The organism is Acinetobacter sp. UBA1297, assembly GCF_002307755.1.
GTDB lineage: Bacteria > Pseudomonadota > Gammaproteobacteria > Pseudomonadales > Moraxellaceae > Acinetobacter > Acinetobacter radioresistens.
On sequence record NZ_DBUF01000028.1, the window covers coordinates 1 to 230,686 of the forward strand.

Annotated in this window: 197 protein-coding genes, 4 tRNA genes, 1 pseudogene and 1 riboswitch (1 of these 203 cut by a window edge); of the genes and pseudogenes, 101 read left to right on the forward strand and 101 right to left on the reverse strand. The window is 42.5% G+C overall.

Annotation, left to right across the window (positions count from 1 at the left end):
• Positions 1–84: 84 nt before the first annotated feature.
• The 3 genes from B3R63_RS12050 to B3R63_RS12060 form a co-directional block, all read right to left on the reverse strand.
• Positions 85–630, reverse strand: a complete 546-nt coding sequence (locus B3R63_RS12050; RefSeq protein ID WP_248122011.1) for a type 1 glutamine amidotransferase domain-containing protein — start codon at positions 628–630, stop codon at positions 85–87.
• Between the two features lie 236 nt (positions 631–866).
• Positions 867–1,952, reverse strand: coding sequence for a zinc-binding metallopeptidase family protein (locus B3R63_RS12055; protein WP_286731398.1), 1,086 nt, complete (start codon positions 1,950–1,952; stop codon positions 867–869).
• A 72-nt stretch (positions 1,953–2,024) separates the two neighbouring features.
• Positions 2,025–2,717, reverse strand: coding sequence for a TIGR04219 family outer membrane beta-barrel protein (locus B3R63_RS12060; protein WP_005023885.1), 693 nt, complete (start codon positions 2,715–2,717; stop codon positions 2,025–2,027).
• 537 nt (positions 2,718–3,254) lie between these two features.
• Between B3R63_RS12060 and B3R63_RS12065 the strand changes: the two genes are divergently transcribed.
• The 3 genes from B3R63_RS12065 (at position 3,255) to zupT (ending at position 5,769) form a co-directional block, all read left to right on the forward strand.
• The gene (locus tag B3R63_RS12065; RefSeq protein ID WP_286731402.1) at positions 3,255–4,733 is read left to right on the forward strand and encodes a sodium-dependent transporter; all 1,479 of its coding nucleotides are present in this window, start codon (positions 3,255–3,257) and stop codon (positions 4,731–4,733) included.
• A gap of 8 nt (positions 4,734–4,741) precedes the next feature.
• Entirely contained in the window at positions 4,742–4,870 is a 129-nt protein-coding gene (locus tag B3R63_RS12070) for a methionine/alanine import family NSS transporter small subunit (RefSeq protein WP_005017618.1), read from the forward strand.
• 89 nt (positions 4,871–4,959) lie between these two features.
• A complete protein-coding gene (gene zupT / locus B3R63_RS12075) occupies positions 4,960–5,769 on the forward strand; it encodes a zinc transporter ZupT (RefSeq protein WP_005023887.1) in 810 nt (269 codons plus the stop codon).
• Between the two features lie 23 nt (positions 5,770–5,792).
• Here the strand turns inward: zupT and rsmB are convergent, their stop codons facing one another.
• Both rsmB and fmt read right to left on the reverse strand, forming a co-directional pair.
• The gene (gene rsmB / locus B3R63_RS12080) at positions 5,793–7,100 is read right to left on the reverse strand and encodes a 16S rRNA (cytosine(967)-C(5))-methyltransferase RsmB (RefSeq protein ID WP_286731406.1); all 1,308 of its coding nucleotides are present in this window, start codon (positions 7,098–7,100) and stop codon (positions 5,793–5,795) included.
• Positions 7,097–8,059, reverse strand: a complete 963-nt coding sequence (gene fmt / locus B3R63_RS12085; protein WP_286731409.1) for a methionyl-tRNA formyltransferase — start codon at positions 8,057–8,059, stop codon at positions 7,097–7,099. Before fmt ends, rsmB begins: the two co-directional genes overlap by 4 nt.
• A gap of 315 nt (positions 8,060–8,374) precedes the next feature.
• Between fmt and ilvD the strand changes: the two genes are divergently transcribed.
• Together ilvD and B3R63_RS12095 are read left to right on the forward strand one after the other, a co-directional pair.
• Positions 8,375–10,060 (forward strand): dihydroxy-acid dehydratase, encoded by a 1,686-nt coding sequence (gene ilvD, locus B3R63_RS12090; protein WP_111282693.1) that lies wholly within the window; start codon positions 8,375–8,377, stop codon positions 10,058–10,060.
• 74 nt (positions 10,061–10,134) lie between these two features.
• Positions 10,135–11,439 (forward strand): hypothetical protein, encoded by a 1,305-nt coding sequence (locus B3R63_RS12095; RefSeq protein WP_286731412.1) that lies wholly within the window; start codon positions 10,135–10,137, stop codon positions 11,437–11,439.
• Positions 11,440–11,502: 63 nt separating this feature from the next.
• Here B3R63_RS12095 and B3R63_RS12100 read toward each other — a convergent pair whose 3' ends face one another.
• Positions 11,503–12,249: an HAD family hydrolase gene (locus tag B3R63_RS12100; protein WP_286731414.1), complete on the reverse strand. Its 747-nt coding sequence runs from the start codon at positions 12,247–12,249 to the stop codon at positions 11,503–11,505.
• A 184-nt stretch (positions 12,250–12,433) separates the two neighbouring features.
• Between B3R63_RS12100 and B3R63_RS12105 the strand changes: the two genes are divergently transcribed.
• A complete protein-coding gene (locus tag B3R63_RS12105) occupies positions 12,434–13,177 on the forward strand; it encodes a sulfite exporter TauE/SafE family protein (protein ID WP_138000956.1) in 744 nt (247 codons plus the stop codon).
• Here the strand turns inward: B3R63_RS12105 and B3R63_RS12110 are convergent.
• The 4 genes from B3R63_RS12110 to B3R63_RS12125 all read right to left on the reverse strand — a co-directional run bounded on the left by B3R63_RS12110 (position 13,174) and on the right by B3R63_RS12125 (position 19,295).
• A complete protein-coding gene (locus tag B3R63_RS12110) occupies positions 13,174–14,079 on the reverse strand; it encodes a LysR substrate-binding domain-containing protein (RefSeq protein WP_248131846.1) in 906 nt (301 codons plus the stop codon). The two genes, B3R63_RS12105 and B3R63_RS12110, sit on opposite strands and share 4 nt — an antisense overlap.
• A gap of 88 nt (positions 14,080–14,167) precedes the next feature.
• Entirely contained in the window at positions 14,168–15,463 is a 1,296-nt protein-coding gene (locus B3R63_RS12115) for a solute carrier family 23 protein (RefSeq protein WP_119879740.1), read from the reverse strand.
• Between the two features lie 363 nt (positions 15,464–15,826).
• Positions 15,827–18,511 (reverse strand): phosphoenolpyruvate carboxylase, encoded by a 2,685-nt coding sequence (ppc, locus tag B3R63_RS12120; protein ID WP_286731419.1) that lies wholly within the window; start codon positions 18,509–18,511, stop codon positions 15,827–15,829.
• A gap of 151 nt (positions 18,512–18,662) precedes the next feature.
• Positions 18,663–19,295, reverse strand: a complete 633-nt coding sequence (locus B3R63_RS12125; RefSeq protein ID WP_286731422.1) for a TetR/AcrR family transcriptional regulator — start codon at positions 19,293–19,295, stop codon at positions 18,663–18,665.
• A gap of 145 nt (positions 19,296–19,440) precedes the next feature.
• Here B3R63_RS12125 and B3R63_RS12130 point away from each other — a divergent pair, with 145 nt between their 5' ends.
• The 4 genes from B3R63_RS12130 (at position 19,441) to dnaJ (ending at position 25,410) form a co-directional block, all read left to right on the forward strand.
• Positions 19,441–20,547: an efflux RND transporter periplasmic adaptor subunit gene (locus B3R63_RS12130; protein WP_286731425.1), complete on the forward strand. Its 1,107-nt coding sequence runs from the start codon at positions 19,441–19,443 to the stop codon at positions 20,545–20,547.
• Positions 20,544–23,672: an efflux RND transporter permease subunit gene (locus B3R63_RS12135; protein WP_286731427.1), complete on the forward strand. Its 3,129-nt coding sequence runs from the start codon at positions 20,544–20,546 to the stop codon at positions 23,670–23,672. Before B3R63_RS12130 ends, B3R63_RS12135 begins: the two co-directional genes overlap by 4 nt.
• A gap of 144 nt (positions 23,673–23,816) precedes the next feature.
• Positions 23,817–24,194 carry a hypothetical protein gene (locus B3R63_RS12140; RefSeq protein WP_286731948.1) on the forward strand — a complete coding sequence of 126 codons (378 nt, stop codon included), beginning with the start codon at positions 23,817–23,819 and terminating at the stop codon, positions 24,192–24,194.
• Between the two features lie 103 nt (positions 24,195–24,297).
• Entirely contained in the window at positions 24,298–25,410 is a 1,113-nt protein-coding gene (dnaJ, locus tag B3R63_RS12145; RefSeq protein ID WP_005017657.1) for a molecular chaperone DnaJ, read from the forward strand.
• Positions 25,411–25,521: 111 nt separating this feature from the next.
• Here the strand turns inward: dnaJ and B3R63_RS12150 are convergent, their stop codons facing one another.
• Positions 25,522–25,881 (reverse strand): hypothetical protein, encoded by a 360-nt coding sequence (locus B3R63_RS12150; RefSeq protein WP_286731430.1) that lies wholly within the window; start codon positions 25,879–25,881, stop codon positions 25,522–25,524.
• Positions 25,882–26,177: 296 nt separating this feature from the next.
• Here B3R63_RS12150 and dapB point away from each other — a divergent pair, with 296 nt between their 5' ends.
• Together dapB and B3R63_RS12160 are read left to right on the forward strand one after the other, a co-directional pair.
• The gene (gene dapB, locus B3R63_RS12155) at positions 26,178–26,999 is read left to right on the forward strand and encodes a 4-hydroxy-tetrahydrodipicolinate reductase (RefSeq protein WP_286731433.1); all 822 of its coding nucleotides are present in this window, start codon (positions 26,178–26,180) and stop codon (positions 26,997–26,999) included.
• A gap of 67 nt (positions 27,000–27,066) precedes the next feature.
• A complete protein-coding gene (locus tag B3R63_RS12160; protein ID WP_286731436.1) occupies positions 27,067–27,720 on the forward strand; it encodes an START domain-containing protein in 654 nt (217 codons plus the stop codon).
• Between the two features lie 40 nt (positions 27,721–27,760).
• Here the strand turns inward: B3R63_RS12160 and B3R63_RS12165 are convergent, their stop codons facing one another.
• Positions 27,761–28,927 (reverse strand): MFS transporter, encoded by a 1,167-nt coding sequence (locus tag B3R63_RS12165; protein WP_286731439.1) that lies wholly within the window; start codon positions 28,925–28,927, stop codon positions 27,761–27,763.
• Positions 28,928–28,933: 6 nt separating this feature from the next.
• Positions 28,934–29,737, reverse strand: coding sequence for a 2,5-didehydrogluconate reductase DkgB (gene dkgB / locus B3R63_RS12170; protein WP_286731442.1), 804 nt, complete (start codon positions 29,735–29,737; stop codon positions 28,934–28,936).
• Between the two features lie 113 nt (positions 29,738–29,850).
• Between dkgB and B3R63_RS12175 the strand changes: the two genes are divergently transcribed.
• Positions 29,851–30,759 (forward strand): LysR family transcriptional regulator, encoded by a 909-nt coding sequence (locus B3R63_RS12175; RefSeq protein ID WP_106438834.1) that lies wholly within the window; start codon positions 29,851–29,853, stop codon positions 30,757–30,759.
• Here the strand turns inward: B3R63_RS12175 and B3R63_RS12180 are convergent.
• A complete protein-coding gene (locus B3R63_RS12180; protein ID WP_106438835.1) occupies positions 30,738–31,112 on the reverse strand; it encodes a hypothetical protein in 375 nt (124 codons plus the stop codon). The two genes, B3R63_RS12175 and B3R63_RS12180, sit on opposite strands and share 22 nt — an antisense overlap.
• 89 nt (positions 31,113–31,201) lie before the next feature.
• Between B3R63_RS12180 and B3R63_RS12185 the strand changes: the two are divergent.
• Positions 31,202–32,571, forward strand: a pseudogene (locus B3R63_RS12185) (PLP-dependent aminotransferase family protein).
• Here the strand turns inward: B3R63_RS12185 and ahr are convergent.
• The 8 genes from ahr to B3R63_RS12225 all read right to left on the reverse strand — a co-directional run bounded on the left by ahr (position 32,568) and on the right by B3R63_RS12225 (position 37,829).
• Positions 32,568–33,596: an NADPH-dependent aldehyde reductase Ahr gene (gene ahr / locus B3R63_RS12190; protein WP_005023926.1), complete on the reverse strand. Its 1,029-nt coding sequence runs from the start codon at positions 33,594–33,596 to the stop codon at positions 32,568–32,570. The pseudogene B3R63_RS12185 and the gene ahr sit on opposite strands and share 4 nt — an antisense overlap.
• Positions 33,593–34,186 carry a DNA-3-methyladenine glycosylase I gene (locus B3R63_RS12195; protein ID WP_286731950.1) on the reverse strand — a complete coding sequence of 198 codons (594 nt, stop codon included), beginning with the start codon at positions 34,184–34,186 and terminating at the stop codon, positions 33,593–33,595. The genes ahr and B3R63_RS12195 overlap by 4 nt, the downstream gene beginning before the upstream one ends.
• Positions 34,187–34,220: 34 nt before the next feature.
• Positions 34,221–34,466, reverse strand: coding sequence for a hypothetical protein (locus B3R63_RS12200; RefSeq protein ID WP_005017680.1), 246 nt, complete (start codon positions 34,464–34,466; stop codon positions 34,221–34,223).
• Positions 34,467–34,475: 9 nt separating this feature from the next.
• Positions 34,476–35,012, reverse strand: coding sequence for a M23 family metallopeptidase (locus tag B3R63_RS12205; RefSeq protein ID WP_286731452.1), 537 nt, complete (start codon positions 35,010–35,012; stop codon positions 34,476–34,478).
• A 51-nt stretch (positions 35,013–35,063) separates the two neighbouring features.
• A complete protein-coding gene (gene mutY, locus B3R63_RS12210; RefSeq protein ID WP_286731454.1) occupies positions 35,064–36,095 on the reverse strand; it encodes an A/G-specific adenine glycosylase in 1,032 nt (343 codons plus the stop codon).
• Positions 36,096–36,305: 210 nt separating this feature from the next.
• Positions 36,306–36,671: an HIT family protein gene (locus B3R63_RS12215; protein ID WP_005023934.1), complete on the reverse strand. Its 366-nt coding sequence runs from the start codon at positions 36,669–36,671 to the stop codon at positions 36,306–36,308.
• Between the two features lie 85 nt (positions 36,672–36,756).
• Positions 36,757–37,491, reverse strand: a complete 735-nt coding sequence (locus tag B3R63_RS12220) for a dienelactone hydrolase family protein (RefSeq protein WP_286731457.1) — start codon at positions 37,489–37,491, stop codon at positions 36,757–36,759.
• A gap of 179 nt (positions 37,492–37,670) precedes the next feature.
• Positions 37,671–37,829 carry a DUF1328 domain-containing protein gene (locus B3R63_RS12225; RefSeq protein WP_005017692.1) on the reverse strand — a complete coding sequence of 53 codons (159 nt, stop codon included), beginning with the start codon at positions 37,827–37,829 and terminating at the stop codon, positions 37,671–37,673.
• 189 nt (positions 37,830–38,018) lie between these two features.
• Between B3R63_RS12225 and B3R63_RS12230 the strand changes: the two genes are divergently transcribed.
• Positions 38,019–38,471, forward strand: coding sequence for a YcgN family cysteine cluster protein (locus B3R63_RS12230; protein WP_286731460.1), 453 nt, complete (start codon positions 38,019–38,021; stop codon positions 38,469–38,471).
• Positions 38,472–38,517: 46 nt separating this feature from the next.
• Here B3R63_RS12230 and B3R63_RS12235 read toward each other — a convergent pair whose 3' ends face one another.
• Complete coding sequence (locus B3R63_RS12235) at positions 38,518–39,135, reverse strand: cation transporter (protein ID WP_286731463.1); 618 nt, start codon at positions 39,133–39,135, stop codon at positions 38,518–38,520.
• 72 nt (positions 39,136–39,207) lie between these two features.
• Between B3R63_RS12235 and B3R63_RS12240 the strand changes: the two genes are divergently transcribed.
• The 5 genes from B3R63_RS12240 to B3R63_RS12260 all read left to right on the forward strand — a co-directional run bounded on the left by B3R63_RS12240 (position 39,208) and on the right by B3R63_RS12260 (position 45,024).
• On the forward strand, positions 39,208–39,612 hold the full coding sequence (locus B3R63_RS12240) for a MerR family transcriptional regulator (protein WP_005017695.1): 405 nt from the start codon (positions 39,208–39,210) through the stop codon (positions 39,610–39,612).
• 130 nt (positions 39,613–39,742) lie between these two features.
• Entirely contained in the window at positions 39,743–40,915 is a 1,173-nt protein-coding gene (locus B3R63_RS12245) for a PQQ-dependent sugar dehydrogenase (RefSeq protein WP_286731468.1), read from the forward strand.
• Between the two features lie 143 nt (positions 40,916–41,058).
• Positions 41,059–42,330: a replication-associated recombination protein A gene (locus B3R63_RS12250; RefSeq protein ID WP_005404672.1), complete on the forward strand. Its 1,272-nt coding sequence runs from the start codon at positions 41,059–41,061 to the stop codon at positions 42,328–42,330.
• 527 nt (positions 42,331–42,857) lie between these two features.
• A complete protein-coding gene (locus B3R63_RS12255) occupies positions 42,858–43,094 on the forward strand; it encodes a DUF378 domain-containing protein (protein ID WP_005023947.1) in 237 nt (78 codons plus the stop codon).
• Positions 43,095–43,452: 358 nt separating this feature from the next.
• Positions 43,453–45,024 (forward strand): histidine-type phosphatase, encoded by a 1,572-nt coding sequence (locus B3R63_RS12260; protein WP_286731473.1) that lies wholly within the window; start codon positions 43,453–43,455, stop codon positions 45,022–45,024.
• A 119-nt stretch (positions 45,025–45,143) separates the two neighbouring features.
• Here the strand turns inward: B3R63_RS12260 and purC are convergent, their stop codons facing one another.
• The 3 genes from purC to dapA are packed head-to-tail and all read right to left on the reverse strand — an operon-like array spanning position 45,144 to position 47,418.
• Positions 45,144–45,863: a phosphoribosylaminoimidazolesuccinocarboxamide synthase gene (gene purC, locus B3R63_RS12265; protein ID WP_005023952.1), complete on the reverse strand. Its 720-nt coding sequence runs from the start codon at positions 45,861–45,863 to the stop codon at positions 45,144–45,146.
• Between the two features lie 36 nt (positions 45,864–45,899).
• A complete protein-coding gene (locus tag B3R63_RS12270) occupies positions 45,900–46,508 on the reverse strand; it encodes a hypothetical protein (RefSeq protein WP_005023954.1) in 609 nt (202 codons plus the stop codon).
• Between the two features lie 13 nt (positions 46,509–46,521).
• Positions 46,522–47,418, reverse strand: a complete 897-nt coding sequence (dapA, locus tag B3R63_RS12275) for a 4-hydroxy-tetrahydrodipicolinate synthase (protein WP_286731477.1) — start codon at positions 47,416–47,418, stop codon at positions 46,522–46,524.
• A gap of 709 nt (positions 47,419–48,127) precedes the next feature.
• Here dapA and mhpT point away from each other — a divergent pair.
• The 3 genes from mhpT to B3R63_RS12290 all read left to right on the forward strand — a co-directional run bounded on the left by mhpT (position 48,128) and on the right by B3R63_RS12290 (position 51,201).
• Positions 48,128–49,330, forward strand: coding sequence for a 3-(3-hydroxy-phenyl)propionate transporter MhpT (mhpT, locus tag B3R63_RS12280; RefSeq protein WP_286731480.1), 1,203 nt, complete (start codon positions 48,128–48,130; stop codon positions 49,328–49,330).
• Positions 49,331–49,475: 145 nt separating this feature from the next.
• Positions 49,476–50,120 carry a bifunctional nicotinamidase/pyrazinamidase gene (gene pncA / locus B3R63_RS12285; protein ID WP_286731482.1) on the forward strand — a complete coding sequence of 215 codons (645 nt, stop codon included), beginning with the start codon at positions 49,476–49,478 and terminating at the stop codon, positions 50,118–50,120.
• Between the two features lie 118 nt (positions 50,121–50,238).
• Positions 50,239–51,201, forward strand: a complete 963-nt coding sequence (locus B3R63_RS12290; protein ID WP_286731485.1) for a bile acid:sodium symporter family protein — start codon at positions 50,239–50,241, stop codon at positions 51,199–51,201.
• Between the two features lie 399 nt (positions 51,202–51,600).
• On the opposite strand, the gene B3R63_RS12295 is transcribed toward B3R63_RS12290, so the two are convergent.
• Complete coding sequence (locus B3R63_RS12295; protein WP_286731487.1) at positions 51,601–53,013, reverse strand: PLP-dependent aminotransferase family protein; 1,413 nt, start codon at positions 53,011–53,013, stop codon at positions 51,601–51,603.
• A gap of 112 nt (positions 53,014–53,125) precedes the next feature.
• Here B3R63_RS12295 and B3R63_RS12300 point away from each other — a divergent pair, with 112 nt between their 5' ends.
• Entirely contained in the window at positions 53,126–54,034 is a 909-nt protein-coding gene (locus B3R63_RS12300; protein ID WP_286731489.1) for a DMT family transporter, read from the forward strand.
• 230 nt (positions 54,035–54,264) lie between these two features.
• On the opposite strand, the gene B3R63_RS12305 is transcribed toward B3R63_RS12300, so the two are convergent.
• The 17 genes from B3R63_RS12305 to B3R63_RS12385 all read right to left on the reverse strand — a co-directional run bounded on the left by B3R63_RS12305 (position 54,265) and on the right by B3R63_RS12385 (position 77,657).
• Entirely contained in the window at positions 54,265–55,893 is a 1,629-nt protein-coding gene (locus tag B3R63_RS12305) for a type I restriction-modification system subunit M (protein ID WP_286731491.1), read from the reverse strand.
• Positions 55,890–57,086, reverse strand: coding sequence for an AAA family ATPase (locus B3R63_RS12310; protein WP_286731494.1), 1,197 nt, complete (start codon positions 57,084–57,086; stop codon positions 55,890–55,892). The genes B3R63_RS12305 and B3R63_RS12310 overlap by 4 nt, the downstream gene beginning before the upstream one ends.
• Positions 57,087–57,088: 2 nt before the next feature.
• Complete coding sequence (locus B3R63_RS12315; protein ID WP_286731497.1) at positions 57,089–58,348, reverse strand: restriction endonuclease subunit S; 1,260 nt, start codon at positions 58,346–58,348, stop codon at positions 57,089–57,091.
• Complete coding sequence (locus B3R63_RS12320; RefSeq protein WP_286731499.1) at positions 58,338–61,364, reverse strand: type I restriction endonuclease subunit R; 3,027 nt, start codon at positions 61,362–61,364, stop codon at positions 58,338–58,340. Before B3R63_RS12320 ends, B3R63_RS12315 begins: the two co-directional genes overlap by 11 nt.
• 135 nt (positions 61,365–61,499) lie before the next feature.
• Positions 61,500–63,071 carry a Tn7-like element transposition protein TnsE gene (locus tag B3R63_RS12325; protein ID WP_286731502.1) on the reverse strand — a complete coding sequence of 524 codons (1,572 nt, stop codon included), beginning with the start codon at positions 63,069–63,071 and terminating at the stop codon, positions 61,500–61,502.
• A complete protein-coding gene (locus B3R63_RS12330) occupies positions 63,071–64,588 on the reverse strand; it encodes a TnsD family Tn7-like transposition protein (RefSeq protein WP_286731506.1) in 1,518 nt (505 codons plus the stop codon). Before B3R63_RS12330 ends, B3R63_RS12325 begins: the two co-directional genes overlap by 1 nt.
• Entirely contained in the window at positions 64,589–66,256 is a 1,668-nt protein-coding gene (locus tag B3R63_RS12335) for an AAA family ATPase (protein ID WP_286731509.1), read from the reverse strand.
• A 27-nt stretch (positions 66,257–66,283) separates the two neighbouring features.
• Positions 66,284–68,425, reverse strand: coding sequence for a transposase (locus B3R63_RS12340; RefSeq protein WP_286731512.1), 2,142 nt, complete (start codon positions 68,423–68,425; stop codon positions 66,284–66,286).
• Positions 68,409–69,215, reverse strand: a complete 807-nt coding sequence (locus B3R63_RS12345) for a heteromeric transposase endonuclease subunit TnsA (protein WP_004965069.1) — start codon at positions 69,213–69,215, stop codon at positions 68,409–68,411. Before B3R63_RS12345 ends, B3R63_RS12340 begins: the two co-directional genes overlap by 17 nt.
• A 154-nt stretch (positions 69,216–69,369) precedes the next feature.
• Entirely contained in the window at positions 69,370–71,208 is a 1,839-nt protein-coding gene (gene glmS / locus B3R63_RS12350; RefSeq protein WP_005017717.1) for a glutamine--fructose-6-phosphate transaminase (isomerizing), read from the reverse strand.
• Positions 71,209–71,219: 11 nt separating this feature from the next.
• On the reverse strand, positions 71,220–72,584 hold the full coding sequence (gene glmU / locus B3R63_RS12355) for a bifunctional UDP-N-acetylglucosamine diphosphorylase/glucosamine-1-phosphate N-acetyltransferase GlmU (protein WP_286731515.1): 1,365 nt from the start codon (positions 72,582–72,584) through the stop codon (positions 71,220–71,222).
• A 21-nt stretch (positions 72,585–72,605) separates the two neighbouring features.
• A complete protein-coding gene (locus B3R63_RS12360; RefSeq protein ID WP_005404828.1) occupies positions 72,606–73,082 on the reverse strand; it encodes a phosphatidylglycerophosphatase A family protein in 477 nt (158 codons plus the stop codon).
• 22 nt (positions 73,083–73,104) lie between these two features.
• Positions 73,105–74,022 (reverse strand): thiamine-phosphate kinase, encoded by a 918-nt coding sequence (gene thiL, locus B3R63_RS12365; RefSeq protein WP_005017724.1) that lies wholly within the window; start codon positions 74,020–74,022, stop codon positions 73,105–73,107.
• A gap of 12 nt (positions 74,023–74,034) precedes the next feature.
• Positions 74,035–74,484 carry a transcription antitermination factor NusB gene (gene nusB, locus B3R63_RS12370; protein ID WP_286731520.1) on the reverse strand — a complete coding sequence of 150 codons (450 nt, stop codon included), beginning with the start codon at positions 74,482–74,484 and terminating at the stop codon, positions 74,035–74,037.
• A gap of 3 nt (positions 74,485–74,487) precedes the next feature.
• Positions 74,488–74,958 (reverse strand): 6,7-dimethyl-8-ribityllumazine synthase, encoded by a 471-nt coding sequence (ribE, locus tag B3R63_RS12375; RefSeq protein WP_005017729.1) that lies wholly within the window; start codon positions 74,956–74,958, stop codon positions 74,488–74,490.
• An 11-nt stretch (positions 74,959–74,969) separates the two neighbouring features.
• On the reverse strand, positions 74,970–76,091 hold the full coding sequence (ribBA, locus tag B3R63_RS12380) for a bifunctional 3,4-dihydroxy-2-butanone-4-phosphate synthase/GTP cyclohydrolase II (RefSeq protein WP_075040560.1): 1,122 nt from the start codon (positions 76,089–76,091) through the stop codon (positions 74,970–74,972).
• 282 nt (positions 76,092–76,373) lie between these two features.
• On the reverse strand, positions 76,374–77,657 hold the full coding sequence (locus tag B3R63_RS12385) for a hypothetical protein (RefSeq protein ID WP_105919129.1): 1,284 nt from the start codon (positions 77,655–77,657) through the stop codon (positions 76,374–76,376).
• Positions 77,658–77,716: 59 nt separating this feature from the next.
• On the opposite strand from B3R63_RS12385, the gene serB reads away from it, so the two are divergent.
• From serB to B3R63_RS12400, 3 genes are all read left to right on the forward strand, one after another.
• The gene (gene serB, locus B3R63_RS12390; protein WP_005017734.1) at positions 77,717–78,937 is read left to right on the forward strand and encodes a phosphoserine phosphatase SerB; all 1,221 of its coding nucleotides are present in this window, start codon (positions 77,717–77,719) and stop codon (positions 78,935–78,937) included.
• Between the two features lie 413 nt (positions 78,938–79,350).
• A complete protein-coding gene (aciT, locus tag B3R63_RS12395; protein ID WP_005017736.1) occupies positions 79,351–79,686 on the forward strand; it encodes a ciprofloxacin tolerance protein AciT in 336 nt (111 codons plus the stop codon).
• Positions 79,687–79,838: 152 nt separating this feature from the next.
• The gene (locus tag B3R63_RS12400; RefSeq protein ID WP_106438839.1) at positions 79,839–80,318 is read left to right on the forward strand and encodes an SCP2 sterol-binding domain-containing protein; all 480 of its coding nucleotides are present in this window, start codon (positions 79,839–79,841) and stop codon (positions 80,316–80,318) included.
• Between the two features lie 51 nt (positions 80,319–80,369).
• Here B3R63_RS12400 and dtd read toward each other — a convergent pair whose 3' ends face one another.
• Positions 80,370–80,810 (reverse strand): D-aminoacyl-tRNA deacylase, encoded by a 441-nt coding sequence (gene dtd, locus B3R63_RS12405; protein WP_005017742.1) that lies wholly within the window; start codon positions 80,808–80,810, stop codon positions 80,370–80,372.
• 206 nt (positions 80,811–81,016) lie between these two features.
• Between dtd and B3R63_RS12410 the strand changes: the two genes are divergently transcribed.
• The 5 genes from B3R63_RS12410 to asd all read left to right on the forward strand — a co-directional run bounded on the left by B3R63_RS12410 (position 81,017) and on the right by asd (position 86,350).
• The gene (locus B3R63_RS12410) at positions 81,017–82,537 is read left to right on the forward strand and encodes a catalase (RefSeq protein WP_286731526.1); all 1,521 of its coding nucleotides are present in this window, start codon (positions 81,017–81,019) and stop codon (positions 82,535–82,537) included.
• A gap of 138 nt (positions 82,538–82,675) precedes the next feature.
• Positions 82,676–83,161: an ankyrin repeat domain-containing protein gene (locus B3R63_RS12415; RefSeq protein ID WP_286731528.1), complete on the forward strand. Its 486-nt coding sequence runs from the start codon at positions 82,676–82,678 to the stop codon at positions 83,159–83,161.
• A 172-nt stretch (positions 83,162–83,333) separates the two neighbouring features.
• The gene (gene pncB / locus B3R63_RS12420) at positions 83,334–84,542 is read left to right on the forward strand and encodes a nicotinate phosphoribosyltransferase (protein WP_286731529.1); all 1,209 of its coding nucleotides are present in this window, start codon (positions 83,334–83,336) and stop codon (positions 84,540–84,542) included.
• Between the two features lie 111 nt (positions 84,543–84,653).
• Positions 84,654–85,502, forward strand: a complete 849-nt coding sequence (locus B3R63_RS12425; protein ID WP_034429141.1) for a sulfurtransferase — start codon at positions 84,654–84,656, stop codon at positions 85,500–85,502.
• Positions 85,499–86,350: an archaetidylserine decarboxylase gene (gene asd / locus B3R63_RS12430; RefSeq protein WP_286731531.1), complete on the forward strand. Its 852-nt coding sequence runs from the start codon at positions 85,499–85,501 to the stop codon at positions 86,348–86,350. Before B3R63_RS12425 ends, asd begins: the two co-directional genes overlap by 4 nt.
• A gap of 46 nt (positions 86,351–86,396) precedes the next feature.
• Here the strand turns inward: asd and phoR are convergent, their stop codons facing one another.
• The 3 genes from phoR to B3R63_RS12445 form a co-directional block, all read right to left on the reverse strand.
• Complete coding sequence (phoR, locus tag B3R63_RS12435; protein WP_005017755.1) at positions 86,397–87,755, reverse strand: phosphate regulon sensor histidine kinase PhoR; 1,359 nt, start codon at positions 87,753–87,755, stop codon at positions 86,397–86,399.
• 9 nt (positions 87,756–87,764) lie between these two features.
• On the reverse strand, positions 87,765–88,475 hold the full coding sequence (phoB, locus tag B3R63_RS12440; protein WP_005017756.1) for a phosphate regulon transcriptional regulator PhoB: 711 nt from the start codon (positions 88,473–88,475) through the stop codon (positions 87,765–87,767).
• Positions 88,476–88,713: 238 nt separating this feature from the next.
• Positions 88,714–89,391: a TetR/AcrR family transcriptional regulator gene (locus B3R63_RS12445; RefSeq protein WP_075040552.1), complete on the reverse strand. Its 678-nt coding sequence runs from the start codon at positions 89,389–89,391 to the stop codon at positions 88,714–88,716.
• A gap of 198 nt (positions 89,392–89,589) precedes the next feature.
• Between B3R63_RS12445 and B3R63_RS12450 the strand changes: the two genes are divergently transcribed.
• Entirely contained in the window at positions 89,590–90,441 is an 852-nt protein-coding gene (locus tag B3R63_RS12450; RefSeq protein ID WP_005017759.1) for an SDR family NAD(P)-dependent oxidoreductase, read from the forward strand.
• Positions 90,442–90,527: 86 nt separating this feature from the next.
• Here B3R63_RS12450 and B3R63_RS12455 read toward each other — a convergent pair whose 3' ends face one another.
• From B3R63_RS12455 to B3R63_RS12475, 5 genes are all read right to left on the reverse strand, one after another.
• A complete protein-coding gene (locus B3R63_RS12455; protein WP_286731955.1) occupies positions 90,528–91,895 on the reverse strand; it encodes an MATE family efflux transporter in 1,368 nt (455 codons plus the stop codon).
• A 117-nt stretch (positions 91,896–92,012) separates the two neighbouring features.
• Positions 92,013–93,167, reverse strand: a complete 1,155-nt coding sequence (locus tag B3R63_RS12460) for a methionine aminotransferase (RefSeq protein WP_286731535.1) — start codon at positions 93,165–93,167, stop codon at positions 92,013–92,015.
• A gap of 33 nt (positions 93,168–93,200) precedes the next feature.
• The gene (locus B3R63_RS12465; protein ID WP_265768482.1) at positions 93,201–94,502 is read right to left on the reverse strand and encodes a DUF445 domain-containing protein; all 1,302 of its coding nucleotides are present in this window, start codon (positions 94,500–94,502) and stop codon (positions 93,201–93,203) included.
• 32 nt (positions 94,503–94,534) lie between these two features.
• Positions 94,535–95,101: a CC0125/CC1285 family lipoprotein gene (locus tag B3R63_RS12470; RefSeq protein ID WP_286731957.1), complete on the reverse strand. Its 567-nt coding sequence runs from the start codon at positions 95,099–95,101 to the stop codon at positions 94,535–94,537.
• Between the two features lie 52 nt (positions 95,102–95,153).
• Positions 95,154–95,693, reverse strand: coding sequence for a DUF924 family protein (locus B3R63_RS12475; protein ID WP_286731539.1), 540 nt, complete (start codon positions 95,691–95,693; stop codon positions 95,154–95,156).
• Positions 95,694–95,899: 206 nt separating this feature from the next.
• Between B3R63_RS12475 and gshA the strand changes: the two genes are divergently transcribed.
• Both gshA and B3R63_RS12485 read left to right on the forward strand, forming a co-directional pair.
• Entirely contained in the window at positions 95,900–97,477 is a 1,578-nt protein-coding gene (gene gshA, locus B3R63_RS12480; protein WP_286731546.1) for a glutamate--cysteine ligase, read from the forward strand.
• 23 nt (positions 97,478–97,500) lie between these two features.
• Positions 97,501–98,025, forward strand: a complete 525-nt coding sequence (locus B3R63_RS12485) for a disulfide bond formation protein B (protein ID WP_286731547.1) — start codon at positions 97,501–97,503, stop codon at positions 98,023–98,025.
• 136 nt (positions 98,026–98,161) lie between these two features.
• Here the strand turns inward: B3R63_RS12485 and B3R63_RS12490 are convergent, their stop codons facing one another.
• Complete coding sequence (locus B3R63_RS12490; RefSeq protein ID WP_119879709.1) at positions 98,162–99,493, reverse strand: alpha/beta fold hydrolase; 1,332 nt, start codon at positions 99,491–99,493, stop codon at positions 98,162–98,164.
• 224 nt (positions 99,494–99,717) lie between these two features.
• Between B3R63_RS12490 and B3R63_RS12495 the strand changes: the two genes are divergently transcribed.
• Positions 99,718–100,305 carry a YqiA/YcfP family alpha/beta fold hydrolase gene (locus B3R63_RS12495; protein WP_075040545.1) on the forward strand — a complete coding sequence of 196 codons (588 nt, stop codon included), beginning with the start codon at positions 99,718–99,720 and terminating at the stop codon, positions 100,303–100,305.
• A 15-nt stretch (positions 100,306–100,320) separates the two neighbouring features.
• Positions 100,321–102,201 (forward strand): DNA topoisomerase IV subunit B, encoded by a 1,881-nt coding sequence (gene parE / locus B3R63_RS12500; protein ID WP_286731552.1) that lies wholly within the window; start codon positions 100,321–100,323, stop codon positions 102,199–102,201.
• A 100-nt stretch (positions 102,202–102,301) separates the two neighbouring features.
• Here the strand turns inward: parE and B3R63_RS12505 are convergent, their stop codons facing one another.
• Complete coding sequence (locus B3R63_RS12505) at positions 102,302–103,039, reverse strand: outer membrane protein OmpK (RefSeq protein ID WP_005017779.1); 738 nt, start codon at positions 103,037–103,039, stop codon at positions 102,302–102,304.
• A gap of 694 nt (positions 103,040–103,733) precedes the next feature.
• On the opposite strand from B3R63_RS12505, the gene B3R63_RS12510 reads away from it, so the two are divergent.
• From B3R63_RS12510 to B3R63_RS12520, 3 genes are all read left to right on the forward strand, one after another.
• Positions 103,734–104,087 (forward strand): HPF/RaiA family ribosome-associated protein, encoded by a 354-nt coding sequence (locus B3R63_RS12510; protein ID WP_005017781.1) that lies wholly within the window; start codon positions 103,734–103,736, stop codon positions 104,085–104,087.
• Between the two features lie 118 nt (positions 104,088–104,205).
• Entirely contained in the window at positions 104,206–104,748 is a 543-nt protein-coding gene (locus B3R63_RS12515; protein WP_005017789.1) for an ankyrin repeat domain-containing protein, read from the forward strand.
• Positions 104,749–104,762: 14 nt separating this feature from the next.
• Positions 104,763–105,530 (forward strand): transporter, encoded by a 768-nt coding sequence (locus B3R63_RS12520; RefSeq protein WP_005017790.1) that lies wholly within the window; start codon positions 104,763–104,765, stop codon positions 105,528–105,530.
• A gap of 159 nt (positions 105,531–105,689) precedes the next feature.
• On the opposite strand, the gene B3R63_RS12525 is transcribed toward B3R63_RS12520, so the two are convergent.
• Positions 105,690–106,601 carry an alpha/beta hydrolase gene (locus B3R63_RS12525; protein WP_286731556.1) on the reverse strand — a complete coding sequence of 304 codons (912 nt, stop codon included), beginning with the start codon at positions 106,599–106,601 and terminating at the stop codon, positions 105,690–105,692.
• Between the two features lie 159 nt (positions 106,602–106,760).
• Between B3R63_RS12525 and B3R63_RS12530 the strand changes: the two genes are divergently transcribed.
• On the forward strand, positions 106,761–107,198 hold the full coding sequence (locus B3R63_RS12530) for a DUF2147 domain-containing protein (RefSeq protein ID WP_005017798.1): 438 nt from the start codon (positions 106,761–106,763) through the stop codon (positions 107,196–107,198).
• A 65-nt stretch (positions 107,199–107,263) separates the two neighbouring features.
• Here the strand turns inward: B3R63_RS12530 and B3R63_RS12535 are convergent, their stop codons facing one another.
• Positions 107,264–107,620 (reverse strand): Spx/MgsR family RNA polymerase-binding regulatory protein, encoded by a 357-nt coding sequence (locus B3R63_RS12535; protein ID WP_005407257.1) that lies wholly within the window; start codon positions 107,618–107,620, stop codon positions 107,264–107,266.
• 447 nt (positions 107,621–108,067) lie between these two features.
• Positions 108,068–108,889 (reverse strand): exodeoxyribonuclease III, encoded by an 822-nt coding sequence (locus tag B3R63_RS12540; RefSeq protein WP_005024026.1) that lies wholly within the window; start codon positions 108,887–108,889, stop codon positions 108,068–108,070.
• A gap of 39 nt (positions 108,890–108,928) precedes the next feature.
• On the opposite strand from B3R63_RS12540, the gene pyrE reads away from it, so the two are divergent.
• Positions 108,929–109,579, forward strand: a complete 651-nt coding sequence (pyrE, locus tag B3R63_RS12545) for an orotate phosphoribosyltransferase (RefSeq protein WP_005024028.1) — start codon at positions 108,929–108,931, stop codon at positions 109,577–109,579.
• Positions 109,580–109,888: 309 nt separating this feature from the next.
• Entirely contained in the window at positions 109,889–110,833 is a 945-nt protein-coding gene (gene gshB / locus B3R63_RS12550; RefSeq protein ID WP_034669764.1) for a glutathione synthase, read from the forward strand.
• Between the two features lie 37 nt (positions 110,834–110,870).
• Here gshB and B3R63_RS12555 read toward each other — a convergent pair whose 3' ends face one another.
• Positions 110,871–112,067: a CynX/NimT family MFS transporter gene (locus tag B3R63_RS12555; RefSeq protein WP_286731563.1), complete on the reverse strand. Its 1,197-nt coding sequence runs from the start codon at positions 112,065–112,067 to the stop codon at positions 110,871–110,873.
• Between the two features lie 409 nt (positions 112,068–112,476).
• On the opposite strand from B3R63_RS12555, the gene murG reads away from it, so the two are divergent.
• From murG to lpxC, 7 genes are all read left to right on the forward strand, one after another.
• Positions 112,477–113,574, forward strand: a complete 1,098-nt coding sequence (murG, locus tag B3R63_RS12560) for an undecaprenyldiphospho-muramoylpentapeptide beta-N-acetylglucosaminyltransferase (RefSeq protein WP_286731567.1) — start codon at positions 112,477–112,479, stop codon at positions 113,572–113,574.
• 13 nt (positions 113,575–113,587) lie between these two features.
• Complete coding sequence (gene murC / locus B3R63_RS12565; RefSeq protein WP_286731570.1) at positions 113,588–115,036, forward strand: UDP-N-acetylmuramate--L-alanine ligase; 1,449 nt, start codon at positions 113,588–113,590, stop codon at positions 115,034–115,036.
• 52 nt (positions 115,037–115,088) lie between these two features.
• Positions 115,089–116,024: a D-alanine--D-alanine ligase gene (locus tag B3R63_RS12570; RefSeq protein WP_005407280.1), complete on the forward strand. Its 936-nt coding sequence runs from the start codon at positions 115,089–115,091 to the stop codon at positions 116,022–116,024.
• Positions 116,025–116,027: 3 nt separating this feature from the next.
• The gene (locus B3R63_RS12575; protein WP_005024040.1) at positions 116,028–116,885 is read left to right on the forward strand and encodes a cell division protein FtsQ/DivIB; all 858 of its coding nucleotides are present in this window, start codon (positions 116,028–116,030) and stop codon (positions 116,883–116,885) included.
• Positions 116,886–116,952: 67 nt separating this feature from the next.
• On the forward strand, positions 116,953–118,215 hold the full coding sequence (gene ftsA / locus B3R63_RS12580; protein WP_005017834.1) for a cell division protein FtsA: 1,263 nt from the start codon (positions 116,953–116,955) through the stop codon (positions 118,213–118,215).
• A 165-nt stretch (positions 118,216–118,380) separates the two neighbouring features.
• Positions 118,381–119,565: a cell division protein FtsZ gene (ftsZ, locus tag B3R63_RS12585; protein ID WP_005404658.1), complete on the forward strand. Its 1,185-nt coding sequence runs from the start codon at positions 118,381–118,383 to the stop codon at positions 119,563–119,565.
• Positions 119,566–119,695: 130 nt separating this feature from the next.
• Positions 119,696–120,598, forward strand: a complete 903-nt coding sequence (lpxC, locus tag B3R63_RS12590; protein WP_005405195.1) for a UDP-3-O-acyl-N-acetylglucosamine deacetylase — start codon at positions 119,696–119,698, stop codon at positions 120,596–120,598.
• A gap of 98 nt (positions 120,599–120,696) precedes the next feature.
• Here lpxC and B3R63_RS12595 read toward each other — a convergent pair whose 3' ends face one another.
• Positions 120,697–121,137: a DciA family protein gene (locus tag B3R63_RS12595; protein WP_005017837.1), complete on the reverse strand. Its 441-nt coding sequence runs from the start codon at positions 121,135–121,137 to the stop codon at positions 120,697–120,699.
• Positions 121,138–121,243: 106 nt separating this feature from the next.
• Here B3R63_RS12595 and B3R63_RS12600 point away from each other — a divergent pair, with 106 nt between their 5' ends.
• The 10 genes from B3R63_RS12600 (at position 121,244) to recJ (ending at position 134,781) form a co-directional block, all read left to right on the forward strand.
• Complete coding sequence (locus B3R63_RS12600) at positions 121,244–121,930, forward strand: M23 family metallopeptidase (RefSeq protein ID WP_034674869.1); 687 nt, start codon at positions 121,244–121,246, stop codon at positions 121,928–121,930.
• Between the two features lie 207 nt (positions 121,931–122,137).
• A complete protein-coding gene (gene aceE / locus B3R63_RS12605) occupies positions 122,138–124,855 on the forward strand; it encodes a pyruvate dehydrogenase (acetyl-transferring), homodimeric type (RefSeq protein WP_005017845.1) in 2,718 nt (905 codons plus the stop codon).
• Positions 124,856–124,860: 5 nt separating this feature from the next.
• Positions 124,861–126,900, forward strand: coding sequence for a 2-oxo acid dehydrogenase subunit E2 (locus tag B3R63_RS12610; RefSeq protein WP_286731578.1), 2,040 nt, complete (start codon positions 124,861–124,863; stop codon positions 126,898–126,900).
• 128 nt (positions 126,901–127,028) lie between these two features.
• Positions 127,029–127,186, forward strand: a riboswitch (yybP-ykoY riboswitch).
• A 90-nt stretch (positions 127,187–127,276) separates the two neighbouring features.
• Positions 127,277–127,852: a TMEM165/GDT1 family protein gene (locus B3R63_RS12615; RefSeq protein ID WP_005405191.1), complete on the forward strand. Its 576-nt coding sequence runs from the start codon at positions 127,277–127,279 to the stop codon at positions 127,850–127,852.
• Positions 127,853–128,031: 179 nt separating this feature from the next.
• Positions 128,032–128,829, forward strand: a complete 798-nt coding sequence (locus tag B3R63_RS12620) for an MBL fold metallo-hydrolase (protein ID WP_005017851.1) — start codon at positions 128,032–128,034, stop codon at positions 128,827–128,829.
• 92 nt (positions 128,830–128,921) lie between these two features.
• Positions 128,922–129,284, forward strand: coding sequence for a YkgJ family cysteine cluster protein (locus B3R63_RS12625; protein ID WP_111282584.1), 363 nt, complete (start codon positions 128,922–128,924; stop codon positions 129,282–129,284).
• Positions 129,285–129,457: 173 nt separating this feature from the next.
• Positions 129,458–130,924 (forward strand): IMP dehydrogenase, encoded by a 1,467-nt coding sequence (gene guaB, locus B3R63_RS12630; protein WP_286731583.1) that lies wholly within the window; start codon positions 129,458–129,460, stop codon positions 130,922–130,924.
• A 140-nt stretch (positions 130,925–131,064) separates the two neighbouring features.
• Positions 131,065–132,411, forward strand: a complete 1,347-nt coding sequence (gene glmM / locus B3R63_RS12635; RefSeq protein WP_005024058.1) for a phosphoglucosamine mutase — start codon at positions 131,065–131,067, stop codon at positions 132,409–132,411.
• Positions 132,412–132,414: 3 nt separating this feature from the next.
• Positions 132,415–133,068 carry a pyridoxamine 5'-phosphate oxidase gene (gene pdxH / locus B3R63_RS12640; RefSeq protein ID WP_286731587.1) on the forward strand — a complete coding sequence of 218 codons (654 nt, stop codon included), beginning with the start codon at positions 132,415–132,417 and terminating at the stop codon, positions 133,066–133,068.
• Positions 133,069–134,781, forward strand: coding sequence for a single-stranded-DNA-specific exonuclease RecJ (gene recJ, locus B3R63_RS12645; protein ID WP_286731629.1), 1,713 nt, complete (start codon positions 133,069–133,071; stop codon positions 134,779–134,781). It begins immediately after the preceding gene.
• A gap of 141 nt (positions 134,782–134,922) precedes the next feature.
• Here the strand turns inward: recJ and B3R63_RS12650 are convergent, their stop codons facing one another.
• Positions 134,923–135,708: a putative porin gene (locus B3R63_RS12650; protein WP_119879696.1), complete on the reverse strand. Its 786-nt coding sequence runs from the start codon at positions 135,706–135,708 to the stop codon at positions 134,923–134,925.
• Between the two features lie 561 nt (positions 135,709–136,269).
• Here B3R63_RS12650 and prfB point away from each other — a divergent pair.
• Positions 136,270–137,365, forward strand: a protein-coding gene (gene prfB, locus B3R63_RS12655) for a peptide chain release factor 2 (RefSeq protein WP_284908609.1) whose coding sequence is annotated in 2 segments (ribosomal slippage) — positions 136,270–136,341 and positions 136,343–137,365 — 1,095 coding nt in all. Because the reading frame shifts where the segments join, the coding sequence is not laid out codon by codon here.
• 71 nt (positions 137,366–137,436) lie between these two features.
• On the opposite strand, the gene B3R63_RS12660 is transcribed toward prfB, so the two are convergent.
• Entirely contained in the window at positions 137,437–137,982 is a 546-nt protein-coding gene (locus B3R63_RS12660; protein ID WP_005404655.1) for a VTT domain-containing protein, read from the reverse strand.
• 305 nt (positions 137,983–138,287) lie between these two features.
• Positions 138,288–138,743, reverse strand: a complete 456-nt coding sequence (locus tag B3R63_RS12665) for a GNAT family N-acetyltransferase (protein WP_414630841.1) — start codon at positions 138,741–138,743, stop codon at positions 138,288–138,290.
• A gap of 289 nt (positions 138,744–139,032) precedes the next feature.
• Between B3R63_RS12665 and B3R63_RS12670 the strand changes: the two genes are divergently transcribed.
• The 4 genes from B3R63_RS12670 (at position 139,033) to B3R63_RS12685 (ending at position 142,527) form a co-directional block, all read left to right on the forward strand.
• Positions 139,033–139,338 (forward strand): ArsR/SmtB family transcription factor, encoded by a 306-nt coding sequence (locus tag B3R63_RS12670; protein WP_005017861.1) that lies wholly within the window; start codon positions 139,033–139,035, stop codon positions 139,336–139,338.
• 42 nt (positions 139,339–139,380) lie between these two features.
• Positions 139,381–140,436 carry an alkene reductase gene (locus tag B3R63_RS12675; RefSeq protein WP_286731638.1) on the forward strand — a complete coding sequence of 352 codons (1,056 nt, stop codon included), beginning with the start codon at positions 139,381–139,383 and terminating at the stop codon, positions 140,434–140,436.
• Positions 140,437–140,523: 87 nt separating this feature from the next.
• A complete protein-coding gene (locus tag B3R63_RS12680) occupies positions 140,524–141,801 on the forward strand; it encodes a 3-deoxy-D-manno-octulosonic acid transferase (RefSeq protein WP_286731641.1) in 1,278 nt (425 codons plus the stop codon).
• A 12-nt stretch (positions 141,802–141,813) separates the two neighbouring features.
• On the forward strand, positions 141,814–142,527 hold the full coding sequence (locus B3R63_RS12685) for a 16S rRNA (uracil(1498)-N(3))-methyltransferase (protein ID WP_286731642.1): 714 nt from the start codon (positions 141,814–141,816) through the stop codon (positions 142,525–142,527).
• Here B3R63_RS12685 and B3R63_RS12690 read toward each other — a convergent pair.
• Entirely contained in the window at positions 142,501–143,493 is a 993-nt protein-coding gene (locus B3R63_RS12690; protein ID WP_005017875.1) for a mechanosensitive ion channel family protein, read from the reverse strand. The genes B3R63_RS12685 and B3R63_RS12690 overlap by 27 nt on opposite strands.
• Before the next feature lie 98 nt (positions 143,494–143,591).
• Positions 143,592–144,155 carry a DUF805 domain-containing protein gene (locus B3R63_RS12695; protein WP_286731645.1) on the reverse strand — a complete coding sequence of 188 codons (564 nt, stop codon included), beginning with the start codon at positions 144,153–144,155 and terminating at the stop codon, positions 143,592–143,594.
• 299 nt (positions 144,156–144,454) lie between these two features.
• Here B3R63_RS12695 and acs point away from each other — a divergent pair, with 299 nt between their 5' ends.
• Together acs and B3R63_RS12705 are read left to right on the forward strand one after the other, a co-directional pair.
• On the forward strand, positions 144,455–146,401 hold the full coding sequence (gene acs / locus B3R63_RS12700) for an acetate--CoA ligase (protein WP_286731648.1): 1,947 nt from the start codon (positions 144,455–144,457) through the stop codon (positions 146,399–146,401).
• A gap of 118 nt (positions 146,402–146,519) precedes the next feature.
• Complete coding sequence (locus B3R63_RS12705) at positions 146,520–147,704, forward strand: acyl-CoA dehydrogenase family protein (protein WP_034429155.1); 1,185 nt, start codon at positions 146,520–146,522, stop codon at positions 147,702–147,704.
• 188 nt (positions 147,705–147,892) lie between these two features.
• Here the strand turns inward: B3R63_RS12705 and sfnG are convergent, their stop codons facing one another.
• Entirely contained in the window at positions 147,893–149,002 is a 1,110-nt protein-coding gene (sfnG, locus tag B3R63_RS12710; protein ID WP_286731658.1) for a dimethylsulfone monooxygenase SfnG, read from the reverse strand.
• A gap of 20 nt (positions 149,003–149,022) precedes the next feature.
• Entirely contained in the window at positions 149,023–149,760 is a 738-nt protein-coding gene (gene msuE, locus B3R63_RS12715; RefSeq protein ID WP_034669779.1) for an FMN reductase, read from the reverse strand.
• A 367-nt stretch (positions 149,761–150,127) separates the two neighbouring features.
• On the opposite strand from msuE, the gene B3R63_RS12720 reads away from it, so the two are divergent.
• Positions 150,128–150,778 carry a response regulator gene (locus tag B3R63_RS12720; protein ID WP_005017881.1) on the forward strand — a complete coding sequence of 217 codons (651 nt, stop codon included), beginning with the start codon at positions 150,128–150,130 and terminating at the stop codon, positions 150,776–150,778.
• Between the two features lie 60 nt (positions 150,779–150,838).
• Here the strand turns inward: B3R63_RS12720 and B3R63_RS12725 are convergent, their stop codons facing one another.
• Both B3R63_RS12725 and B3R63_RS12730 read right to left on the reverse strand, forming a co-directional pair.
• Positions 150,839–151,606, reverse strand: a complete 768-nt coding sequence (locus B3R63_RS12725; RefSeq protein ID WP_005017882.1) for a hypothetical protein — start codon at positions 151,604–151,606, stop codon at positions 150,839–150,841.
• A gap of 396 nt (positions 151,607–152,002) precedes the next feature.
• The gene (locus B3R63_RS12730; protein ID WP_248087133.1) at positions 152,003–155,500 is read right to left on the reverse strand and encodes a hybrid sensor histidine kinase/response regulator; all 3,498 of its coding nucleotides are present in this window, start codon (positions 155,498–155,500) and stop codon (positions 152,003–152,005) included.
• A gap of 192 nt (positions 155,501–155,692) precedes the next feature.
• Here B3R63_RS12730 and B3R63_RS12735 point away from each other — a divergent pair, with 192 nt between their 5' ends.
• Complete coding sequence (locus B3R63_RS12735) at positions 155,693–156,037, forward strand: DUF485 domain-containing protein (RefSeq protein ID WP_005017884.1); 345 nt, start codon at positions 155,693–155,695, stop codon at positions 156,035–156,037.
• 1 nt (position 156,038) lies between these two features.
• Positions 156,039–157,754 carry a cation acetate symporter gene (locus tag B3R63_RS12740; protein WP_005017886.1) on the forward strand — a complete coding sequence of 572 codons (1,716 nt, stop codon included), beginning with the start codon at positions 156,039–156,041 and terminating at the stop codon, positions 157,752–157,754.
• A 48-nt stretch (positions 157,755–157,802) separates the two neighbouring features.
• Here the strand turns inward: B3R63_RS12740 and B3R63_RS12745 are convergent, their stop codons facing one another.
• Positions 157,803–158,843, reverse strand: coding sequence for a hypothetical protein (locus B3R63_RS12745; protein ID WP_286731662.1), 1,041 nt, complete (start codon positions 158,841–158,843; stop codon positions 157,803–157,805).
• A gap of 346 nt (positions 158,844–159,189) precedes the next feature.
• Between B3R63_RS12745 and B3R63_RS12750 the strand changes: the two genes are divergently transcribed.
• Positions 159,190–159,885, forward strand: coding sequence for an ion channel (locus B3R63_RS12750; RefSeq protein ID WP_286731961.1), 696 nt, complete (start codon positions 159,190–159,192; stop codon positions 159,883–159,885).
• 165 nt (positions 159,886–160,050) lie between these two features.
• Complete coding sequence (locus tag B3R63_RS12755) at positions 160,051–162,018, forward strand: BCCT family transporter (protein WP_026444010.1); 1,968 nt, start codon at positions 160,051–160,053, stop codon at positions 162,016–162,018.
• 60 nt (positions 162,019–162,078) lie between these two features.
• On the opposite strand, the gene omp33-36 is transcribed toward B3R63_RS12755, so the two are convergent.
• Positions 162,079–163,008, reverse strand: coding sequence for a porin Omp33-36 (omp33-36, locus tag B3R63_RS12760; protein ID WP_286731963.1), 930 nt, complete (start codon positions 163,006–163,008; stop codon positions 162,079–162,081).
• A gap of 1,385 nt (positions 163,009–164,393) precedes the next feature.
• Here omp33-36 and B3R63_RS12765 point away from each other — a divergent pair.
• Positions 164,394–166,091 (forward strand): GGDEF domain-containing protein, encoded by a 1,698-nt coding sequence (locus tag B3R63_RS12765; RefSeq protein ID WP_286731664.1) that lies wholly within the window; start codon positions 164,394–164,396, stop codon positions 166,089–166,091.
• Positions 166,092–166,361: 270 nt separating this feature from the next.
• Here the strand turns inward: B3R63_RS12765 and uvrA are convergent, their stop codons facing one another.
• On the reverse strand, positions 166,362–169,193 hold the full coding sequence (gene uvrA / locus B3R63_RS12770) for an excinuclease ABC subunit UvrA (protein ID WP_286731667.1): 2,832 nt from the start codon (positions 169,191–169,193) through the stop codon (positions 166,362–166,364).
• Positions 169,194–169,300: 107 nt separating this feature from the next.
• Positions 169,301–169,975: a thiaminase II gene (gene tenA / locus B3R63_RS12775; protein WP_286731669.1), complete on the reverse strand. Its 675-nt coding sequence runs from the start codon at positions 169,973–169,975 to the stop codon at positions 169,301–169,303.
• A gap of 240 nt (positions 169,976–170,215) precedes the next feature.
• Here tenA and B3R63_RS12780 point away from each other — a divergent pair, with 240 nt between their 5' ends.
• The 3 genes from B3R63_RS12780 to ssb all read left to right on the forward strand — a co-directional run bounded on the left by B3R63_RS12780 (position 170,216) and on the right by ssb (position 173,447).
• Positions 170,216–171,298 carry a DUF475 domain-containing protein gene (locus B3R63_RS12780; protein WP_286731672.1) on the forward strand — a complete coding sequence of 361 codons (1,083 nt, stop codon included), beginning with the start codon at positions 170,216–170,218 and terminating at the stop codon, positions 171,296–171,298.
• 148 nt (positions 171,299–171,446) lie between these two features.
• Positions 171,447–172,811 carry an MFS transporter gene (locus B3R63_RS12785; protein ID WP_005017908.1) on the forward strand — a complete coding sequence of 455 codons (1,365 nt, stop codon included), beginning with the start codon at positions 171,447–171,449 and terminating at the stop codon, positions 172,809–172,811.
• Between the two features lie 51 nt (positions 172,812–172,862).
• Positions 172,863–173,447, forward strand: a complete 585-nt coding sequence (gene ssb / locus B3R63_RS12790; protein WP_005017910.1) for a single-stranded DNA-binding protein — start codon at positions 172,863–172,865, stop codon at positions 173,445–173,447.
• 145 nt (positions 173,448–173,592) lie between these two features.
• Here ssb and B3R63_RS12795 read toward each other — a convergent pair whose 3' ends face one another.
• From B3R63_RS12795 to B3R63_RS12815, 5 genes are all read right to left on the reverse strand, one after another.
• Complete coding sequence (locus tag B3R63_RS12795; RefSeq protein WP_284908593.1) at positions 173,593–174,459, reverse strand: SDR family oxidoreductase; 867 nt, start codon at positions 174,457–174,459, stop codon at positions 173,593–173,595.
• Positions 174,460–174,534: 75 nt separating this feature from the next.
• Complete coding sequence (locus tag B3R63_RS12800; RefSeq protein ID WP_265768517.1) at positions 174,535–174,861, reverse strand: hypothetical protein; 327 nt, start codon at positions 174,859–174,861, stop codon at positions 174,535–174,537.
• Positions 174,862–175,137: 276 nt separating this feature from the next.
• Positions 175,138–175,785 carry a hypothetical protein gene (locus tag B3R63_RS12805; protein ID WP_286731678.1) on the reverse strand — a complete coding sequence of 216 codons (648 nt, stop codon included), beginning with the start codon at positions 175,783–175,785 and terminating at the stop codon, positions 175,138–175,140.
• 304 nt (positions 175,786–176,089) lie between these two features.
• The gene (gene katE, locus B3R63_RS12810; protein WP_005024128.1) at positions 176,090–178,213 is read right to left on the reverse strand and encodes a catalase HPII; all 2,124 of its coding nucleotides are present in this window, start codon (positions 178,211–178,213) and stop codon (positions 176,090–176,092) included.
• Between the two features lie 52 nt (positions 178,214–178,265).
• Positions 178,266–178,736, reverse strand: coding sequence for a CinA family protein (locus B3R63_RS12815; RefSeq protein WP_005017921.1), 471 nt, complete (start codon positions 178,734–178,736; stop codon positions 178,266–178,268).
• A gap of 669 nt (positions 178,737–179,405) precedes the next feature.
• Between B3R63_RS12815 and B3R63_RS12820 the strand changes: the two genes are divergently transcribed.
• From B3R63_RS12820 to B3R63_RS12830, 3 genes are all read left to right on the forward strand, one after another.
• Positions 179,406–180,824, forward strand: a complete 1,419-nt coding sequence (locus tag B3R63_RS12820) for an iron-containing redox enzyme family protein (RefSeq protein WP_286731684.1) — start codon at positions 179,406–179,408, stop codon at positions 180,822–180,824.
• Positions 180,825–181,253: 429 nt separating this feature from the next.
• Positions 181,254–182,552: an FAD-dependent oxidoreductase gene (locus B3R63_RS12825; protein ID WP_286731686.1), complete on the forward strand. Its 1,299-nt coding sequence runs from the start codon at positions 181,254–181,256 to the stop codon at positions 182,550–182,552.
• A gap of 7 nt (positions 182,553–182,559) precedes the next feature.
• Entirely contained in the window at positions 182,560–183,396 is an 837-nt protein-coding gene (locus tag B3R63_RS12830) for an SAM-dependent methyltransferase (RefSeq protein ID WP_286731689.1), read from the forward strand.
• Positions 183,397–183,423: 27 nt separating this feature from the next.
• Here B3R63_RS12830 and B3R63_RS12835 read toward each other — a convergent pair.
• The 3 genes from B3R63_RS12835 to B3R63_RS12845 all read right to left on the reverse strand — a co-directional run bounded on the left by B3R63_RS12835 (position 183,424) and on the right by B3R63_RS12845 (position 185,260).
• Positions 183,424–183,499 (reverse strand) — tRNA-Thr (locus tag B3R63_RS12835).
• Between the two features lie 137 nt (positions 183,500–183,636).
• Positions 183,637–184,695 (reverse strand): type II asparaginase, encoded by a 1,059-nt coding sequence (locus B3R63_RS12840; RefSeq protein WP_414630842.1) that lies wholly within the window; start codon positions 184,693–184,695, stop codon positions 183,637–183,639.
• 475 nt (positions 184,696–185,170) lie between these two features.
• Positions 185,171–185,260: transfer RNA gene (locus tag B3R63_RS12845), tRNA-Ser, on the reverse strand.
• A 120-nt stretch (positions 185,261–185,380) separates the two neighbouring features.
• On the opposite strand from B3R63_RS12845, the gene B3R63_RS12850 reads away from it, so the two are divergent.
• Positions 185,381–187,258 carry a potassium transporter Kup gene (locus tag B3R63_RS12850; RefSeq protein ID WP_265760670.1) on the forward strand — a complete coding sequence of 626 codons (1,878 nt, stop codon included), beginning with the start codon at positions 185,381–185,383 and terminating at the stop codon, positions 187,256–187,258.
• A gap of 119 nt (positions 187,259–187,377) precedes the next feature.
• Here the strand turns inward: B3R63_RS12850 and B3R63_RS13885 are convergent, their stop codons facing one another.
• Positions 187,378–188,028, reverse strand: coding sequence for a hypothetical protein (locus B3R63_RS13885; protein WP_005407175.1), 651 nt, complete (start codon positions 188,026–188,028; stop codon positions 187,378–187,380).
• 262 nt (positions 188,029–188,290) lie between these two features.
• Between B3R63_RS13885 and B3R63_RS12860 the strand changes: the two genes are divergently transcribed.
• Positions 188,291–189,358, forward strand: coding sequence for a DNA/RNA non-specific endonuclease (locus B3R63_RS12860; RefSeq protein ID WP_286731697.1), 1,068 nt, complete (start codon positions 188,291–188,293; stop codon positions 189,356–189,358).
• Between the two features lie 81 nt (positions 189,359–189,439).
• The gene (locus B3R63_RS12865) at positions 189,440–189,685 is read left to right on the forward strand and encodes a hypothetical protein (RefSeq protein WP_005024144.1); all 246 of its coding nucleotides are present in this window, start codon (positions 189,440–189,442) and stop codon (positions 189,683–189,685) included.
• Between the two features lie 2 nt (positions 189,686–189,687).
• Here the strand turns inward: B3R63_RS12865 and B3R63_RS12870 are convergent, their stop codons facing one another.
• Positions 189,688–190,686, reverse strand: coding sequence for an AraC family transcriptional regulator (locus B3R63_RS12870; RefSeq protein WP_286731701.1), 999 nt, complete (start codon positions 190,684–190,686; stop codon positions 189,688–189,690).
• Between the two features lie 101 nt (positions 190,687–190,787).
• Between B3R63_RS12870 and B3R63_RS12875 the strand changes: the two genes are divergently transcribed.
• Positions 190,788–191,432, forward strand: a complete 645-nt coding sequence (locus B3R63_RS12875) for a sterol desaturase family protein (RefSeq protein ID WP_286731703.1) — start codon at positions 190,788–190,790, stop codon at positions 191,430–191,432.
• Positions 191,433–191,518: 86 nt separating this feature from the next.
• On the opposite strand, the gene hisF is transcribed toward B3R63_RS12875, so the two are convergent.
• Positions 191,519–192,277, reverse strand: a complete 759-nt coding sequence (hisF, locus tag B3R63_RS12880) for an imidazole glycerol phosphate synthase subunit HisF (RefSeq protein WP_005017939.1) — start codon at positions 192,275–192,277, stop codon at positions 191,519–191,521.
• Between the two features lie 112 nt (positions 192,278–192,389).
• On the opposite strand from hisF, the gene B3R63_RS12885 reads away from it, so the two are divergent.
• Genes B3R63_RS12885 through B3R63_RS12895 form a run of 3 tightly spaced genes read left to right on the forward strand, consistent with a single transcriptional unit; the run spans position 192,390 to position 194,393 of the window.
• Positions 192,390–193,340: a homoserine kinase gene (locus B3R63_RS12885; RefSeq protein WP_286731706.1), complete on the forward strand. Its 951-nt coding sequence runs from the start codon at positions 192,390–192,392 to the stop codon at positions 193,338–193,340.
• A gap of 8 nt (positions 193,341–193,348) precedes the next feature.
• A complete protein-coding gene (locus B3R63_RS12890; protein ID WP_286731964.1) occupies positions 193,349–193,966 on the forward strand; it encodes a DUF1294 domain-containing protein in 618 nt (205 codons plus the stop codon).
• A gap of 31 nt (positions 193,967–193,997) precedes the next feature.
• Positions 193,998–194,393, forward strand: coding sequence for a DUF4870 family protein (locus B3R63_RS12895; RefSeq protein WP_005407278.1), 396 nt, complete (start codon positions 193,998–194,000; stop codon positions 194,391–194,393).
• Positions 194,394–194,422: 29 nt separating this feature from the next.
• Here B3R63_RS12895 and B3R63_RS12900 read toward each other — a convergent pair whose 3' ends face one another.
• The 6 genes from B3R63_RS12900 to hisB all read right to left on the reverse strand — a co-directional run bounded on the left by B3R63_RS12900 (position 194,423) and on the right by hisB (position 199,394).
• Positions 194,423–195,370, reverse strand: a complete 948-nt coding sequence (locus B3R63_RS12900; RefSeq protein ID WP_286731708.1) for a DMT family transporter — start codon at positions 195,368–195,370, stop codon at positions 194,423–194,425.
• A gap of 218 nt (positions 195,371–195,588) precedes the next feature.
• Complete coding sequence (gene hisA, locus B3R63_RS12905; RefSeq protein ID WP_005017957.1) at positions 195,589–196,329, reverse strand: 1-(5-phosphoribosyl)-5-[(5-phosphoribosylamino)methylideneamino]imidazole-4-carboxamide isomerase; 741 nt, start codon at positions 196,327–196,329, stop codon at positions 195,589–195,591.
• A 422-nt stretch (positions 196,330–196,751) separates the two neighbouring features.
• Complete coding sequence (locus B3R63_RS12910; RefSeq protein WP_286731711.1) at positions 196,752–197,408, reverse strand: 3'-5' exonuclease; 657 nt, start codon at positions 197,406–197,408, stop codon at positions 196,752–196,754.
• Positions 197,409–197,481: 73 nt separating this feature from the next.
• Complete coding sequence (locus B3R63_RS12915; protein WP_005017961.1) at positions 197,482–198,015, reverse strand: DUF805 domain-containing protein; 534 nt, start codon at positions 198,013–198,015, stop codon at positions 197,482–197,484.
• 168 nt (positions 198,016–198,183) lie between these two features.
• Positions 198,184–198,801, reverse strand: a complete 618-nt coding sequence (hisH, locus tag B3R63_RS12920) for an imidazole glycerol phosphate synthase subunit HisH (protein ID WP_286731713.1) — start codon at positions 198,799–198,801, stop codon at positions 198,184–198,186.
• The gene (hisB, locus tag B3R63_RS12925; protein ID WP_005024164.1) at positions 198,801–199,394 is read right to left on the reverse strand and encodes an imidazoleglycerol-phosphate dehydratase HisB; all 594 of its coding nucleotides are present in this window, start codon (positions 199,392–199,394) and stop codon (positions 198,801–198,803) included. Before hisB ends, hisH begins: the two co-directional genes overlap by 1 nt.
• A 104-nt stretch (positions 199,395–199,498) precedes the next feature.
• Between hisB and B3R63_RS12930 the strand changes: the two genes are divergently transcribed.
• Positions 199,499–199,876, forward strand: coding sequence for a GNAT family N-acetyltransferase (locus tag B3R63_RS12930; protein ID WP_005017967.1), 378 nt, complete (start codon positions 199,499–199,501; stop codon positions 199,874–199,876).
• Positions 199,877–200,481: 605 nt separating this feature from the next.
• The gene (locus B3R63_RS12935) at positions 200,482–200,949 is read left to right on the forward strand and encodes a hypothetical protein (RefSeq protein ID WP_286731716.1); all 468 of its coding nucleotides are present in this window, start codon (positions 200,482–200,484) and stop codon (positions 200,947–200,949) included.
• A 71-nt stretch (positions 200,950–201,020) separates the two neighbouring features.
• Here the strand turns inward: B3R63_RS12935 and B3R63_RS12940 are convergent, their stop codons facing one another.
• The 3 genes from B3R63_RS12940 to ompR all read right to left on the reverse strand — a co-directional run bounded on the left by B3R63_RS12940 (position 201,021) and on the right by ompR (position 205,170).
• Positions 201,021–202,535 carry an acetyl-CoA hydrolase/transferase family protein gene (locus B3R63_RS12940; RefSeq protein ID WP_005017988.1) on the reverse strand — a complete coding sequence of 505 codons (1,515 nt, stop codon included), beginning with the start codon at positions 202,533–202,535 and terminating at the stop codon, positions 201,021–201,023.
• 202 nt (positions 202,536–202,737) lie between these two features.
• A complete protein-coding gene (locus tag B3R63_RS12945) occupies positions 202,738–204,195 on the reverse strand; it encodes an ATP-binding protein (protein ID WP_248087028.1) in 1,458 nt (485 codons plus the stop codon).
• Between the two features lie 210 nt (positions 204,196–204,405).
• Positions 204,406–205,170 (reverse strand): two-component system response regulator OmpR, encoded by a 765-nt coding sequence (gene ompR, locus B3R63_RS12950; protein WP_005017991.1) that lies wholly within the window; start codon positions 205,168–205,170, stop codon positions 204,406–204,408.
• A gap of 336 nt (positions 205,171–205,506) precedes the next feature.
• On the opposite strand from ompR, the gene B3R63_RS12955 reads away from it, so the two are divergent.
• From B3R63_RS12955 to B3R63_RS12965, 3 genes are all read left to right on the forward strand, one after another.
• Positions 205,507–207,864 (forward strand): Tex family protein, encoded by a 2,358-nt coding sequence (locus tag B3R63_RS12955; protein ID WP_105919104.1) that lies wholly within the window; start codon positions 205,507–205,509, stop codon positions 207,862–207,864.
• Positions 207,865–207,948: 84 nt separating this feature from the next.
• Positions 207,949–209,925 (forward strand): DUF2075 domain-containing protein, encoded by a 1,977-nt coding sequence (locus B3R63_RS12960; RefSeq protein ID WP_286731723.1) that lies wholly within the window; start codon positions 207,949–207,951, stop codon positions 209,923–209,925.
• A 219-nt stretch (positions 209,926–210,144) separates the two neighbouring features.
• Positions 210,145–212,331, forward strand: a complete 2,187-nt coding sequence (locus tag B3R63_RS12965; protein ID WP_286731727.1) for a SulP family inorganic anion transporter — start codon at positions 210,145–210,147, stop codon at positions 212,329–212,331.
• Positions 212,332–212,390: 59 nt separating this feature from the next.
• On the opposite strand, the gene B3R63_RS12970 is transcribed toward B3R63_RS12965, so the two are convergent.
• Complete coding sequence (locus B3R63_RS12970) at positions 212,391–213,278, reverse strand: SDR family NAD(P)-dependent oxidoreductase (RefSeq protein WP_005407184.1); 888 nt, start codon at positions 213,276–213,278, stop codon at positions 212,391–212,393.
• A 410-nt stretch (positions 213,279–213,688) separates the two neighbouring features.
• Positions 213,689–214,966, reverse strand: coding sequence for an O-acetylhomoserine aminocarboxypropyltransferase/cysteine synthase family protein (locus B3R63_RS12975; RefSeq protein ID WP_286731729.1), 1,278 nt, complete (start codon positions 214,964–214,966; stop codon positions 213,689–213,691).
• Positions 214,967–215,250: 284 nt separating this feature from the next.
• Between B3R63_RS12975 and ettA the strand changes: the two genes are divergently transcribed.
• Positions 215,251–216,912: an energy-dependent translational throttle protein EttA gene (gene ettA, locus B3R63_RS12980; RefSeq protein ID WP_005018007.1), complete on the forward strand. Its 1,662-nt coding sequence runs from the start codon at positions 215,251–215,253 to the stop codon at positions 216,910–216,912.
• Positions 216,913–217,144: 232 nt separating this feature from the next.
• Positions 217,145–218,071, forward strand: a complete 927-nt coding sequence (locus B3R63_RS12985; protein WP_286731733.1) for a cation diffusion facilitator family transporter — start codon at positions 217,145–217,147, stop codon at positions 218,069–218,071.
• 13 nt (positions 218,072–218,084) lie between these two features.
• Here B3R63_RS12985 and B3R63_RS12990 read toward each other — a convergent pair whose 3' ends face one another.
• The 5 genes from B3R63_RS12990 to B3R63_RS13010 all read right to left on the reverse strand — a co-directional run bounded on the left by B3R63_RS12990 (position 218,085) and on the right by B3R63_RS13010 (position 220,737).
• Positions 218,085–218,423, reverse strand: coding sequence for a hypothetical protein (locus B3R63_RS12990; RefSeq protein ID WP_286731736.1), 339 nt, complete (start codon positions 218,421–218,423; stop codon positions 218,085–218,087).
• Positions 218,424–218,529: 106 nt separating this feature from the next.
• Positions 218,530–218,605 (reverse strand) — tRNA-Glu (locus B3R63_RS12995).
• A 33-nt stretch (positions 218,606–218,638) separates the two neighbouring features.
• Positions 218,639–218,714: transfer RNA gene (locus B3R63_RS13000), tRNA-Ala, on the reverse strand.
• Positions 218,715–218,770: 56 nt separating this feature from the next.
• Positions 218,771–220,282: a glutamate--tRNA ligase gene (gene gltX, locus B3R63_RS13005; RefSeq protein ID WP_005018016.1), complete on the reverse strand. Its 1,512-nt coding sequence runs from the start codon at positions 220,280–220,282 to the stop codon at positions 218,771–218,773.
• A gap of 113 nt (positions 220,283–220,395) precedes the next feature.
• Positions 220,396–220,737 (reverse strand): hypothetical protein, encoded by a 342-nt coding sequence (locus B3R63_RS13010; protein ID WP_005018018.1) that lies wholly within the window; start codon positions 220,735–220,737, stop codon positions 220,396–220,398.
• Positions 220,738–221,192: 455 nt separating this feature from the next.
• Between B3R63_RS13010 and B3R63_RS13015 the strand changes: the two genes are divergently transcribed.
• The 8 genes from B3R63_RS13015 to B3R63_RS13050 all read left to right on the forward strand — a co-directional run bounded on the left by B3R63_RS13015 (position 221,193) and on the right by B3R63_RS13050 (position 230,433).
• A complete protein-coding gene (locus B3R63_RS13015) occupies positions 221,193–222,209 on the forward strand; it encodes a sulfate ABC transporter substrate-binding protein (RefSeq protein WP_414630843.1) in 1,017 nt (338 codons plus the stop codon).
• A gap of 201 nt (positions 222,210–222,410) precedes the next feature.
• Positions 222,411–223,322, forward strand: a complete 912-nt coding sequence (rsmH, locus tag B3R63_RS13020) for a 16S rRNA (cytosine(1402)-N(4))-methyltransferase RsmH (RefSeq protein ID WP_286731740.1) — start codon at positions 222,411–222,413, stop codon at positions 223,320–223,322.
• A gap of 11 nt (positions 223,323–223,333) precedes the next feature.
• A complete protein-coding gene (gene ftsL, locus B3R63_RS13025) occupies positions 223,334–223,681 on the forward strand; it encodes a cell division protein FtsL (protein WP_005018026.1) in 348 nt (115 codons plus the stop codon).
• A gap of 10 nt (positions 223,682–223,691) precedes the next feature.
• Positions 223,692–225,515, forward strand: a complete 1,824-nt coding sequence (gene ftsI / locus B3R63_RS13030) for a penicillin-binding protein PBP3 (protein ID WP_005407254.1) — start codon at positions 223,692–223,694, stop codon at positions 225,513–225,515.
• A gap of 12 nt (positions 225,516–225,527) precedes the next feature.
• On the forward strand, positions 225,528–227,027 hold the full coding sequence (locus tag B3R63_RS13035) for a UDP-N-acetylmuramoyl-L-alanyl-D-glutamate--2,6-diaminopimelate ligase (protein ID WP_286731746.1): 1,500 nt from the start codon (positions 225,528–225,530) through the stop codon (positions 227,025–227,027).
• An 8-nt stretch (positions 227,028–227,035) separates the two neighbouring features.
• Positions 227,036–228,442: a UDP-N-acetylmuramoyl-tripeptide--D-alanyl-D-alanine ligase gene (locus B3R63_RS13040; RefSeq protein WP_286731749.1), complete on the forward strand. Its 1,407-nt coding sequence runs from the start codon at positions 227,036–227,038 to the stop codon at positions 228,440–228,442.
• The gene (mraY, locus tag B3R63_RS13045; protein WP_005018035.1) at positions 228,442–229,560 is read left to right on the forward strand and encodes a phospho-N-acetylmuramoyl-pentapeptide-transferase; all 1,119 of its coding nucleotides are present in this window, start codon (positions 228,442–228,444) and stop codon (positions 229,558–229,560) included. Before B3R63_RS13040 ends, mraY begins: the two co-directional genes overlap by 1 nt.
• A gap of 66 nt (positions 229,561–229,626) precedes the next feature.
• Positions 229,627–230,433 carry a putative RNA methyltransferase gene (locus B3R63_RS13050; protein WP_286731751.1) on the forward strand — a complete coding sequence of 269 codons (807 nt, stop codon included), beginning with the start codon at positions 229,627–229,629 and terminating at the stop codon, positions 230,431–230,433.
• Positions 230,434–230,479: 46 nt separating this feature from the next.
• Here the strand turns inward: B3R63_RS13050 and ponA are convergent, their stop codons facing one another.
• On the reverse strand, positions 230,480–230,686 hold the end of the coding sequence (ponA, locus tag B3R63_RS13055) for a penicillin-binding protein PBP1a (protein WP_286731753.1). It continues 2,340 nt past the right edge of the window; the window shows 207 of its 2,547 coding nt (coding positions 2,341–2,547); its start codon lies off the right edge, out of view; it ends in the stop codon at positions 230,480–230,482.

Sequence of the window (230,686 nt, forward strand, 5' to 3'; positions counted from 1 at the left end):
ATGAGGGGGCTTTTTTTTATGCTTTGATTCTGGAATAGAAGGGGAGTTAGCCATCGCGATGCTGGCAATGGCTGATAGTCCGGTTTAAGCGGCTTCTAGTTCTTTTAAGATTGCTTCATTAAATTCAGGCAGGTCTCCTGGATTACGTGAAGTAATTAAAATCCACCCATGGGCCTTGCAATAGGCCACCGCTTCATCTTTCCATAATCCACCTGCATTTTTCAGGTCCAGTTCCAGGCTTTGATAGCCAGTAACGGTTTTACCTTCAATTCGTCCGGCATTAATTAATGTCCAAGGTGCATGACAGATCATGGCAATGGGTTTACCGTTATCTGTAAAATGCTGAATGAGTTGTTGCACCTGTTCATTAATGCGCAGGGTATCAGCATTTACCGTACCGCCTGGTACAATCAGAATGTCATAATCGGCCGGATCGACCTTTTCAAAAGTACTGTCAGGTGTGTAGGCTGGTCCAGGTTCTTTATCACCTTTCATGGTCTGTACTTCTTCATTTTTTTCGGCCGCATGAATTGCTTCAATGCCCTTACTCTTCAAAAATTCAAGTGGTTTAATCAGCTCGTCATGTTCTACACCGGCATTTGAAGTAATAATTAATGCTTTTTTTGCCATGTTCCTGAACTCCTTACTGGTTTTATATTTCTTTAGATTAGTCGAGTTTTATAGAACCCCCTATAGCAGTTCTTAAGCAGCTTTGTATAAAACAGATACAGTTTCAAATTTATTTACATTCATTTTTACGACTTATTTAAAAAGCTCTACTAAAAGCAGGGCTTTTTAAATACTGTTTTTTTATTCAGCATTAAATTGTCTAATTCAAGTAATAATCATTGTCCAATTTCAGTGATTCAGGCTTCCCGTACTTCTGGCTGTAATGCTACTTTGAGTAATCCATTATGTATGAAACGGAGTTTATCCAGTACTGTATCGGATAAGGTAAACGGATAAGCGTCTTCAAGGCCCATACTGCGATTAAGTGCATTTAAGCTATAGCTCAAAGCAAACCAGTTAATTAGGGTCTGTTCAAAGTCCTGTGAGCCAATAGGAGATTCTTTAAACTTCATGGCAGGGTCAGATGGACGGTTAGGCTCTAACCTTAGACCAGCATGATATGCGGTATCGAGCGTATCCATCATATGTAGGTAATGCGCCCAGGTTTCCGCCCAATCTTCCCAAGGATGTGCAGAGGCATATTGGCTAATATAGCTCTCACTCCAGTTCTCTGGTGCACCCTGTTCATAATGATGCTCTAAGGCCTTAGCGTAGTCCTGTCTTTCATCACCAAACAGCTGGCGAAATTCTTCCAGCCATTCCGGATAAGTATGGGTCAGTAGATCAAAATAATAATGGCCGCTTTCGTGACGGAAGTGGCCGAGCAGGGTGCGATAATTTTCACCCATGTTAAGCCGTGTCCGTTCACGATGCACTACATCCGCTTCTGAAGCATTTAAGGTAATCACACCATCAGCATGGCCAGTCATCACAGACTCATGCGGAAGGGGCATCAGGAAATTGAAACGCAGGCCATAACGGTCATGATCATCTGTTTTCGGACGCGGCAAGATATTCATCTGCTGGGTTAGATATAAAAATCTGCGTTTGGCCTGTTCTAATGCTCCCCAATACTGTTTATTTTCGGGAATGGATAGATCCGGAATCTTATGGGTTAATTGACACGAAGGACAATACATATTCGGGTCATCTACCGGAATCATCCAGTTGCAGACCTGGTAGTGAACGTAGTTATAACAGGGTTTATAGTCTGGCTTGGAGTCCTTGGGATCCACATGTTGCCAAAGCTGGTCATTAACTGGCTTGAAAGTACCCATTATTTTCTTTTCGACAATATAGCCTAGAGCGGCTTGGCACTTTTCGCAGTAGATATTATTAAAGAAAACTTGGTTCTGGCATTGTTGGCAATAGAAGATTTTCATTGCTTACTCAGTATGCATAGGTGATGACGACCAGTAATGAAGTTTTATTGGCTGGCCGTCTGGATGTTCTTGTTAAAAATGTGCTTCTAATCCTAGATATGGACCTTTGAACTCGAATTTCAGATCATTATCTTCATAGTCATCCAGGTCGATACTCAAACTACGGTAGCCAACTTTTGCACCTAAATCAACGAGCAGACTGTCAATTACGTTATATTTTATTTCAGCTTGTAGATCAGTTATTTTGGCATCATTAACGTTAGTATAAATACCTTCTGCCTGAGCACTTAGACCAGTAAAGGGAAGTTTGGCCTGCACCAGACCATAAAGTACCGGGTAGGTCTCATCAATGTCGAGGGTATTTAGCCCTACAGAAGAAATTTTACCATCAAGAAAACGTGCTCCCACACCGACATCAGCACTGATAATATTGTCGAGTATCTCGTAATATAAAATAGCATCAGTCTGATCTAGATCTACTTCATGTAATGGTACACCGGCAAGCTCATTTTCTGTCTGACTGTTTAAATTAACATATTTAAGTTTGGCATTCGGTATCAACGGTACAGGATGTTCAATAGAAAGCGACAGCTGAGGGCTACCTTTTTGGTCAAGGTCCTGATCATTAAGGTTCTGCTGGTTGCGGTTGAGCTGGCCATCATAGAACCAGTAATCTATACCGGCTTTTGCACCAATGATATCTGCATGGCTAAGCTGGGCTAGGCTGACCATTAATGCAATACCTGAATATTGAAAAAACTTCATAAGGTCACTTTTATAATGATGAAAAAGCAAATTAAAAAACCGGAGCAGTAAAAAGGTGTTTTTTTACTATTTCTACGGACAATAGAGCGCATCATATAGCAAACTTTATTTGATGACTTATATTTAAATATAGAGTCAGCAAGAGAAAAATATTGGGTTATATTGGATAAAACAGAAAATTTTTAATAAGATTTTTATAATTTTTAGGACTATATAAGACTGTACTTTATAAATTATTTTTCTAAATAATTGAAATTAAAACAAGTGAAGGATGAATAGACGAAAGATTTAAAAAGGTGACTGTAGAAATTACAGCAAAGTAAAACAAAAACAGGTATTGTTTCTTCATAAAAAAGCAAAACTCCAGATTCGGCTTTAAGCAGGCCTTTCTGACTTTGCAGGTTTGTGAATTAGACATACAGCTCAAAAGGCTGACCTAAGTTCAAACAAGGAAGATTTATTCAGGATACTTTTTTTGCTTGCGTTATTATCCCAAAAAAAAGCAGCATTAAAAGAAACCTAAGATTTAGGTGTTTTATGACAGATACTCGTGAAAATTGGTCCGCGCGATCAGGTTTTATTATTGCGGCCATCGGTTCAGCCGTGGGGTTGGGAAATATTTGGCGCTTTCCCTATGTTGCCTATGAAAATGGCGGTGGTGCATTTTTAATTCCCTATCTTATTGCTTTATTAACAGCAGGATTACCCCTGCTATTTCTGGACTATGCCGTCGGGCACCGAAGCAATGGTGCACCGCCTAAGGCTTATAAAAAACTGTTTAAACCTGCTGAATCACTGGGCTGGTGGCAGGTGTGTGTATGTATCATTATTGCTTTGTACTATGCAGGAGTGCTCACCTGGGCGGGTAGTTATATATTTTTCTCTATGGGACAAATATGGGGGAATGACCCGGAGACTTTCTTCTTCAAAACCTTCCTGAGAACTTCAGAAGCCAGCAATTTTGATATGTCTTTTGTTAGCCATCTTTTTTGGCCTCTGGTGGGTGTCTGGGCGCTGGTTTTGGCTATTCTCTATGGAGGCGTAAAAAAAGGAGTTGAGCTTTCTAACCGTATCTTTATGCCTTTACTGGTAGTACTATTCACTATTCTAGTGATTCAGGCGTTACGCTTACCAGGTGCAGCTGATGGTTTGAATGCCTTCTTTACCCCGAACTGGAAAGCCATGATGGATTATAAGGTCTGGCTGGCAGCTTATGGTCATATCTTTTTTTCTTTGTCTGTTGGCTTCGGTATTATGGTGACCTACGCCTCCTATCTAAAGCCAAAAACCAATTTAACGGGTTCGGGTCTTATTGTCGGTTTTGCCAATTCGTCATTTGAGCTTCTAGCTGGTATTGGGGTATTTGCTGCATTGGGCTTTATGGCTCACTCGGCCGGTACTAGCGTACAGGAAGTAGTAAGTGGCGGGATCGGACTGGCCTTTATTGCATTTCCTAAACTGATTTCAAGTCTGGGAGCCGGGGCTGATCTGTTTGGTATTCTGTTCTTTGGTTCACTGTTTGTAGCTGGTGTAACTTCAATGGTCAGTATTCTGGAAGTGCCAATTGCTGCCATGCAGGACAAGTTAAACTGGAGCCGCAAGAAAGCTGTAAGTGTGATTGGTTTCAGTACAGGTGCGGTATCTATTTTCCTGTTCTCAAGTGTCAATGCCATCAAGCTGGTCGATATTATTGACCACTTTATTAATAACCTTGGAATTGTGTCGGGTGCTTTAGTTTCAATTATTATCGTTTCCTGGTTCAAACGTGTACTGATGACTGAACTAGAAATTCACATCAACTCGATTTCTACAGTTAAACTGGGCCGTACTTGGGAACTTACACTAACTGTAGTTACTCCAGTGGTACTGCTGTCAACTTTGGCACTGACTTTAAATGCCTTACTGCAAAAAGGCTATGGTGATTACTCCTTAAGCCTTCAGGTCTGGTTTGGCTGGGGCAGTATTATTTTCTGTGCGCTAGGCGCATTGCTGTTTACTAAGCTCAGTCAGCGTTAGGAGGTGATATGAATACATCTGCAATTATTATGCTGGTCATTTCCATTGTCTTTCTATGGGGTGGTCTAATTTTATCTATTCTTCACTTGATGCGACATCCTGAAGAGATCGATATTAATGACCAACATAGACTCTAAATAAAAATACATTGCTTCAATACTGAAAGCCTATAAAAAAAGTCATTATCTCTTGTAGATAATGACTTTTTACTTTTAAGGGACAAACCATGGATAACTTCATGCAGCAAGAAGTCCTGACAGCTTTTCTGGTCACTTTATTGGCCGGACTGGCCACAGTGATTGGCGGAGCGCTGGTCCTGTTTTTTAGGCAGCCCAGCTTCCGGTTTTTATCATTCGGTCTGGCCTTTTCAGCCGGTGCGATGGTTTACGTTTCGCTTACTGAAATTCTTAATAAATCTATTGCTTCTTTCTCTGGTGCTTTTGACCCTAAAACCGGTTATGCCTTGGGAACTTTTTCATTGCTGCTGGGCATTATTCTGGTATTACTACTTGATCACTTCATTCCTAACCCGCATGAAAGTGTAGAAAAAGGTACAGAGCATGGACTGGATCAGCAGCAGCTGATGCGGACGGGACTGCTGACCCTGTTTGCTATTACTGCCCATAATCTGCCCGAAGGTCTGGCAACTTTTTTTGCCACATTGGAAAGTCCGACCTTGGGAGCACCACTTGCAGTTGCAATTGCTATTCATAATATTCCTGAAGGGGTAGCCATTGCTTTACCCGTCTATATAGCCACTCAGAATAAAAAACTTGCTTTAGGTGCAAGCTTTGTTTCCGGTCTTGCTGAACCTATAGGTGCAGCACTTGGCTATTTTATTTTGCAGCCTTTCATGAGTGATGCAATTTATGGCATTGTCTTTGGAATTATTGGTGGAGTGATGGTTTATCTGGCCTTAGACGAGCTGCTGCCCACAGCCAAACGTTATAGCCAAGGCCATGAAACCGTATATGGACTGGTATCCGGCATGGCGATTTTGGCTTCAAGTCTGGTACTGTTCAGATTTATCAGTTAAGAGTGGCTGAATAAAAAAGTGGCTTAAATTGCCACTTTCTTAATTCTACAGTAATAAAAGCCATCGCCATGTCCAGGTTCTGGCAGCAGCTGACGGCCATAGAGCTGCTCAATCCCCCAATCTGCCTGGATCTTGTCTTCTACAGCATCTTTGTGTTCAATAAAGAACTGGGTCATTTGCTGCTCATTTTCAACTTTTAAAATCGAGCAGGTGATATAAAGCAAAGTTCCCCCAACATTAAGCTGTTGCCACATATGATGCAAAATCCGTTTTTGCAGATCGACAGTCTGGGCAATGTCTGAGGGCTGACGCAACAGCCGGATGTCGGGATGCCGGCGCAGGACCCCAATAGCCGAACAGGGCGCATCTAAAATAATACAATCTACTGGCTGTTCAGGCTGCCAGCGTGTTGCATCGCCTGTTTCAATCTGAACATGACCAGCTTCAAGGTCAAGCCGTTGCAGATTCTCTGTAATTCGTTTTAAACGCTGTGGGTCCTGATCTAATGCAACCAGTAGCGCAGGTTGGTACTTTTCTAAAAGATGCGCCGTTTTCCCGCCAGGCGCTGCACAGGCATCAATAACCGTTTTGGTATTCAGATTGGGCAAAAGGCTGGTACTTAGCTGGGCATGTTCATCCTGTACTGAAAACCAGCCCTCGTCATAACCTGATAGTTCACGGATAGGCATACTCTGGTCCAGTACAATTCCTACCTCTGATACAACGCAGGCATGGGCCTGAATCTGTATATTATGCAGTTGTTCCAGATAGGCTTCACGACTGATTTTACGCTGGTTTACTCTTAGGGTCAGTGGGGCTGATTGCTTGAGGTTCTGGCTGAGTGACTGGATCTGCTCGGGCCAGTCTTTATTCAGTCGTTTAAACAGCCAGCTTGGCAGACCATGCGCCTGGTTCAGGGTGTGCTGAAATTGCTCGGTTTCCCGTGTGGCCCGTCTTAAAATGGCATTAACCACGCCACTGAGCGGATGAAAGCCCAGCTGTTTGGTTGCAGTGACCGTTTCCGAAATTGCAGCATGTGGCGCAATACGGGTGCAAAGTACCTGATACAACCCTAAATACAGGCAGGTTTCGACTACAGGATTATTCAGGGGCTTGGTCAGCAATGGCAGGGCCAGTGACTTGAGGGCGAACCATTGGCGTAAAGTACCTAGTAACAACTCATGGAACAAGGCTCGGTCACGGTCGGCCACCTGGTTTAGCTGCTGGTTCAGGATCAGTGACAGAGACTGGCCCTGTTGTACTGCCAGCAGACTATGCACCACTTGTGCACGTAAATTCAGGTCTGGACCGGGAGAGGGAATATAACTCATTGTAGGATTTGCCCAACCTTCAGTTTCTGGGTTTGATTAATTTGTACAGCATTCAGCGGTTTACCGCCTGGCCATTGCAGGCTGGTCAAGCAAAGTACAGTGTGCTGACCGCACTTTATATGAACCCCTTTTTTATCGACCGCAACAATCTCACCTGGCTGGGCGGCAGTATCTTGCTGGTCTGAAAGCCGTGATTCCCAGACACGCAGCGCAGTATGGTCATCTAGTTGACAAAATGCTACCGGCCACGGATTAAACGCCCGGATATTGCGGTCCAGAGCTACTGCATCCTGAGTCCAGTCAATTTCTGCTTCAGCCTTGCTCAGCTTATGGGCATACACAGCCAAGCTGTCATTCTGGACTTCACTGTCAGCAAGTGCCTGTTGCAGGGTCTGCTCAGATTCGAGCACTGTACAGATGGCTTCAGCGCCTTGTGCTGCGAGTTTATCATGCAGAGTTGCCGAGGTATCACTGGCCAGAATCGGACATAGCGTTTTAAGCATCATATCGCCTGTATCCAGCCCGGCAGCCATTTTCATAATAGTGACACCAGTAACCTGATCGCCTGTAGCGATAGCGCGCTGAATAGGGGCAGCACCACGCCAGCGTGGCAGCAGCGAACCGTGAATATTCAGGCAGCCATATTTAGGAGTATCTAAAACAGCTTGTGGCAAAATTAGACCATAAGCCGCCACCACCATTACATCTGCATTAAGTGCGGCCAGCTGCTGCTGTGCGGCTAGTCCTTCTGCAGTACTGCTTTTAAAATGCAGAGGCTGAAAAACGGGCAGATCATGTGCAAGTGCCAGCTGTTTTACCGCTGAGGCAGTCAATTTCTGGCCGCGACCTGCCTTGCGGTCTGGCTGGGTATAAACCGCCACAATGTCATGAGGTGTTTTTAATAATGCATTTAAAGCTACTGCGGCAAATTCAGGGGTGCCGGCAAAAATGATTCTCACAAGTGCAATCCGCTATAAACTTGTTTCAAGTATAAGGCATAATCGGCTGGAGGCCTAAAAGCGATGCGTATCCGGCTGTAACCTGAACAAAGTGGATGCTATATATGAACAAAAATTTATTTAAAACTATTTATTGATAATTTTATTTTATAGAAAAATAAAAAATTATTCATGCAAGTTTTCGGGATTATTCGAGAGATAAAGCCCTTTGCAGCTTTAAGAAATACAGAGGCTTCTATAGAATGATCACAATTAAAAAATACAGATGATGCGATCATAGCTACGGCCATCGCCTAAGCCACGGAGTGAGTTTTCATGAGCAAAGAAAATATACGCGAGCATTCAGCACCAGTTTATGAGGGCATCGAAAATGCGCCGGCACGTTCCATGATGCGTGCGGTGGGCTTTAATGATGATGATTTTACCCGTCCATTTATTGGTATTGCCTCGACTTGGGCAAATGTTACACCATGCAATATGCATATTGATGGTCTGGCGCGTGAAGTAGAAAGTGGTGTGAATACAGCCGGTGGTAAAGGAATCATTTTTAATACCATTACTATTTCTGACGGTATCTCAAATGGTACTGAAGGTATGAAATATTCACTGGTATCCCGCGAAATTATTGCTGACTCAATTGAAGCTGTTGTTGGCTGCCAGGCTTATGATGGCGTAATTGCAATTGGTGGCTGTGACAAGAATATGCCGGGATGCATCATGGGACTTGCCCGTCTGAACCGCCCGGGCCTGTTTATTTATGGCGGTACGATTCAACCGGGTGAAGGTCACACCGATATGATTTCGGTCTTTGAAGCAGTAGGCCAGCATGCCAAAGGTGAAATCAGTGCAATTCAGGTCAAGCAGATTGAAGAAGTGGCATTGCCTGGTCCAGGATCATGCGGTGGAATGTATACCGCAAATTCAATGGCCTCTGCCATTGAGGCGCTCGGCATGAGCTTGCCGGGTTCATCTTCGCAAGAAGCTATATCAAGTGACAAACAGCTTGACTGTGCACGTGCTGGCGAAGCAGTAATGAACCTGTTACGTCTGGATATCAAGCCTCGCGATATCATGACCAAGGCGGCATTTGAAAACTCAATTAAAGTTCTGATTGCTCTGGGCGGTTCAACCAACGGTGTATTGCATTTGATTGCGATGGCACATACTGCCGGTGTCGAACTGACACTGGATGACTTCGTACGTATTGGCAAGGATATTCCGGTTGTTGCTGATGTACGCCCTTCAGGTAAATATCTGATGTCGGAACTGATTAAAATCGGAGGCATTCAGCCCCTGATGAAGCGGATGCTGGACCGTGGCATGCTGGATGGTTCTTGTATGACAGTAACTGGCAAGACTCTGGCTGAAAACTTGGCTGATGTAGAAGATTATCCTGAGGGTCAGCAGATTATCATGCCGTTTGATGCACCAATCAAAAAGGATTCACATCTGGTAGTGTTGAAGGGCAACTTGTCTCCTATGGGGGCCGTGGCAAAAATTACCGGTAAAGAAGGGCTTTACTTTGAAGGTCCGGCGCGGGTATTTGAAGGTGAAATTGGAGCTATGCGCGGTATTCTGGATGGCGAAGTTCAAGAAGGGGAAGTCGTGGTCATCCGTGGTGAAGGACCAAAAGGTGGACCCGGTATGCCAGAAATGCTCAAGCCAACCTCTGCAATTATCGGTAAGGGCCTGGGCCAGTCAGTTGCCCTGATTACAGATGGCCGCTTCTCGGGTGGTAGTCATGGTTTTGTAATTGGTCATGTAACTCCGGAAGCCTATGAAGGCGGACCGATTGGTCTGGTCAAAAATGGTGACCGGATTTCGATTAATGCCGAGACCCGTGAGATGACCCTGCATATTTCAGATGAAGAAATGGCAGCTCGTAAAGCCGCCTGGGTTAAACCGAAACCAAATTATACTTCGGGTGCGCTGGCCAAGTTTGCTAAACTGGCAGCAGGCGCAGACAAGGGTGCCGTTACTGATCTAAATCTGGATGTGTAATTGAACATTTTGTCCTGACTTGTTATAAACCCTTGTATTAAGACAAGGGTTTTTTATTTTTAGAGGCTACTCACATGTCACTGTTACGCCGTTGGTTTGATCCAGTCCGATCGAGCTGGTTTTATCAAAAACCTTCCCGGCAGGCGGTATTGCCTACAGATCAGGGGCTGAGTATTTATCTGCGGCTGGATGATGTCTATAGTTATCTGGCTGCACAGCAGCTGACCCAGCTCGACAATATTCTCAGTGATGACATCAAGCCGCTCAAAATTATTATTTCAAGCCGGGCAGCTGAACCACCTAATAACATGACTGCCAGTGAATGGCAGGCCTATTGTGTTAATGATGCGCAGATTCTGGCAAAGCAGCACCGTTTTAGTTTTCATGAAACTCCGGAACTGCCTACTGCAGAGGCCTTGCAACAGGCCGAACTGATACTTCGGAATACACCGTTACAGGGGCGTAATTTCCTGTATTTGCTTGAGGATGTGTTTCATATGCTCTGGCAGCAGCAATATGGCAAGTTGCGCACACTGTATGCAATGGCCAAGCGCCATCAACAGCCGCATGACTATCCGGAGCGAATCTTTACAGATAATGCAATCTTGTCCAGCTACTTTGAGTTCGGTGGACGAAAATACCATGCAGTTGATGATCTGCTGCGTTTAACCCGCCGTCTCAAACAGCAAAAACTGCTGACGGGTAATCCGATTTTCCTGATCAATCATATCGAATGGCGTGAGCATCTGCTCAGTGATGCTGAAGAGCTGTCAGATATTCAGAGTATGCATCCGGAGCTTGATCTGTATATTGCACTTGAAGACCCTATTAGCTGGCTACTGCTGGCTTATATTAAAGAAGAGTTGGCAGATTATTATAATATCCAGTTGCAGGTTTATCCGCTCAGTTACCATGGCCGTGACTGGTTTGACTGGAGTCTGGCCACCCGCCTATCAAAACGCACCGAAGTTGCTTTTACGCCATTTTGCCGCCCCACTCAGGAAGCAACTTTAAATATGGCACGACTATTTTATAGTGTGCCGGAAGAACAGCGTATTGAAACCATGTACACTCTACTCAAAGCAGTGTGGACGCAAGGCAAAGATCTGTCATTTAAACCGCATTTTATGCAACTACAGCATAGTCTGGGAATTGAGCAGCTTGGTGAACAGGATGTTGTGACATTACTGGAACAGAATGATATGCGCTGTGAAAACATGCACCAACCTAGTTTACCAGTATTGCAATTACGGATTGATGGGCAGAGCTATACCTTTAACAGCCTGTACCGGGTCTGGATGATTGAAAGTATTTTTAACAATGTATTGGAAGAAAAGTATAAAACTGAAAATGATGCAGAGCATCAGCAGAGGGATTAATCAAAGAACCTGAACCCGACTGGAATAAAAAACAGCTGTAAGTTTCAAGCAGTAATATATCAGTTATATTTTCTTTGACCAGACTGGGCTGACAGCCTGCTGGTTCAGAACCTCCAACAATTCTTTATAGTCCTGCACTATATAGTCCGCTTTAAGACGGATTTGATCCTGTTCATGTTGGGAATGTTCATCATATATGGCCACGACCTGTATGCCAGCCGCATGCGCTGCCTCTACACCGATCAGCGAGTCTTCAATAATCAGGCATTCACTGGCTGTAATCTGAAAATGTGCCAAGGTCTTAAGATAAACTTCAGGGTCCGGTTTAATGCGCGTAACATTTTCGCGGGTAAGAATGAGGGAAAACTGGGTATTAAAATCTATCTTCTGGTAAATGTTGGGATTATTCTGCTGATAACGCTGGATATTATGAATACTGGTTGTGGTGGAGAGGGCCAGCAGAAAATTCTGCTGTTGTAATTCCTTTATGAAATGCTCGGCATACGGTTTTAAACGTATTACCTGATCAAGAAAATGCTGGGAGATGGTATAACGTAATGTTTTAATTTCCTGTTTTGATAAAGCAGAACCATAACTGTCTTTTAAAAAACCACAATATTCTAGGTATGGATCAGCATGAGTCCTGAACAGATTCAGTTGCTGGTCGCGCTGCTGTTGAATCTGTGACAGTGAGATGTTCTGGCCACTCAAGCTTTCAATCAGGTGGGCATCAATATCATTCCAGATTCCAACTGAATCGATCAATGTTCCATCCAGATCAAAACAGATTACTTTTTTGTTACTAAACATGGTACGTATTCTTTACTCAGCCCAAGCGCATGGAAGTATAACATGGGCAGCTAAAACAGTTTTCTGCTCTGTGCCTTATATCATTTGGCCTCAATCTTCTGTTGAGGCCTGCTCCATAAAACCCTGATATTGGAAGTTAATGACTTTACCTAAAATAATCGCTCTACCCAAAGGGATGAGTTGAATGCTTGGTTATGTCATAGGTGTATTTGCAGTAGCGGGAATGATCAAGGGAACTATTGGTCTGGGGCTGCCCGCAGTTTCAATGGGATTGCTAAGTCTGGTAATCAGTCCATTTCAGGCGGCGACCTTATTGATTATACCTTCCATGGTCACCAACTTTTGGCAGCTTTTTGCCGAAGGCCATGTGGTACGGCTGATCCGACGTTTCTGGCCAATGTTAGTGGGAATCGTCACCGGGACAATATGGAGTATTTTTCCAACCCTGGGTGAAACAGATACGGCGTTTCATAGTGAAATTTTACTGGGGGCCATGTTGGCGCTTTACGGATTATATGGCCTGTGCGCTAAAAATATGCCGAATCTGGCACCGTATGAGAAATGGCTTTCTCCAGCAATAGGATATCTGGGCGGAGCACTGACGGTGGCAACTGGGGTGGTGGTAATCCCGGTTGTCCCTTATTTGCAGTCTTTACAGCTTAAAAAAGATGATCTGGTACAGTCCTTGGGGTTAGCTTTTACCGTTTCTACACTGTGTCTGGCTATTTTTCTGCATCAAAACCCGGTTGATAATACACCGATTGATTATACTCTATCGATGATTGCCCTGATTCCGGCACTTATTGGCATGTGGTTGGGTACTAAAATCCGTTATCAGATAAGCGAGCAGAAATTCCGGAAAGTGTTTTTTATTGGTCTGGTTTTATTCGGCAGTTATATGATGCTACACCAGTTAGGCTGGCTCTAGCCCAGACTGAGCTGACTTTTCTTTGCCAGCAAAAACTGGCTGAAATGCTGATATGGCACAGGCAGCTCGTCAAAACTACGTGCGGCCAATAAGAGTTTACGATTGGCCCAAGCACCATTCAGCTTGATCTGATGGAAGGTGTAATGAACACTTAGTCGCATGGCTGCACGTTTAGGCATAACTGCCACCCCTACGCCATTGGCAACTACCTGGGCAATGGCTGCAAAATTTGGCAGGCGTAAACGGTACTGGATAGCGCAGCCAAGAAGCTGGGCTTGGGTTTCAATTGACTGCTGTAGAGAATGATGCTGCATTAATCCGACAAAAGGCTGAGTGAGCGTATCGGCCAGAACCAATTCTTTAAAATGACTCAGTTCATGCTTTAGGGGGCAGATCAGTACCAATGGATCATCAGAGAACTCCAGTGTCTGTAACTGATGGGCCTGAAAGAAACTGGAAATCAGGCCCAGGAGCGCCGTCCCCTTATCCAATGCATAAATAATATCGTTACTTTCTGCCTCTTTCAGATCGATTCTGACCTGAGGATTTTCAACCAGATACTGGGGTAGCAACTGTGGCAGATACTCACTTTGTGCAGATGAGTTACACCAGAGTGCGACTTCACAGCTTAAATTTCTGGAGAAAGGTAGCATACTGTGCTGTAAATGCCGCCCTTGCTGGATCATCAATGTGGCCTGCTCGGCAAAGGCTTGTCCGGCTAAGGTCAGACTGACACCAGAAGAGTGCCGGATAAACAGCTGTACGGTAAACTGCTGTTCCAGTTTTTTGATACGTTCACTGGCTGCCTGCAAGGAAATGGCTGAGTGCTCGGCACCCCGGGTCAGACTGCCACTGTCTACAATATTCAAAAAAAGCTGCAGATCAAATAAGTCAAGGCGCATGGCTGAGCTGTTCTGGGAAAGTACCTCTATCTTACTAAAACCCCCATAAAAAAAGCAGCCCGAAGGCTGCCGAAATCAACAGATCAAATCAGGTTTTATCTTTAAGGCTAAAAAACCAGTTCAATAAAATTGCTGCGAAGGTTGCAGTACCAATACCGCCCAGATTAAAGTTGCCAAAGACCAGCTCAAAATTACCGGCTCCCAGAATAATAGTCACGGCAGCAACTACCAGATTTTTGTTATTAGCAAAATCGACCTTGTTTTCAATCCAGATTTTGGCGCCGGCAATGGTAATCAGGCCAAATACTACAATTGATGCACCTGTCAGGATAGCGGTAGGAATAGTAGAGATGACTGCACCAAATTTTGGTGAAAGGCCCAGAAAAATTGCAAAGATACCGGCAATCACAAAAATAATGGTGGAGTAAACCCGGGTAATTGCCATTACCCCAATATTTTCACCATAGGTGGTCATACCGGGAGCACCAACACTGCCTGACAGTGAAGTCGCAATCCCGTCTGCAACAAATGCCTTGCCTAGATGCGGGGTCAGGTTTTCACCTGTCATCGCCCCAACTGCCTTGATATGTCCCAGGTTTTCAGCTACCAGGATCAGTGCAACAGGTGCAATAATCAGCATGGCATTCATTTCAAACCGGGGCGTGGTCATACTTGGAAGTCCGAACCAGGCTGCATTCGAGATGACTGAAAAATCAATCGGTTTACCATAGCCCAGCACATTACTAATGATAAAATAAAGCAGGTAAGACAGTAGTAGCCCAACCAGCAATAATAAACGCTGCAAAAGTCCACGGGTAAAGACTGCGATAATACCCATAGAAAGTACCGTTAGTAGCGCCATCCACATATCAAACTGATTGCCTGCTACACTCTTGACAGTCACTGGCGCAAGGTTCAGGCCAATAATCATTACCACTGCGCCTGTTACCACAGGAGGCATCAGTTTCTCGATCCAGCGGGTACCAGTCAGCATGACAATGAAACCGATGACGGCATAAAATACCCCGCAGGCCACTATACCGCCCAAAGCAACAGCCAGGTTCGGATTGACACCGCTACCAATGGCATGGCCACTTGCTGCTGCGACTACACCAATGAAAGCAAAGCTTGAACCCAGATAACTTGGTACCCGGCCGCCTGTAATTAAAAAGAATAAAATGGTGCAGATCCCGGACATCAAAATAGCCAGGTTAGGATCAAAGCCCATCAGTAAAGGTGCAAGTACCGTTGCGCCAAACATGGCGAATGCATGCTGGATACCTAAAACTACACTTTGTGCCGGAGGGAGATATTCATTGGTAGAGACGGGTCGCTGGTCAATATGACCGGCATAAGGACGCCATTTGGGAAACCAATTGGACATAAAATGAGCTCTTGAAATTCAAACTGGCGACATCATACTCTTTCTTTTCTGGAGAATTAATCTTTCCAGTAAAATTAAATGATGATAATTACAATAGTTTTTTGGTTTTTTTACCAACCGGTAAAAAGGTTGAATAAGCTAAATTTTACGAAATCAATCAATTAATTTATGATTTTTTAGAGTATTGACTTTAAAAATAATTTTTGCATGAGATAAAAATAATATGTTTTAAGCAGTATTTTTTTAATAGAGTCTGATCGGAATGGCAAAACGGATGAGAGCTACATATTGATCTGCCAGTAAATTAAATCTTATTTACTGGCAGAGATTTTTTTGTTTAAAACCTATTTGCTAAAGTATGGATTAGCCTGTGTTACGTAAACCTGCGGCAATACCCGCAATACTGACCATCAGGGCGTGGTCAACCGGTGTATGTTCAAGTTGCTGTTCAGCCAGATAGATCCGGCGGCGTTTCATCAATTTGGCCTGTAACAGGTGCAGGGGCAACAGATACGGTTTACGCACCCGCATTGACTGGTCCAGTACTTCATTATGGCTGAGCAGCTTGGATTCGCCCTTGAGTGCCAGTAAAGTCTGAACAGCATCTTGCAGACGCTGACGCAACTCTTGTCCAAGTGCTTTGAGTTCAGGGTCATCGGTCAGATGAGCCTCATAATATAGCGCTACATGGGCATCGGCCTTAGACAGCACCATTTCCAGCATGTCTATCAATGTCTGAAAATAAGGCCATTGCTGTAACATTTCATCCAGCAGTCCTTTTTGGCCCTGATCCAGTACCTGATTCAGCGCAGCACCTGTACCCAGCCAGGCAGGGAGCATCAAGCGGATCTGGGTCCAGGCAAATACCCATGGAATAGCACGCAGGGATTCGATACCGCCACTGACTTTACGTTTGGCCGGGCGTGAGCCTAGCGGCAGCATCTGTAGTTCCAGCTCAGGAGTTACGGTACGCAGATATTGCACAAAGTGTGGGTTCTCCCGTACAGTCTGGCGATAGACCTGTACTGAAAGATCAGTCATGCGATGCATCAGTTCACGCCATTCGGCTTTAGGTTCTGGCGGTGGCAATAAAGTTGCCTCTAGCGTTGCTGCGGTATAAATTTCCAGATTTTGCAGGGCAATACCTTCCACACCAAATTTGAAGCGGATCATTTCACCCTGTTCTGTTACCCGAATAGCCCCTGATATTGAACCGGGCGGCTGGGAGAATAAAGCCTGCTGGGTCGGTGCTCCACCACGGCTAATAGAACCACCACGACCATGAAACAGAGTCAGCTGAACAGCATGTTGCCGGGCCACCGCAGTTAGCTCTTCCTGAGCACGGTATTGTGCCCAGTTGGCAGACATAAAGCCGGCATCTTTTGCGGAGTCGGAATATCCGATCATTACCTCATGCTTACCTTGAATGTGCTGTTTGTACCAGTGCATATTGAACAGTGTCGCCATCGTAGCGGCTGCACTATCCAGATCCTTTAAGGTTTCGAACAGGGGCACAACACGCAATGGTCGTTGTATACCTGCTTCTTTTTGCAGTAGTAGTACGGCCAGTACATCGCTCGGGTACTCCGCCATGGATATAATATAGGCACCCAGGCTTTCAGATGGCTGTTCGGCCAAGGTCTGCATGGTCGCAAACACTTCCTGAACATCGGGATGCAGGATCAGACTTTGTGCCGGTTCATTGAAGTGTTTAGGCAGTAAAGGCCGTTTACTTTGTAATTCCTGCAACAAGAAATTCTGGCGTGCCTGTTCTGTCCAGGTGTCAAAATTGCCCAGACCCAGGTATTCAGTAATGGCCGAGATGGCTTGGCGATGACGGCCCGACTCCTGACGGACATCCAGTTTTAAGAGTTCGATACCAAAACAGTTAACCCGACGGATAAAATCCAGCAGTCGGCCATTGGCAATTTCTGGCAGGTTACAGGCCATCAGTGAGCGGTAACAGAGAAGTAAAGGCTGGAGTAATTCGTCCTTACTATGAATAACAAGGCTGGCGTCAGCATCTTGCCCCTGTAATTTCTGTGCAAGCCAGTGACGGGTAGCGCGTAAACGTTCGCGTGTTTGACGCAGATATTCCCGGTAGGGTTCAGGGTGAGTATATCCCAACGCTTCGCTCATTTCCTCGGAGCAGTTCTGAATGGAAAGTTCCCAGCGCAAGGCTTCGATATCACGTACATACAGATCAGCAGCCTGCCAGCGTGATAGCCATAAAACTTCCTGTGTAACCTGATGGGTTACATTCGGATTCCCATCCCGGTCGCCGCCCATCCATGAAGCAAAGCGAATAGGTGCAACTTCGAGCGGCAGAGGTCGGCCACAATGCTCGAGTACCAGCTGATCCAGTTCATGAATAAATTTAGGTACAGCATTCCACAGGGTTTGTTCGATAGTGGTAAAACCCCATTTTGCCTCATCAATCGGGGTTGGACGATGCTGGCGGATTTCATCGGTTTGCCAGGCTGAACAGATCAGCTGCTTCATTTCATCCAGTACACTCTGACGTTCATGAGGGGTCAGTTTTTGCTGGTCCAGACGCGACAGGCACTGGTTGATTCCATCATATTTCTGAATTAGGGTACGGCGGCTGACTTCTGTAGGATGTGCGGTCAGTACCAGCTCGATCTTGAGTTCACAAACTTGCTGGTAGAGGGCATCAGCACTGATATCTTTTTGTTTAAATTTCTGAAACAGGTGATCAAGCGGGTTTGGAGAAGGAGCATTTTCATCGAATTCATGCTGTCTCCGGCTGCGGACCAGATGATATTGCTCGGCAATATTGGCAAAGTTCAGAAAATGGGAAAAAGCCCGGGTCAGGGGCAGAATTTCTTCATCTTTTAATATTGAAAATAGTTCTTCGAGCTGTTTTTCTGCTTCTTTTTGTCCATCACGCGCACCTTTAGCTAAAGCACGAATCTGTTCAATCTGATTAAACAAATCCTGTCCCGCATGCAGTTTGAGGGTTTCACCCAGAAGATTACCGAGCAAACGGACATCTTCACGTAACGGGGCATCAATTTGTTGAATCATCACCTTTCTCCTGAGGCTGTTTTCCTTATATCTTTTTGACTATACCGCGATTATGTGACTTGCCAAGACAGAGAATTTGAATTCCTGATCTTTTGTGCAAAAAATAACAGGCAATACAGTTAAAATTTTTAAAATAGAGTAGAAGTCTGGTTCAAGGTGGAGATGAGCGAACCTGATAGCGTAATAAAAACAGCTCAATGGACTGCTGAATCATACAGTCACATTCTTGCTGATCTGGGACCGGCTGCATACCAAGTAATACATGCTGATGTCGGATACCTAATAACAGGGAAAGTAATAGCTCGGTATACATGACCGGGGCAGCTGGCTGAATAAAGCTCAACTCAATAGCCTGGCGGAAGAAATCTGTCAGGCTATTGGTCAGGCGCTGATGCGAAGCCTTAAAAAACTGTTCTACCAGAGGACTCTGCTCGGCTGCCAGCTGCAGCAGTATATATTCAAGCTTGAGCGCTTCTGGCAGGTAAATTAGATGTAATACTCGGCTACAGACCTGATACAGCTCTTTAGCAAAATGGCTTTGTGCATGCAGACTGAATTGGCGGGCCGGTATCGCTTCCTCGCAACTTTCTTCAATGGCACAGGTAAATAAAGTGGCCTTGTCCTGAAAATGATTATAGACCGTCAGCTTGGTTACACCGGCTTCAGATGCAATCTGGTTCATACTGGAGCCGTGATAGCCCTGTTTTAAAAACATACACTTGGCTGCGGCCAGGATCCGGGCTCGTTTTTCCAAATCTTTAGGACGACCTGCTGTTATTTGCACACCATTATCCAGAAACTTTAAATAAAATAAGAATTAAAAATATTTTAATTTATGTACCGCACGGTATATTAATTAAAAAATAAACAATTTAGTATAGCGATCATTATTCTGCCTTAAAAATAAATCTGAAATAAGAGCAATTTGCATGAGTTTAACCAAATCCGCCCTGGTGAGCCTGATTTTTATGTGTTACCTGAATTTAGGGGGGTGTAGCCGGGAAGCTCCCCAAACTGAAGAAATTCCTTATGTAATGGTCGCACAGCCCTTGACTACGCATCATGAACAGAAAAGTTATGCCGGCGAGGTTCAGGCCCGCCAGCAGACAGCACTGGCTTTTCGGGTTGGCGGGCAGGTTACTGCCCGGCTGGCGGAGGTAGGGGATCGAGTCCGGGCAGGGCAGGTCTTGGCCCGGCTGGATGTGAGTGATGCACAACTACAAAGTAATGCTGCCAGGGCTCAGCTGGAAAGTGCTCAAGCTGCTTTAAAAATAGCGGCCGATGAATTACAGCGCTTTAGACAGCTGTTGCCGATGAATGCAGTCAGCCGTTCCCAGTATGACGCGGTTGAAAACCAGTATAAATCGGCTGAGTCCGCCTATCGTCAGGCCCAGTCCAATTATCAGGTCAGTACCAACCAGACCCGCTATAATCAGCTGCAGGCTAATCGAGCGGGCGTAATTACCGAACGTAATATTGAGGTTGGGCAAGTGGTAGCAGCCGGGCAGGTAGCATATCAGCTGGCAATTGATGGCGACCGGGACGTAGTTATCGGCATACCCGAACAGACTACCAGCGCTATAAAAGTTGGTCAGACTGCCTGGGTTACCCTTTGGTCACAGCCACAAGCCAGATTAGCTGCTTATGTTCGGGAAATCTCACCTGCAGCAGATGAGTCACGTACCTTCAAGGTTAAAGTTGCGTTACGTGAAGGGCCATCTGCCATTCAGCTCGGGCAAAGCGCACGGGTATTTTTTGACTATAGTCAGCCGAATGTCCTGAGTGTGCCTTTATCCAGCGTATCTGCCCATGAAAAACAGCCTTATATCTGGGTTCTTCAGCCTGATCAGCGTATACATAAAGTACCAGTTCAGCTCGGAGCCTATGGCCGGGACTCTGTGCCCGTACTTTCTGGTCTCAAAGCTGGGGACTGGGTAGTAATTGGAGGAGTACACCTGTTGCATGACAAGCAGAGAATTCATCCGGTAGACCGTAATAATCGTCCGGTGAAGCTTGCAGCAGGAGCACAACCATGAAGTTTAACCTGTCGGAATGGGCACTGCGTCATAAAGGATTAGTACTTTATTTGATGATATTGCTGGGTATTGTCGGCATTTATTCTTATTCCAAACTGGCACAAAGTGAAGACCCGCCATTTACCTTTAAGGTTATGGTGGTACAAACTTACTGGCCGGGAGCAACAGCCAGAGAAGTTTCCTTGCAGGTTACTGACCGTATTGAAAAAGAGCTGATGACCACGGGACAATATGAACGCATCATGGCTTATTCCCGGCCGGGCGAGTCAATGGTTACCTTTATTGCCAAGGACTCGCTCAAATCAGACCAGATTCCCGATGTCTGGTACAACGTGCGTAAAAAAGTCAGTGATATTCGCCATCAATTACCTCAAGGTGTACAGGGGCCATTTTTTAATGACGAGTTTGGAGATACCTTTGGCAATATCTATGTACTGACCGGAAAAGATTTTGACTACGCCATTTTAAAAGAATATGCCGACCGTTTACAGTTACAGTTACAGCGGGTCAAGGACGTCGGTAAAGTTGAGCTGATCGGACTGCAGGACCAGAAAATCTGGGTTGAAATTTCTAATACCAAGGCGGCACAGCTGGGCATCCCGGTGACTGCCATCCAGCAGGCCCTTCAACAGCAAAATAGTGTTACTAATGCCGGATTCTTTGAAACCAGAACTGATCGTATCCAGCTACGGGTGAGCGGACAGATTCAAAGTGTAGAAGAATTAAAACAGATGCCGTTACTGGTCGGCGGGCAGACCATCCAGTTATCTGATGTGGCAGAGGTTTACCGCGGCTTTAGTGAGCCGGCCCAGCCGCGGATGCGCTTTATGGGTGAAAATGGAATTGGAATAGCCGTTTCCATGCGTAAGGGTGGAGATATTCTGGCGCTGGGTAAAAATCTGGAAAATACCTTTGCTAGGTTGCAGAAAACCTTGCCGCTGGGTATGCAACTGCAAAAAGTATCTGACCAGCCAGTTGCAGTGAAACGTAGTGTTAACGAGTTTATGAAAGTACTGGCCGAAGCAGTTATTATTGTTCTGCTGGTCAGCTTTTTCTCTCTGGGCTTTCGCACCGGTCTGGTGGTGGCTTTTTCTATACCGCTTGTGCTGGCGATGACATTTGCCGGAATGAACCTGTTTGATGTCGGACTACACAAGATTTCACTCGGTGCCCTGATTTTGGCTTTAGGTCTGCTGGTAGATGATGCCATTATTGCTGTCGAAATGATGGCTATTAAAATGGAGCAGGGCTACAGCCGTATAAAAGCTGCTGGTTTTGCATGGAACAGTACAGCTTTTCCAATGCTGACTGGAACACTGATTACTGCTGCCGGTTTTCTACCAATTGCCACAGCTGCTTCAAGTACTGGTGAATATACCCGTTCTATTTTTCAGGTAGTCACAATTGCCCTGATTGTTTCCTGGTTCGCAGCAGTGTTGTTTGTTCCTTACTTAGGTGAGAAGTTTTTACCTGATTTTAATCAGTTACCGGTTCGGGCACCGTGGTACCAGCGTCTCTGGGCGCGGCTGCGCAAACGCCCTGAACCAGAGCCGGTCAGACCGGTACATATATTGGATGAAGTTCATGATCCCTATCAGAGCGGTTTTTATCAACGGTTCAGAAAACTCGTCAATACCTGTGTAACTTATCGTAAGACCGTCATCATCAGTACAGTGGGATTATTTATACTGTCAATCCTCATGTTTAAACTGGTGCCACAGCAGTTCTTTCCACCATCTAACCGTGCTGAAATTCTGGTTGATTTAAAACTTGAAGAAGGTGCCTCGCTTACTGCTACTGAAAATGCTGTCAAAAAGGTCGAGAGATTCCTCTCCACACAAGAGGGTATTGATAATTTTGTAGCCTATGTCGGAACCGGTTCACCACGATTTTATCTGCCTTTGGACCAGCAGTTACCTCAAGCCAGCTTTGCCCAGTTTGTGGTACTGGCTTCTTCTCTGGATGACCGGGATGAAATCCGTCGCTCACTGGACCAGCAGATCCGTAAACTTTTACCGGAAGTTCGTACTCGGGTGTCATTACTGGAAAATGGGCCTCCGGTCGGATATCCGATTCAGTACCGGGTTTCAGGTGAGGATTTAAGCTTAGTCCGTCAGTGGGCACAGCGTGTAGCGCAGGTCATTGGTAAAAATCCAAATACTACCAATGTACATCTGGATTGGGGTGAGCCCAGCAAGACTATTATTTTAAATATTGATCAGGACCGCGCTCGCCAGATGGGAATTAGCAGTGCTGATCTGGCCAGATTCCTGAACAGTTCCATCAGCGGGGCGGCTATTGACCAGTACCGGGAAAAACGTGAACTGATTGAGATCCGTCTAAGAGGAGACCAGGCAGAACGGGTGGATGTCGGTTCATTGGCCAGCCTGGCCGTACCGACCAGTCAAGGGGGTACTATTCCTTTGGCCCAGATTGCCCAGATTGATTACAGCTTTGAAGAGGGATTGATCTGGCATCGTAACCGTTTACCGACCATTACAGTCCGGGCAGACATACGCAGTCAGCAGCAACCTGCAACAGTCGTGAATGAAATGGCTGGACAGATCGAGCAGTTACGTACCGAGTTACCGCCTGGTTACCTGATTGAAGTTGGCGGGACAGTGGAAGAGTCGGCACGTGGCCAAAGTTCAGTAAATGCAGGAATGCCGCTATTTCTGGCTGTGGTCATGACTTTACTGATGTTACAGCTCAAGAGTATCTTGCGGGCATTGATAGTATTTCTGACCGCACCTCTTGGCCTGATTGGTGTAGTCATCTTTTTGTTGCTGTTTAACAAACCTTTCGGTTTTGTGGCCATGCTGGGCACGATTGCCCTGTCTGGCATGATTATGCGTAACTCTCTGATCCTGATTGACCAGATCGAGCAGGATATACAGGCCGGTCATGATCGCTGGAATGCCATTATTGATGCGACGGTTCGGCGTTTCCGTCCTATTATTCTGACGGCCTTGGCGGCGGTTCTGGCCATGATCCCCCTATCACGCAGTATTTTTTTCGGTCCGATGGCTGTAGCGATTATGGGTGGACTGATTATTGCGACGCTGTTAACACTATTTTTCTTGCCAGCTTTATATGCAGCATGGTTTAAGGTGAAAAAACCGTAAATATGCAGTAATTTTTGCTGAATATGAGGTGCGAAATATTGAAAACTTCAATATAGTAACACCTTATCTTTTACACAAAATAACACAGCAAATTTCATTGCATAAAAATAACTGATGCATGCAATGAATGAGGTCAGAGAATCCATGAGGCAAGATACACTCGCACAGCATCGCCGTTATATTGCGATCTCGTATGTTTTCATGTTTCTGGCATTATTTAGTGTCATTACCGCAGTCATTGCCTATATTCTGGCGCGCAAAGTTGCTGGTGTCGATCATGCAGAAGTCTGGCTTAATTCCCATGCCTTATGGATTATGCGAAATATAGTGCTGTTTTTGGGAATGACAGTTTTTGCAGCGCTATGGTTTATTCCGCTGATTTTCTTTTACTGGGACAGCGAACTTTGGGTTACAGCCTGTACAGTTCTAGGCATCGTCTTTACTGCGATTGCCTGGCTGTTCCTGTTAAATGCCTGGATTAAAGGTATTTCCAAGTTCTTCAATTACAAGGCAGTTTTTTAAAGTCTTTTAAAAAAACCGGCTTTGCCCTTGTAAAACAGTACCTAATCCCCAATTTTACACGGCAGTTGTATAAATTAAAATTCCGTGAGGAGCATCGCCAGTCATGGCTAAACGTGATTATTATGAGGTTTTAGGGGTTTCCAAAACCGCAAGTGATGATGAGATTAAAAAAGCCTACCGAAAGTTGGCGATGAAATATCATCCGGACCGAAATCCTGATAACCCGGAAGCTGAAGAAAAATTTAAAGAAGCCTCAGAGGCTTATGAAGTCCTGTCTGACAGCGAAAAGCGTAGTATGTATGACCGTATGGGTCATAGCGCGTTTGAAGGCGGCTTTGGCGGCGCAGGCGGCGGCTTTGGCGGTTTTAGTGCTGAAGATATTTTTAGCCAGTTTGGTGATATCTTTGGTGGGGCTTTTGGTGGTGGTGGACGTCAGCAGCGTCAACGCCGTGGTTCCGACCTGCGTTATGTGATGGAATTGACACTTGAAGAGGCAGTACGTGGTGTCAAGAAAACTATTACTTTCAATGCGCCTGCGCCTTGTGAAGTCTGTCATGGAAAGGGTTCCAAGAATCCAAATGATGTAGAAACCTGTAAAACCTGTCACGGTGCAGGACAGGTACGGATGCAGCAGGGCTTTTTCTCTGTACAGCAGACCTGTAGCACTTGTCGTGGCCAAGGTAAAATTATTAAAAACCCATGTCATGCCTGTCATGGTTCCGGTGTTGCAGACCGTCAGCAGACTCTGGAAGTCACGATTCCTGCAGGTGTGGATAATGGTGACCGGGTACGTTTAAGTGGCAAGGGCGAAGCTATTCGTGATGGCCAGTCAGGTGACCTGTATGTTGAAGTCGTAGTGCGTGAGCATGAAATCTTCCAGCGTGATGGGGCTGATCTGTATATGGATGTGCCTGTCAGCATTGCTGATGCAGCGCTTGGCAAGGAAATCCAGATTCCTACACTTGAAGGCCGTGTGAGTCTGAAAATTCCTGAAGGTACCCAGACCGGAAAGCTGTTCCGTTTACGTGGTAAAGGCGTACGTCCGGTACGAAGCAGCATGGTAGGCGATCTGCTTTGCCGTATCGTGATTGAGACCCCGGTCAATCTGACCAGCCATCAACGTGAACTGCTAAAAGAATTGCAGGCCTCTTTTGATGGCGAAGACAGTACGTCTTCACCGAAGAAAAAGTCATTCTTTGATCGCCTGTTTGACTAAGCAGGTGCTCTGAAATAAAGGGCAGCTATTGAGGAGCTTTTCTTCATAGCTGCTTTTTCTTATTTAAAATAATCTGAAATACTTAACAAACCTGTCTGTTTAGTCACAAGTTTATTCTGGCTGTATAGCATCAATATCATTCCAGCTTACCAGTTCCTCCTGCCCAGTGGCTGAGGTAGAGGCCTGGACTATACTCTGCTGGGTAACCTGTGCCTCAGAAGACTGTGTCTGTACTCTACTTGCCTGCTCATCGGGCATAATAGTGTCAATTTCCTCGACTGCAATACTTGTAGCTGTTTCATTCGGAACCTGTACTATCCCAGACGGTAAAGAGGTCTGGCGCAGAGTCGTCGTGATGCGTGCTGTAGATAAACTTGCCAGTGTATCGCCCGCTTGAACTGCCGGCTCAGCCCAGACTGCACCCGTACACAGTATTAAAACGATTCCCAAACCCGTAAAGTGAAAGCGCATATTTTTTCCTTATTTGATGACACCCAATGGTGCTGGCTAGTCTGCGCCTGCTTGTTTAAAGAATTGTGAAAAATACGAAATTGTCTGAATATTTTTTAATATTTTTCAGCAGTTAACTGGATAAATAAAGTCATGAATGAGCTAAAAATATTGCTTCTTCTTTGAACTGCTTGTTTTTTTAATGGTTCATTTTTATAAAGGAACTTTAAGCCATAATTTTTCCAGACAAGTTTCAGAGAGCGGGAAGAGTTTTGTTATAGTAGAGCAATTTTAAAGATGACTGCAGGGAAAATGTTATGTCAGCAACTCCACGTATTGGTGTTTTAGGTGCAGGTGGCCGTATGGGCCGGATTCTGGTTCAGGCTATCCAGCAGGCAGGTTACCAGCTGGCAGCAGCAGTAGAGCGTCCAGAGAGTTCACTGGTAGGAGCCGATGCGGGTGAGCTGGCAGGTATTGGTACGCTGGGGGTCAAAGTATCTGGACAGCTGGCTGACGTGCTCAATGACTGTGATGTAATCATTGATTTTACGGCACCTGCTGCCACTGAACAGCACTTGAAACTTTGCCGTGAAGCAGGGGTAGCAATGGTTATTGGAACCACTGGCATGAATGATGAACAAAAAGCCGTACTGGAAGAAAGTGCTAGCCAGACACCTGTAGTTTATGCAGCCAATTATTCAGTTGGAGTCAATGTGTCGATCAAACTGCTCGAGCTTGCAGCAAAAGTCTTTGGTGATACGGTTGATATTGAAGTGATTGAAGCACATCACCGTCATAAAGTTGATGCTCCATCGGGCACTGCGCTCATGATGGGTGAAGCGATTGCGGATACTTTAGGCCGTAATTTAAAAGAAGTGGCAGTTTATGGGCGTGAAGGCCATACCGGCCCACGTGAGCGTCAGACTATTGGCTTTGAAACCATTCGTGGTGGCGATATTGTTGGTGAGCATACTGTCATGTTTATCGGGGAAGGTGAGCGCGTCGAAGTGACCCATAAGGCAACCAACCGGATGAATTTTGCCGCAGGTGCAGTACGTGCAGCCGCATGGGTTGTTGGACGTGAAGCAGGTAAATATGATATGAAAGATGTGCTTGGATTCAATAATATCCAGATGTAGCGCTAATGGCCCTTTTCAGGAAGAAAGGGGCCTGATTACACTTATATAAAAAGTATGAAAAATAAAAATGAGAAAGAAAACTATATTCAATATTTGCTTGATGTTACTGAGTCTGTTAATTACTCAATCTACCTCGGCAGAGCAGGCCAGACTAAAAATTAATAAACAGAATATCAAGGTCTGGACTTACCAGACGTCTCGTAACCCGGCTGCATCCTATAAGGCAGAGACAGTATTTAATGTACCCCTGGAACGGGCTGTTGCGCTAATTATGGATGTTGAGCGTGCCCAACAATGGGTCCCCTATATGGGGAAAATCAGTATATTAAACCGAGATGATCAAGCTGGAGGATTTTTGCTGCATGTGGTAATGGACTTACCTTTTCCGCTTAAAGATCGTGACCTTATTATTCAAAGTAAAATTACTAGAGAGCGTAATGGTACAGTGAATATCCGTAACCGGGGTATGGCAGATTCCCGTTTTAGTCAGCCTGACTATATACGTCTTCAAGACTATCAGGGGGACTGGACTTTTCAGCGTTTAGGTGCAAATAAAGTTAAAGTCACCACAATGGGATATGTAAACCCGGAAGGCAGTTTGCCCATCAGTTTTATGAACATGTTTGTGGAACAGCAGCCTTACCAAATGCTTAAAATCATGCGATCCGAGCTTGAACGGCCCATGTATATCAATGCCAAACTTCCTGTGGCCATTCAATAAAGTCATTTCAGCCTGCATTACAGGCTGAAATTGATAGCACTTATGATTCACAGGCTATGGAAGGCTGTTGTTCTTTCCTCTGGATGAATACTAGAAGCAGGCCTACTATGCTCAGTACTGCGCCACTGACCGTCACTGCCATATAACTCCAGCCCATGCTAAGTACGGCACCACCCGCTACAGCGCCAAGCGCATTACCCAGATTAAATGCCCCGATATTAACTGAGGACGCAAGTCCTGGTGCATCATGAGCGGCTGACATTACCCGCATCTGTAAAGGGGGTACCAGAGCAAAGGTGGCTATGCCCCAGATCACCAGTCCGACTGCTGTCCCCAGTGGACTTTTTGCCAGTAATGGAAAGAGCAGCATACTGACAATCAGCAATACAAAGAAACCAATTAGGGTTTTGTCCAGAGACAGGTCAGCAAATTTTCCGCCTAAATGGTTACCGATTGAGAAACCTATACCAATCAGTACCAGCATCAAAGTGATGAATCCCGGAGATGCTTGGGTAAATTCAACCAGGCTCGGGGCAATATAGGTATACAGGGTAAACATTGCACCAGAGGCCAATACTGTGGTCAGCATTGCCAGTACGACCGGTCTGCGTGTCAATACTTTCAGCTCAGCTCTTACATCAGGTTTGCTACCTCTATGGTCTTTAGGTAAAGCTTTCCATAAAGATAGCATCGTCAGCAGACCAAGACCGGTAATTGCCAGAAAGGACATTCGCCAGCCAATATTTTGTCCAACCCAGGTTGCCAGAGGGACACCACCAATATTGGCAACAGTCAAACCCATGAACATAGCTGCTACTGCGCTGGCCTGTTTATGGACCGGAACGACACTGGCGGCTACTACAGACCCGATTCCAAAAAATGCACCGTGGTTTAAACTGGTGACAAGACGTGCACACATCAGACTCATATAACTGGTAGAAACTGCTGCCAGCAAATTACCTATAGTGAAAATAGCCATAAGTAGAATAAGTGCCTTACGGCGGCTAAAGCTGCTAAACCATAAAGTCATCACTGGAGCGCCAAGCATTACGCCCAGCGCATAACCAGTAATCAGCATACCAGCTCTCGGAATAGAAACATCAAGATCCCCGGCAATATCAGGTAACAGTCCCATTGGCGAGAATTCGGTTGTACCAATCGCAAACGCACCGACTGCAAGGGCAAGCAGCGGAAAATTAATTTTCATCCGTACTTAATCCCATACTGGTGCCAGCTGCTCCGGACTGATTTCCCGTCCATTACGTTCAAGTTCGGCGATTTTCTGCATTTCTTCATGGCTCAGCAGAATTTTCTGGGCTTCTAGATTACTGAGCAGATGCTCACGCTTGGTAGAAGATGGAATTACTGAAAAGCCCGGCTGCATAGCCCATGCCAGGGCAATCTGGGCGGTACTCGCTTCATGTAAGGCTGCAATACGCATAAGAACAGGGTCTTGCAGCACCTTGCCATAAGCCAGTGTCATATAAGAGGTAACCTGTATATTCTGGCTCTGCAGATATTGCACTAATGTACGGTTTTGCAAATAAGGGCTTAGCTCGATCTGGTTGGTTACAATCTGGTCTGGTCCAACTGCTGCAATCGCCTCTTCTGTCTGGGCAATATTGAAATTGGACACACCAATATGTTCGGTGAGTCCCAACTTTTTGGCTTGATACAGGCTCTGCACCAGTTCAGCAGCAGAGTAGCCCAGACCGGGTGCTGGCCAATGAATGAGTGTCAAGTTCACAGCATCTGTCTGTAACTTGTGCAGGCTGTCCTTCAGGCTGGAAATCATCCGTTCTGGTGCATAATTTTCAGTCCAGATCTTGGTGGTTAAGAAAAGCTCCTGTCGGGAGACCTTACTTTGCTGTATGGCTGTACCGACTTCTGCTTCATTACCATAAATCTGGGCTGTATCAATCGCCCGGTATCCAACGTCGAGTGCCTGGCTGACTGAATCAATGACGGCTTGGCCAGACAGGCGAAAGGTACCTACACCGATTTTAGGAATAATCATCGTAACCTCGATCATATTTTTAAATAGTTAAGATTATTTTGTCGGAAGCTTTGTTGCTAAAAAAGTAGATAATCTGCAAAATATTATTGTTAATTTGTCATTAATTGGATGTGATGAAATCTACTTTTGAAGAGCTGCAGGTTTTTGTCAGTATTGTGGATAGTGGTTCGATTGTTAAGGCGTCTGAACAGCTCGGCCAGTCAACTTCTGGATTAAGCCGTATTTTGCAGCGTCTGGAGAGTAAGTTAAACGTTACGTTACTGGAACGTACTACCCGCAAGCTCTCGCTGACACAGGAAGGCCAGCTGTTTCTAGAGCGTGCACGCAAGATTATCAATGAGCTGAACGATGCTGAAGAGCTGCTGCTTAAATCTGACCACGAGGTTTCCGGTAAAATCCGGATCGACTCGGCCACCCCCTTTGTGCTGCATGTAATTGCCCCACTCATGCAGAAATTCATGCAGCGCTATCCGTGTATTGAAATTGAACTGAACAGCCATGACCAGATTATTGACCTTTTAGAACATCGGACCGATGTGGCTATCCGTTTTGGTCAGATGCATGATTCAAGTCTGCATGCCCGTTTACTCACTCAAAGCCGCTTATATATAGTTGCTAGTCCCGCTTATCTGGAACAGTATGGCACTCCACAAACTGCTGGGGAGCTATTGCAGCATCAGTTAATCGGGTTTAGTTCTCCCAAGCATTTGAACACTTGGCCTCTCAAACTGGGTAATGAATACTTTACCGCAACTGCACCAATTCGGGCATCTAATGGTGAGACTGTACGGCAGCTGGCCCTGTTGCATCATGGAATTACCTGCCTGTCTGAATTTCTGGTGGGTCAGGATCTGGCCCAGAACAGACTGGTTGCCTTGTTTGAAGACCAGATTGAATTACATTATCAGCCTATTCATGCGGTTTATTATCAGCAGGAACATTTACCAAAACGGGTCAGGCTGCTGATCGAATATCTGGTACAGGAATTAAGCTCGGGTTTTCATTTTGAACCATTTGCCTGAGAGGCTGGCACAGGCAAACGGAGCTCAAATAATGGGAGCCTGAGCTGTCTGGATGTCTGCAATAATTCGAGTCGCAAATGCTGCTGCTGTTGTGAACAGACAAACTCGATTTTAGGTTGGAGTAGACCTGTCATAATCAGCCCGTTTTCAGTAGGTTTCTTATAAAGATAATGCCACTCTGTGCTGGAAGGGAGTGCTGTAATTTTCCAGAGCTGATAGCCAGGCAGTGACTGCATTTTTAAATAACCCCCAATTAATGTCTGACACAGTGCATTTTGAGAAGTATTCTGCTGATATTGTGGCTGGCAAGCTGCTAGCCATAGACAAATAAATAATAAAGTGCAAGTTTTCATCAAGTTTTGCTCAATTTTAATTTTTTTCAGCTTAAACCTGTGCTATAGAGCATTACAGACACAAAAAAATTTAAAAAAGCAGTACAGATATGGCATTTCACTACCAACTTCTTGCCAGTCAGCTGGCTGGAAAAATTCACAGCCAAGCTTTAAAAGCCGATCAGCGGCTCAGTTCTCTTCGGGATTTTGCCCGGCAGCATGAAGTGAGCCTGAGCACTGCACAAAGCTGTTATGAATTATTGGAAGCTCAAGGCTTAATTTATGTACGGCCCAGATCTGGCTATTTTGTAAAAGGGCAGTCATTACAAAACCCGTTACCCCGTCATTTAGATTTCCAGTCCAGACCGCGTGATGTCAGTAATNNGCTATCCAGCTATCACCACAACTGGTACCTGTAGAGGCTTTGCGCCGTTCGATCCAGCGTGCGCTCAAGCATAGCCAGCCGGAAGACTTTCTATACAGTGACCGGCAGGGCCATAAAAAGTTACGTCAGGCTTTAAGCGAACACTGGGCAGAAGATGGCCTGTATATTCAGCCAGAGGATATTTTAATTACCAGTGGCTGTATGCCTGCGTTATCACTCATTATTCAGCAGCTTACTGAAGTGGGTGATAGCATTCTGGTACCAACTCCAAGTTTTAATGGCCAATTACAGCTACTGGCCAGTCTGAAGCGTAAAATTATCGAAATACCGGCCAGCCATGCAGGCGTTGATCTGGACCGGCTGGAACAGATGATGCAAAGCGGGCAGGTAAAGGCCTGCCTGATGACTGCAAATTACCAGAATCCGCTCGGCTACTGTCTAAGCAATACAGAAAAGGCACAGATTGCACAGCTGGCAGAACGTTACCGCTGTTATGTGATTGAAGATGATATTTATGCTGAATGCGGCTTTAATCTGGAACGACCATTACCTATTAAGTACTGGGATCAGGCCGGTTATGTCATCTACTGCGGTTCAGTTTCCAAGTCTTTATCATCTGCTTACCGCATTGGGTGGGTATGTATCAGCCAGCAGCTACAGTCTTTTAGAATTGGGTTATTAAATGGAAATGCCATCGTCAATACACCATTGCAGCTTGCACTGGCCGATCTGATATATAGCCGCAGTTACCGTGAACATTTAAATAGTTTACGCCCCCGTCTTATGCAGCAGGTAAGACAATATCAGGAATATATTTTAAAGGCTTTTCAAGGCGTTAAAATCGGACTAAGTCAGCCTGAGGGTGGTTATGCCCTATGGCTGGAATTTCCGGTACAGATTGACGGACTGGAAATGTATCATTTTGCACAGCAGCATGGCATTAATATTGTACCGGGAGAAGTATTTGGAGAAGACCGACGCTACCGGCATTTTATCCGTCTAAATGCCGGACATGGCTTAAGTTATGAGATCTGCCAGTCGATTGATAAACTGGCAGAATGGGTAAAACAAAAACTTGATAACACAGACAGTTAGTCAAAATCTGCTTTTAAAACCACCCGGTAACGTACTTGACCTGAGTGCAGGCGTTCAATAGCTTCATTAATCTGTGACATTGGAAACAGTTCAATCTGTGGAGCAATATTTTTACGTGCTGCAAACTTGAGTAACTGACGCAAAGCCGCCGGTGAACCGGTGGGTGAGCCCGTCACTGATTTGTTCCCTCCAATAAGGGTTCCTACCGGTACCTGCATCGGTTCAAGGGTGAGTCCCAACATATGTACGGTACCATGTGGTGCCAGTGTGTGCAGATAGGATTTCCAGTCCAGACTGACATTAACGGTACTGAGCAATAAGTCAAACTTGCCGTATTGGTCTTTAAGTGCCGCAGAATCACGGCTGTTTACTACGTGGTCTGCACCCATTTCAATCAGCTCGGGTGTTTTATCCAGACTGGAAGTGAAGGCAGTAATTTCGCAGCCCCATGCTTTAAGCAGCTTGATGGCCATGTGGCCCAAGCCCCCAATCCCGATAACACCGACATGATGTACAGATTGAATTTGATGTTTTAATAAGGGGTCAAATACAGTAATACCGCCACAGAGCAGGGGGCCGGCACTTTGTGGATCCAGATCATCGGGAAGAGGAATCGCCCATTGCCAGTCGGCACGAACTTTTTCAGCAAAACCGCCAGCATGGTCAACAATAGTCGCTTTAGAACCACCATTACACATTACCTGATCGCCGGCAATACAGTAATCACAATGCTGACAGCTTTCTGCTGTCCAGCCGATACCTACACGTTGACCCAGTTGCAAGCCTCTGGCTTCTGAGCCTAAGCCAATAATTGTACCGATAATTTCATGACCAGCCACAACCGGATAAACCGAACTGCCCCAGTCATTATTTAGTACTGAAATATCAGAGTGACACAAGCCACAGTACTCAACCTTGACTTCAACCTGATGTGGCTGTAAATCACCGGCATCGAACTCATAGGGAACCAGTGCTGCACCTGGCTGCATGGCAGCATAGGCACGAATAGTATTCTTCTGACTCATAACAACTCCTTGGCAGAAAAGCGGATGTTTGGCTTAGACTTAAATTTACAGCTATTTTCATGATCATCAACCATACCGACTGCCTGCATAAAAGCATAACAGGTCGTCGGTCCAACAAATTTGAAACCATATTTTTTTAAAGTTTTTGAAAGTGCAAGACTGGTCTCTGTCTGGGCAGGAGCCTGACGAAAATCTGTTACATTTCGATATAAAGGTTGACCATCGACAACTTGCCATAACCAGTGGCCTACATCACCGACTTCAGCTTTAAGTTTTTGCCAGGCAACTGCGTTGTCACGAATAGCCTTCAACTTGCCCAAGTGACGGATAAGACCTGAATCCTGCATTTTTTGCTGTAACGACTCATCACTCAAGCCGGCAATCTCAGCAATCGGATATTGAACAAAATGCTGCCGATAAGCCTCGCGCTTCTTTAAAACGGTAATCCAGGAGAGGCCGGCTTGCTGACCTTCCAGACACAGCATTTCAAATAGGCGTTGCTCATCATATTCAGGTTTTCCCCACTCTTGGTCATGATAGGCAATATAAAGCGGGTCATCCGAGCACCATCCGCAGCGCTGAGGGGTCATCATGGTGCTTCCTGAGTGGTTTAACTTAAGGTTCTTAAATAGTAAATCTTATCCACTCACTGGTAAGATTATTCCAAAAATATAGTTCGGCAATAGCAAGATCGTCAAACTTTAGCCAGCAATCTTTACCATTCTTATCATTAAAACCTGTGCTGATCATCAGCGCATCTTCAGTAATTTCCATTATCCAGCCCTGGTAACTCTGTCCGGCCAGCACAATTTTCTGCTGGTTTCCAGATTCTGCAAATTCGACCAGCCGTTGAATTAAAGCTTCTGACATATTTTTTTCCTAACGCAGATACAGATATGGATTCACTGCACCACGACCTTTGCCTTGCAGATAAATTCCATAATGAAGATGAGGGGCTGTATGACGGGCATTACCAGTATTGCCTACGTAACCGATGAGCTGTCCCTTTTTAATATAATCACCGACTTCCAGACCTCGCTTGTGCCCATCAAGATGGGCATAATAGTGCCAGCTGCCACCTGGTCCCAAAATCCAGATGACTTTACCTCCAAGATTGTTATTGCGCAGATCTGCGATTAGCCCCTCTGTGGCACTATAAACTTTTGTACCGCGTGGAGACATAATATCAATACCTTCATGAGTGCGTCCTTTACTACGTGACACTCCCCAGGTATCACTGAGTTGTTGACGCTCAACACTCTTCACTGGAACCGGCAAACGCGAAGCAAGCTGCATACGATGAAGTTTACTTACTTGGGCAGCGGGTAGGGTAGAAGGTTTTTTCGGCGCAGAGGTACAGGCCGCTATCAAGATAAAACACAAACTTAAAAAAATATAACCGGCAAAACGTGACACACGACTTCCTTGATTAAATAAGTTTATAAAATGACAGTAATCAGTATGTCATCACTCGATAAGCTGAATCAATTTTTTCATAGCCGTTGGCAGACCACGCATTAGAGCCTGTTCAGGACTCAGCCATTCACCACCCAGTTCAGTCTGTAGAAACTCACGTTGTTCTGGTTCCACGTGGAACAGATAGGTATCCAGCAGCCAGGTAAAATGAGTGAAGCCATGTGTAATCTGAATGGGCGTTTGTTTCTGCTTTAAATCATATTGTGCCAGCAGCTGAGAAAACTGCTGCTTATCTTCAATTATAGGCAGACAATACAAGCCGCCCCAGAGACCGCTAGCTGGCCGCTGCTGCCATAACCATTGATCTTGGCTTTGCAATAATAAAATATGGCCCTGTTTTAGCGGCACAGGCTTTTTTGGTTTTTTATAAGGCAATTCAGTTTCTAACCCCTGCTGATGGGCAAGACAGTGCTGCTGCATCGGGCAGTAAAGGCATAACGGTTTTTTGGGGGTACAAATGGTAGCACCCAGATCCATGATAGCTTGCGTATAATCATGGTTGCGTTCAGTCGGACATAGCTCTTCTGCCATTTTCCAGAGTCTGCGTTCTTGCGCTGGCTGGCTCAAATCTTCTTCAATTGCAAAAAAGCGTGCCAGTACCCGTTTAACATTGCCATCCATAATGACACCATACTGGCGCAATCCGAGTGACATTAGTGCGCCTGCTGTCGAGCGGCCTATACCGGGCAAAGCAATCCAGCCGTCAAGACTGTCTGGAAATTTGCCTTCATGGCTAACTATTCCAGCTGCTTTATGCAGATTTCGGGCACGTGCATAATAGCCCAGTCCAGCCCAGTATGGAGCTACTTCATCCCAACTAGCCAGTCCCAAGTCATTTACGGTAGGAAACCGCTGGATAAAGCGTTCGAAATATTGCAGCACAGTCTTAACCTGGGTTTGTTGAAGCATAATTTCTGAAACCCAGACTTTATAGGGATCATCACTGACTTGCCAAGGCAGATCATGCCGGCCATGAACATCAAACCATTCAAGTAAAGCATGTGAAAAGGAAAATTCGGACATATAAATTTCAGGCAGGAATTACTTGGAGATTATAGCTGAACTACAGCGAGAATAGATTTTTTAGTTGGAAAAAGGCTGTTTCATGGCAGGTGTTTTAAACAGCTTAAAGATTAAGTATTAAAGATAAATAGCACCGTTATAGTAAACGGCAGAAATCATTAAACCCAGTAACCAGGATAAAAGATGATGCCCTAGGCATCATCTACTCATTTATTCTTCGTCCAGTATTCCCCAGCGCTCGTCCAGTCTTAAAGCCTGACCCGCATAGCGTGGAATAATATGGATATGGAGATGCTGGGAAGCTTCTCCAAAGACAGAACCATCATTAAAGCCGATATGGAAACCTTCAGGCTGATGACGAATTTTAAGTTCATTACGCGCCAGTTCCAGAAGCGACATCAGACTTTTACGTTCTTTATCAGTGACATCGAAAAATGAACTGATATGGCGCAGGGGAATAATAACAGAATGTCCCTTAGATAACGGTTTTGGCTCAGGCAAAATGGCACCAAAGTCATTTTTATCAATCACATCATATTCATCAAAGTCACAATATGGACAATTATTTTCAATCATGATTATACCCTCATCGTTTTATTTATAGGTTGAATCTATGCAGTAAGGTAATCAGCACCTTACTGCGGTTTTAATCTTTTATAGGTTAAAGGTGACGTTGTAGCAAATCATACATGGCCTTCAGGCTTTGTCGCTCTGCTTCTGCGTTATAGCCCAGATCTACTCCATTGACCCGGGCACGTTCATCGGCTAATGGATTACTAAAACCATGTTTTGCTGCTTCAAATACAATAACATCATGCTCTACACCGGCTGCCTGCATTTCCTGCTTGAAACTGGCTACATCATCTAGAGTGACCATGCTGTCGAGTTCACCGTGCAATACCAGAACTTCAGCCTGAATTTTTCCACGCTGTGCCGGCTCTTTTGCAGAGAGATTACCGTGAAAAGTAGCAACGGCTTTAAGTGGTGCACCTGAGCGTGCCAGATCAAGGACGACCTTGCCCCCATAGCAAAAGCCTATTGCTGCCAGTTTATCCGGATTTACTTCATTTTGTTCAGCCAGAGCCTTTAGGCCAGCTGACGCACGAGTCACTATTGTGTCCGGATCCTGAAAAGTTTGAGTCATCCATTCATTGGCTTGGCCCGCATCGGTAGTTACCTTTTTGTCACCATACATATCAATTGCAAGTGCAGCATAACCATGCTCAGCCAGCTCACGGGCACGTTGTTCAGTATATTCAGTTCTGCCCCACCATTCTGGCGCTACAATCACACCCGCTACTGGTGCATCAGATTCTGGCGCAGCAAAATAGCCAACTAAATTGGTACCATCTGCTGCGTTATAATGAATTTCGCGGGTTTTGATTGTTGAAGTCATTCTGATCAATCCTTGTATAAACTTAAGAGAATGACCTGATTAAATCATAAAAAATATTTAAAATGACTGAAAAGAAAAAGAATATGAAAGAAGAAATGTGAAAATTTATGTTTTTAATAAGATGAAAAAATAAAAAAGAAGGATAAATCCTTCTTTTTTATAACACGATGAATATATATTTATACTCGGCCGCGTGAGATAAAACCAACGATTGCCAGAATAACTGCAATCACAAGCAGAATCACTGCAAAGTCTTTAGATAAGCCTGCTACGCCACCAAAACCTAACAGACTTGCAATTAGTGCAATCACCGCAAAAATAATCGCCCAACGAAACATAATTTATCTCCATAATTTTTTATTAATGTGTTTTTAGTATAGAGAGCAAAATAAAATATAAGTGTGAGCTTTGTGTTTAAAAATTATACCAGGTATTGCGTTAAGTAAATGATTTGTGAGAGATGTATTTTTTAAAAGTCAAAACACACAATGATATACTGTTCAGGTAGTAAATTTGTATGAAGTATTATGGTGAAGCATTTGCGTCCACAGTTTTGGAAAGTCTACCCACTTGAACAACTTAGCCCGGAAGAGTGGGAAGCGCTTTGTGATGGCTGTGGTTTGTGTTGTCTGGTCAAACTTGAAGATGAAGAGACCCAAGAGGTTGCCTATACCAAAGTTGCCTGTAAATTACTGGACTGCAAGACAGCGCGGTGCAGTGATTATACTAACCGGAAACAGCAGGTTCCTGACTGTATCCAGCTGACTCCAGAAAAGCTCGCTACAATTCACTGGTTACCTCCGAGTTGTGCTTATCGCCGTCTGTCTGAAGGTAAAAATTTGCCTTCGTGGCACTATTTGAATACCGGTAGCCGCCAAAGTGTGATGAAAGCCAAAAAATCGGCAGCCGGCCGCTGTATTTCTGAACTGGACATTGAGGAAGACCAGATAGAAGAATATATCGTGCGCTGGGTACGTTAAATTAAAAATAAAAGAGAAGTATCTCAAGCTTCTCTTTTATTCTATCTCATCCGAGCTTGGCCTGAATCCGTTCTTTCCATGAGGTCCGGATAATAGTAAGGCTGGAGCTTAAGCCAAGTAAAATCATAATTAAGGCTACAATTAAATCTGGCCAGACCTGCTGTGTTCCAAATACGCCTACAGCTGCCAGAACTACCGCAACGTTACCAATTGCATCATTACGACTGCACAGCCACACTGACTTCATGTTGGCTTCGCCATCCCGAAAAGCATATAGAATCAGGGCAGTCAGGATATTCGCGATCAGTGCAAATGTACCAATAATACCCATAGTAATCGCTTCTGGTGGTACACCATGTATATAGGACCAGACCACTTTGCCCAGAACAATGAAAGCAAAAACCAGCATCATCAGTCCTTTTAACAGGGCAGCTGTTGCGCGCCAGTATAATCCAAGACCCAGTACAAAAATAGAAATCAGGTAATTGAAAGAATCTCCTGCAAAATCCAGTGCATCAGCCCAGAGTGAAGTGGAACCTGTATGTGCTCCACCTGTAACCTCAACAATAAACATAGTGAAATTTAAAAATAGGGCTATCCACAGCGCATTTCTGAATTTACGGCTTTTGGCCTGTGTTTCCTGACAACTACAGCAACCTGCCATTATTTAACTCCTGAAAGATCAGATAGAATAATTAAAAAGTCTGGAGTTACTCCAGAGTCAAGAGGGGAATGTATGCTGTATTCGATTGGTGAACTGGCCAGGAAAAGTAAAATTTCGGTAGACAGTATCCGCTTTTATGAAAAGAAAAATCTGCTTTCGCTGCCATTACGGGGTAATAATAACTATCGTTATTATGATGACACTGCGCTTGAACAGCTTATCTTCATCCGGCATTGCCGTGAACTGGGAATGTCACTTAAAGAAATTGGGCAGCTGACTGAACTGTTGAAAAAGCCGCAACAACAGTGCAATACAGTTGATCAACTGCTAGAAGATCATTTGGGACATATTGAACAAAAACTTCAACGCCTTGAAAATTTTCGTACAAAGTTACAACAGCTGCGCCAGACCTGTCGGGCTGACCTTACTATTCAGGACTGCAAAATTGTTTCTGGCCTTAAGCACCCTGAACCATAAGCTTTGACTTCCCTGAAAATTAACCAAATCAAAAGGAAATATTTGGTAAAGCAATACTTTGATTAAATCGGACAGATATATTCATTCATTTGTATGATGGAAAATATAGTCAGAATTTAAGAGAGAAGTGATGTATAACAATAAATTCCGCATAACATCCGTACTATTCTTTAGCCTGTTTACTTTGTATGGCTGTAATTCAAATCAGGGACACACTAATACTCCGGAAAGCCATCAACAGGCTGACCAGACTTCAACTTCTAAGCAGTTACAGACATTTAAAGTACAGCAAATTACCCAGTTTAATGAACCTTGGGCACTCGCTATCCTACCTGACCAGCGACTACTGGTCACTGAACGAAAAGGTCAGCTCAAGCTATTTGACCCGCTGACAAAACGTACAGTAAATATCACAGGTCTGCCTGAAGTAGCATACGGTGGGCAAGGCGGTCTGGGCGATATCGTATTGCATCCAAATTTTAATCAAAACCAGTGGGTTTACTATAGTTATGCGGAAAAAGGTCCTGGAGGACAGGGAGCAGCTGTCGCCAGAGCCCGGCTGGACCTGAACAGTGCAGCACCAGCTTTAAAAAACCATGAAGTAATCTGGCGTCAGATACCAAAAGTTTCGGGGCAAGGCCATTATGGTCATCGTCTGGCTTTTGACCATGAAGGAAAACTCTGGATTGCCTCAGGTGAGCGCCAGAAGTTTACGCCGGCACAGGATATGAAATCTAATCTTGGGAAAGTACTGCGTCTAAACGATGACGGTACGCCGGCCAGTAATAATCCATTTGCACAGCAGGGTGGAGTAACCGCCGAGATCTGGTCACTCGGCCATCGAAATCCGCTTGGGATTGCATTTGATGCTAAAAATCAGCTCTGGGTCGTAGAAATGGGACCGAAAGGTGGGGATGAGCTGAACCTGATTAGAAAGGGGAAAAATTATGGTTATCCCATCGTTTCCAATGGAGATCATTATGATGGTAAAGCGATTCCTGACCATTCAACCCGACCTGAATTTCAAAAACCCGAGCTAAGCTGGACACCTGTCATTTCTCCCTCGAGTCTGCTGATTTATCAAGGCCGGCAATTTCCCAAGTGGCAGGGGAAGGCACTGATTGGAGGGCTGTCTTCAGAGGCTTTGATCATCGTAGACCTGGAGCAAAACCCGGCGAAAGAAATTCAGCGTATTGATATGAAAGAACGTATTCGGGGATTACAGGAAGCTCAGGATGATTCGATCTGGGTTATTGAGGATGGCAAAAATGCAAAACTTTTGAAACTAACGGCTGGCGTATGAAGCATCCGGGTATGAAGCTGATATTTTAGCCAGAATATTTGCTATTTTTGCCCCGCACTTATATACAGTACTGCTTAAAAACTGCCGTGCAGCAGCCTGAAAATACGCTACTATAAAAGCTTATACAGTAATGCAAAAAGAATATGTCAGATACTCAAATCCCTCTACCTGAACGTCTGCGTCCACGTGACCTCTCAGAAATTATCGGACAGGATCATCTGCTCGGTGAGCAGGCACCTTTACGGCAGATGATTGATCAGGGGCATTTGCCTTCTATTATTTTCTGGGGTCCACCGGGTGTGGGTAAAACTACTATTGCCTTGCTTCTGGCACAGGCTGTAGATCGACCTTTTATTAGCCTTTCAGCGCTCAATACTGGGGTTAAAGAACTACGGGAAATTATTGCTGAAAGTGGCGATCTGCTGACACCTGTAGTTTTTATTGATGAAATTCATCGCTTTAACAAGTCTCAGCAGGATGCGCTATTAAATGCGGTAGAGAAAGGTAAAATTACCTTAATCGGAGCGACAACTGAGAACCCGTCTTTTGAGGTAAATGGTGCGCTTTTGTCACGCTGCCAGGTTTATACCTTAAATATTCTTGATAGCGAATCTATTCAAACCTTGCTTGATAAAGCACTTCAAACAGATGAATTTTTAAAAGAACGGCATATCCAGATTGAAGAATATGATGCACTCATCCAGTTTGCTGCTGGAGATGCTCGCAAAGCACTCAATCTACTTGATCTGATTGCCAGTACCTTTGAATCCGGCCTTGAAAATATAATTAATAATGCCATCGTGGTTAAGGTTGCACAGCAGAATATCGCACGTTACGACAAATCCGGTGAACAGCATTATGATTTAGTATCAGCATTTATTAAGTCAATTCGGGGAAGTGATCCGGATGCAACTTTGTACTGGATGGCCCGGATGCTTAAAGGTGGAGAAGATCCGGTATTTATTGCTCGCCGTATGCTGATTGCAGCATCAGAAGATATTGGCAATTCTAATCCGAATGCACTTTTACTGGCTGGAGAATGCTTCCGTTCAGTTCAGGCAGTGGGTATGCCTGAAGCACGGATTATTTTAGGTCAGACAGCAGTATATCTGGCCACCAGTGCGAAAAGTAATAGTACTTATCTGGCAATTAATAAAGCCTTGGCCTTGGCCGAGAAAACTGCCAACCTGCCTGTTCCCCTACATTTAAGAAATGCGCCTACCAAAATGATGAAAGATCAAGGTTATGGGGTGAATTATCTATATCCGCACGATTATCCGGAGCATTTTGTATTACAGGAGTACTTGCCCCCTGAGCTAAAAGGTACTCAATTGTATGAGTCGGCACGTAATAAGCGGGAAGTAGAAGGTGAGAAGCTACAACAGCGCCGCTGGCAGCAACAACAGCAACAGTAAATCAAGGCCCGAACCCGGGCTCTTGTTTTTAGGATTTAAAGAGTCTGTTAATGATATTCAGCCTATTTTTCTAGATATTATTTTGAATAAGTTGAGTCTTCCGATAAGCCATTTTTATTTTCAGTATATTTTTATTTACTCAATGGGTTATATAAAAAAGAAAAAAATTTATTAAATATTTTAAAGGTATTTATTCTCTTAATTTTAATAGTCTAAGTTATTAATTGGCTGGAGATAAATTTTTTAAATAGAAAACTCCAAGATTCTTAATCTTTAGGCACTCTATATAAGGAATTTAAATTATATAAAATATTTAATAGTATTTTTTTATAGCTAAAAAACTCAATTTTTATAAGTTTACATTGAACACTAATTGTACAAATAAAAGTAACCTAGTTAAAATTTAAACTCTATAAAATGACACTAGCTCAACATAGAAAACAGCTTTTTAGCATCAAAACAACATATTAAATTTAATTAAATTCTCATAATTAAAATATATCAAATAGATGGCTGGAGAGTAACCTATGAGACTTAATACAATCGACTGGATTGCATATGCTTTAACAATTATTGGTGGAATTAACTGGGGCCTGGTTGGTGCATTTAATTTTGATCTAGTTGCTGCAATTTTTGGTGAAATGAGTGCTCTATCCCGAATTATTTATGTATTGGTTGGTTTGTCCGCACTTTATCTAATTTATACGGGTACTAAACTGGGTAAAACAGTGCACCATGACCCTCATGCAAAAGTTGTTCGCTAAGTAAACCTAATATTATAAATTTTATATAAAAATGGAGTCTTGGCTCCATTTTTATTTTTATAAATCACTATTTTTATCTTTTACTTAATATTTAAAAGCCACTCTATAAATATTAGCTTATAGCTTTTCTATTATTTTTTTATAAATTTCCTACCGCTGCTTTACAGTTAAATATTAAATTTCTATTTTAAAAATTAACTTCTTATTTTAATGGAAAATATTTAATCAATACTATTCACCCAATTATAAAATAATTAACAGAATATTCTAGTAGAGATCCTCTTTTAAAGTTAGTAATAAAATTGACATAACATTAAATTATTATACCCAGCATTTCCTTATCTATTATTTAAATTATATGAATAAAATATTTAAAATCAGTATATTAGCTTTAAATTTATTTATGGTTGCCTGTAACGATGAAACTAGTAAAAATTTAGTCATACCACCTTCAAATCATACTGAGTCAAAATATTATCAAACTAAAACTCCTTATCAGCCACAACAGGATTTAAAAAGTTACGAGCCAGTTCCTTCAGGCTTTCAGCCTGTTTTTACAGAAATGGTTGCACGTCATGGATCAAGAGGGTTATCAAGCCTTAAGTATGATCTGGCCTTATATCATTTATGGAAACAGGCGAAAGCGGAAAATGCCTTAACTCCTTTAGGGGAACAACTGGGTAAAGACCTGGAAACTATGATGCAAGCTAATATACTTTTAGGCTATGGGGTAGAAGGTATTCGCCAGTTTGGTTACGGTAATGAAACTGTGACAGGTATTTTGGAACATCGTGGAATTGCTGACCGGTTACTGCAGCGTTTACCAAACTTGTTTAATCAGGATGCCTCAATCTGGATACAAAGTTCTGGAGTGGACCGGGCAGTCGATAGTGCAAAATTTTTCACAGCTGAATTAATTCAGCAGCGAAGTGAGCTTAAAAATAAAATAGAACCTGACTCCTATACCAGTCTGACCAGTACTATTTCTCCTACCATTGAAGAAGGTGGAGTCGACCGCTTCAAGCTTTATTTTCACCGCTTAAATGCAGAGGAAGATTTAATTAAAGCACTTAACCCTCATCAACAGGAAATTTATGAGGCGAGTCAGACCTATCAACAGTTTGAAGAAAATAATGATGACTTGAACAAGAAACTTGATGAATTATCTAACCATACTCAGGCTGAGGCAGTTGCATTAACTGTACTCGAACCCATCTTTAAGGCAGATTTTATTCGAAAGCTCGGTTTACCTGACTATATTTTCAGTAATACAGGCTCATTTACGGTCACTACTCCTGCAGGGGAGCAAGTTACAGAAAAGGGTAAGGGTAAAAATACAATCGCAAGCACGGTAGATGCTGCAGCTTATCTGTATGAGCTTTATTCGATTTCAGGTGGAATGCAAAGTGAATTACGAGGAACAGACTTTGCTAAATACATGCCTTTAAATGCTGCCAGGTTTTACGCTGAATTTAATGATGCTCATGACTTTTATGAAAAAGGACCAAGCTTTTTAGAATCAAATCAGGTAACAAGTAAAATAGCATATGGCCTAAAACAGGATTTATTTCAGCAAATTGATCAGGTCATTGAGAAAACACAACCTTATAAAGCTGTTTTACGTTTTGCCCATGCAGAAATTATTATTCCGCTTGCGACCAGTCTTGATCTGCATAGTATGATGCAACCTTTAGCCCTGCATCAGACTTATAGTTATGCTACCAGCACATGGCGGGGCGAAACAGTTTCACCTATGGCCGCCAATATACAGTGGGATATTTATCAAAATCCTCAAGGCCATACGCTAGTAAAAATGCTTTATAACGAAAAAGAAACTTTATTTAAACCAGCTTGCAATTATGCACGTTACCAACCCACAAGTTTTTATTATGATTATCAAAAATTAAAACAGTGTTATCAGAGCCGTTAAATTACTGGGTAAAAAATTATACTTATCTGAATAATAAATCCATGATTGAAGTGTCCAAACATAATACTATTAAATTAAAAAACCGGACTCTATGTCCGGTTTTTTAATTTACTGCTATCTCAGATGTCAGACAGATCAATACCTAAACGTGCGGCTACTTCTTCATAGGCCTCAACAACACCTCCTAATCCCTGACGGAAACGGTCTTTGTCGAGTTTTTTCTTGGTATCCTTATCCCATAGACGGCAGCCATCTGGAGAGAACTCGTCACCAAGTACTATACGGTCATGGAACACACCAAATTCAAGCTTGAAATCTACCAGAAGCATATTGCCCTGAGCAAACAGGTCTTTTAGAACTTCATTTACTTTATAGGTAAGAACCTTCATCTGTTCCAGCTGCTCCGCAGTAGCCCAGCCCAAGGCAATTGCCTGAGACTCGTTTACCATTGGATCGCCTAAACCATCATCTTTAAAGAACAGTTCAAAAGTAGGTGGATTAAGTTCCTTACCTTCTTCGATACCTAGACGACGACATAATGAACCTGCAGCATAATTACGGATCACACATTCTACCGGAATCATTTTCAGTTTCTTGACCAGAACTTCTGTAGGTGAAAGCAGCTTCTCGAAATGAGTTTCGATCCCGGCAGCAGCGAGTTTTTCCATGATAAAGGCATTAAAACGGTTATTCACCTTGCCCTTACGATCTAATTGTTCGATTTTTTCGCCATTGAACGCAGAGGCATCATCACGAAAGACTAAAATCAGATGGTCGGCAGAATCTGTTTCATATACAGATTTCGCTTTACCCGTATAAAGCAAGGTTTGTTTTAACATGGAGGAACCTTTTTACAAAAAAAATGCCTAGTACGACTAGGCTGGCCAATTTTGGTAAATCTGAGCTAACAGCTCTGCAGCCTGCTGTGGATCTGCAAAACTATTATCGGCATTAAACACAGCAAGTGTATGACTTGCACCTACGGAGGTTAGTCTTAAAACATATGTCCGGTTATCAGCTTTAATAGTGGCTTCATGACCATTTTTACTCTGGCCAACCACGCTATAGTTAAGGCTGCTCAGCGTGGCAAGAGTATATTGCCAGATTGTTGCCGAGTTACCCTCAATTTTAAGTAGCGGATTGCGGTTACCATCCATCACTACTTGAGGACGCCCAGTTTCAGTCACATTCTGAGCTGTAGCAGACTGATTTGTACCTTGCTGAGCTGATTCTGGACGAGGCAGGGCAAAACGGTTGCCCCGCTTATTTTCAAGTTTAGGCGCATTATCAATGGCGAGCTGTTCCACTGTAGGTGCCGGATACAGCGGCGTAGCTGGTCGTACCAGAGAACCTTCAGGATATTTAAGTGGTTCTAGTGTGGTTGTATTTTTATAGTCAAGAGAACCATTATTGATGCTCATGGAACTGCAACCAGCCAGACTTAAGGCTGAAAGGGTCAGGGCTAAACCAATACGTAACTGCATAATCTTTGTGCTCTTATTCAAGTATACCCGCTGCTTTGAGGGCATCACGCAGTGGGGAACGATACTGTTCTGCAAGTGGGGTCAGCGGCAAGCGAATACCAGTGCCAATCAGACCCATTTCATGAAGAGCCCATTTCACAGGAATTGGATTCGATTCACAAAATAGAATGTTATGTAAATTTGATACTTTATTGTTAAGTTCAAGAGCTAAAGTCTTATCTCCCTTGATTGCAGCTGCACAAATTTCACTCATGATCTTAGGTGCAATATTGGCAGTTACAGAAATATTCCCCTGAGCCCCGCCATGAATCAGCTCGCATGCTGTAGCATCATCACCCGAATATACTGAAATCTTGTTTTTCAGCCCTTCGATCAGTTTGCAGCCCCGCATAATATCGCCGGTAGCATCTTTAATACCAACAATCTGTGGAAGATCAGCCAGACGGATTACAGTTTCATTCTGCATGTCTACACCAGTACGACCTGGTACATTATACAAAATCTGTGGTAAATCGACAGCTTCAGCAATCGCTTTATAATGTTGATAAAGACCTTCTTGTGTCGGTTTATTATAATAAGGAGTCACCAGCAGGGCGGCATCTGCACCCAGTTCCTTGGCTTCTTTAGTCAGTTCGATGGCTTCGCGTGTTGAGTTCGCACCAGTACCGGCAATAATAGGAATACGTTTGTTGGCCACACGAATGATTTCTTTGATCACCTGTGTATGTTCAGCCATACTTAAAGTCGATGCTTCACCTGTTGTGCCAACAGCAACAATGCTGTTAGTGCCTTGTTCTATGTGCCACTCAACCAGCTTTTCAAGACCCTTCCAATCTACGCTACCATCTTCAAACATTGGGGTGACAATGGCGACAATTGAGCCTTGAATGGTCTGTGCTTGCTGAGTCATTTTAAAAAAATATCCTTGTTGTCCATCCGGATAGTTTAAGAATTAAGTGTCTGGATGGTTGCAGTATTTTGAGTGTAAGCAAAATATGAACAGGCATGGCCCATTGCATAATGCTTATGCAAATTATGACTGAACATCTGGTGAAGAACAATATACTTTCGCCAAAGCGGTGAAAAACTTTGATGAAACATATTCAAGCGACCAAAAAATTTTAATTTCCAGTCTGATAATGAATTGAACTAAGTTATTTTAATTTAAAAAACCTGTAGTTCAGGACAGTGAAATGACCAGGTAAATCATCAAATATTAAAATTAATAGTCTAAAGAGCCATAAAAATAAAATTCACCTGATTAAGAGCTAATTGTGATGAGCTTATAGAGGAATATAATAAAAAAATTTTAAAACCTGATGTGCTAAAATTACTCAAAAAATAATAAGTTATTGGTTTCAGCTATCAGAAAATCAGTAGAAGTTAGGCTAAAAAATTAAAAAAATATAGTATTTACAGCTCTATTGTTGAGTTTTTTAGTCAGTATTATTTCCCAGTTATTGTTTTTATCACTATCTCAGTATTTTTATATTAGAAGAAAAGTCCAGTAATTAATAAAAAAAACAGAAATTTCTAGAACTTATGGATAGTTATATTAAATATTGGCCTTCTGGATGATGTGAGGCTAAGTCATCACCTCTACTTTAAGGATACGCTAGATGGGTGGATCAAATAAAAAGCATTCCATTATTACGGTGGTTATCTGTTTTTTAATTGCTGTCATTGAAGGGCTAGATATTCAGGCTGCGGGAATTGCAGCTGCCGGTATCCGTGAACATTTTGGGCTAGATAGCTCACAGTTAGGCATATTTTTCAGTGCTGGTATTCTGGGGCTGTTACCGGGCGCATTAGTCGGGGGACGTTATGCAGACCGGATTGGCCGTAAAAAAGTTCTGATCTGGTCAGTTGCAACCTTTGCGGTATTTACTTTATGCACGGTATGGGTCAACAGTTTCTATAGCCTGCTATTGGTACGGTTGCTGGCAGGTGCAGGGCTAGGCGCGGCTATGCCGAATCTGATTACTCTGGCTTCAGAAGCCGTGAGTCCTGCCCAGCGTGGCCGTGCTGTAGGTTTAATGTACTGCGGTATGCCGGTCGGCGCTGCCGCACTATCCTATATCGCCAGTCTGGAGTTTGGGGCTGACTGGAAAAATATTTTCTACCTGGGTGGATTGCTACCGATTATTGTTATTCCGATCATGGTTAAATTTTTGCCAGAATCACATGAATTTTTGCAATCCCGACAATTACAACCCCGAATCGAAACACCGAGTTCATTTAAGTCACTATTCAACCAAGAAAATTTATTACGGACTTTGCTGGTATGGGGCAGTTATTTTTTGACCCTGATGGTGGTGTATATCATGTTAAGCTGGTTACCGTCCCTGTTTATGGAACTCGGTTTCTCGCGTAAAGAAGGCAGCACTGCACAGTTCTTCTTCATGGTCGCAGCTACCGTTGGTACAATTATTCTGGGTATTTTGACAGATCGCTGGAAAAAAGCCTATGTCATAGTCCTCATGTATGGCGGTATTGCTGCCGGGCTGTTTAGTTTAAATGCAGCGGGTTCCTTGCAGCAGATGTACTGGGCAGCTGCTTTAACTGGTGCTTTTGTCATTGGTTGCCAAGGGGTACTGTATGCGTTTGGCAGTATTGTTTATCCGACCAATATCCGGGCTAGTGGAGTAGGTATGGCATCTGCTGTAGGACGGGTTGGAGCTATGCTTGGGCCAGCAATTGCAGGTCAGTTGCTGTCTGCCGGTTTTGGTGCTGTTGGAGTCATTTCTGCAGCTATTCCCTGTATTATTATTTCAGCAATACTCATGCTATTTTTAGTACGCCGCTTGCCTGCACAGACCTGAATCTGATCATTTAAAAGCCCGCATCTGCCGGGCTTTTTTATTGGTGTGACGAGAAAAACACAGAAATTCAACTTGTCTGGTTAAACTGTACTGAAACCACGCTACACTATTTTAATTTTCAGATACAGCTTAGAGGAGCTACCGCATGCTTCCGCAAAACAGTGCTTTGATTATTGTCGATGTGCAAAATGGTTTTTGTCCCGGTGGCAATCTGGCAGTCAATGGGGCGGACCAGATTATTCCGCTAATTAACCGGCTGGCTCAAAAGTTTAAAAATATTATTCTGACTCAGGACTGGCATCCGGAAAATCATGTTTCATTTGCAAAAAACCATATAAATAAAAAGCCTTATGACAGTATTGAGCTAGCTTACGGGACACAAGTACTGTGGCCGGCACATTGTGTTCAAGGCACTGACGATGCTGAATTACATCCCTTGCTTAATGTTCCAGCTCCACAGCTGATAATCCGAAAAGGATTTCATCCTGACATTGACAGCTACTCAGCTTTTCTGGAAGCAGACCAGGAAACTGTAACCGGTCTGGCAGGTTATTTAAAAGAACGCCGAATTGATACAGTATATATTGCAGGGATTGCTACAGACTTCTGTGTGGCTTGGACAGCAATGGATGCACGTCAATTCGGTTTTAATACTTTTGTAATTGAAGATGCCACCAAGGCAATTGACTTTGAGGGTTCACTTGAACAAGCCTGGCAGCAGATGCTGGATAGGGGCGTACAGCGTATCCAATCAGATGATTTATTTAAAGTCACAGTTCAAGATGAATGATGCGCTCAAAGAATATGGCAGAATGGGTGTTTAAACCCGCTTACCTCAACAGAAAAAGAATATTTTTATAGTAAAACTTTAAAGTTTGATTTTCTCTGTCAATACATGGATGAATTTTATGGCTGCCTTGTTACGCTTGACCCAGTTTATTCAGAAAACTTTTGCATTATGGGTTGTCCTGTTTGCAGGGATTGCGTTATTAGTGCCTGAGGCTTTTGTCTGGCTCAAGGCCTATATTACCTGGATGCTGGGTATTATTATGTTTGGCATGGGCATGACCATGACACCAAATGATTTTAAAAGCATATTACAAAGCCCAAAAGCAGTAATCATTGGAGTGACTGCCCAGTTCGTAGTCATGCCGGGCCTGGCTTTTATTTTATGTAAACTATTCCAGTTACCGCCTGAAATTGCCATTGGTGTCATTCTGGTCGGATGTTGCCCGGGAGGTACAGCTTCTAATGTAATTACTTATATGGCCAAGGGCAATACGGCGTTATCAGTAGCCTGTACCTCGGTATCTACCTTATTGGCACCTATTTTTACACCAGCAATTTTTTATGTATTGGCCAGCCAGTGGATTGAAATTAATGCTGCTTCTATGCTGGTTTCTATTTTGCAGGTGGTGCTATTTCCGATACTGCTAGGGCTTATTGTCCGTAGCTTACTTAAGCAAAAGGTAGAACAGTATATTCAGGTCATGCCTCTGGTTTCAGTGGTTGCTATTGTGGCCATTGTGGCTGCGATCATTGGTGGCAGCAAGGCTTCTATACTGGAATCCGGGTTAATGATTCTAGGAGTAGTCATGCTGCATAATACCTTGGGATATTTGTTGGGATTCTGGGCCAGTCGCCTGTTTAAGTTACCTTATGCAGACAGTAAAGCGGTGGCAATCGAGGTTGGCATGCAGAATTCAGGACTGGGTGTTGCACTTGCCGCCGTACATTTTGCTGCTTCACCAGTTACAGCAGTACCAAGTGCCATCTTTAGCCTCTGGCATAATATTTCCGGCCCGGCATTGGCAACTTACTGGGCCAGCCGAACTCGGCAGGAAGTAGCACCACAGCGGCATGAGGAATAAATCTGGTTGTATCTAAACTGTGAACCCAGCTTTTCTCAGATATAATTATTTAAAGGGCTAGAGTGGTAGTGTTCAATAAGATTGCGCAATATTAAGCTCAATATAAGATAGATTGGTGACCAGACCGGTTTAAGCACTACACGCGCTTCAGCCGGTATAATATAAAATTTGGCTAGCCTTAAATTATCAGATGAAACAGGTACCACTTATGGTTTTCACCCGGCCATACCATATAGCGAGCGATAATATTGGAAAATAGAGGTTACGCATAATCTTGAAAATTCATGAGTATTGAAACTGTCAGCGGTACAAATACACTGATCACCCAGAGACTAACTTTTCTAATCGCTTATAGACGGACATACAAGACGTCTATACTAATCAGGAATAATCCTGCAGTTAAATGTCGGTGCTGCCAGCTCTGGATTGTTTGTTTAAGACTTTCTCCAGGATCTGGTAGATTTTCTTATGATTGGACTGTGCCACATTAAATCTTAGGAACTGGTTAGCGGTTGGTGATGAGCTGAATGCTCCACCTGGTGCGAGAATTACGCCGTGTTTGAGCGAATCTTTAGAAATTTTATCCGCCTGATAGCCCGCAGGTAACTGGCACCAGAGAAACATACCCGCTTTAGGTAACAACCAAGGGTGAATATCTAGCTTTTTTAAGTTTCCTGCAGTTTTACTCATAGCCTCTGCCAGATGCAGGCGCAGCCAGTCCAGATGCTTGCGGTAGGCTGAATCTGTCAAGGCATGATAAATAATTTCAGTATTTAAATGATTACTGTTAAAACAGGTAGCAATCTTAAGATCGATCAGGCGTTCAACCCATTCCGGTTTGGCAGCGATATAACCGCAGCGAATAGACGCTGACAGGGTTTTAGAAAAGCTGCCAATCTGTATTACCTGATGAAAGCCGTTTAATGCTGCATAACGGGGCGCCGGAATTAATTCAAGATCAGCAAAGATATCATCTTCTATAATAATCAGTTGAGCTGCCTCGGCCAGTTTGAGTATCTGGTATGCAGTAGAAATCGAGAGGCTGGCCCCAGTCGGGTTATGTATACCGGCATTGGTAATATAAAGTCGCGGCCGTTTAGCCAGTGCAGCTTGAAACGCTGCTATATCTGGACCCTGAGCTGTAAAAGGAACTGCTATGGTTTCGACTTTATGCACCTTGAGTAACGCGTGAAAATTAAAATAGCAAGGGTCATCAATCAGGACAACATCACCTGGATTTAAAAAGAGCCGACAGATCAGGTCGATTGACTGTGTACCACTATCAGATAAAATTATCTGCTCAGGTAGACTGTATACCCCTGTCATCTCCATACGTCTGGCAATCAGATGGCGTAAGGGTGCATAACCGGCAGGTGTAGAATAGCTGACCAGACCATCAGGTTCAGTTCGTGAGGTTTTTCTCAGTGCTTTTCGTAAAGCAGCTTCTGGCATCCAGTTTGCCGGCATCCAGCCACATCCTGGTTTGAGAGAATCTAGCTTTGCTTCAAGAGATTGCCGTGAGATCCAGAGCGGATCTATTTCCCGGGTCAAACAAGGTTCAACCGTATTTAAAGGATAAGCCCTGACCGACGAGCAAACAAAATAGCCCGCTCCGGCACGTGCTTCTATAAGTTCTTCCGTGACCAGCCGTTCATAAGCCTCTACAACGGTAGAGACCGAAAAATTAAATTCCTGAGCCATTGCCCGTACTGAAGGTAAGCGTGCCCCTGAGACCAGATGGCGGTTTGCCACTTTTTCACGCACACTTTGCATGACTATTTCTATTTTTGTTTTCTTTACATTATTTTCCATAACAGTGCCAATTTCTAGAGCAATACAGTATGTTTAAATTGTATGGAGCTGTATCTGTTAGTACAACTATAAGATGTCTTATAACACATCAACCGTTATAGGAAGATAGAGTATGTATAAGTCATCTAGAGGCTGGTTAAATGGGCTGATTGGCGTAATTATTTTTTCAGGTTCCCTGCCTGCAACCCGAGTCGCTGTGGCAGGTTTTACCCCGGAGTTTTTAACTGTTGCCCGTGCAGCAATTGCCGGATTGCTGGCCTTATTGGTCTTAAAAATATTGAAAGAGAAATGGCCTAAACGTACTCATGTGAGCTCTCTGGTAATTGTATCTTTAGGCGTTGTTATAGGCTTCCCTTTATGTACTGCACTTGCGTTGCAATACATTAGTGCATCATATTCAATTGTCTTTATTGCTCTGCTGCCCCTATCTACAGCTATTTTTGGGGTAATACGTGGTGAACAGTGGCCCCAGCCTTTATTTTGGCTATTTGCACTTCTGGGGAGCAGTGGTGTCATGGGTTTTATGCTGCTTAAAGTACAGGGTGAAAATAGCATGTCTGGAAACCTTTGGATGCTAGCTGCCATCACGGTTTGTGGACTGGGTTATGCTGAAGGAGGAAAACTGTCGAGACAGCTTGGCGGGTGGCAAGTAATTTCTTGGGCTTTGGTAATTTCTTTACCGCTTATGCTCATGCTGAGTTATGTCTATCTACCACAAAGTTTTAGCCAGATTACTATTTCTGAGCTACTGGCGCTGTTATATGTCGCTTTCTTTAGTATGTTTCTCGGTTTTATTTTCTGGTATCAAGGCTTGGCACAAGGTGGGGTACTGGCAGTAGGACAATTACAACTGCTACAACCGTTTTTAGGTTTAGGCTTGTCTGCTTGGTTATTGAATGAAACCGTAAGCCCGGTAATGTGGGGGATTTCATTCATGGTTGTCATTTGCGTAGCAGGAGCTAAAAAATTTTCGGTATATCCCTCGTCTACTAATTCTATAAACAATGTAAAACAATCTTAATTATGAAGATGATCATTTCTTTTAAATAATAAAAAAGAGAGTGATAAACTCTCTTTTGTAATGAGACAATAAAGTCTCATACTCAGCCATTTCATAAACTATTGATATTTATTTCAGTATGAAACAATAAAGTTTCATACTAGATGTTATCCATTATTGATAATTATGAATTTAGGAACAATAAAGTATCATACTAAATTGTTCCAATCCATGGAATTTTGATCTTGTTTTTAAGGCAACTCGGGTAATCCGAGTTCTCTTAAAAAGGCATTATGGGTATCTTTAGATTGTTTAATTTCTTCAGCAATTTTTTGAAGAGATTGATTAACATCTTTCAAATCAATCTCCTCTTCGGCTTCTGAAGTATTAATATATCTAGAGATATTAAGATTGTATTCATTTTTATTCTTTATCTCATCCAAACTTACACGTTTTGAATAACGCTCTTCTTCTTTACGATATTGATAGGTATCAACAATTCTCTCAATATCTTGTTCGCGTAAGTAATTTTGTTTTTTACCTCTTTCGAAGTAATCAGCAGCATTGATAAACAAGACATCATCAAATTTCTTGCAGCGCTTTAAGATTAAAATACATACAGGAATGCCTGTTGAGAAAAACAGATTTGCTGGTAGCCCAATTACTGTATCGATATGACCATCATCAATAAGTTTTTGTCGTATTTTTTGCTCAGCTCCTCCACGGAATAACACTCCATGTGGCAAGATAATAGCCATGACTCCATCATCTGCTAAAAAATGAAAACCATGCAACAGGAATGCAAAGTCAGCAGCCGATTTAGGGGCTAAACCGTAATCTTTAAAGCGAAAATCTTTAGCTAAAGCTTCAGTCGTATCCCATTTCAAACTAAATGGTGGATTAGCTACAATGGCATTGAATGTGATTTTCTTAGATGGATTAAGCTCATTTAGAATATCCCAATCATTTGCTAAAGTATCACCATGGAATATTTCAAACTCAGTATCTTTTACGCCATGTAATAGCATATTCATACGGGCTAAGTTATAGGTGGTAATATTTTTTTCCTGCCCGTAAATTTTACCTACCTTGCCATTATGCTCTTTTACTTGATTACGTACATTTAGCAATAATGAGCCCGAACCACAAGCAAAGTCTAAAATCCGATCTAAAGATTTTTTATAGCCAGTGCTTGGGTCTTGACTATCTAAAGATACAATTCGAGATAAAATTGTTGATATCGGTTGAGGTGTATAGAATTCACCTGCTTTTTTGCCTGAACCTGATGCAAATTGTGCAATTAAGTATTCGTAAGCATCACCTAGTGTGTCATTATTTGTTGAGAAGTTAACAAGTTTTTCTTCAATACTACTAATGATTGAGCATAGTTTAGTATTGCGTATCGTGTAATCTTTACCTAATTTTTCGGAGTTAAGATTAATCTCAGAGAAGAGCCCATTAAAACTACGTGCGAAAGATTGTTCTTCAATATACTTAAAACCAGCATTTAATGTTTTAAGTAGATCTTCATGTTGAGTACGTGCAAGTTCGGCAATATTACTCCATAAGTATTCTGGTTTAATCACATAGTGAATTAAACTTCTCATACTACTTTCAAAGTCAGCCACATCTTCAGGGTTATTTGCATACCAAATATTAAGTGATGTTTGCTTAACTAAACCATCATCATTTTTAACTGGTTTTGGATAATCTTGCCCAAGTTCTTTAGCAGCAGCTTCTTCATAGTTCGCAGATAAATAGCGTAAGAATAGGAATGACAACATGTAATCTCGAAAGTCATCGGCATTCATTGAGCCACGTAATTGGTTTGCAATATCCCAAAGTAAGGCACCAAGTTTTTGCTGTTCCTGTTCGGTCATGACTGAGTTTCCTGTGAAGAAGCTATGTGAGGAGATGTAGAAATAGTTGCCTGAGCAACCTCACCAATATTAGGTAATTGAAATGGATAGCGTTCTAAAAACGTATCTAAAATATTTTTAAACAATTGTTGGTTATCTAAGCCCATTGCCTGAGGATCATAGACTGAATATTTACCATGACTAAGCAGATTTAGTGCACGAGAGAACAGCACCTCATTTTCAATACCACTGATACAGTTTGAAAAATCTTCAAAGCCAAAAAAAGATGCTGTTTTTTCCATAATACTTCGTAAAATATTAAAGTGGTATGTGTACAATCTTGAAGGCGTAGAATACGCAGCATCTTTTAATTCCTTTAGCATTGCAACATGATAAAAGAAGGGGGTATCTCCAGTAGTTTGTAACTGGTACTGATTGGTTTGTTTATTTTTATACAAAAAATAGCATTTATGTTTATGTTTTTTTAACTCATTATTCATGATATTAAAAAAAAGACCATGATGTGTAGATATTACTACCTTAATATTGTCTTGGCAGCTACGTAGCAATTGTGCAAGATCGCTAGATAAAGCAATGACATTGTTTTCATCAAGAGAAGAAATTGGATCATCAATATAAATATATTTCACCCATGTATAAGCTTCTTGTTGATCAATTGCTAGTTCGCAAATAGCTAAAAAAGTACACCAGATAAACAGATTTTCCTCGCCTCTAGATACTTTAATATCATTTTTAGTTTCAGATATAGGTTCTGCCCGGCCTCTTCTTACCAATTCGGTCCTTGAAAAGGATACAGTCCACGCTTCATAATCTATACGAAAATCAAAATCCGCATATTTTTCTAAATGTGCGTAAATTTTTTCTTCAAGTGCAAGCGCTTGAAAACCCGAAAAAAATCTTGAATGGCCATTTAAATGTAACTTTCGAGTTGTATCATTGCTCAAATCGTTATCCCATCTAAATAAATCCTCAGTAAAAGCATTAAAATAAAGAGTATCACGGCTTCTAGCACGATCACCTTGACGTTGAGTTTTCCATTTATCTTTAAACTCCATTGAGAGCCGAGTTTTTCCAGTGCCATTATAAGCATAGATAAGCAAGAAATCATTACCACCGTTATCTAACTCATCTCTTAAAGTCGTTACTAATCGACCGAGAGTTGTATAAGGTCTAATATTTCTAATTGTACTCACGTTCAAATTTCCTCAACTACTGGAAATAGTTGTTGCATTAAACCTTTCATATGTCTTTTAATTTGATCAATATAATTTTTTTGATGAGAAATTAAATGATCGAGCGAAGTAAGACAGGAAGCAATTTTTTCTTGCTCTGCAAGAGATGGCTGCATAACATTTATTGATAAAAACTTATCAATAGAAATATTATAACGACCTGCTCTAGCACCCTCATTTACGATATGCTTAATTTCACTTTCGTGGGTTTTGGATTCGAAAAAATATTCCCAAAAAACAGGATCTTGATTTTTTTCAAAGCGAAAACACTTATAAATAGGTGAAACAATTCCACTTTCATATAGCGAAAGTCTTTTAATTGTTCCATATATTGCATTTTTAGTTATCCGGTCATTATATACAAAATCATTTTTTTCTAAAACGATATATCGATCAGTATTATTACCTGCTATTTTTTTCTGGAAATAATCAATTTGTGAAACTAAACCATATTCATTAGAGAGAGATAAAACTTTAATTTCATCTTCAGCAGAGTTCTTTTTCTTAATAGGTTTAGCAATTTTGGAGAGCTCAACGGATTCCCAAGTTTCACTAAATTCACCTAATCTTAATCTTGGTAAATTTTCTCTATCTCTTGGAAAAAGCTCTTGTAATAGACCATTTCTATGTTGTTTATAGCTTTCAAGCTTACTTAATTCATTTTGAATTAATATGTCAATTGAATAGATGCAAGCAGAAATTTTTGCCTGTTCTTGAGGTAATGGTAATGGTAACAATATTTCAGAAAATTGTTTATAAGAAACCATTTTCCCATCTCTTAATCCTTCTATTCTATGATTTAATTGTCTAATATAAATAGAAGTCTTTAGATAGTATTTATAAAAAAGATCAATATTTGAAGGATCCTTTTTTCTTAGAATAATATAAGCTGGACTACAAATTCCTTTATAACGAGAATATTCTATTCCACCCTGAAAAGAGCGTAAGCTAATGATAAAGTCACCTCTATCGACAACTTTATAACCTTCAACGCTCTTATCAGTTACAATAACTGTATAATCTATTTCGTCTCTTGGAATAGCTCCATATTCTTGAGTTATGGCTAGAATTGGTAAATCTGAATTATGATTTTTATTTGAAATAGCTTCAAATATTTCATTACCATTTTTATATGTCCACTCTGGTGTATTTCTAAATTCCGTAAAACGTAGTTTAGGGGAATATGTAAACTCATTACTTTCAATTAGTTGATTATTTGACATGTGCATCCCACCCAGAAATTTCACGCCCATTGGCACATTTTTGCATTGGTTCAGTTAAATCCTGTATTAAAGCTTTACGAGTTTTACTGCGTTCTTTCCAGCCTAATCCAAGCGGAGAAAGCAATTCATGTAGTAGATCATTATCTAAAATCATGCGTGCAAGAGTCGCATCAATAAATAGTTTGAGCGCTTTGACTTCTAAACCGTATTTTTCAGCAATTTCTTCAATTTCATAGTCAGTTTTTTCTAGTTTGAATTGCTCAAAACCACGTTTGATATCTTCTACGCTTAAACCTTCACCGATTTTTAAACTGAATATATATTCCTTGATATCTTCAGCATCATCGACAAACTTAGCATCACTGCTAATTAGATTGACCAGCTCTTCACGGGTCATATTCTGTTTTTCAGGTGATGTATGGCTGTAATCACTAATCAGTTTCATGATGTAGTCATAGTCAATCATTGCAGAGTTAAATAAGACAAATTCAAAATCGACTTGCTGTACTGCCTCATCTGAGACGTTATCTGGATTGTCTTGCTTTGGTTTTAAACGCTTTGCAGTCTCTAAGTAAACAGATTGAAAACTTCGCAATTCATCTTTAGGCATAATCTTATTAATAGATTCGGTTTGCTCTTCGGTTAAATCTGTATATTGACTTAATTGAGTTTGCAAGCGTTGAATTTCTTTGAATTTATTAATAAATTCAGCTTTGGCGGTATCACCTTGTAAGTTAACAACTTCTTCAGGGGCGGTTGGTAGCCCTTTTGATTGCATGAACGTATCGAGCTTTTGTTTGGCAACAGCAAGTTTAGCAATTACTTGTGTCGCTGATTCAACAAGCCAGATTTCTTTAACATGATCGTCTTTTTCTAAGTTAGAAAATAATTTTACTGACTCATCAACAGCAGACTCCAAGCCTCGGAAATCGATAATTGTCCCATAAGGTTTAGAATCATTTAAAACTCGATTCGTACGTGAAAACGCTTGAATTAAACCATGATATTTTAGATTTTTATCGACATATAACGTACTTAGATATTTAGAATCAAAACCTGTTAGCAGCATATCAACCACAATTGTGATATCAATTTTCTGTGATTGAGGAAAAGCCTGACTATTTGGATATTTCTGATCTTTAATGCGCTGTTGAACATCCTGATAGTAATTATCAAACTGTGCCAAGCTATGACTGGTACCAAATTGAGCGTTATAATCATTGATGATTGTAGTTAAAGCTTGTTTTTTTTCATTTGACTTATCTAAGTTATCTAATTGCTCATTTGGTAAATCTTCAGATAACTGCTTTACATCAGCATCACCTTCGGCAGGGGGAGAGAAAACACAAGCAATATTTAATACTTGATAATCTGGATTGGTTTCTAATAATTCTGCTTGTTTTGCCTTAAACAAATGGTAATAACTAATTGCATCATTAATTGAGCTCGTTGCAAAGATAGCATTAAACTTTCGCTCATGAGTTGCGTGATGATGCTTATTAAGAATGGCTTCAACAATTTTTGCTTGGGTTATAGGATCACCCACACGAGCTGTAATAGGTTTATTTTGATCAACCTGAGTAGCACGAAAATATTCAATATTAAACTTTAAAACGTTTTGATCTTCGATTGCATGAGTAATGGTATATGCATGTAACTGTTGTTGAAAAATATCTTTTGTTTCGGCGTAACTTGCTTCTCTTCCATCTATCCTTTGCACCGTTGAATTTTTTCCAAAAATAGGTGTACCAGTAAATCCAAATAGCTGTGAGTTAGGAAAAAACTTTTTGATTGCTTGATGATTTTCACCAAACTGTGAACGATGACACTCATCAAAAATAATTGCGATTCTTTTATCTTGCAGAGGTTTTAATTGTTCTTTAAAGCTTGGAGATTTTGAACGTGAACTCTTAGCTTTATTAAGATTGTCTGACTGATCATTTAACGCAAGCGCTAACTTTTGAATTGTGGTTACAATGACCTTATTACTATAGTTCGTAGAAAGTAGTCGTCGAACTAATGAAGCTGTATTGGTATTTTCCTCAACGCATCCTTCTTGGAATTTATTGAATTCTTCACGTGTTTGACGATCTAAGTCTTTGCGATCAACCACAAATAGGCATTTTTCAATATCGGGATTATCTTTAAGTAAAGTTGATGCTTTAAATGAAGTTAAAGTTTTACCACTACCTGTAGTATGCCAGATATATCCATTACCACGGTTTTGTTTAATCGTTTCGATGATCGCTTCAACGGCATATATTTGATAAGGCCGCATGATCAAGATTTTTTGTTCTGTCGCTACTAGAACCATATAACGGCTGATCATTTTTCCTAGTTTACATTTATTGAGAAACTTTTCAGAAAACTCATGCAAATCATTGACTTTACGATTGTCAGGATCAGCCCATTGATAAATTGGTAAAAACTGTTCGTCAGCATTGAAGTTGAAATGTTGCTCTTGGTTATTGCTAAAATAATAAGTTTGCTTTTGATTACTAACAATAAATAATTGCATGAACACAAATAGAGTATTGGTATAACCATTACCAACATCATTTTTATAGTCCACTATCTGTTGCATTGCACGACGAGGAGAAATATCTAAGGTTTTAAGTTCAATTTGAACTAAAGGTAAGCCATTAATTAAAATAATGACATCGTAACGATGATGACTATTCTGAGAATTTACACGGAACTGACGGATGACTTCAAATTCATTTTTACACCAGTCTTTTGTGTTAACTAGAGTGTAATAAAGAGGCGTGCCATCTTCTCGGTCAAAAACATGCTGTTCTCGTAACCGTTGAGAACAAGTGAAGACATCAGAGCTAATATTTTCTTGTAATAAACGCTCAAATTCAGCATCTGTAAGTTGAACTTGGTTTAACTCATTAAACTTATTTCGAAAATTGGCATTGAGTGAGTCTAGATCATGGATTTCATTTTTCTTATATTTTAACTCTTCAAGCTTAGCTATCAGTGCATTTTCGAGATTATTTTCGGAGCTAGACATGTTATTCCATAATATAAAAAATAGAGCTACTTCTTTTAGACAAACAATATATTGACCATCTAACAGAATAATTAAGCTATTTTAATGCATCTGAGAGTATGTATGTACAAAATAAGTGATTAAGCCCATAACGTTTTATGAAAGATCAAGTATTTTTTCCATCCTTTGTAACCACCCATTAAACTCATCATCAGACTCAGTTAGCTCTACTAAATGTTTAGGATGATTTAGCGTATAAGGAACTCCAAAATCTTGCAGGCTTTCAATAGATGGCCATCGAAGAGAATTTTTAACAATCTTTTTAGCAATATCTTTAAAATTATGATTCCATTTATTGAGATCATAGATTTGTACAACTAATGTTGAGAGTGGTTTTGCGTTATCACTGGTATCAATTTCTAATATTGCATACCAGTGATTCTCAATAAAGAATTTAGCCTCAAGTAAGCATCGATTGTTTCCGTCTAGTGTCCGATGCAGACGTGAACGTCCAACTTTTTGCAAATAGTGTAGTTTTTCTTCATATTTTAGATGATGTTTTAAGGCAAGTTGTTTTACAAGAAGTTTAAAAGCATCAAAACGTTGCATATAGAGAGCGATTACGTCGCTGTCATCCTCTAATCCATTAAATTCGCCTTGGGGACCATTTCCATTAACGGTTGGTTCACCTGTTCCAACACCGACTTCTTCGTACTCAGTCACATCATCATGTCCCCCTGATCCGCCTTTCGCTTTTTTCTTCACGACTTTTCTCGTTTCACTCGGATTCGAAAAACTTATGGATGTTTGAGGGATCTCTATTTCTACTAATTTTGAATTTGAATCACCTTGAATATCGTCATCTACCGAAGAATCATCTCCCCCTTGATTAGAGCCAGAAGAGCCTCCTCCAGAGCCTGTTGATTTGCCTGATTTGAACTCAGGGCTTTCATAAAGAACGTTTGGAGGCAAAGAGGTCTTAATATTATGTAGATCGGTAACTTCAAAGACCAAATATTCATTGGTTGTAGAATCAAATCGACCAAGCATTTTGAGTGAGATATTTATTAGTTGCGGTGGCGTGAAGTGAAATTGCCATGATGTTTTTTCTTCAAATTGTTTAGCTTCTAATTTGAAGTAATGAGCAATACTTTCATAGGATTGCCTAGCATTTTCATCTAATAATATCCATGAGAGTAATCTGCGAATGCCCTCATTATTGAATTGACCTAAAGGAAATGTGCGGTGTGGTAGCACATGAATAACGGTCGTTGTCTGATCTATAGGATCAACAAAAAACTCTCTTGCTAAGATACCTTGATCAATACAGTTCCTAGCTAAATAGGCATTGTGAAAGAAAAGAACGCGTGCTAATTCAATCTGGGGTATACGGATATGCAGGAGATCTGGGTTTTGTTCACTACCTCTATTAAAATCAAATTCAAAATAATACCCTCTATTCTTTGGATCAACTTTAACTTTCCAATCTTCGTTTGATTGAATATTGATATTAATTTTATACCCACCTTTACGACATTGACCGTCACTTGGATTCAGACATCGACCTCGTGCAAAAGCTGGTAAATTAGATAGTCGTGAGTGCTTGACGGATAGTTCAGAATCAGCATGGATTCCTAATTTAATATTCCATGATTTTAAGTGATTAAATTTAAATATTTCACCTAAGAATGTAATTTTTGCATCTTCTGGGAAATTCTTAATTTTCATTAATTTAACCTTAAATATTGTAATGCCATATTTAGAAATTTTGTCGTTTCACAGGTCATACGCTCGTCACTCAAACCTGCTTTGCGTAAAATTCTCCAACGAGGTAAGTCTTGGCTTTGCATTTTTATTTCAATAAAAACTTGAGTTAACCGTCTAATTTGGTAGCTACTAATATCTTCGTTATAGCGTTTCAAAAATGATTGAGTAATAGGTAAGCGATATAAATTTTTTTCAATGGTCGAAACATGGTGGATTTGTGTAAGCCACCATTTTGCAGAGCGTCGAGGACTATCTACATCCCAAATGAGCCCATTGTAGAGCTGAATTAGTTGTCTTGCATAAGCAAGATCACGGTTGTGCCAGTCAACTTTAGCTCCCTGTGGAATAAAGCCCTGACGGAAGGTTTGATTTATTTTCAATAGCCAGTCTTTATCATTACGGTATAGCCAAGCATATAAGGCTTGATTTATAGAACGAGCGGGTTTAATACCTAATTCCTTGACCAGTTTTAGCCATTTTTTCCTATATTCAAAGAGGTTAGGGTGTACACATATATTTAAATTTTGACTGTTATTACCTTTTGATTCTTCATTTAAATTTTTAACTTGTCCTAGAATCGCTGAGAAAGTCCATTCTTTATTACTTAATGCTTCAATCACAACGATATGTTCCAGATAACTAAAACTTTTTCGGTGTTTCCTGAAGATACTCCGTAACCAACACGTTTCAGATTTTAAGCCGCCTAAATTGTATTGTTCTAAAAATTTGGAAGTCCATCGAGCAATGATTTTGTCTAAAATTTTGTCGTAGACAATGTGGTTTTGACCACGGAGACAATCATTTTGTTGAGCAAGTTGATGATAGAAAATTGTCCATTGCTCATAATGAGGTGATTCAGAAGGAGGAAGAGACAATAGTTCTAATAACTTTTTTGTAATAAATAGACTATTTGATGTCGCTTTCGACTGAATTTGCTCAGGACATGTTTGGTATGTTGGTGTGATGAAATCATGTCGATGTAATGATCTTAGCTCAATGGTTGAGTCAATAAGCTCACCATGTATCGGACAACAAGCACCTTGTATTTGCCATAAGCGTGGCCAATAAAGCTCACTATATAATTCTAACTGTTCTTTAAAACAGGCTGGGCAGTAGCGGAGTTTGTGGATGGGTTTAAGTCGTGATGCATTAATACCTAGAGTAAGATGAATTGAACCTTGGGATGCTTCAGCCATCCATTGTAAACACTGTTGTCGTCTATTTTCTGGTACAAAGGGAGCATAGATCGGGAAGAGTGTATGTTGATATGCGATATCTTCTAGGCTGACTTGATTGGCTGGAAATTGGTTAATAATAGCGTTTAAGTGGCAAGGTAAATCAACCGTAGCAATAACTTTACGATTCTGAAATATTTCATCTAATAACTGTTTTGGACTGCTTAAAGCAAGACGGATTCCAGCCCTAGCCACAGTACTGTAAATGAGTTCATTTTGATATGGCAGAGGGAAATTCAGCATCTAACTCACCTGCTCAAACCAACGCTCCATATTAAAAATAAGCTGAGTATGTTCTTTAAGATGTTGATAGAAATTTTGTTTATCATCTTTTTGTGAGAATTGGAATCGTAAATCTTCAGTATCTAAGGTATGCCATTGATCTTGTTTAACCCTTTTACTTTTATTTTTAGGCTTTGGATTAGTCTGAATATTTTTGCCTATATCATTCAGCCATATCATGACAATTGGCATAAGTTCTTGCATTGAAAGATGGGGATGTTGCTGAAAGGCTCGTTTGATAGTTGGTACTAAAAGTTCAGATTTAAAGTCTAGCCCAAGTAAAAGATGATGTAAGCGTATCGCCTCTTTATTACCATTGTATTCACTTAAATCATCATACTCAGTAGATTCAGTATGCTTATCTACAATCATTTGTAATTTAAGAATTTGCTGATCGACTTCAGGAATAATTAGATCAGAAAACTGTATGATTTTTTCTGGATCTTTAGATCTAAGTGCATTGACCATTGGATGGATGGGCTTAAGTTCATCATGGTAAGTCTTTTTTAATAATTTAACGGTAATACGTTCTAGGCCAGAGGTAATGGCATTAATTTGTGCAAGTACAAACAATTTGACAGCAATATCAAGAATGCCTTGGCTAAGATCATAAAGACATTCACGAATCTCATCAGAGAGATGCATATCTGCTTTGTTTAACCACTGATATTTCCATAAAGCATCGGTAAAAGCATTCCATTCAGATTTAAATACGCGATTATTTAACTCAAGATTTGGTTCATTTTTTATAGGTTCCCATAATACAGATCCAAATCCAGCAGCCCTACGGTTACCACGAAGGTCATTAAAAATATACCTTGCCTTTGGTGTACCCACCATAATGACGGGTAAACTAATCACATTAACGAGTGTGACAAAGAAATTTAACATTTTGTCAGCACCGCCAGAGTTTTTGATATTAAGGTGCTGTATTTCATCAATGATAAGCAAGCCAATTGCATGAAAATTTGCAATCTGACGCATTAAATTGAGTAATGTTTCAATACCATGACGCTTTAAAGCGTATTTAGCTTCATAGTTGGTATCAAGAGCAATATCAACGGCTCTAAAGAAATGTAAGCACAAGCTTTTTAAGGAACCGTCATGAGGACAGTCAATTTTTAAATATACAATTTGGGTAAAGTTATACTTTTCGTGATAAATAACTTGTGGGTATACACTAAGAATATTATTGATCGTTGTGGTTTTACCGATTCCAGAACATCCGATAATACTCATACTTTGAGCTGTTGAACGAGCAGGCTCATACCTAAAAGCTGAAATATCACCTTTCATTGTTCGCTCATAACCGTTCTGAATATGTTTGTTCAATTCTCCATTTGATATATTTCGACCGACATACCCTTGTCTTAACATAATTGAAAATTTTGTCCAAAGTTCAATATGTCGTTCAATTGGATGAAAAAAAATATTTAGCAATTGAGGAATAAGGTGTATACGCTGTGATGCTGGTAGAGATTGGTCTGTAATATCGAAATTTACTTTCCCTCTCAGTGCTTTGATAATATCAGGCGTATCCAGAATAGGAGGTAATGCTTCAATGAATGGATTGCCAGCATAATGCCCAATACTAGGTTGATATTCCTTAACAATGACTTTATTACTCATTCTATTCATCCTTATTCGTGAATAAAGTTATGGCTCATCATCTTCACTGAGTAAATCGTGGTATAGAGGGAAACGTAACTTTAAATCCTCATCAAGTTCGTCAGATGACTTCTTCCGCTTTGGCATAGGAATGACATTGCTCTGAGCATCTTGTGTGATTTCGGGCTTCATAACCCTTGTAGAAGTGTCATTAACACTGGAAGTCGTACCTTTCAATTTAGAACGTTCAAGCTCTTTTTCATGGGTTCGATTACTCCTAATCTCAGAGATTCGGCTTTTCTGGCTTTGAGTCGGTAATGGTGTTTCGCTACTAGCTTGTTGAATAATATCCATGATTTTCTGCTCTAACTCAGATTGAGCTAAGTTGTTCTTTATATTTTGTTTTTCAAAAGTTTTTTTCTGAACACTATTGATTTGCCAAACTTCCCAAAAACTATAGCCTTTAAATTCACGGGAATAGTCGGAAATCGTTGCTTCCCAATATTTCAGACTACTTTGTTCATAGAAAACATAAATTTTTTCTGCATTACTTGGATCATAGGCAGCATATAAAAATTTGGGTCGATTTATTGTATTTTGGCGGTGTAGCCAACCCTTTTCATATAATTCTGGGCAGGTATAAGTCACACCAAAAATTTTCAAACCGCGATTTGATAAAGTTGCCTTTTCTCTAGGTAATAATGCGACATAAACAGCCTGATCGGAAGCTGTTCGTAGTTTCCCCGTACGATGCTGTATTCCCCAGTTCCATAACGCCATTGGGACGGCTGGGAGGTCATGTGGTAGATCGATATCACGATCATAATTGTTGATTTGATGAAATTGGTTATATTTCAGAACTGATAAAAGAATAATTTTAGTGAATTCATCTAGATTAAGTGTTGCATCTAGACGGTAGTCCTTTCCACCTCGTTTCTTTGTGATCACATCTTGAACCACTCCTTTTGCAAAGGGTTTAAATTCAGCTTGTATTAATTTGAATCTGCTTTCAACAATTGGTTTTAGATCACCACGATAGGGTGGTGCATTCTCAAGCCTGATCGAAAAACTTTTTTCTAAATTTTCAACTTGATGACCAAATAACTCGGCTCGGTCAGCCAAAATCGCATCAGGCAAGCCGATACAAGGCCAGTTTTCATAAGTAATATCTATTCCATACTTTTTGCATAAAGCGACTTTATTTGTAAAAGCGCAATAAAGAGCTTGTATACTTGTTTTATAAGAAGCATTTTCTAAGCCAATATATAAGCCAGTAACCATACGACTAAAGACATCAATGACGAAGTAAATTGTTGGTCGGCCAATTATTCGGCTTCGATCAATATTAGAAACTAAATAGATATCAGCAATCGTGGCATCTATTTCATACCGTGAACCAGGGCCAAGAACTTGTGTATTTACAGTAGAATGGAGCTGGCGTAAGTCTTTAGAGTACTCAATGTCGTTTGATCGCTTCTGTAAACGAGCTACTTGATTGTATTCTCGGTGATAAAAATACTGAAATTGGCGTAGTGTAGGATATTCATTTTCAGGGATATCTGGGTAAAGTGTGCGATATAGCTTTTGAAATTCTCGATTGGCATATTTTAAAGAATGTTTCTTATTTGATAATAAATATTTGCTAATCGTGAGATGAAACAGACGTTCAATCTCTTGTGTAATAATAGCTCCAGTACCTTCTTTGTGAGTGCGCTTTCTTCCTAATTTTTGACTTGCAACTTTTTTTCTCCCTTTTGCACCAGAGTTTTGGTAGTTAGGGATTAAGGCATTTGGTGTCTGTCCTCTTTGCCAGTATTGTCTAAGCAAGCGGTATATTGTCTGTTTAGTAGATTTTTTATTATTTATAATTTCATTAATTAGTGAAGATCGGATACTGGGAATATAAAACTGTTCATTATCCACTATAGATTTGATTAAATTATAATTTTCATCTCTTTTTAGCTGAGAAGTAGAATCTTTTTCGGGCTGGATGAAGGCAATTTCTTGGAATGGATCTTCAATTCGAAATACCTCAAAAGATTCAATGGCATGAAATAATTCCGTTTTGCTGATGATTTCAGGAAGTGCTTTCACATCATTGATATCAATCCAAACAATATGTTCAGATAAAATTTTGAGGATTCTGATCGAGAGATCCTGATACTGATATACATCATTGATTCGCAGCATAACGAACCTCCTCCCAAGTCGTTAGATTGCCTAATTGAATATTGGGTGGGACTAAATCTTTGTAATTTAATTTTAGGTCGAATTTAAAATAACGTTGAGCAAAAAGTACACGTAATTCTGATAGAGATGTACCTATCTCAAGGTCATAAGATGAATCAATTTTTTTTGCTAAGTTAATCAAGGATAAATTTGGATATTTATGGAACTGCTTTACATAGAATTCAATTTGATCATACAGATTGATGTGATCATTATCTCTAATGGCAGGATATAACCATTTAATGTTGTCAAAAACCACTTTAGGAATTTCTTGTTCAGTGATGATTTGCCAAGGGATTTCTTTGCTTTGCCAATAACGTCGTTCGATTTCTAGTTTCTCAATTGTACGGATATCTTCAAGATCTTTCTGGTATTTAGCTTGTATGCTAAATCGAGGATTCATAGCGTCGGAACTAAATACATAAAAATCCGTACTCATTATCTGCTTAATGCCTCTAACGGCAGGGTGTGGAATACAAGTTAAATGGGCGATTTCTTCAGTCTGTTCTATTCGGAGAGGGAATTGTTCTCGTATATCTTGAATCAGAGGATTCCATTCTAAAATTAAGAAAATAGCGAGCTCTAAGTCTGAGAGTAGATGATGTGTCCGCTTCGTTTTATGGCCGTAAACTCGATGAGAGCGACCAAGTGATGATAGATCACGAACAGTCAACCACGGTTTATATGATGATAACTCACCATCACCTCGGCCATCTTTGATCCATTTTTGCTGTTGTTGGACTGAGAGCATAAAAAAACACCTGTTGTGTTCATTTGAAATGAGCATAACAGGTGTTCATAAAACAAACAATCTAGTATGATACTTTTTTATTTAGTATGACACTTTATTGTTTGGTGTGAGACTTTATTGTCTGCTTACATCTTTTTTATTATCAGGTATTAAATTATTCAACAGTAACGGACTTGGCTAAATTACGCGGCTGGTCCACATCAGTACCACGTAACACTGCAACATGGTAAGACAATAGCTGCACTGGAACACTATATACAATAGGTGCCAAGCAGGCAGTTACAGTGGGAATGCTGACTACATGCTGACGCTCTTTTTCCTGTATACCACTGTTCTCATCTGCAAAAACAAATAATTCTCCACCACGTGCCTGTACTTCTTCCATATTCGATTTTAATTTATCGAGCATGTCATCTTGTGGCGCAAGAATAACTACTGGCATATCGTTATCTACCAATGCCAGTGGGCCGTGTTTTAATTCTCCTGCTGCGTAGCCTTCAGCATGGATATAGGAAATTTCTTTCAATTTAAGCGCGCCTTCTAGCGCGATCGGATAATGAATTCCCCGGCCTAAAAACAGACAATGCTGTTTTTCTACAAACAGCTCAGAGAGACGTAAAATCTCACTGTCATGTTGCAAGGTATCCAGTATTACTTTTGGACAGTGCCATAACTCTGCCGTAATCTCAGCAATCTGCTGAGCACTAATACTTTGCTTGACCTGACCGACTTTTAATATTAACAGCATTAATGCCGCCAGCTGGGTAGTGAAGGCCTTGGTTGAGGCGACACCAATTTCTGGCCCTGCCAAAGTCAGCAGATAATGATCTGTTTCACGTACCATTGATGAAGTTGCAACATTACAAATCGTCATGGTGGTAATTGGGATATTTTTCTCGGCAGCCCGTTTTTTGGTATCACGCAGGGCAGCAAGTGTGTCGGCAGTTTCACCAGACTGAGAAATACAGATATATAGGGTATTTGCTATAATTACCGGCGAACGATAACGGAATTCGCTGGCGATTTCGACTTGGCAGGACAGCCCGATAATCTGTTCAAACCAGTATTTGGCAATCATACCGGCATGATAGCTGGTGCCACAGGCAATAATCTGTACCTGCTGGATATTCTTGAAATCATTTTCAGCACTTTCCAGAAAATCTTCACGCAGGTGGTCACTATTTAGAGCCTGAGATATTGTCTGCTGAATCGCTTCCGGCTGCTCATAAATTTCTTTGAGCATATAGTGCTTATATTCACCCTTAGATGCATTGCTTACTGTAGCGTCCAGCTCTTTTACCGGACGGTCAATACGCTGGCCATGAGCATAAACTTCAATACTGTTACGGGTGAGGCGTGCAATATCACCTTCTTCCAGATAGATAAAACGGTTGGTAATCGGAAGCAATGCCAGCTGGTCAGAGCTAATAAAGTTCTCGCCAATACCTACTCCAATCACAAGAGGTGAGCCTTCACGTACTGTAATTAACTCATCCGGATGATCAGTATGGATAATTCCCAGTGCATAGGCACCTTTTAACTGTGGAACCACCTGATTAACTGCTTCTAGCAGATTTGAGGTTGATTTAAGGGCATCATTAACCAGATGCGCCACTACTTCGGTATCGGTCTGTGAGGTGAAGACATAGCCGAGAGCTTCCAGGTCATCTTTGAGTTCCTGGTAATTCTCAATAATACCGTTATGAACAACTGCAACATTACCAGAGATATGCGGGTGAGCATTATCTTCAGTCGGTTTACCATGAGTGGCCCAGCGCGTATGAGCAATACCGACCGAACCGCTAATCTGGCTGTCACGAACTGCTTCTTCCAGCATGGCTACTTTACCGACACGGCGTTCGCGTACAATCTGGCCATTATGCAGCAGGGCAACACCGGCTGAGTCATAACCCCGGTATTCAAGGCGTTTTAGGCCTTCAATTAAAATATTAATAATATTACGTTCAGCAACGCCACCAACAATACCGCACATAGTTTATTCCTCTATTTTTTAATTTTTTGTGGACGCTGATAGTTTTCTTTGGAGAGCTGTTTGGCACGTTCAAAAGCCAGAGAATAATCTTCAACATCACGGGTAATGACTGAGCCTGCACCAACTGTTGCGCCATTACCTATTCTGACCGGGGCAACCAGTGAGCTATTTGAACCGACAAAGGCCTCATTACCAATAATGGTCTTGTGCTTATTGGCACCATCATAATTACAGGTAATTGTGCCTGCACCAATATTGGAATTTTCGCCGACTTCAGCGTCCCCTAAATAAGTAAAATGATTGGCTTTCGAGCCTGTACCGATAGAGGTATTTTTCACTTCAACAAAATTACCAATATGTACATCATCGCCAAGTTTTGCGCCGGGACGAAGGCGGGCAAATGGCCCAATCTGGGTATTTTCACCCACTACCGCGTTTTCAAATACGCTATATGGCTGGACTTTGGTTCCAGCCGCAATTTTAGTATTTTTGAGAACACAGCCTGCACCAATCTCGACAAAGTCACCGAATTCACAGTCGCCCTCAATAATGACATTAATATCAATTCGCACATCTTGGCCGGCTTTTAATGTTCCACGCAAATCAAAACGTGAAGGATCAATCAAATGCACCCCTTGCTGCATAAGATCTTTCGCCTGCTGCTGCTGAAAGTCGCGTTCCAGTGTAGAAAGTTGCAGGCGGTCATTTATTCCTTCAACTTCAAATGCCAGTTCTGGTTGAATTGATGCAATCTCCAGACCGTCTGCCACGGCCATCGCTACAATATCAGTCAGGTAATATTCACCCTGTACATTGTCATTGGAAAGCTGCGGCAGCCACTGATGCAGCTTGGCATTACTAACACAATAAATACCGGTATTGATTTCATTAATCAGACGCTGCTCATCCGACGCATCTTTGTGCTCGACAATTGCCTGAATTTTGCCACTTTCACGTACAATTCGGCCATAACCTGCTGGATTGTCTACAGTTAAAGTAATCATGCCAATACCGGTTTCTCTGGATGCCTCCAGCAGCTGTTCTAATGTCTGCTGGCGCACTAACGGCACATCACCATATAGAATCAGGGAAATACCTTCTTTAGGTAATACCGGCAGCGTCATTTGAACCGCATGTCCGGTTCCGAGCTGTTCTGCCTGTTCTACCCATTGAATTTTTTCTTCAACAAATGCATCTTGAACCAGTTGGCCACCATGGCCATAAATCGTAATAATATTTTCAGCTTGTAGTTTTTTTGCGGTCTCAATCACATGACCAAGCAATGGACGCCCTGCCAGAGGTTGTAAGACTTTAGGTAAATGGGAACGCATTCGGGTTCCTTTACCTGCCGCAAGAATAATAACGCTTGTAGACATGAGTAATCCTAAAAAATAGGGTTAAATCCTGGAAAAATATAAATAAATTAATATACAGAGTGCAGCCCAGATACCCGCGATAATATCATCAAGCATAATACCAAAGCCACCATGTACCCGGCGGTCAACTACCCGGATTGGCCAAGGCTTCCAGACATCGAACAAACGGAACAGGGCAAAACCGATAAGAACCCACAGCCAATTCATCTGACCCAGATACACCAGTGGTAAAAATGAAATAGACTGTCCAGCAAATTCATCCCAGACAATGCGGCCATCGTCATGTACACCCATGAGTTCAGCAGTACGCCCGCACAGATAAATACCTAGCAGTGACATCAGTACAATGATCAAGACACTGTTAAAAAAACCTAGTGCCAGCCAAGCGGGTATAAACAGCAAGGCAAAAGCAGAACCAAACGTACCCGGAGCCTTAGGTGCTAGACCTGAACCGAAACCTACGCCACAAAATACAATACAGCGCTGTGTCCAGGTCATCTGTTTAAATTTGATGGAAGGTTTATGCAAAATGTTGATATCCGTGAAACTGAAACGGATGGTCTATGCCATCTTTTTCAAAAGTTAAGCCGAGCCGCTCAGTAATATGCCCGATTTTGCTAATTTTTACATGACTTTGTTGTTGTAAAAGTTTTTCATAAGCTGTCGGACTCAGCGTAAAGCAAAGCTCATAGTCATCGCCACCAGCTAAGGCATATTGGAACTTTTCATTTAAAGAGAGCTGCTGTAGTACAGGATCAAGTGGCAGACACTCGAGTTCGATCTGTGCGCCTACATGCGATGCCTGTAAAATATGACCTAAATCCTGTGCCAGTCCGTCTGAAATATCGATCATGGCTGAGGCCATGCCTTTAAGCTGCTGGCCAAGTTCACAGCGTGGTGTTGGATAATCTAGCCGTTTTTGCAGAGGATGTCCGGGATGTTGCAGACCATAAGCTGCATCTCCAACCTGCCCACTTACACAGATATAATCACCTGCCTGGGCTCCGCTACGTGTAATGGCCTGTCCGGCTTCAACCCAGCCCAATGCAGTAATACTGATAGTTAGATGTGGACCCTGAGTGGTATCACCACCAATCAGGCTGACACCAAACTGCTGGCAGCAGTCAAATAGGCCTTGGCTAAAAGCCTGTAACCACTCGTGATCTACCTGTGGCAAAGTTAATGCCAGTAAAATACTGTGTGGTTTGGCACCCATGGCAGCAATATCAGAAAGATTTACCGCGACACTTTTCCAGCCAATGGCATGGGCAGAGGTCGAGAGCGGGAAATGACGGCCGGCCACGAGTGTATCGGCACAAATGACCAGTTGCTGGCCAGGAGGAGGGGAGACCAGAGCCGAGTCATCTCCAATACCTAAATCAACCTGACTATGATGATCACGGTTAAAGTAGGTCTGAATTAAGGAAAACTCGGCCATCGTCAATAGCTTTTATTCAGCTTGCTGTTTTTCTGCCGCACGCAGACTTTGTGCCAGACGGTCAAGTACACCATTAATGTATTTATGACTATCTGCACCACCAAAATGCTTGGCTAGTTCGATCGCTTCATCCAGTACGACCCGGTAAGGAATTTCAAGATGATCCCGTAGCTCGTAAGCGCCCAGACGTAACGTAGCCAGTTCTACACCATCAAGTGCACCAAGCTCACGGTCAAGTACCGGAACCAATAAGATATCAAGTGCTTCATGCTGGGCAACAACTTGCGTAAGCAGCTCATGATAATAGCCAAGGTCGACCTTATGCATGGCATTTTCAGCACGGGTACGAGCTTCAATTTCATGCACTGGATTATGGCTCATTTGCCATTCATATATACCTTGTACAGCAAAACGGCGTGCTTTGCGTTTTGCTGCATAAGTTGCTTGAAGAGTTTGCGACATCTTTTAGATTGCCTTTAACAAGTTAACCATTTCAATAGCAGTCAGGGCAGCTTCGCTACCTTTATTACCTGCTTTTGTACCAGAGCGTTCAATCGCCTGTTCAATACTGTCCGTAGTTAATACACCGTTGATCACTGGCAAGCCAGTATCTAGCCCAACTACGCCCAAGCCCTTGGCACATTCACCGGCTACAAAGTCAAAATGTGGTGTACTGCCGCGAATCACTGCGCCTAGCGCAATAATCGCATCAAATTTGTCTGTTGCAGCTAGTTTTTTTGCAACTACTGGCAGTTCCCAAGCACCCGGTGCGTGAACAACAGTAATATTCTCTTCAGATACACCATGACGTTTCAGTGTATCAATCGCACCTTCTAACAGATGTTCTACAACAAAACTGTTAAAACGGCCGACCAGAATCGCGTAACGGCCTTCGCTCGCGAGATGTAATAAACCTTCAATACGGCGAATCGCCATAGCAACCTCGATTATTTAACTAAAGTTTGATCTGCGGTGATATATTCCACCACTTCCAGATTAAAGCCGGACAGGGCATTAAAGCGTAATGGCGAGCTAAGTAGCTGCATTTTCTCTACCCCCAGATCCCGTAAAATTTGTGCCCCTACCCCAATAGTCTGATACTGCTGCGATAACGCTGCGTTCGATTTGATTGGTTTAGGCTTGTTCAGGCTTTCAAGCGCAGGGCCCAAGTCCTGCAAGTGACGCTGTCCGATCCAGACCAGTACACCACGTTCGCTATCAGCAATGGTTTTTAAGGCACGGTCCAGATTCCAGGCTGGCTCGCCTTCCTGCTTGTTAAGTTTCAGCAGATCACGAGCTGGATTAAAACCATGCACACGAACCGTAGTGACCCCTTCTTTAGGCTCCCCTTTTACTAGCGCCAGATGAATATCCGGGTTACCGATTTCACGATAACGATACAGGTCAAAAGTTCCATATTCAGTGTCGATACTTTGCTGGTCAATACGTTCGATAGTCTGTTCATTGGTCATACGGTAATGAATCAGGTCTGCAATTGTACCGATTTTCAGTCCATGTTTTTCAGCAAAAATTTCCAGATCCGGACGGCGTGCCATTGTACCGTCTTCTTTAATAATTTCACAAATGACTGAAGCCGGTTCCAGTCCTGCCAGTCTTGACAGATCGCAGCCTGCTTCTGTGTGTCCGGCGCGGTGCAAAACACCTCCCGGTTGAGCCATTAATGGAAAAATATGTCCTGGCTGGACAATATCAGTTGGTTTGGCATGGGCGGCTACGGCAGTACGAATCGTGTGAGCTCGTTCAGCTGCTGAAATGCCGGTTGTGATACCTTCAGCCGCTTCAATGGACAGCGTAAAGTTAGTTCCGTGCTGGGCACCGTTAGAATCCACCATCAGTGGCAGATCCAACTGCTTGCAGCGTTCGCGGCTTAAAGTCAGACAAACCAGACCACGCGCATGCGTAATCATAAAATTAATATCTTCAGGGCGTACGTGCGTGGCGGCCATCACTAAATCGCCTTCATTTTCACGATCTTCATCATCCATCAGGATGACCATTTTTCCTGCACGGATATCTGCAACGAGCTCTTCTACAGTATTGAGCGGCATCTATCTAGACCCTCTTTTTTTGTCTTGCTGACAATAAATTGCATTGATAAGCCATAGTCTAACGTGTTTTAACTATATTTGCCTATGCTTATAGTATGGATGTTCCGGTTCTCTGTTATACACACCCTAATAGCCCTTTGAAAAGAGTGAAGATTTTAAAACAGAGCTGAATATGCTTAATCTTTGCTCACCTGGAAGATTTTGGGCCAGTGTGTCAAGGCTTTTAGACTGAAATAAAAAAACCTGACCTATATACAGATCAGGTTTGTGTTTTCAGAGAAACTAGACTTGTTCTGAACGTACTTTTTTACCCATCAGGATTTCAGTACGGATTTGCTGTGCAAGTTCAGCAGACTCAGTATTTAAACCATTGAGCATAAATGCATTTCGGGTAAGGACATTACTCGGATTTGGCATTGGCATCAGCTGGTAATTCTGGCTGATGTCTTTAAGCTGTTCATTATTGAGATATAAAGCAGTTTCCTTGGCATTGAGCTGCTGGGCCAGACGTTCAGCAGCTTGCTGGGCGTTGAGCTGCATTGCCTCAACCGCGGTTGCAACCGCACTCCGTGTTTGCAGGGCAAAGCGTTTGTCTTCACGGTAACGTTTATACAGTACATCTGAAAGTAACTGGAATACCGTGCCTACCATAAGCAGGCACTCAACTGCCGGTTTGGAATCAGCAGAGACAGAAACGACTGCACCATTCTGGTTAAATTCCTGTCGAATTTCCAGATTGCTACTGCGTAGATGATAATGCTGTGCACACAGCTCAATACTTTTATTCAGAAAAATCTGACAAAGCTTAAAGTAAGGCACAGAAACGGACTGGTTTACGCTACTAAGCAACTGTTTTGGATCATAGAACTGAATGCTTAATGCCACTCGCTGATCATTATCTGAAGTTATTTCGGCAGTTCTGGCTTTAGGTAATGGCTGGGCTTTAGCCTGCTGCTGTACCTGGGCCACCATCAGGGCAGAATTATGTTTCTCTAGTTCAAGGGCCTGGGTCAACTGCTGAATTTCATGTTTCAGGCGTGACTCATTGTTGATCCGTGCCAGATATTCGCTACGGCTTGGACGCGCAACTGCCCGGTAAGCCAGCCATAACAGCACATGTATAAACAGTGATGCCAGAATTGCCAGCCACTGGGTCCGTAAAATTTCACCAATACTGGGTTTAATCAGACTGACCTCAATACTGCCTACTTTCTTTTCATTTTGCAGCGCATCACGCACAAATACTTCACCCTGACGGGTTTTAGCCATGCCACTTGATGCTAAAAGCTGGTTGTTGGCATCCAGAATGCGAATAGATGCCACACTTGGATTGGTCGCATAACGGTTGGCGACCAATGCCAGCGAAACCGGGTTGGGGGGATCCAGCTCTGCCAGAGAGTCACTGACCAGTTGACTGGTCATCAGCTGGCCTTGGCTGGCCCGATTCTCATTGAGTTGATGGGTTGTTGCAAGAACCAGTAAAAAGGTATGCAATGCAAAACTTATTATCAGCAGGCTAGCAAATAGCCCTTGTCTAGGCGCATTCAACGTAAACTTCCAAGGCAATTATATTTGATTTCGATTATGATTCTTACAATAGTTGTAGCTCAGACCCGAGTCAATTCATGCGAGAAATCATTCTTATATCATTTTTAGGACCTGATCAACCCAACCAGTTTACGCGATTAATGCAGGTATTGTCCGTACATTCCTTGCAAATTCTGGATGTGGGGCAGGCCGTTATTCACAATCAGCTCACCTTAGGTATTGTAGTCGCGTCAAACGACCAGACTGCAACAGCTCTGGCAATGAAAGAGATTTTGATTTTAGCACATGATATTGGTTTAACTGTGCGCTTTAAACCAATCTCAAGCACAGAATACGAACAATGGGTGAATGAAGGTGGCCGAACCCGTTATATTGTCACGGCTTTAGCACCTGAACTGTCAGCTTCGCATTTACAAGCTGTTACGAATATTGTCTCAGGGCAAGGCTTTAATATCGAAACAGTCACCCGTCTATCGGGACGGCCTCATCTGAATCATGAACAGGTAGAACCTAAGCGTAGTTGCATACAGTTTGGCTTGAGCGGACAAATGCTTGATGCCGCAGCTATGCGAGCTGCCTGTCTAAGGCTCTCCACTGAGCTTAATGTTGATGTTGCTGTACAAGAAGATAATGCTTATCGGCGTAACCGACGCTTAGTCTGTTTTGATATGGATTCCACCCTGATTGAACAGGAAGTCATTGATGAATTGGCAATAGAAGCTGGTGTTGGTGCACAGGTGGCTGAAATTACCGAGCGTGCCATGCAGGGTGAACTCGATTTCCAGCAGAGTTTCCGTGCACGGGTTGCTCTGCTTAAAGGGTTAGATGCCGAAGTTCTACCAAAAATCGCCGAACGACTGACAGTGACAGAAGGTGCAGAGCGTCTGATTTCAACGTTAAAAGCTTTGGGTTATAAAACTGCTATTCTCTCGGGTGGTTTTCAGTATTTCGCAGAATATTTACAGGCCAAACTCGGGATTGACGAAGTACATGCCAATATACTTGATGTAGAAAATGGCCGTGTCACTGGTGAAGTGAAAGGACATATAGTCGACGGTGCCCGCAAAGCCTTCTTACTGCGTGAACTGGCAGAAAAAATGGGTATTTCCCTGGAACAGGCAATTGCTGTTGGAGATGGTGCTAATGACTTGCCTATGCTTTCAATCGCGGGCTTAGGGGTAGCTTTTCGTGCCAAACCTCTAGTACGGCAAAATGCTAATCAGGCAATTTCGAGTGTAGGCCTAGATGGTGTTCTTTATTTACTGGGTGTACACGATAAGGACTTGAATCGTGCCTGATGCGTAAATACAGTTACAACTTGTGCGACTCAGGAGTCGCACTTTTTGTTGGTAAACTTCTGATAAACAGATAGTTAATAAAAAAATAATCTTGGTTTGTACATGTGTAGATTAAACTAAAAAATTATCTTTTTGATCAAAAAAGCAACATATTTTTTTGTAATGACGCGCCAAGATTGATACAGCTTGGGATAAGGCATTTCTATATTTTTTTTAAATGTAATGACAAAAGAATGTTGCGACAAGGTATGTCGTGTAATCGGAATTCAGGGCTTTTTTTCTATAGAAAACTCTTCATAATGCCAACAAGTACAAAACAGGCTAAGCAGAATAATCAATTTTGCAGGGCATTTGGGGAATAACATGATGGTCTAAGAAAGGGCCTAACGACATCATTAATGACGGAGATTGGTATGTGGACAGCGAATTATGCAACCATCATGGGATTTGGTTTAATTGTTGCTGCACTTGTTGCTGTTTTCTTTTCGCCTTACCGTCGTTGGCTGAGTTTTATGCTTGCCGGTATGGTGTTCTGGGGACTACTGGAAATGGTACGTTTTGGTATTCAGTCAGTTTTTATTATTCCACTCACTTACAGTTATTTATGTGCACTCAGCCTGGCCATGCTGGCGATTACCATGCTCTTGCTGCGTGAAGACCACCGTGCACAAAAAGCCTTGGCTAAACGCCAGTACATTGAGCATACTCCAGTTTATGAAGACGACCAGCAACAGTGTTCAAGTCGCTAAAAATGAGCTGACTTAATAAAAAAGGTGTACCTGTCCGTACACCTTTTTTTACGTTTGATAATTTTTAATATACAAAGACTTTATTTAAAAATAAGCTTTTATGCTACGATCATAAGATTATTTTTTATAAGAATATAATAGGCGCGCATGTCATGAAACTCTCTTCAATTCCTGTTGTTCACTTGCCTCTGGTTGACCTGAGTACTGATCCTCTCGATTTACTCCTGATGGGATTAGCTCTACGTATGAAGCAATTGGCCCGTACCAGTCCAAAGTTTATTGAACTGACCCATGATCGCCAGTTCCGTATCCAGATTGGGACAGAACAGGGGATGGCACGTCAGTTTGTCATTAATCATGGGCACGTAGAAACTGTATCTAGTTCTGCTGAAAAAGCTGACTTTATTTTACAGTTTGCTGATAGTGAGCAGGGGGTGAAGACGCTGCTTAAAGGTGATCCAACTGCTTTTATGACAGGGATGCAAAATGGCAGTATTAAAATGGAAGGTGATTTTGGTTTACTGGTCTGGTTTAACCAGGTAGCAAAACTGCTTCCACCTAAACTGCCAAAGCCGGTTAAAGAAAAAATTAAAATGGCTCGTCAGTTTTTAAAGGAAAAAACGGGTAAATAATAAAACCCAGCCCTCTTAAAATAGAGGGCTTCTTTATATTTTTTTTTAAAATTACTCTATTTCAAGATTGAAGGTAACCGGCCCATCATTTACTAGATGGACTTTCATATCTGCTGCAAAAATACCGGTTTGTACATTCTCAAACTGAGACTTCGTGTAGGCAACCAGTTCTTCATAAAGTACTTTAGCTTCACTCGGTGGCATCGCTGGTCCAAAGTCCGGACGTAACCCTTTTTGGGTTTGAGCCATCAGGGTAAACTGGGAAACCAGTAAAATACCACCCCCTGCCTGACTGACATTCCAACCCATTTTTCCCTGCTCATCATCAAAAAACCGATATTTTAAAATTTTATCGATTAATTTCTTACCTGTATCCAGCGTGTCTTCTTTCCCTAATCCTAAAAATACCAGAATCCCATGACCAATTTCACCGGTAATTTTGCCTTCCACTATGACTTTGGCCTCAAGTACACGCTGTAATAATGCCCGCATCTCACTCTCTTTTTTGCTTACTTAAAGACTGGGTTAATAGTGTATCAAAACTCGCTTTCTAAACTTGAATATATATTTTATTAATATTATACAATAGCTTATTTTTAAATATTTGAATAACCGATTATATTTATTTTTATTATCATTTTTAACTATTTTAAAGACTCTAGTAAAGTGCCGCTGCAGAAAATTAAAGAGATGATGTTATGTTTAAGCGTTCATTACTGGTCGCCATGCTGGGTGTTACCATGTCAGCAAGTTACGCAGCGCCTTTGACCAAAGACAATGGAGCACCTGTAGGGGATAACCAGAATTCAATCACTGCCGGCGAGAATGGCTCAACTTTGCTTCAGGATGTACAGCTGATTCAAAAATTGCAGCGTTTTGGTCGTGAGCGTATTCCTGAGCGTGTAGTACACGCACGTGGTACAGGAGCATATGGCGAGTTTATTGCGACAAAAGACTTATCGGACTTAACGGTTGCATCACTATTTAAAGCAGGAACCAAAACACCGGTTTTCTTGCGTTTCTCTACTGTAATCCATCCTAAAGGTTCACCAGAGACATTACGTGACCCGCACGGTTTTGGCCTGAAGTTTTATACTCAGGAAGGCAATTGGGACCTGGTCGGCAACAACCTGCCTGTATTTTTTATTCGCGATGCTATTAAATTTCCCGACTTTATTCATGCCATGAAGCCAAGCCCGGTGACAAATGTTCAGGATCCAAACCGTGTGTTTGACTTCCTGCAAAGTCAGCCTTGGGCTGTAAATATGCTGACCTACGTGTATTCTAACCTCGGTACTCCAGTCAGCTACCGTAACCTGGATGGCTTCGGTGTGCATGCTTTCAAACTGTACAATGCTAAAGGCGAGTATAAGTATGTGAAATTCAATTTCCGTACTCAACAGGGTGTTAAAGGCATGAACATGGAACAGACCCGTGAAATGCAAGGTAAGGACTTTAATCACCTGACCAATGACCTGTACAACAATATTTATGCCGGAAACTATCCAAAATGGGATTTATATATTCAGGTACTTGACCCGAAAGATCTGAACAAATTCGACTTTAATCCACTGGATGCTACTAAAATCTGGCCCACTCACCTGATTCCAGAAGTTAAAGTAGGTACTTTGACGCTAAACCGTATGCCGAAGAATTTCTTTAATGAAACTGAACAGTCGGCATTTGCACCAGGTAATCTGGTTCCAGGCATTGAGCCTTCTGAGGACCGTCTGCTACAGGGCCGTATCTTCTCTTATTCAGATACCCAGATGTACCGTTTAGGTGCAAACCATCAGCAGATTCCAGTAAACCGTCCTCTGGTCAAAGTCAATAACAATAACCAGGAAGGCTTCATGAATGTATCTGAACGTGATTCAGATGTGAACTATGAACCAAGCCGCAAGGAACCTAAACCTTCAACCACACATGCCAAAGCAGTCATGACACCACTTGAAGGAAGTGTATTACAGCAGGCAATCAAGAAAGAGCAACCATTCAAACAGGCCGGTGAACTCTATCGCTCCTATTCAGCGGTTGAAAAAAATGACCTGATCCGTAACTTGGCAGCTGATTTGGGTGCAGTAAAAGATACCGAAACTAAACACATCATGCTGTCCTACTTTTATAAGGCAGATGCAGAGTATGGTACACGGCTGACCCAGGCGGTAAAAGGTAACCTGGCTACTGTTAAGGCAAAAGCAGAGCAACTGCAAGACTAAGTCAGGTCAGTCCTTCAGTGAGGAAAGGTGAGTTAACTTAATCACCTTTACCTCATGCGGTGCACTAGTTTTAAAGTGGAGTGATTACAGCAATATGTTAGAGATATTTTATTATTTTGAAGACTAAGGGGAATCCTGATGAGTTTTTTAAAAAGCACTTTCCTGATTTCACTATTTTGCCTGAGCAGTACCGTCGTGATGGCCGAGGTAGCTGAGTCTCCTGTGCAAGACAGTAAGCTGTCAGCCCAGCAGGAACTGGTTGATCTTTTCTTTGCTGCTGCAAAAACAGGAAATAAAGAAGTAATTGATGAATTCCTAAAATATGGATTTCCAGTCAATAGCAGAAATCATGCAGGTTTTACTCCCTTGATGATAGCAACTTACTATGGTCAGCAAAATATTGTCAGCACATTATTGGCATCCGGGGCTGACCGCTGTGCCAGAGACAATAAAGGTAATACAGCCTTGATGGGTGCTATTTTTAAAATGGAATGGGCAATTGCCAGACAGCTGCGTAAGGTCGACTGTGATATGAATACACAGCAGCCCGGACAAAAAACTGTAGCAGAATTTGCTAAAGTGATTGGACAGGAACAGGCTCTTAAAGAGCTATTGAACGAATAATATATACTGGCTAAGTTTTTAAAATATAGATAAAAATTTAGCGGACTGTTTGCAGGTAGATTCTGAACAGTATAAGACCATAGTCTTGCTTTACGTATCTACATGAAAAACTTGGCTTATAGCTCATCAAAATATGTTTTAATTAAAAGATTAAAGCAAAAATTTTCTGCATATGTCTGCAATTATTCACTCCCTTCTTGATACTGACTTATATAAATTCACCATGCTACAGGTGGTATTACATAAGTTTCCGCAAACTGACAGCGTCTATCATTTTCGTTGCCGGAATCTGGAAGATACTGTATATCCTTTGTCAGATATCCTGGATGAACTCAATCAGCAACTAGATTATTTATGCCAGCTCACATTTAAAGAAGATGAGTTGCAGTATCTGCGTAATCTACGTTTTATCAAGAGTGATTTTGTCGACTATCTGGAACTGTTTCAGCTCAAGCGTCGTTTTATTAAAGCCGGTATAGATGCAGAAGGCCGACTGGATATCTGGATTGAAGGCCCAATGGTTCAGGCCATGATGTTTGAAATCTTTGTACTGGCACTGGTTAACGAACTATATTTTCGCCGTATTCGCAGTGAAGAAGTATTGGCTGAAGGTGAACGACGTTTGCAAGCCAAGCTGGAACTGATCAAGAGTTATGAGCGTGGACAGCAGCCAAATGATCCTCCTTTTCTGGTGTCAGACTTTGGTACACGCCGTCGCTACAGTTTTGAATGGCAAAAGCATGTAATTGAAGAGTTCCATAAGGCCAGTCCAAGTGTTTTCCGTGGTACCAGTAATGTCTTATTGGCAAAAGAGCTGGGTATTACTCCTATCGGCACAATGGCACATGAATTCTTGCAGGCCTTTCAGGCACTGGATGTACGGCTGCGCAATTTTCAGAAAGCTGCACTGGAAACCTGGGTACAGGAATATCGTGGTGATCTGGGCATTGCCTTAACTGATGTTGTGGGTATGGATGCCTTCCTGCGTGATTTTGACCTGTATTTTGCCAAACTGTTTGATGGTCTGCGGCATGATAGCGGTGACCCTTATGAATGGGGTGACAAGGCCTATAAGCATTACCGCAAGCTAAAAATTGACAGCCGGACTAAAATGCTGACCTTTAGCGATGGCCTCAATCTAGAAAAAGCATGGAAACTTCATCAGTACTTTAAAGACCGCTTTCAGGTCAGTTTCGGTATTGGTACCAATTTGACTAATGATATGGGCCAAACACCCTTAAATATTGTCTTAAAACTGGTGGAATGCAATGGACAATCGGTTGCCAAAATTTCAGACAGTCCGGGTAAAACCATGACCGATAACGATACCTTTCTGGCCTATTTACGACAGGTTTTTGATATTCAGGAACCTGAAATTTAAGCCGGTTTACATAGCAGTTATTTTATAAAGGCCCTGTAAAAAACCGCAATGGCTTTAAATTAGACTATGCTAAAATTGGCTTCAGATAAAAAATAACCTGAAATAAGTGTAATGATGACACCTGATTTTAACTTTGGTTTACTGATCGAAGCCGAGGAGCTTTTACCACAGCTGGGTCATCCAAAACTGCGTATTGTCGACTTGAGCCGAGAATCAGTTTATCAGCAACTGCATATTCCGCACGCCTTACATTTAAAACCTAAATTATTAGTACGTCATGAAGAGCAAGCCTCTGGCCTGCTCCCAGATGAGCTGGGCCTGCAGGCACTAATTGAATATTTACAAATTTCTCCAGAACATCATGTAGTTGCTTATGATGATGAAGGCGGGGCATGGGCAGGACGCTTGCTCTGGAACCTGCATTGCTTGGGTTTTGAACAGACCAGTCTGCTAAATGGTGGTATTCATGGCTGGCTGGCTGCCGGTTTACCTACTTCATCTGAACAGGCGGTTATTAAAGCCGCTGATACACTGGTACAGGTTGACCTTGGCCAAAGTGAGAAATATCGGGTAAAATATGATCTACTTCGTCAAATGATTAAAGAAGATAGCGCCCAGCTATGGGATTGCCGAACCTTTGATGAGTATACTGGCCTGCGTCTTGCAGCCCGTCGTGGTGGACATATTCCAGGTGCTCGCCATTTTGAATGGAGTACTGCCCTTGACCGACAAAATCATCTAAAATTGCATCCGCTAGAACGCACCCGACAAAATCTGCAGAATGCAGGTTTTCAGCTGGACCAGCCTGTCGTGGTGTATTGTCAATCGCATCATCGCTCTGGGCTGGCTTATATACTGGGCCGACTTCTCGACTGGGAAATACAGGCTTATGATGGTGCATGGAGTGAATGGGGCAATCGCCTCGACAGCCCTATTATTACCGGAGAGTTGCCGTTTTGAGCCTCACATCACGTCTGAAAAAAAATATCTTTATTCGGGCCCAGCGCCTGGTTCCCCAGCATCAGCTAAGCCGGGTAGTCGGTAAAATTGCTGCCAGTGAGAACCCGCTGGTACGTGCGGCGGTCATTCAGACCTTTAAAACCCGCTATGGCGTAGATATGTCAATTGCCGATCAGGTTAATGCTTTAAAATATAAATCTTTTAACGAGTTTTTTACCCGTGCCCTACGCGAAGGTGTGCGTATGGTAGATGCTGATCCTAAGAGTATCGTTTCACCAGCCGATGGCGCTATCTCACAGCTGGGTACGATCCATGACGGTGATATTTTTCAGGCGAAAGGACAAAGTTTTTCTGTCGAGAAACTCATCGGTGATCCACAATTGGCAGAGCCATTTAAACATGGCCAGTTTGCTACGGTCTATCTTTCTCCGCGGGATTATCATCGTGTCCATATGCCAATAATGGGTACACTAACTGAAACCCTGTATATTCCAGGTGAGCTGTTTTCAGTTAACCAGATTACTGCCGAGAATATTCCTGGCCTGTTTGCACGTAATGAGCGTATGGTCTGTCTGTTCGATACCGAACTGGGACGCATGGCGGTAGTTATGGTAGGTGCCATGATTGTGGCTGGAATTGAAACAGTGGTTACTGGAAAAGTAAAACCGTCCGGTCGTCTTGAGCTGAACCAGCATAACGTGGTACTGGAAAAGGGTGCCGAACTGGGACGTTTTTACTTGGGCTCAACTGCTGTAATTTTATTTGAACAGGATAAAATGGCTTGGGATGCGGAATTTAAGGCCAATTCTGTGGTGACTATGGGACAGAAACTGGGTCAGGCTCTTTAGAAGACCAATAATAAAAAATGCGCCTTGAGGCGCATTTTTTATAGATCTAGTTTAAATGATATAGGCGTTCTTTAGGGAAGACAGCTTTGAAGGTCGAGCCTTCATTTTCCTTAGATTCAATTTCCAGATAGGCATTATGCTGCATGAGTACATGCTTGACGATCGCAAGGCCTAATCCGGTACCGCCGGTTTGCCGGCTGCGGGCACTATCCACCCGGTAGAAACGTTCAGTCAGTCTTGGTAGGTGCCGTGGGTCAATTCCGATGCCTGTATCCTGTACGGTAAAATAGCCATGTTCACCATCATCATGCCAGCCGATAGTAATTGTACCGCCCTTGGGCGTATATTTAATGGCATTGGTAATCAGGTTGCTAAAGGCACTAGCCAGTTCCATATCTGAACCGATCAGGTCACAATGGCTGTCTATGTCCAGATTAAGCGTATGGCCATAATCGACATTATAGGCCTGAGCATCATCAAAAAGCTGGTTCATTAGACCGGGCATTTCCACAATCTGGTTCTTGGCAATTTTCTTGTTATTTTCAAGACGTGATAACAGCAACAAGTCATTAACCAGAGAATTCATGCGCTTGGTTTGTGCCTGCATCTGGTCAAATGCCCGTTTCCAGCGTGGATTCAAATCTTCCTGATCGGTAAAAGTCTCAATGTAGCCACTTAATACAGTGAGCGGGGTGCGTAATTCATGCGAAATATTGTCGACAAAATCTTTACGCATCTGTTCCAGGTTTTGCATGCGAGTAACATCATAAGCCACCAGCAAATGACTTTCGCCACCAAAACGGGTTAGCTTGATTTGCACATAGTGGTCTTCATGCACGGGCGACTTCATCTTGATGCCATCTGGCGCCTGATCAATATTTTGAAAATATTCAATAAAAATAGGCTGGCGTAGTATCGTGAGCAGATTACGACCACGATCTAGGGGCTGTATACCAAGCAGTTTTTCAGTAGCCGGATTAAACCATTCTATCTGGTTCAGATCATCAATCAGCATTACTGCTTCAGACAGTGCGACTAATGAAGATTGCGCCCGGTCAATCAGTCCGACCATTTCTGCCTGCACGATGCGTTCCTGACGCTGGGCCCGGTATACATTAAACAGGAGTGCTCCCCAGATACCGTTTAAATTAGGTGGAGCATCATAAGGCCGGTTAGAAATCCATTCATTTACTAAATATAAGGACCGTAGTTGAAAAGCAAAAAACACGACAAAGCCAATGAAAATACAGCTCCAGAAATAGCCGATCCCGAAACCGATCAGACTGGCAACGAGCAGTAGAAAGACCAGCAGCCGTAAGTCCTGTTTAGCAAAAGTCCACAAACTGCTGTATCGGAATTTTTTGTAGTCCCGGGCCAGCTCAGGAACCGGATATGGTTCATACATAAAGTCAGTTTAACCTAGAGCGACATCAGCACGGGTCGAGAAGCGGTAACCGGTTCCACGTACAGTCTGTACAAAGCGGTCGGCACCATAAGGCTCAAGCACCTTGCGTAAACGTCGGATATGTACATCAATGGTACGATCTTCAATATATACATTTCCGCCCCAGACCTGGTCAAGTAACTGGGCACGGGTATAAGCACGCTCTGGATGAGTCATGAAGAACGCCAGTAATCGGTATTCGGTTGGCCCCATTTCCAGAATAGAATCACCAAAGCTCACACGCTGACTGACCGGATCTAATAGCAGGCCATTGGCATCAATTGTTTTCTCACCGCTCAAGGCATTGGCACGGCGCAGTACAGCTTTAATTCGGGAAACCAGTTCACGAGTTGAGAATGGCTTGGTCATGTAATCATCTGCACCGGCATCAAGGCCTTGTACTTTATGGTCTTCTTCGCCACGAGCAGTGAGCATAATTACCGGAATTTCGGAAAGATTTTCATCGCGCTTCAGACGGCGACACAGATCAACACCGCTGATACCGCCTGGCATCATCCAGTCCAGAAGAATCAGGGCCGGGCGCTGATCAACAATCATCTGATGAGCCTGCTTGGCATCTTCAGCTTGCAGACATTGAAAACCTGCCATGTCCAGAGAGGTATGAATCATTTCACGGATCGGTAATTCATCATCTACAATTAAAATATAATCATCTTTCACAGCGCAATACCCTATTCGTTATTAACGGTGAACCGTTTTTATTTATGACAGGCTTATTACAAAGATAAATTATGACAGTATCATTGCAAAAATGGAGACAAACTCTATTTTAGCAATTATTTGTGACAAATATTACATTCAAATAGCAGCTCTGCGAAAGTATGGTATTAATAATTCAGAAATTATCACAATATTAAATTAAGAAAGATAAGCGATCAGCTCACAATTTAAAGAAAGACTATTTCTCAAATTTTTCTAATAATGCCATAAATACCACTTGGGCTGCTGCCAGTATATCTTCAAGACTCTGTTTAAAACCGCCCATAACCCAGCGAATTGCCAGCTGTGTGACATAACCGTTCAGGCCAGTCGCGATCAGTGAAACCTCATGCTGGCTACGGCTTAGATGCGGCATCATTAACATCACAAAAGCCTGAATCATTCGATCAAAACGCAGCATGGTTTCCTGAATGGTAGCCTGGTTATGCAATTCCTGAACCAGCATGGCATCCACATAAATGATACGTGCAACCCGTGGATCATCTTTTAACATGTTGAGTAAAGCCCGTAAGCCGGCTTCAATCATTTTATCAGGATTAGGCGAAGCCTGCATAATAGCCTGCATTACCCTTTGCTGTAGCTCTTCAATCAGCTGGAGAAAAATAGTCTGGAACAGCTGTTCACTTTTCTTAAAAGATTCATAAAAATAACGTTCAGTCAGTCCGGCTTCACGGCAAATATCTTTAACCGTAACTGAAAAAAAACCTTGAGTACCGTAAGCTTCAATTCCCGCTTCAATCAGCTTGGTGCGACGTGCCAGTTTACGTTCTGACAAAGATAATCCCTTGAACTGACGTTCCCTCGAACTGGCAGCTGTATCTGCCTGTGGCTCCTGAGCATATTCTGACTGACTCATCTTTACCTATTATTTATAGAATTCTATGGCAGCCATTTTAACAAGTTTTTTAAACGAAAGTGCTGGCAGATACTGCCGTTTATTTTTTATGCATTTTTAACTTTAAAGAAATATTGACAATATGAATTGTCAAAATTATATTGAAAAGGAAATTTGCTATCTATCTGCCACTGCAGAGAGAAAAATAAAGGAACATGCATGAAGAATTTTAAAAATAAAGTTGCTGCCATTACAGGTGCAGGCTCAGGGATTGGCCAACAGCTGGCAGTTTTGCTGGCTAAACAGGGCTGCCATTTGTCTTTAAGTGATGTTAATGCGCAAGGCCTACAAAAGACTGTCGAACTGTTAAAAGACAGTAATGTACGAGTCACGACCCAGATAGTGGATGTGGCAGATCGTGAAGCAGTAAAAGCATGGGCTGAAGAAACCGTCAGAAATCATGGGTCGGTAAATCTGATTTTTAATAATGCCGGCGTTGCTTTAGCTTCAACAGTCGAAGGTGCCAATTATGATGAGCTGGAATGGATTGTCGGAATTAATTTCTGGGGCGTAGTATATGGCACTAAAGAATTTCTGCCTTATCTGAAAAAGAGTGGTGATGGGCATATTGTCAATATTTCCAGTTTATTTGGTCTGACAGCTCAGCCTACTCAGTCTGCCTATAATGCGACCAAATTTGCAGTGCGTGGTTTTACTGAATCGTTACGTCAGGAACTGGACCTGCAAAAATGTGGGGTAAGTGCCTTATGTGTGCATCCAGGCGGTATTCGTACCAATATTGCCAATGCTGCTAAAGTCAATCAAAGTCTTAAATCACTAGGCATGCATCCCGAAAAATCAGTCAGTTCATTCAACAAACTGCTCCGTATTCCACCAGAAGAGGCTGCTCGCCAAATTCTGGATGCGGTACTGAAAGACAAGCGCCGTCTATTGATTGGTAATGATGCAAAATTTCTGGATGCCTTGCAGCGCGTTATGCCGGCCAAATACCAATATATTACTGGTCTGCTGACTGGCATGAATAAAAAACCACGTAACCAGATCGTATAACTGTTTATTAATATACTAAATAAAAAAAGCCCAGATCCTATTATCGGTTCTGGGCTTTTTAATACCTAAAAAAAGAGAGTGTTATTTTAAATTAATACCTCTACATTTTTTTTCTTCCATACGAACTGGTAATACAAACCTTGTAAAATACAGAGACTTACAAAAGCAAGTGCATAGGCATACCAGATTCCTTTAAGGCCCCAGATCTGGCTAAACCAGTAAGCACATGGCAGTTCAATCGCTAAAATAGCAAAGATATTGATGAGCATCGGTACAGTTACGGTGCCACTGGCCCGCATGATGGCGGCGAAAATGGCACTGGCTCCAAAAAACAGAATAGACCACAGTACAATAAACAGTAACTGCTGACCCAGCTCGACTACTTCCGGATCGGTAATAAAAAGTGCCATCAGATACTTCGAGAAAAGATAGCCTAATATTACCAGAATGCCAGTGATGACAAAATTCATGCCGAGCGCAGTACGGCTCACCCGTGACAGTAAATCATTTTTACCCGCTCCAATCGCTTGGGCTGCAAAAATTGAAGCTGCGATACCTATAGAGAGTGCTGGGAACTGGATATAGTTTAAAACCTGGTTAACTGCACCATAAGCTGCTGTGGCATGGGCACCAAAACGGTTAACCAGCCCCACAATGACCAGGCCAGCTACAGAGGTGGTTACCATCTGAATGCCAGTGGGAATACCTAGCCTTAAAATAATTTTGCTTAATTTTGGCTGATGACGGATATAACTGAACAGCTCCCGGTCTGGACGTAAAGGATGATGTTTTTTATTCAGATAAACCGCAAGAAAGCCCAGCACCGCAAGATAGCCCACAATAGTCGCAATAGCCGGTGCAATAATCCCCATTTTAGGTAAGCCGAAATAACCGGCGATCAGGATAGGGGTGATCATTAAGCCGATCAGGCTGGTCATACCCAATGCAATCAGTGGCGTTACACTGTCACCGACACCCCGTAAAATAGATGTATAAATAATATAAATAAATAACAGGGGGCTGCCAGCCAGCATCCAGCGGACATAAGGAAGTGATAAATGCATCACAGCCGGGTCTGTACCCAGTGCAAGCAAAATATGCTCGGCAAATATAACCCCCAGTAACGCCACAATAATCCCACCGATTAATGTCATAAATAAGGTAGAACCAACTACACAGCGCACCTTCTGTATATTCTGAGCGCCCCAAGCCTGGCCAACCAGTACAGTGGCTCCTGCTGAAAGCCCAATTACAAATGCCATCAGACAGAATAAAATTGGAAAAAACACGGAAACGGCAGCAATTGCCTCGACGCCCATCATCTGCCCGACAAAGATCGTATTAATTGTCCCGGACAGATTTTGCAGAATATTGGTTGCAATTAACGGTAAAAGAAAAACTAAAAAAGTTTTCCAGAGTTTCTGCTGCTGTATAGTAGTTTGATGTGGTGCCATAACAGTGCGTTGCACTCTCCCTGTTTTTAGTATTATCTTTAAAATAATCCTAACATAGGGCTGACCTGAAAAACGCTATGAATTAAGTAACTTCCTGCCGAATATAGTGGTATCTGTTTAGCAGCCGCGTAAAATTTCGCAGGCTTTATGCAATGTAGATTCCTGTTTAGCAAAGCAGAACCGGATCAAACGTAGTTCAGAGGGCGGTTTTTCATAAAAGGCAGAAACAGGAATAGCCACAATACCATGCTGTTCAGCCAAAAATTTACACATTTCCATATCATTCAGTTCTGGGCAGATCTGGCTGTAGTCCAGATTCTGAAAATAAGTGCCTTGAGAAGCTTCATACTGGAAGCGTGAACCTTTTAATCCTTCAATAAACAGGTCTCGCTTGGCCTGATAAAAACTGCCGAGCTGCTCAATATGTTCCGGATGCTGTTGCATATAGCTGGCCAAGGCTACCTGGCAGGGAGTATTCGCACAGAAATTTACAAACTGATAAACCTGACGAAACAGGCGCATGAGATGCGGTGAAGCCGCACAATAACCTGTTTTCCAACCTGTCACATGAAAGGTTTTACCAAATGAACCAATCACGAAACTGCGCTCGGCCAGCTCAGGAAAACTGAGGGCACTCAAATGTGGACGGCCATCAAATACCAGATGCTCATACACCTCATCGCTGAGAATCACGATATTGGTGTCTTGCACCAGTTTAATCAACTGTTGCCAGTCTTCACGTGTCCAAACAGTAGCACTCGGATTATGTGGAGTATTGACGACTATCATTCGTGTTTTAGAGTTGACCTGTTGTTTTAAATGCTCCCAGTCAACCTTGAACTCTGGCGCTTGCAAGGCTATACGCTTACAGCTTCCTCCCATCATCTGTACACTGGGTACATAGCTGTCATAACTCGGATCAAAAATAATTACTTCATCACCCGGACGAATTATCGCTTGAATAGCGCAAAAAATAGCAATTGTAGCGCCTGGTGTAATGGTAAGCTGAGCCTGTGGATCAATATTGATCTGGTCGCGTTTATAAAACTGGGCAGCCAGCTGTTCACGAAGTGTCAGTAAGCCATCACCCGGAGCATATTGATGATGACCGTCATGACTGGCTTTAGATAATGCCTCGACCAGATCGGGTGGTGCAGGAAAATCTGGAAAACCTTGAGACAAGTTCAGTGCATTCAGGCGCTGTGCCATTTCTGTCATCACACTGAATATGGTCACGTTCTGTGCGGCAAACTTAGACTCTACTTTAAACATATCGTAAACCTCCTTTTAAAATTTAACTCAAGCTTAAAAAGCAAAGTCCACCAGCGCGCGAATAATGCCGAGAGTCAGTCCGATAAAAGCGCCTACGACTACGCCGTTGACGCGGATCATGTGCAGGTCGCCACCCACTTCGTTCTCAATTTTGTCAATCATTTCCCGCGAATCCCATTCATGAATCCGCTCACTAATAAAATGAATCACCCGGTCACTGTACTGGTCACTAAAGCTAACAGCCAAACTACTCATCCGCTGATTCAGCAAGTGACGGACTTCTCTATTCTGCATCAGGTTCTCACCCACCTGCTGAATGGCAACTCTTAAATTCAGAGCAATTCCTGAATCTGGTTTTTCTAAATCGTCCTTGACAGCATTACACAATATAGCCACCGCGCCACTAATAAAGTTAAGTACTTGCGGACTGTCGAGCAGGGCATCTTTTGCACTGTTCAGACGTTGACTCGACAGACTATTTTCATCTGTCAGTTCCAGCATAAGCTGGCTTGCATATTGTTCAATGCTCTGCCGCCACGGATGCTCGGGATCAGCCAGCATGGACTCGACCCGGCCAAGCATCGAATCAACAGTCCGCTGCTGTACATCAATACCAATCCAGCTGGCGCCTCTTGCCAGTTTCCAGACACCGAGTTCCTTAAACAGCTTACGGGTCAGCTCACGTGTCTCTTCCGGATGTGACTTCATCCAGTCCTGAGCCAGATCCAGCCCACGCTGCAATACATCCTGGTGAAAATCATTTTCCAGTACAGCACGCAACATTTCACTGGCCAAAGTGTTGATCTGGGTATTACGTACCCACTGCACACTATTATTCTGGATAAAACGGCCAATTTGCTCCTGCCCGACAAATTCAAAAATTTTGGGTACAGTCTGCTGGATAATCTGTACCACTTGCAGATTGTTATCTGGCTGAGCCAGCCACCGTCCGGCTGCCATGGCCAGATCAGTATCTTGCAGACTGCGTTCTACCACTGATGGAGACAGGAAGTTTTCCTGTACAAAGCGGCCCATAGATACGGCAATCCGATCCTTGTTGCGTGGAATGATTTCCGTATGGTCTTTTAAAAATGCCGGAATAGGAATACGACCAAAAGGATTCCGGAATAGAACTGTAATCGCATACCAGTCAGCAAGCCCGCCCACTACTCCAGCTTCAGCAGCAAGCATCAGGATCTGGATTAGCCAGGCATACTCTGGCACGAGCTTGGCCATGGCAATGAGTATGAGCCAGGCTACAACCGCCACAACCAGAGCGATTGTGGCATAACGTTTACTACGGTTCAGACTCGGAGAAGTCACAGGTTCAGCCATAAAATTTTATTTGTCCTTAATTTTTGTTTTTATCATTTGGTTGTGTCTTGGGCTGGTGCAGTCTGGGGTTGTAGGACCTGACCAGTTGGACTGACTCCATATTTTTGACCAATAGACGACAGAATAAGGCGTGCATCAAAGGCCTCCTGAGGCACATTTTTCTGCTCCTTGTAACATTCAATAGTATAGGAAACCTGAACCGGGTCAATATTTACCACTTGCGGCATATCATAAAACGGATCTGGCCAGAAGCCGGGATAACGCCGGTAATAAGCGGAAGGATAATAGGGCCGGCTTGGATAGACAACTGCCTGACGGGGTGGCTGCTGGGTACGGTTGCTCGGATCATCCAGTACTTTAAAATAGCGAAAACCGTTTTGTACTGTGGTCTGTGCTGCTTTAACCAGGGTAATTTCTTCTGCAGTCCCATAACTGATATTGTCACGAGCCTGGTAACTGATACGATAGGTCTGCGCATTTAAAGCATAACTTGAGAATTGTCCCAACTGGTCAAATGTCAAACGCTTGTGCGGGGTAGTAGCACAACCGCCAAGCAGCAGAGCTGTACCAAGAGCAAAACCTATAGATAAATTTTTCATCATACACCTCCTATCAGGAAGGACAGCACAATGGCTGGGGAGTGCAGGAAGGTTAAAAGCTGCTTCCTGGCTGATCTAGGAATTCCAGTTCTTCCGGAGTTGATTCACGGCCCAGAATTTTGTTGCGATGCGGATAACGCCCGAAACGTTCAATAATTTTCTTGTGACGTTTTTCATAATCCAGATTAACCGGATTATCCAGACGCTGAAAGAGCTTTAATGCAAATTCATGCATCATTTTTGATTCACTGTGCATGAATGGCATGTATAAAAAAGAACGTTGTTCAGGATTGAGCTGGGCATCCAGATTCAGGCTGATCGCTTCCTGGGCCAGAGCCAGAGCTAACCCGTCCTGTGCAAAAGCCAGCGGCTGGTCTCGATAAAGATTGCGGGAGAACTGATCCAGAACAATAATCTCGGCAAGGCGTCCATCGGCTGTTTTGCGCCATGACCAGAGCTCTGCCTGAACTGCTTGTGCATGAACTTTGCTAAAGTTCTGCCGTATTTTCTGATCAAAAGTATCACTTTTTGAAAACCATAGTGACTGGTGCTCAGGATTAAACCAGAAATCGAGGATCTCCTGATAATTCATAAGCTTTAATACCTATCAAGATTTATTTTTCAATAAAATCACAAATTTTCCGTGTCTTATACAGCAAGATTGTGATAAATATTTGCCGGGATAAACGCAGTATAATTGCCGGAAAATCAGTTGACTGTCACAGTAGAGCGGGTAAATCGCGTTATACTGCATGACTTAGATGATTTGAATTAATAGTTTTTAAAAGTGAGCCATGTATGAGTCAACCCGAATCAATCTCTCAAGTTTTGATACCAACATGGGTAGATTCTTCGCTCTTCAAAGGCATGTTGCGCGGGGTAGAACGGGAAGGCCTGCGCATGCAAAGTAATGGGTTTATCTCTCAAGGTCCGCATCCACACAGCCTGGGGGCGGCGCTCACTCATCCGCATATTACCACTGACTACTCTGAAGCCTTGATGGAATTCATTACGGCCCCTCAACCCGATATTCAGGCCATGCTGGCTGAACTGACAGATATTCATGCACTGGTTTACCAGCATCTTGAACATCAGGAAAAACTCTGGCCGCTTTCAATGCCGTGTATGCTGGACCGTGAAGAAGACAGTATTCAGCTGGCACAATATGGCTCGTCTAATATCGGCCGGTTTAAAACCCTATACCGCCGTGGCTTAGGGGTGCGTTATGGCCGGCGTATGCAGACTATTGCAGGCGTCCATTATAATCTTTCATTTCCCGATGAGCTCTTTGAACAGTTACAGCAGCATGAGCAAGATAAAGCCTTAACACAGCTGAGTCTGCAAGATTATCGCAGTCATCGTTATTTTGGCCTGATCCGTAATTTCATCCGCCTGACGCCACTGGTAATGTATCTGGTGGGCGCTAGTCCGTCAGTATGTCAATGCTTCTTAACAGGTCGCGAACATCACTTGCTGCCACTGGTCAAAGGAACTTTATATCTTCCATATGCTACCGCATTACGCATGGGGCGTTTTGGCTACCAGAATTCGGCACAAAAACAACTAGGTATTCACTATAACAACCTGTCTGGCTACCTGGATGGTCTACAAAAAGCTGTGAAAACCCCTTATGCCCAGTTTAGCCGTCTGGGACTCAAAGACGCAGATGGTGAACCGCTCCAGATTAATGATCATGTACTCCAGATTGAAAATGAATATTACAGTCTGGTCCGGCCAAAACAGGTACCAAGAGATGGAGAAACACCATCTGAGGCTTTAGCAAACCGTGGTGTCGGTTATGTGGAACTGCGGGCCGTCGATATTAATCCTTATAATCCGATTGGTATTGACGAAAATACTGCTGGTTTCCTTGAAGTGCTGGCTTTATATTGTCTGCTAAAAGACAGTCCAGACCTGCTGCCAGAAGAACAGGACCAGATTGAAAATAATCAGGCTGAAGTGGTCAACCGGGGCCGTGCTCCCAACAGTCACATCACTGAACATGACCAGGAACAATCTTTGGAACAATGGGCTCAGGCACATGTTGTGGCCATGCAGCCTCTGGCGGTATTGCTGGATGAGGGCTATCACACCCAGCTGTATAGCCATGCCCTGCAACTGATGCAACAGCGTATTCAACAGGTTGATGAGACCTTATCAGCCCATGTAATTGCCGATACGATAAAATGGGGTGGAACCTGGAATCTGGGTAGCCACCTTGCACAAGAACATGCCAATTTTTATGAACAGCATGCACTTACACCAGAGAAGCAGGAATACTTTGCAAAACTTGCACAGACATCGCTAGAGCAGCAACAGCAGCTTGAAGCCGATACCCGTATCAGTTTTGAAGATTATCTTGCCCATTATCAATAGTGAAAATAACAAGAGGTTGATCCATGCAATGGGGTAGTTATCGCTTCGTAAATGGTTTATTGCTGATTGCCAGTATTGTAGGGATGGCATTTGCACTTTATCTGGAACATGTCAAAGGCCTGGAACCTTGTCCTTTATGTGTCTTCCAGCGAATTGGCCTGATTGCGATGGGCTTGGTTGCCTTGATGGCAGTAATTCATAATCCGGTATCAAATATAGTCAAACGTCTTTACGCTTTTTTGGCGACCTTAGCCATGATCTGGTCTGTAGGTGTTGCTGCGCGACACGTCTGGTTGCAGCATTTACCACCAGATCAAGTGCCAAGCTGTGGGCCGGGACTGGACTATCTGGTAGATGCCCTGCCATTGAAAACCGTTTTTCAGCAGGTTCTGACCGGTTCGGGCGAGTGTGCCATGGTAGACTGGACATTTTTAGGTCAGTCGCTGCCGTTCTGGTCACTGGTATTTTTCTGTATCTTGTTAATGCTATGCTTATGGCAGCTGGTACGTAATTATCCTTATAGCAAAGCAGTCAAGAAAAAATATTAATCTGGATCTACCTGACAAGATATCGAAAGGTCAGCTTGAGATATATCAAGCTGGCTTTTCAAATTCAGATAATTAAATAATTTATGAGCCATAAATTATTTAAGAGTAGTAGTGGCTATTTTATATTTTTAATGTTTTATGTCTCAGCAATATCTTCAAGTTTTATATTTTTTGTGTGCAGAATGTAGTGATCTAAACGTGTATTTTCAAGCAGAGGATCAGGATAGAACCACTGTACAATCTGCTGAGCAACCTGAGTATGATACTGGATCTCAAAATGGTTCAAACCGAAAAATACTGCCTTGTGGTGTTCAGGTACCTTGAGCTGGAAACGTGGATTGGGATGTTCTCCCAAGGCACTTTTAATACTCACCAGATAGTCACCAATAATCTTTAAAGCGCGGCTGTTAATATGTTCTGCTTCAACTGTACCAGCTACAAAAAAGGCCTGAATATGTGAAGGCAGGGGCGCAGGTTTACGGCTGTCATCCATTGTTCCAATACGCGCATCTAAATATTCCCAGTCGTCATCACGAACACTGCCATGGCGCAAGTCAATAATTCCATTACTACGAATATTTACCAGGTTACCAATCATATTAATCAGGGGGAAACGTCCGAGCTTTTCCTGCAAGGTAAAACCAAAACGCTCTAGAACCGCGCCATGATGCGGCGACCCCAGACAAACCAGATTCCCTACTTTACTCAACCAGCCCTGCATATTTTGCTTGCCATAAAATAAGGCACTACGAGACACTAATCCCCCCATACTATGACCAATCAGGTCAATCTGGCTAATATCAGGGTTACGCTGGATCAGGTCATTCAGTAAATTGGCAAAACTGCGCCCATTGGCAGAAATTCGCCGTCCCGTATTATAGTTTAAATAAAGCATAGTACCGGGATGCGGTTGTGTCAGCAGATGCGCACCAATACCTGTAAAATCTGAATTGGTCCAGGTCAGGTGGTTCATGCAGAGTCCATGTACAAAAATAACCACTTTACCTTTAAGCCGGCCCTGCTGTACCCGACCATGGTGTTCATACAGAACCATAGGAAGTGCGAGCGGATTTTGCTGTGCTAAAAGATAATCACCTAATACACCGTTCAATATACCAATTAGAGAATGTAATTGCGGTGTCAGGTCTTTGCGATGCAGGCCGGGAAAGTGCTCAATAACTTGACGTAAACCAGGTGCAAGAAAATAATGGCCATAGCGTTGCAGGGCCCGGTAAGAAAACTGGTAAATCTTTTCTACACGGGGCAGGGCCTGAAAATATCTGGACTGCTGTTCGCTCATGCCTAATGTATTTAATAATAATTCACGGTGAATCATCTGCACCAGTTCATGTATACCGCTTAAACTGGTGGATGCCAGCTGTGCCAGTCCCTCTAAGAGATCTGCCTGACTGGGTGGCGTGCGGTCCCATCTACAATAGGTTTCATGCAATGGCGTCAAACTTGGCATATTTATAGTCCTGATAGCCTGTTGGTTACATGTAGCCAGCTCTTTATTTTTTAAATATTTAAGAGTATAAAAACTACGCATCCCTGATGAGCTAAACATACTGTGAATAGAGAGATGAGCTGCATTTTTTTGTCCAACAATCTGCTTTTTCCTGTAATGATCAATTTTTAGGAAGACACTCGGGTCTAAAATTTCGGACACATTAAGAGATAATAAATATTTTAATGAATATCATTTATTTACATGGCTTTAAAAGTAATTCGGACTCTATTAAAGGGCGGCTGCTTAAACAGTACTGTGCAGAGCATTTACCAGACATCAAGATCCATCTGCCTGACTTAAATATGCCGCCTGTCGAGGCATTAAAACAAATGTCTGAGCTAATTGAGGCTTTAGAAGATGTGGCTTTGGTAGGAAGCAGTCTGGGGGGCTTTTATGCGACACAACTGGTCGCTAAGCATAATATTCCAGCTGTACTGATTAATCCGGCTATGCGACCATGGTTACTCTTTCGAAAACTATTTGCTGTAGAATCCGTTCCTTATCCAGTGACCGAACACTGGACGCTTGATAATGCCCAGTTACAGCAGCTTGAACAGCTTGCAATTCCTTTTGCCCGGCATGCCGAAAAAATTTTGGTATTACTGCAACAAGGTGATGAAGTTTTGGATTATCGAGAGGCCCAGCGTTATTATAGTGCGCCTGCACATTCATCATTAATTATGACTGAAGCGCATGGTAGCCATGGGATGGACAATTTTGCAGAAAAACTTCCCATGGTGCTTGAATTTTTATCGTATTCCATAAAATAAAGGAAATTGTACAACGTGTCTCAATATACGGCTCAATCACTTGAAGTTCTCTCTGGTCTGGATCCGGTCCGTCGCCGTCCAGGGATGTATACCGATACCACACGTCCTAACCATCTGGCACAGGAAGTGATTGATAATGCTGTAGACGAAGCACTGGCAGGACATGCTAACCAGATTACGGTTAAGGTCTATAAGGATGGCTCATTGTCGGTTGAGGACAATGGGCGTGGAATGCCGGTTGATATTCATCCGGAATACGGTCAGAGTGGCATTGAAATTATTCTGACCAAACTGCATGCCGGAGGTAAGTTTAGTACCGATAACTACCAGTTTTCGGGTGGTCTGCATGGTGTAGGTATTTCTGTAGTGAATGCTCTTTCAACCCGGGTAGAGGTTGAAGTACAACGGCAGGGCAATCTTTACAAAATGGCTTTTGAACATGGAGAGCCGGTTACACCCTTAGAAGTTCTAGAAGGTAAAGCACCTAAGCGCGCCAGTGGAACCACAGTTCGGTTCTGGCCAGAAACCAGATATTTTGACAGCCCAAAATTTGCCTTGAAGGCGCTCAAACATAATTTGAAGGCCAAGGCAGTATTGGCAGCTGGTCTGAAAATTAATTATATTGATGAAATTAATAATGAAAAAATAGAATGGCAGTTTGAAAATGGTCTGGTCGATTACCTTATGGATGAACTGCAGGAGCGGGAGATTGTTCCACAGCCTGCTTTTGTAGCAACAGGTGAGGCAGAACGAGCCAGTGCTGAATTTGCAATCTGCTGGAATACCGAAGGTGGTGAACAGATTCAGGAAAGTTATGTCAACCTGATTCCAACAGCTCAGGGAGGAACGCATGTAAATGGCTTGCGTTCAGGCATTACCGATGCATTACGGGAATTCTGTGAGCTGCGTAATCTGTTGCCCCGTAATCTCAAGCTTTCGGCTGAAGACGTATGGGATGGGGTAAATTATATCCTGTCTTTAAAATTCCAGGAACCGCAGTTCTCTGGTCAGACCAAAGAGCGTTTATCAAGCCGTGAAGCATCATCGATTGTGCAAAATATTGCTAAAGATGCTTTTACCCTATGGTTGAATCAGAATTCTGAAATTGCCATGCAACTGGCAGAAATGGCAATCTCTAAAGCTGGTCGGCGCCTGAAGGCGGCTAAAAAAGTCGAGCGGAAAAAAATTGTTTCGGGTCCGGCTTTACCTGGAAAACTGGCCGACTGTGCCGGCTTGACCCGTGAAGATAGTGAGCTGTTTATTGTAGAAGGGGACTCGGCTGGCGGTAGTGCCAAACAGGCGCGAGACAAAAATTTCCAGGCAATCATGCCGATCCGGGGAAAAATTCTGAACACTTGGGAAGTATCTTCCGATGAAGTGCTTGGCTCTCAGGAAGTCCATGATATCGCAATTGCTATCGGGGTCGATCCAGGCAGTGATGATCTGTCCGAATTGCGTTATGGGAAAGTCTGTATTTTGGCTGATGCCGACTCGGATGGCCTGCATATTGCCACTTTGCTTTGTGCTTTATTTGTTAAACACTTTCCAGCTCTGGTTGAAGAGGGTCACTTATTTGTAGCTATGCCACCTTTATTCAGAATTGATGATGGTAAGGATGTGCATTACGCTCTGGATGAGGATGAACTTGAAGCCATACTGAAAAAGACCAAAACCAAGACTCCACAGATTACCCGTTTTAAAGGTCTGGGTGAAATGAATGCCAGCCAGCTTCGTGAAACCACTATGGATCCAAATACCCGTCGTCTGGTACAACTTGATCTGGATGATGTTCAACTGACAGCAGGTTTGCTCGACAAATTACTGGCCAAGAAGCGTTCTAGTGACCGCAAACATTGGCTCGAACAAAAAGGAAATCTGGCTGATATTGTAGTGTAGGCCAAGAAAAATCTGTCCAGCGTAGAACTTTGATATAAGTTAAAAAATCAAAGTATTAAAAAGCAGAGCCGTGGCTCTGCTTTAACCATTTAATTATTGTTTAAAAATGGTATTTTACTAACGCACTTACGTTATTTTCGCGTACATCTGGTACACCGTATTTATTGTTCCAGAGAGAATATTCAATACCTAGGTAAAGACGGGTTTCAGGTGAAATATATTTACCGGCATTCCATTTAAGCTGGCTGGTCCAGTTCAGTTCACTTGCATGAGCTACTTCGTCATCTTCTGCAGTTGACCAGTCTAAAAATCCGTCAAACAGGAAGTCTTGGCTGCCTAATTTAAACGGTACTCCATAAGTGAGTGTCATCTGCCAGTCATCTTTCTGGATTTCATTATTTGCGCGATAAAAGTTGATGCTGGCATATTGAGTATAAGGAATAGCTAAATCAAAACCGATACCGTAGAGATAGTTATTAAAACTCTCAATTCCATCACCGCTATTGCCTTCCCAAGTGGTTGAAATCAGTACATCTTTAACTGGGCCGGCAGACAGTTTTTTACCCGAAACTTCGCCCAGGCTTAAGCGTGGAGAAAATTCAAAATAGGTACCTTTATCACCGCCGCTTTCAGTACGGTCTGCAAAAGCAAATACATCACCATATTGTAATTTGGCTGCATATTCAAAGGTTACAGTAGTTTGTTCCGGCTCTGTAGTAAGTTCATAGTTTTCACCGTACAGTCCGGTAATACTAAAATCCTGCCAGACTGGTTTGGCTTGAGCCATGGACGCAGTTGCTGCTAGAGCACATGCCAGTGCGATATGTGTAAATTTCATGTCAGTCTCTCCCCCGTAGACGGCATAAAGAATACACACTATTGTTTAAAAATAAAGACAAAATTTAAGCAGTAAAGAAAAAAAGTCCACCGAAGTGGACGCGCTAAAACAAATATAAGATAAACCAGGAATTAAAGCTGAAACTGAATGCATCAAGAATTTTAAGCGGAACTCTTGAAATCTTCCTTAAACTCTCTGGTTAAAAAACTGGCCCTTCTCTAGTTATTTGGAATAGGCCTGAAAAATTATATATTTAGATCATACCGATTATAGAACAAGTTGCAACCTTAATCTCTGTATTCTATGAACTCAAAATAAATCTTCTTATAAAGGGGGCCTATCTAACCGGTTCGAGAATATGGGACAAGGTTCTTCAAAAACTACTATGGCTTATTAAAGCAGGATTTATGCATATATCTAAATAGGTTTGTAGGGAAAAGCGTGATGTGTTGTTACCGTTGTGTATGCTTTAGAAATTTTTACAGAATTCACTTGCATATTTTTAAACTTAGCCCGATATTGAAGATAACAGCATGAATAAAATTTTAGCGAGAATTGAGCTAAAACAGGAGGATAGGCACAAAAAACTGCTCGGTAAATCATTAAGTATTGTGTTTAAGTCACCCGTAATAATGTGTCAATTCCAACAAGTTTTGCACAGGTAAGATTCGACCAGAAAGAAGAGGATGAGATTATGAACATTGAAATCCGTACAGATAAAAATATTCAAAACAGTGAACGTCTGATTAGCTATGTGCGTGCAGAACTAAACCAAGAATTCGAACGCCACAATGAGCGAATTACTCATTTTTCAGTTCATATCACCGATGAGAACGGCTTAAAAGGTGGAGATGACGATATCCGTTGTATGATCGAAGCCCGTCCTTCCGGATTAAAACCTGTTGCAGTTAAGCATAAAGCACCGAGTGTCGATTTAGCCATTCATGGAGCTATAGACAAATTGAAACGTAGTCTCGAGCATTTAATTGAAAAAAATGAACCTCAGCGTGGTGGTACTCTCGAAATACCAGATGAATTACCTGAGTAAGAAAAAAAGCCCCTTAGGGGCTTTTTTATGGCTTATTATTTTTATTCAACAATTTCCTTTCAACAAATAAATAATTCTTCGGCATAATAGGAGAAAATTTCCTGTAGAGTGCCAAGATATGTTAACTGCCCCACAACAAGCCTTGATCCAGGCCATAGAAGAATTAGATCTGGAGCAGGTACAGCGTCTTTTAAATGAGGGGCTCGACCCGAATTTTATTGATCCTGAAAAAGGTCCTCCTATTTCAGTAGTATGCGATGGCCTATTTCAATGGTGGGAAGACGTTTCAGAAGCTTATGCTTCTGATCAACCTTTGACAGAGCAGGAAAAACAGCAAAAATTACAACCACATTTGGCGATACTTGATGCTTTAATTGAAGCTAAAGCCAATTTACACCTATGGGATGCGGAAGAGTTTTATGGTCCACTCTGGGATGCTGCAAGTGCTGCCTGTACTCCTGCTATACAACGTTTACTTGACCATAAAGTAGATCCAAATACTCGTGATGAGGAAGGTCAAACTATTCTCACATCGATCAGCGAATTATTCTTTGACTGCGATTTTGATAAAATAGACTGGACACAGTCACTACCTGAAGAAAAAAATGCATTGGAACTGCTACGTCAAAATGGCGCAAAAATGTCGAAAGAATTAATCTGATTTTGAGTAATCTTATGAATTTATCTAAAACTTTATCTTTTGTTATGCTTTCTACTGTAGCCGTACATACGATGGCTGCCGATTTTTCTTTTGACCGCCCAAGTACAGGTTTTGGTACCAGTATTACACCAGTAGGCCAGCTTGCATGGGAACAGGGATTACCGACAGTAAGTTATGATAAAAGTTATCAGGCTGGCGAAAAACAGAGAGTATTAAATTTAAATGCCGATACACTTTTACGGACCGGTTTAATGCCTGACCTGGAATTACAACTAGGCTGGCAAGGACCAGCCTGGACCCAGACTAAATATAATGGCAAAACAACAGAAGATGACGGTTTGGGTGATATCAGTATTGGTGTAAAAAAAGCCATAGACTTAGGTGATGAGCGTCTATCGATGGCAATTCTGGCAGAAGCTGTTCTGGCAACCGGTAATAGTGGTTTTAGTAATGAAGATGATATTTATAGTCTGAGTTCTGCTGTTGCCTATGTTTATAATGATCTGGTTAATACTTCAATCACAATGCGTTATGAAGTACAAGATGGTAACTGGGCAGTTACTGCGGTACCTACATTTGAATATCAGATTGCTGGCAAGTTGTCCGGTTTTTCTGAATTCGTTTACCGTAAGGCAGAAAGCCGGTCAGATGAAACCTCTCTGGCTTCAGGCCTGATGTATCAAGTTAATAATCGTACCCAGCTGGATGCTAGCGTCGGGGTCGGCCTTGCAGGAGACACACCGGATTATCAGGGTGGTTTAGGTATTTCTTACCTGTTTTAGGAAGTAATACAGATAAGATTAATGAAAAGCCGGCATTTATTTAAATGCCGGCTTCTGCTGATATTTGATATTAGTTATTATTAATAAACAGAATATAAAACTATATTGACTGTCCTATTGAATAATAAAATGACACTATCTTTCTGATTTTATTAAAAATCAGCTGCGATCAATTCGATGTGCAAATTCAGATAGGTCAGCGAGTGCCTGTTTACTTTCATCAAACCAGGCGCTGAACATTGAAAAGTTATGCCACATACCCGTATAAATTTTAAAATCTACCTCAACTCCAGCAGTTTCGGCCTTTTCCTTAAAACGCTGTGCATCATCTAGCAGAATTTCTTTAGAACCGACTTGAACCAGAGTTGGGGGTAAACCGCTGAAGTCACCAAATAAGGGTGAAACCTGTGGATCTGCTGTATCTATTGAAGGCGGTACATAGTATTCAATACCCCGTTCCAGTAATTCGACTGATAATAATGCATCAAGTTTACGGTTGTAGCGTAAGGATTCACTGGTCAAGGTCAGATCCAGAAATGGTGACATAAGTACCAGTGCACTCGGCAATGGTTGTTCATTCTGCTTGAGTCGTAAAATCAGTGCTAATGCAAGATTAGCTCCACAAGAATCACCTGACAGAATAATATCTTTGGGCTGAATATCTTGGTCGAGTAGAGTCTGGTAAATATCATATACAGCTTCCAGAGCTTCGGGGTATGGATGCTCTGGTGCCAAAGGATAGTCAATATGAACGACCTGCATCTGGGTTCGGGCAGCAAGCTCAGTCATAAAAGACCGGTGAGTAGCCAAACCTCCTAAAAAGAAAGCACCCCCATGAATATGTAGAATCATCTGGGTAGCATTAGGTTGAGGCTTGATTTCTTCTGCGCGAACACCGGCTAACCGGAGTGCCCGGATCTCGACTTCAGGATTTTTGGGAAAGACTCGGCCCAACTGATTAAACGCAGTACGCAGTACAGGAAGAGGAAGAGCAAATTGGCTGGGTTTACGTACCAGCGATTTCAGCAGTGACTCGGCTAAAAATTGTTTAAAAATTGGGTCAATCTTCATACTTTTTCCATTATGGTGATTTACTATTTTTATTGAAGTGTATTTACCGACAGTTTTTACAAGCGTACACTAAACGGTCACATTCAAAAGTTGAATTCTTGTTGTGACTTCTTTAATACTAGGGTGGTCGACTAGTGCAGGACAAGGGAAGCTAGAAAAATGAAAAAAATCGCAATTGTGTTAGGACTGTTCAGCGTGACTGCTTTGGCAAATGCAGCTGATCCGCTTAATGGTACAGTATGGAAAACGATAGACGACCAGACTAATCAAGCGAAAGCCTTAGTCAAGTTTACTGAACAGAAAAATGGAACTCTGACAGCATCTATTCAGAATGTACTCACCAAAGGTGAGGAAAATGCCTGTACGAAATGTGAAGGTCCATACAAAAACAAGTCACTTAAAGGTTTAACCATTGTTCATAACCTGAAAAGTGTAGGTACCAACAAATATGATGGCGGTACCATTCTTGATCCGCAGTCAGGTAAAACCTATAAACTGAAAGGTGAGCTGGCTGAAGGTGGTAAAAAACTGAAATTGCGTGGTTATATCGGTGTATCAGCTCTAGGCCGTAACCAGACTTGGGTTCGCGCTAACTAAGCTTGAGCTAAAGTCAAATTCGATAAAACTCCCGGCAAAATTGCCGGGATTTTTACATTTTAAACTTAGCTTCTCTCAGCAAGCGTTCGATAAGAAAATTCATCAAAACCTACCACATAGCCTTGTGGTGTTTTTAATACCGGACGTTTGACCAAGCTGGTATGGGTGATTAAGGTTTGAAGCAGCTGCTCTTCACTCTCTAGGGCTTTCTGCTGCTCTGTTTCCGAAAGTTTTCGCCAGGTGGTTCCTTTTTTATTAAGAATTACATCAGCTCCCATCTGGTCCAGCCATTCCTTGAGAGTCTCTTTATCTATTCCCTGTTTTTTATAGTCATGAAATTCATAGGGCAAGTTTAGTTCATTGAGCAGATCAAACGCTTTTTTCATTGAGCTGCAATTTTTAATTCCATAAATTTTCAGCATATTACTATCTTTTTTAACCTTTTCGACAAGACTAAAGGTTAGCTAAAATTACTAGTATTGGCTATTCGATTGAAATTAAAGTTTTATGAAAGTGACACAGGACTGTCACATGAAAGACTTAAAATAATTTAATAAAGAAGTAAGATTTAAAAATATATGGATCAAGAGAGTTTTACAAAATGAGGGTCCTAAAATAGAGAAAACCCACATTTAATCATCCTGATCATGCGGGTCTCAAGCTAACGTCCATTGTCATGTCCTTAAAAAATAAGCTAAATCATTTAGATTATTTTCTTCATCCTACGGCTTCCGATCCTTTTCGTGTCATCCTGACCCATCCTTGTGCCGTAGCGGTATAATGCGCTTAAGCAGCTGTAATAAAAAGAAACAATAACTACAAATCATGTAGGACAAAAACTCACATTGAGTTTACAATTGTACACTAATTTAGTTTATTTTATAGTCGATTATGACTGGTGCATGATCACTAAACCATTGTTCTTTATATACCCAGGCATTGACTGTACGGTTTTTCCAGTCTGGTGAACAAGCTTGGTAATCAATTCGCCAACCTACATTTTTAGCACGGGCCTGACCACGGTTGGACCACCACGAATAAAGTTCTGCTTCTGGACGAACTTCACGGAATGTATCTACATAACCCAGTTCATCATAGATATGGTCCAGCCACGCCCGTTCATGAGGTAGACAACCGGAGGACTTCTGGTTACCTGACCAGTTTTTAATATCAATACGTTTATGTACGATATTGTAATCCCCACAGATAATGATAGATTTGCCTTCCTCTCGCCACTGCTTAAGGATTTTTTGATACTCTTCTAAAAAGTGATCTTTACGTGCCTGTGCTTCATCACCAGATGAACCTGATGGTAAGTAAAGTGAACAGATATAAACCGGATAGCCGAGTCCTAAATCAAATTCAGCTGTAACAAAGCGGCCCTGGCTGTCAGCCAGTTCAAAACCTAGGCCATCTTTAACTGAAATAAAAGGCAGGCGGCTATAGATCGCAGTTCCAGCATAGCCTGGACGCTCAGCTGGAAACAGATGCGTGTACCAGCCTTCTGGTTTAAATTTGTCGGTCCACTGCGCATGGGTAATCCGGCTCTCCTGCATGCAAATTACATCAGCATCAGACTGTTCCAACCATTCCAGCAGGCCTTTAGTCACTGAGGAACGTAAACCGTTTACGTTAATTGAAACCACACGTAGAATTTTTTGATCACCTGGATAGCTACTCTTTGGTATCATGCGCAAGTCTTACCTCAATCTAAAAATTTGGAGCACCTCATGACAACGCCTGTGCAATTTAACCCGCAAGCTTTCATCGAACTTGCCTTATCACGTGGTGTGCTTAAATTTGGTGAGTTTACTTTAAAATCAGGCCGTGTGAGTCCTTATTTTTTTAACGCAGGTTTACTTAATGATGGCGAAGCATTGTCATTACTGGCAGCAGGTTATGCTGACAAGTTGACAGAATGCAATCAGGTAGAAGTAATTTTCGGGCCAGCCTATAAAGGGATTCCATTTGTGGCCGCTACAGCTGTGGCTTTATCACAAAATCATGGTGTAAGTGTACCATGGGGCTTTAACCGTAAAGAAGCCAAGGATCATGGCGAAGGTGGAGTACTGGTAGGTGCTTCAGTACAAGGAAAAAAAGTCTGGATTATTGATGACGTGATTACTGCTGGCACAGCCATCCGTGAAGTAGTAACTATCCTTAAAAATGCGGGTGCATCAATTGCCGGCGTACTGGTTGCACTTGATCGCCAAGAAAAAGGACAGGGTGAACTCTCTGCAATTCAGGAAGTGCAGAAGGAGCTGGAGATTCCTGTACATGCACTGATTACGATGAAAGACTTGATGAATTATCTAGAAACGAAGGGCGATAAGGCGGCACTTTCAAAAATGGAAGCCTATCGAGTGAAATATGGGATCTGATATTCGGTCGAACAGTTTAAGCCTTTTAAAGCCCTATTTATAATAGGGCTTTATTCTTCTATTCAATCAAATAAAGTTATAACTCCTGACCAGTTTGAGTTCTTTATTTCGTTTTGATCACCTAGAAAAATTAGCCCATATAGAGGATTTAAAAATAATTAATAATATTAAGGTCTGACAGGGTTTTATATACTGACCCTTTTTATAAAAATATTTAACATGAAATAAAAGCTTTACTAAAATTGAGAAAAAAGCACAGTTAATCTCCGCTATACTTTTCTGGATTAAAAATTGATAGAGCAAAGACAGATGCGCGTACTTGTTGTGATGGATCCGATCGAAAATGTAAATCTGAAAAAGGACTCAACCATGGCCATGCTATGGGCAGCCAGCCGTCGTGGCCATGAACTCGGTTATGCATTACAGCAAGACTTATACATTGATCAGGGTAAAGCTTGGGGCCTGATTTCTCCTTTAAAAGTATTTGAAGACTATAATCATTACTACGAGTTAGGCGAAAAACAAAAAGAATCAATCGCAGCCTATGATGTGGTATTGATGCGTAAAGATCCGCCATTTGACATGAACTTCGTCTATACAACTTATATTCTGGAGCAGGCAGAGCGGGAAGGTGCACGTATTGTCAATAAACCGCAGAGCCTGCGCGACTGTAACGAAAAACTGTTTGCAACTCAGTTTCCAGAATTGCAGGTGCCAACCCTGGTGACCTCACAGCAACAGCTGATTCGTGAATTTATTGCAGAACATCAGGATGTGATTGTTAAACCACTTGATGGTATGGGTGGCGCTGGAATTTTCCGCTTAAGTGCAACAGGAGCCAATATTGGTTCCACACTAGAAATGCTGACTCAACTCGGACAACAGCCGATTATGGCACAGCGTTATATCCCTGAAATTGTTGATGGTGATAAACGTATTTTAATGATCAACGGAGAGCCTGTACCATACTGCTTGGCGCGTATTCCACAAAATGGTGAAGTACGCGGTAATCTGGCAGCAGGTGGTTTGGGTGAGGCCCGTCTCTTAACTGAAAATGATAAAGCAATTGCAGCTAAAGTTGGACCTTACCTGAGGGAGAAGGGCCTGATCTTTGTAGGCCTTGACGTTATTGGTAATTATGTGACTGAAATTAACGTTACTAGTCCAACCTGTATTCGCGAAATTGATAACCAGTTTGGTACTTCAATTGCAGATGATCTGTTTGAAGCTCTGGAAAACAGCTCCTCAGCTTAAAACTGGAAATATAAAGAAGCCCAGATCTTGGGCTTCTTTATATTTTATAGGGATAGCGCTGAAATAATTGTATGGTCAAGATCAGACCAAGTACAGAGAGAATCGTACTGACCCAAGCGATCATGCTCCAGAGCTGAGTATAAGAAATTAAGGCTGCAGTCAGTGGTGGAACAGTAAGTTGTGCAAAAGCAGAGACTTGTAGGACTAACCCGATACTGGTTGCTGTGGCATTTGGCTGTGGTGCATAATGCAGACTAATGGCAAAAATAGTAGTGGGAATAAAACCTCCCAATATTGAAAACACCATGATAGCCAGATATTTCAGACCAAAAGACAAATTAAAATAAGTAGAGAAAGCCAGCCAGCACATCATGACCATAAGTATAAAACCTATACTAATGAGCCGTGCAGGTGCCAGACCACGATGTAATAAAAAACCGGAAGCAAACGTACCTAAAATATTAGAGACTGAAACAAGAGCAGTCAGTGTTCCGGCAACTTTTAGACTAATCTGCTCATCAAGATACAATGTCGGTAAAAAGCCAATTACTGTCAGCCATTGGCTGGTATAGCAGGCAAAAATAAGAGCCAAGATCAGTACAGGCGGATGACTTAAGGTTGTTCTCAAAAGCTTAATGAATAAAGGGAAGGAGCTATTTTGTATTTTGTTGATAGGCGGTAACTGTAGGTACACGACAGCCGCCAGCAGCAGGCAAGATAAGCCAAGCATATTCCAGATCTGCTGCCAGCTCCAGAACTCTAACAGGAATGGTATAAACAGCAGGGCGAGACCCACACCTAATCCCATATAGGATCCCCACAACCCCATTTTCAGGTTAAGTGATTCAGGCGTACTCAGCTGTTTAAGCAAAGCTGGAGCACATAAAGTGATAAAAAGGAAGCCAATACCTTCAATAAAACGGAAAATAAACAGGCTATAAAGATCGTTAATCCATAAACTGCCCATGCTTGCACAGCCTAGAATGACTAAACCCAATGTAAGACATCTTTTTAAACCAAAATATTGTGAAAGCCCACCCAAGCTTAGAGCAAAACACATACCAGCTGCTTGTACCAGCGAAAGCGCTAAACCTGCCTGAGTTAAACTCAGGCCAATTTCCTGCTGTAGAATGGGTAAACCCGCAGATAGTTTACCTACGTGAATAGCGGCTAGGTAACCTGCGAAAATGATGCAAAAATTAGTCTTTAAAGAAGCTAGAGCCACGTTTTTCATCCATGAAAATACTGGAGTTTTTTGAATATTAAGAGAATTTTTTTATAGTTTATAATGAGATTCTATAAAAAAATTATAATTTTTGCATAATATGATAATTTTAATTTTTATTAGTCTTGTATTTGAATCAGTAAAGCTCTTATACAAAACTTTACTCAAGAGAAAAATCATAATAAAGAACGAGAAGGGATATTTTTATCTTTAATTAAATTAAACTCTCGATAATTATACGAATTTATATAGGGTTAATAATAAAACTAGTTTAAACTTTAAAATTCCAAGAAAAAAACGATGACATGCTTGGTGAAAAAAAGTAAATAAACTTTTCGAAGCTTAAACTTTGTGATTACAATTAGCGGTCAAAAAACTGGTTCCCAGTCGAATTATTTTAGTATTGAAGAATTAAGCCGTGTCTGACTCACAACAACGTATTTCCAAACATGTCATGATTATGGCTGCCGGCACAGGCGGCCATGTTTTTCCTGCGCTTGCTGTTGCCAAACAATTACAATCAGAAGGTGCTCAGGTTTCATGGTTGGCAACTCCTCAGGGTATGGAGAACCGCCTGCTTCAAGATCAGAAAATTCCAATTTACCAGATTGATATTCAGGGTATACGTGGTAATGGCATACTTCGTAAACTCATGGCCCCCTTTAAAATTTTAAAGGCAACTTTTAGTGCTATGCGTTATATGAAGCAGCTAAAAATTGATGCGGTGGCTGGTTTTGGTGGATATGTTGCAGGACCTGGTGGCTTGGCTGCTCGTTTATTGGGTATACCTGTCATTATTCATGAACAGAATGCCGTAGCCGGTTTTACCAATATACAGCTTTCTCGTATTGCAAAAATAGTCTGTCAGGCATTTCCAGAAACTTTTCCGCCACAGTCCAAAGTGGTCACAACCGGTAATCCGGTTCGTAAAGAAATTGCTGAAATTCTAAATCCAAAATGGCGCTATGATCAGCGTGCAGCTGCACAGGCACCGCTAAATATTTTAATTGTGGGAGGCTCACTAGGTGCACAAGCATTAAATGAGCGAGTCCCTGCCGTATTAAAACAGTTTGATATGCCTTTAAAGGTATTTCATCAGTGTGGACAAAAACAGCTGGAACTTACCCAGTCTGCCTATCAGGGAGCACCAGCAAGTTTGCAAGTTGAAGTACAGCCGTTCATTACCGATATGGCCAAAGCTTATAGTGATGCTGACTTAATTATTTGTCGTGCTGGCGCACTTACTGTTACTGAAGTCGCAACTGCTGGGGTGGCTGCCATATTTGTACCTTTACCTATCGCTGTAGATGACCATCAGACTGCCAATGCCCGGTTTCTAGCAGATTTGGGTGCTGCCAAAATCTGTCAGCAAGCCGTCATGAGCCCTGAATATTTAAAAGAACTTTTAACGCCCTTACTTAACCGCCAGTTACTGACTGAAATGGCAGTCAAAGCGCGGCAACAGGCACAACCGAATGCAACTCAGCACGTGGTTGATTTAATTAAAAAATTGTAATATAGAGTTTATTATGTCTCCTTCTATTCCTGCTGAACAAGTTAAAGAATTAATTAAAATTCCTGAAATGCGCCGTATCAAGCAAATTCATTTTGTCGGAATTGGTGGGGCAGGTATGTGTGGTATTGCCGAAGTACTTAAAAATCAGGGTTACTGCGTTTCAGGCTCAGATATTAAGGCCTCGAAGACCACAGCTCAGCTCGAAGAAAATGGTATTAAAGTATTTATTGGCCATGCGGCTGATAATATTAAAGATGCCAGTGTACTGGTAGTGTCTACCGCAATTGATCCTGAGAACCCGGAAGTCAAAGCCGCGATCGAACAGCGTATTCCAGTGGTACGCCGTGCCGAGATGCTGGGCGAGCTGATGCGTTATCGTCATGGAATTGCAGTAGCAGGGACTCATGGTAAAACCACAACTACCAGTCTCCTGACCTGTATGCTGGCAGAAGAAGGCATGGATCCTACTTATGTTATTGGCGGCTTGCTGAATCGTACTGGTGTAAATGCTGCATTAGGAGCAAGTCGTTATATCGTAGCTGAAGCCGATGAGTCAGATGCATCCTTTTTACATCTTGAGCCAATGGCAGCCATCGTGACCAATATCGATGCTGACCATATGGATACTTATGGCGGTAGTTTTGATGTACTGAAAGATACCTTTATCCAGTTCCTTCACAAGCTGCCATTTTACGGCTTGGCAGTTGTATGCGGTGATGATGCCAATATTCGTGAAATCATGCCGCGGATCGCGCGTCCATTATTAACTTATGGCTTCAATCCAGATAATGACATTCGCGCTGTCGATGTTGAACAGGATGGCATGCGCAGTCACTTTACGGTATTACGTAAAGATCGTGAGCCATTACGCCTGACGATTAACCAGCCCGGCCTGCATAATGTATTAAATGCACTGGCAGCTATTGGTGTTGCAACAGATGAAGGTGTATCCGATGCGGCAATTGGCCGTGCACTGGAAGGTTTCAGTGGCGTGGGGCGCCGTTTCCAGGTTCAGGGTGAGTTTGGGCTGGAACAGGGTACAGTCAAGCTGGTCGATGACTATGGACATCATCCGAAAGAGGTAGAAGCTACCATCAAGGCTGCACGGCAGAGCCACCCTGACCGTCGACTGGTTATGATGTTCCAGCCTCACCGCTTCAGCCGTACCCGAGACTGTTTTGATGACTTTGTTGATGTACTTTCACAGGTTGACCAGTTACTGTTACTTGAAGTTTACCCTGCTGGTGAAAAGCCGATAGTGGGTGCGGACAGCCGATCGCTAGCACGCAGCATCCGTCTGCGTGGCGAGGTTGAACCAATCCTGATCGATCCGGTCGAAGGCAATCTGCAGAATGTTATACAAAAAGTGTTACAACCGAATGACTTGTTATTAACCCAAGGTGCAGGTAACGTGGGGGCTATTTCACTTGAACTCGCTCATAACCAGCTCTATCTGAAATAGGACTTTTTGGTCATTTAAAAAATATTAGTGATAAAACTTTAAGGATATCAACGTGTCAAATGCTTTAAAATTCGGCAAAGTTGCAGTATTGCTTGGCGGGAAATCAGCAGAGCGAGAAGTTTCGTTAGATAGTGGTCGTGCTGTGCTTGAAGCATTGATACGTTCAGGGGTGGAAGCCGAGGCCTTTGATCCACAAGAACGTTGTGTCACTGAACTGGTGAATTATGACCGCGCTTTTATTGTATTGCATGGTCGTGGCGGTGAAGATGGACAGATTCAGGGTGTACTGGAGTGGTTAAATATTCCATATACCGGCACAGGGGTACAAGGTTCTGCGATTGGTATGGACAAGATCAAAACCAAGCAGGTCTGGCAGGGCAGTGAACTGCCGACAGCCCCACACCGTATTGTGAGCAAAGATGCCGATGCTGATGAGGTAATTGCCAGTCTTGGTTTGCCATTCATCATTAAACCGGTACATGAAGGTTCAAGTATTGGCATGAGTAAGGTAGAAAAACCTGAAGACTTTGCTGAAGCTTTGGCCAAGGCCACTGAACATGATGCTGTAGTCATGGCAGAAAAATGGATTAATGGTCGTGAGTTCACGATCGTATTGCTAAATGGCCAGGCCCTGCCAGTTATCCGTCTGGAGCCACCAAAAGATGTCGCGTTTTATGATTATGAAGCTAAATATAATCGTAATGATGTGCAATATGGTATTCCTTGCGGCTTAAGTGAAGCTGAAGAGAAGACGCTTCAGGAGCTGGCCTTGCGTGCATTTCAGGCAGTGGGCTGTAAAGGCTGGGGCCGTATTGATGCCATGCAGGATGAACGGGGTAATTTCTGGCTGCTTGAAGTCAATACTGTACCGGGCATGACCAGCCATTCACTGGTTCCTAAAGCAGCCAAGGCTGTGGGTTATGATTTTGACCAGCTTTGTGTCACGATTTTGGAGCAAACACTGCAAGATCATGGAGTAGACCAGTAAGCCATGGCTCAGCTTCCGACTTCTATGCGCCGTAAACCACGGGCAGCAATTACTTCTATTCATGAAAAACCACCAACCCGGAAGGAAAAGCTTACTAATCTGGGTGGGTGGCTGATGCTGGTAATTGCCTGCTTGGTGCTAGTTATAGGAGTTTATGGTTTATACAGGGTTATGACAGATGCTACTGTGGCTGAACTTCAGGTAGTTGGAGCACGCTCTGACGCCGAACAGCAGCAGCTGGTCAAACATCTGGATCCGGTAATTCAGGCTAACTATTTTACCTCTGATCTGGAACAGATCCGGGACGAAGCCTTGGAAATATCTTGGGTAGATAGAGTCGTCGTATCACGCGCATGGCCAAATGCCATCCGGGTACGTGTTATGCCACGTCATGCAATTGCCCGTTGGGGAACAGGACGACTGCTTAGTGACAGTGGTGATATTTTTACTGAGGCAGTGTATAGCAGTCATCAGCAATTGCCCTTACTCCATGGTCCGGCCAGTCAGTCCAAGGTGATGATGCGCCGTTACAATGAGATCAATCAATTATTTCGACCAGTCAATTTGCGTTTAAAAGAACTTTATTTAACAGAACGCATGACTTGGTTTATGCAATTTGATTCTGGACTTCGTATCATCGTGGACCAAGATCAGACTATGAGTAAACTGCAACGTTTGAGTCATCTGGCACAAACTGACTTAAAACCAGTGTGGAACAAAATCTCGGCAATTGACCTGCGTTATCGTAATGGCCTGGCTATTCAGTGGAAAAGTGCAGCACCACCTAAAATTATAAATAGTCAGTTTGTTGTAACGATTGATGACACAAGCATTGCAGGCGGAATAAGGGCAAAGCCATAATACGTGGCTTTATAAGATTGAGGCATTGGGCCAAATATAAACAACGAACATAAAATGGTAGTGAGTAATGAGTGAAGCTGTTCCCTCGGTTGTTGCGATTGATATTGGGACGCACAAAGTTTCAGTTTTAATTGGTAAGGTCCATGCTCCGGATAATATTCAGGTCATTGGTATGGCGAGTGCTCGCAACCGGGGTATGAATAAAGGAAAAATTGTCAGTCTCGATAAAGTCATTGCCGCAATAAAAAATGCTGTCGCAGAAGCAGAAAATATGGCGGAATGCCGTATCCACTCGGCCTGGGTGTCTATACCGAGTACAGAATTAAAAAGTTTCTATGCTGCTGGCCGTACCCCTGTTACCAATCCGGAACGTATTATCAGCACCAATGAAGTGGTGCGTGCGCTGGAACTAGCCAAGGCAAGCCATGTAACAGCAGACTATTATCTGGCCAGTGCTGTACCATTAGGTTTTGAACTGGATGACACGCCAGAATGGGTACAAAATCCGATTAATATGTCAGCACAGAGTATGACCGGACATTATCAGCTAATGATGATGCCAATCAGCACTATGCAAAATCTTGACCGGGCCATGAAAGGTGCAAATATTGGGGTCGAGAAGATGGTGGTATCTTCTTTGGCAACATCGGAAGGCAGCCTGTTGAAAGATGAAAAAGAATATGGCGTCTGTCTGGTCGATATAGGCGCAGGTACCACCAATCTGGCGGTCTATCTTGACGGTCATTTAGCACTGGTTCATACCTTGCAGCGAGGAGGGGAGCATGTTACCCGGGATATTGCTGCTGTGCTACAAACAACGACTGAGGAAGCCGAGCGTATTAAAATATTACATGGTTGTGTTGATTTACATGCAGTAAAGCCTGATCATATGATTCAGGTACAAGGGATTGATGGTCCGCAAACGATTAGTCGCATTGAACTTGCAGAAATTATTATTGCACGCTATGAAGAAATTTTTTCTAAAATTCGAGAAGAACTAGAACGAAGTGGTGCAATTCATGGCTTGTATCATGGTGTCGTGCTTACAGGGGACGCATGCCAGATCGAAGGCATGGTAAATCTGGCGCGCCGTATGCTAGGTGTATCCGCCCATTTAGGTAATCCGCCTTTACAGGTGTATGCAGAAGAACAGCATCAGGCTTCTTTGCGTCGCTCCATGTATGCCACTGCTTCAGGCTTACTACTTTTTAGCCAAAGTGAAATGCAGGCGACCGTTGATGAGCCGGAAGAAACAGAGAAACGCCCATTCTGGAGTCGGGTTGCCAATGGATGGACTAACCTGAATAGCAAACTAAAATCGATCTTCTAGGATGTATGGGTTTTTTGGGAATATTGTTAGGAAGTTGTAAGTGAAAAGCCGTGTACTTGACAAGGTGAGCATTGCACAGCATTCTAAAAAATATTTTTTACAGATCAAGGCAGTATACGGGCTAAAGTGACTGCCACAATTTAATTAGGAAATCTAAAGGTCATGTTGTCCTCATTTGAACTAATAGAAGATGAACCAAGCGATAGCAACGGTCAGGCCCGTTTCACTGTATTTGGTGTAGGCGGTGGTGGCGGTAATGCTGTACAGCATATGGTGCAGTCCGATATCAAAGGTGTAAAGTTTGTCTGTGCTAATACCGACAAACAAGCTCTCGACCGGATGAACGCTCCATTTAAAATCCAGCTTGGCGAACAAAGTACACGTGGTCTTGGCGCAGGTGCTAATCCGGAAGTAGGACAGATAGCCGCTGAAGAAAGTCGTGAAGTAATCCGTCAGCATCTTGAAGGTGCTGATATGGTTTTTGTGACTGCTGGAATGGGTGGGGGAACAGGTACAGGTGCAGCACCTGTGGTTGCTGAAATTGCTAAAGAGATGGGGATTTTAACCGTCGGTGTAGTGACCACGCCTTTTAACTTTGAAGGCCGTCGTCGTCAGCGTTCTGCAGAAAAAGGGATTGATGCGCTTGAAGCTCATGTCGATTCCCTGATTATCATTCCAAATCAGCGCCTGCTGAGTGTGTTTGGTGATATTTCTATGCAGGATGCATACAAAAAAGCAGACGATGTACTGCTTAATGCAGTACGTTCAATCTTTGATCTGGTTGTACGTCCAGGGCATATTAACCTTGACTTTGCTGACTTGAAAACTGCAATGAGTACCCGTGGCTATGCCATGATGGGTGAAGGGCGTAGCAGTGGACAGGATCGTGCCGAGAACGCAGCCCGTCTGGCTATTCGTAGTCCGTTACTTGATAATGTTAATATCATGAATGCCAAAGGTGTTCTAATTAATATTACAGGTGGTGCTGACGTAACTTTACGTGAAACCGAGATTATTACGGATGTCGTTAACCAGATCGTGGATCTGGATGATGGTGAGGTATTCTTTGGTACGGTATTTGATCCAGATGCGCGTGATGAAATTCGTGTTACAGTCATTGCCACCGGTTTGACCCGTAATGCTGCTGATGCCGTTGAGCCAAAACGCCAGGCCCAGTCAGCTCAAGCACGCACTCAGGCTACCACCCATGTTTCTGTTGAAGAAGATGATGTGCCTGCTATCAGCAAGCGTCAGGCTGTAGAAGCTCCAGCAGCCTCTACACCAAGCTCTACGCCGCGTTCCTCACCAATGAGTATTCAGGATTACCTGAAAAACCAGCAACGCAAGTAAAAATGCAGCTAGTTTGAACAAAAGCTGATGTCTTTACAAAAGGTAGTGGTCAAACACTACCTTTTTGTTTTTTATCAATGGCTAAATATGCTAACGTATAGCGGTTTTTTAGGTGGAAGACAAAAAGCGAATGTTGAAACAGCGTACCCTCAAACGTATGGTCAAAGCCAGTGGCATTGGACTGCATAGCGGTCAGAAAGTCATGATTAACTTTGTTCCGCATACAATTGATGGCGGCATCATATTTCGTCGTATTGATCTAAACCCTCCTGTTGATATTCCTGCTGATGCCTTACTCATCCAGGAAGCATTTATGTGTTCTAACCTGGTGCAGGAAAATGCCAAGGTTGGAACCATTGAGCATGTCATGAGTGCAATTGCCGGCTTGGGAATTGATAACCTGATTGTGGAGGTTTCAGCCTCTGAAGTGCCGATTATGGATGGTAGTGCAGGTCCATTTATTTATTTACTCATGCAAGGTGAGCTGGTTGAACAAAATGCACCCAAGAAGTTTATTAAAATTTTAAAGCCGGTTGAAGCCTTGATTGATGACAAACAGGCTATTTTTACTCCCCATCATGGCTTTCAGTTAAATTTTACAATTGATTTTGATCATCCTGCATTTGCTAAAGAATACCAATCTGCCACGATTGACTTCTCTACTGAAACTTTCGTATATGAAGTTAGTGAAGCCCGAACTTTTGGGTTTATGAAAGATCTGGATTATCTAAAAGCAAATAATCTGGCGCTAGGAGCCAGTCTTGAAAATGCAATTGGTGTAGATGATACCGGCGTAGTGAACGAAGAGGGGCTACGTTTTTCAGATGAGTTTGTACGCCATAAAATCTTGGATGCAGTAGGTGACCTATATCTGCTCGGACACCAGATCATTGCCAAATTCGATGGCTATAAGTCTGGCCATGCTTTAAATAATCAGCTGCTACGCAATGTGCAGAGTGATCCTAGTAATTATGAAATTGTAACATTTAATGACATTGAGGACTGCCCAATTTCTTATGTAAGTCTTTCATAAGTCATTGTCTTTATATGGTTATGTTATAACGTAACATGTAAAAATGTGAAATAATTCTCTAAATATCTTCTCTAAAGTAATTGTATATTGCTGCCATGTTACTTTTTATTGCTTGCCAAACGTAGCAAGGCTTGGCTAAGCTTGGGGTCGCTCACAAAGCCAGCAGCATTTCGTAACATTTCCTGTGTTTCTGGTGCAAGTGATTGAGAAGATGCAGTTCTGACAGGAGTATCAGGTTGTCTAGACCTGAGATAAGGCCGGATCTGTTTCAGATCTTTCAGTTCAGCATGTTGAGCTAACTTAGAAATATATTGCTTTTGCAGGTAGCCGAGCTGACTAATCAAGGCTTGATTTTCACCAGTTACCGTCAAAATGCCGTATTCATAACACACGACTTGCCATTGTTCCGGTTGGGGTAATAGCGGTTGAATTAGTTTCGTAAGTTTCTGCCATTCAGCAACTTGCGCTTTAAGAAACGTTAAGTTTCCTGTTTTTAGGTGTTTTCTTGTCTGTTGAAAGACGTTGAAAGGTTCTGACATACATATTTTCCACATAGTAATGTCTTAATCTTATGCGCTTGTTTCAGCTGATATCAAGGAAGAGATCACAAGGAACCTTGAGTAAGAACAGTTAAATGAGGTTTTTATGCACACGCGTCGTATTTTACTAGCGTTTTCACTCGCCGCATCAGCTGCATCAGTTGCATTTGCAGATCTGGTTGAATTAAACGGTACCACATCATCACCAGATCGTCTTGAAGAACTTACCCGCACTTTAGCTCAAGGTTCATATTCTCAGCCGGATGATATTAATATTCCAGCAAACACGAATGTCAGCATTACTCTTCGTGAGAAAACTGTTGAGTTGAATAATGAATCTTTAGCAAAAAAGTACGGAACTAAAACGACCCCATCTTACAACTCCAGTAATCCTTATTCATGGCTAGTCAGCCATCCCCTACCTGATATGAAACGTGTCAGTTCTAACTACGGTGGCCGTGTTATGGGTGGCCGGGCTGAAAATCATTCAGGTCTGGATCTATCTGCACCTAGTGGTACTCCAATCTATGCAACTGGTCCAGGTATTGTGACCAAATCAGGCTGGGGTACAGGTTATGGCCAGTATGTAGAAATTAATCATGGTAATGGTTACTTAACTCGCTATGCCCATGCTTCACGTTTGGTCGCCCGTGTAGGTGACCGTGTTGAAGCAGGTGAACATATTGCAAATGTTGGCTGTACCGGCCGCTGTACCGGCCCGCACCTTCATTATGAAGTAGTCAAAGATGGCCAGCGTAAGAATCCTTCAACTTACCTTGCTATGCTGCCATAAAATTATAGTATCACCACTTTTAATATGAATTGTATGAAAAATCGCCTATATTGGCGATTTTTTGTTATTCTGAGTAATAAAACGTCACTTGGTATTTATCTTATGAATAATTCTCCATGATGGCATTCACCTGCGGCGATACCTGCTCTACACGAAAACATGATACATATAGGGGATAAGACAGGAAGATTAAGAGAAAGGTGAGTTATGGCGTTTTACGGTGATACCGACGCACAGGAAACACAAGAATGGCAAGATGCTTTTGATTCAGTACTACAGCATATGGGTACAGAGCGGGCAGCATTTCTGCTTGAAAAATTGTATCAGCGCGCGATAGCTAAACATGTTCCTATTCAGCGTCTCAATACGCCATATCTCAATACAATCTCAGTAGATGAACAGCCTGCTATGCCGGGTGATCAGGATATGGAGCGAAGAATTCGCGCTCTGATTCGCTGGAATGCCTTAGCAATGGTGTTACGTGCTAACAAGACCGGTGATGATCTTGGTGGCCACTTGGCAAGTTTTGCATCTAGTGCCACCCTGTATGATGTAGGTTTTAACCATTTTTTCCGTGCTGCTAGTGATAATTTTGGCGGTGATATGATCTATTATCAAGGTCATTGTGCACCGGGCATTTATGCACGTTCATTTCTGGAAGGCCGACTCACTGAAGAGCAGCTCGGCAATTTTCGCCGTGAAGTAGGCGGAAATGGTTTACCAAGCTATCCACATCCTTATCTGATGCCAGATTACTGGCAATTCCCGACAGTATCTATGGGCTTGGGACCAATCATGTCAATTTATCAGGCCCATATTCAGAAATATCTGATGAACCGTGGCCTGATTAAAGAAGAAGACCGGAAAATCTGGGCATACCTGGGTGATGGCGAGATGGACGAGCCAGAGAGTCTGGGTGCGATCTCATTGGCAGGTCGCGAAAAGCTCGATAACCTGATTTGGGTGGTGAACTGTAACCTGCAGCGTCTGGATGGCCCGGTACGTGGTAATGGTAAAATTATCCAAGAATTAGAATCGTTGTTCCGTGGGGCAGGTTGGCGAGTGATTAAGGTAGTGTGGGGTCGCCACTGGGACCCGTTACTGGCCAAAGATACCTCTGGTGCACTAAAAGCTGCAATGGAAGAAGCAGTAGATGGTGACTATCAGCGCTATCAGGTTAAAGGTGGAGCCTATACGCGTGCTCACTTCTTCGGTAAATATCCGGAAGCTGAAGAGCTGGTAAAGAATTTAAGCGATGAAGATATTGATAATCTGAATCGTGGCGGTCATGACCCGTACAAGGTCTTTGCTGCCTATGCTGAGGCAACCAAAGCCAAAGGTCAGCCGACAGTTATTTTAGCTAAAACGGTAAAAGGTTATGGACTGTCTGAAGAAATTGAAGCGGTAAACAAGACGCATCAGATCAAGAAAATGCAGCTTGAGTCACTGAAATATGTTCGTAACCGCTTCAATCTGCCATTTAATGATGAACAGCTTGAAGAACTGCCATTCTATCGTCCGAGCGAAAATTCTCCCGAGCTAAAATATCTTAAGGCACGGCGCGAAGCTCTAGGGGGTTATCTACCGGCACGACGCAAAGAAAGCTATGCTCTGGATATTCCAGAACTGTCAGTTTTTGATAGCGTTCTACGTGGCAGTAATGGTAAACAGCAATCTACCACCATGGTAATGGTACGCCTGATCTCAGCATTGCTTAAAGAAAAAGCAATTAAAGATCATGTTGTTCCGATCGTACCGGATGAGGCACGTACTTTTGGCCTGGAAGGCATGTTCCGGCAGTTAGGTATCTATGCGGCACATGGTCAGCAGTATACGCCAGAAGATAATGAACAGCTCATGAATTACCGTGAAGCCAAAGATGGGCATATGCTTCAGGAAGGTATCAACGAAGCCGGAGCCATGAGTGCCTGGGCTGCGCTGGGAAGTAGCTATTCAACCAATAATTTGCCGATGATTCCGATGTATATGTATTACTCCATGTTCGGTTTCCAGCGTATCGGTGATATTGCTTGGGCTGCAGGAGATGCGCAGGCTCAAGGTTTCTTGCTGGGTGCAACTGCAGGTCGCACTACCCTGAATGGTGAAGGTTTGCAGCATCAGGATGGTCATTCACATATTCTGGCCAGTACCATTCCAAACTGTGTTTCATATGACCCTTGCTTTGGTTATGAGCTGGCTGTTGTGGTACATGATGGTTTGCAACGCATGTATGTAAATCAGGAACGTGTGTTCTATTACCTGACACTCATGAATGAAAACTATGAACATCCACCAATGCCACAGGGTGTAGAAGAGGGCATCAAACGCGGGATGTACCTGCTTGAAGAAGATGATAAAGCCACTGTCCAGTTACTGGGTTCAGGCGTCATTCTGCGTGAAGTGATCAAGGCTGCTAAAATTCTGCGTGAGGAATATCAGGTTCATGCCAATGTCTGGAGCGTCACCAGCTTCAATGAACTGGCACGTGATGGAATGGCATGTGAAGAATATAACCGCCTGCATCCGTTAAATGAACAAACCCGAGAATCTTGGGTTTCTCAGCAGCTGCGTGGTACAGATGGTATCGTGGTTGCAGCAACGGATCACATGCGTACTTATAGTGAACAGATCCGCGCTTATCTGCCAGATAACCGGCCTTACGTTACATTAGGTACAGATGGCTACGGCCGTTCTGATACCCGCGCCAATCTTCGCAGTTATTTTGGTGTAGATGCAGCTCATATCGTGGTTGCCACTCTGAAAAAACTGGCAGATGAAGGTGAAGTTGAAAACCGTCTGGTTAAAGATGCTATTTCCAGTTTTGAGCTGGAAACAGACCGTCCGGTAGCCTGGGCACCTCAAGCTCATCCGGAAGTCCAGACAGTTGCAGAATATCAAGAACCAGTATCAGGTGAGGAGAACTAAGCCCTATGCAAATCAAGACACCTGATATCGGCGTAGATCAAGCGAATGTTGCAGAAGTTCTGGTCAAAGTAGGCGACCGTATTGAAGTAGATGACAGCATTGTCGTGTTGGAATCCGATAAAGCAACGGTTGAAGTGCCTGCCACTTCAGCCGGAGTGGTTAAAAGTATCCTGGTCAATCAGGGCGATGACGTGACTGAAGGCACAGCATTGATTGAACTTGAAGCAGAAGGTACATCTGGCGGCGTTACTGAAGCTCAAGAAGCCGATGCAGCACAGAAAACTTCAGAAAATACTCCAACTGAATTACCTGACCGGGAAATTCAGCAGGAAATTTCATCCCATCAGCCAAATTCTCCGACCCAGGCTGCTCAACCGTCTGAATCTGGCTCATCTTCAGCTGCTACGGTTGAAGTCAAGTTGCCTGATATTGGGGTAGAGAAAGCACTGGTGGGTGAGCTGCTGGTTCAGGTAGGTGATGATATTCAGGTTGACCAGAGCATCGCAGTAGTTGAGTCAGACAAAGCCACCGTAGAAGTACCAAGTACTGTAGCAGGCAAAGTACAAAGTATTACCGTCAAAGAAGGTGATAGCATTAAAGAAGGTGTGGTGCTGATTACTGTACGGACCGCTGAAGGTTCGGCCGAACCTGTATCAGAGAAGCCTTCCGTCCAGTCTGCTACAGAAAAATCTGCATCTCAACAGCAGGCTGCTACATCAGTTGAAAATAGTAGTAGTGCTGAAAGTACAGAAATTGAAGTCACTGTACCGGACCTTGGGGTAGATAAAGCCACAGTCACTGAAATTTTAGTTAAAGTCGGTGACCGTGTAGAGGCTCAGCAAAGCTTGTGTGTGGTTGAGTCAGACAAAGCTTCAGTTGAGATTCCAAGTTCTGCTGCCGGCATCATTAAGGCGTTACATGTAGAGTTAAACCAGGTCGTTAAACAGGGACTATTACTGGCTGTAGTAGAGACAGAGAAATCATCTGAACCGGTTAAAACTAAACAGGCTGCAGTGGTTAAAGAGCAGGATGCTGCAACACAACAGACTGTAGCTAAGCCGCAAAATGATACTGGTACTTTGTCAGCTCCACAGCAGGGCACTGATAAGTTAAGTAAAGAACAGCAACTTGAAAATGCTAAGGTTTATGCTGGGCCTGCAGTACGGAAGCTGGCTCGTGAACTGGGCGTAGTATTAGCACAGGTTAAGGCATCGGGACCGCATGAACGTGTAATGAAGGAAGACGTTTTTGCATATGTCAAAACTCGTCTGACTGAAGTGCAAAAACCTGCAAGCTCAACTCCAGCACCTGTGGTTTCAGGTTTGCCAGCTTTGCCAGATTTTACTGCTTTTGGTGGTGGTGAACTGAAAACCATGACACGTTTGCAGCAGGTGTCTGTTCCACAGCTTTCACTCAACAATTATATTCCTCAGGTAACCCAGTTTGATCTGGCTGATATTACCGAACTTGAGGCATGGCGTGGTGAATTGAAAGCTAACTTTAAAAAAGAAGGCATCAGTCTGACTATCTTGGCCTTTATCGCCAAGGCGGTTGCTCACCTGTTAAAAGAAGAGCCTTATTTTGCAGGTCATCTGGCTGATGACCAGAAAGCAGTAATGCTGCGTCATGAAATTCATATGGGTATTGCAGTAGCTACGCCAGATGGGTTGACTGTACCGGTACTACGTAATCCTGATCAGAAATCTATCCGTCAGATTGCACAGGAGCTGGGGGAGCTGAGCCAGAAGGCGCGTGATAAAAAGCTGTCTCCAAAAGACCTGCAAGGTGCCAACTTTACCATTACCAGTCTGGGTTCAATCGGTGGTACGGCATTTACGCCGCTGGTTAACTGGCCACAAGTGGCAATTCTGGGAATTTCTCCGGCAACCATGCAACCAGTGTGGAATGGTGAGTCTTTTGATCCGCGCCTAATGTTGCCATTATCATTGTCTTATGATCATCGGGTGATCAATGGTGCTGATGCAGCACGTTTTACCAATAAGCTGACCAAACTGTTAAAGGATATTCGCAGTTTATTGCTGTAATCTCTTTATCTTGATAAAAGCCCTGCGATTGCGGGGCTTTTTATCAGCCCGATTAAAAAATATTAATGTATAAACCCGGGTTTAAAATAAAAGGGGTTTGAAAATTTGGCTGGCTCGTTTTACACTAGGCCTACTTCATTGGGGAGTAGCCGCTATTTACGTTCCAGTAAATAGGTGATGGTCAACATAATTGTTCAACAGAACATGGTCATCATAGCCAAAGAACCCGAGCTTTAATTCTTTTGTTGGCAAGACCTTTGATTTATCTTTCTGCTTGATTATGGCTGGCGGGAGAGATAAGTCATGGGACTACGCTAGCCAGAGAATAATCATGCCAGATTTTTTCACCTCCTTAATCTCTAATATGCCAAGTAGTATGGCGGCTTTTTCTGTATCAACAGCGATTGTTGCTTTGGCTGAAATGGGCGATAAAACTCAGCTTTTGGCCCTTTTGTTGGCTGCGCGTTTCCGTAAGCCTTTACCTATTATTTTGGCCATTCTCGCTGCTACGCTGATTAATCACGGGCTTTCCGCAGTATTAGGGCAATTTATTACCCGTATGGTTGACCCGACTGTAATGATGTGGATTCTGGCAGCAGGTTTTATTGGCATGGCAATCTGGATGCTGATTCCTGACGAGCTGGATGATGAAACTGAAAATATTAATAAATGGCAGCGCTACGGAGTATTTGGTGCCACATTTGTATTATTCTTCTTGGCAGAAATTGGTGATAAAACCCAGATCGCTACAGTCGCCTTGGCAGCTCGTTTTGACAGTATTTTCTGGGTAACAGCCGGCACCACGCTAGGTATGCTTCTGGCTAATGTACCTGCAGTGTTTATTGGCGATAAGCTGGCACACAAGCTGCCCATAGCTCTAATTCACAAGATTAGTGCCTTTATCTTCTTGGCGATTGGTATCTTTACTATTGTGCAGCATTACTTTTTCTAAGCCAACTTTATGACAGCCCGGCAGATACCGGTCGGGCTGTATTTTATATTTTGAGCCTACTTAAAAAACTGCCTGAGCAGTACAAACTAAATTTTTTATTTTATTGTAAGTTTTAATGAATCCCATTATTTTAATAAGGAATTAAAAATTTAACTTGTTAAGTCAATTTGGGGTAGGGGATGAGTTTAGATCGCACCACATCACAGGTGCTGTTTGATAACGGCACACATAAATGCATCAGTTTTACCAGTCTGGTTAAAGGTGAAGGTGTACAGGCCAATCAGTTTCTGATTATTGATCATGAGCGGGCGGCGGTTCTCGACCCTGGTGGTGACTTAACATATATTCCCCTGACCATGGAGTTAAACCGTTACACCCGGCTGGCCAATCTTGATTATGTAATGGCCTCACACCAAGATCCGGATATTATTACTTCCATGCCACGCTGGCTGGTTTATACCGATGCCAAGGTGGTTGCATCAAAACTCTGGGCACGCTTCTTACCCCATCTGAACTCAGCCTTCATGAGTGACCGCATGAAAGGTAACTGGCTGGACCGTCTGGTTGAGCTCCCAGATCAGGGGCAGAGTATTGCGCTGGGACATGCTGCGATACTGGCTATTCCGGCTCACTTTTTACATTCAGTAGGTAATTTCCAGTTCTATGATCCGGTTTCTAAAATTTTATTTTCAGGTGATATGGGTGCTTCTATGGTAGAGAATGCCAGTCAGCCACTTGAAGATTTTGAAGCTCATATTCCTAAAATGAAAGCTTTTCACCAGCGCTATATGTGTGCGAATAAGGTTATCCGTTTATGGGTGAATATGGTTCGTAAAATGGATATTGAAATGATTGTGCCACAGCATGGCAGTGCATTTATTGGCAAGGAAAAAGTGAAACAGTTTCTGGACTGGATTGAGACACTCCAGTGTGGCGTTGATCTGATGGATGAGCGTATTTTTCACTGCCCGGTTTAAAATATTAAAAAATACTTGAGTAGAAAAACAACATTTTCTAAGATTCTGCTATTGGAAATAGCCAATATCTAGACTAACGAGAATATAAGAAAATGTTGTCTCAAGTAACTTATGAAAATGCCTGTTTAAGCTGTGGTGCCTGCTGTGCCTATTACCGGGTATCATTTTATTGGGCAGAAGGCGAACAGATTCCTGAACATCTGGTAGAGCCAATTACACCAGTTTACTCATGCATGAAAGGGACTAACCAGACCCAGCCACGTTGTCAGGCACTAGAAGGAACGCCAGGAGAACAGGTTAGCTGTAGTATTTACAGTATGCGAAGTTCAAGCTGCCAGGAAGTTCAGGCTGGTGACAGTCAGTGTAATAAAGCGCGAAGCGCGCATGGGATGATTCCGCTGATTAATATTGAACCTCAGGTAATCAATGATGAAAGCTACGATCAGGTTAGCTAAGCATAAATAAAAATAAAACGAGTAGGTAGATAAAATTATGGGCAAAAATGCTTCTGCGAAGATACTAATTTCTCTGGTCTGAAATCGCTGAAATAAAAATTCTCTGGGAGAAAAATGAAATTTGAGGAGAAATTTGTTTATAATAGCTCACGGAAATTACCAGTGAGACTGTTATGCTGACCATCGTTCAAGAAGCGTTAACCTTCGATGATGTCTTGTTACTCCCTGCCTACTCTACTGTTCTCCCAAAAGATGTCTCCTTAAAGACACGTTTGACCCGCGGTATTCAACTTAATATTCCTCTTGTTTCAGCAGCTATGGATACTGTAACCGAGTCATGTATGGCAATTGCCATGGCTCAGAACGGTGGTATCGGTATTCTGCATAAGAATATGGATATTGCACTTCAGGCTGCAGAAGTCCGCCGTGTCAAAAAATTTGAAGCCGGTATGGTTAAAGACCCGATTACAGTTACCCCTGAAACCACTGTACGTGAACTGATTGCGATTACGCAAGCCAATAATATCAGTGGTGTACCTGTGGTTAAAGATGGCCAGGTGGTCGGCATTGTTACTGGCCGTGATACCCGTTTTGAAACTAATCTTGAACAGCCTGTCAGTAATATTATGACGCCACAAGAGCGCTTGGTGACTGTGCGGGAAGGCGAGTCTAAAGAAAATATTCAGGCCTTACTGCAACAGCACCGTATTGAAAAAGTACTGGTCGTGGACGAGCAACATGCACTTAAAGGACTGATTACGGTAACGGATTTCCGTAAAGCTGAGCTTTATCCAAATAGCTGTAAAGATGACCTTGGCCGATTGCGTGTTGGTGCAGCAGTAGGAACTGGTGCCGAAACACCAAGCCGTGTTGAAGCCTTGGTTGAGGCAGGTGTAGATGTCATTGTGGTCGATACTGCCCATGGTCACTCAGCCGGTGTAATTGAACGTGTCCGTTGGGTCAAGAATAACTATCCGCAGGTCCAAGTCATTGGTGGAAATATTGCCACAGGTGATGCTGCGCTGGCGTTACTTGATGCCGGTGCAGATGCAGTTAAGGTAGGTATTGGACCAGGTTCAATCTGTACCACCCGTATTGTTGCCGGTATTGGTATGCCGCAGATCTCTGCAATTGACAGTGTGGCCAGTGCACTTAAAGAACAGATTCCACTGATTGCAGATGGCGGTATCCGTTTCTCGGGTGACATGGCCAAAGCAATTGGTGCAGGTGCCAGTACGATTATGGTCGGTTCATTGCTAGCAGGAACTGAAGAAGCACCAGGTGAGGTTGAATTCTTTCAGGGACGTTATTATAAGGCCTATCGTGGCATGGGTTCATTAGGAGCAATGGCTGGAGCGACCGGGTCTGCAGACCGCTACTTCCAGGACTCTAAAGCGGGTGCCGAGAAATTGGTTCCAGAAGGTATTGAAGGCCGTGTACCATATAAAGGCCCGATGGGTAATATTGTGCACCAGATGATGGGTGGTTTACGTTCATCTATGGGTTATACCGGATCTGTGACAATTGATGATCTTCGCCAAAATGCTAAATTTGTAAAAATTACGGCAGCAGGTATGTCTGAGTCTCATGTACATGATGTCACGATTACTAAAGAAGCACCTAACTACCGTGTGGGTTAAATCATGATTGGGCTATTTTTGACCTGATCCTTATAGAAAAAGCCGTCAGTTTTATGACGGCTTTTTTGTTTTGGTGTAAAGTAAATCCAATTTGCAACAGCTTGGTTAAATAACCATAAACTATAAGAAGTGAGTAAAATATGAGCTATTTTGGAACCGATGGTATCCGTGGTAAATTCGGTGAACTCCCAATCACCCCTGAATTTGCCTTAAAACTTGGTTTCGCTGCAGGTAAGGTACTCAAAAGAATCAATCCTTCTGATAAAACATTAGTTGTACTAGGTAAAGATACCCGTTTGTCCGGGTATATTTTAGAGTCAGCCTTACAGGCTGGTCTTAACGCTGCTGGCGTTTATGTACATTTACTTGGGCCTTTACCAACTCCCGCAATTGCCCATTTGACACGAGCTTTACATGCCCATGCCGGGATCGTCATTTCTGCTTCGCATAATCCTTATTTTGATAATGGTATTAAATTCTTTTCCAGTCAGGGTAAAAAATTGCCAGACGAGCTTCAAGAAGCAATTAATGCGGAACTGGAAAAAGAAATTCGTATTGAGGATACGGCTAATCTGGGTAAGAGTGTCCGGGTAAAAGATGCAGCTGGCCGTTATATTGAATTCTGTAAATCCACCTTTCCTTACCATCATGATCTCCGTGGCCTGAAAATTGTAGTAGATTGTGCCAATGGAGCAGCCTATAACGTAGGTCCTGCTGTTTTTCGCGAATTAGGGGCAAAAGTTATTGCTCTATATAATGAACCAGACGGCCTAAACATTAACGAGCAATGTGGTTCAACTCATCCGGAAAACTTGCAAAAAGCAGTAATACAGTCACATGCCGACCTCGGTATTGCATTTGATGGCGATGCTGATCGCGTCGTTATGGTAGATAAAGCCGGTAACCTGATTGATGGTGACCATATTCTGTATATTCTTGCGACACAAACCAGCCAGAAACCTGCGGGTATTGCTGGTACCCTGATGAGTAACCTGTCACTGGAACTGGCATTAAAAAAAGCCGGTGTCGATTTTGTTCGGGCCAAAGTCGGTGACCGCTATGTATTGCAGGCACTAGAAGAGAATGGCTGGATGACTGGCGGTGAACCTTCTGGACATATTCTTACCTTGGATAAGAGTACAACAGGAGACGCTATTATTGCTGCACTTCAGGTATTAACTGTCATGGTTGAGCAGGGTAAGGCTCTGGATGAACTGGTTGCAGACTTTGAGCTTTTTCCACAAGAACTCATTAATATTCGTTTAGAAAAAATGATTGATCCTTATTCGATTCCTGCACTGGTTGCTGAATTTGAAAAAGCTGAAGCACAGCTTGAAGGAAGAGGACGGCTTTTAATAAGAAAATCAGGTACTGAGCCGGTCATCCGTGTCATGGTAGAGGGTGAAAATGAGCAGGAAGTAAAAGCACTGGCTCAACATCTGGCCAATGCCGTAAAAAATCAGGCAGATGTACTTGTGGAGGGTTAAAGCATGAGTGATGTGATTAAAGATTTAAGTGAGTTACGCCTGACTTATCAGAAAGGTGAGCTGCATGAAGCAGAAGTAGATACCCAGCCACATGAGCAGTTCTTGAGCTGGTTTAATTATGCTCTTCAAGCAGGATTGCATGAACCTTATGCCATGTCCTTAGCTACCGCAAATGCTCAGGGGCGACCACATGTGCGTACCGTGTTGCTGCGCGGCGCCACTGAAACAGGTTATGACTTCTATACCAATTATGACAGTCAAAAAGGCTTGGATCTGGCAATTAATCCTTATGCCGAGCTGCTATTTTACTGGCCTGTATTGGAACGGCAGATCCGTGTCCATGGGCGGGTTGAGAAAATTTCAGAACAGGAGTCAACGGAGTATTATCATAAGCGGCCACATGACAGTCAGGTTGCTGCCCATATCAGTCAGCCACAGAGTGGCGTAATTTCTAGCCGTGAAGAATTACAGCAGCGCTTTCAGACTCTACAACAGCAAGTAGAGAACCAGCCTCTTGAAAAACCTGTATTCTGGGGAGGCTATCGTTTACACCCTGAATATTATGAATTCTGGCAGGGACGGCCTAACCGTTTACACGACCGTCTCAGTTATGAAAGAATCGATGGTCATTGGAAATTACAACGATTAATGCCATAGATGCCGAATATTCAAGTTAAGCAACGCCCTTTACTGACACGTGTAGAAAGTTTTCAACACGTGTTACCCTTTCTTGCCCATATTCTGGCCAGACGTGGAGTCGCTTCTGAACAAGAACTTGAACTCAGATTAAAATATCTGCTTTCTCCTTGCCTTAAAGGACTGGAGCAGGCAGTTGAGATTATAAATCAGGCCATTGACCAGCAGAAAAAAATTGTTATTGTCGGTGATTACGATGCAGATGGTGCAACCAGCACTGCTCTGATGATTCTTGCTTTAAGAGATATGGGCGCAGATGTAGCCTATCTGGTTCCTGACCGGTTTAAATATGGTTATGGACTTACGCCTGCAATTGCAGATCTGGCTTTTACCCGTTTTACTCCCGACCTTTTGATTACTGTAGATAATGGTATTTCTAGTCATGAAGGGGTAAAACAGGCACAAGACCATGGTATGCAGGTTATTATTACAGATCACCATCTGACTACCAAAGAAACGCCAGCCGCTGAGGCAGTAGTTAATCCGAACCAACTGGGCTGTAATTTTCCGAGTAAAGCCTTGGCTGGAGTAGGTGTTGCCTTTTATGTACTTGCCAATCTGTGCAGTTTTCGCAAAAGGGCAGATAAATCTGTCAGCAATATAACCCAATATCTGGACCTGGTTGCCTTAGGTACTTACGCCGACGTTGCGAGCCTTGATTACAATAACCGTATTCTGGTCGATGCCGGTTTGAAACGCATACAGCAACAGCAGTGCCGTCCAGGAATTCTGGCATTACTTGATATTGCCGGACGCGAACCGGCAGCTCTTAAAGCACAAGATTTAGGTTTCGTACTTGGGCCGCGTATTAATGCAGCAGGCCGTATGGAAACTATGGAAATCGGAATTGAGTGCCTGTTAGCCCCTGATCTGGAAAATGCTTATCCTCTGGCCCGGCAACTTAATCAGCTAAATATTGAACGCCGTCAGATTGAAGCACAGATGAAGCAGGAAGCCTTGCGCTATCTGGAGCAACTACAGTTATCAAAAGAGAATATACCTCCCGCGCTGATTATGTTTGAAGAACACTGGCATCAGGGCGTGATCGGAATTGTCGCTGGACGCTTAAAAGAGCAGTTTCACCGGCCAAGCATTGTATTCGCAGCAGATGAAGACGGTATCCATATCAAGGGATCGGCCCGTTCGGTTGAGGGAATTCATATTCGTGATTGTATTGAGCAGATCGCTGAACAGTATCCCCATCTGGTACGTTATTTTGGCGGTCACGCTGCCGCTGCCGGACTCACGATCCGTAAAGAGCATTTTTTAGAATTTAAACAGGTCTTTACTCAGCTAATTGCAGAAATGGATGAAACGCTGCTCTCTGCTACACTTTGGACAGATGGGGAGCTGCCTGCAGAAGCATTGGTTCTTGACACAGTGGATCTGATTGAAAAGTTAGGACCATGGGGACAAAAATTTCCGTCACCTGTATTTGAAGGAACTTTTAAGGTTGTAGACTTCAGATGGCTTAAAGAGACTCATCTCAAATTACGTCTGGCATTAAATAACGGTCAAGTAGTAGATGCAATTGCCTTTAACGCAAAAGACAGATTTGAGTATGACCCGGAAAACGATCAAGTCGATCTGGTCTATGAACTGGAACGTAACGAGTTCAATGGTAATACAGGCCTGCAATTACGTATTATCCATCTTAAACAGAAAATTTTATAATAGGCCGCTTGAACCAGTTTAAGTATAGTAGATCGAATTGATAGGTACTGACTGTAATAGATATATTGCTTTATGACTTGTAAAATATAATAAAAAACCCATCCGGAGATGGGTTTTTATTAGTCTAAATATTACTTCAGATTAGAAGCGGTATTTTGCAGCTACACCAAAGCTGTTGTAGTCGTTATTACCTTCTTCACCGAAGCCAACACGGCCTTCCAGACTTACTTGCTGGTTAATGAATTTACGTGCATTTACGCCAAACTCATTAGTATCTGTTAAATCATTGTTGTAATAGTCGGCACCGATACTGAAAGTTTTGTCAATGAAGTAATCTGCTGCCAGATTGTATTCATCAAGGTCACCGAATGCTGCACCCGCTTCAAGGTTGATATCTTTGCCATTGCTAAGAGTTGTAACATATTTTGCACGAAGTGTTGGGTCTACACCGTCGTCATTGTCATTGTCATAACCTTTTAGACCGGCTGCAATTAAGAGACCTGGAGCTGGTAAGTAACCTACTTCTGCACCATAGTAAGTTGTATCATTATCAATAGTACCAAATGGTGTATCACGCTCACTGTCGTGACGGCTAACATTACCACTTAGGTAAAAGTCTGAGTTAGGTACAAAGTATTCTGCACCGATACCATAACGAGTAGTATCTACATCACCACGGTCAGCATAGTTAACAGCTGCGCTTACATTGCTGGCACGGTCAAGGAAAGCAGCTTCTGCAAGCGGTGCATTACGTGTTTGAACCGGATTAAAATAATAAGTACCGTTTACACCAAAAGCACTACCTGAATCGCCATTGTCGGGGTCTACATAACTTGCAGATGCACCTACTTCGGCTTGATAAGCATTGGCTGTGCCCGTTACTGCTAGAGCTGATAAAAGCGCTGACGCAATTGCTAGTTTTTTCATGGTTATTCACCCCTCTTAAAATCTTGTTAGCTAAGTTGCATACATAATGTTTTGTTACAACTTCAGTTTATGTGTTTTTAAATTCGGGTCAATCACAGGAAAGTAACGAGAATGTTGTTCGCGTAATAATATGTAATTTTTTTGATATAAGTATTTGATATACAAGATTAAAACTTAAATGTTTAGTTTTATTAAAAGCATGGAGATTTTGTGAATAGTATAGGTGTTTGATTATAGATTATTCAATTTTGATTACAACTTATTTAAATGTGATCAAAATTTACTCATTTTTATCTTTTTATTTTCAAGCTGAATTTACATATTTTGTTAGCTTTGAAATATGATGTTGATCTGTTGCATACATTCAGACAACTTGTAATTCACTCTCATTTATTTCATTTTCAATATAAATTTTTAATTTTAGTAAGCTCATAAATGATGCCTGCCCAAAATTAATTTTCAAATTTTTTATCACGCTACTGTTATTTGAAATGATCTCAACGAGACAGATGCTCTATGCTACAATTTAAGGATTAAAAGGTTTTTTTGAGAGTAAATCACGTGGAAATTAATCCGTATCTAAACCAGTTGAAAGATTTAAGTGAACGTAGTCAGACTCTACGGGGGTATCTTTGACTACGATCTTAAAAAAGAACGGTTAGAAGAAGTTTTACGTGAGTTAGAAGATCCGAGTATCTGGAATGACCAGAGTCGTGCTCAGGCGATGGCTAAGGAAAAAGGTGAGCTTGAAAATGTTATTAATGTGCTGGAAGGTTTAAGTACCCAGCTGGAAGATGCACAGGCAATGCTAGACCTTGCAGTCGAAGCGGATGATGAAAGCCTGCTTGCTGATGTACAGGCTGAACTGAGCTCTGCGGAAGAAGCATTGGCAAAACTTGAGTTCCGCCGCATGTTCAGTAACCCCATGGATCCAAATCCCTGCTATGTCGAAATTCAGGCTGGTTCGGGCGGTACAGAGGCACAAGATTGGGCCTCTATGTTACTGCGGATGTATATGCGCTGGATTGAACGTCATGGCTTTAAAGCTGAGTTGATGGAAGAGTCTGATGGTGATGTCGCGGGAATCAAATCAGCCACTATCCGGGTAGAAGGCGAGTATGCATATGGCTGGCTACGGACAGAATCTGGTGTACACCGTTTAGTACGTAAGTCGCCATTCGACTCGGGTAACCGTCGTCATACGTCATTTTCTGCTGTATTTGTTTCACCTGAAGTAGATGATAATATCGAAATCGATATCAATCCATCTGATGTACGTACAGATACTTACCGTGCATCAGGCGCGGGTGGACAGCATATTAACAAAACTGACTCTGCAGTACGTTTGACCCATATACCAACAGGTATCGTGGTCGCATGTCAGAATCAGCGATCACAGCATGCCAACCGTGATCATGCCTGGAAACAGCTACGTGCCAAGCTTTATGAACTTGAAATGAGTAAGCGTAATGAAGCTGCACAAGCTTTGGAAGATTCCAAGTCGGATATTGGCTGGGGTAGCCAGATTCGCTCTTACGTACTTGATGACTCACGGATCAAAGATTTGCGTACTGGCGTTGAAAATTCAAATACCGGAGCAGTACTTGATGGCGATCTGGACAAGTTTATTGAAGCAAGTCTGAAACAAGGGCTTTAATTTTAATTATAGCTCATATAAAAACAGGAGCAGGCCTCCTGTTTTTTTAATTTTATTAATAAAATAATTAATTAGGTAATTTCATTAATTAAAAAAATCGTACTGCCAGCAAAATATCCCAAGCCCAGCAATAGCCCAATCCAGAACAGGCCGCCTAGCAGGTTATAAAGCAGAAACATCGGATAATTCATCTGATTGGCACCTGCAGCAAATGGAGCCACTGAACGTACAAAAGGAATAAAACGAGCCATCAGGATAGTTTTACCACCATGACGCACAAAATAGCGATTTGTACGGGCTAAATGTTCCGGTTTGATAAAACGTGATTTTACACTGGTAATCTGTGGCCCAAAGAATTTACCGGTATGATAATTAACAATATAACCTAGAGTGGCCGCTGCAAAAAGCAGCATGATCATAAAGTCGAGGTGCATAAAATCTACTGAAGCGCATAATGCTCCTACACTCAGGAGCAAGCTGTCTCCTGGCAGGAAAAACATGGCAATAAATGCAGTTTCAGCAAAAATAATCATAAACAGGAGCGCATATACCCACATACCATAGGCTTCAATAAAGCCGGGCAAATGCTGTTCGAAACCAAGCAAAAAATCAATCAATTCCGTCTACCCATTTGTCGTGTTTATATAGAAAACGAGAAGTTACAGGCACTTCCATACAGCAGGCTGTATACAACGTTATACTCATTCAGCTTTGGCCTGATCTGGTCACAGTCAAAAATTCATATTTCAATATATAAATAAAAAATTAATATATTCAATATGATATAAAATTTATGACTTTTATTCATTCTCAAAACTGACAGCAGTATAACCCGGTTTAGCTTAAAGTAAACCTCAGGTGTTTATCGATAAAACTGCTTTTCTGGTCTGATCAATAGCTTTATAAGTACTCTGAATAGAATTTAAGGCGTAGTTGAGGAAAGGGTTAAATGCATATTAATATGGGGTATACCACAATCTTCATATACTTCCCCAAAACATACAAAACCGAGTTCCTGATAAAATGATATTGCATGGACTTGAGAAGATAGACACAGCTGATCAAGCTGCTGCTCCTGTGCATATTTAATGATAGCCTGCATTAGAGCTTTACCTAAACCACGTCCACGATCAGCTTTAAGAACGGCTACTCGGCCAATCCAGTGGTTTGGCAGCAACCGTGCAGTTGCAATGGCACGTGTCTGATCATACAGAATAAAATGAACAGCACATTTATCGTCCTGATCCCATTCATCTTCTGCTGCAATCTTTTGCTCCTGAATAAATACTTCAGTACGAATAAACTTTGCTGCTGACTGGAGTTCGTTCCAGCTGCCATGTTTAATCTGGAATAAAGACAAAACTTGCTCCTGTAGCATATCGATATTAATGAATTAGCTTGATTTTAATGCAGCAACCCGGTACTGCTACACTATTTTTATAAAACTTTTTGAATATAGAGAGTTTTAATATTGACTCATCAATGAGTACAGTGAAGGTTATGGGGAAAGTCTTCTGAGAGTGTTAAAATAAAATCCCCCGTTCAACAGATCACGTTTATTTCTAAATTGAATAACAAATATCGTAAAAATTCGATATTAATATCGATAAAAAACGATATACTGTATTTCAAGGGTGACGTGTTTTACATCAGTGCGAGAAAAAGTGATGGACACAGAAGCGATTTATAAAGCTTTGGCAAATCCGATCCGCAGGCAGATTTTACAGTGCCTGAAAGATCCTGAGCAGTTTATTCCTAAGCTAAATGAGTGTGAATATGATTTTAGCCGGGGAGTCTGTGCAGGGCAGATTGAAAAAATTGCCAATGTCTCTCAGTCGACTATGTCCAACCATCTGTCAGTGTTGCAACAGGCAGGACTGATCCAGGCAACCAAATATGGTCAATGGTCTTATTTTTCGCGCAATGAAGCACTGATCCAAGAATTTGTAGATACTCTACAACAATCTCTCTAAATCTTTTTCAGGTGAAGAAAAGATCTCCCAAGGATATGAAATATGACTGATCTGTCTACTCCCGCACAGTTTGGCGAACTTCAGCTCAAGAACCGTCTGGTTATGGCCCCATTAACTCGAACCCGTGCTACTGAAGATCGTATACCCACTGATCTGATGGTGGAATACTATACGCAACGTGCGAATGCTGGCCTGATTATTGCGGAAGCAACTGTGATTGCAGAAGAAGCAAACGGATATGAACGTAGCCCAGGTTTATATAATGATAAACAAGTTGCTGCATGGAAAAAGATTACAGATGCAGTGCATGCTGAGGGAAGCCTGATTGTTTCACAACTGTGGCATGTAGGCCGTATTTCACATCCAGATTTACTCAAGGGTGAAACACCAGTTTCATCAAGTGCCATCAAACCGAAAGGTACCGTTAGTCTGCTACGACCAAAACGTGAATATGTGACCCCGCGCCCGCTCGAAATTTCTGAAATTAAAGCCATTGTAGCGCAGTATAAGCAGGCAGCCATCTATGCCAAAGCTGCCGGTTTTGATGGGGTAGAAGTTCATGCTGCAAATGGCTATCTGCTGGACCAGTTCCTGCAAAGCAGTACGAATCAGCGTGAAGATGAATATGGTGGTTCTGTTGAAAATCGTGCCCGCTTCTTACTTGAAGTTGTCGATGTCCTGATTGAGGTATGGGGAGCAGGACGTGTTGGCGTACATCTGGCACCACGTGGTGATGAACATGATATGGGCGATGATAACCCGAAAGAAACCTTTGGCTATGTGGCTGAAGAGCTGGGTAAACGTCAGATTGCCTTTATATTTACCCGTGAATATCTTGCAGAAGACAGTATTAGTGCCTATCTGAAAGAACGTTCAGGCGTACCCTATATCGCGAACATGCGCCTAGATGCGGAAACAGCTAAAGAGCTGCTGGCCAGTGGTAAGGCAGACGCCGTATCGTTTGGCAAGGCTTATATTGCCAATCCGGACTTATATCAACGCCTGATGAGCAATGCGCCACTTAATGAGCTTAATACCACTACCATGTATGGTTTTGGACCGGAAGGCTATACTGACTACCCGACAATGGCTATATAAACACCAGGGTTAAAATTCTTAAGAGGCATGATCCAGAGGACTGGGTCATGCTATATTTGCCGATTGTTTCTTGACTGAGAGTTCTGCTTGGGAACACCATTTTGGTACAACGCCTTACTGGCGTTAATAAAGCCGCTTTATCGGAAGCGTTTATATAAACGTTCGGGACACTTGCTTGATTTTCAGGATGAGCTGCTGGAACGCTTTGGGCCTTTTCAGCCTCCTTTACATATGCAAGCGCTCTGGTTCCATGCTGTTTCTGTCGGTGAAACCAATGCAGCACAGCCTCTGATTGAACATTATTTAAGTTTAGGTCAGCCGGTACTATTGACCAATACGACCCGTACTGGACAGGCACGTGCCAAATCCTTATTCGCACAGCGTTATCCGACACTGTTTCAGGCAGTATTTCTGCCGGTAGACCAGCGTTACTTAATTGAAGAGTTTGTGAACAAATACCAGCCCAAACTGTTGGCACTGGTTGAAACAGAACTCTGGCCGAACCTGTTGCAGATAACCCGATTTCGGCATATTCCTGTCTTATTGTTAAATGCACGCTTATCTGAAAAGTCAGCCAAAGGTTATGCCAGAGTAAAAGGCCTTAGCCGTTCCATGGTGCAATGCCTGGATTTAATGCTGGCTCAAGATCAGCCAACCAGACAGCGTTATATCGAATTGGGTATGCCACCTGAAGCTGTTCAGGTTGTAGGAAATATCAAGTTTGATATTTCTGCACCGCCTAAATTTACTGAACGGGCTGCCCAATTAAAGAGAGACTGGCAGTTAGAGCCACGCAAGATTATTCTACTGGCCAGTACTCATGCGCCTGAAGAACTAGAGCTGTTAACTGCTCTTCGGCCCTTTTTACAAAAGCAGCCAGAACTCTTATGCATTGTAGTACCACGACATCCGGAACGTTTTAATGAAGTATTCGAGCACTGCCAGAAACTGGCACTGCCTACCCGACGCCGTAGCCTTGACCAGACGATTCAGCCAGATACACAAGTCTATCTGGCCGATAGTATGGGTGAATTATGGTTATGGTATGCCTTGAGTCAGGCCTGTTTCGTTGGTGGTTCTTTAAATGAGCCAGGGGGCGGACATAATATTCTTGAACCGATTGCACTTCATGTTCCAACGGTTATCGGTATACGTTACTTTAATTTCCAGAGTATTGTTGATGAGTTCGTAGAAGCTCAAGGAATTCTGATTGCACATGATGCAAACGAGGCTGTAAACCAGCTGCTCGCCTGTATAGATGACCCGGAGGCCGCAGGTCATTTAAGCCAGCAAGCCTATAATGTTCTCCAAAAAAATCAGGGTTCTGTAAATCGGCACATCCATGCTATTGATCAGTATTTATAAGTCAGCATAAAAATGAATATTGTTTTACTTGAGCCGCAGGCAGCAGCGACTGAACCATGGACTATCTGTTCCAGACATCAAGTCCAGCATTTACATCAGCATCTGAATATAAAGACAGGTGATACTTTAAAAGTGGGTATCCGTAATGGAGAGCGTTACCTGACAGAAATCGTTGCTCTGAATGACAATACAGTACAGGTACGGCCATTAAAACAGGAACAGCTACCAGATAAACTTCCTGTCACCCTCATTGTGGCTATGCCACGGCCAAAAGTATTACGCCGCCTGATTATGGACAGTGTAACACTCGGTGTTGAAAAGATTATTTTATTGCACAGCTACCGGGTCGATAAAAGCTACTGGCAAACCCCATTTTTACAACAGATTGAAAGTTATGTAACGCTGGGACTGGAGCAGGCAGGAGATACAATTGCACCGGCTGTAGAAATCCATAAGCGTTTTAAGCCTTTTGTTGAAGATATATTGCCCGGGTTAATCTCAGCGCAGCAACCTGCTTATGTGGCACATCCCTATAGCGAGCAGGCTATGCCGTCCAGTATAGTGCATCCCTGCACTGTAATTATTGGACCAGAAGGTGGCTTTATTCCTTATGAAATAGAATTGCTCACTCAAAATGGCTGTCAGGCCGTGCATCTAGGCCAACGTATTATCCGTACTGAAACCGTGATTCCATATGTGTTAGGTCGGCTGTTTAGTGGCATCTGATGGTTTATCTTCCTGTACTAGACTGTTGTCGCCGCGGTAAACTTTAACTTCCTGTACCGGATAAGGAATAGAGATGCCATGCTCATCAAAGGCTTTGATCACCTGTTCCTGAACTTCACTGACTGAAGCACCAATATTGGTTTCTTTTGTATCAATCCACCAGAACACGCTGAGCCTGACAGAAAAGTCAGATAAAGCAGAAACATTCACACTAAAAGCCGGCTGGCTTAAAATTGTACGCTGGTTATTAAGTATATTCAGAATCAGTTCTTTGGCTTTTTGTGCATCATCTTCATAGCTGATCCCGACATCAAAGTTACAGCGGCGGCGCGGGTAGGCAGTGTTGACAGTTATTGAGCTGGTATAGACTGTCGCATTTGGGATCAGAATACGGCGACCATCCGGCGAGCGTAAATAAGTTGCCCGAATCTGGATATCTTCGACCGTACCTTCCAGTCCATTTACAATAATATCGTCACCAATCCGGAAAGGTTCACTCAGTAAAATCAGGATACCTGAAAGCAGGTTCTGAAAAATATCCTTAAATGCAAAACCGATTGCGACCGAGCCGATTCCTAACGCGCTCATCAGTTGTCCCGGTGTAAAGCCGGGCACTGAGATTACCAATGCAATCAGCAAACCAAAAGATACAATAAAGGTACTTCCTACCCGGTTTAGTACCAGAACCAAATTCTGTCGGGTATAGGTTTTATTATGCAGGGTCTTACGAATAAAAAATTTAAACAGGGCTGATAAGAGCCAGAAAATCAGGAAAACTGCTAGAGCAATACAGAAGTAGGGCACACGTTCCCAGAAACCTTCAATGATCTTATCAATGGTACTATAGGCATCATTATATTTGCTGGTGTGTTCAATCACCTTTTGTGCAGTTTTTTCACCTGCTTCGTGCAGTAACTGAGTAGTTCCCTCAGTTACATCACTCAATTTCTTTGCTTCTTCAGCCACAGCTTCATCCGCACCTTAAACAAAGACCATATTCTGCCTGAAAACCATATTGAATTTAATCGGCTACTTGCCAAAATTATACATAGGCTGTACCTGAGTTAAAAATACGGTGTCGCTTTTTGCAAGACTTCCCGTGGTATTTCAATAGGCTGACTTTCACTCAGGTAAATCCAGGTACTACGGCTGACAAAGAAGCTTAAAATGACTAAAGCAATTAACAGCCAAGCTACAGTTTTTTCCCAGAGCAAGGTTCGACGTGAATGCCCAAAACGGTTAATTCCTGCATCACCCGCGGCAAAAAGCAGGTAAATCATGAACAGGAAATTAACCAGAGGTAAGAACAGCAGCAGCGCCCACCAGCCGCTATGATTACGGTCATGCAAACGTCGTACTATCAGGACCAGGTTAAAATAGGCATAAAGCAAGGTAAGTATTAATAAACCTATACTGGCCAGCTGATCCCACATCCCTGTAATATTATAGCTCTGAGGAGTGCTTTGCATATTAAAGCTGCCCATGAGCAGACTGAATATAACCAGTATGAAGAAAGCGATACAATTTAAAAGGCCATTCCAGCCAATATAGCTTAAACGGCTAAAGCGCCCTCTCATCGAAAGAGGATGATCGGTTTCAGTGGGGTAAAAATTATATTCAGCAGTCATGATCGCTCATCAGTTAATGGCTGGATTGGGTAAGAAAATGTTGCTTTTATGCAATTATTAAAGTTTTACCGGTTTAAAATTATAAGATAAAGATTAAATTAGTTTCTGATAAATCAATCATATTTGTTAAAAAGCAGTTATTCTGTTGAATAAAAGTTAAGCGCTTTATCTACGACCAAAGCATGATTGTCAGTTGTACTGAACAGTCCTATTACTGGTTGAAAGGCAATCAATAAAATAAATAATACCCCGTGCTAAAAGTCTCGTGAGGAGACGTACAATATCAAGGAAGTGATACTATGAGTGAGATCTATCCTGTACCTGAAGAATTTAAAAAAACTGCCCGCACTGTCGAAGAAGATTATCTGAAACGTTACCAGCATTCGATTGAACAACCTGAAGAATTCTGGGCTGAAGAGGCAAAAAGGATTGACTGGATCAAGCCATTTACACAAGTTAAAAATAGCAGTTTTGCTGCTGATAATTTCAAGATCGAATGGTTTGCTGATGGCCAGCTTAATGTCAGTGCCAACTGTCTGGACCGACATTTAAAAGAGCATCCGCACAAGCCTGCAATTATCTGGGAGGGAGACCATCCTTCACGTCACAAGATTATTTCTTTTAAAGAACTGCATGATGAAGTATGCCGTTTTGCCAATGCCCTGAAAAAATACGGGATTGCTAAAGGCGACCGGGTAGTCCTATACATGCCGATGGTCAGTGAAGCTGCCATTGCCATGCTGGCATGTGCCCGTATTGGAGCAGTGCATTGTGTAGTCTTTGGGGGATTCTCTCCTGATTCGCTGGCCAGCCGTATTGAAGACAGCCAAGCAAAAATGGTAATTACCGCTGATGCCGGTATGCGGGGCGGCAAGCTGATTCCTCTTAAAGAAAGTGTCGATCAGGCCTTAGAGCATGCAAAAACAGACTCAGTTGAACATGTAGTAGTAGTACACCGTACCGGTAATCCGGTAGAAATGAAACCAGAGCGCGATCTGTGGTATCACGAAGTAATAACTGAAGTGAATGAAATCTGCCCGCCGGAGCCGATGAATGCTGAAGATCCACTTTTTATTCTTTATACCTCTGGCTCTACCGGTAAACCTAAAGGCGTACTGCATACTACTGGCGGATATCTAGTTTATGTCAACAGCACCTTTCGAGAAGTATTTGATATAAAACAGGACGACATATACTGGTGTACTGCCGATGTGGGCTGGATTACTGGTCACAGCTATATTATTTATGGGCCATTATCTAATGGTACCACGACGGTAATGTTTGAAGGTGTGCCGCAATATCCAAGTTGGGCGCGTGTAGGCCATATTGTCGACAAACATAATATAACCATCTTATATACTGCACCCACTGCAATTCGGGCCATGATGCGTGAAGGTGATGCTTACGTGCGTGAAAGTGACCGCAGTAGCCTGCGTTTGCTGGGCTCTGTTGGTGAACCGATTAATCCTGAAGCCTGGTCATGGTACTACAACGTAGTTGGAGAAGGTCGCTGTCCAATTGTCGATACCTGGTGGCAGACTGAAACGGGCGGCATACTGATTTCACCACTCCCCGGCGCGACTGACCTTAAACCCGGTTCGGCTACGCGACCTTATTTTGGAGTACAACCTGCTATTGTCGATGGTGAGGGCAAGGAGCTGGACGGTGCAGCAGAGGGTAACCTGATTATTAAAGATTCCTGGCCGGGCCAGATGCGAACCATATGGGGAGATCCACAGCGTTTTATTGAAGCCTATTTCTCGACATTCCCGGGTAACTATTTTACTGGTGACGGTGCTCGTCGTGATGAAGACGGTTACTACTGGATCACGGGTCGTGTTGATGATGTGTTAAATGTTTCAGGTCACCGGCTGGGAACTGCAGAAATTGAAAGTGCCTTGGTGGCACATGACCATGTTGCTGAAGCCGCTGTAGTGGGAATGCCTCATGAGATTAAAGGACAGGGGATCTGTACTTTTGTAACCTTGCAGGCAGGCGTTAATGAGTCTGAAGAGTTAAGGCAGGAACTGGTCAGCTGGGTACGCAAGCAACTTGGCCCAGTGGCAACACCAGATGCGCTGCACTGGGCACCCGCACTGCCCAAGACACGTTCTGGTAAAATCATGCGCCGTATTTTAAGAAAAATTGCTGCCAATGAACTGGACAGTCTGGGAGATACTTCGACCTTGGCAGAACCAGCTGTAGTCGAGCAATTGATTGTTACGGTCTATCCGGACCACAAGTAAAATATTTCTGAATACCGCCTTGCTTTAAGGCGGTATTTTTAACTATAAGAATAAACTGAAGAATACACACAGCTGTACAAGCTATAAAATTTTAATGAGTATCCTAGATAAAAGCTTAATGAATACAACAGAAAATTCTTACTCTGCCGAGCAGGCGATACAGACAGCACAACAACTCACCCAGCTATTTTCACATACCGCTGCCTTACGTGATAAGCAGGGCGGTAACCCTAAAAAAGAACGTGACCTGATTCGGGAAAGCGGGCTACTTAAACTGTCAATTCCTACTGAATATAGCGGTTCAGGAGCAAACTGGACGACAATTTTTGAAACTATTCGAATTATAGCGCAGTCAGACAGTTCACTGGCGCATGTCTACGGATTTCATCACTTGTTGATTGCCACGGTACAACTGTTTGCACAACCACAACAATACGCCAGCTGGTTCAGGCAGACTGCTCAAGATAACCTGTTTTGGGGCAATGCGCTCAACCCCCTCGACCGTCGTACTACAGTAACCCGAATTACAGATCATGAATATATTTTTCAGGGGGATAAAAGCTTCTGCTCCGGTTCAATAGACTCAGACCTGCTGCTGTGCTCGGGCTATGATGAACAGGGCAAATTGCTGATAGGTGTGATTCCATCGCAGCGCAACGGCGTTAGTTTTTTAGGGGACTGGGACAATATGGGTCAGCGCCAGACCGACAGTGGCACCAGCCATTTTGAACAGGTGCATGTCTATAAAAAAGAGCTATTACTTAACCCCGGCCCACTGAGTACGCCCTATTCGAGTCTTCGTCCGCTTATTGCACAGCTGATTTTTGTCCATTTATTTTTAGGTGTAGCAGAAGGAGCATTTGAGACTGCTAAAGCTGTTGTACAGGGCCAAAAAGCCTGGTCAAAGTCTCTGGCTGAACAAGCTGTAGATGACCCTTATATCCAGAAACATTTTGCCGAGTTTTATGTGCAGCTTGAAGGGGTAAGGCTACTTGCAGCAGACGCTGTGAAGAAACTGCAGGCAGCATGGTTACAGGGTGAACACTTAAGTTCAGTGCAACGCGGGGAGGTTTCTATTGCAATCGCAACTGCTAAGATTGCTGCGACCAATACCTCACTTTATATCACGCAAAATATATTTCAGGTCATGGGGGCACGTGCCACAGCTGCCAAACTGAATCTGGACCGCTTCTGGCGCAATGTTCGAACCCAAACCCTGCATGATCCGGTTGACTATAAATATCAGGAAATTGGGGAATGGATATTAACCGGTAAACTACCTGAACCCAGCTTTTATTCTTGAACGGGTATGAGAGAAATAATTTTCAGTTCAATCTTTATGTCCAGAATTTAATATACAACTATCTTCAGAGACAGCTTATAGAAAAAGAGCAGGCCATAAAAAACCCTCAAGCCGAGTCTTGAGGGAGGAGAACTGCCATGGGGTGTTATTATTATTTGGTTCATGAGCAACCAGGTTTAGCTGATTAATCAGGCAGACTTGACAGATACAACATGCTGCTGCTCTACTTCTAACTCACGAACCAATGGCAAAACCTTCTCGCCGAAATACTCTATTTCTTCTATAAAATGTAAAAAGCCTGAGAGGATCAAATCAACCCCGGCATTTTTAAGCTCAATAATCCGTTCAGCAATTTGTTGGGGAGTACCAATCAGATTGGTCTTAAAACCATCATTATATTGCACCAGATCCTCAAAAGTGGATTTTGCCCAGTTTCCTTCGCCTTCACGACTGGCAGCTCCTGCCTCACGAGTAGCCTTCCTAAAAGCCTGTACTGCCTGAATGTCGGCCTGCTCGATAATCTCTTGTAATACTGCCTGCGCTTCTTCTTCTGTATCACGGGCAATAATAAAGGCATTTACCCCGACCTTAATTTGATGACCATTTAAAGCCGCTTTGGTACGCAAATCACTAATCTGTTTGACCAGTTCGTTAACGCTATTACCGTTGGTAAAATACCAGTCAGACACACGTGCAGCCATATCACGTGCGGCTCGGGAACTTCCACCCTGAAATACCTCAATATGAGGCTGCTGTAGAGGTTTGGGTTTAAGAGTATAATTCTCAAACTGATAATATTTACCTTTAAAACTATACTGATCCGTAGTCCAGATTCCTTTTAAAGCTCGAATAAATTCTTCAGAACGTACATAACGTTCATCATGTTCAGGCCAGATCTCTCCAATGGCATCAAATTCTCCACGAAACCATCCACTCACAATATTAACTGCTATGCGACCTTGAGTCAGATGATCAATAGTAGCGAGCTGTTTGGCAGCCAGAGCCGGTTTCCAGGGACCTGGTAAAATGGCAGCAATGACTTTCAGCTTTTCAGTTTTTGCGAGAAGAGCATGGCTAAAGCTGACAGACTCATGCTGGTTTTCGGCGCCATAGCCTGCTGTAAAACGAATCTGGGTTAATGCATATTCAAAGCCGTTTTTCTCGGCAGTCTGCGCTAAACGGACGTTATATTCATAACTCCAGTCGGTGCGCTGCTCAATCTTACTCACCACTAAGCCGCCACTGACATTTGGAACCCAGTAAGCAAACTTCAGCTGCTGTGCTTGATCATCCTTCATAGTGATTTCCTCACAAACTGTTAGGCCACATGAGTCTTCAGGTTTTTTGGATGCAAACGCGACTCTGCTGCATCTAGGCTGGGTACAGCGACAGATGGCAAGACCTCTTCCTGCTCAATCTGTTTATTGATCCCCAAATTCTGGTTAGCCTGCTCAGTTTTGGCTTTAACCAGTTCTGCACGTTGCCCTTTGGCTGGTGCCCACTCTAGAATTGGAAGCGCGCGGGCAACAGCCAGTGTAATGCGGTCTGCCAGCTGTTGACTCTGAATGGTATATTCTGGAGTAAAATCACGATCTGTAGCATAAACACCAATTGGTAAAGTCTGTGCCTGAAAAAAGCTAAACAATGGGCGTAATTGGTGTTCCAATACCAATGCATGGCGGTCGCTACCACCAGAGGCAGCCAATAATACAGGTACGTCTACTAGGGCTGTCTGTTCGACAAAGTCAAAAAAATGCTTGAATAGACCAGTAAAAGAGGCACGGTAGACCGGGGTCCCAACAATTAAAGCGTCTGCTGCTTCCACAGCAGCCAAATCATCCTGTACGCGCTGTGGAAGCTGGTTACGGTAAATAGCGCCTCCAAGTAAAGGCCCAATTTCACTAAATTTAATAAAGTGGATATTAATAGGCGTTGCCTCGCCGAGTTCATTTAATACCGCCTGAACCAGAGTTTCAGTTTTAGACGGTGTATTGAGACCCCCTGAAACTGCAACAATATTAAGAGGCTGAACAGAAGATGAAAAATGATGTGTCATGTAAATAAACCTAAATAGCTCGCTAGTTACTATTTATTAACGGTCAGAAGCAGCCAGCCTGTAAAATAAGGAAATTAAAATAAGTTATCGTTTTTCAAGATATCTTTTAGATTAAAAAAAAATAAAATTTAAGTTATTGTTTTATAAAAATTTAATATAAACTGAGATTTAGGCGGCTCTAAAAATAGTAATTTATATGAAATTCTGATTTGAATTGAATAAAAATATCAAATACATTAAGAGCCCTTTATTATTGATCAGTTCTTGCTAGCTTGCACACTAAATTAGTGAAGAATTGCATATCCTTAATGTCATGAGTGCAGTTAGAATAAAGCTGTACTGTGCAAAGAGATCTCCTGTTTCGCTTATGAACATATTAATCGTTGATGATCATCCACTGTTCCGGCATGCCCTGATTCAAGCCGTGCGTTATAGCCTGCCACAGGCACAAATCTCTGAAACAGCTGCAGTAAATGAATTTTATGAACGTCTGGAAAAGGGTTCAGAACCAGATTTGGTCTTACTGGATTTAAACTTGCCCGGTGCTTCAGGTTTTTCAGCACTGGTTCATGTCCGGGCCCAATATCCTTCTATTCCGATTATTGTAGTCTCTGCTCATGAAGAGCTGTCAATTATTCAGCGTGCAATTGCACACGGGGCAATGGGCTATATTCCTAAATCTGCCCATCCAAGTCATATTGGCGAGGCAATTCGTCAGGTATTAGAAGGGGAAATCTGGTTACCACCGAATTTGCCTACCAACGTGAGCTTTGATCCGAGAGCAACTGATGAGACAGAACTTGCAGAGCGGATTCAGTCACTTACACCACAGCAGTTCCGTGTACTGATGATGGTTGCTGAAGGTCTGCTCAACAAGCAGATTGCTTATGAACTGGATGTTTCAGAGGCTACCATCAAGGCACATGTAACAGCTATTTTTCGTAAGCTGGGAGTACAAAACCGTACTCAGGCAGTATTGGCTATCAAGGCACTTAATATTGATGAAAAGAGAGTCTAATTTAAAATAGCTATAAAAATAAGGCCCATGAATAAGGCCTTATTTTTTGTACCGAATGTTTTAAGCCAGGCAGTCCTGTTTGGCCATCAGATCAGTGCAAAACAGCGGATTCAAGGCAAATTCCAAATCATCAATCTGATCTTGTGATACCTGTCCTTTTTCCTTTAAATAATTTGCCACACGATCATCACGCAGGCTCAAGAATGCTGCATCATATACACCAAGCTCGACAAATAAAGCCGCAGTTTCCAGACTGTTAAAACGGTCCAGAAAAATATCACCTTCATACATTAAGAAAATATGATCCGAATCAGCCTGAGGGTCTACCTTTAAATACTCGGCCAAATCATAAGGTGAAGTCTTAATAAAGAGCAGATCGGATAATTCATCAAATTGAGTCATATCCAATTGGTCCTGTCCGGTTTTTACCTTACCCAGCCATGCTTTAAAGACCAGTACCGCTCCACCACGCAGCAGCATACTCCAAAGCTGATGACGTGCAGCATCGTCTAGACACTCAGACTCTGACTGTAGAACCTGAATCAGCTTTTCTTCCTGCTGGGCTAGCTTGTCAAATAAACCCAGACCTTGGGGCTGATAGGCAGCGGGAGCAAAAACATCAAATCTTAATGCTTCAAATACCTGAAGTGCCAGAGGAACTGCGCTGTGGTAAAGGGTATCGAGAGCCTGTAATTGGGGTTGGGCAAGCTTGCTATGTTTAAACAATTGCTGCCACTGGATTTCAGGTAATAGCGCATTGGCACTATAATCCCGATAAAACTGTTGTGAAGGCTGGGCACCGTGTCCGACAATTTCTGACATATTCATAATAGTATCCTTAGGTTTTTTCTCTGACCGGTTTTTTCATAATGCAGACAATGAGAAAACCTGATGTATATATCTATTTTATGAGGGTGGAGGGGGGTAAATAGAAATAAGACTAAAGTTGTATAAGGTTAAAAATGAGTTTTTTATTTTTATAAAATCAATAACTTGTTTAATTGTAACTAAGTATACAAGTGTTCACTTTAAAATTGAGCAGCTTTGCCATAGAAAATTCACAGTTGAAATTTTTGGCCAGTTTTTCATCATTAAATTAGCTGTTTTTTGATTTATTCTGCCTGTCTTGCCCTTATATTTTGTCAGTTAACGCTAAAAATAGTTTTTCACAGTCTTTTTCACCAGCGTTATACTGGCAAAAAAGATTGTTCAATTATTTATAGATCAAGACTGATCACCTATGATTTTTAAACCCGATAACCAGGCGCGTAATGCCGCTGGTTTTAATGGTTTTTTCAATAGGACAATATTGTGCTGTTTTAAACGGTGAGGTAATTCAGGATCTGAATCTGCGGTAATCAACGCTACGGGTACAGGATGATGACGATGCTCAAGAATAAAGTCTAATCCTAATTGTCCCTGATTCAGATGTTGGTCAATCAGCCAGACCTGAATATTTTCCTGTTCAATAAGAGCAAGTGCCTGTTGAGGTTCACGGGCTTTAAAGACCTGATACCCCCATTTCGTTAGTAAGGTTGACATACCTTCAAGGATAGTTTCGTCATTGTCCAGACAAAGAATGCGATAAGCCTTGGTTTTCAGTGGTGCCACCTGTACTGGGGCAGTCACTGTTTTGGGTGGCGCTACAATTGGAACTTCCAGAATAAAGCAGGAGCCCTTACCTTGGGTAGAGTATACATGAACCGGATAATCTAGCAGGCTGGTCATTCGCTGAACAATGGCCAGACCTAGGCCCAGACCTTGCTCACCCCAAGGCGAGGTATGTCCACACCGTTCAAATTCCTGAAAAAGCTTAATACGCTGTTCTTCAGCAATCCCAGGCCCGGTATCCCAGACGCCAATTCGTATATGGCCCGGTCGTTCACTGGAACGTAATACACCTAAAAGCACCCGGCCTTTAGCGGTATAACGTAAGGCATTACTGACAAAATTCTGTACAATCCGGCGTATCCACTGCGGATCTGTGTCTATCCAGAAGGGTGCATCGTGGACGTGAAACTGAATATTGCGCTGTGAAGCAATCGACTTGAACTGCAACTCCAGATCGCGTAGCAGGTCATGTAGAGGATAAGACTGCCGGTTTGGCTGCATATTGCCCCCTTCTAGTCGGGCAATATCCAGAAGAGCTGAAAGCATACTTTCAGCCCCATGCAGGGCCCGGTCCAGTTGCTGCAAAGTAGTACGATCTTCATCATTGTTAACGCTCTGCTCCAAAGCGGTACTAAACAGCCGGGCAGCATGCATTGGCTGTAATAGATCATGACTGGCAGCTGCAATAAAACGGCTTTTCGACATGTTCGCCTTATCTGCCTGTTCGCGGGCAAGTTGCTGCTCTGCTAGGGCATCTGCCAGCTGGCGGGTGCGGTCAATAACGCGTGCTTCCAGTATGGCTTCATTTTCCCGAAATGCAGTAATGTCGGCAAAGGTAGTCACGAAACCGCCTCCTTCAATTGGGTTGCCGCGCATCTGGATCACTCTACCATCCTTACGGATACGCTCAAACTCATGTGCGCTGCCGACCTGCATCCAGTGAATCCGCTTACGGACATGTTCTTCAATAGACCCGGGACCACATTCGCCACGCTCGGCATTATAACGGATCAGATCAGAAATCGGACAGCCGACATAAACCAGATCTTTAGGATAGTCAAACAGCTTCAGGTATTGGTTGTTCCACGCCACCAGACACATATTTTCATCGACTACACTTACACCTTGGGTCATGTGGTCAATCATGGTCATCAGCAGATTCTGGTTGAAACGCTGCCATTGCGAAGCTTGGTCCAGAATATTGGCCACCTGGCCTAATGCCAGGCCATTATTAACCATGGCCGTAGTAAGCAGGGTACGGGCTGAAGCGGCACCAATAGTACCGGCCAGATACTGCTCGGTAAAGCGCCACCACATACCGTTAGCAACACTATTTTCATTAAGAACCAGATTGTTCTGGGCACAAAATTGCTGAAAGGCATGCGTCGCTGGCCCTTCTCCAGTAATACGCCGCGCCAGAGTCATGAGGTCACCTACTTTTAAACGGACCGCATCCTGGTGCAAATAACTCATGTCAGTAGAAGCACTGTGTGCTGGTAAGGGTTTAGTTTCATAATAAAAGAAACTTTCAGCCTGAATCTGCTCAGCAATACTTGGGCGGTAAATTCGTGATACCCAGATATATAAAATAATATTGAGACCTAATGCCCAGATGACGCCATGAGTTAATGGCGCAAAGGATTCAAAGCCTAACAGGGCCTCCGGGCGTAACCAATGCAGGCCAAGCGGTCCAGCCGTGAGGAACTGTTGGGCAAATTCAGTATAGCTTTCTGGCAGACTGCGCAAGATGGTAGGTAGCAGCAGGGTATAGGTCCACATAAAGAAACCAACAATCAGTCCGGCATACACCCCCTGACGGCTACCACCCCGCCAATAGAGTCCACCAATCAGGGCAGGGGAGAACTGGGCTACTGCACTAAAGGCCAGCAGGCCAAATACAGATAACTGGTCAATATCGTTAAAAAAATGAAAGAACAGGAAGCCCAGGAGCATGACACCCAAAATGCAGACCCGCCGGGTAAATTTAAGAACTTGTGGTAAGCGTTTGTCATGCCGGGAAATAATATTAAAACGCCATAATGCCGGCATGATCAGATCATTACTGAGCATAATGGAAAGTGCAACCGATGAGACCAATAGCATACCGGTCGAGGCAGAAAAGCCTCCTAAAAATGCTAATAAAGTCAGCCATTCCTGATTATAACTGAGCGGAAGGGAAAGCACTGCCACATCAGGTACGGTAAGAAAGTTTGGTGCAGCATGCAATGCCCAGCTGGCAATAGGAATAATTGCCAGTGTCGTTAAAATCAGATAAGCGGCAAACCAGCGACGTGCCCCGCGAATATGTTTTTCGTCGCGCAGTTCAACCACGGCCACATGGAACTGTCGTGGCAGGCAGATGATTGCCAGTGCAGCCAGCAAGGTCTGTACCCAGAAAGTTTCCGGTACGCCAAATAGCTGTACTTCATAAAATGTCTTGGCAACATCACCAGAGACCTGCACAATATTTTCAGGAGCATCAAAAAGAAAAAAGAGCGCTACACAAAGTAGGGCAAACAGCTTAACAAAAGACTCAAAAGCGACAGCCAGCATCAGACCACCATGTTGCTCAGTATTGGCGATCTGCCGTGTACCGAACATCATTGCGAGTATAGCCAGCACACCGGTAAGTAAAAGCACACTGTTGGTGGTGGTATGTAAGGATTCATTCTGCGTTAGTATGACCGATGCACTCAATGCAATGGCCCTGAGTTGTAAAGCCAAGTAAGGAATAATGGCAATGACAGCCAGAATAGTCACTAAAGAGGCAAGACTACCGCTTTTACCATAGCGGGCAGCTACAAAGTCAGCAATAGAAGAAATAGCATGATGCTGGCGTACCCGACCCAGACGGCGCCAGATATCATAGCCTAATCCGACGAATAGCAATGGCCCCAGATAGATCGGCAGAAAAATAATACCTTCACGTACTGCAGCACCAGTTGCGCCATAAAATGTCCAGGATGAACAATATACTCCGAGCGTCAGGCTGAATAACAACATACGGCCACGAGTACTTAGACGGCTGGCATGCTTTTCACCAAAAAATGCACAGACAAAAAGTATAAAAATATAAAGGGCCAGTACCCCGATGATCAGCCAGCTGTTCATATTGCTCACGGTCTTTATTGCTGCTTCTATGATACCTCAAGCGCAGGATAAACAGATGCCTGATCAGTATTTAAAGACCAAAGTCTAAGTTACGGGAACCCTACAATATTGTTAATTTTGTATACGTAAAAAAAAGATTAAAGATTGGACAAAAGCGACCAATAGCTTGGCCGCTGATTAAGGAGCAAGGTTATGGATGAGCTTAAGGTAGAGCGAATTCTACAAAATCCAAAATTTAAAGAGATGGTGGCCAAGAAAAGAAATCTCAGCTGGACATTAACTGCAATTATGCTGTTTGTCTATGTTGGTTTCATGCTGTTGGTAGGTTATAACAAAGAATTCCTGATGAGTTCTTTTAGTGGCGGGGTAACAACTTGGGGAATTCCTTTAGGCCTCGGCATTATCGTCCTGTCATTTGTATTATGTGCAGTGTATTCATATATCGCCAATAACACACTTGATGAACTTAACAGAGAAGCTTTGAAAGAAGTCGAGGCAATCGCGCAAGAGTCTACGACTACTAAAGGAATGCACTAATATGAAATGGAATTCATGTAAAGCAAAAGTATTTGCTGCGTCCACATTTTTAACTTCTGGTCTGGCTATGGCTGGCCCTGATCTGGGTGCGGCTGAGCAGCAGGCTACGAATTGGCACGCAATTATCATGTTCGTGATTTTTGTCGGCCTTACATTGTTCATTACCAAATGGGCAGCCAAACAGACTCAGTCAACTCAAGACTTCTACACTGCAGGTGGTGGTATTTCGGGTTTCCAGAACGGTTTGGCGATTGCCGGTGACTTCATGTCTGCTGCATCGTTCCTGGGTATTTCTGCCATGGTGTTCAGTTCAGGATTCGATGGCCTGCTGTACTCATTAGGCTTCATGGTTGGTTGGCCAATTGTTCTGTTCCTGATTGCAGAGCGTCTACGTAACTTGGGTAAATATAACCTGTCAGACGTGGTGTCATTCCGTCTGGAAGAAAAACCGGTTCGTACCTTGGCAGCAATCAGCTCACTGGTCGTGGTCGCGTTTTACCTCATTGCACAGATGGTCGGTGCGGGACAGCTGATCAAACTGCTATTTGGCTTGAACTATAATATCGCGGTTGTAATTGTTGGCCTGCTGATGATGGCTTACGTAATGTTCGGCGGCATGTTGGCTACCACTTGGGTGCAGATCATCAAGGCTGTAATGCTGCTTTCTGGCGCAACTTTCATGGCATTTATGGTAATGAAAGGTGTTGGCTTCAGCTTTACTGCAATGTTTGACCAATCTATCCAGATTTTCGCTAAAGTCCATGATATTACACTGGCAGAAGCAGGCAAAATCATGGGACCAGGCAAACTGGCAGAGAACCCAATTGATGCGATTTCCCTCGGACTTGCATTGATGTTTGGTACTGCTGGTCTTCCACATATCCTGATGCGTTTCTTTACAGTAAAAGATGCAAAAGAAGCACGTAAATCAGTGGTTGTAGCAACAGGTTTCATTGGTTACTTCTATCTGCTGACCTTCATCATTGGTTTCGGTGCAATCTTGTATGTATCGAATAATCCACAATTCATTGATGTAGCGAAAATGGCGGTTACAGGCAAGTTAGAGCTTGTAGGCGGTAACAATATGGCTGCGGTCCATCTGGCTGATGCTGTGGGTGGCGACCTGTTCATGGGCTTCATTTCAGCAGTAGCATTTGCCACAATTCTTGCCGTAGTGGCTGGTTTAACCCTGTCAGGTGCTTCTGCAATCTCGCATGACCTGTATGCAAACGTATTCAAAAAAGGACAGACTACGCCTGAATCTGAACTTCGCATGTCTAAAATTGCCACTCTGGGCCTTGCGATCTTTGCAATGATTTTAGGTATCCTGTTTGAGAAACAGAACGTGGCCTTCATGGTAGGTCTGGCATTCTCGGTTGCTGCGTGTGCTAACTTCCCGGTACTTGTTCTGTCTATGTTCTGGAAAGGCTTGACGACACGTGGTGCAGTAGCCGGTGGTGTTGTGGGTCTGTCACTTGCTGTAATTCTGATTGTGCTGTCTAAAGCAGTCTGGGTGGATACACTCGGTATTTCTGATACGCCAATTAACCCTTTTAATGGCCCTGCAATCTTTGCTATGCCACTTTCATTCTTCTGCTGCTGGTTGTTCTCTGTAACTGATAAATCAGCACGTGCACAGCGTGAACGTAAAGAATTCGATGCCCAGTTTGTACGTTCTATGACTGGTATCGGAGCTTCCGGTGCTCAAGATCACTAATTAATTCAAATAAAAAGCCCCGCAATTGCGGGGCTTTTTATTAATTCATTATTTCTTGTCACCAATAATAGTTGACCAGTACAGGTCAGCAATTTCACTACCATTAAAATAAACAGTAGCTTTTAATGATTCAGGCTGGTTCTGGCGCACATCAATCATCTGGTTGTAGGTGTCACGTATTTTTAAATTACCCTCAGTAGGTAAATGCTTATAATTGTTAGATACGGTTTCAGCCATTTTAAAGGGTGTGGTGGTTTCAAAATTAAAGCTATAACGGAAATCTGCCTGGTAAGGCTGGCCAATAATTGTCCCGCTGGTGGTAAGTATGCGTATTCCATTACTTCCGCTGCCATATTCATCGGCTAAACGGTAGTTATAGTTTCTGACTTGCAGGTACTCTTTACTGGTTTCATTATAGTTTGTTCCGCCAGCTGGTGCATTAGCATCCTTGCTGACCCGCTGAAATTCCAACTGATCAACCTGATAAGCCTTTTCTTTACCTGCTGTAGTTGTTGTTTCCCGATAGGAAATACTGCCTGAAATCAGGTAATCATCTTTCAGGCTAAAATCTACATTTGAACCATAGCGCATATTGGTAAATTTCAAAGTAGTGGTATCACCATTTACGGTTTGGGTAATACTTGAGCCCTGACGATAAGTTTTATCGAGAATAATACAGTTTTCCTTATCCTGTTTTAGGCTTAAAGTCTTTACTGAGCCATTCGTAATTACTTCTGCACAAAGTCGGTTTGGAAACTTGATGCTATTTAGACCCAGATTATAAATCTGTACCAGTCTGCCAGTCCGGCCATAAGGATAGTCTGCAAAAACCTCTCCAACCATGTGGCCTAATGCAACGTTATAGTCTGTCTCATTGCTGCGATCACCAGTGATTTTATCGCGAATCTTGTCCAGAATACTCTGGTCTTCAAAAGGCACGAATTCTTCTGATAATTCTGGCGAAATTGTTTCATTAGGCACATTTGGTGGTGTACTGATAGTAGCGTCATCGGAACTTCCGCCTCCTCCACAGGCTACCAGTAAAGTTGAGCTCAAAGCCAAGCCAAGTAAGCTGATCTGCTTTTTCATAAAATGTACTTCCTTAATTTTATTTGTTTTTTTAGACTTAAAAACGAATTAGAATTTTTACTCTAAAATTTTGGATATGGGTCTTTTTAATGTCATTATTTTGTAAAAATTGAATAGACATAGGCTTCAGAGATATTTTTTAGATAAAATTTTAAAATTGTTGTTTTTAAAAGATTAATTAAAAGAAAACCTGTAGACGTAGAGTTTACAGGCACAGAGTTAGTGTTACATTTCTTAATATAAGATTTTATAAATTTATACTTTCTTTTTATAAGGTCTCGCCACACTCCATTTAATTAATAAATAATAATGGCTACATCATAAAATGGCTGGGTTAAAAGCAGGCTTGCGTGTACTTCTTGGATTCTGGAAAGGTTTTCGTTTATTACCTTCCGCCCAGTTAGTTTTATTACAATTTTTTATACTGATTTTATCTTTGCTCAGCAATGATAGTACACCGTCTCGTTCTGTCACCTGGTTGCTGGGCGTGATCGCACTATTACTGGTGGCAAAAATGATACGCCAGACTCCAGCCTACACCGCACTCGGTCTCATTTTTGTCGGTGGTGCTTTTATTTTTTCTGTGCCCATACTTTTTGGTTATGAACATGTGGGTCTGATCATTACTACCCATGCTTTTGAAGCAAGTGCCTATTTCTGTGCGGCTTATGGACTGATCCGCTATATGTTTGCTGACCGTTATCTTACTAAGGATGAGCTTTTTGCAGCTGCCGCAGTCTTTACCTTGATCGCTTGGGGTTTTGCCTTTCTTTATAACATCTGCCAGCTGGTAGTTCCTTATAGCTTCCAAAATCCAAATCGGACAGGGCCATTGCAAACCTGGCTGGATCTTCTGTTTTTAAGCTTTAGCCTCCAGTCAGCTACGGGTCTTGCAGACCTGATGCCAGTCAGTCCGGCGGCACGTGTTCTGGCAATGTTACAGATGTTTGGCGGAGTAATGTATCTGGCACTTATCGTTTCAAGACTTATTGTGCTGCAATATATTTCACATTCACCCCGTACAGATAAAGACAAATCTTGAAAATTCTCCTTTACAGGAAGTTAACGGCTTTCATTTGTAAGTTAATTTAATATATCACTCTGAATACTGGTTCAGTATTCTTTGTTTTTACAATGTCTTAGCAGAATGCATTTTGACCGCAGAGTCTGTCATTTTATTAAAAAAATATATGGGGGTAAATCACCTATGTCTTCCAAGTCCAAAGCTTGGTTTTCCAATGTTAATCCTAATGTGTTTATTAGCACGGTTGTGATTATCCTGATCTTTTTAGCTATTGTTATTTTTGCTCCCGATGCATTTGAACTTCTGACCAAAAAATTAAATCAGTGGATTACTGATTCTTTCAGCTGGTTTTATGTTTTATCGGTTGCCTTATTTTTAATCCTGCTAACAGGTATTGCTGTGTCTTCCATGGGCCGGATCAAACTTGGGCCAGATCATAGTCAACCTGATTATACTTATCCTTCCTGGTTTGCCATGCTGTTTACTGCAGGTATGGGGATTGGCTTAATGTTCTTTGGTGTTGCTGAGCCCATTATGCATTATGTCAGTCCACCAAGTGGCCAGCCGGAGACCGTACTGGCAGCACAACAGGCCATGCGTGTTACTTTCTTCCATTGGGGTTTACATGCCTGGGCTATTTATGCAGTTGTTGGGTTGTCACTGGCTTATTTTGCATACCGTCATCAGCTTCCATTAAAAGTCCGCTCAGCCTTATATCCTTTAATTGGTAAGCGTATTTATGGACCAATTGGTGATGGAGTCGATACTTTCGCCACAATTGGGACCATATTCGGGGTTGCCACTTCTCTGGGTTTTGGTGTAACACAGATTAACTCGGGATTGAATTATCTGTTTGGCTGGGAGCAGAGTATTCTGACTCAGATTATTTTAATTGTTGTGGTAAGCAGTATTGCTTCACTCTCGGTCTTTTTAGGTCTGGATAAGGGCGTTAAGCGTTTATCTGAACTCAACCTCATTCTAGCATTGCTATTGCTGGCTTTCATATTTTTAACTGGCGCCAGCATTTATTTATTGCAGACCACCATCCAGACAGCAGGACAATATGTATCTAACCTGTTCAGCATGACTTTTAACTTATATGCCTATCAGCCTAATGGCTGGATTGGTGGCTGGACTATCATGTACTGGGCTTGGTGGATTTCTTGGTCACCATTTGTAGGTATGTTTATTGCCCGAGTCTCACGAGGACGTACTGTCCGTGAGTTTATTGCAGGCGTATTGCTGATTCCTACAGGTTTCACCATTATCTGGATGGGATTCATAGGTAATGCAGCGCTATATAATGTGATGTTTGAAGGAAATAATAGCCTGCTAGAAGCTGTAAAAACTGATTCTTCTGTAGCGCTGTTTGAATTCTTGACCCAGTTACCTTGGTCTGGAGTGAGCAGTATTTTAGCAACTGTTCTGGTCATGCTGTTTTTTGTGACCTCTGCCGATTCAGGCGCCCTGGTTACCGATTATCTCACCTCTAAAACAGATCAGTCTCCTGCCTGGCAGCGGCTGTTCTGGACAGTACTTATGGCGCTACTGGCTATTATTCTGCTCATGGCTGGTGGTTTAGGTGCATTACAGTCCGCCACCATTATGAGTGCTTTGCCATTTACCTTTATTATGCTGCTCATCTGCTGGGGGTTGCTCAAGGCACTAAGATTAGACAGTTTGAAAATGCAGGCTATTCAGGAGGCACGTATTACACCGCGTGCTATTCATAACCCGCGCAGCTGGCAACAGCGTTTGGGCCTAATTATGCATTATCCACATAGTCGTGATGAAGTAGAGCATTATATAAAGTCTACAGTTGCTCAGGCATTTCAGCATATTCAGCATGAGTTTAAACGTCGTAATCTTGAGGTGAGCATAGAAACTCTTGAGGACGGATTGCTATTAAGGGTGGATCATCGGAATGAGATTAATTTTATCTATAAAGTGGTTTCACGTGAAACTACCCCTCCGAGCTTTATGACTGGAGCCCAATCAGCTACCGACCATGAATATTATCAGGCTGAAGTGTTTTTAAGAGAGGGAGGACAAAATTATGATGTTATGGAATGGACGCAAGAAGATCTGCTTCAGGATATTCTGGACCAGTATGAACGTCATCTTTACTTCCTGAACGTCATACGCAGTTAAATGCAATAATAAAAAGGACTCCAATGGAGTCCTTTTTTAGTTCCTTAATCTGTTAACAGATTAGAAACGGAATTTGGCGTTAACCCCTACAGTTTGAGTATCTGCATCTATACCTACTGCGTTTGCATTAACATAGCTTGCGCCTACTGCAACTGCTGGAGTAATAAAGTAGTTAATGTTTGCTCCCCAAGCTGAGTCCATTACATCAGTAAAATTAGATTCAGCATAAGAAGCGCCTATACTAAATTTTGGTGTAAAGTAGACATCAGTTTTTAACTGATATGCATTATTGCTGTCTGCATGCATCATCGCAGCTTCAAAACCAACTGATGCATTTGTACCATCAACTGGGCCTACATATTTAGTGCGAGCAGTTACGATATCTTGAGAAAGACGCTGATTAGTAAAACCGGCAGTTACAGCTTCACCTACAGTTTTTAGAATACCATTAGATATAATATTGTTGGCGTCTAGAGCAAAAGGATCAGCAATATTTGCATAGCCTACTGCTACCAGGAAATTAGGTGCCAGAAGTGCACCAAGCTCTAATGCATAACGATCGCCATTATTTTCAATAGAACCTAATTTTGTACCAAACTCAGATATATCTGTATCTGTTTTAGTGTGGCTATAAGCTGCACTGGTATATAACGGAATAACTGAAGTCGGAATATATGCTTCACCTTTTACGCCGTAAGTGTGTGCTTCAGTATCCAGACTGAAGGTGCGATCTGCACCCAAGTCAAGATTACCATAGGTGTAAGCAAGAGAAATGTTAGAAGCTTGGTTTAAAAATGCGGCTTCAGCTAATGGCCCTTTGCTTGAATCTACATTTTTATAGTAGTAAGTTCCGGCTACTGAACCAGTAAAATCTTTATCATTGAGTGTGGCATCGATATATTCAGATTGTCCCTGAACCTCAAATTGATATGCTTGCGCACCGGTCATGGCTAATAGTAAAGCAGTGGCTAAACCGAGTTTTTTCATGATATTTACCAGTTTATTAAAAATGGATTAAACCACTGCATTGTATTGTAACAATTTATTAAGTCAATGAAGTAAAAAGATATTATTTTATAGAGTAATTATACTAAATATGATAAAGAACATTTTTTGCTCATTTGGAATAAGGTTTGTCAACCTTTTAAAAAGTTTCGATATAACAGTTAAGTAATACTTAATTAATGAATAAATTTTAGGAAAAAGTGAGTTTTGAATAAGAGTTTTATGATTGTTTTAACTGATTAATATAGAAGAATTAATCAATAATTCTAGAAATAAGAAAGGAATCAAATTGAAGTATTTTATATTTAATTTTTGGTAGGACAGATGCTTTTTTAAGCGCTCTATAAGCTAAAAACTTTAAATTAGAATTTATCTTAGTAGTTAGATTAAGATAAGACTTAGCTCTACAAAATTGTAAAAAGCGATAGATTTTCTAATCCTTATTAAATTAATCAACTTTACTTTATACATGAAAAATCACATAATATTTATATCAGATATATACAACTTATATCTGCACCACAGAATTTTTAAAACCGTATTTCTGGTTTATCCGCCCAGCTTTCCCCAAGGTTGGGCTTTTTTTTAACCTGAGTTTTATACTTAGACAGTGTTCTATTTTAAATTACAGTTAAAATAAGAAATTTGAGCTGTACATGCAAAACCAAAAAATGACTTGCGTAATTTTAAAAAAGTTTTAACTAAAAATAAGTAAATTTTAAGTAAAAAAAGGCCCAGCTTAAAAGAGATAACTGGGCCAGAAAGGATGCATAATATTTGGGAGATACATCCTGAGGAATTCAAATAAGTGTGATGAAAATCTCACTTATTGTTCTTAAATGTAGTATGCAACAGTTTTTTAAATGTGTTAAATTGATAATTAATATTTTAAAAAACGGTAAAACCAATTAATAGAAAAATTATAGAGTTAGAAAAAATATTAATCTTTAACTTGAAAAGGGATTTAAGCTAAATGAAATATTATATAGTTGCAGAAACTATTTATCTTTTATCTTTCAGAAAAGTTATTAAAATTATAGTTCTGATTTTTTAATAAAATTTTATAAATTTTATATAGAGAAAAAATATAGTGTATTTAAAATTATTTATATTTTTACTCAGGGCTCTATGTATTCTGCAGATCTCTTAGACTTTAAAACTAGAGTGATAAATTTTTAAACTATTGAAAAAGATAGAGTAAAAGGTAAAATAGCCCCTCTTGGGGAACAGGTTATTACTAAGTTTCCATTAAAAAAACATCAGTAAACTTTAAGTATTCTAAAGAAGCTATCTCTGCCCGAAACTTTTATGATCTTAAGTTTTTATAAAATATATTTTTGAATACTAGAATTTGTAATGGGATATGTTTGATGAAGAACCAGCTACGTTCAGAATATATTACCCGGCGTTTGTTCTGGTCCATGTTGGTTATTATTTTTTCACTTCTTTTTATTTGTATTCCTCTGACTATAGACAGTTATCGTACTTACAAGAAAACAGACCTGGCTCTGACAGAAATCTCTGCACTACGTAATATGGCCGAGCTGACAAATATGATTTCACGAGAACGTGGCCCATCAAATAAAGTCATGTCGAGTACAACAGAAGAGTTCGCACAGAATTTCAGGGAACTAATTGATTTTCGAAAATCAGTAGATAAACATATTGCTGAAACAGTAGATATTTTAAACAAGGCCGGCTTGCCGGCAGATGCTGAAAATGTATCTAAGAATGTAGTGCATTCACTAGAGCAGGGTAGACAGGCTATAGATGGCTATATTGCTATTCCTCGCTCTAAAAGAACCTCTATACAGCTTGATCGGTCGATTCAGAAAATGTTTGCTGCTTGGGATAGCGCTCATCAGGTCTTAAAAAATGTCATTTCACATTCAGTGGGGAAAAATACCGTTATCTCTGATTATTATACCCTGATTTTAATTTTGACTGACCTGCGGGATCAGGCTGGACGTTTGGCCTCCAATATTATTGCAGCGGTCACTTTTCAGGAGAAAATTCCAGAGGAAAATCTTGCACGCTCTTTGCAGACCCAGTATCAGGCTTATTACTTATGGGATCTGATTAATTCTATTCAACAGGATAAATATAGAACACCCCAATATTTAAGACTACATGGTGAAGTTAAAACAGAGTTTCTGGAAAAAGCGATTCCAATGGTAAAAACGCTGATCAATGAAAGTATAAAAAATCAGCCGTACTCTATGACAGGAACCCAGTTAACTGAACAAATCGTTGATAAATTTTTGACAGTGGTTAATTTACAGGATTTTCTGCTGGATCATAGCGTTAAAACAGCTGAAGAGGTACGCAGTAAGGCATGGAAAAAATTTATCCTGACTCTTTCTGTTTCTGTTATTTCTGTGTTTACCGCCATTTTTACTATGGTTTATGCACGCTATAAAGTATTTACCCCCTTAATCCGGGCACGCAATCTGATTTTAAAGCTTGCCGGTCATCAAGATTCTCGTATCCAGTCCTCAGATACTCTTTATCCACTCTCGCTATTTGAAGCCATACAAAAACTACAGGCACAGCTGGCCGAGCGTGATGTACTTGAATTACAACTGCGTAATATTGCCAATACCGATATTTTAACCGGAGTATCTAATCGCCTAGCATTGGATGAGCACATACAGTATCTGGAAAAGCATGTTAAACAATTAAGCCAGACTTGTCTGATTCTGGTAGATATTGATTATTTTAAACAGGTAAATGATCAGTACGGACACATTATTGGTGATCAAATTATTCAGCTTGTTGCCAGTCAGCTTAAAAAAAGTGTACGTTCTTCGGATCTGATTATTCGTTATGGCGGAGACGAATTTATCATATTCTTGGAATATGTCGAGTTCGGTGCAGCTTTGAAAGTGGCAGAAAAAATTCGTGCTGAAGTCCAGCAGGCCCATCTTAAGCTTGAAAATGGTAACTCAATTTCTGTTTCAGTGAGTATAGGCGTCGCGACAGGCACAGAAAACTGGTTAGAACTGCTGGAAAAGGCGGATCAGGCGTTATTCCGGGCAAAGGCAGCGGGACGAAATAGTGTTGCGTAGTAAGAGATTTAAATTCCCGAATGTCTAGAATACGCTAACTTGGAATTTTTATTTAAGCTATTAAAAATTTTAACTTTTTATATTTTGATGAATATTTTTATAAATAAAGCGGCTGTTAAAGCTATTGATAGAAACAACTGGGTATTGCTAAAAAAAGTATTTATAAGTATCTGTCTGCATAAAACGTCTCAGTAAAAAATTATGAAGTTTAAAAATAAAAAAACGGTGAATATATCACCGTTTTCAATAGGGCTTTAACAGCTGAGGAGACTATTTCAATAAAGGTTTCAAGAAACGGCCTGTATGTGAAATAGCTACTTCAGCAACCTCCTCTGGTGTGCCGGTAGCAATAATCTGGCCACCACCAGAACCTCCTTCCGGTCCAAGATCGACCACCCAGTCTGCAGTCTTAATAACATCCAGATTGTGCTCAATCACTACAATGGTATTACCCTTGTTGCGTAGCTCATGCAGGATATCTAATAACTTGGCAATATCATGGAAATGCAGGCCTGTGGTAGGTTCGTCCAGTACATACAAAGTCTTCCCGGTATCACGTTTAGCTAATTCACGGGCCAGTTTTACCCGTTGAGCTTCACCTCCCGACAGGGTGGTTGCCGACTGGCCCAGACGGATATAACCAAGACCTACCTGAGTCAGTGTTTCCAGACGGCGATGAATTACCGGAATAGCCTCGAAGAATGCAGCTGCATCTTCTACCGTCATTTCCAGTACATCGGAAATATTTTTACCTTTATAGCCAACTTCCAGAGTCTCACGATTATATCGCTTGCCATGACAGGCATCACAGGGTACATACATATCCGGCAGGAAGTGCATTGCTACCTTAATCATGCCGTCACCTTCACAGGCCTCACAGCGGCCACCTTTTACATTAAAGGAGAACCGGCCAGCACTATAGCCGCGTGCTTTGGCTTCTTGTGTTTGGGCAAACAGTTCCCGGATAGGTGTAAATACGCCTGTGTAGGTTGCCGGGTTGGAGCGTGGGGTACGTCCAATCGGACTCTGGTCAATATCTACAACTTTATCTAGAAATTGCAGACCATCTATACTGTCAAATTTCTCTGGTGTTAAGGTTGTTGCTCCATTGAGCTGAGTAGCTGCCAGAGGTAACAAGGTCCGGTTAATCAGGGTGGATTTTCCAGAACCAGACACGCCAGTAACACAGGTCATTACACCTAGGGGAATGGTAAGATCAACATTTTTCAGGTTATGTCCTGATGCCCCTAACAGCTTAATTTGTTCTTCCGGTTTTGGCGGCTGAACACGCTGTTGTGGTACCGCGATTTTTAACTCACCAGAAAGATATTTGCCAGTCAGTGAATCTTTGTGCTGGCAAAGTTCATCGGCTGTACCCTCAGCAATTACATAACCGCCATGCACACCTGCACCTGGACCAATATCAATAATATGGTCAGCAGCACGAATGGCATCTTCATCATGTTCAACCACCAGTACAGTATTGCCCAGATCACGCAGACGAATCAGGGTTTGCAGTAGGCGGTCGTTATCACGCTGGTGCAAGCCAATCGAAGGCTCATCCAGTACATACATCACGCCCATCAGACCGGCACCAATTTGTGAAGCCAGACGAATACGCTGTGCTTCACCACCAGACAAGGTTTCTGCTGAACGCGCAAGACTCAGATAATTCAGCCCGACACTGACCAGAAAGTGAAGACGCTCACGAATCTCCTTGAAGATTTTGTCACCAATTTCACCTTTGGCACCTTCCAGATGCAGATGCTCATAATAATGTGCGGCATCACCGATCGACATGCGGGTAATCTGGCTAATGGTATGGTCCAGAATTTTTACATTACGTGAAATCTCATTTAGCCGAGAACCGTCGCAGACATCACAAGCAGCATTCGACAAATATTGTGACAGGTCATCTCGTACATAATTACTTTCAGTCTCACGGTAGCGCCGTTCTAGATGTGGCAATACACCCTCGAAAGGCATAACCCGGTTATGACGGCGACCACGCTCGTCCACATAGCTGAGATCAATTTTCTCACGCCCTGTACCATATAAAAACTTCTTCTGAACATCTTTACCCAAGTCTTTCCACGGGGTATCCAGAGAATAATCATAATGGGCAGCTACTTTTTGTAGCATTGAATAATAATAAGGGCGCTGACGGTCCCAGCCACGGATTGCACCTTGGCTAATACTCAGCTCCGGGTTATGGATCAGTTTATCGGCACTGAAGTGGCTACGGGTACCCAGACCATCACAAGCCGGACAGGCACCAAACGGATTATTAAATGAAAATAACCGTGGTTCCAGATCACCTACCGCACGGTCACAGTCTGGACATGAATGTTTGGCCGAAAATACCCGGTCTGGATGTTCATCTTTCATCCAGGATAAAACTGCCAGATCTCCGCCGAGCCGTAGTGCAGTTTCAAAAGATTCAGCGATACGATTACCCAGGTCATCACGTACTTTGAAACGGTCCACAATTACTTCAATAGTATGTTTCTTTTTCTTGTCCAGTTCGGGTGGCGTATCAATTTCAATAATTTCGCCATCTACACGTGCACGGACAAAACCCTGACTTTGCAACTGTTCAAAGAGGGTAGAGTATTCACCTTTACGTTCACGTACTACCGGTGCCAACAGCATCAAGGCCGTCCCTTCAGGCAGGGCTTTTACAGCATCTACCATTTCTGACACAGTCTGCGCCACCATTGGCAAGTCATGTTCCGGGCAGTACGGTGTACCTACACGGGCGTAGAGCAGTCGCAAATAGTCATAAATTTCTGTAATAGTTCCCACTGTAGAACGTGGATTATGACTGGTTGACTTCTGTTCAATTGCGATTGCAGGAGACAGGCCTTCAATTGCATCAACTTCCGGTTTTTCCATCTGGGATAAAAACTGACGCGCATAGGCCGACAATGACTCGACATAACGGCGCTGACCTTCGGCATACAGGGTATCAAAAGCAAGAGAGGATTTACCTGAGCCCGAAAGTCCCGTAATTACCACGAACTTGTCCCGTGGAATATCGAGTGACACATTTTTGAGGTTATGGGTACGTGCGCCTCGAATACGGATATGACTTTGACTCATGAATCGTCCTAAGTAAGCGTTTAAAACTCTATATATGGTAGCGCTTTAAAAATGTTCAAGCGTAGTTTTTATGATTTTAAAGCGTCAGTTTATGTCACATTGTTTTACTATTCACTTAAACCTTCAGGCCAGTCCCGCTGCCGGTAGGCACTGTCCCAAAAAATCCACTCCAGCTCAGCACCACGTTTATAAACTTGCTGCATTTTATTTAATGTCTCTTGATCACACTGCTGAGCCACCCGGTTCAGTGTCATGATCACTTCCCTTACCGCATGATGAAACTCTTCACCCGCATAGGTATCAATCCAGGCCTGATAGGGATTGTCGGGCGCTGAATGCTCAACAATATATCTGCCGACTTCAGCATATATCCAGAAACAGGGTAACAGGGCAGCCAGAACCACCGGATAGCTTTCTGACCAGGCAGTTGCACTCAGGAATGATGTGTAATGATGGCAGGCTTGAGTCAATGGTGTAGCTGCAAATTGGGCTGGGCTAATACCGAATTTCTGCATGAAATCCTTATGCAGGCTACGTTCAAATACAATTGCTACCCGTGCAGCTTCAGAAAACTGAATCACTTCCTCGGCATTTGCAGCTTTGGCTGCACAAACTGCCAGGGCACGGCCGTAGGCAAGCAGATAATATGCATCCTGAATAATATAGTGAGTGAATATTTTTTTGCATAAAGTTCCCTGCATCAGTTCCTGGTTGAAAGGCATCTTGAGGATTCGTTCATATAAACCCAGATTATCTCGCCACAGTAATTGTGAAAAATGCAATTTTATGCTCCTGAAGGTAAGTGTTAAAAAATACTTAAAATATCCCAACACTATAGGATGTTATCTATAAGACCATGAGCTCTTGAATATAATTTAAACTTCTTAATACATCAGGTTGCTCACTGATCAAAAAGTTTTTACCGGCTTCAAAAAAAACAGGTCATAATTACTTGAACAAGATGCCGTAGACTTCTCCGGTTCAAACAGGTTTTAAAACATTCATTGCGAATAGGTTTATCCATGAAGCATTTCCGATTTTCCATTTTTTTTACGGTGGTGTGTCTTGCACTGTCAGCTTATTGGGGCTATACCCATGGGCCTCAAGCAGGTATAGAAACCATGTTCAAGGCTCTGACCATCACGGCCATCCTGGCAGTAATGGAGGTATCTCTGTCATTTGACAATGCCGTAGTCAATGCCTCAGTACTACGTAACTGGGACCACTTCTGGAAAATGATCTTCCTGACAGTTGGTATCTTAATTGCGGTTTTCGGTATGCGTCTGATTTTCCCCGTGGTGATTGTTGCAGTCACTGCTGATATGGGATTAATGGAAGTGGTAAGACTGGCACTTAATGATCCAACGACCTATTCGCAGCGGTTGATGGACCATCATGCTGAAATTGCCGCTTTTGGTGGAGCTTTCTTGCTTCTGGTTTTTCTCAATTTCTTCCTGGATGAAGGTAAAGATACTCACTGGTTTCGCTGGCTGGAGCGACGCTTAACCAGTTTGGCCAGCGTACCGGCTATGTCTGTATTTATTGCCTTGATTGCTTTGCTGGTAGTGGCTGCCAATGTAGACGAGACAAAACGTCTGGTCGTAACTATGGCCGGTATCTGGGGAATTGTAATTTATATCGGGGTACAGGTACTTAGTCATCTGCTGGGCGGTGAACCGGAAATTGATGAAGAAGGCAACGCTGTTACACATGACAGCAATGGCGCAACAACCGGTGTAGTAAAAGCAGGTTTTGGCGGTTTCCTGTATCTTGAAGTGCTGGATGCATCTTTTAGCTTTGACGGTGTAATTGGAGCTTTCGCAATTACCAGTGATGTAGTTATCATTATGCTAGGCTTGGCAATTGGTGCAATCTTCGTCCGCTCTATGACTATTTATCTGGTCGAAAAAGGCACACTGGATGCTTACATCTACCTTGAACATGGTGCGCATTATGCAATTGGCGCACTGGCCATCATCATGCTGGCAAGTGGCACAGGCGTACATATTCCTGAAGTGGTAACCGGCCTGATCGGGGTGGCATTTATTGTCTGGGCAGTACTGGCCTCAATCCAGTATCGTAAACGGACAGAGCGTTTTGGTTAGGATATATTTTTAAACTCAGAATAAGTTGAAGGGTATAGTTATATACCCTTTTTTATTGTCATTAATATCGTTATTTCGAATAACAGAGCTACGCGCTTTGAGCTGCTTTATCTTATAATTCATCTTATTTTCTAATAAGCCTGTTGCTATGATGAATGCCTTAGAACGCCGTTCAACTTTTGCCTTAAGCAGTATCTTTGCTTTACGCATGTTGGGCCTGTTCATGATTATTCCTGTATTCTCTGTAGCAGGGCAGTCATATCAGTATGCGACACCAGCATTGTTGGGTCTGGCTGTGGGTGTTTACGGTCTGAGCCAAGCGATTCTTCAAATTCCATTCAGCTTGCTGGCAGATCGATTCAGCCGTAAACCTCTTATAGTGATTGGCTTGTTGCTGTTTGCTCTGGGCGGTGCAATTGCTGCCATGTCAGAAACTATCTATGGCGTGATTATTGGCCGTGCTATTGCTGGAGGTGGTGCAGTTTCAGCAGTGGTGATGGCTTTACTGGCCGATGTAACCCGTGAAGAGCAGCGTACTAAAGCAATGGCTGTGATGGGCATGAGTATCGGCCTGTCGTTCGTAGTCGCTTTTAGTCTGGGTCCTTGGCTGACAGGAATTGTCGGTATTTCCGGCCTGTTCTGGGTAACCACAGTCATGGGCCTTCTGGCGATTCTGATGTTATTCATGGTGCCTAAGGTCACTCGTCATCATAAGAATTTTTCACAAGGCTATTTGCAACAGCTTAAGCAGGTCCTGAAAATGGGTGACCTGAACCGTCTGCATTTTTCAGTATTCAGCCTGCATTTGCTGCTTACCGCAATGTTTGTATATATACCTTCACAGCTGATTGAATTTGCTCATATTCCGCTTGCCAGTCATGGCATGGTCTATTTACCGCTTTTGGTAGTTAGTCTGTTTTTTGCTTTTCCCAGTATTATCCTGGCGGAAAAATATCGCAAAATGCGTGGAATCTTTTTGACGGCAATTACTGGAGTTATATTAGGCCTGCTGATCATGATTTTTGGCTTTGAGTCTAAATATATTCTGCTGACCGGTCTCGGGTTTTTCTTTATTGCTTTTAATGTGATGGAAGCATTATTGCCGTCCTGGCTGTCCAAATCTGCACCTTTGCAGTCTAAGGCTACCGCCATGGGTGTCAATGCCAGTGGCCAGTTTCTGGGTGCCTTTTTCGGAGGAACACTGGGCGGTTTCCTGCTGACTTTGCATAATACTTCTCTAGGCTGGAGTATCCTGACAGCAATTGCCATAATCTGGTTATTCATCAGTTTTGGTCTGGCTCAGCCACGCTATTTAACTTCACTGGTTTTAAGCTTGCCAGAAATGCAGGAAACAGATGAATGGACTTCTAAGTTATTGGCGATTCGTGGTATTGAAGAGGTCGTGGTGATGCCTGAACAGCAACTGGCCTATATTAAAGTCGATAAACAGCAGGTGGATGCAGCTGCTCGACATAATTTGACGCAGTTGTTGGGTAAAGAGGTAGCCATTTAAGCATAACTCTTATAAAGTAAAACATAGAAATGAATAGGAAGAGAACAGCTGATGCGTGGTGTAAATAAGGTTATTTTAGTAGGGACTTTAGGGCGCGATCCAGAGACAAAAACTTTCCCAAATGGCGGCTCTTTAACACAGTTTTCTATCGCAACGAGTGAATCGTGGACAGATAAAAGCACAGGTGAACGTAAAGAACAGACAGAATGGCACCGTATTGTGCTACACAACCGTCTAGGTGAAATTGCCCAGCAATATTTACGTAAAGGTTCAAAAGTTTATATTGAAGGTTCATTGCGTACCCGTCAATGGACCGACCAGAACGGTCAGGAACGTTATACTACCGAGATTCGTGGTGAACAGATGCAGATGCTAGACTCAGGCCGACAGCAGGGCGATCAGGCAGGTGCAGGTTTTGGTGGTGATCAAGGCTATGGTCAACCACGTTTCAATAATAATCAGGGTAGCCAGGGCGGTTATGGTAACGGCAACCAGCAGGGTAGCGGTTTTAATAATAACAGCAACCAAGGTGGCGGTTATGGCAATAATAACCCGGGCGGTTTCGCACCTAAAGCTCCTCAGTCAGCTCCAGCCTCTCAAGTTCCGGCTGACCTGGATGATGATCTGCCATTCTAACTGGTATTAATAAAACAAAAAGCAGACCCGTGGGTCTGCTTTTTTACGTTCATTTTTTAAATAAAAAAGAACGACTCAAAAAAAGAGCTGAGTCGTTGTTGAGCAAGTTCTATCAAAAGTAAAAATACTGCAAATCTATTTTTAATTAGCCATTAACGATTGAACCGCCGTTTACATGAATAACCTGGCCTGAAATATAGCTGGCATCATCGGAAGCCAGAAATAGATAGGCAGGCGCCACTTCGCTTGGTTGGCCCATGCGTTCCATTGGCGTTTCCTTACCAAAATCTTTAACCTGTTCTTCATCAAAGCTGCTTGGAATAAGCGGGGTCCAGATTGGTCCGGGCGCAACACCATTTACACGAATTCCTGTTTTATTTTTAAGGAGATTGGTCGATAAACTACGTGTAAAAGAGGTAATGGCGCCTTTAGTGCTGGAGTAGTCAATCAGCTGGTCATGTCCGTGATAACTGGTGATGCTGGTTGTATTAATAATACTGTCACCTTCTTTTAAATAAGGCAGTACTGCTTGGGTCAGGTAGAACATTGAAAAAATATTGGTTTCAAAAGTCTTGAATAATTGCTGCTGCGGAATATCAGTCAGATATTTCTGTGGGTACTGTACCCCGGCATTATTCACCAGAATATTAATTTTCTGGAATTCATTTAGAGCTTTTTCAACTAGCTGATCAACTTCTTCTTTTTTATGGATATCACATTTTACCAGAAGGCAACGCCGGCCTTCCTGTTCAACCATTGCTTTGGTATCTTCAGCATCCTGACTTTCTTCTAGATAAGCAATCACAATATCTGCACCTTCACGTGCAAATAACACCGCAACTGAGCGACCGATTCCACTGTCACCACCAGTAATCAATGCAACTTTATCTTTTAATTTATCACTACCTTTATGGGAAGCCTTAATAATTTCAGGCTCGGGATTCATTTTGGTCTGTTTACCCGGTTGATGGGTTTGAATCTGTGCAGGTGGTGTAGCGGGGTACTGATTCATAAGATCTCCGGATGATTGTTATAAAAAAATAAATAAAAAGGATTCAGAGAACTCTGAATCCTTGACTTAAAATACTTACATACGGTCCCAGGCATCTTTAATGGCATGTTTAGCCTGTTCCCACTTTAAACGTGATTCACGTTTAGTGTCTTCCCATTTCTGCTGCAAGCTGCCTTCCATCTCATCAAAGTGACGGCCTTCATTTTCTCGGCGGCTCGTGTAACCCAAGTTATAAGCACCTGAATAATCACGATCATATTCCAAGTCAGGATAGTGTGTTAATGCATCTTTATAATATGGAGTTTTATTATAATTTTCCTTCCAATATTCCTGAGATTGACGATGTGTATCGTCTTTATAAGTGCTGGTCGTATCCGTTAGGTTTTCATTTACGTCAACCATTGTACATCTCCTGCTTTATAGTAAAAATCTATAGTTAAAATATAAAAGCTATTTACTAAAAAAGATGTTGGGAAAATATATTAAAACATAGAGGGATTGCTGCTTTATGTTTTCTAATTTTACATTGAAATATTATTTAATAAATTAGATATAAAAAATCGGATATTATATAAATATCCGATATTAAATTTTTTATTTTTAAGAAAGAAGTAATATATTTAAATCTATCTATATTAACAAATAGCCAAAGATGAAAATAATCTTAATTTTCTAAGATTAATAATCTTCATTTTGACCTTCCTGACGAGAGCGATATTGATCATTAGTTTCATGCTGCATTGCATTATTACTATTTTGCTGATGCTGCTGACCCTGTTCATACTGAGTGGTGCGTTGCTGCTGTTGCTGTTCAGGGCTAACTTGCTGTGGCTGGCCGTCATGACTTTGCTGATTATGCTGACTGGTAGCACCCATGCCTGTACCTGTTAGTCCTTGGCCTTCCTGACCACGATTAGTTCCTTGCTGGTTATTATCAACACCACCTTGCTGATTCAGACTTTGGCCTTGTTGGCTCATACCCTGCTGGCCCATATTTTGACCTTGCTGGCTCTGAGATGAACCTTGCTGGCTTTGTTGATTATACTGATTCTGTTGACCCTGCGGGTTATAATTCTGCTGATCTGGCTGTCCTAAACCTTGGCCTTTCTGGTCTGACTGCTGGGTATGTTGCTGGCTTTGCTGTTGTTGTTGCTCAACATTCTGCAGGCCTTCCTGCCCGACACCAAGTTGTTGGTTCTGGTGGTGAATACCCTGATCCTGTTTGCTCTGGGTATTATTTTCCTGTTGTTTCTGTTCGCCAGTCTGTCCTTGCTGGTTTTGCAAATGCTGTTGATTTTCCTGATTTTGATTGTTCATATTATTCATGTGTCACCTCTTGTGTTTAAAATAATCTATACATCACATGAAAATAATTAGAACATAGAATTAGGTTATGAAGTGTTTAAGCATGTTGCTGAATAATTAAAATGAATTATTTAAAATAAATAAGAATATAGAATTAGGTAATTAAAATAGGAGGTTGTTATATTTTAGGTTAATCTCAAATTAATTTAATATTACATTAGTTACATATAAATAAGATTTAATGATTATCTAGATGAATTTTTCTTCATTAAAAAATAGGAAAAGCACTTTAGTGCTTTTCCTATTGTTATTACAGTTTAGAAAATTATGCCGGAATCTTTTTGGCCTGCATTTCACGAGCCCAGACGCGATGTTTAAGCAGTGCAGTTTTCAGCTGTTCCTGAACAGCTGTAAAGTTTGGCATAGTAATTACACCTTCATCAGGTTCAATAAGAGGCATGGTAGTAATTAATCTTTCATTCCCGTTCAGGAAGACCAGTGGTTTCAGATGCTTATAGGTTTCCATAATATAATGCATCAGATAGCCTTCCTGATCTGGTACAACTTCTTTGGTACCGCCAAGTACTACAGTTGCATCATAGAAAATCGAAGGTTCTGATTGATAATTTCCTTTGAGTGGTAAAGTCGCGTTCGTATCAGAAGTTACGAAACCACTATGGTCACTGATACATTCAAGGATAACGCCTTCTTTGATTGCCCAGTCCTGAATGGTTTCAAATTCCTGCATGCTGAAACCATCTTGTACCAGCAGGGCCAGACGGCGTGCACGAATATCAAGTGGCGGGAAGGCCTCCTGACTCAGGCGTTTTGACGGAGTAACAGTTGCTAGCTCACGTTTTGGTGGCATAGGAAGTGAAAGCTTCTGTGCAACATAGCTCGCCAGGTCATCGTCGATATAGCTGAGCATTTCATTGACGATACGTTCACGGATATAAGCACGTTTAACTTTGGTAAGCTCAAATACATAAGCATCTTTAATATGCTGTTGCTCATGTGGAGTCTGGCTAACATAAAATAGACGTGCCTGACTAAAGTGATCATTAAAAGACTCACTACGCTCACGTACCTTATGTGCATCTACACGTTCATAGTAGCTTTCAAAACCACCGCCACTTGGTGCAGGCGGAGTTTCACGTGGCCAGTTGTTATCAATCGAATTAGGTTCATAGTTTGCCTGACCTTGATGCACAATCCGCTGATGATAACCATCACGCTGATTATTATGGAAAGGACAAACGGCACGGTTAATTGGAATCTGATGGAAGTTTGGACCCCCAAGACGTATTAACTGGGTATCTGTATAAGAAAACAGTCGTGCCTGTAGTAACGGGTCATTACTAAAATCAATACCCGGTACAACATGTGCCGGACAGAAAGCTACCTGTTCAGTTTCTGCAAAAAAATTATCTACATTACGGTTGAGTGTAATTTTACCAATTGGAGTTACAGGTACCAGCTCTTCTGGTATTAATTTGGTGGCATCCAGAATATCAAAATCAAACTTATGCTCATCCTCTTCAGGAATGAGCTGAACACCGAGTTCCCATTCCGGATATAAACCGCTTTCAATAGCATCCCACAGTTCACGGCGGTTAAAATCAAGGTCTTTACCATTGATTTTTTGTGCTTCATCCCAGAGTACCGAGAATACACCTTGCATTGGGGTCCAGTGGAATTTCACAAAGTGAGATTTACCTTCAGCATTGATCAGGCGGAAAGTGTTCACCCCGAAACCCTGAATGCCGCGGAAACTTCGTGGAATTGCACGATCAGACATTAGCCAGATTACATGATGCGCTGTCTCTGGTGTAAGTGAAACAAAATCCCAGAAAGTATCATGTGCTGAAGCTGCCTGAGGGATATCATTGTGTGGTTCGGGTTTAACGGCATGTACGACATCTGGAAACTTTATTCCGTCTTGAATAAAGAAGACCGGCATATTGTTACCCACCAGGTCATAATTTCCCTCAGTGGTATAAAATTTCATGGCAAAACCGCGAACATCACGTGGAATATCTGGTGAACCGCGTGAGCCCTGTACAGTCGAGAAGCGTACAAACATAGGTGTGGTAATTTGGGTATTAGTCAGGAATGCCGCCTTGGTAAACCGTTCATTCCCTTCATAAGCCTGAAATACGCCATGTGCACCAAAACCACGGGCATGTACAATCCGCTCCGGAATACGCTCATGGTCAAAGTGGGTAATTTTTTCCCGCATGATAAAATCTTCAAGCAGGGCAGAGCCGCGTGAACCTGCTCTTAGCGTATTCTGGTTATCTGCAATTTTTAAACCCTGATTGGTCGTCAGTGCATGACCCGTAGCATCACTTCGTGCACTATTTAAGTCAAAAGTCTTGAGGTTATCGTTTTCTTTATCTGGTGTGTCGGCGCCTGCCAGCTCACTTTTAGAATAATGTTGATTCGTCATACCATGCCTCTATTGTTTTAGGTGTGTGTACTACAAACTTCAAAGACAACCCTCATTCAGGTTGAATCAGCTGATTTAATTCACGGCAAGCCTGATTCAGGACTTTATGCAACTTTTCTTCAGGCGCACCCTCTGCATAAAATCTGAAATCATGAACTTTGCCGTTATAGTAAATAGAATAGAAAAAGGTCCCGACAGGTTTTTCCGGTGTTTCCGAACCACCAGGTTTCACCAGACCTGTACAGGCCACAATAATGTCGGCATCAAAAAAATGATGACCATGCTCAGCCAGATAATGAGTGACTTCCTGAGACTCAGGCGTATACTCTTCAATCAGATCTTTAGGAATATTTAAGATTTTTTCTTTAACTTTTAAGTCATAACAGACCAAACTGCCAATTAAAACCTCACCCGAATGCGGGTTAAGTGAAAACTGATAAGCCAGATAACCTGCTGTTGCACTTTCGATGAACGCAACTTTTAAGCCTAGATCTGCCAAGTGCTTGCAACAGACATAAAACATTTAGAAGCTCCCTTGTCTTATTAGGTTTAGTTCTAGAGCAATGCTTTTTAAATTTATTGCGATGTCGGTAGATAAAAACAGAAAATGGGCAAAATTGAATTAGCAACTTACATACTTAATACTTTTTGAATATAAAAGTTAAATAGGTTTTTTAATATAAATTAAATAAAAATAATGACTTAAGTATAATTGTTTCTCTGTATTTCTATAATGTTTACATATCGCTATATAAACAGTTGTATAAAAATATATCCAACATACACAATCCTTACACATTAAATTAAAAGTTAAAACTTAAGGTGGTCATTCCTTTAAAAATATAATCATGCATGATTAAGAGAAATAAAACTTCTGCATTTGAAATTTATTAAATTATTTATATAAATCATTAAATTAATCTATATTTTTGGTTTATTGTTATTTGTGGGAATATTAGAATTAATAAATTTAATGAAAAACTTCTACAATAATATCCCAGGTGTTTCAAAATATTAAAATGTAAATAAAAGTAGAGTTTATGGTCTTTAGTTCTTTGAAAATAAAAGAAATTTATTAAAACACAACTTTATTTTTACGTGTTCTTAACCAGAGATAACACAAACTTTATTTAAAAGAAGAAGGGAATGCTATTTCCTAACAGGAGTGGATTAAAAAAAGAGATAATGAAATATGGTTACCACAACAACGCAGCCAGTGAGAAAGCTGACCCAGAAGAAAAGCCCGGCCTTATCTCATAAAGAAACAGTAAAATTTTTTTCTGAACCTGAGCGGGATACGGCTGAAAAGGAAAAATTCGCCGAAATTTATTTAGAGCGTTTTATTGATACAATTACACTTGAAGAAAAGGAGTTTCCACAAAATTTAGAAGATTTAGGGGCGTGGCTCAACAATAAAAATATTCAGGCATGTGAATCTTTTCAGAGCTATCTGGAACGAAGGAGGCAAAATGGTGCCCGTGAATATTTTAAAAACGTCGGTGAAGCTCTAGAATTTCTGGTCAAGATTGGCCCGACCAAAATGGTTGATGGTTCTTGGCTCTATAGCTTGTGCAAATACTGGCAAAATCCTGTTTACAATGAAGCGATCTCGATTTACCTGGATGAGCTGGGAGGCGGATCTTCTTCACTCAACCATGTCTGCCTCTATCAGCAATTACTGGATCAGCTTGAACTTAACGATTTTGAAAATCTTTTGAGTGATGAACATTATATCCAGGCCGCGGTGCAACTGGCTTTAGCTTATGCACCTGCTGAATATATTCCAGAAGTGTTAGGATTTAACATGGGATATGAGCAGCTTCCCTTACATTTACTCATCAGTAATTATGAGTTAAAAGAACTTGGTATTGACTCACATTATTTTAATTTGCATATCACGATTGATAACTTTGATAATGGCCATGCCCAGAAAGCCCTAGAAGGTGTACTTAAAGTTGCCCAGCGCTATCAAGATAAAGAAGAATTTTTGCGCCGTGTAAAAATTGGCTATTACTTGAATGATGTAGGTATAGGTTCCACTGCGGTAGTTAAAAATCTTGATCTGCGCAGTAATGTAGAAAAAATTCTGGTCAAGAAAGCCAAAGTGGGTCGTTTTATTCATGGTGATAAATGCCGTATAGAAAACCGGCAGATTAATGACTGGTTACAGGATGATGAGAGTACAGTGGCCTTCTTGGATGCCCTCATCCGTAAAAACTGGATCAAGCCGGGGGAAGATGTACAGGAAAGTCGTTTTTGGAAATTGATTGATGATGACCGCGGTAAAATGTTTGGTGTATTTAGCTATCCTGAAAAACAGATGATTTATGACTGGATTCAGGGTCCACAAAGTACTTCAACTACCAGCTTGCGTGGTTGGGCAAGAAAGCATGAGCAGAAGAACCAGAATCAGGACCGTCCAGAAGATATAGTCGATTTTGAACTGACCTTTTTGAAGAAGTCCTATCAGGCTGAAACTGATTTCCAGAAGCGTATGAATATGTTACTTCCTTATCTGGCACCTCATATGCATCATACCCCGGTAGGGCTATGGAGTACGGATCAGTTTACACGATCACTGTTTCCAGCTCTGAAAGCTTCTTTTGTTTAAGTTCAGTTAGGCGGGAATTTTCTTGAATATAAAGTTCTTACATGATCGGGTATAGCGCAATTCTATACCCGAATTATTTTGTGAAAATGAACTATAGCAAGATCTGACCATCGAGCCAGTTGACCTTTATGTAAATACTGAAATTAACATTATATATACAGAAATTTGTACTTAATTTTTTTAATCCTGAGAGAAATTTTTTAAGCTTATTTGTTCTATTTTAGTACACAATCTTTTTATAAAAATTTTATTTATTAAAGGGTTATATTTTTCATGGTTATTGGGTGGAATTGTTTAGCTAGATGAATTTACCCTCCAGTCTGCCTGATACTTGAGATAGACAATTTAGAATTCTGGCATTTTTTAATACGGCGTTTCTGAGAGCGTTGGTACATAATCTGGAAAACGGTTAACTGACGGATAATAACTTTGGATATTGCAGTAATCGGTAGTGGCATGGCTGGGCTTGCTACCGCAAGAATTCTGAAAGATGCAGGACATGAAATTACTATTTTCGAGGCACTCCCGGGCCGAGGTATGGACAGTCATAGTCTGGAGTTTGAGGGGGGGCTGATTGATGCCCCACTACGGGTTATGAATCCCTATTTATGGAAGAATACACTGAGTCTGGCCAGTTACCTGGGCATTAAAACTTTTCCGGTACGTACCTATATGGCCTGTAGCTGGCTATTTGAAGATCGTACTGAAACCTGGCTCACAACTTCACGTACCCGCATTGGTAATATTCCTATTATTAATAACCGCAAGGGCATCAAGCAGTATGGCTGGCGTCTGGTTAAAGGTATGCTACAGCTAAAAACAGCAATTCATCAGTTCTTCAAGTCTAAAAATCAGGACATTACACTGGCTGAGTTCATTAACCAGCATGATATTGAAGAAGTATTCTGGCATGGTGCAGTAATGCCGGTACTCTATACCATCTGTACCTGTAATCCGAAAACAATCGGAGACTGGCCTGCCAAACCGTTACTAATTTTTCTGCGTCAATTGACTGATGGAGATGCCCTGATCCGTATGCAAGGCGGAACACCTGCATTGGTAGATAAATTGATCGAAGGTATTCGTATTCAGAGTGGCTCTCCAATCTGTAAGGTGGAAGAACAGGGTGAAAAAGTTCTGCTGGAAAAACAGGATGGTGAGCAGTCGGTCTTTGACCGGGTAGTAGTTGCAACACCGACCACTAAACTTGAAGAGTTCATGAATCCGCAACAATTTGCGGATGATATTGAAGTTCTCAAACAGTTTAAGTTTGAACAGGGAGAACTGGTTATACATACAGATAGCTCAGTGATGCCGCCGCGCCGTAAAGACTGGTGTGTACTGAGTTATATGATGGACCGTCATTTTACCCGACAACAGTTTACTGTCTGGCTTAATGCAGTTGAGCCAAGTTTGGTCGGTAAGTCTCCGGTATTTCAGACATGGCGTCCGGTTACTGAAATTGATCCAAAAAAAGTGATTTCCAGTGTAACGTTGACTCGGGCAGTAGTTGATTCCAAAACTGTGGCATTAAACAAAGAAGTCCAGCAACGGCATTTACAGCCGAACCGTAAGGTATTCTACTGTGGTTCATGGTCATGTGATGGTCTGCCGATCTTGGAGTCTGCTGTCACTTCGGCTATTCATATTGCCAAGATCTTTGATGCACCTTTGCCATTTTTAGGTTTAGAACCTAAAGTGGAGATCGCACCGCAACTTGGTTATTAAAAATCTCATGAAATGGGCCCAGATACTCTGCCAGTATTTACCCCAACATAAATATGCTATTGATGCAGCACAGTTGGGTGACTCGGCAGAGTTGGCCTGGACCAATCTGGGTTACTGGCAAGCTGAGGAAAATTATCCTCAGGCCTGCCAGCAGCTGGCTGACCGGTTAGCACAGGCAGTACAGCTTAAGGCTCAGGATGCTGTATTAGATCTGGGCTGCGGCCAGGGAGCGAGTCTGCTGCATTGGCAAAATCAGTACCAGGTTCAATATATAGAAGCTGTAGAATTACAGCAAAACTGTGTCAAAAAGATTGGTCAATATCATCTGCCAGCCTTAAAAGCGATTTATAACCAGTCTTTTCTTGCCTTAAAACCAATACAATTTACTCAGCAGTTTGATGTCGTTCTTTGTATTGATGCTGCTTACCATCATGCACTAAGCCATTTTCTGAATAGTGTAACTGGCCATTTAAAGCAGCATGGTCATCTAGGATTCCATTATTTGATGTTGTCAGATGACTGGCAACAGGCAGGCCTCTGGCAAAAAAGTAAATACCAGTTATTGGTCAAAGCAGCTGATCTCAAACTTAAAGACTTAAAAACTCAAACTGAAATGGTAAATTTGCTAGAAAATTATGGTTATGAGCAAATAATGATCCAAGATATATCTTCAGAAGTTTTGCAGGGCTTTTCCAAATACGTGGCAAAACTACGTAACTCTGGACAATCCACCATAAAAAATACAGATTATTATAAAATCCAGATGACAGCCAAACTTTGCGCCCAGCTTTACGCTGATAGATTAATTCGCTATGTACAGATTAGTGCAATAAAAGCTGAATAAATCGAGAAAAGAAGAGTAGAAGAGAAATGGTGCCGGCACACGGATTCGAACTGTGGACCTACTGATTACAAGTCAGTTGCTCTACCAACTGAGCTATGCCGGCACTGTGGCGTAGATTCTACCGAAAAACACCTGATTTTCACAAGCGAAAAAATGAACAAATGAATTTTGTCTAAGTTTAATGCTTTCCGAGCATCAAGAAGGTATCGGAAGATACCTTCTTTAATTAATATTTAAAAATTAATATTCCCAGAACATACGCTGAATTTCTTTAGCATCTCTGGTCTGAGTGAGTGCAAGTGCAGTCAGCAATTTGGCTTTTTGCGGATTTAAATCATGTGCAACCACCCAGTTATATTTATCATCTGGCTGTTCGGCATTTCTTAATACAAAACCTTGGGGTACACGAGATGAACGAATAATCTGTATACCATGCTGCTGGAGCTCAGTCAGGGTAGGTACAATATTTTTGGCTACCGAGCCATTGCCTGTACCCGCATGAATAATTGCCTTTGCGCCTGCTCGAGCATATGCTGTATAGGCATCGGGCAACATATTGCCAGAACCGTAAACAATTTGGACCAGCGGCAGAGCATCGCCCTTAATATTCTCGATATTAAATTCAGATGTATTGTTAAATCGTTTGGCTACGCTTCTAAACCAGTAAGGTTTCCCTTCCACCAGTGTACCTAACGGTCCCCATTGGCTGGCAAAGGCATCGGTATGGATGTTAATTGTCTTGCTGACATCACGTGCTGCAAAAATATTATCATTCATGAGCACGAATACGCCTTTATTTTTTGCATTGTCTGCGGCTGCCAGAGCAACAGCACTATACAGGTTTAAAGGCCCATCAGCAGACAGCGCTGAAGGTGGACGCATAGAACCTACCACTACAATCGGTTTATCAGTATGCACGGTCAGGCTTAGAAAGTAGGCAGTTTCTTCCAGAGTATCTGTTCCATGCGTAATCACTACACCGTTAACATCAGGTCTTTTAACCAGCTCATTAACTTTACGGGCAATTGTCAGTAATTCTTTATCAGTAATACTCTCGGAAGCTACCTGAAGAGCCTGTACTCCAGTAACATTAGCCAGATTCTGGATTTGTGGTACTGCGTTTAATAGGTCATCAACGGGTACCTTAGCCGCTGTATAGGTAGCACTGTTGGTTGAGCTGGCACCAGCACCGGCAATGGTTCCTCCAGTTGCTACAACCACAACATTATTTTTGGCAAAAGCAGAAAAGGGCAAGAGTAAGCCCAAGCTTAAAGTCAGAGCGGAGAGTGTTTTTTTCATCATTTTTCCTTTTAAGATTTATGTACATTCCAAATATTTTTTGTACCATTTATAAGTTAATACAAAGCAGCAGATTTTAGTCATATAAATTTAAAATACTGTTTTTAGATTAATAAATATTCAGTTATGAGGATTTCGATATTTAAATAGATAGAATGTTGAGATATAAATTCAGTTTTAAAAGATTAAAAGAAGTTTGAGGAGGTTTAAATGATATTTAAGAATTACTAGATAAGCTTGAGCTTACTTTATTCTTAATTTATAAATTTTTGGCATTGAGCTCAATGATAAGAAAATTTTTTATTGACTGATTAAGGTATTCTAGATTTATAAATTAATTATTATACCTCCAGTTATACCCCCGACTATATCGGGATTGCAACAGATAAAGTAGATATTATTAGACACAAAAAAAGCCTAAACCCTTTAGATTTAAGCTTTTTAGGACCTCATGAATCATCATGAGAATAGAATTTGGCGGTGAGAGAGGGATTCGAACCCTCGATACGCGTAAACGTATACACACTTTCCAGGCGTGCTCCTTCAGCCACTCGGACACCTCACCAAGGCGTGCGATAATAACTAAAAAAACTGCGCCTGCCAAGTTGAAACAATTGATTTGAAGAAAAATAAATAACTCGGTGATAATATGGCGCAAAAATGGCATCTGTTATGAAGACAAAATATGCAAAGTTCTGCAAAAAAAGCCGCATTGCCTGCGATTACCTTGGCAGCATTAGGGGTGGTATTTGGGGATATTGGGACCAGTCCGCTTTATGCACTTAAGGAATCATTCCATGCAGCTCATGGTTTAGGAATCAGTACAGCTAATGTATTAGGTATTTTGTCGATTATCTTCTGGACAATGACACTGGTCATTACCATTAAATATATCGCTATTGTAATGCGTGCAGACAACAATGGTGAGGGCGGCATCATGGCGCTTCTTGCATTGAATTTACGTAATACCCGTTTCAGTGACCGCAAAAAATTACTGTTAATTGCTATTGGTTTTATTGGTGCTTCACTATTTTTTGGTGATGGCATTATTACACCTGCGATTTCAGTATTATCTGCCGTAGAGGGTCTATCTATCGCAACGGATGCTCTGGATCCGTATATTGTTCCAATCGCCATTACCATCGTGACGACCCTGTTCATCATGCAAAAGTATGGTACTGCTTTTGTTGGCAAATTTTTTGGTCCGTTAACCCTGCTCTGGTTTTTCTCGCTCGGCTTATTGGGTATTTCCAGTATTATACAGACACCTGTGGTACTAGGAATGTTCAGCCCACACTGGGCATTTCAGTTTATTGTAAGCCATCCGCTCATGACTTTTTTTATTATGGGAGCGGTAGTGCTTACTGTGACAGGTGGTGAGGCACTCTATGCCGATATGGGACACTTTGGGCCTGTACCCATCCGTTTGGCCTGGTTTTTTGTAGTCTTGCCATGTCTGGTACTTAATTATGCAGGACAGGGCGCATTATTACTGAGAAACCCGAGTGCTATTGAAAATCCATTTTATCTGCTAGTGCCGGAATGGGCGCTGTATCCAATGATTTTTCTGGCCACTATGGCTGCAGTAATTGCTTCTCAGGCAGTGATTTCAGGCGTATTTTCATTGGCGCGTCAGGCTATCCAGCTGGGTTATTTACCACGCCTTACTGTTAAGCATACTTCGGATTCAGAACAGGGCCAGATTTATGTGCCATTGCTCAATTGGGTACTGCTTGCTTCCATCATTGTCTTAATCCTGATTTTCCAGACCAGCTCGCGCCTCGCTAATGCCTATGGCCTGGCTGTAACTTTAACCATGCTGTGTGACACTTTACTGATTGCTGCATTTATCCGTTACAGCTGGAAATGGAAAATGCCAAAGCTGATGCTGCTGATCATTCCATTTCTGATACTGGACTTGGTACTGGTCAGTGCTACCTCACTAAAGGTATTCTCGGGCGGATGGGTGCCATTATTGATCGGTGGAGTTGCTTTTCTTCTGCTGATTACCTGGAAACAGGGCCGCGAGCTGACCTTTGCAAAATTACAGCAGGATACCTTGCCTCTGGAGCTATTTGTCGAGAGTATTGGTGATCAGGCTAACTGGGTAGAAGGAGAAGCAGTTTTCCTGACCGGTACACCTACTGTAGTTCCACATGCGATGCTGCATAACATGAAGCATAATAAGGTCTTGCATCAGAAAAATATTATTCTGACAGTCAAGATACAGGATGTACCTTATATGCCTGACGAACAGCGCTTTCATGTAGAGGTACTAAATCAGCATTTTTATCGGGTTGAGCTGTACTATGGTTTTAAGGATGAGATGAATATTCCTCATGCTCTGGAAGCAGTCTATGAGGCATTTGAGCTTGAATATAACCTGATGCAGATTAGTTTCTTTGTCTCACGTGAACGGATTATTAGTACAGTTGGAGACGGTATGGCACCTTGGCGTGAAAAGCTGTTTATTTCCATGCAGCGTAATACCAGCCCGGTGAGTGACTTCTATAAAATACCTACTAACCGTGTAGTAGAACTGGGCAGCCAGATTGAAATCTGAGTTTCTTAAATAAAATAGTAATAATAAAACCAAGGCACATAGGCCTTGGTTTTTTACTCTGGAGGAGTAGTTAAAATCTTGAGTTTGAATATGTAGCTTATAGAACGACTAGACAAAGCTTAACGACCTGCGCCACTGCCACTACCGGTTGAGCCTGAACTACCTGTGCCACTGCCCGTACCAGTTGATCCGCCTATACTGCCTGTACCGCTCATGCTGCTGTTGCCAGTTGCACTTCCCATACGACTCGTACCTGTAGTGCCGTTACTGGTCGTACTGCTGGTCGCACCTGTACCGCTATAGCCTGAGCTGGTGCCAGCTGAGTTGCTATAACCCGAGCTGGTGCCGGTAGTTGTACCGGAAGAAGTACCTGAGCTGGTTCCACTGTAAGTGCCTGTGCTCGGAGTGCCGCCATAAGTGCCCATGCTGTTTGTACCCATCGAGCCACTCATCCCGCCTGTAGTACCAACACCAGTGGTACGGCTATCAGTATTAATACCTGTAGTACTGCCAGTGCTACCCATGCTGCGAGTGCTGGACGAATCACGTGCCAGTGTATTGCTGTCCGAGATAGCAGACTGGGATGAAGAACGGTATTGACCATTACCCATCATTTCACTGAGTGAACCTGGCTGTCCATTCACTGTAGTATTAATCCGGACTTTCGATAGGCTTTCCAGAGTATCTCCAGGTTGTACTGGAGGTTCTGCGAAAGCTGTCATACTACACATTCCGGTAATGAAGCCTAGGCCGATTAGTTTAGAACGCATATTAAACTCCTCATGAACACTTGTGTTTGTTTTAATCGGGAGATCATTACCTTCTCATAAAGCACTTTTTCATTTCAATCAAACATACGTAATACTTAAAAGAGTATTCAGAAACCCTTTAATAAAGCGAACAAAATGTTACGTTTTTTACGGACTTTTTCATGCAATTTTGATGATGCTTTAATCAAATAAAGGTATATGCAATATACTTCATATAGAGGGCTTGTTAAGCTGCCGGAAACCGTTGTTTTGATACAAAGATATGGCCACCCGTAAGACACGTAGTAAGAGTAGATCGAAGACCCCATTTTTAAATAGCCGCCTGTCTAAAGGGTTGTTAGGTGTGCTTGCGGCCGGAAGTTTTGCCATAGCCTTCGGTGAAGAAAAAATCGGTCAGCTGTTTACAGCCGGGACATCAAATGCGGCCTGCCTAAACCAGTTTTATCATGAAGTGCCGCCCTATCTGGTAAAGGAAAGTCTGAAGAAAGACAGTTATCCGCTTTGTTTTAACGGGTTTAATGTCATGTATTCAGGAGTATCGAAAACGCCACTCTGGGTTGCAGAATATTTAAATCCACAGCGCCTCAGTACCAAAATCAAGCGTGAAGACAATTTTCATGAAGAGAGTCGCGTAGCAGAGCGCCACCGGGCCTTGCTCTCTGATTATCGAGGTTCAGGTTATGACCGTGGGCATATGGCGCCTAATGGGGATATGAGCAATAGCTCCTCCCAGTATGACAGTTTTTCTCTGGCCAATATGGTACCGCAGGCGCCTAAAAATAATCAGCAGGTCTGGCGTGAACTGGAAGAAGCCACGCGCGCTATTGTCACCAAGCAAAAGCAAAATGTTTATGTAGTTACCGGTCCGTTATTTACAGGGAAAAAACTGAAAACTATTGGCCGGGGTGTAATTGTACCGACAGCCGTATATAAAGCAGTGTATCTCCCGAAAACTGGTGCAATAGGAGCTTATTACGCGCCCAATAATAATTCTTTACAGGTCAAAATCGTAAGTGTCTGCTATCTGGAAGAGCAGCTTGGGATTAATCTGTTTCCACAGCTTACTGAAGAGCAAAAACGTAATACCTATAAGCTGCCATTGACCAGTACGGCAGTTAAAGCAAATAAACCGCTTGAGTATTCACACTGGGATGCAGAAAGCCAGTGTGCCGTAGATGCAAACCGGGAGCAGATTGAAACTGCACAGCAGGAATTCAAGCAGCAAAAGTCAGGCACCGGTATAAGTAACGTCAGCAGTGCAGCAACTAATTCAGGCATACAGCAGTTGTTTTCTGCCTTGCTACAATTTATTTTGCAACTCTTCAAATAAGTTGTCATAAAGAGCTAAACAAAACTTCCTGATTTGGTAACCTAAATATTAGATATAAAATCGAGAATAAGGAGCGTGCAGATGTTTAAACCTTTTGAAAATGGCACAGAATCCTCTGCGATTTATGACCTGACCCTGGAAAACCAGCTAGATTGTGTCAATATTTACGGCAATTTACAGATTACCAAAGACCAGCAGGGATTGCAGGCAGCCAAAAAATTGCAGGCATTTATGAATGATCTGGTTCAGGCGCTTGAACAGGCTCAGCCTTTACCCGAGCAGATTGAGCGACAGCCTGAACATGAAATTGAAAACCCCTTCCTTTAACTTCAAGTTTTTATATCTTGCTCATACAGACGCCATTGTCGCGGCGTCTGTCCAGTCCAGTGCTTGAACGCCCGCTGAAAGGCACTTTGTTCTGAATAGCCCAATAGCAAAGCGATTTCTTTTAAGCTGAGATACGGGTCTTTTAAATACTGTCTTGCCAGCATGAACCTGATATGTTGCACACGCTCCTGATAAGTACCACCTTGCTTCTGTAAATGGCGTTGTAACTGGCGTACAGACATTTCCAGTTTTACTGCTACCTGTTCAATCTGATACTCATCACGTTGTAAACCCTTGAGTATGACCTGCTGCAGACGTTGGTCCAGTTGGGTGCTGTGTGGCAGTTTTTCTAAAAGAGCTTGAGCCTGCTGCATCAGGAGATGCTGTAGAGTTTGATCACTGTGCTTTATAGGCTTGGAAAGTTCACTAAATGGGAGTAAAAGTCGGGTTAGCGGCTGGGAAAACCGGACCTTACAATGAAAATACTGTTCATATAATGCAATATTTCTTGGAGCCGGACAGGAGAAATGCACTTCATATAAATGAATCTGGTCCAGTGCCATAAAGTGTTTAAGAAACTCGACCATTAAAGCGATAGCAATCTCATCGGTAATCTGGCAGGGCTGTGCTTCTGGTTCTTCCCAGCTCACGGAAACATATTTAATATCTGAAGTAACACATAAGGGGCTGCCGTCATAAATCAGGCGGTGAAAATCATGGTAGCGTTGCAATGCCTCTCCCAGACTTTCACAGGACAGTGCCAGATAGGCAATAATGCCTAAATGTCGTGGCTGGACATAAGCTGCAATATCTAAACCTAGTGCCGGTTTTTGTAATTGTTGTTCTAGCCCTAATAAGAGCTTTCGCCAGATGCGGTATTCGAATCGCTCCTGTTGCTGTATATGCTGTAATTGTTCCGGTACGGTTAGGGCCTGTGCCTGATAGTAATCTAGCAGTAATTGCGCTAGTCCACCAAAGACTGAACCACTATATCCCTGCATTGAAATAAATTTCCTGTCGTATTTTGTCAATAAATTGGCTGAGCCAAGTCAATATTTAGCATGGAAAGCTTTTTATATTCAAGTAAAAGGGAGGAAGAGTTATGTGGAAAGGTTTTGTTGCGGGTCTAATCGTCGCCAATGCATTTGAATGGGTAGCGCATAAATATATTTTGCATGGTACACACCGTGCTGGAAAGCCACGTTACTCTCCCGTGCCAGATAGCATGAAATCACATTGGGAACATCATAAAATTGTTCGTAAAACTGAATTTTTTGATCAGGGTTATATAGAAGGGATAAAAAACTGGCGAACCCGTAATGAACTGATTTCACTAGGAGCAGTGGCAACTGCAACCAGTCTGATGTTTTATCCCATTTCTAAGGGTATGGCGCTGGCAGCCTGGTATAGTGCTATCAATTATTTTTATACACACCGCAAGGCTCATCTGGAACCGGAATGGGCCATAAAGGTTATTCCTTGGCATTATGACCACCATATGAATGCCAATCAGGATGCTAACTGGTGTGTAACCAAACCCTGGTTTGACTATATTATGGGAACCCGGATTATTTCTGCTCAGGATCTACAGGAAAAAAACCCTTTGGGTATAGCATTGCCGGAACCTTTGTCAAAGTCATTACAAAAAATAGCAGGGCGTTATTTTCCTGCACAATATATTCAAACAGGAATAGCTGAATCTGAAAATAAGAGTATATATTTAACTGAAACAGAGCAAGTAGCTTAAAAGAAAGCTGTCCTTAAAGTAGATTTTTTGTCTGAAGTAAAAAGAGTGTGGGGGCACACTCTTTTTTAAATTCTTTATTTTGCCGGTTAAAGGCGCATTTCAATACCTTGTTCTGCCAGATACTGTTTTGCTTCAGGAATAGTGTGCTGGCCAAAATGAAAAATACTTGCGGCCAGTACTGCATCAGCTCCACCTTTTAAAATGCCATCTGCCAGATGCTGAAGATTACCCACACCACCAGATGCGATAGTTGGTACATTTACCCGGTTATTAATAGCGCGCATCAGTTGCAAGTCATAACCGGCTTTAGTCCCATCGGCATCCATACTGGTAATTAATAACTCGCCTGCGCCGTATTCTGCCATTTTGACAGACCATTCAATGGCATCAATACCTGTCGGTTTACGGCCTCCATGGGTAAAAATTTCCCATTTATTTTCACCGGTTTTTTTGGCATCAATTGCAACGACAATACATTGTGCACCAAAACGCTGGGATGCTTCCTGAACAAATTCAGGATTAAATACGGCAGCAGAATTAATACTGACCTTGTCTGCACCGGCATTAAGCAATAAACGGATATCTTCGACTTTGCGCACACCGCCGCCAACAGTAAGGGGAACAAATACACTTTCGGCCATACGTTCGACTGTACGATAAGTCGTATCCCGCCCATGATGGGTTGCAGTAATATCAAGGAAGGTAATTTCATCGGCGCCCTGTTCATTATAACGGCGGGCGACTTCAACCGGATCACCGGCATCGCGGATATCAAGAAACTGTACGCCTTTTACCACTCGGCCATTATCAACGTCCAGGCAGGGGATAATACGTTTTGCGAGCATAAATTTTTCCAATTATAACAGCCGATTATGAAACTCACCTCCGCAGATGCTACACCTTGATAGAGGGAGAAGGTATTCTATCAAATTCGATATGTTTTTTTGCAGGTTTTCTATGTCGGTTTATACGCCGTTGAGTTTAAAGGAAGTTCAGTCCTTCGCAGCACCTTATGGACTAAAGGTTCAGGAACTGATTCCAATTCAAGGCGGTATTCAGAATACAAACTATTTTTTAGTGAACGAGGATGGTTCGCAGTTTGTACTTACAGTATTTGAAGAGATGAATGCGGCACAGGCAGGTGAACTGGTGCCAGTACTTGAGCATCTGGGCAATGCACATTTGCCAGTTGCGGTGCCCTTAAAACAGGCTGAAGCTGCAATTGGCCAGATTGCCGGAAAGCCTGCCCAGATTGCACCACGACTGGTAGGAGAGCACCCTATACCGGCCAATACTGCCCAGACAGCTGAGGTTGCCAGAGCACAGGCAAAATTGCATGTCGCTTTACAGGATTTTGATTTTGAGCGCCAGAGCTACCGTAATCATAGTTACTGGAGTCAGGTTGCTGCTGAACTAAGGCCCGACATGGATGTACAAGACCAGCTTTTACTGGATAGTGTATTTCAGCAGTTTGAAATATTCCAGGCCAAATACCCGCAGCGCCCGCTTGGCTTCATTCATTCCGATCTGTTTCGTGACAATACCTTATTCGAGGGTGACACTTTAAAGGGAATTCTGGACTTTTATGAACTAAACCATGATGAATTGCTGTTTGATATTGCCATTACGATTAATGATTTCTGTAGCGATTATCCGGCGGTGAAACTTGATCAGACACGGGTACAAGCCTATCTGGAAAATTATCAGACTGTGCGTATGCTGACAGAAGATGAAAAAGCCTGTCTGCCGGTTTATCTGGCCATGGCAGCCTGCCGTTTCTGGTTAATGCGTCTGCAAGTAGCACAGAAGAATGCGCAGGAACAGCGAGGTGGAGAGGATATCTTGCAAAAAGACCCGCTAGAAATGCGTAATATGCTACAAAATCGTCTGGCACTTATCGGGAAGTAAGGCAAATGATGCGTGATCAGGGGCGACTGGTAGAGTGGTTTGATGAAAAAGGTTATGGATTTATTCAACCCAATGAGTCTGATAAAGGACGGGTATTTTTACATATAAAGGATTTTGCCCGACCTGGACCCCGGCCAATTATTGGTTGTGCACTAGAATATCTGGTTATTCTGGATGCACAGGGCCGCTATCGTGCTCAGCAGGTGACCTATCTCACAGCTGCACAGGCCCGTAAAAAACCAGCCCGGCAGCAGACACGTTCACAATCTAAAAAAGCTTTGCAGCCCTTTCAGCTTCTGATCGCAGTCTATTTTATAATGTTGGGTATAGTGACTGCGAGTGGTCTTATAAATGGACTGCTTTTATTATTTACTATGCTCATGAATGTAGCAACTTACTGGTTTTATGCTCAGGATAAAGAAGCAGCACAGGCCGGACGGCGCCGTATATCTGAGCAGACTCTACATATATTATCCTTTCTGGGAGGGTGGCCTGCTGCCTGGTTAGCCCAACAGAAACTGCGACATAAAACACAAAAACAACCTTTTCGAAAAATATATTGGATTACTATAGTTCTAAATATCCTGTTGGTTTTATGGCTGATTTCTCCCTTGAATCCCTACTGATTCAAATTCATACTTAAAAAAGGAAAAATAAATGAATTCTGGTTCTGTCATGAATGACTCAAGACGCAGTCTGACTTTCAGTCTGTATATTCTTTATATTCTGGCGATTTTCACAGCTGGATTGCTGGCTGTAGTGGCGCTGGTGATCAATTATGTTAAACAAGACCAGATGCGCGGCAGTATTTATGAAAGTCATTTTACTTGGCAGATTCGGACATTCTGGTGGTATCTGATTTGGAATATTGTGGCTTTTATTCCTTTTATCTTTTTGCTGTTTACAGATAATAATGCCGATGCTTTTGCCTCAGTTCTGCTACTTGCCTCAGGTTTTTGTGTAGGAGTAATCGGGTTAGCATGGCTATGGATTGTATACCGTGCTATTAAAGGTTTATTACGTTTAAATGAAAATAAAGCCATGTATGAATGATTGTAAATTAATTTCAAAAGCCTGAAACATCAGGCTTTTTTATTATGTAAAGTATTTAAATCTTCAGTAACAGGCTCTATATCTTTTGAACCTAAAAACTTAGGTCGCCATTCACTTATGATAATACTCAGAACGACCAAGGCACCGCCTATTAAAGCTAATGGCGCCAGACGCTCACCTGCCAGCCGGCCAAACAGGCTGGCCCAGATGGGTTCTCCTGCATAGATAATTGCCGCACGGGATGACTCTACATAACGCTGTGCCCAGTTCATGACCAGTTGGATAATCGCACTGCTTATTCCTAAACCAAAAGCTGCTACTGCAAGCTGCCAGGAAAACACCGGAATACTTTGCTCTCCCAGAAATGGCATGCTCATAAAACTTAACACCGAAGTAAAAACCAGCTGAATAACTGTTACCCGCCGCAAATCTACCTTTCCTGCAAAATAGCCGATCAGGATAATTTCCAGTGCAATGGCGATAGCACCAAATAATGTAAGCGCCTGTCCAAAACTAAAAGAGATCTGTGTAAAACCATTGCCAGTCAAGAGTACCAATCCGCTAAAGGCCAGAATGACACCTATCCAGGTCATGATATGTGGTGTTTTGCGAAAAATAATCCAGAGTAAAAATGGAACAAGCGGAACATAGACTGCCGTAAGAAATGCTGACTCACTGCTACTAATGGTCTGTAAACCAATAGTCTGCGTGCCATATCCAACCGCAATGGTGCAGCCAATTAGGAAGCCTGCTAACAATTCTCGTAGATTGAGGCCACGCATGATTCTCCAGGATAGCAGTAGCACCGCCAGAGCTGCGGCTGCAAACCGGCAGCCTACAAAAAACATTGGTGAACTATAATTCAGAGCAAACTGGACTGTCAGGAAAGTTCCACCCCAGATCACTGTTATCAGAATCAGGGCAAATTGTGGCAGCAGCGAAGAGGAAGCGAGTTTGGATAAATTTGCAGTATTCATTACATCTGGCTTGGTTTTAAGGCCTGCCTATATTGCGATAAGCCTGCACCAGATACAACTTTTGCTAGTTTCCAGTTAAACTCTATTCATAAGCAGTTATTATATTTTTACTTTGTTTTACTTGCTGCTCATTTATAAAGCGGCAATACACTATAAAAAGAGGTTTCAGTTAATATAAAAAAGAGGCCAGATGGCCTCTTTAAATCTGGCTGTATAATTTACAGCACTACAGGCGATTGCTCGTCAAGAAGCAATTGTGCTTCACGCAGACTGAGCGTACCTTCATAGATTGCACGACCGGTGATTGCACCCAAGATGCCTGGCTGGTCTTTCAGCATACGGATATCTTCCATATTGGTTACGCCACCAGACGCAATAACAGGTAACCCCGAGTACTGGGCCAAGGCTACAGTCTGCTCAATATTTACACCTTGCATCATCCCGTCACGTGCAATATCAGTATATACAATACTGGATACACCCGCATCTGCAAATCGTTTGGCTAGTTCTGTCGCTTTAACATCAGTAACGTTAGCCCAGCCATCAGTAGCGACCATACCATCTTTGGCATCGATACCCACAATAATGCGTCCAGCAAATTTTTTACAGGCTTCTTCAACAAATTCAGGATTTTGAACTGCTTTAGTTCCAATAATAACGAAAGACACCCCGGCTTCAAGATAATGTTCAATCGTTTCCAGAGAGCGGATTCCGCCACCAATCTGCACAGGCAGTTCTGGTTGTGCCCGTACAATAGCTTCAACTACAGGTTTATGAATGGGTGTACCTGCAAAAGCACCGTTCAGATCGACCAGATGCAAACGACGTGCCCCTTCATTGACCCAATGCTGTGCAGTTGCTACCGGATCATCAGAAAACACCGTATCGTCTTCCATACGGCCCTGTTTTAAACGGACACATTTACCATCTTTTAGATCAATTGCCGGGATGATCAGCATGCTTTCGCTCCTTGCTTAACCTGTTGAATTTTATTGGTCTAATCTTAACAATAAACTTGAATTTTCTAAATGCTATATTTTTATCTATCAATAAAATAAGACTGACTTAAATTAGGCTAGATATTGTCAGCTTAGAGTTATGTTTTTGTATTATTCAGTATGGCATTCTATATAAAAACAAACATGTTATTAAGTGAATTCAGCAATTAACTTCAGGCTAAGTATCCAAATGATAAGGTGCGGTAATTGAGCTGCTATTATCAGTCTGAACTAGTAACTATGTCCCGCAATTAAAGGGAATATCAAATCACTTATCTGATTCGCTGCTGATCAATTAAAATTCTATTCATAGATGTAGCTATCTTTACATAAGATCAGGCACATCATTTATAAAACAGAAAATCTGGATAACCATTACGCGGTCACTGGTCTAAACAGTTCACCTGTTCAAGCAGCCGTAAAGTATGCTCAGGCAATAGGCTACGTTTTCTGAGTTCCTGAAATACCAGCAGTGCTGCATAAACATCTGCTGCTGCATAGCCGATTTGTGTTGAGCTTAAACGAATATTAGACCAGTCAGATATACTGATTTTTTTAAATTTGGGAAAATTTTGCTGGAATAGCAGGGCCACAGCATTTTTTAAACCTATAGGCTGCTTAAAGCCAAATGCAGAAAAGCATTTTGAGAGTTCTACTGTACTTTGCAGTTCTATACCTTTTTTCCGGAACAGGTGAACATCATTTTTTAAACCAAAACCGACCTTCACCTGTTTCTGATTTGCCAATATTGGCTTGAGAAAATTGAGGATGTCTGGGTTAAGCTGAAACAGGAACACCTTTTCTGCAGTGGCCAGTTGGATAAGATGAGGCCCTGTTGAAATCTCGCCACGTCTAAAAGTCAGTTTAGATTCTGAATCAAAACCCAGTACAGTAGCCGTAACTAACTCATATTGCAGAGGTAGACAGTCTTTCAGACTGCTAAGCACATAGATATGTGAAGCATCTAAATTTTTAAAGAGAGGAAGCTTATTGATTTCTTCTTTATTCGGGAGCAGAGAAAGTTCAGTGCTTTCAGGCATAACAAAAGCTTCCGAGTAAAAGTATCAGTTATTTATAATACTCCAGCCGATACATGGCTTGAGTATAGGCCTGCTATTCAGCCCGTTGCTGTATTTCAAGCTGGCTATATTGTGCTTTTTGTACATAGTCCTGATAAGCTGGAACAGCAATAGCTGTTAAAATTCCGAGTGGAACAATCAGTATATATAACCAGCCTAGCACCTTTTCCCAAGTTGCGGTTGCACGCGGCAGCCCATAGTTATTTATGCCTTCATCACCACGGGCAAAGAACAGATATAATATTAAAAACAGATTCACCAGCGGTACTAGCATCAGCAGTGATAACCAGCCGGTATGATTGCGGTCATGCAGACGCCGAATGGTAAAAATAAAGCTAAAGTATATCAGGACAATATACAAGATCCCCATCATGATCAGACCAGGTATAGAGATGTTCTCTGCACCCTCAGCAGTATTAAATAAACCCGGTGCAAAAAGTCCTATTAAGAAAACAAGCAGGATAACGCCGAAACTCATCAGCATGTTCCATCCTAAAAAGGACAGGCGTCCAAAACGGCCATGTGCTTTTAAAGGTGAATCTGTAGTTGAACTGAAACTGGAAGTCATTTTTTATAATCCTTAATGTTTTTATTAAGTTTTTGTTTAAAGCAGTAGGCATCATAAACAAGCTTGAACAAAAGGAAAAGTGAAAACTTCTAAACTATAGGTTTAAAGCTGAATTACAATAAAAAAGCCCACCTGATGATGAGCTATGGTAAAAGGTTTTAGACCTGTTTAAATCTTCCAGTCCACAAAGTTTTTAAGTAACTGTAGACCGGCAGTATGACTTTTTTCTGGATGAAATTGGGTGGCGAATAGATTATCTTTTTGGATAGCTGTACAGAAGTCCAGTCCATAATGGCAGGTTGCCGCAACCAGTTCAGGGTTCTGTGGTTCGACATAAAAACTATGCACAAAATAAAAACGGCTATCCTGAGCAATATTTTTCCACATTGGATGACTTGGTTCAGTCTGCTTAACCCGGTTCCAGCCCATGTGGGGAACTTTTAAACCTTCAATCTCAGGAAAACGCTTCACTGCGCCTGCGAAAATACCCAAAGCATCGGCGCCACCATTTTCCTCAGAATATTGCATTAATGCCTGCATGCCGACACATATAGCTAGAACCGGTTTATTGAATACTGCATTTTTAACAACATCATCAATTCCGGCTTCATGCATACCTTGCATACAGTCACGCATTGCCCCAACACCAGGGAACACGATTTTATCTGCCTGAGCAATGAGTTTAGGGTCATTAGTGACATCAACAGTAGCACCCACATACTCTAGTGCTTTCGCGGCCGAGTGCAGATTGCCCATGCCATAGTCAAGTAAAGCAATACGGGTCATTACAGGCTACCTTTAGTTGAGGCCACAGTATTTTCTGCACGTGGATCGACTTCACATGCCATACGCAGGGCACGTGCAAAGGCTTTGAATACACTTTCGATCTGGTGGTGTGAATTTTTCCCTTTCAGATTGTCGATATGCAAGGTCATTAAGGAATGATTGACAAAGCCCTGGAAGAATTCAGAAAACAGGTCTACATCAAAACTGCCAATACGGGCACGGGTAAATGGAATATCCATAAACAGACCCGGACGGCCAGAGAGATCGACTACAACACGTGACAGTGATTCATCCAGTGGCGCATAAAAGTGTCCATAGCGGCGCAATCCCTTTTTATCACCCAGTGCCTGGGCAAAAGCCTGACCTAACGTAATACCACAATCTTCTACTGTATGGTGGTCATCAATTTCCAGATCACCATCACAATGAATATCAATATCAAAAAGACCATGGCGCTTGATTTGATCAATCATATGATCTAAAAAGGGAATGCCAGTATTTAAGGTGCCCTGACCCGTACCATCAAGGTTGAGACGAACTCGAATCTTGGTTTCGTTAGTATTTCTTACCACTTCACTGATACGTTGCGTCATGGACACATTCCTCAAAAACGTCAAAAATGTTTGATGTGAAAACTTGCGCTGTGTTGATCAAGGTCAAAGCCACAGCATATTAGATTGCTCAGGAGGGTTAATCAATGCCTATTACCGTACATGCTCATACTTCTCTAGAAAATGCAGAAGTCCGCAGTCAGCTTGAGCGCCTATATGACACCAGTCCGGAATTCGGAGACGGGCAGGATGCGGTCGAGCAACTTGAACAGCATCTGGCCCAGTATACAACGTTGTATACAGCAGAGTTTAATACCAAAATTATAGGTGCAATCTGGTGTACGGGACAAGGGGAGAGTAAGACTCTGGAATATATCGTAGTACATCCGGCAAATCGCGGTCGTGGAGTTGCTGAACGTCTGGTCAGTGAAGTCTGCCGCTATGAAGAGGCAAAAGAAGTCAAAAGGTTTGAGCCAGGCTGTGGGGCTATCCATCGTTGCTTGGCACATCTAGGCAAACTGTAAAGATATAACTAGGCAAATATAGCTTAAGAGGATGTTAAGTTTATTAGTCTCGCTATTACTGCTTGTTCAATCTTTTTGATTTTGCATGAAAAATAATCTTTTAAATATTTTTATAAAGTAAAGACTTGACGATCAGTTAATTAGATTGTTTAATACGCCCCACATCGGCGCGATAGCTCAGTCGNNCTGCCTCACGCCACCATATTTGTGTTTTCAGTCCCTGATCCCATCAGGGATTTTTTTTGCTTAAAATATATGCATTTAAACTAAAAAAAACTGATTTTTGTTGACTCTTGCCAGCAGATACGGCTTAATACACCTCATCGGCGCGATAGCTCAGTCGNNCTGCCTCACGCCACCATATTTGAAAAGCCCCATATACTGTATGGGGCTTTTTTTATGCTGATTAAAAATAATGAATATAGCTAAAGGGCAAAATCAGGAGTCTTTATTAATATTTAGATACTGATTTAACTGAGCGTAACAGAATTAATGGTTAATTATTATACAAAATAAAACAAGTGACTTATATATTGAATTGATACCAGCTCTGGAGTGACATTGCTATGCACTTCTTTAAATACATTATTCTGATAGTTTTTAGCATGAATGCTTTGATAGCAGTTTTTGCACAAAGTGTCGAACTGCCAGTATTAAAAGTCATGGCTGAGCCTGAAATGCGCCAGGAAACTGGGTTTATTCCCTATCAGGAGAGGAAAAGCGAGCAGCGTGCTTTACAGCATCGGATGATGCAGATTGAGGATGACTTGCAGAATATCACTGTTAATGCCCATCCGGTGCGGAATATTGAAGCGAGTGAGGGCAGGCCAGAGGTTAATATGGATCATCTGCCCTTAGCCTTACAACAGCATTTACTGGCAATAGCAGCAGGTTTACAGTCAGATAACCCGATGCGTGGGCTGGAGATCATGTTACAGCCATTTCGTAATGAATCAGGACAGATTCAGTGGGATTTGGGTAAGGTTTCGCTAGGTACACTAGAGACTCAGGCCCTTAGAGAGATAGACTTTAGTCAGCCAGTTACCACTACACCCCGCCTTCGTATAAATTAATCCAGTTCTTGCTATTGCAATAATTCAGACAAGAAAAAACGCCCAGATGGGCGTTTTTTAACTGAATGCTATTAAGCAGTTTTTACTGCAGGCTCAACAGCCAGCATATGTCCATTTTCTTCAAAGTTAATATGCCATTGCAGCGCTTCACGAAGCAGATGTGGTGTATGGCCACCTTTAGCAGTTGAACGGTCAAAATAGTCGTTCAAGGCATCTTTATAAAGTGGGTGTACACAGTTCTCGATAATTACACGAGCACGCTCACGTGGAGCCAGTCCACGAAGGTCAGCTAGACCCTGTTCTGTAACCAGAATATCAACATCGTGTTCGGTATGGTCAACATGAGATACCATTGGAACAATTGAAGAAATATCGCCCCCTTTTGCAATCGATTTGGTTACAAAAATTGCCAAGTGTGCATTACGGGCAAAGTCACCTGAACCACCAATACCATTCATCATCTTGGTGCCGCAAACATGGGTAGAATTCACATTACCGTAAATATCAAACTCAAGCGCAGTGTTAATACCAATAATACCTAAACGGCGTACCAGTTCAGGGTGGTTTGAAATTTCTTGTGGACGTAATACAAACTTGTCTTTATATGCTTCCAGGTTGCCGAAAACACGCTCACCACACTGGGTAGACAATGTCATTGAACAGCCAGAAGCAAATTTCATTTTACCGGCATCGATTAGCTCAAAAGTACAGTCTTGTAATACTTCTGAATACATCACCAGATCTTCAAAGTTTGAATCTTTAAAGCCGGTCAGTACAGCATTGGCAATTGAGCCGATACCTGCTTGCAAAGGGCCCAAATTTTTCGGTAAACGGCCATCAGCAACTTCTTTTTCAAAGAAATTAATCAAATGATTGGCAATTGCCTGAGTTTCCACATCTGGTGGTGTTACTGTAGATGGAGAATCTGGTGTTTCATTAAATACAATACCAACGATTTTTGCAGGATCAATTGGAATCGCAGTTGAACCGATACGGTCATCTACCTGAGTTAAAGGTACTGGTGTACGGGTCGGGCGGTAAGTCGGAATATAGATGTCATGCAGACCTTCAAATTCTTCACTTACTGAAGTGTTAATTTCAATAATGACTTTTTCTGCAAAAATAGCAAAGCTTGCAGAGTTACCTACAGAAGTTGTTGGCACAATATGGCCATCTTCAGTAATTGCAACTGCTTCAATAACTGCAATATCCGGGCGTTTAAGCTGCAGGTTACGCATCTGTTCTACAGTTTCAGACAAATGCTGGTCAATAAACATTACTTCGCCATTGTTGATCGCACGGCGCAGTGTGTTATCTACCTGAAATGGCATGCGACGAGCCAGTACACCAGCTTCAGTCATCTGTTTGTCCAGATCGTTACCCAAGCTTGCACCGGTAATTAGGGAGATTTTTAAAGGATGCTGTTTGGCACGTTTTACCAGTGCCTGAGGAATTGCTTTGGCTTCACCTGCACGAGTAAAGCCACTCATACCGATAGTCATGCCATCTTGGATGAACTCGGCAGCTTGATCTGCACTGATTACTTTGTCATGAAGGGAGGCTAATCGAATACGATCTAAAGACATGGTTTACTCTCAATATGCTCGAAACTAGACGGATTGTACCGCCCAAAAAACAAATTGTGCATGCCTGTTAGGCTAAGGTCTAATTTTTTCAGAAAATGAAGGTATAAATATTTTTGATGCTTTTTAAGCTACTATTTTTTAAATAAATATTTTTAAAGGCTAAGATAATTGTAAAATTCAAATGTCCAAAATTTAATCATGATTAAAAACGGTCACTTAGACTTTGCTTGATCTTTTCTAGCGGATTATGACTACTGTTTTCTTCAGTTTTCTCTTTAGGTATCAACAGTGAGATAATAGCTTCTAACCCGCCTTCAGGACGATTATGGATTTTAAGCTCGCCTTGATGGATATCAACAATACGTTTAACAATTGCTAAGCCCAAGCCACTACCTTGTACGGTACGGGCGGAGTCTCCACGCACAAAAGGTTGCATGAGATCCTGAATCTGGTCTTCTGGAATCCCTTCGCCATGATCTGCTACCTTGATGATAATCCGGTCATTTTCTGTATAGGCAGACAGTTCGATTGGTTCAGCACCATAACGCTTGGCATTATTGATCAGATTGCCAATCAGGCGTTTCAATGACAGGCTACGTGCTGGAATGATAGGAACATCCTGTGCTTCAAAACGAATATTTAGCGGTTTGAACTGAACAATCAATTCCTGTAGCAAGATGTTGATATTGGTGTCTTTCAATTCTTCGTCAGAGCCATCACGCATATAGGAGATGAACTGATTCAAAATTGCATCCATATCATCAACGTCATAAATCAGCCCTTCACGCAGGAATTCATCCGGTAACATTTCAGCAGTCAGACGAATTCGGGTCAACGGTGTACGTAAATCATGTGAAATACCTGCTAGCATGATCATCCGCTCGCGCTCTGTCTGCTCTAGCGTATAAACCATATGATTAAAGGCCTGATTTACCTGACGGATTTCTAGTGGACCATGATTGGTTTCCAGATAAGGTGCCTTCCCAGTTTTACTGTACTGGTTTGCCGCATTTTGCAGCCGACGTAAGGGGCGATTTAACTGCCGGACCAATGTCAAAATAATAATAGATGCAATAATCGGAACACCGAGCAGCCAACCAAAAATCAGTTCAGGGCTATAGTTGGCATAAGTTTTTAATGGTTCACGGACCCAGTTTCCGTGCATTTCGGGGGTCTGTATCCAGATTCTTGGGCTTGGCTTAAACTGGAAATACACCGTAACATTATCGACTTTTAACTCTCTAGCCAGCTTTTCCTCAATATGGTTAGTAAAGAATTCGGCGATCACCTTTTCTCGAACATTGGGATACTCTTTAGGGTCAGTGACATATTCAATTCCGACCCGATTTTTGAGCCAGGTATCTATATCCATTTCAACATTGTCATGGAAGATACGCAGTTTGGGGTTATTGATAATTTCAAGCTCAACAGCCAGATAACGGGCATGTTGCTGAATTTCAGGTAAATATAAAGTACGCCAGAAAAACCAGAGTGACATGACCAGACTGAACAGCACCACAAAACCGACCAGAACTGTAGTACGCATTGCTGCGGAGCGTGGCTTGATCTTGTCCAGGAAACGTTCCCCACGGGTGCGTTTTTTCTCTGAATAAGCTACATAGTCAGTAAATTCTTGTGGATCAATAGGGTCGAGTTTCACTCCGGATTCCTATAAGTGTATTTTATAGTCAGACTGTAATTTTATGACAGAATTTTAGCGGCTTGTCTTGGCTCAAAGGCCATAGACAATGCAATTTTTTAAGCATTCTTATACGAACTAGCCATTCACTTTATTGGCAGATATAAAACCTCCCAGTAGTGAATGGCCTGTACAAATCATCAGGATAATTCCGGTCATAAAATAAACAGGTTATTCAGCGCCATCTGGCACAAAGACGTAACCTACGCCCCAGACTGTCTGAATATAACGTGCACGTGCCGGATTTTCTTCAATCAGACGACGCAGGCGAGACACCTGAACATCAATTGAACGTTCCATGGCACCCCATTCACGACCGCGCGCCAGATTCATCAGTTTGTCACGTGTTAGTGGCTCACGTGGATGCTGAACCAATGCCTTGAGTACGGCAAACTCACCAGTGGTTAAAGTGACCACCTGACCTTCACGTGTCAGCGTACGGGTCGATAAATCTAGAGACCATGGTCCGAAACTTACGACCTCTACCTGCTGACTAGGAGCACCAGGTACTTCACGGACCTGGCGACGCAGAACTGCCCGGATACGGGCAAGAAGTTCGTTTGGATTAAATGGTTTAGGCAGATAATCATCTGCACCTGCTTCAAGACCGGCAATGCGGTCAGAATCACTGCCACGCGCGGTCAGCATAATAATTGGAATATCAATATTGGACTGTCGTAAACGACGGCAAATACTCAAGCCATCTTCAACTGGCAACATAAAGTCGAGTACAATCAGTGAAAACAGTTCACGTTGTAGCAGACGATCCATCTGGGTAGCATCGTGTGCAGTTTTAACGACAAAGCCTTTATCTTCCAAAAAACGTTGTAACAGAGTACGCAAACGCACATCATCATCGACCACGAGGATACGTTCAACGCGATCTGTATCGGCTTGTACAGCATCTGTATGTTCAGCAGGTACAACTAGACTCATGATGTGCTCCTTTATTGTTTATTGTCATCGTGATCAGACCCATATACAGTATTGAGTATACGATGCTTACAATGAGTTTTACTATGCTCTAAAGCACCAAATATTGCAGTAAAAATCAAGACATAGATACCAAATATATACAGGTAAAAAATAAACCGGAACGGCCAGATCTTGGTAATTTACGGGAATTTTGTCGTAAAATTGCATAAAAACCATGGAACTTCACTAAATTAGCATTATTGCTGATGTGTAATTTAGATAAAACAATAGTAGATTTTATGGCCTTGGTCTTTATAATCACAGCTTTTAGTATTTATCCTTGTGGAATCAAACACGATGACTGACTTAGTTCAGCAGCTGGCAAGCGAGCTTGCCGTACGTCCAGATCAGGTTGAAGCTGCCATCAAGCTTATAGATGAAGGTGCCAGTGTTCCTTTTATTGCCCGTTACCGTAAAGAAGTGACACAAGGCTTAGACGATACGCAGCTACGTCAGCTTGATACGCGTTTATCCTATTTACGTGATTTAAATGAGCGACGCGCTAAAGTCATCGAATCGCTGAAAGAACAGAATAAATTAAGCGATGACTTGCTGGCCCGGGTCGAGGCCGTCGAAACCAAAAATGCTCTTGAAGAAATTTATGCACCTTATCGTCCAAAACGGACCAGCAAATCTTTCAAGGCAAGAGAAGCTGGGTTAGGGCCGGTTGCTGAGAAAATATTGGCTGAACAGGTTGACCCGAGTGAAGCACTTGCAGGGTTCTCGCATGAAGAGTACCCAGACCTGGAAAGCCAGCTGGATGCCATTCAGCATATTATTATTGATGAGTGGGCACAGAATATTGCGCTGACGGCTGAGCTTAAAGCCAACTTTGCAAAAACTGCCGTTTTGAAAAGTGCAGTAGCAAGTGAAGAGAAGAAAGAAGTTGGCAAAAAATTCCGTGACTATTTTGAATTTTCAGAAAATTTGAACAAAGTCCCTTCACATCGTTTACTGGCCATGTTGCGCGGACGTCAGGAAAATGTGCTGGGCCTTAAAGTTGATGGTGAAAATGATCCGGCGATTCAGCGTATTGAGGTTGAATATCAGTTGGATCAAATTCAGCCACAGACACGTCAGGATTTTCTCAAGCAAACTGCAAAACTGTTCTGGATGGGTAAAGTACGTCCACAGGTTGAGCATTCATTACTGACCGAAAAGCGTTTAGCTGCTGAAAATGAAGCTATGCAGGTCTTTGCAGAAAACCTGCGTCATTTACTCTTGTCTGCACCGGCAGGTAGCCGACGTACATTGGGCGTAGACCCGGGTATACGTACTGGCGTAAAACTGGCAGTAGTGAATGAGTCAGGTGATGTACTCGCCCATAGTACGATTTATCCGTTTGCTCCAAAAGAAGATAAAGAAGGTTCAGTGGCCGAACTTGCGCGTTTGTGCCGTGAATTTGATATTGAACTGATTGCAATTGGTAATGGTACAGCCAGCCGCGAGACTGAAGCTGTAGTGGCTGAAATGATGGCAGCCAACCCGGATCTAAAACTGACCCGTGTGACTGTAAGTGAAGCTGGTGCATCAGTCTATTCAGCGAGTGAGCTGGCTTCTCAGGAATTGCCTGAACTGGATGTGTCTATTCGTGGAGCAGTATCTATTGCCCGTCGATTACAGGACCCACTGGCTGAGCTGGTTAAAATTGATCCGAAATCAATCGGCGTGGGGCAGTATCAGCATGATGTAAATCAGGCCGGTCTTGCAAAAACGTTAGATGCGGTAGTTGAAGATTGTGTAAATGCGGTGGGCGTAGACGTTAATACCGCCTCTTCTGCAATTTTAGGTTATATTGCTGGTTTAAATAAAGCAATTGCCCAACAAATTGTAGAATACCGTAAAGAGAACGGTCGTTTTGACAACCGTCAGGACTTGAAAAAAGTTCCCCGTTTGGGCGATCGTACATTTGAACAGGCAGCTGGTTTCTTGCGTATTCAAGAAGGTAATCAGCCATTAGATGCATCTTCTGTTCATCCGGAAAGTTATGGTCTGGTTGAGAAAATTGTTGAAGCCAAAGCCACTACTGTAAAAGATATTATTGGAAATAGTGAAATTATTCGTCAGGTAGACCCTAACCAGTTTATTGATGACAAGTTTGGTCTGCCTACTATCCAGGATGTATTGGCCGAACTGGAAAAACCGGGTCGTGATCCGCGCCCTGAATTCCGTACTGCCAAGTTCCGTGATGACATTACTGATGTGAAACAGTTGACTGAAGGTATGCAACTGGAAGGCGTGGTAACCAATGTTACTAACTTTGGCGCTTTTGTTGATATTGGCGTACACCAAGATGGACTGGTACATATTTCAGAATTAGCAAACGAATTTGTTTCAGATCCGCACAAGATTGTAAAGCCGGGACAAATCGTACAGGTACGTGTGATTCAGGTCGATGCAGAGCGTAATCGCGTTAATCTTTCTATGCGACCTGAGGGTGCTGCTGCGCCGGTAAAAACATCACCACGTCCGCGTCGTGAACAAAATCAAGAGCAGCGTCCTGAGCGTAAGCCACAAGGTAAACGTCCTCAACATGCCCGTCCGCAAGGTGAACGCCCACAAGGGAAGAAACCACAGGCAGCTAAACCGCAGGAACAGAAAATTGGCGGATTAGGCGCTTTATTATTGCAAGCAGGTATTAAAGGATCTAAATAATCTCTGCGAAGTAAACGGAAACCTCCCAAGTGGGAGGTTTTCTTTTTTATCTAAAATAAATTGAAGAAAGTTTGGCTAAAAAGAATGGGTCTTGCACAAAGTTACTACCAGAATAATTTTTTAGAATTCAGGAATGAAAATGAAGAGGCTATATTAGGTTCACTGGCTTATCAGCATGAGTTCAGTCTTGATGAATTACAAAAAAGTGCATGGCTTAAGCAAATTACGATTTTAAAGAGAGCTCTTTGTATACTTGATCAAGGCGAGATCTTTTTTGAATTTCATATTCCACGTATGGGGAAACGTGTAGATAATATTTTGATCATTCAAGATTTGATTTTAGTCATTGAATTCAAAGTAGGAGATACGCAATACAGTCACTCAGCACAAACACAAGTAATTGATTACTGTTTGGACTTACTTAATTTTCATGCAGGTAGTCATAATCAGAAAGTAATTCCAGTTTTGGTGGCTACACAGGCAGCAGAAACTAGGCAGAATTGGGAGAAAATAGCCTCATTAAATGAGGCAGCATGCTGTAATGCAGAAAATTTTGGAGAGATACTTTCTGAAATTATTCAGCAATTTTCTCATAATTCAGTCATTAATACCCAATCTTGGCTGGAAGCTCCCTACAAACCGACACCGACAATTATTGAAGCAGCACAAGCTTTATATAAAGGCCATCAAGTCCAAGAAATTTCTCGTAGTGATGCAGGTACGATTAATCTTGAAATTACCTCTAATAAGATTGAGGAAATCATTGAATACTCCAAGCAAAATAAAATAAAGTCGATCTGCTTTTTAACCGGGGTACCTGGTGCAGGCAAAACGCTTGCTGGTCTAAATATTGCGAATCAGCGCTTGAAAAAGGACCAGACAGAGCATGCTGTTTTTCTTTCAGGTAATGGGCCATTGGTCGATGTATTACGTGAAGCATTGGTGCGCGATACAGTAAAAAATTTTAAATTGCAGGGCCTGTCAAAAAGTCATCTAGCGGCAGAGCGTTCAGCAAAAGCGTTTATACAGAATATTCATCATTTTCGAGATTATTATTTACGCTCTACAGAAATACCTGTTGAGCAGGTAGTGGTTTTTGATGAGGCGCAGCGGGCCTGGCAAAAAGAACAGGTTTCTAATTTTATGAAACTCAAAAAGGGGATTGATAATTTTACTATGTCTGAACCCGAGTTTTTGATCAATGTGATGAATCGGCATATAGATTGGTGTGTTGTAGTCTGTTTAATCGGTGGTGGTCAAGAAATTAATACAGGAGAAGCTGGCGTTACTGAATGGTTAGAAGCCTTGAAACAGAAGTTTTCTGATTGGCAAATTTATTATTCCGAAAAGATATTAGAAGACAGCGTTTATTTGGACTCTACAGAACATAGGAACTGGCTACAAACTACAGGCATTAATGAACAGGATTTACATTTAGCTGTCTCTGTACGTTCATTTAGAAGTGAGCGGGTATCACAATTAATTCAATATATTTTAGATGGGAATTCTCAGGCTGCTCAACAGCTCTATTCAGAGATCAGTTCTGATTATCCTGTCGTATTGAGCAGAAATTTGAAGCAAGCTAAACAATGGTTAAAAACCAGGGCAAAAGGATCGGAGCGTTACGGCATTGTAGCAAGCTCTGGAGCAAAGCGTTTAAGAGCAGATGGAATAGATATTAAAAGTAAAATTACTCCTGAACATTGGTTTCTAAATCTAGATACAGATGTACGCTCTTCATATTACCTAGAAGAGGTCGCTACCGAATTTGATATACAGGGTCTGGAAATTGACTATACCTGTGTTGCTTGGGATATTAATTTTTATTTTGATCAGGAGTGGAAGTATCAGACTTTCAAGGGTAGTACATGGCAGAAAATTAAAAATGAAGCCAAGCAAAAATACTTGCTAAATGCGTATCGGGTTTTATTGACTCGCGCGCGACAAGGCATGGTAATTTATGTGCCTGAAATAGAGCAGGCCGACTGGACCCGGCCAGCGAAATATTATAATTTTACTTATCAATTTTTAATGGAGTGCGGTTTCGAAACCTTAAAATGAAAAAGTAAGATGAAAGAAATCCAACTCTAGCAAGCATAAGGCAGAGTTAGATAAAAGTTAAATAAAATAGTGTAAAAATCACACATTATAGTAGCATAATCAGGCTTTAATTCAGAAAGATTGTCAGACAATATCAACTCGCTTTTTATAAAAACATCGATGTTAGTGTTACATCTGACCTCGAAGTCGATTCTAATTTTTATTCCAAACGGTTGTTTTATGTCAGTTTTAAATTTGAGAAAACCCTTTTATTTAAAAGATATACTCTCTGGACTTGTCGTTTTTCTGGTCGCATTGCCCTTGTGTTTAGGTATAGCTTTAGCCTCAGGTGCACCCATTATTTCCGGTATTATTGCGGGGATTGTAGGCGGAATTGTCGTCGGGGTGTTGAGTGGCTCACACATCGGTGTGGCAGGCCCGGCGGCCGGGCTCACGGCAGTCATTCTGGTACAACTGGATCAATTAAGCGGCAATTATGCCGCTTTTTTATTGTGTATTATTTTTGCCGGTTTACTTCAAATTGGCTTTGGTCTATTCAAGCTAGGTTTTTTTGCTAATTTTATTCCCAATAACGTTATTTTAGGGCTGCTCGCAGCAATTGGTGTAATTCTGATTGCAACCCAATTACCTTATTTATTCGGTATCAATGATTTCTCATGGTCAGCAGTTTGGTCTGGAACATTTTTTTCAAATTTTAGCTCCCTTGATAAAGGCGCAGCACTGATTGGTCTGCTCAGTCTATTTTTGATTCTGGCTTGGGACAGTAGTTCTCTTAAAAAACTGGTTCTGCCATCGGCACTGGTAGCTGTAGTTGCCGCCGCGCTATTAAATTTTATTTTAATGTTGATAGGGTCTCCTTTGGCAGTTCAGAATCATAACTTGATTCAGTTACCTAATTTACTGGAAGCTCCAAGAGATGTACTGATTTTCCCGGATTTTAGCTATTTAGCAGAACCACTGATTTACACCGGAGCTATTACCCTTGCGGTAGTCGCTTCTCTGGAAACACTTCTGAATCTCGAAGCGGCAGACAAACTTGATCCACAAAAACGTTCATCACCACCGAACCGCGAGTTATGGGCACAAGGCACAGGCAATATTGTTTCCGGTTTAATTGGAGGTATGCCAATTACGTCGGTAATTGTACGTAGCTCCGTCAATGCCAATTCTGGCGCACGCAGTAAATGTTCGACCATTATTCATGGCATTTTCCTGCTACTGGCAGTGATGTTTTTTGTGCCATTGATGAATATGATTCCTTTATCAGCTCTAGCTGCGATTTTAATTTTAACGGGCTTTAAACTTACCCATCCAAAACTCTTTAAAAAGCTTTATCAGCAGGGCTGGAAACAGTTTTTGCCTTTTATTATCACATTAGTTGCGATTTTACTCACAGATCTGCTCACTGGAATTCTAATTGGATTATTGGTCAGTAGTGCTTTTATCCTATACGGTAATTTGAATAAGGGCGTACGTGTATATAAGGAAAAGCATTTGCACGGTATTGTTACACGGATTGAACTGCCTTCACAGGTTACTTTTTTAAACCGTTCAGCACTCATTTCGGCTCTCGAACATGTTCATAAAGGTGAGCAGTTAATTCTGGATGCGACTCAGTCCGATTCAATCGATCCAGATATTTATCAAGTTATTCAGGAGTATCAGAATGAAACTGCCATTAAACGCAAGATTGATTTAAAACTAATCGGATTCAAACAGCATTACCATGAACTGGATGACGCAGTACTAGATATTGATATCAGTACTCGCGATTTGCAGCAGCAACTGACACCTGCCCAAGTACTGAACTTGCTTAAGGAAGGAAATGAGCGTTTTGTGAAAAATGAACGTTTACAACGTGATATTTACCGGCAGATCCGAGTAACTGCTGATCAGGGTCAACATCCGATTGCTGCCGTACTCGGCTGTATGGACTCAAGAGCTCCTACAGAGATGCTGTTCGATGTCGGAATTGGGGATTTATTCAGCCTGCGTATTGCAGGAAATGTGGCCGGACAGAAAGTCATAGGCTCTCTTGAGTTTGCCTGTCAGGCTAAGGGTTCAAAAGTAGTTGTGGTGCTGGGCCATACTGACTGCGGAGCAGTAACTAGTGCCTGCCAGCTGCGGTTACAGCATAAAAGTATTTCTGACATTAAAGAAATGCCGTATATTCAGTATATCTTGGGGCCGCTAATGCATTCGGTTCAGAGCGCTTACGATATTATGCAGCCGCGTGAGCTGAACCGGCCTTTTATTGATCAGGTAACTACCCTGAATGTTCATTACAATATCCAGTATATTGTTAACCACAGCTCTGTCTTAAAAGAGATGCTTGAACGTGGAGAAATAGCCATTGTGGGAGCAATTTATGATGTGCAGACCGGTCGGGTCAATTTTCTGGAATAAAAGAAACTAGCAAAATGCCTCCAGAATAGGAGGCATTTTTATTGATAAAGTAATTATATTTACCAGTGTTCACCTGGAAAAATACGGGCATAAGCGCGTTGAACCCAGTTAAGTTTTTCCTGTTTACCCACTGATGCGCTGGAACTTGGAAACAGATTAAAGCCAATTGACATAAACATATTGTTGATTTCAGGAGCAATCGAATAAGTAATAGATGCCAAACGGCCAAGATGCGTAGCCAAGCGTTTCGGACGCTTGATAATGGCATAGGCAATCAGATCAGCTGCCTGCTCAGGCGACAGCGTAGGGACATAACGATAAATTTTGGTTGGTGCAATCATGGGAGTGCGCACCAGAGGCATATAAATTGAAGTGATTGCAATCTTGTGTGAATGCACTTCTGCTGACAGACAGCGGCTAAAAGCATCTAGCGCGGCTTTAGAAGCCACATAAGCAGAAAAACGGGTTGCATTAGCCAGCACACCAATTGAACTGATATTAATGATCTGTCCGTCACGACGCTGCATCATTTGCGGCAATATATTCAGAATCAGACGGATCGCACCGAAATAATTCAGCTGCATGGTACGCTCAAAGTCATGAAAACGGTCAATTGATTCATGGACAGCACGGCGAATAGAACGTCCAGCATTATTAATCAGGATATCAATATGGTCTACAGACGCCAGAATTTTCTGGGAACATGCATCAATAGCATCCAAATCATTTAAATCACATGGGAAAATAGTTGCTTTTCCACCTTCTGCTTCAATTTCAGCCTGAACTTCTTGCAAGGTAGATTCAGTACGGGCAACCAGCAGCACATGTGCACCCGCTTGAGCAAGTTTCTTGGCTGTAGTTAGGCCAATTCCACTGGAAGCACCGGTGATGAGTGCTACCTTGCCATTTACCTTGTCTTCGAAAAGTTTCTCTAATTTGTTGTTCACGTAGATCTTCCTGGCTGAAAATTTGCTGAGGCAAAATAAATATAATTTTTTTAAATATGTTATAGCCATGACCTGCGATAGGCCAAGGGGCTCAGTCGGTTTTTATCTTAACGAAATGACGGGAAAAATCCAGAGTTAAGTGGTTGAATCTAAAAATAATATTTAGAGTAATTACTCTAATTTGGGTATGTGTTTATACTGTGTTTTAACACAAGTTAAAATAGTTGAAAAGATAAAACTTTGAAAAAGCAGTTCATAAATGGAAAGTAAAAACATATGCCAGATTAAAATAAAGCTATCAGGTAGGGCTAATTATCAGAAACATTCGAGTTCAAGCTTTTTAGTCACACTGTCTGGTATTTGAGGGAATATAAACAGGGCCATGTATGTTGACCCTGCTTGTGTATAACTTAAACTGCGGCAAGTGCCTGTTCCAGATCGGCAATCAGGTCATCAGCATGTTCAATGCCGATAGATAAACGCACCATATCCTCGCTAACCCCTGCAGATTTCAACTCCTGTTCATTGAGCTGACGATGGGTAGTGGTTGCCGGATGACAAGCCAAACTTTTCGCATCGCCAATATTGACCAGGCGGGTAAAGAGCTGCAGTGCATCAATAAAACGGGTACCGCCAGCAAGTCCATCCTGTACCCCAAAGGATAAGATAGCCGAAGGTTTACCCTGAACATATTTTTGTGCCAGCGCATGCTGTGGATGGTCTGTCAGGCCTGCATAATTTACCCATTTGACTTTTGGATGAGCTTTCAAATACTCGGCAATTTTTAGAGCATTTTCGGTATGGCGCTCCATGCGCAGGCTTAAAGTTTCCAGTCCTTGCAGAATCATGAAAACATTCATCGGGCTAATGGCGGCGCCAGTATTACGTAAAGGCACAACACGTGCACGGGCAATATAAGCAGCTTCACCAAGCGCCTCGACATAGTTAACCCCATGATAACTTGGGTCGGGCGTATTTAACACTTTAAAACGGTCCGGATATTTACCCCAAGGGAATTTACCGCTATCGACAATCGCACCACCAATACTGTTACCGTGACCTCCAATATATTTGGTTAGCGAGTGCACCACGATATCAGCACCAAATTCAAAAGGCTTGAGCAAGACCGGTGTCGCTACCGTATTGTCAACTACAACCGGTACCCCGTATTCATGGGCAATTTTACTGATGGCTTCCAGATCAATGATATTGCCAAGCGGATTACCAATTGACTCGACAAATACCAGTTTGGTTTTATCATCAATCAGAGAGTGTAATACTTCTGGATCCTGATAATCGAAGAAGCGCACTTCAATTCCCTGTTTGGGCAATGTATGGGCAAACAGATTATATGTACCACCATATAGGGTGGAAACAGAAGCAATATTATCACCTGCTTCGGCAATAGTCTGAATCGCATAGGTAATTGCTGCCATGCCCGAAGCAAGTGCCAGTGCACCTATTCCACCCTCTAGAGCTGCGATACGCTGTTCAAGAACCGCCGTTGTAGGGTTCATAATACGGGTATAAATATTGCCCTGGACTTTTAAATCGAACAGGTCGGCCCCATGTTGAGTATTATCGAAAGAGTAGGACGTGGTCTGGTAAATAGGTACCGCTACGGCTTTCGTCGTCGCTTCAGGGCTATAACCGGCATGAATTGCCAAAGTTTCATCTTTATATGTCATATTATTTCTTCGATGTGGGTTAAAACCTGATCGAGTCTAGCATTTTTTAATATGAAATAAAGCTTTCCTATTCTTTGTCTATATCTATTTATTTCATAAGTATAGTGATGAGTTTAAGCAAACTCAAAATCTTGGTGTGAGATTAATTTTTAGTCACAAAAGGTTGGGAGATAACCCGCAGAATACCCAGAGTACGCCTTATGTTTTCATGGTATTCATCGTATAATACGCTGGTTATTTTTTCGCAGTTTGCGATATTCTGATTTTCAATTGAGGAGTCCTGCGTGGCCCAATATATTTACACGATGAACCGTGTGTCGAAGATGGTTCCGCCTAAGCGTGAAATCCTGAAAGACATCTCTTTGTCATTTTTTCCGGGTGCAAAAATTGGTGTGCTCGGTCTTAACGGTGCAGGTAAATCAACTCTGCTCCGTATCATGGCGGGCGTAGATAAAGATTTCTCTGGGGAAGCACGTGCGCAACCAGGTATTAAAATCGGCTATCTGGAACAGGAACCACCCCTGGATCCGAACAAAGATGTACGTGGAAATGTTGAAGATGGTCTGCGTGAACCGTTAGATGCATTAGCCCGCCTGGATGAAGTGTTTGCAGAATATGCAGCAGAAGATGCTGACTTTGACGCACTTGCAAAAGAACAAGAGAAACTTGAAGCCATCATCCAGACTTGGGATGCGCATAATCTGAATAACCAGATGGAACAGGCTGCTGCTGCATTAAACTTGCCGGCTTGGGATGCTGACGTGACTCTGCTTTCAGGGGGTGAACGCCGCCGTGTTGCACTTTGCCGTCTGCTCCTATCTAAACCGGACATGCTCCTTCTTGACGAACCGACTAACCACCTGGATGCAGAATCTGTGTCTTGGTTAGAACGTTTCCTAAAAGACTTTCCTGGTACCATTGTTGCTATTACGCACGACCGTTATTTCCTTGATAACGTTGCTGAGTGGATTCTGGAGCTTGACCGCGGACATGGTATTCCTTACCAGGGCAATTACACGTCTTGGCTGGAACAGAAAAATGCCCGTCTAGAACAGGAACAGAAACAGGAAGAGTCTTTTGCTAAAGCCTTGAAAAAAGAACTCGAATGGGTTCGTTCAAATGCCAAAGGCCAGCAGAAAAAGAACAAGGCTCGTATGGAGCGTTTTGAAGAGTTAAACTCTAAAGAATTCCAGCAGCGTAATGAAACTTCTGAAATTTATATTCCACCTGGTCCGCGTTTAGGTAATAAGGTAGTAGAAGTTGAAGGCATCAGTAAATCCTTTGATGGACGTCTGCTTTATGAAAACCTGACCTTCTCTGTACCACCAACAGCAATTGTTGGTATTGTCGGTCCAAACGGTGCGGGTAAAACCACACTATTCCGTATGATGACTGGGGAACAGCAGCCAGATACCGGAACAGTTACTCTGGGTGATTCAGTTAAAGTGGCCTATGTTGGCCAGATTCGTGACACCTTGGATAACAACAAAACCGTATGGGAAGAGGTTTCTGGCGGTCTGGATATCTTGAAAGTAGGTGATTACGAAATTGCGTCTCGCGCCTATATTGGCCGTTTTAACTTTAAAGGCCAAGACCAGCAGAAACGTGTAGGTGAACTTTCTGGTGGCGAGCGAAACCGCTTGCAGCTGGCAAAAATCTTGCAGCAGGGTGCTAATGTAATCCTGCTTGATGAACCTTCAAACGATCTTGATATTGAAACTTTGCGTGCACTTGAAGATGCAATTTTGGTCTTTCCGGGTACAGTTATGGTGGTATCGCATGACCGCTGGTTCCTGGACCGTATTGCAACGCATATTTTGTCGTTTGAAAATGAGCAGCCTGAATTTTACACGGGTAACTATGCTGAATATGAAGCATATCGTCAGTCACGCCTAGGCGATGCAGCTGTAACCAAACGCGCCAAATATAAAAAAATCAGTGGATAATAGCCACAACTGAAAAACCAGCCTGAGGGCTGGTTTTTTTGTTTTTAGGATTTTGGCATCTCAGACCATACCAATAGAAAAATCCATAGTAACAATTGGTTAACTGAATTCTCAAATTGGTAAATTAAACATTGTTTTACTGTCAGAAGTGAACTGGATATCCCAGTAGCATACTGTTACCTTAGAGGATAAGAACTGTAGAGTAATCCACTAAGAATCGAGGAGACTGTCAATGGGCGCGCATCATGGGCACGATCACAGTCATGCAGTCGTCACTGAAGGTAATGCCAAAAAGCTTGGTTTTGCTTTGGCACTAACTACGACCTTCTTAATTATTGAGATAGTTGCGGGCTTTATAACCCAAAGTTTGGCTCTGTTATCAGATGCCGCGCATATGTTTACCGATGCCGCAGCGTTAGCTATTGCATTGGTTGCCATTAAAATTGCTAAACGTCCCGCTGATGATAAGCGTACCTTTGGCTATCAACGCTTTGAAATTCTGGCAGCACTTTTCAACGCCTGTATGTTGTTTGTGGTGGCTATCTATATTTTATATGAAGCCTACCAACGTTTTAGCCAGCCTCCCGAGATTCAGAGCCTTGGCATGCTCTCCGTGGCAATTATTGGCCTAGTGATCAATCTGATTTCCATGCGCATTCTGTTTTCGAGTTCGAAAGACAGCCTAAATGTGAAAGGGGCTTATCTTGAGGTTCTGAGTGATGCCTTGGGTTCAGTTGGTGTTATTGTTGGCGCCTTAATTATTTATTTTACTGGCTGGATGTGGGTAGATACCCTAATCGCAGTGCTAATTGGTTTCTGGGTATTACCACGGACCTGGATATTGCTGAAACAGAGTATCAATATTCTACTTGAAGGCGTACCTGAAGAGATCGATATTGAAAAGCTGCGTAATGACCTCTTGGAACTCGATGGTGTCGAGAGCATTCATCAGCTTAAAGTCTGGGCTATTACTTCTAAAAATGTGCATCTAACTGTGCATTTGTATGCACCACATGCAAACCGGAACCAACTTCATCAAAATGCTCTCGAAATGTTGACCCATGAGCATGGTATTACCGAGGTGACGTTACAGATTGAGGAGGACCCATGTCAGACACTTGCTCATGACCATCAGAATGATCATGAACACAGTCACTAAATTATTTTAGGGTTTAGATCTGCCACTCATGGCCACATTCACGACACTTCCATTGTTTCTGGGATTGCATAAATGCCTGCATGGACAGTTTAAAGTCTGGCAAATCGCGCCAGAACAGGAATCCGGCTATAAGGCAGATAATAAATACAGCTATAGTCGCCATTTGCAATGTACTGCCGGCACCATCATCAAAGATCCACATGCCGATACTGATTACCACCAGTAGTAATAGAATAAAAATAGCCGGAATCAGGAACACCAGACTTTTGGGAACCACAGGACGGGTGGTATTGGTTCCTTGACTGACTGGTATGATCTTGGGACTCTGGCATTGTGGGCAGCGATATTGCATGAAAAACTCCTAAACTCTTTTGCGGTCTATTTTACCGAATAGTGTAGGTAAGCCGAAAGTGTAAGCATAAAAAAAGCCACTGAATAGGTCAGTGGCTTTTAGAATTTGGCGTCCCTACGGGGATTCGAACCCCGGTTACCGCCGTGAAAGGGCGATGTCCTAGGCCTCTAGACGATAGGGACTTATGAGGCAGCTACACAAAGTAGAACAGCTTCTGGTGGAGTCAAGCGGGATCGAACCGCTGACCTCTACAATGCCATTGTAGCGCTCTACCAACTGAGCTATGACCCCAGCGTTTGTGTGAGCGCAATATTAGGGGCATTGCGCTCATACGTCAACACAAATATTTACTCGCCTTGATCATCTGCTTCATTTTTCGGCAATTTCAGACTTTCATTAAGTTTTTCCCAGGCTTTTAACTCTTTTTTGCTCGGACCACCTACAATTTCTAGTGCACGACGCAAACGGGCAAAGGTCAAGTCGGGACCTAAAGTCACCATAGATTGCATGACAGGCGTGGATGAGGTTGAACCGGCAATCGCAATAAAAAAAGCAGGCATGAAATCACGTAGCTTGATGCCCATTTGGTTAGACAGATCCATTAGAGTCTGGCTGACCGTATCATTATTCCAGGTAAATAGACTTTCCAGCCGCCAGATGGCAAATTGCAGGCTTTGACGAACCTGCTCCTCAGTCAGTTTTTTACTTTCAAACTGTTCTTTGGAAATATTCGGGAACTGATTGAAGTAAAAGCCCGCCCAGTTTACTGCCTCAGAAAGCAGGTTAATTCGCGGCTGGATGGCTGCAGCAATCTCTTCAAGTTTATTACGGTCTGCCTTCCAGTTGAGCAGGGTATTTAACAATTCTGCAGGAGACAATGCCTTAATCCACTGACCATTTAACCAGTTAAGCTTTTCAACATCAAAAATCGGGCCGCCTAGTGATACACGTTTAATGTCAAAGTGTTCGATCATTTCTGCCAGCGTAAACTTTTCACTTTCATCTGGCATAGACCAACCCATACGACCCAGATAGTTTAGTAGGGCCTCTGGCAATACACCAATATCACGGTAATAATTGATTGATGTTGGGTTCTTCCGTTTAGATAACTTGGACTTATCCGGATTACGTAGTAGTGGCATATGACAGATTGTTGGCATATCCCAGCCAAAGTAGGAGTACAGCAACTGGTGTTTTGGTGCCGATGGAATCCATTCTTCGCCACGGATGACATGCGTAATTTGCATAAGATGGTCATCAACCACGTTGGCCAGATGATAAGTAGGCAATCCGTCAGTTTTTAGCAGAATCTGCATGTCTACCTGAGCCCAAGGTATCTCAACTTCACCACGCAGCATGTCATTAAATTTACATACGCCTTCAGCAGGTACTTTCATGCGAATAACATGAGGTTCACCAGCTGCCAGACGGCATTCAACTTCTTCATGAGAGAGCTGCAGACCCCGGCCGTCATAGCGTGGACTTTCACCACGGGCCTGCTGTTCGGCACGCATCTGGTCGAGTTCTTCTGGAGTTGCAAAGCAATAAAAAGCATGACCTTTTTCAACCAGTTCTAATGCATACTGTTTATAGATATGCATACGCTCGGACTGGCGGTATGGTGCATGTGGGCCACCGATATCCGGTCCTTCTGACCAGTTCAGTCCCAGCCATTTTAATGAGTCCAGAATCATTTTTTCTGATTCAGGGGTTGAACGCAGCTGATCGGTATCTTCAATACGCAATATAAATTCGCCTCCATGCTGCTTGGCAAAGCACATATTGAACAGGGCGATATAAGCAGTACCAACATGGGGAAAGCCAGTTGGAGAAGGAGCAATACGGGTGCGGACGTTCATAACTCTTAATTTTCAATAACAGATTAAGACTATTATAACGAAAAAGCCTGACAGCTTAAGGGTTAATTCACCGCAGGCAGGTCAGGCTAAAAAAGACTATGAAAATTATAAAATTAAGAGGTTTGCTGTGGAAAAATAATCTGTACCAGACGGCTGAAACGCTGGTTCTGTGCCGCCAGAAAATTCTGGGTAGGAGCAGCACGCATAGAAGTCAACATTTTTAAATCCAGCTCGGATCTGTCAACTGAAGGCGTAGTTTTCTCAGATTGGCGCTGGTTTAAAGCTTTTTCGATAAGAGAGCCTGTTTTAGCAGGAGCATGGGTAGAACCAGGTATTTTAGATAAATCCTGATTTTTAAGACTGTTGCCTTGTACAATAACTGCGCTATGCCCCATCTGGCTGAGTGTAAGCATACTCAAACTTAAGTAAAAAATTTTAAATAAATTCATGTTCATGTAAGAAGATTCCCCCTATAAATCGGCTAATTTTTATAAAGTTTGCCGAAAATCGCATGAATTAAAACAGCTTTGTCTTAACAGTTACAGTATAGACTCACAATTCATTACAAAATTTTAAACTAACTCTAGTTAAAAAATTACAATAAACCCTAAGCTGTATTGGAAGTGTAGTTTTAACAGATAAATGTGTAGAGAAGGTGAAGAGAAAATAGGAAACTTAAGAGTGCTCAAGATACTTGGATTTTTTGACTGTACTAGAAGCTCAATAAAAGATGAGAGTTTCAGTTAGAGAAAACATGATAACTGTGCCTAAAACAACGTTATATAAAAATCAGGAACTGTAGAACTTAATCAATTGAAGGGAATGCAATACTCAACCGTATAATGAGTTGTTGTTTTATAAAAATTTTCAGTATATTGCAAATTGTTTATCAAGTGACCTAGAGAAGTAAATGAGAAAGCATTTCCAATGGGGTTTAAAAGGTGGCATGTTAGCCACCTTAATACTATGTGGTTCAGTTACACAAGCTGCTGACCGTCAATTTTTGAATGTCTCATATGATGCGACACGTGAATTTTATGATGAGTTCAATAAGTCATATGGTGCTTACTGGAAAAGCCGTACCGGACAAACAGTTGAATTTAAACAGTCACATGGCGGTTCAGGTAAACAGGCACGCTCAGTAGTTGATGGTTTAAAAGGTGATGTAGTGACTTTAGCCTTGGCAAATGACATTAATGAGATCGTAAAATCTGGCCAGATTAAAGCAGGCTGGCAAAAAGAATTTCCTTATAATTCTGCACCCTATACTTCAACTATCGTTTTTATGGTACGTAAAGGTAATCCGAAAAAAATTCAGGACTGGAAAGATCTGACCAGACCGGGTGTGCAGATTATTACACCTAACCCTAAAACAGGCGGCTTGCCACGTTGGATCTATCTGTCGGCCTGGGGCTATGCGCTGAAACAGCCGGGTGGTAATGATGCTAAGGCACGAGAGTTTGTTAAAAGCATGTATAAGAATGTCAAGGTGATGGACTCTGCTGCACGTGCTTCTATGACGACATTCGCCGAACGTGGCATGGGTGATGTACTGCTAACCTGGGAAAATGAAGCTCTAGTCACGCTTAAAACTTTAGGCCGTGATAAATATGATATTGTTTATCCATCAATTTCAATTTTAACAGAACCATCGGTTGCAATTGTTGACAAGACAGTTGAAAAAAATGGTAATAAATGGCTGGCTACCGGCTATATTAATTATTTGTATTCTCCTTTGGGCCAGGAAATGGCAGCAAAATACTATTATCGGCCACGTAACCAGAAAGTTATGGCGAAATATACTGCTCAATTTCCCAAGCTGAAAACTTTCACCATTGATGAAGTATTCGGGGGATGGAGCAAGGCACAGCAAACCCATTTTGTAAATGGAGCAACATTTGACCAGATTTATAATGATCGTCGCTAACCATTCGTCGTTCAAGTAGTTCCTCTGGAAGAGCCCTGTAGCAGAATAATTCTGTCAGGGCTTTTTAATGAGGCTTTAAAAAAGATCGGCAAAACGGTTTTCTCTATAGAAAATAATATTTCCCTACAAAAAGCCATTTGGAGCTTTATAAAAACAGGGTAATAATGTGCAGTTAAATTTTTAGCTGTCTGAACCGATCTTATGTCGCATATTTCTGTATTACTCCATGAAACTGTTGCTGCCGTACTGGCAGAGCGCAATACAGGAATTTATGTAGACGCAACCTTCGGCCGAGGTGGCCATAGCCGTGAATTACTGGCTCAGCTCAATACAGATGCTCAGGTTTATGCCTTCGATAAAGATCCTCAGGCTTTGGCTGTTGCTGCCGAGCTCGAGCAGCAGGACGCTCGCTTTAAAATTATTCATGCCAGTTTTGCTGACCTTAAACAGGAGCTTGAAAAAATTGGTATAACTGAAGTCGATGGGATCATGGCAGATTTAGGGGTTTCATCGCCACAACTTGATCAGGCTGAACGCGGTTTTAGCTTTATGCAAGACGGACCTTTAGATATGCGTATGGATAATTCCCAAGGCCAAACCGCAGCAGAGTGGCTGGTCAATATTGAAGAAGAGGCATTAGCCAATATTATTTATCAGTATGGGGAAGAGCGTTACAGTCGCTGCCTAGCCCGCGCAATTAAACAGGCAGGCTACATTGCAACCACTGGCCAGCTGGCTGAACTCGTGAAAACTGCCCATCCAAAATGGGAAAAACACAAGCATCCTGCTACGCGTACCTTTCAGGCTATTCGTATTGCCATCAATAAAGAATTAGAGGATATTGAGCTGTTTCTACCACAGGCAGTCGATATTCTTAAACCACATGGACGCCTGGCGGTAATCAGTTTCCATTCACTGGAAGACCGTCTGATCAAACAGTTTATACAAAAAGAATCAAGTTTGGCCGAAGATTCAGGCTGGGGAATGCCGCAAATACAGCAGGACACTCGCCGTTTGAAGAAAATTTCACGTATTAAAGCCAGTGATGCCGAAGTTAAAGAAAACCCACGCTCACGTAGTGCTTGGTTAAGAGTAGCAGAACGCTTAGCATAGTAAGGCGCACAATGAAAAAAAAAGTTGTTGAAGAAAAAGCTGAACAACCTCTCTTGCAGAAACCGGCTCTCAAGAAAATTGTGGTTTACACAGTTCTGGTACTGCTGGTTTTTATGAGTGCGGTCATGGTGGTTTTTCAGGTTTTTCAATATCGTCATGATTACCGAGATCTGAGTTCCTATATGCGTGAAAGGGATGACCTGAACGCAGAATGGGGACGCCTGCTGATTGAACAACAGACTTTTGGCGCCACTGCCCAGATTGGAACCCGGGCAGTAACCCAGTTGCGTATGTATTCTCCGCCGGCTTCACAAACTGTGGTGATTTCCTTACCTATGACTTCTGAGCAAAAAAAATAAGGCATGCTGTATGGTAGACAAGCGAATTAAGCAAACACGAAGAAAACAGCAGTCAATTTCGGAAAAACCTACTCTTGCCTTTGATATGTGGCGCTTCTATTTAATGTGGGGCGTGGTATTACTGTGTTTTGTCATATTGATTGCGCGTGCATTTTACGTACAGATTATTAATAAGGACTTTCTGCAGAACAAGGCCAATGCCAATATTTTAAGAACCGAGTCTTTAAAAGCCATGCGTGGGGTCATTAGCGACCGTCATGGTGTACCTCTGGCGATCAGCACGCCAATTATGAAAATTGTAATTGATCCGCGTGATTATTTTGATAATAAAAAGCTCTACGACGAGATTACAGCCGAGTTAAAAAAAGATCCGAATAACCGCAAACTCAAGCGTCAGTTACCTGATAAAAATCTTAATCTGGATGAGTTGGCCGATGCAGTCGGTATCGATCGGGCCGAATTAAAAAGAAAATTAAACGAGCGGCCAAGATCACGTTATCTGGTTCTGAAAAAAGAAGTACCACCACAGCAGGCAGACCTGATCGTCAAGCGAGATTTTCAGGGGGTATATGCCGAGAAAAATTATAAACGCTATTATCCGCAGCCACAGCCAAATGCTCAGATTATTGGTTTGACCAATAGTGAAGGGACTGGTATTGAAGGCCTGGAAATGCAGCTTAACAAACGGCTGGCTGGTGTTGATGGTGAGCAGAAAGTTATCCGTGATAAACGCGGTAACCGGTTGAAGGTAACCGAGGTTATTAAAGAAGTTGAACCGGGTGAAAATATTACACTCAGTATTGACTCACGTTTGCAATATATTCTTTATCGTGAACTTACAGCTGCAGGTATCGCCAACAATGCCCGCTCGGCCAGTGCTATTGCAGTAGATGTTAAAACCGGTGAGATTCTGGCCATGACCAGTTGGCCCTCTTATAACCCGAATGATAAAAATGGACTGGCCAATAAAGATGCCATGCGAAACCGCGGTGCAATCGATATGTTTGAACCGGGTTCTACCATGAAGCCATTAAGTGTGGCTGCGGCGCTAGAAAGTGGTAAATATACACCAAATACCATTATTAATTTAGGCTCAGGCTCAATGCGGGTCGGTAACCATACTATTCGTGATACGCATAGTTATGGCCAGCTTAGTGTAACTGGTGTAATTATCAAGTCATCAAACGTTGGTGTGGCGAAGATGGCTTTATCTTTACCCTATTCAACTCTTCCGACATTTTTTAAGCGAATTGGTTTCGGGCAACGTTCAGCTGTGAAGTTCCCGGGTGAGAGTACAGGCCTGATTTTACCACCAAGTAAATGGAATGTTTCAGAAGTAGCCACTATGTCTTATGGTTACGGTATTAATGCCACTGTACTGCAAATGGTACAGGCCTATGCCATGCTGGCAAATCATGGTGTAAAAATGCCTCTTAGCCTTTATAAGCTGGATGAACCGCCTAAAGGTGAGCAGCTTCTTGAACCTAAAATCGCTGATCAGGTACTCCTGATGATGGAACAGGTAACATTACCTGGAGGAACTGCACGTCAGGCTAATATTCCCGGTTACCGTGTTGCAGGTAAAACAGGTACGGCCCATAAACTGCGAGCTGACCGTAAGGGTTATTCGAGTAATGAGTACCGCGCTCTGTTTTCTGGTGTAGCACCAGTAAGTGATCCACGACTGGCTATTTTTGTGGTCGTAGAAAATCCGAAAGGAAAATATTATGGCGGTCTGGTGGCTGCGCCAGTATTTGCCAGGGTAATGCAGGAATCACTCCGTTTGATGAATGTGCCATTAGATAAGCCGCTCGATGTTCCACAGGAACCGTAAATCAGGTGATGCATGACAATTACATTTAGTGAAATATATCCAGGTAATGCCAACGTAGAGTGGGCGAATCAGCCATTTAGCGGGTTTTGTCTGGATAGCCGTAAAGTACAGGCAGGACAGATCTTTATTGCTCTAGATAGCTTAAGTCAGTCTGATAAAACTCGTATTTTTGCGGAAAATGCATTAAGCCAAGGTGCTCTTGGTATTATTTCCGAATCTGATCTCGGGGTGACCACAGCATGGGTTTGTCCCCAGGTCAGACAATGGATGGGTGGGTGGCAAAAACAGTATTTACAGGCTACCCGGCCGGTAAATTCTGCCCGAATTCTAGCTGTCACAGGGACTAATGGTAAAACCACTATTTCCCGGCTGATAGCAGAACTGATCAGCTTCCAGAAGCAGCCCTGCGCTGTAATGGGAACGACGGGTAACGGTATTTTACCGCATCTGGTCGCTTCAACACATACCACACTAGATGCGTTACAGCTACAAAATGCCCTGCATGATTTTTCCTCTCAGGGTGCGAATTTTGTTGCTCTCGAAGCTAGCTCACATGGCCTGGAGCAGGGCCGTCTGAATGGCTGCGAGATTGAAATTGCTATTTATAGTAACCTGAGTCGAGACCATCTGGATTATCATGGAACCTTGGCAGCTTATGCAGATGCCAAGGCTTTGCTGTTCAAATTTGCTACGCTGCGTAGTGCCGTAATCAATCTGGATGATGATTATGCACCAGTGATGCTGGAAACAGCACAAGCCAATCCGGCCCCACCAAAGATTTTGACCTACTCATTACAACATCCAGAAGCAGATTATCGCGTATCTGATATTCACTACAGTCTGGAAGGAGCGAAGTTTAAGCTGATCGCCCCAACAGGTGAATATGTGGTACAGAGCCCGCTTTTAGGTCAATTTAATATTGAAAACCTGGTGGCTAGTCTGATTGCAGTAGAGCAGGCCGGTTTTAAACTGAGTGATATTTTAGCAACTGTACCTCAGCTCAAGGGAGCTCCAGGCCGCATGCAGGTGATCCGTGATGCAGAGCGTTTATTTGTAGTGGATTATGCTCATACACCTGATGCTTTAACACAGGTTCTGGTTACCTTGAAACGTCATGTCCAGCATCAGCTTTGGGCCATATTCGGTTGTGGTGGTGATCGCGACCGTGGCAAACGTCCGTTGATGACTCAGGCAGCTCTTAATGATGCTGACCCGGTGATTCTCACCTCAGATAACCCGCGAACAGAAAGTCCTGAACAGATTTTTGCTGATATGAAGAATGGGGTTGATTTTGGTAACCATCATGTGCAGGAAATTCGCGACCGGCGTGAAGCAATCAAATATGCAGTGCAACAGGCACAAGCTGGCGATATTGTAGTCATTGCCGGAAAGGGTCATGAAAACTATCAGGAAATTGATGGCGTTCGTCACTGGTTTGATGACGTGGTCGAAGTGCAGTCCGCACTTGAAGCCCAACACTGCAATTTATCTCAAGCCTATTCTGCTGACTAGGAAAACTTATGCATACCTCTACAACAAGTACCGGGTCTTTGGAGCCTTGGACAGCCCAACAATTAATGGAAGCAACACAAGGCTACTGGTATCAGGAACGTTGCCCTGAGCAGCCAATCAAGCGGATTCTGACGGATTCACGGCAGGCAGAAGCTGGAGATGCTTTTCTTGCCTTAAAAGGTGAGCGTTTCGATGCACATAATTTTGTGGCTCAAGTTTTAGATAAGGGCTGCCAGGTTGCAATTGTTGAGCGTCCTCTTGACCTTGACATGATGCAGCTGGTTGTTACAGATACACGGCAGGCACTAGGAAGGCTTGGAGCCTATCGTCGTCAGCAGAATCCACAGCTTAAAGTAATTGCGCTGACGGGGAGTAGTGGTAAAACGACTACTAAAGAAATGCTGGGCAGTATTCTGTCCCGTCTTGCACCTACCTTGGTCACACGAGGCAATCTGAACAACGATTTGGGCGTACCTATGATGTTGCTCGAGCTTACAGCTGAACATCAATATGCAGTGATGGAGCTGGGCGCCAGTCATCAGGGTGAAATTGATTATACTTCACAGCTGGTTCAGCCACAGGTGGCAGGTATCATTAATATTGGTACTGCACATTTAGGTGAATTTGGAGGCCGTGAAGGCATTTGTCGGGCTAAATCAGAAATCTATGCTCATATAGCAAAAGATGGAATCTCAGTTATTCCGTCGGCTGATGATTTTACTGACGCTATCCGTCATGCTGTTCAGACAACGCAAGTCCTGAGTTTTGGTGAAGGCGGCGATATATATGCAACAGAAATGACGCTATTGGCTCAGTCTGTCCAATTCATGCTACATACACCACAGGGCATACGTGAAGTTAATCTGCCTTTTGCGGGTTTACATAATGTACAGAATGCAACTGCAGCTACAGCTTTCGCGCTTGCGATTGGTATTTCTCTGGACGATATAGTTGTCGGTCTCGAGCTGGCACAAGGGGCTAAAGGGCGATTAAATTTTATTAGCCATAAACAGCATTTGTTTATTGATGATACCTATAATGCCAATCCTACATCGATGCGGGCGGCCGGAGAAGTTCTGGCACAGCAATCCGGTATCAAAGTAATGGTCACTGGCGATATTGGCGAGCTGGGTGACGCTGCAGCTGTTGAGCATTACCGTCTGGGGCGTGATCTGGTGAGCCAGGATATCAATTTTGTAATAGCAGTTGGCGAGTTTGCACCCGCTGCACTTGAAGGTGCCCGTAGCACCCAATACGGGAAAAAAATGCAGGCCTTTCTGACTCAGGCCCAAGCGCTTCCTTTTCTAATGAGTCTGGTCGAAACACATCAACCACAGTCTATGAGTTTCCTGTTTAAAGGTTCTCGTTATACCCATATGGAGACGTTGATGGCTGATTTGATGGAGAAAATTTAATGCTGTTATGGTTGTTTGAACAGCTTGCGGGCTATCATAGTTCGTTTCAGGTGGTTCGTTATTTAACATTTCGCTCTCTATTGAGTGTCCTGACGGCCCTCAGTATTGGTCTCATTCTGGGACCAGTCATGATTCGCAAGTTACAGGCACTTAAATATGGTCAAGCAGTCAGCTCTTTTGCTCCTGAAAATCATGCGAAAAAAATGGGTACACCTACTATGGGTGGGGTGTTAATTCTATTATCGATTGGTATTTCAACACTACTCTGGGCAGATTTATCTAATCCTTATGTCTGGATTGTACTGGGCGTGATGGTAATTTTTGGTGCAGTAGGCTGGGCAGATGACTGGATCAAAATCCGTTATAAAGATAATGCCGGACTACCTGCGCGCAAGAAATTCTTCTGGACATCTATTGCCTCTTTAGGTGCCGGTATTGCACTGTATTATATTGCAACCCAGCAACCTAGTGCCGTACAGACAGCTAACATGCTGGATCTGCTTATTCCATTTTTTAAAAATCTGACGATTCCATTATCCGTTATCCCATTCGGTATCGCCTTTATTGTCTTTACCTATCTGGTTATTAATGGTGCTTCAAATGCGGTTAATCTGACTGATGGTCTGGATGGTTTGGCAATTATGCCTATTGTACTGGTTGCTGCAGGACTAGGTGTATTTGCCTATCTGGCAGGTGATGTACGCTTTGCTGATTATCTGCATATTCCTTATGTAAAATATTCTTCTGAACTGGTAGTTATCTGTTCGGCCATGATTGGTGCCGGTCTGGCTTTCCTCTGGTACAACGCTCATCCTGCTCAGGTGTTTATGGGAGATGTGGGTGCTCTGGCACTGGGAGCAATGCTCGGTACAATTGCGGTCATGGTTCGTCAGGAGATTGTTTTTGCAATTATGGGCGGTGTATTTGTCATGGAAGCAATTTCCGTCTTCCTGCAAATTGGCTCGCTACGTATGCGTAACAAACGAGTTTTTCTGATGGCACCATTGCATCATCATTATGAAAAGCAGGGCTGGAAAGAAACCCAAGTAGTAATCCGCTTCTGGATTATTACAATTATGCTAGTGGTTTTGGGACTAATGACCTTAAAATTACGTTAAGCAAATCTTTTTATAAAAGTCGGCATTTGCTAATAACTGCCGGCTTTTTTTATTCTGGAGAAAATAATGAACCTGCTCATGTGTCCTGTATGTCGGGAACAACTCAAATTGATAGACAGGACATGGCGCTGCGTAAATCACCACAGTTATGATGTAGCCAAACACGGGTATGTCAATCTGCATGTGGTACAACATAAACACAGTAAAAATCCGGGCGATACGCCTGAGTCGGTTCAGGCAAGACGAGCATTCTTGGCTGATGGTTTTTATGCACCGTTACAGCAGGCAGTGGTCAAGATAATCTCCAGTCTTCGTATTGAAAACCTGCTGGACATTGGTTGTGGTGAAGGATATTACACGCAGGCCATGCAGTCTGAAGTCCTGCAATGTGTAGGAGTTGATATCGCTAAAAATGCGGTACAGGTTGCTGCAAAGACCAATCAGCAGGTAACTTGGGTGGTTGGTACAGGTGCAGTTTTACCTGTAATTGACCATTCAATAGATCTATGTACCAGTTTGTTTAGTCCCATTCCCCAGCAGGAAATCTTGAGGGTTTTAAAGCCAGGGGCTTATCTTATGGTAGTTACGCCAGGGCCTGAGCATCTCTACAGTATGCGTGAAGTATTATTTGAAGAAGTAAATGCTCATGAACCTGCCAAGTTTGTTGAGCAGCTGGCAGAATATTTTGAGCTGGTTGAACAGCCACTGATTGAAACCCGGCTACTGCTCAACCAGGCGCAACTCAAAAATCTGGTTGCCATGACCCCTTATGCTTATAAGGCAAAACCAGAGCGCCGCCAAAGATTAGAAGCACTGGAAAATTTTGAGACTCAAGGCAGTTTTCAGATTTATCTGTTCAAGAAAAAAGACTGACTTTAAGAATAAAGAAGCCACCTTTATGGTGGCTTCTTTATTTAAATCATTGGACCTCTTGAATCAGATTCTCCAGTGCATCACGTTGCTGAGGTTCAGTACGTGGTTGCTGTGTTCGGGCAGGTTGATCCGGTGTATTAACTTGAGGTGGAGCTGAGCGTGAAGGAATCAGGATTTCTTCACCGGGCAAATCGGCAAAGTCATTAGTGACAGCAGCCGGAGGAGGAGCCGGACGATATAAAGGACGTGCCAG

Coding starts and splice junctions, on each gene's coding strand:
- ssb (WP_005017910.1), top strand. CDS start 172,863: ATGCGTGGTGTAAATAAGGTTATTTTAGTAGGGACTTTAGGGCGCGAT.
- B3R63_RS12510 (WP_005017781.1), top strand. CDS start 103,734: ATGAACATTGAAATCCGTACAGATAAAAATATTCAAAACAGTGAACGT.
- ppc (WP_286731419.1), bottom strand. CDS start 18,511: ATGATTCAACAAATTGATGCCCCGTTACGTGAAGATGTCCGTTTGCTC.
- B3R63_RS12415 (WP_286731528.1), top strand. CDS start 82,676: ATGAGTTTTTTAAAAAGCACTTTCCTGATTTCACTATTTTGCCTGAGC.
- B3R63_RS12535 (WP_005407257.1), bottom strand. CDS start 107,620: ATGCTGAAAATTTATGGAATTAAAAATTGCAGCTCAATGAAAAAAGCG.
- B3R63_RS12235 (WP_286731463.1), bottom strand. CDS start 39,135: ATGGCAGGTTGCTGTAGTTGTCAGGAAACACAGGCCAAAAGCCGTAAA.
- B3R63_RS12245 (WP_286731468.1), top strand. CDS start 39,743: ATGTATAACAATAAATTCCGCATAACATCCGTACTATTCTTTAGCCTG.
- ribE (WP_005017729.1), bottom strand. CDS start 74,958: ATGGCGATTCGCCGTATTGAAGGTTTATTACATCTCGCGAGCGAAGGC.
- B3R63_RS13015 (WP_414630843.1), top strand. CDS start 221,193: ATGAGAAAGCATTTCCAATGGGGTTTAAAAGGTGGCATGTTAGCCACC.
- B3R63_RS12255 (WP_005023947.1), top strand. CDS start 42,858: ATGAGACTTAATACAATCGACTGGATTGCATATGCTTTAACAATTATT.
- B3R63_RS12360 (WP_005404828.1), bottom strand. CDS start 73,082: ATGACCTGGACACAGCGCTGTATTGTATTTTGTGGCGTAGGTTTCGGT.
- B3R63_RS12325 (WP_286731502.1), bottom strand. CDS start 63,071: ATGAAAATTAAGAATTTCCCAGAAGATGCAAAAATTACATTCTTAGGT.
- B3R63_RS12215 (WP_005023934.1), bottom strand. CDS start 36,671: ATGATTGAAAATAATTGTCCATATTGTGACTTTGATGAATATGATGTG.
- rsmB (WP_286731406.1), bottom strand. CDS start 7,100: ATGAGTTATATTCCCTCTCCCGGTCCAGACCTGAATTTACGTGCACAA.
- aciT (WP_005017736.1), top strand. CDS start 79,351: ATGTGGACAGCGAATTATGCAACCATCATGGGATTTGGTTTAATTGTT.
- dapB (WP_286731433.1), top strand. CDS start 26,178: ATGTCAGCAACTCCACGTATTGGTGTTTTAGGTGCAGGTGGCCGTATG.
- B3R63_RS13040 (WP_286731749.1), top strand. CDS start 227,036: ATGCATACCTCTACAACAAGTACCGGGTCTTTGGAGCCTTGGACAGCC.
- B3R63_RS12815 (WP_005017921.1), bottom strand. CDS start 178,736: ATGTTTTATGTCTGTTGCAAGCACTTGGCAGATCTAGGCTTAAAAGTT.
- B3R63_RS12490 (WP_119879709.1), bottom strand. CDS start 99,493: ATGCCAAGTTTGACGCCATTGCATGAAACCTATTGTAGATGGGACCGC.
- B3R63_RS12735 (WP_005017884.1), top strand. CDS start 155,693: ATGGATGAGCTTAAGGTAGAGCGAATTCTACAAAATCCAAAATTTAAA.
- B3R63_RS12295 (WP_286731487.1), bottom strand. CDS start 53,013: ATGGAAAATAATGTAAAGAAAACAAAAATAGAAATAGTCATGCAAAGT.
- B3R63_RS13885 (WP_005407175.1), bottom strand. CDS start 188,028: ATGCGTTCTAAACTAATCGGCCTAGGCTTCATTACCGGAATGTGTAGT.
- B3R63_RS12110 (WP_248131846.1), bottom strand. CDS start 14,079: ATGCGCCTTGACTTATTTGATCTGCAGCTTTTTTTGAATATTGTAGAC.
- mutY (WP_286731454.1), bottom strand. CDS start 36,095: ATGTCCGAATTTTCCTTTTCACATGCTTTACTTGAATGGTTTGATGTT.
- B3R63_RS12620 (WP_005017851.1), top strand. CDS start 128,032: ATGAGTTTAGATCGCACCACATCACAGGTGCTGTTTGATAACGGCACA.
- B3R63_RS12220 (WP_286731457.1), bottom strand. CDS start 37,491: ATGACTTCAACAATCAAAACCCGCGAAATTCATTATAACGCAGCAGAT.
- B3R63_RS12725 (WP_005017882.1), bottom strand. CDS start 151,606: ATGAATATGTCAGAAATTGTCGGACACGGTGCCCAGCCTTCACAACAG.
- glmS (WP_005017717.1), bottom strand. CDS start 71,208: ATGTGCGGTATTGTTGGTGGCGTTGCTGAACGTAATATTATTAATATT.
- B3R63_RS12315 (WP_286731497.1), bottom strand. CDS start 58,348: ATGTCAAATAATCAACTAATTGAAAGTAATGAGTTTACATATTCCCCT.
- B3R63_RS12450 (WP_005017759.1), top strand. CDS start 89,590: ATGAAGAATTTTAAAAATAAAGTTGCTGCCATTACAGGTGCAGGCTCA.
- B3R63_RS12780 (WP_286731672.1), top strand. CDS start 170,216: ATGAAGCATTTCCGATTTTCCATTTTTTTTACGGTGGTGTGTCTTGCA.
- ilvD (WP_111282693.1), top strand. CDS start 8,375: ATGAGCAAAGAAAATATACGCGAGCATTCAGCACCAGTTTATGAGGGC.
- B3R63_RS12095 (WP_286731412.1), top strand. CDS start 10,135: ATGTCACTGTTACGCCGTTGGTTTGATCCAGTCCGATCGAGCTGGTTT.
- B3R63_RS12830 (WP_286731689.1), top strand. CDS start 182,560: ATGAAATGGGCCCAGATACTCTGCCAGTATTTACCCCAACATAAATAT.
- dapA (WP_286731477.1), bottom strand. CDS start 47,418: ATGACTCAGCAAGCACAGACCATTCAAGGCTCAATTGTCGCCATTGTC.
- B3R63_RS12065 (WP_286731402.1), top strand. CDS start 3,255: ATGACAGATACTCGTGAAAATTGGTCCGCGCGATCAGGTTTTATTATT.
- B3R63_RS12740 (WP_005017886.1), top strand. CDS start 156,039: ATGAAATGGAATTCATGTAAAGCAAAAGTATTTGCTGCGTCCACATTT.
- murC (WP_286731570.1), top strand. CDS start 113,588: ATGTCTCCTTCTATTCCTGCTGAACAAGTTAAAGAATTAATTAAAATT.
- B3R63_RS12860 (WP_286731697.1), top strand. CDS start 188,291: ATGGCCACCCGTAAGACACGTAGTAAGAGTAGATCGAAGACCCCATTT.
- B3R63_RS12885 (WP_286731706.1), top strand. CDS start 192,390: ATGTCGGTTTATACGCCGTTGAGTTTAAAGGAAGTTCAGTCCTTCGCA.
- B3R63_RS12465 (WP_265768482.1), bottom strand. CDS start 94,502: ATGGCTGAACCTGTGACTTCTCCGAGTCTGAACCGTAGTAAACGTTAT.
- B3R63_RS12485 (WP_286731547.1), top strand. CDS start 97,501: ATGCAATGGGGTAGTTATCGCTTCGTAAATGGTTTATTGCTGATTGCC.
- serB (WP_005017734.1), top strand. CDS start 77,717: ATGCGAGAAATCATTCTTATATCATTTTTAGGACCTGATCAACCCAAC.
- B3R63_RS12260 (WP_286731473.1), top strand. CDS start 43,453: ATGAATAAAATATTTAAAATCAGTATATTAGCTTTAAATTTATTTATG.
- B3R63_RS12555 (WP_286731563.1), bottom strand. CDS start 112,067: ATGAAAAACGTGGCTCTAGCTTCTTTAAAGACTAATTTTTGCATCATT.
- B3R63_RS12455 (WP_286731955.1), bottom strand. CDS start 91,895: ATGGCACCACATCAAACTACTATACAGCAGCAGAAACTCTGGAAAACT.
- B3R63_RS12610 (WP_286731578.1), top strand. CDS start 124,861: ATGCAAATCAAGACACCTGATATCGGCGTAGATCAAGCGAATGTTGCA.
- B3R63_RS12335 (WP_286731509.1), bottom strand. CDS start 66,256: ATGAGTAATAAAGTCATTGTTAAGGAATATCAACCTAGTATTGGGCAT.
- B3R63_RS12625 (WP_111282584.1), top strand. CDS start 128,922: ATGTTGTCTCAAGTAACTTATGAAAATGCCTGTTTAAGCTGTGGTGCC.
- B3R63_RS12475 (WP_286731539.1), bottom strand. CDS start 95,693: ATGAATTATCAGGAGATCCTCGATTTCTGGTTTAATCCTGAGCACCAG.
- B3R63_RS12720 (WP_005017881.1), top strand. CDS start 150,128: ATGAACATATTAATCGTTGATGATCATCCACTGTTCCGGCATGCCCTG.
- B3R63_RS12730 (WP_248087133.1), bottom strand. CDS start 155,500: ATGAACAGCTGGCTGATCATCGGGGTACTGGCCCTTTATATTTTTATA.
- B3R63_RS12985 (WP_286731733.1), top strand. CDS start 217,145: ATGGGCGCGCATCATGGGCACGATCACAGTCATGCAGTCGTCACTGAA.
- acs (WP_286731648.1), top strand. CDS start 144,455: ATGAGTGAGATCTATCCTGTACCTGAAGAATTTAAAAAAACTGCCCGC.
- B3R63_RS12320 (WP_286731499.1), bottom strand. CDS start 61,364: ATGTCTAGCTCCGAAAATAATCTCGAAAATGCACTGATAGCTAAGCTT.
- B3R63_RS12515 (WP_005017789.1), top strand. CDS start 104,206: ATGTTAACTGCCCCACAACAAGCCTTGATCCAGGCCATAGAAGAATTA.
- B3R63_RS13010 (WP_005018018.1), bottom strand. CDS start 220,737: ATGAACATGAATTTATTTAAAATTTTTTACTTAAGTTTGAGTATGCTT.
- B3R63_RS12670 (WP_005017861.1), top strand. CDS start 139,033: ATGGACACAGAAGCGATTTATAAAGCTTTGGCAAATCCGATCCGCAGG.
- sfnG (WP_286731658.1), bottom strand. CDS start 149,002: ATGAAGGATGATCAAGCACAGCAGCTGAAGTTTGCTTACTGGGTTCCA.
- B3R63_RS12800 (WP_265768517.1), bottom strand. CDS start 174,861: ATGGTTGACGTAAATGAAAACCTAACGGATACGACCAGCACTTATAAA.
- B3R63_RS12875 (WP_286731703.1), top strand. CDS start 190,788: ATGTGGAAAGGTTTTGTTGCGGGTCTAATCGTCGCCAATGCATTTGAA.
- B3R63_RS12805 (WP_286731678.1), bottom strand. CDS start 175,785: ATGAATAATATGAACAATCAAAATCAGGAAAATCAACAGCATTTGCAA.
- B3R63_RS12200 (WP_005017680.1), bottom strand. CDS start 34,466: ATGTCAGAAGCTTTAATTCAACGGCTGGTCGAATTTGCAGAATCTGGA.
- gltX (WP_005018016.1), bottom strand. CDS start 220,282: ATGAACGTCCGCACCCGTATTGCTCCTTCTCCAACTGGCTTTCCCCAT.
- B3R63_RS12100 (WP_286731414.1), bottom strand. CDS start 12,249: ATGTTTAGTAACAAAAAAGTAATCTGTTTTGATCTGGATGGAACATTG.
- mraY (WP_005018035.1), top strand. CDS start 228,442: ATGCTGTTATGGTTGTTTGAACAGCTTGCGGGCTATCATAGTTCGTTT.
- B3R63_RS12130 (WP_286731425.1), top strand. CDS start 19,441: ATGAGTTTAACCAAATCCGCCCTGGTGAGCCTGATTTTTATGTGTTAC.
- B3R63_RS12915 (WP_005017961.1), bottom strand. CDS start 198,015: ATGACTTCCAGTTTCAGTTCAACTACAGATTCACCTTTAAAAGCACAT.
- B3R63_RS12575 (WP_005024040.1), top strand. CDS start 116,028: ATGGCTCAGCTTCCGACTTCTATGCGCCGTAAACCACGGGCAGCAATT.
- phoR (WP_005017755.1), bottom strand. CDS start 87,755: ATGTATGAACCATATCCGGTTCCTGAGCTGGCCCGGGACTACAAAAAA.
- B3R63_RS12675 (WP_286731638.1), top strand. CDS start 139,381: ATGACTGATCTGTCTACTCCCGCACAGTTTGGCGAACTTCAGCTCAAG.
- mhpT (WP_286731480.1), top strand. CDS start 48,128: ATGGGTGGATCAAATAAAAAGCATTCCATTATTACGGTGGTTATCTGT.
- B3R63_RS12230 (WP_286731460.1), top strand. CDS start 38,019: ATGGTGAAGCATTTGCGTCCACAGTTTTGGAAAGTCTACCCACTTGAA.
- B3R63_RS12305 (WP_286731491.1), bottom strand. CDS start 55,893: ATGACCGAACAGGAACAGCAAAAACTTGGTGCCTTACTTTGGGATATT.
- B3R63_RS12615 (WP_005405191.1), top strand. CDS start 127,277: ATGGCGGCTTTTTCTGTATCAACAGCGATTGTTGCTTTGGCTGAAATG.
- glmU (WP_286731515.1), bottom strand. CDS start 72,584: ATGTCTACAAGCGTTATTATTCTTGCGGCAGGTAAAGGAACCCGAATG.
- B3R63_RS12345 (WP_004965069.1), bottom strand. CDS start 69,215: ATGCTCTCAGTCCAACAACAGCAAAAATGGATCAAAGATGGCCGAGGT.
- B3R63_RS12445 (WP_075040552.1), bottom strand. CDS start 89,391: ATGAGTCAGTCAGAATATGCTCAGGAGCCACAGGCAGATACAGCTGCC.
- hisA (WP_005017957.1), bottom strand. CDS start 196,329: ATGCTGATCATCCCGGCAATTGATCTAAAAGATGGTAAATGTGTCCGT.
- B3R63_RS12060 (WP_005023885.1), bottom strand. CDS start 2,717: ATGAAGTTTTTTCAATATTCAGGTATTGCATTAATGGTCAGCCTAGCC.
- pncB (WP_286731529.1), top strand. CDS start 83,334: ATGTCTGCAATTATTCACTCCCTTCTTGATACTGACTTATATAAATTC.
- B3R63_RS12400 (WP_106438839.1), top strand. CDS start 79,839: ATGAAACTCTCTTCAATTCCTGTTGTTCACTTGCCTCTGGTTGACCTG.
- B3R63_RS12900 (WP_286731708.1), bottom strand. CDS start 195,370: ATGAATACTGCAAATTTATCCAAACTCGCTTCCTCTTCGCTGCTGCCA.
- purC (WP_005023952.1), bottom strand. CDS start 45,863: ATGTTAAAACAAACCTTGCTTTATACGGGTAAAGCGAAATCTGTATAT.
- B3R63_RS12785 (WP_005017908.1), top strand. CDS start 171,447: ATGATGAATGCCTTAGAACGCCGTTCAACTTTTGCCTTAAGCAGTATC.
- B3R63_RS12765 (WP_286731664.1), top strand. CDS start 164,394: ATGAAGAACCAGCTACGTTCAGAATATATTACCCGGCGTTTGTTCTGG.
- B3R63_RS12270 (WP_005023954.1), bottom strand. CDS start 46,508: ATGCAGTTACGTATTGGTTTAGCCCTGACCCTTTCAGCCTTAAGTCTG.
- B3R63_RS12840 (WP_414630842.1), bottom strand. CDS start 184,695: ATGAAAAAAACACTCTCCGCTCTGACTTTAAGCTTGGGCTTACTCTTG.
- B3R63_RS12890 (WP_286731964.1), top strand. CDS start 193,349: ATGCGTGATCAGGGGCGACTGGTAGAGTGGTTTGATGAAAAAGGTTAT.
- guaB (WP_286731583.1), top strand. CDS start 129,458: ATGCTGACCATCGTTCAAGAAGCGTTAACCTTCGATGATGTCTTGTTA.
- B3R63_RS12865 (WP_005024144.1), top strand. CDS start 189,440: ATGTTTAAACCTTTTGAAAATGGCACAGAATCCTCTGCGATTTATGAC.
- B3R63_RS12895 (WP_005407278.1), top strand. CDS start 193,998: ATGAATTCTGGTTCTGTCATGAATGACTCAAGACGCAGTCTGACTTTC.
- zupT (WP_005023887.1), top strand. CDS start 4,960: ATGGATAACTTCATGCAGCAAGAAGTCCTGACAGCTTTTCTGGTCACT.
- B3R63_RS12745 (WP_286731662.1), bottom strand. CDS start 158,843: ATGAAAAAGCAGATCAGCTTACTTGGCTTGGCTTTGAGCTCAACTTTA.
- B3R63_RS12935 (WP_286731716.1), top strand. CDS start 200,482: ATGAATGCTTTGATAGCAGTTTTTGCACAAAGTGTCGAACTGCCAGTA.
- B3R63_RS12650 (WP_119879696.1), bottom strand. CDS start 135,708: ATGAAAAAACTAGCAATTGCGTCAGCGCTTTTATCAGCTCTAGCAGTA.
- ribBA (WP_075040560.1), bottom strand. CDS start 76,091: ATGCCGCTCAATACTGTAGAAGAGCTCGTTGCAGATATCCGTGCAGGA.
- B3R63_RS12505 (WP_005017779.1), bottom strand. CDS start 103,039: ATGAAATTTACACATATCGCACTGGCATGTGCTCTAGCAGCAACTGCG.
- B3R63_RS12600 (WP_034674869.1), top strand. CDS start 121,244: ATGCACACGCGTCGTATTTTACTAGCGTTTTCACTCGCCGCATCAGCT.
- ftsL (WP_005018026.1), top strand. CDS start 223,334: ATGAAAAAAAAAGTTGTTGAAGAAAAAGCTGAACAACCTCTCTTGCAG.
- B3R63_RS12290 (WP_286731485.1), top strand. CDS start 50,239: ATGGCTGCCTTGTTACGCTTGACCCAGTTTATTCAGAAAACTTTTGCA.
- B3R63_RS12250 (WP_005404672.1), top strand. CDS start 41,059: ATGTCAGATACTCAAATCCCTCTACCTGAACGTCTGCGTCCACGTGAC.
- B3R63_RS12795 (WP_284908593.1), bottom strand. CDS start 174,459: ATGAATCAGTACCCCGCTACACCACCTGCACAGATTCAAACCCATCAA.
- gshB (WP_034669764.1), top strand. CDS start 109,889: ATGCGCGTACTTGTTGTGATGGATCCGATCGAAAATGTAAATCTGAAA.
- dnaJ (WP_005017657.1), top strand. CDS start 24,298: ATGGCTAAACGTGATTATTATGAGGTTTTAGGGGTTTCCAAAACCGCA.
- hisH (WP_286731713.1), bottom strand. CDS start 198,801: ATGACCCGTATTGCTTTACTTGACTATGGCATGGGCAATCTGCACTCG.
- B3R63_RS12665 (WP_414630841.1), bottom strand. CDS start 138,743: ATGCTACAGGAGCAAGTTTTGTCTTTATTCCAGATTAAACATGGCAGC.
- B3R63_RS12685 (WP_286731642.1), top strand. CDS start 141,814: ATGAATATTGTTTTACTTGAGCCGCAGGCAGCAGCGACTGAACCATGG.
- B3R63_RS12955 (WP_105919104.1), top strand. CDS start 205,507: ATGACTGACTTAGTTCAGCAGCTGGCAAGCGAGCTTGCCGTACGTCCA.
- B3R63_RS12850 (WP_265760670.1), top strand. CDS start 185,381: ATGCAAAGTTCTGCAAAAAAAGCCGCATTGCCTGCGATTACCTTGGCA.
- B3R63_RS12460 (WP_286731535.1), bottom strand. CDS start 93,167: ATGTTTAAAGTAGAGTCTAAGTTTGCCGCACAGAACGTGACCATATTC.
- B3R63_RS12160 (WP_286731436.1), top strand. CDS start 27,067: ATGAGAAAGAAAACTATATTCAATATTTGCTTGATGTTACTGAGTCTG.
- B3R63_RS12425 (WP_034429141.1), top strand. CDS start 84,654: ATGATGACACCTGATTTTAACTTTGGTTTACTGATCGAAGCCGAGGAG.
- B3R63_RS12930 (WP_005017967.1), top strand. CDS start 199,499: ATGCCTATTACCGTACATGCTCATACTTCTCTAGAAAATGCAGAAGTC.
- B3R63_RS12975 (WP_286731729.1), bottom strand. CDS start 214,966: ATGACATATAAAGATGAAACTTTGGCAATTCATGCCGGTTATAGCCCT.
- B3R63_RS12115 (WP_119879740.1), bottom strand. CDS start 15,463: ATGTCCAATTGGTTTCCCAAATGGCGTCCTTATGCCGGTCATATTGAC.
- B3R63_RS12530 (WP_005017798.1), top strand. CDS start 106,761: ATGAAAAAAATCGCAATTGTGTTAGGACTGTTCAGCGTGACTGCTTTG.
- B3R63_RS12520 (WP_005017790.1), top strand. CDS start 104,763: ATGAATTTATCTAAAACTTTATCTTTTGTTATGCTTTCTACTGTAGCC.
- B3R63_RS12820 (WP_286731684.1), top strand. CDS start 179,406: ATGGTTACCACAACAACGCAGCCAGTGAGAAAGCTGACCCAGAAGAAA.
- B3R63_RS12180 (WP_106438835.1), bottom strand. CDS start 31,112: ATGAAAACTTGCACTTTATTATTTATTTGTCTATGGCTAGCAGCTTGC.
- B3R63_RS12300 (WP_286731489.1), top strand. CDS start 53,126: ATGTATAAGTCATCTAGAGGCTGGTTAAATGGGCTGATTGGCGTAATT.
- dkgB (WP_286731442.1), bottom strand. CDS start 29,737: ATGATTATTCCTAAAATCGGTGTAGGTACCTTTCGCCTGTCTGGCCAA.
- B3R63_RS13050 (WP_286731751.1), top strand. CDS start 229,627: ATGAACCTGCTCATGTGTCCTGTATGTCGGGAACAACTCAAATTGATA.
- B3R63_RS12240 (WP_005017695.1), top strand. CDS start 39,208: ATGCTGTATTCGATTGGTGAACTGGCCAGGAAAAGTAAAATTTCGGTA.
- B3R63_RS12540 (WP_005024026.1), bottom strand. CDS start 108,889: ATGATACCAAAGAGTAGCTATCCAGGTGATCAAAAAATTCTACGTGTG.
- B3R63_RS12140 (WP_286731948.1), top strand. CDS start 23,817: ATGAGGCAAGATACACTCGCACAGCATCGCCGTTATATTGCGATCTCG.
- B3R63_RS12150 (WP_286731430.1), bottom strand. CDS start 25,881: ATGCGCTTTCACTTTACGGGTTTGGGAATCGTTTTAATACTGTGTACG.
- B3R63_RS12105 (WP_138000956.1), top strand. CDS start 12,434: ATGCTTGGTTATGTCATAGGTGTATTTGCAGTAGCGGGAATGATCAAG.
- recJ (WP_286731629.1), top strand. CDS start 133,069: ATGCCGAATATTCAAGTTAAGCAACGCCCTTTACTGACACGTGTAGAA.
- B3R63_RS12495 (WP_075040545.1), top strand. CDS start 99,718: ATGAATATCATTTATTTACATGGCTTTAAAAGTAATTCGGACTCTATT.
- ftsI (WP_005407254.1), top strand. CDS start 223,692: ATGGTAGACAAGCGAATTAAGCAAACACGAAGAAAACAGCAGTCAATT.
- katE (WP_005024128.1), bottom strand. CDS start 178,213: ATGACGAATCAACATTATTCTAAAAGTGAGCTGGCAGGCGCCGACACA.
- hisF (WP_005017939.1), bottom strand. CDS start 192,277: ATGCTCGCAAAACGTATTATCCCCTGCCTGGACGTTGATAATGGCCGA.
- B3R63_RS12070 (WP_005017618.1), top strand. CDS start 4,742: ATGAATACATCTGCAATTATTATGCTGGTCATTTCCATTGTCTTTCTA.
- pdxH (WP_286731587.1), top strand. CDS start 132,415: ATGAGTGATGTGATTAAAGATTTAAGTGAGTTACGCCTGACTTATCAG.
- B3R63_RS12910 (WP_286731711.1), bottom strand. CDS start 197,408: ATGCCTGAAAGCACTGAACTTTCTCTGCTCCCGAATAAAGAAGAAATC.
- uvrA (WP_286731667.1), bottom strand. CDS start 169,193: ATGAGTCAAAGTCATATCCGTATTCGAGGCGCACGTACCCATAACCTC.
- B3R63_RS12525 (WP_286731556.1), bottom strand. CDS start 106,601: ATGAAGATTGACCCAATTTTTAAACAATTTTTAGCCGAGTCACTGCTG.
- B3R63_RS13035 (WP_286731746.1), top strand. CDS start 225,528: ATGACAATTACATTTAGTGAAATATATCCAGGTAATGCCAACGTAGAG.
- B3R63_RS12340 (WP_286731512.1), bottom strand. CDS start 68,425: ATGCTGCGAATCAATGATGTATATCAGTATCAGGATCTCTCGATCAGA.
- B3R63_RS12225 (WP_005017692.1), bottom strand. CDS start 37,829: ATGTTTCGTTGGGCGATTATTTTTGCGGTGATTGCACTAATTGCAAGT.
- B3R63_RS12165 (WP_286731439.1), bottom strand. CDS start 28,927: ATGAAAATTAATTTTCCGCTGCTTGCCCTTGCAGTCGGTGCGTTTGCG.
- ahr (WP_005023926.1), bottom strand. CDS start 33,596: ATGAGTCAGAAGAATACTATTCGTGCCTATGCTGCCATGCAGCCAGGT.
- thiL (WP_005017724.1), bottom strand. CDS start 74,022: ATGGCCGAGTTTTCCTTAATTCAGACCTACTTTAACCGTGATCATCAT.
- B3R63_RS12965 (WP_286731727.1), top strand. CDS start 210,145: ATGTCAGTTTTAAATTTGAGAAAACCCTTTTATTTAAAAGATATACTC.
- B3R63_RS12705 (WP_034429155.1), top strand. CDS start 146,520: ATGAATACAACAGAAAATTCTTACTCTGCCGAGCAGGCGATACAGACA.
- B3R63_RS12050 (WP_248122011.1), bottom strand. CDS start 630: ATGGCAAAAAAAGCATTAATTATTACTTCAAATGCCGGTGTAGAACAT.
- B3R63_RS12470 (WP_286731957.1), bottom strand. CDS start 95,101: ATGAAAAATTTATCTATAGGTTTTGCTCTTGGTACAGCTCTGCTGCTT.
- B3R63_RS12330 (WP_286731506.1), bottom strand. CDS start 64,588: ATGCTGAATTTCCCTCTGCCATATCAAAATGAACTCATTTACAGTACT.
- B3R63_RS12990 (WP_286731736.1), bottom strand. CDS start 218,423: ATGCAATATCGCTGCCCACAATGCCAGAGTCCCAAGATCATACCAGTC.
- B3R63_RS12410 (WP_286731526.1), top strand. CDS start 81,017: ATGTTTAAGCGTTCATTACTGGTCGCCATGCTGGGTGTTACCATGTCA.
- B3R63_RS12175 (WP_106438834.1), top strand. CDS start 29,851: ATGAAATCTACTTTTGAAGAGCTGCAGGTTTTTGTCAGTATTGTGGAT.
- B3R63_RS12695 (WP_286731645.1), bottom strand. CDS start 144,155: ATGACTGCTGAATATAATTTTTACCCCACTGAAACCGATCATCCTCTT.
- glmM (WP_005024058.1), top strand. CDS start 131,065: ATGAGCTATTTTGGAACCGATGGTATCCGTGGTAAATTCGGTGAACTC.
- pyrE (WP_005024028.1), top strand. CDS start 108,929: ATGACAACGCCTGTGCAATTTAACCCGCAAGCTTTCATCGAACTTGCC.
- B3R63_RS12960 (WP_286731723.1), top strand. CDS start 207,949: ATGGGTCTTGCACAAAGTTACTACCAGAATAATTTTTTAGAATTCAGG.
- hisB (WP_005024164.1), bottom strand. CDS start 199,394: ATGACGCAACGTATCAGTGAAGTGGTAAGAAATACTAACGAAACCAAG.
- B3R63_RS12870 (WP_286731701.1), bottom strand. CDS start 190,686: ATGCAGGGATATAGTGGTTCAGTCTTTGGTGGACTAGCGCAATTACTG.
- ftsA (WP_005017834.1), top strand. CDS start 116,953: ATGAGTGAAGCTGTTCCCTCGGTTGTTGCGATTGATATTGGGACGCAC.
- pncA (WP_286731482.1), top strand. CDS start 49,476: ATGCTTCCGCAAAACAGTGCTTTGATTATTGTCGATGTGCAAAATGGT.
- B3R63_RS12195 (WP_286731950.1), bottom strand. CDS start 34,186: ATGACCCCTCAGCGCTGCGGATGGTGCTCGGATGACCCGCTTTATATT.
- B3R63_RS12940 (WP_005017988.1), bottom strand. CDS start 202,535: ATGTCTTTAGATCGTATTCGATTAGCCTCCCTTCATGACAAAGTAATC.
- dtd (WP_005017742.1), bottom strand. CDS start 80,810: ATGCGGGCATTATTACAGCGTGTACTTGAGGCCAAAGTCATAGTGGAA.
- nusB (WP_286731520.1), bottom strand. CDS start 74,484: ATGTCGCAAACTCTTCAAGCAACTTATGCAGCAAAACGCAAAGCACGC.
- B3R63_RS12595 (WP_005017837.1), bottom strand. CDS start 121,137: ATGTCAGAACCTTTCAACGTCTTTCAACAGACAAGAAAACACCTAAAA.
- rsmH (WP_286731740.1), top strand. CDS start 222,411: ATGTCGCATATTTCTGTATTACTCCATGAAACTGTTGCTGCCGTACTG.
- B3R63_RS12055 (WP_286731398.1), bottom strand. CDS start 1,952: ATGAAAATCTTCTATTGCCAACAATGCCAGAACCAAGTTTTCTTTAAT.
- msuE (WP_034669779.1), bottom strand. CDS start 149,760: ATGACACATCATTTTTCATCTTCTGTTCAGCCTCTTAATATTGTTGCA.
- lpxC (WP_005405195.1), top strand. CDS start 119,696: ATGTTGAAACAGCGTACCCTCAAACGTATGGTCAAAGCCAGTGGCATT.
- gshA (WP_286731546.1), top strand. CDS start 95,900: ATGAGTCAACCCGAATCAATCTCTCAAGTTTTGATACCAACATGGGTA.
- B3R63_RS12755 (WP_026444010.1), top strand. CDS start 160,051: ATGTCTTCCAAGTCCAAAGCTTGGTTTTCCAATGTTAATCCTAATGTG.
- B3R63_RS12135 (WP_286731427.1), top strand. CDS start 20,544: ATGAAGTTTAACCTGTCGGAATGGGCACTGCGTCATAAAGGATTAGTA.
- ompR (WP_005017991.1), bottom strand. CDS start 205,170: ATGAGTCTAGTTGTACCTGCTGAACATACAGATGCTGTACAAGCCGAT.
- aceE (WP_005017845.1), top strand. CDS start 122,138: ATGGCGTTTTACGGTGATACCGACGCACAGGAAACACAAGAATGGCAA.